This window comes from Aquimarina sp. AU119 (assembly GCF_900312735.1).
GTDB classification, from domain to species: domain Bacteria; phylum Bacteroidota; class Bacteroidia; order Flavobacteriales; family Flavobacteriaceae; genus Aquimarina; species Aquimarina algiphila.
Genome location: NZ_OMPF01000036.1, coordinates 1 through 230,686, shown reverse-complemented (window position 1 = coordinate 230,686; position 230,686 = coordinate 1). Strand labels below are relative to the sequence as shown.

At 33.4% G+C, this 230,686-nt stretch carries 184 protein-coding genes and 3 tRNA genes (1 of these 187 cut by a window edge); 111 read left to right on the top strand and 76 right to left on the bottom strand.

The features are described 5' to 3' along the window. The 4 genes from DK442_RS27045 to DK442_RS27030 all read right to left on the bottom strand — a co-directional run. On the bottom strand, positions 1-2,297 hold the 5' portion of the coding sequence (locus DK442_RS27045; protein ID WP_109439041.1) for a T9SS type A sorting domain-containing protein. It extends 1,189 nt beyond the left edge of the window; 2,297 of the gene's 3,486 nt are visible here — the first part of the coding sequence; it begins with the start codon at positions 2,295-2,297; its stop codon lies off the left edge, out of view. Positions 2,298-2,311: 14 nt separating this feature from the next. Further along, positions 2,312-4,366 (bottom strand): fibronectin type III domain-containing protein, encoded by a 2,055-nt coding sequence (locus DK442_RS27040; RefSeq protein ID WP_109439040.1) that lies wholly within the window; start codon positions 4,364-4,366, stop codon positions 2,312-2,314. An 11-nt stretch (positions 4,367-4,377) separates the two neighbouring features. Then, complete coding sequence (locus DK442_RS27035; protein ID WP_160114386.1) at positions 4,378-9,471, bottom strand: hypothetical protein; 5,094 nt, start codon at positions 9,469-9,471, stop codon at positions 4,378-4,380. Between the two features lie 613 nt (positions 9,472-10,084). Then, complete coding sequence (locus tag DK442_RS27030) at positions 10,085-10,891, bottom strand: arylamine N-acetyltransferase (RefSeq protein ID WP_109439038.1); 807 nt, start codon at positions 10,889-10,891, stop codon at positions 10,085-10,087. Between the two features lie 686 nt (positions 10,892-11,577). On the opposite strand from DK442_RS27030, the gene DK442_RS27025 reads away from it, so the two are divergent. The 16 genes from DK442_RS27025 to DK442_RS26950 all read left to right on the top strand — a co-directional run bounded on the left by DK442_RS27025 (position 11,578) and on the right by DK442_RS26950 (position 27,260). Beyond that, entirely contained in the window at positions 11,578-12,441 is an 864-nt protein-coding gene (locus DK442_RS27025; RefSeq protein ID WP_109439037.1) for an acyl-CoA thioester hydrolase/BAAT C-terminal domain-containing protein, read from the top strand. Positions 12,442-13,202: 761 nt separating this feature from the next. Then, positions 13,203-13,952, top strand: coding sequence for an AraC family transcriptional regulator (locus DK442_RS27020; RefSeq protein WP_109439036.1), 750 nt, complete (start codon positions 13,203-13,205; stop codon positions 13,950-13,952). A 25-nt stretch (positions 13,953-13,977) separates the two neighbouring features. After that, positions 13,978-14,268, top strand: coding sequence for a YdhR family protein (locus DK442_RS27015; protein ID WP_109439035.1), 291 nt, complete (start codon positions 13,978-13,980; stop codon positions 14,266-14,268). Positions 14,269-14,353: 85 nt separating this feature from the next. Beyond that, positions 14,354-14,878 (top strand): DinB family protein, encoded by a 525-nt coding sequence (locus DK442_RS27010; RefSeq protein ID WP_109439034.1) that lies wholly within the window; start codon positions 14,354-14,356, stop codon positions 14,876-14,878. 57 nt (positions 14,879-14,935) lie between these two features. Beyond that, positions 14,936-15,538 carry a DUF998 domain-containing protein gene (locus tag DK442_RS27005; protein ID WP_109439033.1) on the top strand — a complete coding sequence of 201 codons (603 nt, stop codon included), beginning with the start codon at positions 14,936-14,938 and terminating at the stop codon, positions 15,536-15,538. Further along, positions 15,528-16,664: an AraC family transcriptional regulator gene (locus tag DK442_RS27000; RefSeq protein ID WP_109439032.1), complete on the top strand. Its 1,137-nt coding sequence runs from the start codon at positions 15,528-15,530 to the stop codon at positions 16,662-16,664. The genes DK442_RS27005 and DK442_RS27000 overlap by 11 nt, the downstream gene beginning before the upstream one ends. An 86-nt stretch (positions 16,665-16,750) precedes the next feature. Further along, entirely contained in the window at positions 16,751-17,833 is a 1,083-nt protein-coding gene (locus DK442_RS26995) for a serine hydrolase (RefSeq protein ID WP_109439031.1), read from the top strand. A gap of 409 nt (positions 17,834-18,242) precedes the next feature. Further along, positions 18,243-20,036: a helix-turn-helix domain-containing protein gene (locus DK442_RS26990; protein ID WP_109439030.1), complete on the top strand. Its 1,794-nt coding sequence runs from the start codon at positions 18,243-18,245 to the stop codon at positions 20,034-20,036. A gap of 173 nt (positions 20,037-20,209) precedes the next feature. After that, positions 20,210-21,472, top strand: a complete 1,263-nt coding sequence (locus DK442_RS26985) for a serine hydrolase (protein ID WP_109439029.1) — start codon at positions 20,210-20,212, stop codon at positions 21,470-21,472. Continuing rightward, positions 21,472-22,371, top strand: coding sequence for an SDR family oxidoreductase (locus DK442_RS26980; protein WP_235011039.1), 900 nt, complete (start codon positions 21,472-21,474; stop codon positions 22,369-22,371). The genes DK442_RS26985 and DK442_RS26980 overlap by 1 nt, the downstream gene beginning before the upstream one ends. 4 nt (positions 22,372-22,375) lie before the next feature. Then, positions 22,376-22,723, top strand: coding sequence for a DUF983 domain-containing protein (locus DK442_RS26975; protein WP_109439028.1), 348 nt, complete (start codon positions 22,376-22,378; stop codon positions 22,721-22,723). A gap of 100 nt (positions 22,724-22,823) precedes the next feature. After that, positions 22,824-23,744: an NAD(P)-dependent alcohol dehydrogenase gene (locus DK442_RS26970; RefSeq protein WP_109439027.1), complete on the top strand. Its 921-nt coding sequence runs from the start codon at positions 22,824-22,826 to the stop codon at positions 23,742-23,744. 12 nt (positions 23,745-23,756) lie between these two features. Continuing rightward, positions 23,757-24,374 carry an NAD(P)H-dependent oxidoreductase gene (locus tag DK442_RS26965; protein ID WP_370444688.1) on the top strand — a complete coding sequence of 206 codons (618 nt, stop codon included), beginning with the start codon at positions 23,757-23,759 and terminating at the stop codon, positions 24,372-24,374. A gap of 108 nt (positions 24,375-24,482) precedes the next feature. After that, positions 24,483-25,439 carry an NAD(P)H-dependent oxidoreductase gene (locus tag DK442_RS26960; protein WP_109439025.1) on the top strand — a complete coding sequence of 319 codons (957 nt, stop codon included), beginning with the start codon at positions 24,483-24,485 and terminating at the stop codon, positions 25,437-25,439. A gap of 2 nt (positions 25,440-25,441) precedes the next feature. Then, a complete protein-coding gene (locus DK442_RS26955) occupies positions 25,442-26,149 on the top strand; it encodes a GNAT family N-acetyltransferase (protein WP_109439024.1) in 708 nt (235 codons plus the stop codon). Between the two features lie 10 nt (positions 26,150-26,159). Further along, entirely contained in the window at positions 26,160-27,260 is a 1,101-nt protein-coding gene (locus tag DK442_RS26950) for a serine hydrolase (RefSeq protein ID WP_109439023.1), read from the top strand. Positions 27,261-27,478: 218 nt separating this feature from the next. Here the strand turns inward: DK442_RS26950 and DK442_RS26945 are convergent. Next, positions 27,479-27,552: transfer RNA gene (locus DK442_RS26945), tRNA-Arg, on the bottom strand. Positions 27,553-27,777: 225 nt separating this feature from the next. On the opposite strand from DK442_RS26945, the gene DK442_RS26940 reads away from it, so the two are divergent. Further along, positions 27,778-28,290 (top strand): adenine phosphoribosyltransferase, encoded by a 513-nt coding sequence (locus DK442_RS26940; protein WP_109439022.1) that lies wholly within the window; start codon positions 27,778-27,780, stop codon positions 28,288-28,290. Between the two features lie 57 nt (positions 28,291-28,347). On the opposite strand, the gene DK442_RS26935 is transcribed toward DK442_RS26940, so the two are convergent. The 4 genes from DK442_RS26935 to DK442_RS26920 all read right to left on the bottom strand — a co-directional run bounded on the left by DK442_RS26935 (position 28,348) and on the right by DK442_RS26920 (position 31,360). Continuing rightward, entirely contained in the window at positions 28,348-29,166 is an 819-nt protein-coding gene (locus tag DK442_RS26935) for a hypothetical protein (protein WP_109439021.1), read from the bottom strand. Between the two features lie 107 nt (positions 29,167-29,273). Beyond that, complete coding sequence (locus DK442_RS28730) at positions 29,274-29,423, bottom strand: SsrA-binding protein (RefSeq protein WP_109439020.1); 150 nt, start codon at positions 29,421-29,423, stop codon at positions 29,274-29,276. A 65-nt stretch (positions 29,424-29,488) separates the two neighbouring features. Beyond that, on the bottom strand, positions 29,489-31,000 hold the full coding sequence (locus tag DK442_RS26925; RefSeq protein WP_109439019.1) for a M56 family metallopeptidase: 1,512 nt from the start codon (positions 30,998-31,000) through the stop codon (positions 29,489-29,491). 3 nt (positions 31,001-31,003) lie between these two features. After that, positions 31,004-31,360, bottom strand: coding sequence for a BlaI/MecI/CopY family transcriptional regulator (locus DK442_RS26920; RefSeq protein WP_109439018.1), 357 nt, complete (start codon positions 31,358-31,360; stop codon positions 31,004-31,006). Positions 31,361-31,544: 184 nt separating this feature from the next. On the opposite strand from DK442_RS26920, the gene DK442_RS26915 reads away from it, so the two are divergent. Next, the gene (locus tag DK442_RS26915) at positions 31,545-32,498 is read left to right on the top strand and encodes a calcium/sodium antiporter (RefSeq protein ID WP_109439017.1); all 954 of its coding nucleotides are present in this window, start codon (positions 31,545-31,547) and stop codon (positions 32,496-32,498) included. Between the two features lie 125 nt (positions 32,499-32,623). Here DK442_RS26915 and DK442_RS26910 read toward each other — a convergent pair whose 3' ends face one another. Then, a complete protein-coding gene (locus tag DK442_RS26910) occupies positions 32,624-33,649 on the bottom strand; it encodes a glutamine synthetase beta-grasp domain-containing protein (protein ID WP_109439016.1) in 1,026 nt (341 codons plus the stop codon). Between the two features lie 221 nt (positions 33,650-33,870). Here DK442_RS26910 and DK442_RS26905 point away from each other — a divergent pair, with 221 nt between their 5' ends. From DK442_RS26905 to DK442_RS26870, 8 genes are all read left to right on the top strand, one after another. Then, positions 33,871-36,057 carry a glutamine synthetase III gene (locus tag DK442_RS26905; protein ID WP_109439015.1) on the top strand — a complete coding sequence of 729 codons (2,187 nt, stop codon included), beginning with the start codon at positions 33,871-33,873 and terminating at the stop codon, positions 36,055-36,057. Between the two features lie 331 nt (positions 36,058-36,388). Further along, a complete protein-coding gene (locus DK442_RS26900; protein ID WP_109439014.1) occupies positions 36,389-37,918 on the top strand; it encodes a hypothetical protein in 1,530 nt (509 codons plus the stop codon). Between the two features lie 95 nt (positions 37,919-38,013). Then, positions 38,014-38,535 carry a hypothetical protein gene (locus DK442_RS26895; protein WP_109439013.1) on the top strand — a complete coding sequence of 174 codons (522 nt, stop codon included), beginning with the start codon at positions 38,014-38,016 and terminating at the stop codon, positions 38,533-38,535. A gap of 22 nt (positions 38,536-38,557) precedes the next feature. Continuing rightward, positions 38,558-39,283 carry a CsgE family curli-type amyloid fiber assembly protein gene (locus tag DK442_RS26890; RefSeq protein WP_109439012.1) on the top strand — a complete coding sequence of 242 codons (726 nt, stop codon included), beginning with the start codon at positions 38,558-38,560 and terminating at the stop codon, positions 39,281-39,283. 141 nt (positions 39,284-39,424) lie between these two features. Beyond that, positions 39,425-39,832 (top strand): curli production assembly/transport component CsgF, encoded by a 408-nt coding sequence (locus DK442_RS26885; RefSeq protein ID WP_109439011.1) that lies wholly within the window; start codon positions 39,425-39,427, stop codon positions 39,830-39,832. Between the two features lie 6 nt (positions 39,833-39,838). Continuing rightward, on the top strand, positions 39,839-41,224 hold the full coding sequence (locus DK442_RS26880) for a CsgG/HfaB family protein (RefSeq protein ID WP_109439010.1): 1,386 nt from the start codon (positions 39,839-39,841) through the stop codon (positions 41,222-41,224). A gap of 6 nt (positions 41,225-41,230) precedes the next feature. Continuing rightward, positions 41,231-42,721, top strand: a complete 1,491-nt coding sequence (locus tag DK442_RS26875) for a carboxypeptidase-like regulatory domain-containing protein (protein WP_109439009.1) — start codon at positions 41,231-41,233, stop codon at positions 42,719-42,721. Between the two features lie 126 nt (positions 42,722-42,847). Then, entirely contained in the window at positions 42,848-44,029 is a 1,182-nt protein-coding gene (locus DK442_RS26870) for an AIR synthase related protein (protein WP_109439008.1), read from the top strand. Here DK442_RS26870 and DK442_RS26865 read toward each other — a convergent pair whose 3' ends face one another. After that, positions 44,030-44,518 carry a peptide-methionine (S)-S-oxide reductase gene (locus DK442_RS26865; protein ID WP_109439007.1) on the bottom strand — a complete coding sequence of 163 codons (489 nt, stop codon included), beginning with the start codon at positions 44,516-44,518 and terminating at the stop codon, positions 44,030-44,032. It abuts the gene before it with no gap. A gap of 138 nt (positions 44,519-44,656) precedes the next feature. Between DK442_RS26865 and DK442_RS26860 the strand changes: the two genes are divergently transcribed. Further along, entirely contained in the window at positions 44,657-45,766 is a 1,110-nt protein-coding gene (locus DK442_RS26860; RefSeq protein WP_109439006.1) for a hypothetical protein, read from the top strand. Positions 45,767-45,903: 137 nt separating this feature from the next. Next, positions 45,904-47,463 carry a peptide MFS transporter gene (locus DK442_RS26855; protein WP_109439005.1) on the top strand — a complete coding sequence of 520 codons (1,560 nt, stop codon included), beginning with the start codon at positions 45,904-45,906 and terminating at the stop codon, positions 47,461-47,463. 15 nt (positions 47,464-47,478) lie between these two features. Here DK442_RS26855 and DK442_RS28410 read toward each other — a convergent pair whose 3' ends face one another. Together DK442_RS28410 and DK442_RS26850 are read right to left on the bottom strand one after the other, a co-directional pair. Beyond that, positions 47,479-47,676 (bottom strand): hypothetical protein, encoded by a 198-nt coding sequence (locus tag DK442_RS28410; protein ID WP_160114385.1) that lies wholly within the window; start codon positions 47,674-47,676, stop codon positions 47,479-47,481. 97 nt (positions 47,677-47,773) lie between these two features. Continuing rightward, complete coding sequence (locus tag DK442_RS26850) at positions 47,774-48,169, bottom strand: hypothetical protein (protein WP_109439004.1); 396 nt, start codon at positions 48,167-48,169, stop codon at positions 47,774-47,776. 117 nt (positions 48,170-48,286) lie between these two features. Between DK442_RS26850 and prfA the strand changes: the two genes are divergently transcribed. Continuing rightward, positions 48,287-49,363 carry a peptide chain release factor 1 gene (gene prfA / locus DK442_RS26845; RefSeq protein WP_109439003.1) on the top strand — a complete coding sequence of 359 codons (1,077 nt, stop codon included), beginning with the start codon at positions 48,287-48,289 and terminating at the stop codon, positions 49,361-49,363. A 78-nt stretch (positions 49,364-49,441) separates the two neighbouring features. Here prfA and DK442_RS26840 read toward each other — a convergent pair whose 3' ends face one another. The 5 genes from DK442_RS26840 to folE all read right to left on the bottom strand — a co-directional run bounded on the left by DK442_RS26840 (position 49,442) and on the right by folE (position 54,283). Beyond that, positions 49,442-50,485: a glycoside hydrolase family 5 protein gene (locus DK442_RS26840; RefSeq protein WP_109439002.1), complete on the bottom strand. Its 1,044-nt coding sequence runs from the start codon at positions 50,483-50,485 to the stop codon at positions 49,442-49,444. A 314-nt stretch (positions 50,486-50,799) separates the two neighbouring features. Then, positions 50,800-51,729: a prolipoprotein diacylglyceryl transferase gene (gene lgt, locus DK442_RS26835; protein ID WP_109439001.1), complete on the bottom strand. Its 930-nt coding sequence runs from the start codon at positions 51,727-51,729 to the stop codon at positions 50,800-50,802. Positions 51,730-51,799: 70 nt separating this feature from the next. Continuing rightward, a complete protein-coding gene (yidD, locus tag DK442_RS26830; protein ID WP_200825178.1) occupies positions 51,800-52,045 on the bottom strand; it encodes a membrane protein insertion efficiency factor YidD in 246 nt (81 codons plus the stop codon). Positions 52,046-52,069: 24 nt separating this feature from the next. Continuing rightward, complete coding sequence (cysS, locus tag DK442_RS26825) at positions 52,070-53,566, bottom strand: cysteine--tRNA ligase (protein ID WP_109438999.1); 1,497 nt, start codon at positions 53,564-53,566, stop codon at positions 52,070-52,072. A gap of 39 nt (positions 53,567-53,605) precedes the next feature. Continuing rightward, positions 53,606-54,283 carry a GTP cyclohydrolase I FolE gene (gene folE / locus DK442_RS26820; RefSeq protein WP_109438998.1) on the bottom strand — a complete coding sequence of 226 codons (678 nt, stop codon included), beginning with the start codon at positions 54,281-54,283 and terminating at the stop codon, positions 53,606-53,608. A gap of 283 nt (positions 54,284-54,566) precedes the next feature. On the opposite strand from folE, the gene DK442_RS26815 reads away from it, so the two are divergent. Next, positions 54,567-56,060: a T9SS type B sorting domain-containing protein gene (locus DK442_RS26815; protein ID WP_160114384.1), complete on the top strand. Its 1,494-nt coding sequence runs from the start codon at positions 54,567-54,569 to the stop codon at positions 56,058-56,060. A 79-nt stretch (positions 56,061-56,139) separates the two neighbouring features. Here the strand turns inward: DK442_RS26815 and DK442_RS26810 are convergent, their stop codons facing one another. Next, positions 56,140-57,651, bottom strand: a complete 1,512-nt coding sequence (locus DK442_RS26810) for an OmpP1/FadL family transporter (protein ID WP_109438996.1) — start codon at positions 57,649-57,651, stop codon at positions 56,140-56,142. 78 nt (positions 57,652-57,729) lie between these two features. After that, positions 57,730-58,872 carry a hypothetical protein gene (locus tag DK442_RS26805; protein WP_109438995.1) on the bottom strand — a complete coding sequence of 381 codons (1,143 nt, stop codon included), beginning with the start codon at positions 58,870-58,872 and terminating at the stop codon, positions 57,730-57,732. Positions 58,873-58,971: 99 nt separating this feature from the next. Here DK442_RS26805 and proS point away from each other — a divergent pair, with 99 nt between their 5' ends. The 4 genes from proS (at position 58,972) to rpsT (ending at position 61,021) form a co-directional block, all read left to right on the top strand. Further along, positions 58,972-60,450, top strand: coding sequence for a proline--tRNA ligase (proS, locus tag DK442_RS26800; protein ID WP_109438994.1), 1,479 nt, complete (start codon positions 58,972-58,974; stop codon positions 60,448-60,450). 75 nt (positions 60,451-60,525) lie between these two features. Further along, a tRNA-Glu gene (locus DK442_RS26795) sits at positions 60,526-60,597 on the top strand. A gap of 68 nt (positions 60,598-60,665) precedes the next feature. Beyond that, a tRNA-Glu gene (locus DK442_RS26790) sits at positions 60,666-60,737 on the top strand. 35 nt (positions 60,738-60,772) lie between these two features. After that, on the top strand, positions 60,773-61,021 hold the full coding sequence (gene rpsT, locus DK442_RS26785) for a 30S ribosomal protein S20 (RefSeq protein WP_024770782.1): 249 nt from the start codon (positions 60,773-60,775) through the stop codon (positions 61,019-61,021). Positions 61,022-61,336: 315 nt separating this feature from the next. Here rpsT and DK442_RS26780 read toward each other — a convergent pair whose 3' ends face one another. The 3 genes from DK442_RS26780 to DK442_RS26770 form a co-directional block, all read right to left on the bottom strand. Further along, entirely contained in the window at positions 61,337-62,572 is a 1,236-nt protein-coding gene (locus tag DK442_RS26780) for a glycosyltransferase family 4 protein (RefSeq protein ID WP_109438993.1), read from the bottom strand. 98 nt (positions 62,573-62,670) lie between these two features. Beyond that, positions 62,671-63,447 (bottom strand): zinc ribbon domain-containing protein, encoded by a 777-nt coding sequence (locus DK442_RS26775; protein WP_109438992.1) that lies wholly within the window; start codon positions 63,445-63,447, stop codon positions 62,671-62,673. Positions 63,448-63,450: 3 nt separating this feature from the next. Further along, entirely contained in the window at positions 63,451-64,545 is a 1,095-nt protein-coding gene (locus tag DK442_RS26770; RefSeq protein ID WP_109438991.1) for a Nif3-like dinuclear metal center hexameric protein, read from the bottom strand. 150 nt (positions 64,546-64,695) lie between these two features. Here DK442_RS26770 and lpxK point away from each other — a divergent pair, with 150 nt between their 5' ends. Then, positions 64,696-65,712, top strand: a complete 1,017-nt coding sequence (gene lpxK, locus DK442_RS26765) for a tetraacyldisaccharide 4'-kinase (protein WP_109438990.1) — start codon at positions 64,696-64,698, stop codon at positions 65,710-65,712. Positions 65,713-65,803: 91 nt separating this feature from the next. On the opposite strand, the gene DK442_RS26760 is transcribed toward lpxK, so the two are convergent. From DK442_RS26760 to lipA, 3 genes are read right to left on the bottom strand one after another with little or no spacing between them, the layout of a single operon-like run. After that, a complete protein-coding gene (locus tag DK442_RS26760; protein ID WP_160114383.1) occupies positions 65,804-68,047 on the bottom strand; it encodes a response regulator in 2,244 nt (747 codons plus the stop codon). A 9-nt stretch (positions 68,048-68,056) separates the two neighbouring features. Beyond that, complete coding sequence (gene gap, locus DK442_RS26755) at positions 68,057-69,061, bottom strand: type I glyceraldehyde-3-phosphate dehydrogenase (RefSeq protein WP_109438988.1); 1,005 nt, start codon at positions 69,059-69,061, stop codon at positions 68,057-68,059. A 24-nt stretch (positions 69,062-69,085) separates the two neighbouring features. Further along, positions 69,086-69,958 carry a lipoyl synthase gene (gene lipA / locus DK442_RS26750; protein WP_109438987.1) on the bottom strand — a complete coding sequence of 291 codons (873 nt, stop codon included), beginning with the start codon at positions 69,956-69,958 and terminating at the stop codon, positions 69,086-69,088. Between the two features lie 371 nt (positions 69,959-70,329). On the opposite strand from lipA, the gene DK442_RS26745 reads away from it, so the two are divergent. After that, complete coding sequence (locus DK442_RS26745) at positions 70,330-70,563, top strand: hypothetical protein (protein WP_109438986.1); 234 nt, start codon at positions 70,330-70,332, stop codon at positions 70,561-70,563. A gap of 16 nt (positions 70,564-70,579) precedes the next feature. Here DK442_RS26745 and DK442_RS26740 read toward each other — a convergent pair whose 3' ends face one another. From DK442_RS26740 to DK442_RS26725, 4 genes are all read right to left on the bottom strand, one after another. Further along, on the bottom strand, positions 70,580-71,155 hold the full coding sequence (locus DK442_RS26740) for an RNA polymerase sigma factor (protein WP_235011038.1): 576 nt from the start codon (positions 71,153-71,155) through the stop codon (positions 70,580-70,582). 38 nt (positions 71,156-71,193) lie between these two features. Beyond that, positions 71,194-71,400, bottom strand: a complete 207-nt coding sequence (locus DK442_RS26735) for a membrane or secreted protein (protein ID WP_109438985.1) — start codon at positions 71,398-71,400, stop codon at positions 71,194-71,196. A gap of 214 nt (positions 71,401-71,614) precedes the next feature. Continuing rightward, complete coding sequence (gene murB / locus DK442_RS26730; RefSeq protein ID WP_109438984.1) at positions 71,615-72,628, bottom strand: UDP-N-acetylmuramate dehydrogenase; 1,014 nt, start codon at positions 72,626-72,628, stop codon at positions 71,615-71,617. Further along, on the bottom strand, positions 72,618-73,817 hold the full coding sequence (locus tag DK442_RS26725) for a pyridoxal phosphate-dependent aminotransferase (RefSeq protein WP_109438983.1): 1,200 nt from the start codon (positions 73,815-73,817) through the stop codon (positions 72,618-72,620). The genes murB and DK442_RS26725 overlap by 11 nt, the downstream gene beginning before the upstream one ends. A 106-nt stretch (positions 73,818-73,923) precedes the next feature. On the opposite strand from DK442_RS26725, the gene DK442_RS26720 reads away from it, so the two are divergent. Beyond that, positions 73,924-75,273: an aspartyl protease family protein gene (locus DK442_RS26720; protein ID WP_109438982.1), complete on the top strand. Its 1,350-nt coding sequence runs from the start codon at positions 73,924-73,926 to the stop codon at positions 75,271-75,273. A 60-nt stretch (positions 75,274-75,333) separates the two neighbouring features. Here DK442_RS26720 and DK442_RS26715 read toward each other — a convergent pair whose 3' ends face one another. Beyond that, a complete protein-coding gene (locus tag DK442_RS26715; protein ID WP_109438981.1) occupies positions 75,334-75,726 on the bottom strand; it encodes a DUF1573 domain-containing protein in 393 nt (130 codons plus the stop codon). Between the two features lie 254 nt (positions 75,727-75,980). On the opposite strand from DK442_RS26715, the gene DK442_RS26710 reads away from it, so the two are divergent. Both DK442_RS26710 and DK442_RS26705 read left to right on the top strand, forming a co-directional pair. Next, entirely contained in the window at positions 75,981-78,614 is a 2,634-nt protein-coding gene (locus tag DK442_RS26710; protein WP_109438980.1) for a valine--tRNA ligase, read from the top strand. Positions 78,615-78,848: 234 nt separating this feature from the next. Beyond that, positions 78,849-79,763 (top strand): DUF302 domain-containing protein, encoded by a 915-nt coding sequence (locus DK442_RS26705; protein WP_235011037.1) that lies wholly within the window; start codon positions 78,849-78,851, stop codon positions 79,761-79,763. On the opposite strand, the gene DK442_RS26700 is transcribed toward DK442_RS26705, so the two are convergent. The 6 genes from DK442_RS26700 to rsfS form a co-directional block, all read right to left on the bottom strand. After that, positions 79,764-80,042 (bottom strand): acyl-CoA-binding protein, encoded by a 279-nt coding sequence (locus DK442_RS26700; RefSeq protein ID WP_109438979.1) that lies wholly within the window; start codon positions 80,040-80,042, stop codon positions 79,764-79,766. 2 nt (positions 80,043-80,044) lie between these two features. Then, on the bottom strand, positions 80,045-80,692 hold the full coding sequence (locus DK442_RS26695) for a phosphatidylserine decarboxylase family protein (protein WP_109438978.1): 648 nt from the start codon (positions 80,690-80,692) through the stop codon (positions 80,045-80,047). Next, a complete protein-coding gene (locus DK442_RS26690; RefSeq protein WP_109438977.1) occupies positions 80,682-81,485 on the bottom strand; it encodes a phosphatidate cytidylyltransferase in 804 nt (267 codons plus the stop codon). The genes DK442_RS26695 and DK442_RS26690 overlap by 11 nt, the downstream gene beginning before the upstream one ends. Position 81,486: 1 nt before the next feature. After that, a complete protein-coding gene (locus DK442_RS26685) occupies positions 81,487-82,101 on the bottom strand; it encodes an LUD domain-containing protein (protein ID WP_109438976.1) in 615 nt (204 codons plus the stop codon). Positions 82,102-82,218: 117 nt separating this feature from the next. After that, positions 82,219-84,171 (bottom strand): ATP-dependent zinc metalloprotease FtsH, encoded by a 1,953-nt coding sequence (gene ftsH, locus DK442_RS26680; RefSeq protein WP_109438975.1) that lies wholly within the window; start codon positions 84,169-84,171, stop codon positions 82,219-82,221. Positions 84,172-84,184: 13 nt separating this feature from the next. Continuing rightward, positions 84,185-84,556, bottom strand: a complete 372-nt coding sequence (gene rsfS / locus DK442_RS26675; RefSeq protein ID WP_109438974.1) for a ribosome silencing factor — start codon at positions 84,554-84,556, stop codon at positions 84,185-84,187. Positions 84,557-84,646: 90 nt separating this feature from the next. Between rsfS and DK442_RS26670 the strand changes: the two genes are divergently transcribed. Further along, the gene (locus DK442_RS26670) at positions 84,647-85,378 is read left to right on the top strand and encodes a biotin--[acetyl-CoA-carboxylase] ligase (protein WP_109438973.1); all 732 of its coding nucleotides are present in this window, start codon (positions 84,647-84,649) and stop codon (positions 85,376-85,378) included. Here DK442_RS26670 and DK442_RS26665 read toward each other — a convergent pair whose 3' ends face one another. Continuing rightward, positions 85,379-85,771 carry an orotate phosphoribosyltransferase gene (locus DK442_RS26665; protein WP_109438972.1) on the bottom strand — a complete coding sequence of 131 codons (393 nt, stop codon included), beginning with the start codon at positions 85,769-85,771 and terminating at the stop codon, positions 85,379-85,381. A gap of 12 nt (positions 85,772-85,783) precedes the next feature. Next, positions 85,784-86,425, bottom strand: coding sequence for an orotate phosphoribosyltransferase (pyrE, locus tag DK442_RS26660; RefSeq protein ID WP_109439048.1), 642 nt, complete (start codon positions 86,423-86,425; stop codon positions 85,784-85,786). Positions 86,426-86,433: 8 nt separating this feature from the next. On the opposite strand from pyrE, the gene DK442_RS26655 reads away from it, so the two are divergent. Genes DK442_RS26655 through DK442_RS26645 form a run of 3 tightly spaced genes read left to right on the top strand, consistent with a single transcriptional unit; the run spans position 86,434 to position 88,640 of the window. Continuing rightward, positions 86,434-87,042 (top strand): NUDIX hydrolase, encoded by a 609-nt coding sequence (locus DK442_RS26655; protein ID WP_109438971.1) that lies wholly within the window; start codon positions 86,434-86,436, stop codon positions 87,040-87,042. A gap of 3 nt (positions 87,043-87,045) precedes the next feature. Continuing rightward, positions 87,046-87,963, top strand: coding sequence for a hypothetical protein (locus DK442_RS26650; protein ID WP_109438970.1), 918 nt, complete (start codon positions 87,046-87,048; stop codon positions 87,961-87,963). Next, the gene (locus DK442_RS26645; RefSeq protein ID WP_109438969.1) at positions 87,960-88,640 is read left to right on the top strand and encodes an ATP-binding cassette domain-containing protein; all 681 of its coding nucleotides are present in this window, start codon (positions 87,960-87,962) and stop codon (positions 88,638-88,640) included. Before DK442_RS26650 ends, DK442_RS26645 begins: the two co-directional genes overlap by 4 nt. 3 nt (positions 88,641-88,643) lie before the next feature. Here the strand turns inward: DK442_RS26645 and DK442_RS26640 are convergent, their stop codons facing one another. Next, positions 88,644-90,389, bottom strand: a complete 1,746-nt coding sequence (locus DK442_RS26640; protein WP_109438968.1) for a M14 family metallopeptidase — start codon at positions 90,387-90,389, stop codon at positions 88,644-88,646. A gap of 151 nt (positions 90,390-90,540) precedes the next feature. Between DK442_RS26640 and DK442_RS26635 the strand changes: the two genes are divergently transcribed. Next, entirely contained in the window at positions 90,541-92,382 is a 1,842-nt protein-coding gene (locus DK442_RS26635; protein WP_109438967.1) for a SulP family inorganic anion transporter, read from the top strand. 100 nt (positions 92,383-92,482) lie between these two features. Here DK442_RS26635 and DK442_RS26630 read toward each other — a convergent pair whose 3' ends face one another. Both DK442_RS26630 and DK442_RS26625 read right to left on the bottom strand, forming a co-directional pair. Beyond that, positions 92,483-93,640: a hypothetical protein gene (locus tag DK442_RS26630; protein ID WP_109438966.1), complete on the bottom strand. Its 1,158-nt coding sequence runs from the start codon at positions 93,638-93,640 to the stop codon at positions 92,483-92,485. 342 nt (positions 93,641-93,982) lie between these two features. After that, entirely contained in the window at positions 93,983-94,804 is an 822-nt protein-coding gene (locus DK442_RS26625) for a class I SAM-dependent methyltransferase (RefSeq protein ID WP_109438965.1), read from the bottom strand. 387 nt (positions 94,805-95,191) lie between these two features. Between DK442_RS26625 and DK442_RS26620 the strand changes: the two genes are divergently transcribed. Continuing rightward, a complete protein-coding gene (locus DK442_RS26620) occupies positions 95,192-97,912 on the top strand; it encodes a T9SS type A sorting domain-containing protein (RefSeq protein WP_109438964.1) in 2,721 nt (906 codons plus the stop codon). A 627-nt stretch (positions 97,913-98,539) separates the two neighbouring features. Here the strand turns inward: DK442_RS26620 and DK442_RS26615 are convergent. The 8 genes from DK442_RS26615 to DK442_RS26580 form a co-directional block, all read right to left on the bottom strand. Beyond that, entirely contained in the window at positions 98,540-100,414 is a 1,875-nt protein-coding gene (locus DK442_RS26615; RefSeq protein ID WP_109438963.1) for a T9SS type A sorting domain-containing protein, read from the bottom strand. A gap of 113 nt (positions 100,415-100,527) precedes the next feature. Beyond that, positions 100,528-102,123 carry a sodium:solute symporter gene (locus DK442_RS26610; RefSeq protein WP_109438962.1) on the bottom strand — a complete coding sequence of 532 codons (1,596 nt, stop codon included), beginning with the start codon at positions 102,121-102,123 and terminating at the stop codon, positions 100,528-100,530. A gap of 59 nt (positions 102,124-102,182) precedes the next feature. Then, positions 102,183-103,754, bottom strand: a complete 1,572-nt coding sequence (locus DK442_RS26605; RefSeq protein WP_109438961.1) for a hypothetical protein — start codon at positions 103,752-103,754, stop codon at positions 102,183-102,185. A 6-nt stretch (positions 103,755-103,760) separates the two neighbouring features. After that, entirely contained in the window at positions 103,761-104,810 is a 1,050-nt protein-coding gene (locus DK442_RS26600) for a glycosidase (protein ID WP_109438960.1), read from the bottom strand. Between the two features lie 99 nt (positions 104,811-104,909). Further along, the gene (locus tag DK442_RS26595; protein ID WP_109438959.1) at positions 104,910-106,442 is read right to left on the bottom strand and encodes a cellulase family glycosylhydrolase; all 1,533 of its coding nucleotides are present in this window, start codon (positions 106,440-106,442) and stop codon (positions 104,910-104,912) included. 89 nt (positions 106,443-106,531) lie between these two features. Next, positions 106,532-107,473: a hypothetical protein gene (locus DK442_RS26590; RefSeq protein WP_109438958.1), complete on the bottom strand. Its 942-nt coding sequence runs from the start codon at positions 107,471-107,473 to the stop codon at positions 106,532-106,534. Between the two features lie 12 nt (positions 107,474-107,485). Next, positions 107,486-108,970 (bottom strand): RagB/SusD family nutrient uptake outer membrane protein, encoded by a 1,485-nt coding sequence (locus tag DK442_RS26585; protein WP_160114382.1) that lies wholly within the window; start codon positions 108,968-108,970, stop codon positions 107,486-107,488. A gap of 17 nt (positions 108,971-108,987) precedes the next feature. Then, a complete protein-coding gene (locus tag DK442_RS26580) occupies positions 108,988-112,068 on the bottom strand; it encodes a TonB-dependent receptor (protein ID WP_109438956.1) in 3,081 nt (1,026 codons plus the stop codon). 248 nt (positions 112,069-112,316) lie between these two features. On the opposite strand from DK442_RS26580, the gene DK442_RS26575 reads away from it, so the two are divergent. Continuing rightward, a complete protein-coding gene (locus tag DK442_RS26575) occupies positions 112,317-113,192 on the top strand; it encodes an AraC family transcriptional regulator (RefSeq protein WP_109438955.1) in 876 nt (291 codons plus the stop codon). A 104-nt stretch (positions 113,193-113,296) separates the two neighbouring features. On the opposite strand, the gene DK442_RS26570 is transcribed toward DK442_RS26575, so the two are convergent. Continuing rightward, complete coding sequence (locus tag DK442_RS26570; RefSeq protein ID WP_167571891.1) at positions 113,297-113,755, bottom strand: GyrI-like domain-containing protein; 459 nt, start codon at positions 113,753-113,755, stop codon at positions 113,297-113,299. A gap of 239 nt (positions 113,756-113,994) precedes the next feature. Here DK442_RS26570 and DK442_RS26565 point away from each other — a divergent pair, with 239 nt between their 5' ends. Then, positions 113,995-114,969, top strand: a complete 975-nt coding sequence (locus DK442_RS26565) for a leucine-rich repeat domain-containing protein (protein ID WP_109438954.1) — start codon at positions 113,995-113,997, stop codon at positions 114,967-114,969. Positions 114,970-115,015: 46 nt separating this feature from the next. Here DK442_RS26565 and DK442_RS26560 read toward each other — a convergent pair whose 3' ends face one another. The 6 genes from DK442_RS26560 to DK442_RS26535 all read right to left on the bottom strand — a co-directional run bounded on the left by DK442_RS26560 (position 115,016) and on the right by DK442_RS26535 (position 120,739). Continuing rightward, entirely contained in the window at positions 115,016-116,209 is a 1,194-nt protein-coding gene (locus DK442_RS26560) for a DUF1501 domain-containing protein (RefSeq protein ID WP_109438953.1), read from the bottom strand. Positions 116,210-116,219: 10 nt separating this feature from the next. Next, a complete protein-coding gene (locus DK442_RS26555) occupies positions 116,220-117,614 on the bottom strand; it encodes a DUF1800 family protein (RefSeq protein WP_109438952.1) in 1,395 nt (464 codons plus the stop codon). Positions 117,615-117,767: 153 nt separating this feature from the next. Beyond that, the gene (locus tag DK442_RS26550) at positions 117,768-118,595 is read right to left on the bottom strand and encodes a hypothetical protein (RefSeq protein WP_109438951.1); all 828 of its coding nucleotides are present in this window, start codon (positions 118,593-118,595) and stop codon (positions 117,768-117,770) included. Positions 118,596-118,730: 135 nt separating this feature from the next. After that, entirely contained in the window at positions 118,731-119,126 is a 396-nt protein-coding gene (locus tag DK442_RS26545; protein WP_109438950.1) for a VOC family protein, read from the bottom strand. Positions 119,127-119,214: 88 nt separating this feature from the next. Then, on the bottom strand, positions 119,215-119,670 hold the full coding sequence (coaD, locus tag DK442_RS26540; protein WP_109438949.1) for a pantetheine-phosphate adenylyltransferase: 456 nt from the start codon (positions 119,668-119,670) through the stop codon (positions 119,215-119,217). Between the two features lie 76 nt (positions 119,671-119,746). After that, positions 119,747-120,739: a D-alanine--D-alanine ligase gene (locus DK442_RS26535; RefSeq protein ID WP_109438948.1), complete on the bottom strand. Its 993-nt coding sequence runs from the start codon at positions 120,737-120,739 to the stop codon at positions 119,747-119,749. A gap of 95 nt (positions 120,740-120,834) precedes the next feature. Between DK442_RS26535 and DK442_RS26530 the strand changes: the two genes are divergently transcribed. From DK442_RS26530 to DK442_RS26510, 5 genes are all read left to right on the top strand, one after another. Further along, the gene (locus DK442_RS26530; protein ID WP_109438947.1) at positions 120,835-121,431 is read left to right on the top strand and encodes a PASTA domain-containing protein; all 597 of its coding nucleotides are present in this window, start codon (positions 120,835-120,837) and stop codon (positions 121,429-121,431) included. An 11-nt stretch (positions 121,432-121,442) separates the two neighbouring features. Next, entirely contained in the window at positions 121,443-122,492 is a 1,050-nt protein-coding gene (locus tag DK442_RS26525; RefSeq protein ID WP_370444686.1) for an RluA family pseudouridine synthase, read from the top strand. 23 nt (positions 122,493-122,515) lie between these two features. Beyond that, on the top strand, positions 122,516-123,610 hold the full coding sequence (locus tag DK442_RS26520) for an AraC family transcriptional regulator (protein WP_109438945.1): 1,095 nt from the start codon (positions 122,516-122,518) through the stop codon (positions 123,608-123,610). Between the two features lie 85 nt (positions 123,611-123,695). Then, positions 123,696-125,042 carry an amidohydrolase family protein gene (locus tag DK442_RS26515; RefSeq protein WP_109438944.1) on the top strand — a complete coding sequence of 449 codons (1,347 nt, stop codon included), beginning with the start codon at positions 123,696-123,698 and terminating at the stop codon, positions 125,040-125,042. Between the two features lie 169 nt (positions 125,043-125,211). Beyond that, positions 125,212-125,403: a cold-shock protein gene (locus tag DK442_RS26510; protein WP_034244160.1), complete on the top strand. Its 192-nt coding sequence runs from the start codon at positions 125,212-125,214 to the stop codon at positions 125,401-125,403. A gap of 72 nt (positions 125,404-125,475) precedes the next feature. Here the strand turns inward: DK442_RS26510 and DK442_RS26505 are convergent, their stop codons facing one another. After that, positions 125,476-126,798 carry a glycoside hydrolase family 71/99-like protein gene (locus DK442_RS26505; RefSeq protein ID WP_160114381.1) on the bottom strand — a complete coding sequence of 441 codons (1,323 nt, stop codon included), beginning with the start codon at positions 126,796-126,798 and terminating at the stop codon, positions 125,476-125,478. Positions 126,799-127,242: 444 nt separating this feature from the next. Here DK442_RS26505 and DK442_RS26500 point away from each other — a divergent pair, with 444 nt between their 5' ends. From DK442_RS26500 to DK442_RS26480, 5 genes are all read left to right on the top strand, one after another. After that, on the top strand, positions 127,243-127,635 hold the full coding sequence (locus DK442_RS26500; RefSeq protein ID WP_109438942.1) for a glyoxalase/bleomycin resistance/dioxygenase family protein: 393 nt from the start codon (positions 127,243-127,245) through the stop codon (positions 127,633-127,635). Positions 127,636-127,733: 98 nt separating this feature from the next. Beyond that, on the top strand, positions 127,734-128,495 hold the full coding sequence (gene yaaA / locus DK442_RS26495) for a peroxide stress protein YaaA (RefSeq protein ID WP_109438941.1): 762 nt from the start codon (positions 127,734-127,736) through the stop codon (positions 128,493-128,495). A 156-nt stretch (positions 128,496-128,651) separates the two neighbouring features. Further along, the gene (locus DK442_RS26490) at positions 128,652-129,155 is read left to right on the top strand and encodes a TRAP transporter small permease subunit (RefSeq protein ID WP_109438940.1); all 504 of its coding nucleotides are present in this window, start codon (positions 128,652-128,654) and stop codon (positions 129,153-129,155) included. Beyond that, positions 129,156-130,502, top strand: coding sequence for a TRAP transporter large permease subunit (locus DK442_RS26485; protein WP_109438939.1), 1,347 nt, complete (start codon positions 129,156-129,158; stop codon positions 130,500-130,502). It begins immediately after the preceding gene. Positions 130,503-130,564: 62 nt separating this feature from the next. Next, positions 130,565-131,695: a TRAP transporter substrate-binding protein gene (locus DK442_RS26480; protein ID WP_235011036.1), complete on the top strand. Its 1,131-nt coding sequence runs from the start codon at positions 130,565-130,567 to the stop codon at positions 131,693-131,695. A gap of 82 nt (positions 131,696-131,777) precedes the next feature. Here the strand turns inward: DK442_RS26480 and DK442_RS26475 are convergent, their stop codons facing one another. Then, on the bottom strand, positions 131,778-132,626 hold the full coding sequence (locus DK442_RS26475; RefSeq protein ID WP_109438938.1) for a hypothetical protein: 849 nt from the start codon (positions 132,624-132,626) through the stop codon (positions 131,778-131,780). 467 nt (positions 132,627-133,093) lie between these two features. Between DK442_RS26475 and DK442_RS26470 the strand changes: the two genes are divergently transcribed. Beyond that, positions 133,094-136,546, top strand: a complete 3,453-nt coding sequence (locus tag DK442_RS26470) for a pyruvate carboxylase (protein WP_109438937.1) — start codon at positions 133,094-133,096, stop codon at positions 136,544-136,546. A gap of 13 nt (positions 136,547-136,559) precedes the next feature. On the opposite strand, the gene DK442_RS26465 is transcribed toward DK442_RS26470, so the two are convergent. Further along, positions 136,560-137,699, bottom strand: coding sequence for an SH3 domain-containing protein (locus DK442_RS26465; RefSeq protein WP_160114380.1), 1,140 nt, complete (start codon positions 137,697-137,699; stop codon positions 136,560-136,562). Positions 137,700-137,981: 282 nt separating this feature from the next. Between DK442_RS26465 and DK442_RS26460 the strand changes: the two genes are divergently transcribed. From DK442_RS26460 to DK442_RS26415, 8 genes are all read left to right on the top strand, one after another. Next, positions 137,982-138,698 carry a tetratricopeptide repeat protein gene (locus DK442_RS26460; RefSeq protein WP_109438935.1) on the top strand — a complete coding sequence of 239 codons (717 nt, stop codon included), beginning with the start codon at positions 137,982-137,984 and terminating at the stop codon, positions 138,696-138,698. 276 nt (positions 138,699-138,974) lie between these two features. Next, complete coding sequence (locus DK442_RS26455) at positions 138,975-139,235, top strand: hypothetical protein (RefSeq protein ID WP_109438934.1); 261 nt, start codon at positions 138,975-138,977, stop codon at positions 139,233-139,235. A 235-nt stretch (positions 139,236-139,470) separates the two neighbouring features. Beyond that, positions 139,471-140,907 carry an SGNH/GDSL hydrolase family protein gene (locus DK442_RS26450; RefSeq protein ID WP_160114379.1) on the top strand — a complete coding sequence of 479 codons (1,437 nt, stop codon included), beginning with the start codon at positions 139,471-139,473 and terminating at the stop codon, positions 140,905-140,907. After that, positions 140,900-142,174, top strand: a complete 1,275-nt coding sequence (locus DK442_RS26445) for a GDSL-type esterase/lipase family protein (RefSeq protein ID WP_160114378.1) — start codon at positions 140,900-140,902, stop codon at positions 142,172-142,174. The genes DK442_RS26450 and DK442_RS26445 overlap by 8 nt, the downstream gene beginning before the upstream one ends. Then, entirely contained in the window at positions 142,167-143,825 is a 1,659-nt protein-coding gene (locus DK442_RS26440) for an MBOAT family protein (protein ID WP_109438931.1), read from the top strand. The genes DK442_RS26445 and DK442_RS26440 overlap by 8 nt, the downstream gene beginning before the upstream one ends. A gap of 887 nt (positions 143,826-144,712) precedes the next feature. Then, on the top strand, positions 144,713-146,689 hold the full coding sequence (locus DK442_RS26430) for a hypothetical protein (protein WP_109438929.1): 1,977 nt from the start codon (positions 144,713-144,715) through the stop codon (positions 146,687-146,689). Positions 146,690-146,694: 5 nt separating this feature from the next. Next, complete coding sequence (locus DK442_RS26425; protein ID WP_160114377.1) at positions 146,695-147,171, top strand: hypothetical protein; 477 nt, start codon at positions 146,695-146,697, stop codon at positions 147,169-147,171. Between the two features lie 297 nt (positions 147,172-147,468). Beyond that, positions 147,469-148,137: a uracil-DNA glycosylase family protein gene (locus DK442_RS26415; protein ID WP_109438926.1), complete on the top strand. Its 669-nt coding sequence runs from the start codon at positions 147,469-147,471 to the stop codon at positions 148,135-148,137. Between the two features lie 17 nt (positions 148,138-148,154). Here DK442_RS26415 and DK442_RS26410 read toward each other — a convergent pair whose 3' ends face one another. After that, positions 148,155-148,787 (bottom strand): hypothetical protein, encoded by a 633-nt coding sequence (locus tag DK442_RS26410; RefSeq protein ID WP_109438925.1) that lies wholly within the window; start codon positions 148,785-148,787, stop codon positions 148,155-148,157. Positions 148,788-148,904: 117 nt separating this feature from the next. Next, positions 148,905-149,123, bottom strand: coding sequence for a 30S ribosomal protein THX (locus DK442_RS28900; RefSeq protein WP_109438924.1), 219 nt, complete (start codon positions 149,121-149,123; stop codon positions 148,905-148,907). Between the two features lie 402 nt (positions 149,124-149,525). Between DK442_RS28900 and DK442_RS26400 the strand changes: the two genes are divergently transcribed. The 3 genes from DK442_RS26400 to DK442_RS26390 all read left to right on the top strand — a co-directional run bounded on the left by DK442_RS26400 (position 149,526) and on the right by DK442_RS26390 (position 151,418). Next, positions 149,526-150,068, top strand: a complete 543-nt coding sequence (locus DK442_RS26400; RefSeq protein ID WP_109438923.1) for an HD domain-containing protein — start codon at positions 149,526-149,528, stop codon at positions 150,066-150,068. A gap of 1 nt (position 150,069) precedes the next feature. Then, on the top strand, positions 150,070-150,816 hold the full coding sequence (locus DK442_RS26395; protein ID WP_109438922.1) for a hypothetical protein: 747 nt from the start codon (positions 150,070-150,072) through the stop codon (positions 150,814-150,816). A 164-nt stretch (positions 150,817-150,980) separates the two neighbouring features. Next, positions 150,981-151,418, top strand: a complete 438-nt coding sequence (locus tag DK442_RS26390) for a hypothetical protein (protein ID WP_160114376.1) — start codon at positions 150,981-150,983, stop codon at positions 151,416-151,418. Between the two features lie 48 nt (positions 151,419-151,466). Here the strand turns inward: DK442_RS26390 and DK442_RS26385 are convergent, their stop codons facing one another. The 11 genes from DK442_RS26385 to DK442_RS26335 all read right to left on the bottom strand — a co-directional run bounded on the left by DK442_RS26385 (position 151,467) and on the right by DK442_RS26335 (position 161,253). Beyond that, positions 151,467-152,057 carry a DUF1287 domain-containing protein gene (locus DK442_RS26385; RefSeq protein ID WP_109438920.1) on the bottom strand — a complete coding sequence of 197 codons (591 nt, stop codon included), beginning with the start codon at positions 152,055-152,057 and terminating at the stop codon, positions 151,467-151,469. 23 nt (positions 152,058-152,080) lie between these two features. Continuing rightward, on the bottom strand, positions 152,081-152,842 hold the full coding sequence (gene trpA, locus DK442_RS26380) for a tryptophan synthase subunit alpha (RefSeq protein WP_109438919.1): 762 nt from the start codon (positions 152,840-152,842) through the stop codon (positions 152,081-152,083). 129 nt (positions 152,843-152,971) lie between these two features. Continuing rightward, entirely contained in the window at positions 152,972-154,153 is a 1,182-nt protein-coding gene (gene trpB / locus DK442_RS26375) for a tryptophan synthase subunit beta (protein WP_109438918.1), read from the bottom strand. Positions 154,154-154,164: 11 nt separating this feature from the next. Continuing rightward, on the bottom strand, positions 154,165-154,854 hold the full coding sequence (locus DK442_RS26370) for a phosphoribosylanthranilate isomerase (protein WP_333924881.1): 690 nt from the start codon (positions 154,852-154,854) through the stop codon (positions 154,165-154,167). 2 nt (positions 154,855-154,856) lie between these two features. Then, complete coding sequence (locus tag DK442_RS26365) at positions 154,857-155,990, bottom strand: SDR family oxidoreductase (protein WP_109438916.1); 1,134 nt, start codon at positions 155,988-155,990, stop codon at positions 154,857-154,859. Continuing rightward, positions 155,987-156,769 (bottom strand): indole-3-glycerol phosphate synthase TrpC, encoded by a 783-nt coding sequence (trpC, locus tag DK442_RS26360; RefSeq protein WP_109438915.1) that lies wholly within the window; start codon positions 156,767-156,769, stop codon positions 155,987-155,989. Before trpC ends, DK442_RS26365 begins: the two co-directional genes overlap by 4 nt. An 89-nt stretch (positions 156,770-156,858) precedes the next feature. After that, entirely contained in the window at positions 156,859-157,854 is a 996-nt protein-coding gene (trpD, locus tag DK442_RS26355; protein ID WP_109438914.1) for an anthranilate phosphoribosyltransferase, read from the bottom strand. A gap of 88 nt (positions 157,855-157,942) precedes the next feature. Beyond that, positions 157,943-158,515, bottom strand: coding sequence for an aminodeoxychorismate/anthranilate synthase component II (locus tag DK442_RS26350; RefSeq protein WP_109438913.1), 573 nt, complete (start codon positions 158,513-158,515; stop codon positions 157,943-157,945). A gap of 26 nt (positions 158,516-158,541) precedes the next feature. Next, positions 158,542-159,939: an anthranilate synthase component I family protein gene (locus DK442_RS26345; protein WP_109438912.1), complete on the bottom strand. Its 1,398-nt coding sequence runs from the start codon at positions 159,937-159,939 to the stop codon at positions 158,542-158,544. A 226-nt stretch (positions 159,940-160,165) separates the two neighbouring features. Beyond that, positions 160,166-160,732 (bottom strand): YceI family protein, encoded by a 567-nt coding sequence (locus DK442_RS26340; RefSeq protein ID WP_109438911.1) that lies wholly within the window; start codon positions 160,730-160,732, stop codon positions 160,166-160,168. A gap of 35 nt (positions 160,733-160,767) precedes the next feature. After that, on the bottom strand, positions 160,768-161,253 hold the full coding sequence (locus DK442_RS26335; protein ID WP_235011035.1) for a MarR family winged helix-turn-helix transcriptional regulator: 486 nt from the start codon (positions 161,251-161,253) through the stop codon (positions 160,768-160,770). A gap of 212 nt (positions 161,254-161,465) precedes the next feature. Between DK442_RS26335 and DK442_RS26330 the strand changes: the two genes are divergently transcribed. From DK442_RS26330 to DK442_RS26305, 6 genes are all read left to right on the top strand, one after another. Further along, positions 161,466-161,987, top strand: a complete 522-nt coding sequence (locus DK442_RS26330; RefSeq protein ID WP_109438910.1) for a TlpA disulfide reductase family protein — start codon at positions 161,466-161,468, stop codon at positions 161,985-161,987. Positions 161,988-162,024: 37 nt separating this feature from the next. Next, positions 162,025-162,651: a thioredoxin family protein gene (locus DK442_RS26325; RefSeq protein ID WP_109438909.1), complete on the top strand. Its 627-nt coding sequence runs from the start codon at positions 162,025-162,027 to the stop codon at positions 162,649-162,651. Between the two features lie 139 nt (positions 162,652-162,790). Continuing rightward, complete coding sequence (locus tag DK442_RS26320) at positions 162,791-163,102, top strand: rhodanese-like domain-containing protein (protein WP_109438908.1); 312 nt, start codon at positions 162,791-162,793, stop codon at positions 163,100-163,102. A gap of 5 nt (positions 163,103-163,107) precedes the next feature. Then, positions 163,108-163,506, top strand: coding sequence for a rhodanese-like domain-containing protein (locus tag DK442_RS26315; protein ID WP_109438907.1), 399 nt, complete (start codon positions 163,108-163,110; stop codon positions 163,504-163,506). Positions 163,507-163,589: 83 nt separating this feature from the next. After that, entirely contained in the window at positions 163,590-164,324 is a 735-nt protein-coding gene (locus DK442_RS26310; RefSeq protein ID WP_109438906.1) for an SH3 domain-containing protein, read from the top strand. 145 nt (positions 164,325-164,469) lie between these two features. After that, a complete protein-coding gene (locus DK442_RS26305; protein WP_160114375.1) occupies positions 164,470-165,348 on the top strand; it encodes a LamG-like jellyroll fold domain-containing protein in 879 nt (292 codons plus the stop codon). 51 nt (positions 165,349-165,399) lie between these two features. Here the strand turns inward: DK442_RS26305 and DK442_RS26300 are convergent, their stop codons facing one another. Further along, on the bottom strand, positions 165,400-166,041 hold the full coding sequence (locus DK442_RS26300; protein ID WP_109438904.1) for an acetyltransferase: 642 nt from the start codon (positions 166,039-166,041) through the stop codon (positions 165,400-165,402). 329 nt (positions 166,042-166,370) lie between these two features. On the opposite strand from DK442_RS26300, the gene DK442_RS26295 reads away from it, so the two are divergent. From DK442_RS26295 to DK442_RS26285, 3 genes are all read left to right on the top strand, one after another. Beyond that, positions 166,371-169,655, top strand: a complete 3,285-nt coding sequence (locus DK442_RS26295) for an RHS repeat domain-containing protein (protein WP_160114374.1) — start codon at positions 166,371-166,373, stop codon at positions 169,653-169,655. Positions 169,656-169,669: 14 nt separating this feature from the next. Then, on the top strand, positions 169,670-175,459 hold the full coding sequence (locus DK442_RS26290) for a DUF6443 domain-containing protein (protein WP_160114373.1): 5,790 nt from the start codon (positions 169,670-169,672) through the stop codon (positions 175,457-175,459). An 828-nt stretch (positions 175,460-176,287) separates the two neighbouring features. Then, positions 176,288-179,527: a DUF1553 domain-containing protein gene (locus DK442_RS26285; protein ID WP_109438901.1), complete on the top strand. Its 3,240-nt coding sequence runs from the start codon at positions 176,288-176,290 to the stop codon at positions 179,525-179,527. Positions 179,528-179,657: 130 nt separating this feature from the next. Here the strand turns inward: DK442_RS26285 and DK442_RS26280 are convergent, their stop codons facing one another. After that, positions 179,658-181,274 (bottom strand): hypothetical protein, encoded by a 1,617-nt coding sequence (locus tag DK442_RS26280; protein ID WP_160114372.1) that lies wholly within the window; start codon positions 181,272-181,274, stop codon positions 179,658-179,660. 343 nt (positions 181,275-181,617) lie between these two features. On the opposite strand from DK442_RS26280, the gene DK442_RS26275 reads away from it, so the two are divergent. From DK442_RS26275 to DK442_RS26240, 8 genes are read left to right on the top strand one after another with little or no spacing between them, the layout of a single operon-like run. Next, positions 181,618-184,149, top strand: a complete 2,532-nt coding sequence (locus DK442_RS26275) for a glycoside hydrolase family 2 TIM barrel-domain containing protein (protein ID WP_109438899.1) — start codon at positions 181,618-181,620, stop codon at positions 184,147-184,149. 25 nt (positions 184,150-184,174) lie between these two features. Further along, positions 184,175-185,464, top strand: coding sequence for a family 43 glycosylhydrolase (locus tag DK442_RS26270; RefSeq protein ID WP_109438898.1), 1,290 nt, complete (start codon positions 184,175-184,177; stop codon positions 185,462-185,464). A gap of 18 nt (positions 185,465-185,482) precedes the next feature. Then, positions 185,483-186,499 carry a zinc-binding dehydrogenase gene (locus tag DK442_RS26265; protein ID WP_109438897.1) on the top strand — a complete coding sequence of 339 codons (1,017 nt, stop codon included), beginning with the start codon at positions 185,483-185,485 and terminating at the stop codon, positions 186,497-186,499. A 31-nt stretch (positions 186,500-186,530) separates the two neighbouring features. Then, complete coding sequence (locus tag DK442_RS26260) at positions 186,531-187,295, top strand: SDR family NAD(P)-dependent oxidoreductase (protein WP_200825177.1); 765 nt, start codon at positions 186,531-186,533, stop codon at positions 187,293-187,295. Positions 187,296-187,323: 28 nt separating this feature from the next. Next, entirely contained in the window at positions 187,324-188,775 is a 1,452-nt protein-coding gene (gene aldA, locus DK442_RS26255; RefSeq protein ID WP_109438895.1) for an aldehyde dehydrogenase, read from the top strand. Between the two features lie 17 nt (positions 188,776-188,792). Next, entirely contained in the window at positions 188,793-189,887 is a 1,095-nt protein-coding gene (locus DK442_RS26250; protein WP_109438894.1) for a mandelate racemase/muconate lactonizing enzyme family protein, read from the top strand. Between the two features lie 52 nt (positions 189,888-189,939). Then, positions 189,940-190,989, top strand: a complete 1,050-nt coding sequence (locus tag DK442_RS26245) for an aldose epimerase family protein (protein WP_109438893.1) — start codon at positions 189,940-189,942, stop codon at positions 190,987-190,989. Positions 190,990-191,044: 55 nt separating this feature from the next. Beyond that, positions 191,045-192,061, top strand: coding sequence for an L-rhamnose/proton symporter RhaT (locus DK442_RS26240; protein WP_109438892.1), 1,017 nt, complete (start codon positions 191,045-191,047; stop codon positions 192,059-192,061). A 267-nt stretch (positions 192,062-192,328) separates the two neighbouring features. Here DK442_RS26240 and DK442_RS26230 read toward each other — a convergent pair whose 3' ends face one another. After that, the gene (locus DK442_RS26230; protein WP_200825176.1) at positions 192,329-193,528 is read right to left on the bottom strand and encodes a family 16 glycosylhydrolase; all 1,200 of its coding nucleotides are present in this window, start codon (positions 193,526-193,528) and stop codon (positions 192,329-192,331) included. 940 nt (positions 193,529-194,468) lie between these two features. Between DK442_RS26230 and DK442_RS26225 the strand changes: the two genes are divergently transcribed. The 25 genes from DK442_RS26225 to DK442_RS26110 all read left to right on the top strand — a co-directional run bounded on the left by DK442_RS26225 (position 194,469) and on the right by DK442_RS26110 (position 230,521). Then, the gene (locus DK442_RS26225) at positions 194,469-197,594 is read left to right on the top strand and encodes a TonB-dependent receptor (RefSeq protein ID WP_109438891.1); all 3,126 of its coding nucleotides are present in this window, start codon (positions 194,469-194,471) and stop codon (positions 197,592-197,594) included. Positions 197,595-197,611: 17 nt separating this feature from the next. Beyond that, complete coding sequence (locus DK442_RS26220) at positions 197,612-199,372, top strand: RagB/SusD family nutrient uptake outer membrane protein (protein ID WP_109438890.1); 1,761 nt, start codon at positions 197,612-197,614, stop codon at positions 199,370-199,372. Between the two features lie 15 nt (positions 199,373-199,387). Then, positions 199,388-200,953, top strand: coding sequence for a hypothetical protein (locus tag DK442_RS26215; RefSeq protein WP_160114371.1), 1,566 nt, complete (start codon positions 199,388-199,390; stop codon positions 200,951-200,953). Positions 200,954-201,530: 577 nt separating this feature from the next. Beyond that, positions 201,531-204,650: a carbohydrate-binding protein gene (locus DK442_RS26210; RefSeq protein ID WP_109438888.1), complete on the top strand. Its 3,120-nt coding sequence runs from the start codon at positions 201,531-201,533 to the stop codon at positions 204,648-204,650. A 141-nt stretch (positions 204,651-204,791) separates the two neighbouring features. Then, on the top strand, positions 204,792-206,834 hold the full coding sequence (locus DK442_RS26205) for a carbohydrate-binding protein (RefSeq protein ID WP_109438887.1): 2,043 nt from the start codon (positions 204,792-204,794) through the stop codon (positions 206,832-206,834). Positions 206,835-207,096: 262 nt separating this feature from the next. Further along, positions 207,097-208,101, top strand: coding sequence for a sugar kinase (locus DK442_RS26200; protein WP_109438886.1), 1,005 nt, complete (start codon positions 207,097-207,099; stop codon positions 208,099-208,101). Between the two features lies 1 nt (position 208,102). Further along, the gene (locus tag DK442_RS26195) at positions 208,103-208,789 is read left to right on the top strand and encodes a bifunctional 4-hydroxy-2-oxoglutarate aldolase/2-dehydro-3-deoxy-phosphogluconate aldolase (RefSeq protein ID WP_109438885.1); all 687 of its coding nucleotides are present in this window, start codon (positions 208,103-208,105) and stop codon (positions 208,787-208,789) included. A gap of 314 nt (positions 208,790-209,103) precedes the next feature. After that, the gene (locus DK442_RS26190; protein ID WP_109438884.1) at positions 209,104-209,748 is read left to right on the top strand and encodes a DUF4255 domain-containing protein; all 645 of its coding nucleotides are present in this window, start codon (positions 209,104-209,106) and stop codon (positions 209,746-209,748) included. Between the two features lie 36 nt (positions 209,749-209,784). Further along, positions 209,785-210,561, top strand: a complete 777-nt coding sequence (locus DK442_RS26185) for a hypothetical protein (RefSeq protein ID WP_109438883.1) — start codon at positions 209,785-209,787, stop codon at positions 210,559-210,561. Between the two features lie 72 nt (positions 210,562-210,633). Beyond that, entirely contained in the window at positions 210,634-212,265 is a 1,632-nt protein-coding gene (locus tag DK442_RS26180) for a phage tail sheath C-terminal domain-containing protein (RefSeq protein WP_109438882.1), read from the top strand. A 34-nt stretch (positions 212,266-212,299) separates the two neighbouring features. Further along, complete coding sequence (locus tag DK442_RS26175) at positions 212,300-212,773, top strand: phage tail protein (RefSeq protein ID WP_109438881.1); 474 nt, start codon at positions 212,300-212,302, stop codon at positions 212,771-212,773. A 108-nt stretch (positions 212,774-212,881) separates the two neighbouring features. Further along, entirely contained in the window at positions 212,882-213,325 is a 444-nt protein-coding gene (locus DK442_RS26170; RefSeq protein ID WP_160114370.1) for a phage tail protein, read from the top strand. Positions 213,326-213,335: 10 nt separating this feature from the next. After that, positions 213,336-213,824: a phage tail protein gene (locus DK442_RS26165; protein WP_109438879.1), complete on the top strand. Its 489-nt coding sequence runs from the start codon at positions 213,336-213,338 to the stop codon at positions 213,822-213,824. Between the two features lie 3 nt (positions 213,825-213,827). Beyond that, complete coding sequence (locus DK442_RS28405) at positions 213,828-213,989, top strand: DUF5908 family protein (RefSeq protein ID WP_160114369.1); 162 nt, start codon at positions 213,828-213,830, stop codon at positions 213,987-213,989. Between the two features lie 2 nt (positions 213,990-213,991). Then, positions 213,992-214,711, top strand: coding sequence for a hypothetical protein (locus DK442_RS26160; RefSeq protein ID WP_109438878.1), 720 nt, complete (start codon positions 213,992-213,994; stop codon positions 214,709-214,711). A 3-nt stretch (positions 214,712-214,714) separates the two neighbouring features. Beyond that, on the top strand, positions 214,715-216,397 hold the full coding sequence (locus tag DK442_RS26155) for a phage baseplate assembly protein V (RefSeq protein WP_109438877.1): 1,683 nt from the start codon (positions 214,715-214,717) through the stop codon (positions 216,395-216,397). Positions 216,398-216,405: 8 nt separating this feature from the next. Further along, positions 216,406-216,612, top strand: coding sequence for a hypothetical protein (locus DK442_RS26150; protein ID WP_109438876.1), 207 nt, complete (start codon positions 216,406-216,408; stop codon positions 216,610-216,612). Next, a complete protein-coding gene (locus DK442_RS26145) occupies positions 216,602-217,018 on the top strand; it encodes a GPW/gp25 family protein (RefSeq protein WP_109438875.1) in 417 nt (138 codons plus the stop codon). The genes DK442_RS26150 and DK442_RS26145 overlap by 11 nt, the downstream gene beginning before the upstream one ends. A gap of 21 nt (positions 217,019-217,039) precedes the next feature. Then, positions 217,040-217,462 (top strand): hypothetical protein, encoded by a 423-nt coding sequence (locus tag DK442_RS26140; RefSeq protein WP_109438874.1) that lies wholly within the window; start codon positions 217,040-217,042, stop codon positions 217,460-217,462. 22 nt (positions 217,463-217,484) lie between these two features. After that, a complete protein-coding gene (locus DK442_RS26135; protein WP_109438873.1) occupies positions 217,485-221,684 on the top strand; it encodes a baseplate J/gp47 family protein in 4,200 nt (1,399 codons plus the stop codon). 290 nt (positions 221,685-221,974) lie between these two features. Next, positions 221,975-223,171, top strand: a complete 1,197-nt coding sequence (locus DK442_RS26130) for a hypothetical protein (RefSeq protein WP_109438872.1) — start codon at positions 221,975-221,977, stop codon at positions 223,169-223,171. Between the two features lie 25 nt (positions 223,172-223,196). Next, on the top strand, positions 223,197-225,659 hold the full coding sequence (locus DK442_RS26125; RefSeq protein WP_109438871.1) for a hypothetical protein: 2,463 nt from the start codon (positions 223,197-223,199) through the stop codon (positions 225,657-225,659). An 8-nt stretch (positions 225,660-225,667) separates the two neighbouring features. Continuing rightward, positions 225,668-227,278 (top strand): contractile injection system tape measure protein, encoded by a 1,611-nt coding sequence (locus DK442_RS26120; RefSeq protein ID WP_109438870.1) that lies wholly within the window; start codon positions 225,668-225,670, stop codon positions 227,276-227,278. Positions 227,279-227,487: 209 nt separating this feature from the next. Further along, positions 227,488-228,891 (top strand): ATP-binding protein, encoded by a 1,404-nt coding sequence (locus DK442_RS26115; protein WP_109438869.1) that lies wholly within the window; start codon positions 227,488-227,490, stop codon positions 228,889-228,891. A 250-nt stretch (positions 228,892-229,141) separates the two neighbouring features. Then, positions 229,142-230,521, top strand: coding sequence for a DUF4157 domain-containing protein (locus DK442_RS26110; protein ID WP_109438868.1), 1,380 nt, complete (start codon positions 229,142-229,144; stop codon positions 230,519-230,521). Positions 230,522-230,686 lie beyond the last annotated feature (165 nt).

Below are 230,686 nucleotides of genomic sequence, written 5' to 3'. Positions count from 1 at the left end.
ATAGTTTTTTCAAAAGTGATCTCTAGTTTAGTTGGTTGTGTTAAATACATTGTACTATCTATAGCTGTAGCCAAGATGTATTCTAATTCATCATCACTATTTTTTATAGAAATATAGTTTCCTAATACAATTCCATTTTTATCCGTAATGTTTAGCGCATAATCTCCAAAACTTTGATGATTAATTATACTATCGTTTACTGGTATTTCTGTCCAGACATTATTTATTTTCTTTTTCCAATGATAATAGTATGGAAGCTGATTTCCTTTTTGGTTACGAGGTACATTGATCGTTGGGCTAACAATAGCATCTGTGTTATAACGAACTCCTCCAGTAACATGAGCCACAAGTTCACCATCCTGAAACTGATCTGGAATATTTAAAGGTGGTTCAAAATCCCTACCATTATTATATTCATTATTTATATTACATGAAATAGGATTTACAATTTCAAAAGCTACTTTAATAGGGTTGGGTTGTTTTAAGTTGAATGTTATGTTTTCTTCAAAACAGCCTGTCGTATATGTAGCTTCATTATAATTTTTATCTGTAACCTTTAGTGTATATATGTCGGCTCCAATAGAATGAAGAGTGATTACAGATCCTTCGTCATCGGGCAGAAATTCGGTGTGTACAGTGTTTAGAACAGTTCCTTGTGAATCTTTCCATTCATATGTATATGTTCCATCATCAAAAGGAGTCCCTCCTGTTATTAGATATCTAATTTTACCATCTTCAAAACCAAATGCAGTGGGTTCTTTATAAAACACATTATCCACCTTTAAGGTTGTGGTAGGCTCTTTGATGAAGTTTATTGCAATTATTGCAGAAACATCATCTTTAAGATATCCGTTACAATAGATGTTTCCAACTTTTTTTCGTACCCGAATTTTATAAAGATCAGGTTGAAGATTTTCGACTATGTGACTATCATTATTTTCAAAGTTATACCAACTCAAAAGATTCGTATTACTTACACTTTGAATCGAGTATTGATAAACACCATCACGACCTCCTTCTGCAGTAATGGTAATTTTTCCGTCATTATTATTATCAGGATCATCATCACCATCATTACAGCTAGAATCTTTAATATTAGTGCTAAAAAGAACTTGTGTAGGATCTACAATATTTATCGGATCTTTAGGATCTCTAACTACTGTACTTAGTATCTGGCCTCCGATTGTCATATTTCCTCCTGCAAACTCTATGTTATATTCTCCAGCTTTTACTCCTGTAAATGTATAGCTGTATTTATTATTATCTTGTGTGAAAGAAGTATGAATACCACTGGAATGTATTACGCCTAAACTATTGGTAAGATTGATGGTTAACTTTTCTTGTACTGAATTATTCAGGTTTCTACTAAAGGATATTTTAACTTCACCATCGCCTCTATAACAAATAGGGTCAACAGTTTCAATTTTTGTAACGTGTGGAGCAGATGGATAATAAGTAAAAGATATAGGATTTGAAACTCCGCAACCTGCATCTAATTCTAATCTTACTCTTTTACCATATGCGGCAGGGGTTAAAAATTCTTTTCCTTTTATGCGTAGTACTTTTTTACCATTTTCTACATTGACATATCGCGATGAAATCGATCTATGACGGTCATTACCTACTTTGTATTTCCAATAGTAGGAATAATTCTCTATAAAACTATCAGGAACCGCAACGGTTATATATTCATCATCTCCTAAGTATAAAGGTTCGCTTGGGGTTTTTAATTCTATTATGGGATCAGATTTCACTTCAAGATCTCGCATATAAACATAAGCAGCATGATAGTAAAATATATCTCCATAATTTCTCCCATCCGGACTCCAAAATCCAGTATACCCTTGGGGGTAACACGCTCTATTATATTCTACTTTTATAACATCCATGCCTCTATTCCTAAAATCATCGGTATACCAACTCTGAGGAAAATCATAAATAGCAAACCCTTTACATAAAAGCCTGTCTACAAAATCACTATCTATATGAATTTGAATAGGGAATTGGTCTTTTGTAAATTCATGATCACCGGTATTATACGAGAATACACCCGTTTTTCCATTGGTGCCAACGGTTTTAACCTTCTGGTTGTTTTTATCAAGAAAACGGATTTCTTTAATTCCTTTATCACATACTGTGGTGCCAAAAAACCAAGGGCCATCAGAATAGGATCTGTTTCCCGAAACTGTAAGTTTATAATAAGCTTTATTACCTTCGGTTAAAGTGATACCTTCTTGACCAGATATGTTTGAGATTGTTCCTGTTATAAGTACTAGTAGTATGATTATTTTTCTCATGATGGTGTACGTTGCTAGTAAATGACTTCTACTGTTTCGGTCTGGGGTATTGACCCTTCAAAAATGGTTTTAAGAATATAGGTATAGGTGTTGTCAGGGTTTATCCTTGTATCTACTATTTTATTAATATGTGACGGTATTTGTTTCCATAACATGGGAGCTTCTTTATTTTTAGATCGATACACTAATATTTCTGCTACTTGATCAGGCATTTTTCGCCATGAAAGGGTTATATTTTTTGTTTCTCTATCTGCTATAGCATTAAACCCTTTTATAATATTACTTCTGTGCATCATATTAGCAGTAATAGTTAATGGGGTAGAAGGTTCAGATTTTAATTGGCTATCATCTACTGCAAAGATTGCATATCGATATTTAGTACCCGATTTTATAGTATTATCAGTATAATGTGCAATAGTATCGGTTTCAAAAATGTGTTGCCAATCATTTTCTTCTTCAAGTTCTTTTCTGTATAAATGATGAGAGATCACATCTTCACTACTACTATTGATCCAATGTAAAGAAATTCCTTTTTCTGTAACTTTATAATCTTTAAACACAGGTGGAGTTGGTGCTATTATATCAGGTTTTTTCAACTCTAATTTTTCAGAACGATCTGATTGATTATAGCGCTTATCCAAAGCGATAACTTGATAATAAACTTTTGAATTTAATGTTTCTATGTTTATTGTATCTGTAAAGCTATTTGTAGTGATAAGTTCAGCATTAGAAGGTATCGTATTTTCTTGCTTTAAGTTTGCTCTAAAAACCGTGTATCCCAATATGTCTTTTTCAATATTAGCTTGCCACGATAAATTAACTATCCCCAAAGAATCTATAGTGCCTGTAAGGTCAACCGGCGCATGTGGTGGTATTGAATCTATGGGTTGTACAAAATGCATCAACGAGGTAGCTTTTTGATGACTTATCCCAAGAGCATTAATTTTATAATAATTAGAAGCCTCTACTTTTTGAATTGTTGCGGATCTTGTATGATTGGGAATATTCGTTTTTATTGTGGTGTATGGGCCATCATGTTTTGACGCCCAATCAATTGAAAAACCTTTAATTTGTTTTTCGGCTTCTTTGTCAAATTCCCAATTCAAGAGTACCTGATCAAGAGATTCAACTTTATGAGATACAACTTTAGGAGTAGTTGTGAGTTTTGAGATGCCTTTTGCAGATAATATTTTTGATGGTGGACTTTTTTCTCCAAAGGCAGAAATTCCTATAAGTCTGTAATAATACTTTTTATAATTTTCGGTAATACTATCTGTAAAGAACATTTGTTTATTTAATGATCCTTCATGATTAAAATTGACATATGGGGTATCTCCATTTATTCTATCGAAATTTAAGCCGTCTTCAGATTTTTCAAGGTGATATGCTGTATAAATTGACTTATAGATTTCCTTATCCCATGTTAATGTAATTTTTTTATCTTCTGGTAAAGCAAAAAGATCTATTGGAGCTGGTAATATTTCTTCTTTTTCAACATCTATTAGTTTTAGCCCAGTTTTTATTTTAATTTTTGGAGCTAAACTCTTTACACGATACAGGTATACAACATTTTTTTCAATACTAGTATCCATATATCCTAAACCAGCCATTGTGGCTGCCTCAAAATCCATATCTGCAGACAATAACACATATGAATATTTATTATCAACACTTTTCTTTGTTTTTAGAATATTCTGAATTGGATTTTCTACGGCTTCAATACTGTTTTTACCATATATCAATTGGGCTATAACCAAGGCATAATTATTAGTATCTGCCAATGCTTTAAATTCTTCTAAAGGTTTTGGAGCCACGGTATCAAGTATTTTTTTTTCATAAGACGGAGGCATCAGTTTTCCATTTTTTTTAACTGTAATTCGCTCTATCTCATATCCGTACTTGTTTAATTTCAACCATGCTATAGAAGATGTAGGCCCCCAACGTAACTTAATATGATTGCCTCTTTTAAGAGCCAACACCTTAATCTCAGCAGTTTCTTGCTGAGAAAATAGTAGTTGAGGTACTCCTAAGAATAAAGTAAAAACTAAATATATCGTTATTTTTTTCATCTTAAAATTAACTAATACTCAAATTCAAACATTGCATATGACTTGCGAATACCTCCAGGCAATACATAACTAAGACGTGTTTTGTATTTACCTTCTCTCATAAATCCAAATCTATTATCAAGAAATTGTAGCGCATTATCTCCTCCACTCAAAACACCATCATGATAGTCATTGCTAATGCGAACCATGATATCTTCATAATCATCTCTATACGCTTTTGGTAACATGTATTTGTAAGGAAAGCTTCTTAGACGCCACTCTGTATCTGTATTGTTTTTTAAACTAGCGAGATAATTTGTTCTTACAGAAATTGCTTTTGAAGGTGCAATGCCAAGAACATTAGTATCACGACTAAAACTATACTTTCCTGCAATTGGATAATTATTATATAAGAGGGGAGCAATATCTTTTTTAAAATACTCATCTTCCAAAGTAGAATTAGCTATTATTAAAGGTTTATTGCCAGAGTATTTAGTTCCTTCTAATTCTAAGACATCGAACCCTTCTTCATGAGCTGCTATGGTAGATGATAAATAAACTGCATCAACATATACTTTACCTACAAAATTGTTATTAATATTGATGGACTGCATTTTGTTTCGGAACGTGTTATAATTACTAGAGCTAAAATCATAGGTCAATCGTTCAATCTCACTATCTTCTCTAACAACTGCTTGTGCTTTATTTTTTCTAACATTAATAGCTGTGCCTTCACTATTATAATTATTTACACTATAATCATTACCTGAAAACCCTTGACTGGTATTTACATTCGTTTTAGGCGCACTGACCATCTTGATAGTGTAGTCTGTTTTCTTTTCAACCTTAGGGATATTGTAAGACAATTGATTACTGGTATTATTGTATTGAAGTTGAGTTTCTTTTGTAGTATTTGTTACTACATTAATGTATTTTACATTAGTTTCCCATTGCGAATTTTCAAATAAATAATCTTGTCCTTTTTTAAGTTTTAAGTATCCGGTCGGGTGTTCATTTCTATAAAACAATTTTTGACCTACCACTGGATAAGCGTATTCTATATTCTCTAAAGGAATATAACTTGGTGCATCTCCTGTTGTGAAATTTATATTTCTCTCTTCAACATACTCTTCTCCATTTACCTTAAATGTGCGAAAAATGCCATCAATTTTTTCTTGTAAAACAACTTCTACTTTAGCTTTAAGTTCTTGATTAGGAGGTAATATATCCATCGACTCAAAAGTTACTCTATCATTTTCTGGATTCCATTTTTGTTCCCCCAAAATCTTATTTCCATTACTATCTGTAATCGTAAATGTTTTGACTTTTATTTTATATGTCTTTATTTCATCATTTGTATTTGGTAACTCTATAGGTGTATTAGCAGCCATAGTCAATGCTAATTGGGGTGATGTAAACACGTCTATATTTGTATCTTTATCTGAAGGAGTGAAATCTGATATTATTTCTATATTTAATCCATTATCCGGGACTGGATTACATACCTCTCCATATTGTATATCTTCATTAACTTTTATTTTAACCATTCCTCCTAACAAGCTAAGATTTGCCGCAAATCTAGCTTGAAACCAAAACGGATTTGGGCCTCCCATCCTTCCTAAAAATGCACCACCACCTTTTATAATTGGAAATCTTCTATAATCCCCAAAGAATTTGAAACCTATTCCTAATTCTCCTTGCATATAGGCATAAAATTGTCCTGTAGCATAAAAACCATTACTACCTATTGGAGATATACCATTACAGGTCATCGTGTTATTATATTTTTTTATCATTGCATCAAATCCGATTCCGGCTGTAAATCGTGCATATAAAGGGCCAAAGTTTAAATTCCCTGTATCGAATTCTAACCCAACCCCAAACGCGGCCCCTTGACCGGCAGAAATACTATGATCATTTCTATTTTGTTCGGCTTCCAAAGTTCTAAGTTTATCTCCCAAAATATTGGCTACTCTGTATGGAGGTGGAGTAGCCTTAGGAAGATTTTGTCCCATCATGGCATAACCACCAATATCCACTCTTAAATCACCAAACCCAGCAGAAAACCCATTCCTATTTACAGGATTACCTAGATGCGCATACCATTCATCTTTATTAATTATCATAATACCTTCACCCGCTTTTTTTGCTCGACCTTTTCCAATAATTATACCTTTTGCTATATCTACATATATGTCTAAATACGAGTAAAATGCGCTATTTTGAAAATCAATTTGACCTATAATGTATGCATCTACACCATCAGCATCTGGCATAGACTGGATATCATTAGATTCGGTACCCGTTTCTTCTTGAGCTATTTTTTCTGATAGTGATCGATCATCTCTAATTTCGCCTTTAGTGACACGATCATACTGTTCTCTAACCGGTTTTGATTCTATTTGTGTTCGCATTTCATAAATAGGTTTACCACTAGAATTTGTCATAAGGTTTCCATCTTCATCTTTTTTCTGGATTTTCTTTCCATTCTCATCTCTTTTAACAACTTTCAATCCTTTGTCTTTTTTAACAGTATTGTTGCCATCTGCGTCTTTTTCATAGACTTGTTTAGATAGCTTCTTTTTAAAAGGAAAATTTGGATTATCCACTTTATTTAATCCTCTAAGTTGTCCTACAAGTGAAATACTATTGATGCCTCCTGATTTATTAATATTCAGTTCTAATCCAGCACCTGCCCTTAAAAACTCCTTTTTTATAGAATATCCAAATAGCATCATTTTAAATCCAAAAGATCCAGGGGAGGGTTCATAAGAAAATCCTGAAGGAGATACTTTTGCACTAGCATAGCTAGGATCCATTCTACGTCTCATATTGTTATAAAACCCTATACTGAAACCATTCAACATTAAATTAGGCGCCACGTTGATTCCCACTGGTAGCTCTACTGAGCCATCTGCAAACCAATAAGAAGCAACATCATCTCTTGAAAAAATAAGTTTTGTTTTAATTCGAATATTCGTCTCGCTATTATCTTCATCTTCATCCTCGCCAGCAGATTCAGAAGTGGATTTAAAATCCCATTTTCCTTCGGCATCAACTGCCACAGCATTGCCATAAACCGGATCATCATATAATACTCTGCCAATTCCTTTAAATTTCAACTTAAATATTCTACCCTTGACAGCAATTTTTGCAACTCGTAAAGCTTTATATTTATATTGCACCTCACTATCTTCGGTGATTACACTCTCTGAAACAATATCGAGGCTACCCATGGCTTGAATAAGTAATGATTCTTTACGTGCTTCCTTTTTACGTATAGTATCTTTGGCTCTTCGATTCGACAATTCAAAACTAATATCAAATCCAAGAATATCTTCATTCTTTTCGGGATTGGTTTTATAGGTAATTCCATCTAATAATACTTGCATCCCTTTAGTTCCAAAAGACAACCCTTCGGTATACCCAAAGTATTTGATATCCATATACTTTTTGGTAGTTTTCATTTTAAGTCCTTTGAAGGTGATCCCATGAAATCGAACCATATCAGTCTCATCTTCGGTTTTTCCTAGATCTGTATCATATGAATATGTTGCATTTTCTGAAGCTTCTCTCTGTCTTTTTGAAGAAATAATGGTAGTCATTATTCCATTTAGATTGGTCTCTGGTCTAAAATTAACATTGCCTGCATCATCTTTTTCTACCGGCATTTTTATATAAGATCCTGCTCTCATTTTTACTGAAGCCAAAAATGCAGGAATTTTCATTTCATTGAGCGCCGTTATATTGGTACTATATTCGTCATCAGAAATCATTCCTTCATATTCTAAAAGAGAAGTATCTTTATCTTCAGGCAAAATACCATTATCATCATTATATGAAGTAAAATCTATTTCACTAGTGTTTCTACTTAAATCCTCAAAAATAGGAAGACGCATTCCTCCTGAAAATTTAGACTCTACAATGCTATTGTTTAGTAACTCTAAACTAATTTCTGAAACAGACATGGACCAACCTACAGGTTCTGAAGTGATGCCATCTTCTATAGAAATTACATTTTCTGCAAAAAAATTGCCAGAAACACCGTTGTTGTCAATCACAAGATCAGTTGCATCAAAATACACCCTATCATTAGCTTGTATACTTTGTTTTGATTTAAATACTTTAGGCAATCCTATTTGTAAAGATTTGATATGAATACCTCTCCATGTATTTTCGTCTGGTAGTAATACACCTTGATCTTGATATTGTTGTGGAAAAGTGATGCCTTCTGGATTTCTACCGTCACTAAAATCAAAAATAGCTTCATTACTGGTAAACATAAATCGATCTTCCTGATTAGCTAATACAAAAGGAGGGAGGTCAATATCTACGATTAAATCATTCCAAGATGCGGCCGTAGTGGTAAAAGTTCCACTTACCCTATCGGTTTCATTTTGTGTTAGTTGTCCGTTAGATTGCACTGGGATTAATAAACTTCGAGAAATGTGAACTTCACCATCAATACTCATTCCCGTTATTCCATTACAATCTATAGATACATATGATGTGTTTTGTGTCGTAGCGTTAGTATAGTGTGGGCTACCTTTTAAGGATAATACCCAATTTGATACATGAAAAGCAATTTGTGTATTCCCTAATAATATAAGATTTGCGTTTCCTGTTGTATTGCTATTACCAATAAGACCTCCTTGCTTAGACAGTTTTACGTTATCGGCTCCAAAAAAAAGCTCGATAGGTTTTCCATCTTTGTCAGATTGAGGTAATACTACTTTCACAAAGACTTTAAAGACAGTTTCTATTCCGAATTGAGCTTCTGCGAATGCTAATTGGTATTCGACTTCATTTACAATCTGCTTTATTCCTGCCGGTAACATCAATCCATTATTATTTGAAAATGAAGAGATCCAATTTTCTGAATCCTCAATTTTTTCGAATATAGATTGTGCTTCAGCTATAGCACTTTCAACTTCAATAGAGGTTGGAGATTTTTTATTGAACTTGTCAACGTAAACTTCTTCAGTTTTATTTTTTAGACTTTCATTTTGTATAGTATTCTTTAGAGATAAAGAATCTGAATCATTAAAGTTGTCGCGACTCTCAACTATAAAACACGATAAACAACTTAGCAATAAGGACAAGAGTTTAGTCTTTTTTGTAAGCACTTTTGGGGTATTTAGGTTGATGATTAGTGATGTTTTTTTCAGTTGATGAAAGTAAAATTCTTGTCGATAAACTCTATGTTTTTTTCATTATCATATGTTAATGTTTGTATTACTTCCTTATTAATTTTTCAAAAACATAAATCATACTTAATAAAAAGTTTTACTTTAAGAAACTCTTTCGAATCTCCTGATTTTACATTCAATCTTCCTTTGATAATCTTATAGAGGATTTGTTTTATTAAAATATAACCTTTAATGATTTTAGTTTTTTAATAACTTTTTGTTAACATGTAATAAAAAGACGAATTTCTACTTCTAGCCTGTGAAAGAAGTAAATCCCAATTCTTATTTTCGATTTTTATAGAGGTACTTATAGCTAATAAAAGGGATGAAAGGCTAGGGGTTCATTATGAAAAACTAAAGAAAAAGTATCAAGAAATTAAAACTAAAATAAACAATCAGGAATAGTAATAGCTGATAGATTTGTACAATACCTGTTGAGATAGTATTTAGATTTTAGAATTGATTTTACGATTAGTTTTAAACCCGGTTTCTCATAGAAAGGGATTGATTTATTTTAAATCCAGCGAGTGAACGATAATTTGATTTTGATTTATATATTATTAAATATTTTCACCAACTCCTTATCAGAAAAATTTGCAGTCAAATTGAAATTAGTTTTAAGAGTGTTAATCCACTTCGAACCATATTTAATTTGCTTTTTTTCAACAATTTCAATTCCTTCTCGTATGGACATTTGATTGTTGAAAAGACCTATTCTTCCAGTTTTGGTAAATTTTCCTATAAAATTGTCTTTTTTAAAGTGTGAATTAGGATGTGTTGACATGTAGTGGTTTGACATAGTAATATCTTCTGTGCTAATTAAAGTATTCTCAAAACTATATTGATTTTCCCAAATACCCTTTACCTCGCGCTGTATCATATATTGATGAGTATCGAGTGGCAATACTCTAACAATACCATCATTGTCATTTACTTGATGTTTGTCATTAATATTTAAAGGAATTCTTGTTGTTAGCCCTCCAAAGCCAACATCTGTGATAAATGTTGCTCCATTTAATTTAACCAAATGCGCTAAGTGATTTCTTGGGGGTGTTTTAGTTGGATTTCTAAGCCATACTCTTCCCAATACAGGTTGTATGGAGAATCCTAATGACTTTAAAAGTGATGCATACAATAAATTGAGTTCAAAACAATAACCACCACGATATTTCATGACAATCTTTTCAAAAAGGTGATCATTGTCTAAATGTATAGGCCTGCCTACTACAACATCTAAATTTTCAAATGGGATGCATTCCATATGATTTTGCTGTAACTTAATTAAACTTTCTATATCATGATTACAATCTGATAGTTCAATTCTATTTAAATAGTTGTCAATTTGAATATCTTTCATATTTACTATTCCTTATATTAATTTTTCATCCATTCAAACCATGGAGCTTATCTTCCAATTATTTTTTTATTCTAATAAATTGGATTGTTTTCAATCCTTTAGATTCAAAATATATACCATTGATATTAAATATATACTGGTTCAAAGCTAAAAAAAAACATAAAAAGAGTATTTGATATACACCAATTTCTTCGAGTAGATATATTATAATATTTGTAGGTGTCAATCACAATAGAATATAATTAAGTCAATGAGATATATTTATTGCTTAAAAATGAAAACGACTGATTTTTACAATTTTCAATCATAAAAAGTAAATAGATTGCGATTTAAAAATCTAAGCTCAATGATATTACCAATTATGAAGTTAAAATTCAGATTTATTACTAAAGTGAGTGATTTAAAAGATAGAAGAAAACTAAAGTAAAATACTTTAACGCAAAGAAATCATTTCGATAGTGGATAAACTACTATATAACCCAGGGGAGTAAATTGCAAAAACAAATGTTTCTTGAGATTAGAAACAACGAACTATTTGATCAAGTCCAAGACTATACGTTAGCATACCTATAATACAATTTTCGAAAGAAATATTTACCCTGCCGAAGAAGATATTTCTAGAACAATAGCTTCTTTTCAAAGAGCTTTGAGCATAATTCAAAATAAAAAATAGAAATCAAAAACTAATGAGAAAAAAAATCAAAATAACGACAATAGCGTTTTTATCACTTCTACTCTTAGGATTTATCTATCTTTTTACCCATGTTCCAAAATTGTCTGATAAACATGGAGTGGTTGAAACAAAATTATATCTTGGAAATTCTGATAAGCAACCTTTATTTGTAGGCTTTGGTGGCGGTGGTGGCGGAAATGATTGGGTTAGAAACTACTTAAAAGGCAAACGAGATAGTTTAAATCAAAAAGGGTATGCGGTACTTGCTATTGGCTATTTTAAATCGGTAGGCGCACCAGACCATTTAGATAGAATTTCGCTAGATGCTATAAGAGATACTATTGTATCTATAGCGAAACACCCTAAAATAGATGGATCAAAAATTATCTTATTTGGAGGGTCTCGAGGTGGAGAGTTGGTTTTAAATTTAGCGAGTAGATATAAAGATTTTAATGGCGTTATAGCAGGTTCTACATCTAATGTTAGCTTTCCTGCCATTACTATATACGCTAACACATCGTCATGGATTTATAAAAATAACGAAGTCCCTTACGTTCCTGCTCCATTAAAAACTATCATACCAGCCATAAAGGGGGACTTATACACGGCACATGCTATGATGCTCGAAGATAAAGATGCTGTTAAAGAGGCTGAAATTCCAGTAGAAAATATTAATGGTTCGGTTCTAATTATTTCAGGTAAAGATGATGACCAATGGCCAGCTCCAGAAATGTCTGAACAAATTATAAAACGTCTTAAAAAAAATAATTATAAACATTATTACAAACATATACAACTCGATGGCGGACATGCTGCTCCATTAGAACATTTTAATCTAGTATATGATTTTCTGGAACAACATTTTAAAGTAGAGTAGGTGATTAACAATTTGAATTAAAATATACACGTTTTATTCTCAATAGAAAATCCAATATGTATTGATACAATAAATATAAAATTTAGTTTAGTTATAGATTAGAAGGATATAGTTCATGCTTATCTTAAGCTTATACGCTACATCCATAGTGAATCTAGTATTCCTATGTTATTGCATAAAAGTTTTGTGCAATTCTGAAAATTAATAGAGTATAATCAAATGAATTTTAAAAAAATAAACTTATATTTTGATTAATATTATTTGTTGGTTTTCTAGTAACAGGATAGTATATGAAGGAATACTTTTAAACCCGAAAATATTAACAGTAAAGTTGTGAGAATGCAAATAAGAGCAAATCACATATATATATACTATTTATTTCGTTGTTAAATGTAGTGTCATTCAAATGTGAATTAAAAACGAAATATAATCTATCAAAATATCTAGATATTTTATTTAGAATATTAATATTGGCTGCTGGAGTAATTGCTGTTATTGCTTTTCTTGAAAAACATACAAGGAATTTAAACGTAAGAATTTGGACACTTTCTACTGTAATTCTATCTTTAGTATCGGTTGGAATAATGTAAATAAATGAATTACTAAATATTGTAATAAAAAAGGAATAGCATATAAAACGAGTAAAATTAATTGCTTTGGTATCTTCTCAACAGAAATTTACTATCATTAATTATTTTTGTTAACTACAGAATGTCTCGCTTAAACTTATTCCGCAACTATGCATTTACTAAATATTTTAAATGATTTATACTCAACAACAAGCACATAAAGACCTTAAAGATTATATAAGATGCTATTGGAAAGTTGAAAATAAGACTAAGGCATCTCAATCTTACACCATTTTTCCAGATGGCTTTTTTGATGTATTAATTTGTTATCAAAATAATAATCTTAAAGGTGTGTTTTTAACAGGTTTATGGAATAAAAAAACCAATGTAGTTATTTCACCAAAAACAACAATATACGGAATACAGTTTAGGTTATTAGCAGTAGAATATATTATTAAAGACAGTATTGCTCCATTACTTAATAAAATAAATAGAATAGAAAAATCGTATTTAGGGCTAAATCAATTTAGTAAACAAAGCGATGCTTTTATGTTTCAATACTTAAACGAATGTCTAATAGCCCATCTTAATGAGCAGGACTTAACGCATTCTAAAAAAAGTATCCTTCTAAAAACAATTAATCAAACAAAAGGCAATGAAACTGTTGAGTACTATTCTCAAAAAGCCCATTGGTCGCAACGCCAAATAAATCGCTATTTCCAATCTACTTTTGGATTCTCTTTAAAAAGCTACTGTAATATTAGAAAAGGAGCTTCTACCTATAGCCAAATAAAAAATGGACAGTTATATCCGCTAGAAGGCTATTTCGATCAATCTCATTTTATAAAAGAAATAAAGAAAATAACAGAATACACACCAAAAATATTATTAAAGAATGAAAACGACCGATTTTTACAATTTTCAATCATAAAAAGTAAATAGATTGCAGTTTTAAAATCTAATTACTATGATACTACAAATTATTAAGCTAAAATCTGATCTGCCAGAAGATGAATTATTAAAAAGAGCCGAAGAAAGAGTAATTAACTTTAAATCGATTCCTGGGCTTTTACAAAAATATTATATAAAAACAAGTAATGAAGGAGAATACGGAGGTGTATATCTTTGGGAATCTGAGCAATCTCTAAAAAAATACCAAGAATCTGAATTAGCTAAAAGTATACCTTCTGCCTACGCAATTAATCAAACTCCAGATATTGAAATTCTAGATGTTATTTTTCAATTGAGAAACGAGTAAACCAATCAATTTTTACATTGGAGATTACTAATTAATACCCCAGCCATGGGTTTAATATCTATAAATTGAGTCCAAATATCGAAGTATGATAAAAAAAGAAGTAATTGATATCCTAGAGCAGAAACACCAGATACTCTATGAATGGTTAAAAAATCGTCCAGATGAAAACTGGGTAAAAGGTCCTGAAGGTAAGTGGAATACTGGAGAACATATAGTTCATTTAATTCAAAGTGAAAATTACTTAAACAAAGCGTTGCGGACCCCAAAATTTTATTTAAAATATAAGTTTGGAACTAATAATAGAGAGAATCGCACATACTCGCAGATAGTTAAAAAATATCAAGATAAGTTGAAAAACAATCCAGGTGTTGTTGCCAATATTTCCAAGAACATGCCAATAATCAAACATTCAGATAAAATTTCTTACCTCTCTAAATTAGACAAAGAAAAAAAGGTGCTAATTAAGAAATTTCAAAAGTGGACTGAGCATGATTTAGATATTTATCTGCTTCCGCATCCTCTTATGGGAAGAATGACTATTAGAGAAATAGTAATTTGGACAGCTTATCATACTGAGCATCATTACAATATTTTGAAAATGAACCATTAAGAGAGATAAAGTATTAAAAAAAATTAAAAATAAAGACTATTGAATTCAAAAATCAAAATGACTAACAAATCTTACGGAATAATAGGAATTACAGCAACCATAATCTTTTTAGTGACTTACGTAATAATGTCATCAATGCGTCCTGAATATTCAATGTTTACCAAAGCTATTAGTGAACTTGGTTCAATCGACGCGCCCAATAGATGGATATGGAATAGTTTCGGTTATATTATGTCAGGATTGTTTATAGCAATTTATGCTTTTGGTCTGTATAAAAATATAGTGATTGAGAAATCTAGTAAACTACCTCTATATGGCATGTTTTTGAGTGGTGTTTTTATGGCGATATCAGGTATATTTCCTGGTGATTTTGATAACAAACAGTCAACTACAATGCTTTTGCACACCATTGGGAGTTTTGGAAGTTATATTTTCTTTTTGATTGGAGCTTTTACCTATCCAAGATTAATGGATAAAACAGATTATTGGAAAAGAGTTAAAAAGCCAACATTAATCTTTACATACTTAACTATTATATTTGGTGCTTGGGCCTTTGTCTTTCCAAACATGCCTGCTCTCGGTCAAAGAATTGTTTTCTTCTTTTATTTTTTATGGATATTTTACACAGCCATTAAACTTTTAAACTATAATGAGTTATGACTTCTCTGATATCGACATTGTATTTGTAATTTTTCTATCTACAAAATTTGGAATTTCTATATTACTTACTGCTATTACTTTTACCATTTCTAAAAAGGTAAATAATATAGCCAATAAATGGTTAACTGTATTTATTTTTGGGCTTAGCCTTGTTTTTTTAATTGATATCTTAGGGGAATTTAACTCTAATATTTCTCATTATTTATTGTTTTTTTGTAAAGAAATTATCGTTTTTCTAATCCCTATTTCTCTTTATCTGGCAGTCCACTCCTTTGTAAAACCTATCAAAAATCTAACTAGGAATGATGTTATTTTATTTATTCCCTGGATAGTCGATATCCTATTGAAATCTTTTTCTTTTTTTGGTAAAAAAGTATTCATCACCGAAAATGAATTGTACCAACCATGGTACGATATCCTTTTCATTGCATTCTGTATTTTTATTCTTATAAAATCATCATTGATTATATCGAGACATCAAAAATCTATTAAATATCTATCAGCTGATGTTTATAGGATTGATTTAAAATGGTTACTCTATTTACTATTAGCTCCAACGATACTAATTTTTACCGAGATTATATTTAGTTTTAGTAGCTCTTATACACTTATTAGCATAGCTGATATTATAGAGTTTTTATTGTTGTTTTATATGGGTTATCATATTGTACTTCAGAAAGAAATTTTCCCTTATGAAAAAACGCAATTAGAAAATATTGATAAAGTAATAAAACATAAATATCAACCGGACACAGAAAATTTGAGGTTATCTCCTTTAAAAATTGAGGAAACTAAAAGTTTTATTTTGCAATATATGATAGAAAAACAGCCTTACCTAGAAAGTGATATCACGCTTCCTAAATTAGCATTTGGGTTACGAATGAAATCTCATTTCTTATCGTATTTTATAAACAACTATTTTCATAAAAACTTTTATAGCTTTATTAACGAATATCGTGTAGAAGAAAGCAAAAAAATACTGATTGACCCGAACAAAAAACACTTAAACATGTTAGGTGTAGCCTTTGAATCTGGTTTTAACTCCAAAACTACTTTCAATACTACTTTTAAAAAGATAACTGGTGTATCCCCTAGTAATTATAGAAAACAACAGACTACAAACTAAAATTATTTTCTTGCTAAGTTGTTCGACTCTATAAATTCGAACAATCCGTTATGATGTTCTATTAGATTTGCCTAAAAATAAAAATAATGAAACATACATTCTTAATAGTACTAGTAATCTTATTGACGACGAGTTGCTCAAAAGACGATGAATCTTCACCAAATGAAGATTCACAAAAAGTTCAATTAATACAATTGCTTAACGAAAAAGAAGTAGATGGCTTTTATGGTAGTGTTCTTATTAAAAAAGACAGTGAGATACTTATTAATAATGGGTATGGTTTTAAGAACCTAGCAGAAGATCAAAAAAACGATCCAAATACTATTTTTGATATTGGATCTGTAACCAAACAATTTACCGCAGCAGCAATTCTCAAATTAGAAATGCAAGGAAAACTATCTGTAGAAGATAGTTTACATGCATATTTAGAAAATGTTCCAATAGAAAAACAAAATATCACCATACATCAATTACTTACACACTCTTCTGGGCTTCTCGAATCTATAGGTTCAGATTATGAGGTTGTGGATACCGAAATGTTCTTGGCACAAACTTTTTCATCAGAACTACAATTCTCTCCAGGAGAAAGGTACGAATACTCTAATGTAGGATATAGTATTTTAGGAATTCTTATCGAAAAAATATCAGAACAAACTTATGAAGAATACTTAAGGGATAATTTGTGGCTTCCAGCAGGAATGAACAAAACCGGATATCGATCGCCAGACTTTCAATCAGAAAACATAGCTCATGGATATCAAGAAGGTACCGATTTTGGAGTTCCTAATAGTAACGATCTATGGTTTGACGAGGGACCTTACTGGAATCTTAAGGCAAATGGTGGTATTCTATCTAGTACGCAGGATATGAAGAAGTGGCACGAAGCACTGAATACTAATGAAATTCTAAATGAAAAAGCCAAACAAAAGTTGTTTTTTCAGCATATACTAGAAGAGACTGAAGGAGATTCCTATTATGGCTATGGTTGGGTAATACAAGAGTTGGAAGATGGAACAAAAGTCCATTGGCACGATGGAGGAAATGGCGTCTTTTATGCCCAAATGTTCAGGTTTACAGAAGAGCAAAACACTACTATAATCATACTATCTAACCAAGCTTCTGAAATTACCGAAACATTAATTATTGATATTGTTACGATTTTGTTCTGATAATCAATACTTCAAAAATGAGAATGACTTGTGAAATAATCTCAATTGGTAATTATAAAGCTTAAAATAAAGAAACCTAAGCTTTGTCTAAAATAAAAAAGCAAGTTCTTTTATTTGGAGCTTGCTTCGTTTCAACTTTTTGTTGATTTCTTGTGACCTAGGCAGGATTAAGTCTAAATCCTTTGAAGCCTTTATTTTAAACGATTTTTAAGTCTTGCAAAATCTGTTGACCGAATTGTTGTCGTTCAGTTTGATTGCAAATGATATCATTTGACTTTCAGAACAAAAATATAAAATTGTTTAATAAGCTGGATGATAGTCTGCTTATAAGTAGGAATTCAAAATTCTTTGTAAGAATGTTAAATTTTCTTTTAACACTTTCTTAAATTTACGGAGGTGTTTTTAAAGATTGAATCTATCGACTTCCAATATATCATCCATAGACAAATCTATTGTCGTTTTACCATTTAAGAATTTAAGTGGTGATGCTTCCTATGAATATTTCTCTGATGGTATTACCGAAGAAATTATTAATGCACTTACCAAGATAGATACGCTCAAAGTAACCGCTCGAACATCATCTTTCGCTTTTAAAAATAAACCTACCGATATCCGAATTATAGGTAATGAACTTGGCGTAACCAATGCCGTAGAAGGAAGTATTCGCATTGCAAAAGAAAGAATCCGCATTTCAGCCCAATTGACACGAACTGATACAGGTTTTCTGCTTTGGTCTGAAAAATTTGATAGAGAACTCGATGATGTTTTCGCACTCCAAGATGAAATCAGTCTTTTGATAGCGGATAAAATTCGTGAGAATTTTGGCCATATTGAGATTGAGGAATCTTTATCGAGTGTACAAACACAGAATTTAACAGCGTATCAACTCTATCTCAAAGGTAGGTATTTTCAATTGACCTGGAATCTGCCGAATCTCGAGAAAGCAATTGGCTTTTATCAAAAAGCGGCTGACTTTGATGCTTCTTATGCCGACCCCATTATTGCTATTGGCTGGTGTTATGCCATTAATGCAAGTTGGGGGCATATGAATAGAGAGGATGGACTCAAAAAAGCCAACCAGTATCTGGACAAAGGCTTGGCAATGAATCCAAATTCCTATACTGGATATTTTGCAAAAGCAACGATACATTTTTGGGGTAATTGGCAGTTTGAAGAGGGATATCGAGATCTTCAGAGTTGTTTCAAAATAAATCCACATTTCTCTGAAGGTATGGAAGCCCTTGCAGAGTTATATACTGCAACAGGTTTTTTTGATAAGGCTTTGGAACAGACCGAACAGATTCTAAAAATTAATCCATTATCACCCAATCATTACTACACCAAAGGAAATATACATTACTTGCAGGGAGATTATCAAACTGCCTTAGGTAGCTTTGAAAACTCCCTCAAGCTTGATAATAGTTTTACATTGAGTAGGCACTTAAAAGTAGCTTGTCTATTATTCTTAAAAGAAAAGGATGCAATGCTAGCCTATGCCAAATCATTCCTAAATGATGATTTTGTGGCTATGATTAATGCCATTTACGGGGCGATTCACCATCAAAAAATTCCAGAGTTCGATGAAACTTTAATGTCAGAAAATTTGAACCTAATGGTGTATTGGGATTTCTACTATTTGGTACATTGTCAAAAAACGGATGCTGCATTTGAACGCTTTGAGAAAATGGTTAAAGAGCGCATCGGGCAAATCATTAATTTTCAATTTGACCCATTTTTAGTGCCTTTAAGAAGCACGCAAATGTTCAAAGAATTAAAGAGTACAATCTTTAAAGGAATCCAAGCAACAACCTTCTCGATTGAAGCATCAAAAACCGATAACACCCCATCCTTTACCCAAAAAGAATCTGATGAATTAAAAAATGCGCTAGATCAAATTTTGGGTCGTGAGCAAGCTTTTCTTCGTTCAGATTTGTCGCTTCGTTCTTTAGCGGAAGAATTGGCCATCCATCCCAATCGCCTGTCAAAGTTTATCAATGATTATCTTCAAACCAACTTCACAGAGCTGGTCAATGGTAAACGGTTGGAACATTTTCAAAAGATAGCCTTACTGCCCGAAAATAGCCATTTAACGTTATTGGGATTGGCTTACGAAAGTGGATTTAACTCCAAAACTGTTTTTAATACCTACTTTAAAAAAATTGCAGGCATAACTCCCAAGCAGTGGTTAAAAAATAATTCGTAAGTAAGCTTCTATAGTATTTATCATTTCATCAGGGTTTAAAAAGTTCTGATTCTCATTGTATAGGTTCTGATTTTCATTTCAGAACGATTGCCTTTTCTTTCCAAATCATCTTTGTACCATCAAAAATTTATCAATCCACTTCGCAACGGTGCGGAGTAAAAAAACGAATAGTTATGACAACAATTATCAGATTTATTTCAGGAACGGTATTAACAATACTGCTATTAGCTACAACATCGTGCTCAAGCGATGACGACGAAACATTTATTCAGCCCGATCCTACTGGAATTCAAACCCAAGAAGACCTAAGCGCATACCTTGAAGAAGTCATTGAAACGCAAGAAATCGCTGGTTTTGCAGTGAGTATTGCACAAGGAAATACTATTGATTACAAAACTTCCTTTGGGTTTAAAAATATTGAAACGCAACGAGCTTTCAATAACCAAACAGTTATCAATATTGCTTCTTTAAGTAAGTCTTTTGTAGGTGCTGCTACGGCCAAAGCTATTGAACAAGGCTATTTTACTTTAGATACGCCTATCAATGGCCTGTTACCAGTAGAAATTGTTAATCTGGAAAACCCTGATGCAGTAATTCGTGTGCGACATTTGGTAACCCATACCTCAGGTATTGTAGATGACCAAAGCACTTATCTTCAGGCCAATTATTTTGTATTGCTAAATCAGGATATGAGTACGACAGGTGCCAATATCTTAACCAGTCCTCTAGGATTGGAAGTAATGAATCCTGTTCCACTTGAAGAATATCTGGCTGAATACTTTTTAGAAGATGGTGAGCTGTATGGCAACTCCAACTTTATTGATGTAGAACCAGGTGAAACATGGGCATATTCCAATGTGGCAACGTCATTAATGGGCTTTGTCATTGAATCGGCTACGGAAGAAGATTTTGCCTCTTATGTAGCGACACACATTTTATCGCCGTTACAAATGAACAATTCTACTTTTAATGTAACAGAGGTAAATCAAGAAGGATGGGCTATTCCTTACTTGGATAAGAATACACCGCTTCCATTTTATGGAAATCATGGCTATCCTGAAGGAAGTATATACACTACAAATGATGACTTGGCTAACTACCTTTTGGATATGACCAAAGGCATCAAAGGACAATCCAATACGCTTTTCGGAACAGCTTTTTATGAACTATTATTTACCCCACAGCTTGACGCGGGTATTGTACCCGATGGATTTGCCGAAAACCACGGTTTGTACTGGTACAAAAAAGGAAATAGTTGGGTGCACAGCGGCAATAGTTTAGGTGTTTCCAGTCATATGGAAATAAAGACAGATGGCAGTTCAGGTTTCTTTGTAATTGCCAATATGGATGCCACTTTTTCTGATAATACCCCTATATGGGAAGCTGTATTACAGCTTATTAAAGAAGGTGTGCAAGAGTATTTGCATAATAATTAATGGAAGAAAAAAGAATTGTGATGTTACGAAAAGTAAATAATAAACGCATACTTATTGCAGGTGCAACTGGATATTTAGGAAATCATATTACACAAGCTATCGTAGCCAAAGGACAGCCTGCAAGACTGCTTACCCGAAAGAGAGACAGATTGGAACAATATAAGTCTCCAAGCATAGAAATTATGGAAGCTACAGTTACCGAACCTGATACGCTTTTGAGAAGCTGCGAAGGAATTGATACGGTGATTTCGACCATAGGTATTACGCGCCAAAAAGATGGGTTCACATATATGGATGTAGATTATCAAGCCAACTTAAATCTGTTGCGGGAAGCCCAGAGAGCGGGTGTGAGAAAGTTCATTTACGTGTCTGCAATTAATGGAGACAAACATCGAGACCTAAAGATTTTTGAAGCAAAAGAAGCCTTCGTAGATGCATTGAAAACCTCAGGGCTTGAATACACGGTGATTAGACCGAATGGATTTTTCTCCGATATGAAGGACTTTCTTCAAATGGCAAGTAAAGGACGTGTGTTCCTTTTTGGAAATGGAGAACAATTGATGAATCCCATTCACGGAGCCGATTTGGCAGAAATCATCTTGGATATGATTGATGACCCTGCCAATGAATGTTCTGTAGGTGGACCAGACGTACTTACACAAAACGAGATTGCAGAACTTGCCTTCGATGCTCATAGTAAAGTGACCAATATCTGGCATTTACCAGATTGGGTGAGACGTTTCAGCCTTTGGTCGGTGCGCACGTTCACTTCCGTTGAGACCTATGGCCCAATTGAGTTCTTTCTGACCTTAATGGCCAATGATAACGTGGCAATGCGCTATGGAACACATAAACTGAGAGACTTCTATTTCGCAGAAGCAAAATCAATTAAAATGTAAAGTGATGATACAGAAGATATTAAATAACAAATGCCCTAACTGTGATAAAGGCCAGATTTATAAAGAAAAGAACATCTATTTCAATTTTAGAAAACCTAAGATGAACAAAAGTTGTTCCCATTGTGGATATGTCTTTGAGAAAGAACCTGGGTTTTTCTTCGGTGCGATGTATGTGAGTTACGCTTTGGGAATTGCACAAGCTGTGGCAGTATATATCATTGGAACTTTCTTTTTTGAGGACACCTTCGATTTATGGATTCTTCCATGGATAGCTATGACCATTCTTTTATTATCATCCTTTAACATTCGCTTGTCGCGCATTATATGGATATATCTTTTGAAAGGAATTTAAAGAAGTTCGGAATTACATTCCGGAACGACTGGTGACCTAATCAATCGCATCTTTGTACCATCAAATTATACGAGTTTATTCATCAATAAAATCTCTAAAAATGAAAGCAGTAGTGTATTCTAAATATGGTTCGCCAGAAGTCCTTCAATTGAAAGAGCTAGGAAAACCCACAACAAAACCCAATGAAATTTTGGTAAAGGTATATGCTACTTCGGTAACCGCAGGTGACGTTCGATTACGGGCATCTGATTTTCCACTGCTAGTTTGGTTCCCAGCCCGTTTGATGTTCGGATTGTTCCGACCAAAAAAACAAATCTTGGGTCACGAATGGTCGGGAGTAATTGAACGAGTTGGAAGCAAGGTCTCGAAGTTTAAAGTAGGTGATGAAGTTTTCGGAACCACTTCAATGTTAAAAACAGGAGCCTATGCAGAATATATGTGTGTACCTGAACATTGGAATCAAGGTGTTGTCATCAAGAAACCAAAACAACTGCTCCATAAAGAAGCTGCAGCATTACCCATCGGTGGTATGACAGCTTTGTATTTACTGCAAAAGGCGAATATTGAAAGAGACCAAATAGTACTCATCTATGGCGCTTCGGGCAGTGTGGGAAGTTATGCGGTACAAATTGCGAATCATTTTGGAGCTCGCGTTACAGGGGTTTGTAGCACCAATAATTTGGAGATGGTGGAGCAACTAGGGGCTGAAGCGATAATCGATTACAAGAATCAGGACTATACCCAATCATCCGAACGCTACGATATTGTGTTCGACACCGTAGGAAAAACTTCAAAGTCAGATGCTAAAAAAGTTTTAAAGCGTGGTGGTCAATTCGTTTCCACAAAAATGCTCACCAAAGAAAGTACGGAACTACTCCTGAAAATACGCCAACTCGTAGATAGTGGAAGAATTAAGCCATTTATAGATAAAGAATACAGTTTAGAAACCCTTATTGAAGCACATCACTATGTAGATTCGAGTAGAAAACGAGGAAACGTCTCAGTAATCATTCAAAATTAAAATCATCAACCTGTGCTGAGCCTAGTCGAAGCATCAAAAAACGAACATACAATGAAAAAAGTACTCATCATCAACGGACACCCAGATAAAGAAAGTTACAACTGGGCTTTGGCGGAAAGCTATAAAAAAGGAGCAATTTCAGGTAATTCCTTGGTAGAGACCTTAAATCTCTCGGAGCTTCATTTTGACCCAAACTTAAAGTATGGCTATAGGATTCCTTATGCATTAGAGCCTGATTTAGAAATGGCCATCAAAAAGATTAAAGAAGCAGAACATCTCGTTTGGGTATTCCCGATGTGGTGGTATGGTCTCCCTGCTTTGCTGAAAGGCTTTATCGACCGTACTTTCCTACCAGGTATCACCTTTAAATACCAAAAGGGGAAACTGTTTCCAGACAAACTATTGAAAGGTAAAACAGCTCGAATTATAGTGACAGCAGATACCGTAAGTTGGTATAATAGTTTGGTTATGAAAAACCCAGCAATCAATCAGTTAAAAAAAGGAGTCTTGGAGTTCTGTGGCGTAAAACCTGTAAAGGTTACCTATCTGGCAGCTGTGAAGGACTCAACTAAAAAACAACGCATACAATGGCTATCAAAAGTCAATCATTTTGGAGCCAGAGTTGGTTAGAGTCACTAACGATTCTACAGTACACTTTTCGAACAAATCATACTCCCACTTGAATAAATGATTTAAGCAGGACATCATCAAATTTGTATTAATTTAAAATAGAATAAAATGAAAAAAATAGTAGCTTTTTCTGGAAGCAACAGTCCAGAATCCATTAACGAAAAACTAATCCAATCAGTAATTAAACGATACTCGGATTATGACATTAGATTTATTGACCTAAAGAAGTTTGATGTGGATATTTTCTCACCACAAATTCTTGCAGATGGAATTCCAAAACAAATACAGCAGTTGTATACCATATTTGAAGAGAGCGAGGGATTTATAATAGCATCGCCAGAACATAACGGGTTACCTACTGCATTTTTAAAAAACACATTAGACTGGCTCTCTGTCATTACCCAACGTTTCTTTGGAAATAAACCCGTCTTTCTGTTAAGTACATCTCCTGGAGTCACAGGAGCAAAAACACAGCTAGCATTGTTAGAAAAGTTGGTGCCGATATGGGGTGGGCAAGTAAGAGCAACTCATTCACTGGGAAGCTTTAAGGAGAATTTTGACATCCAAACAAATACCATTAGCAATATTGAAGAGTTAGAAAAATTGGATAAAGCTTTTTATGCTTTTGTGAAGACGGACTATAAACCAAAGAAAACCAATGCAGAAGTTGTCCAAGCCTATTTTAATGCTTTTCAGCAAGGGGATTTAGAAGCTGTAATGAATGTTTTTCATCCTGAATGTTATATCGTAAGTGTAAAAGAAGAAGAACGCCCTACCGAACAACTTCACGGTATCTATCGTACACGAAATGAAGCGAGGCAATTTCTGAATAACATTGTATCCCTTTTTGAAACCAAGGCATTTAATGTTGAAACTATTATGGAAGCAGCTGATAATTTAGTGGTTGCCAAAGGGACTTTTTCACATTTAGTAAAGAGTTCAGGAAAACTCTTTAATAGCAATTGGGTACAGTTATGTATTGTAGAAGATGAAATGATTAAAGAGTATCGTTTCTACGAAGATTCTGCTGCGCTTATTGAAGCATCCACTATTGAATATGCTTAAAAATGATACCTGCGATACAACATCAGTTTGAATTTTGGAGGCACCTCGGTCAAATGGGCGGATATTTCAATCAATATGAGGGGGTTTCCAGTCTTTTCCCCAAAGACACCACTTGGCCCTCTAAAATATTTGACCTCAAAGAGCACCATATCATTGGATTAAAGAATAAAATAGCCAGTTACCAATTGGCCAAATCGGTTGCAGTAGAAGAAAATGAAACCCTTGAAAACCTCTTGCAGGCACAAGGGTTTAGACAAACCTCTTCTGTAGCAGCAATGACAATGCATAACACAGCAGAAGTAGAGTATGCCAACTATCCTGAAATTGAAAAAGTGATGGATGCCTTTGGAGCCAAAATGTTTGCAAAAGTTGCTTCGAAGTCTTTTGGATATACGATTTATGAGAGTACAATAGCTCCCTTGATACATAGTAAGAAGGTTCAGCTTTTTATAGGGAGATACCAAAGAGACTATGTAAGCTGTGGAATTGTATTTCAAGATTCTATTGGGGATTTTGGACTGCATATGATTGGCACCAAAAGAAAATTTCGAGGATTCGGATTAGGAAAGAAAATGACCAAACATTTACTTGCTACTGCCTTAAAAAATGATAGTGAATTTATTCATTTGGTAGCCTCAAAATTAGGGGCACCCATTTATCACAAACTGGGTTTTCAGCACCAAGGGTATTTAAAATCATACACCATTTAAGTAACGTATTATGAAAACACTAATTACACTTTTGATATTATTTCCTTTAGTAGGAAATGCTCAACAACTATCATCATTTATAAATGAAAAAATAAGTAATAATACTGATAATCCTGTTTACAGTATTTCTATATTCATAGAGAATGACGGCGATGTATTAGCAAGTGAAGCAGTAGGTAAAAGAAAAAGAGAGGGAAACGCAATAGAAATTACAGACCAGTTTCGTATTGCCAGTAGCACTAAACTATTTGTGGCTACTATTATTTTACAATTAGAAGAAGAAGGAAAATTACGCTTGAATGCCCCAATTTATAAACACCTAAACGGAATGAATGATTTGCAGTTCGAGAAATTTCATCTTTATCAAGCTTTCGCTTTCTCAAAAGCTATAACTATCAAACATTTACTATCGCATCGAAGTGGTCTAGCCGATATTTTTAATGATAGACAAGAAGCCTTTTTCGGTAAGGTAATGGCAACACCAAACCGACAGTATCGACCTGAAGATATGGTAAATTTGTATTTCGAATTTGAGCTTAATAAAGATGCAAAATTTAAACCAGGAGAAGAGTGGCGTTATTCTGATATGAACTATGTACTCTTGGGGTTTTTGATAGAAAAACTAGATGGGAAATCATTGTCTCAGTCCATTCGGGATAGAATTCTGAATCCATTAAAAATGCAAGACACGTACTTTGAATTCTACGAAAAAACACATTCCAATAATGGAAGAATTCATCAATATGTAGGTAATACAGATTTTAATGCTATAAACACATCATTTGATTGGTCTGGTGGCGGATTAGTGAGCACCCATCAAGACTTAACCATTTTTATAAAAGCACTCTTCAATGAAAAATTGATGAGTTATGAATCGCTAGAAAAAATGATAGCTGTACAACCCACCAAAGAAACAGAATTACCTTATGGCCTTGGTGTTTACCAATCTGTTTATGGTGGTGAAACTTTTTATGGCCACTACGGTTTTTATGGCACTTATATTGGCTATGCGCCCAAGACCAAAAAGGTATTGTCTTATTGTATCTCTCAGGCAACACCTTCTTTTAATGTGTACGAATTTGTAAATTCTGTTATTGAAACTATAAAGTGAAAATGCAAAAATCCAATTTAAATAGTAAAAGATGAGTATTATTATAATTGCTGCTTACCATTTATTCGGTTAACAGTGTTGATTGATTAAAAATCTGTTCACCGATTTGTTAACGTTTAGAATCATATTAATTCAAATCTTATTATCGCCCAAAAACAACAAAACCTCACAAATCATAGGATTTGTAAGGTTTTAATACTCTTTATGAGTAATTTTTGTGACCTCGGCAGGATTCAAACCTGCAACCTCTTGAGCCGTAATCAAGTGCACTATTCAGTTATGCTACGAGGCCGTTTTGCGGGTGCAAATATAAATGTTTTTTATATAGTTGGCAACATTTATATGGACTTTTTAGAAACTAAAAAAACCAACTAGATATGATGAGATAAATGATATATATGAAGATGGAATTTAAGTGCCTTGATGTTAAATAGATAAGCTATACGTATTCATAGTCCTATGATTAGCTTTTGTTTCTTTTATTTGCTCTTTTTTTTATTTTCATTATTTTCGACCAATGAAGATAGATGATTTTATTAGAGATATTCCTGATTTTCCGAACCCCGGAATTATATTTAAAGATATTACTCCTTTACTAGCGAATCATAACGCTTTGGTGAGTTGTGCAGATCAATTAGCGGCGTTAAGTCCTAAAGGTGTTAACATCGATAAAGTAATAGGGGTTGAATCGAGAGGATTTATTATTGGAGGTATGATTGCTGAACGTTTAGGAGCGGGGTTTGTCCCAGTTCGCAAAAAGGGAAAACTTCCTTACAAGGTAAAATCCAAAAATTATAGCCTCGAATATGGAGAAGACACCCTCGAAATTCATATCGATGCTATACAGCCAGGAGAACATGTGTTGATTCATGATGATGTTCTGGCAACTGGAGGTACTGCCAAGGCAGTGTGTGATTTGGTTGTAGAGTTAGGTGGAGTAGTAGTGCAATGTAATTTCATAATGAAATTGGATTTCCTTTGCGGGAAGGACAAACTTAATGCACCAATTTCTTCTCTTTTAACCTATTGAGCATAAAAAAGCCTTCATTTTACAGAAGGCTTTTATAAAATTCGGCATAAAAGTAATTTACTTTTTTGTTATTGCGATAATTGCGCCGTCTTTTGCTTTGTCACCGTAGATGCTGATTGCGGTTTGTGATTTAAGAAAATCTACTTCTGATAGTTGGTCTGATTTTGCAAGATGATCTAATGTATCAAAATTAGATTCTTTTCCATCGATTATGATAAGTTTTTCAATATCAGGGTTGTCAACAAAACTAAATTTCTGAGTATTTTTGTTTTGGAATGGATGCAATTGTTGTCCATTAAAAATAAAACTTCCGTCTTCACCTTCTTCAAAACTAAAAGATTGCATAATTTGATCTTTCAGTTTCTGTATATCAAAACTGCCATTAAAAAATAAAGAATCATTTTCTTCGTCAAAATTAAAATCAAAGGCAAAATTATGTTTCTTCATGATGCTATCCATATCCATATGAGACTGACTAAATCCAGATTGATTTCTCCATGCAGCAATATCAAACATCCCTGAATTTGTAATAAATAAACTATCATCTTTATACCCTAATTCTATTTTTGAAATAGGCTCGTTTGAAGAGGAGGAGTATTGGCTTTTTGAGTTCCCTTTTTTTAAGATCAGGCTTAGACTTGTAATTTCATTTTGATCATTAAATTGTATTTCTTTTATAATAAGTTCTATACCATTTTCTGAAAAGAATGTTTTTAGGTCTTCTAATTCTTGCTCTGAAGTATCTTTATTGATAATTGCAGTTATTTCATCAGACTGTGTCTTATATAGTTTGGTGTGCTGATTTATGGATGTTGTAAAAGCTGTTAAGGAAAGCGTACCTAGTATGCCCATTCCTAAAATGATCCATTTTTTCATACTAAATATTTTTTTGTTATGTTATTGAACAGATATTATTTCATCTTTAATTACGAAATATTTACAGGAGTGTTGCAAAATTTTTCTTGTTGGGAAAATAAAAGATATTACAATGCTCTTTTGGTTACATATAGTCGCCAACCAAATAGCAGTAATTGAAGTTTGGAAGCTTTGCTAAGATCTAACCTTTTCTTTGTAAAACTAGGAAGTAGTACCTTGTTTATTTTTGCGATAACAGAAAAGAATTGTTTTTGCATAGTTCTAAAATACAAAAAACTCACTTTCTTCAAGTGAGTTTTTTTAGATTTATATTTGGACTTGATTATTTCTTTTTGGTAATAATTTCTACAACTCCGTTTTTACCTTTGCTTCCATATTTTTTTTCTGCAGCTTTTCCTTTAAGTACATTAATAGTTTCTATATGATCAGAATCTATTTTTTCCATCTTTTCTTTAGTTGATTCTTTATCATCAATTATAAATAAAGGATCTTTTTTAGAATTCCCGGTGATATAAGCAAAGGTTCTTTTGTCATCTGTATGCATTTCAAAGTGTCCATCATCTTCATCAGAATGAATTTGGATAATTTGATTACTGCCTTTGGGTTTACCATTACTATTTACCCATACATATTCAGAATTTCCAGCAGATGATCCTCCGCCAATACTAATGCTACCTGTTTTACTATTGTATGAAATTATAATAGGATGGATGGGTTCATCATTTTTTAGTGCATAATTTCCGGTACTTTTTTTGGATGCAACATCTATCTTTATATTAATAATCTCATCTTTGTTATTGCGCTCAATACTAGAAAACTTAACTTCTACGTCATAATCGTTCTTTAGTATTTTTTTAACCTTATTAAGATCTTCTTTAGTAGAGTTTTTATCGATTATAAATTGTATCGTTTTTTTACCTGCATTTGGGGAGATAATATCTTTTGATATTCCATTTCTGGATTGTTTGCCAGATTTAATTTTGATAATTTCGGTAGTATTAAAACTCCATAAAAATAGACTTAGTAAAGGAAGAATGATGGTGATTTTCCATAATTTCTTGCTTTGGGATGTTTGCTTGTTTAACATAACTATTCGCTTTTTGATTAATGATTGATAAAAATTATTTGTGATGGCAGAGTAGTTGTTTGATGATACTCTAACCAACGTTAATTGATATTCTCTTTTAGAAGATAATTGATTGATTGCTTCGCGATCTGCAATGAATTCAAGGTTTTGTTCCAGACTTTTTTTGTATAACCAGACAAAAGGATTAATCCATTGAAAAATGATGATAAGGTTTATGATCAGGACATCTATAGTATGATATTGTTTTACATGCACTTTTTCATGCTTAAGAATCATGTCTAATTCTTTAGAAGAATGAAGCGCAGGGTTATATACAATAAGATTAAAAAAAGAAAATGGTGCAATCTCTTCTGCGACCTCTGCATAATGAAACTCTTCATTTTTTATAACCTGATTATGGGCTACTAGCCTTTTTAAAGAAAGTAATTGAAAGCCAAAACGAATGAACAGGATAAGGACTCCAATACTATAGATCATACAGCCAATCATCCACCAATTTGTGCTTTTGCGTACCTCAGATGATGGTGCAGAGGAGTCTGTTCCTGTAGTATAAAAAAGAGGAGCTTCTATAAATTTGATCGTAGTAAACTCAACAAAAGGTAGAAGTATTGAAATAAAAACTCCTAATAGTAAAAAGTGGCGGTTTATGGTAAAAAATGTATCTTTTCTTAATAGTAGATAGTATACCCAATAGAATATAGAAAGCAATACACTTGATTTAAATATATAGATTAAAAATGTTTCCATGGTTTACTCTTTTTTTTCTATTACTTTTAAAATCTCTCTTAATTCCTCGGCGGTAATTTTTTCTTCCTTAGCAAAAAAGGAAACCATGTTTTTGTAAGAATCATTAAAATATTGTTTCATGGCCTTACTGATGAATGCACTTCGATAATCTTCTTTGGTAATAATAGGGTAATATTGATGTGTTTTTCCAAAAGCTTGATGCGCTATATATCCTTTATCTTCAAGGTTTCTTATAATAGTAGAAACTGTATTATAGTGGACTGTATTATTAAGCTCAGCCTGAACTTCTTTTGCAAACGCTTTTTTTAATTTCCATAGCGCTTGCATTACAACTTCTTCTTTGTTTGTTAGTTTTTCCATGAGTCTATTATTAAGAATGATCAAAGCTAAAACTATAATTCTAGTTTTACAACTATTTTTATAGTTATTTAACTATAATTCTAGTTTTTAATATTTTATATCGTTAATTAGGAGAGAAAAAATCAGCTATAGAGCTATAAACTACGAGATACTTATTTTATATTCGCAAACAAATTTAGAATTTATGTTTGTTAGTATACTGTATGTTATTATAGGACTTGTGCTTCTGGTAGTGGGAGGAGAGTTTTTAGTTAGATCTTCGGTAGCATTGTCTTTTAGGCTTAAGTTGTCTCGTATGGTTATTGGATTGACTGTAGTTTCTTTTGCTACATCTGCTCCAGAATTGCTTGTAAGTGTTCAGGCAGCAATGGATGGGCTTTCAGACATATCCTTAGGTAATGTTATTGGGTCTAATATCGCCAATATTGGTTTGGTATTAGGTATTACGGCAATCATTGGCCCTTTGGCAATTGATAAGGATTTTTATAAATTTAATTGGCCAGTAATGGTATTGTTGTCCTTAGCTCTTTATGTTTTACTGGATAATGATGGTGTAATAACACAGTTAGAAGGTTTAGGATTGCTGTTATCCTTGTTTGTTTATCTTTTTGTATTAATTAGAAGGGCTCGAAAATTTTCTGATACGATGGTAGAAGAGGTAGATGATGCTCTTCAAAAAACGTCTAATTTTAAAATTGTAATTTGGCTACTTATTGGAGCTGGTGCTTTGTATTTTGGCTCTGAACTACTGGTTAACGGAGCTGAAGCCATTGCTTTAAAAATGGAAATTAGTGAAGGTGTGATTGCGGTTACGCTTATTGCTGTAGGAACAAGTGTTCCAGAATTGGCAGCGTCTGTTATCGCAGCATTAAAGCAAGAAAAGGCAATTTCGTTAGGAAATCTTATAGGTTCTAATATTTTTAATATCGCTTCAGTGTTAGGTATTACTTCTTTGATTCAACCCATAGCAGTAAAAGATGAGACCCTCATGAGTGTAAATATATACTGGATGCTTGGATTTGCTATAATTTTACTTCCCTTAGCTTTTATTCCTAAAAAAATGACCCTGGGTCGTTCAAAGGGATTTCTAATTTTTGTAGCATATTGTATTTTTATTGCTTTGGTATTTATGAAGTAGAAAAAGAGGCTTGTCCTTATGGTTTTATAGGTTATAGAGTAATAGTATAAAAAAACACCTCTGAAAGAATTTCAGAGGTGTTTTTAGCGTTTAACCAACATAATGTTAGTTACTACAATACATTATTAAGCTAGCATAGCGGTAACGTCTGCTGTTTTTACAGTCTTTACAATTCTTGCAGCAATTTTATAAGGATCACCATTAGAAGCAGGACGACGATCTTCTAACCAACCTTTCCATCCGTTTTCTACAGTAATAATAGGAATTCTTATCGAAGCTCCTCTATCCGATACTCCGAAAGAGAATTCATGGATAGATTGTGTTTCGTGATCTCCTGTTAATCTTTGGTCATTAAACTCACCATAAACAGCAATATGTTCTTTGGTAACAGGTCTAAATGCTTCACAAATAGTTTCGTATACTTCTTTAGAACCACATGTTCTTAATACTTCGTTAGAGAAGTTAGCGTGCATACCAGAACCGTTCCAGTCCCCTTTAATTGGTTTTGGATGGTATTCAATATAGTATCCGTATTGCTCTGTAAGACGATCTAATAAATATCTTGCAATCCATATTTCATCTCCTGCTTTTTTCGCTCCTTTAGCAAACAATTGAAACTCCCATTGTCCACTTGCAACTTCCTGATTGATTCCTTCAAAATTAAGACCAGCAGCTATACATAGATCAGCATGTTCTTCAACAAAATCTCTTCCGTGAGTGTTTTTTCCACCAACAGAACAGTAATACATACCTTGAGGTCCAGGGTAACCACCTACAGGGAATCCTAGAGGTAATTGTGTAGCAGAATCCATGATAAAGTACTCTTGCTCAAAACCAAACCAAAAATCATTATCATCATCATCGATTGTAGCTCTTGCATTAGATTCGTGAGGTGTTCCATCTGCATTTAACACTTCAGTCATTACTAAGTAACCATTGTTTCTTGAAGGGTCAGGGTAGATAGCTACAGGTTTTAACAAGCAATCAGAAGAACCACCTTCTGCTTGTTTTGTAGAACTACCATCAAAAGACCACATAGGGCAATCTTCAAGCTTACCGCTAAAATCTTCTTCAACTTTTGTTTTACTTCTTAGATTAGCAGTTGGCTTGTAACCATCTAGCCAGATATATTCTAATTTAGCTTTACTCATAATTAACACTTTATAAATTGAACTCTATATAGTTGACAAATTTAGCTTTCTTTTTTATAAACATAAAAAAAACAGGGGGGTAAAGTTAGTTTTTAGTCCAAATTTTATTAATACCCTACTTTTTTATAGGGTATTTTCTATTTTTTTTAATTTTTAAACAGCATTATTTTAATATTAACAATAAAAACTTCTTCTATATTTGCAGTAAAATTTACTCAATTATGTCAACACTAAGATTTCAAGCGCTAAAAGAGACGTTAAATCGTAGTTCTGTGGTAGTTAAAGAAACTGAACGCAGATCTGTATTGTTTGGTGAACATGTATTTAATCAAACAACGATGCTTCAATACTTAACCAAAGATTCCTATAATAGTGTTATGGATGCTATAGAAAATGGTTCCAAGATTGATAGAAGAGTAGCGGATCAGATAGCATCAGCGATGAAAGAATGGTCATTGTCTAAAGGCGTAACGCACTATACACATTGGTTTCAGCCATTAACTGGCGCTACTGCAGAAAAACATGATGCCTTTTTTGAAACAATAGGTAACGGACAAGGAATGGAAAAATTTGGTGGAGGGCAATTAGTGCAACAAGAACCTGACGCTTCTTCTTTTCCAAATGGTGGTATTCGAAATACTTTTGAAGCTAGAGGGTATACTGCATGGGATCCAACCTCTCCAGCATTTATCTATGGTACCACATTGTGTATTCCTACAGTTTTTGTAGCCTATACAGGAGAAGCCCTTGATTATAAAACACCTTTATTGAGAGCTTTACATGCTGTTGATGTAGCTGCTACGGCTGTAGCTAAATACTTTGATAAAAATGTAAAAAAAGTAAATGCTTCACTTGGATGGGAACAAGAATATTTTTTAATCGATAGTGCATTAGCATATTCCAGACCTGATATTTTGATGACAGGAAGAACACTTCTTGGTCATTCCTCTGCAAAAGGACAACAATTAGATGATCATTATTTTGGAAGTATCCCTACAAGAGCCCTTGATTATATGAGGGATTTAGAAACAGAATGTATGCTTTTGGGAATTCCAGTAAAAACACGTCATAATGAGGTGGCTCCTAATCAATTCGAATTGGCGCCGATATATGAAGAAACTAATCTGGCAGTTGATCATAATTCTTTGGTAATGGATGTTATGGATAAGGTGGCTGCAAGACATCAATTAAAGGTGCTACTGCATGAAAAACCATTTGCAGGGGTTAATGGGTCTGGTAAACATAATAACTGGTCTTTGTCAACCAATACTGGCGTAAATCTATTAGGGCCGGGAAAAACACCAATGAGTAATCTTCAGTTTTTAACATTTTTTATTAATACCATAAAGGCAATTAATGAAAATGAAGAATTGATGAGGGCTGGAATTGCTTCAGCCAGTAATGATCATCGCTTAGGTGCTAACGAAGCTCCACCAGCTATTATGTCTGTATTCATAGGAGAACAATTAACATCTGTATTAAAAGAATTAGAAGGCGTTACAGATGGTAAATTATCTCCTCAGGAAAAAACAGATTTGAAGTTGAATGTAGTAGGGAAAATACCCGAGATATTACTGGATAATACAGATCGAAACAGAACCTCCCCTTTTGCATTTACTGGTAATAAGTTTGAATTTAGAGCGGTTGGGTCCAAAGCTAATTGCGCAAACCCAATGACGATTTTAAATACAATTGTAGCCAAACAGCTTTTAGATTTTAAAAAAGAAGTAGATGCTTTGGTTGATAAGAAAGGATTGAAAAAAGATGAAGCTATTTTTAATGTATTACGAGAATATATAAAGAAGTCTAAAAACATACTTTTTGAAGGAAATGGATATAGTGAAGAATGGGAAAAAGAAGCAAAAAAGAGAGGACTTAGTAATAATAAAACTACTCCCGAAGCATTAAAAGCAAAAGTTTCTAAAAAAAACCTGGAGCTTTTTGAAAAAATGGGGGTTATGAATAAGATCGAAGCAGAAGCTCGTTATGAAATTGAAGTAGAGGAATATGTAATGCGTATTCAAATTGAAGGACGTGTTCTAGGAGATATTGCTAGAAATCATGTAATTCCTACCGCAATACGTTATCAGAATATGTTGATCAATAATGTATCTGGTTTAAAAGAATTATATGGAAAAGACTTTAAAAAATATGCTAAGGAACAGATGGGGATAATAGAAGAAATTTCTGATTATATAGGTAAAATTAATACTAAGGTTAATGGTATGACCGAAGAACGTAGAAAAGCAAACAACCTCGAAGATTTAGAGAAAAAAGCTTCTGATTATTGTAATATAGTAAAGCCAATTTTTGATGAGATTAGATATAGTTGTGATAAATTAGAGTTATTGGTTGATGACGAATTATGGCCTCTTACAAAGTATAGAGAACTCCTTTTTACACGGTAGGTAAGAATTATCTTACGAGTTGTTTTTTTAAGATAATTTTAATGAAAAGTTAACTTTTGTCAAACCCTTTAAAAGCCATAGGAAGCTGATTTTCTATGGTTTTTTAATATGTATTTCATCGAATAGTTAAAGAATCCGTAAAAATAGCCTTAATATTTTTCTAAATTTGTTGATATCGAAAATTACAGCAAATCGTTTGATTGTACCCCTTAGAGTCCCAAAATACACTTTTTACCGATAGCTTAATGGATTAGATTCTTCTAATCCCATCGGTCTTATGCTGTAATTTTTATAGAATAGAACACATTAATCATTTTAATATATATTACGTATGAAAAAAGTAGTTTTTAGTCTGGCAGCTTTATTAAGTGCCACAGCAATGGTTGCGCAATCAAACAATAGTAATGTCAGTCAAACGGGAGTAGACAATATTGCTACAATTACTCAAGTTGGAACTTCAAACTCTTCTCTAACGAACCAGGAAGGGTTAGCCAATAATGCAGAAGCTATCCAAGGTAGTGCAGATTTTAATTCAAGAAATGGTATCGTCGAACAATCTCAGAATGGAGATAAAAATTCTGCTTTTGCTCAACATGAAGAAGATGCAAATCAAGTAAGCCAAGTACAGGCTGGAAATGGTAACTCTGCAAGAGCTACTCAGAATTTAGCATTTACAGGAGGAGGTAATTTAGCTATTCAAATTCAGGAAGGTAATGCGAATACCGCTACTATATCTCAGGAAGGTATTACAAATTCTGCTTTTCAAGCCCAATTTGGTGACGATAACACTGGAACTTCTACACAAGAAGGAATAGACAACTTTAGTGAACTTCAGCAAGAGGGAACTTTTAATACTGCGTCTATTGCTCAGGTTGGTAATGAAAATATTTCAATACAATCACAAATTGGAGATGCTAATATGGCAACTGCAGAACAATGGGGACCTGCTAATTCTGTTCGTCAGGATCAAGAAGGTGGTGGAAACACGGCAACATCATTACAAGGAAGTGCTACTTTTGATTCTAGAGGAGGAAGAGTAGAGCAAGTACAAATCGGAGATGAAAATAATGCATTTGCTAATCATGAAGAAGATAGTAATGTAATTCAGCAAGGTCAAGAAGGAGATTCTAATGATGCAAGTGCAGAGCAAAATTTAGGTTCTTTTGGAGGCGAAAATGTAGCAGTCCAAGTACAAACAGGAAACGGAAATAGCGCTGTTGGTTCTCAAAACGGAAGTAATAATAGTTTAAGTCAAACACAGACCGGTGATGAAAACCAAGCATCATCAACGCAATCTGGAACTGACAATATAGCTACTCAAACACAATTAGGTAATGGAAACAGTGCAGTTGCTGAGCAAGGAGGGCTTTTCTTTACATCAAGAGGAGGGGCGATAACTCAAACTCAAATTGGTAATGGTAACGAAGCATTTGGAAGACATGAAGAAGATAATAACTCTATCGTTCAAACTCAATTAGGAGATAGAAACAGTGCTTCTGCTACTCAGAACATAGCATTTTTTGGAGGTGAGAATAGAACTAGTCAGTTTCAATTAGGAAATGGTAATGTTGCAGAAGGTTCGCAAGAAGGAGTTACTGGTGTTGCAGGTGAATTAAATTCTATTATTCAATTTCAACTTGGAGATCAAAACTTTGCTGCTTCAGCTCAAAATGGAGCTAGTAATGTAAGTGATATTTTCCAAAGTGGAAATGAGAATGTTGCAGAAGATACTCAAATAGGAATTGGTAACAATACTTTTGTAACTCAAATAGGAGATGGTCACATGAGTACAATTCTTCAAAATGGAACTAATAATTCTGCTGTAGTCACTCAAAGTGGTTCAGGAGGAGGAGCTCGTTAATAAATAGAGATTATATTGTTTTAACGATCTTTATAGGAGTTATGCTTAATACCATATTAAGCATAACTCTTTATTGATTTTCTAAATTCTGAAAGATGAATAACACTAGTTTTATAAAAGTATTACTATTTTTTATTGTTCTTTCTTCTTCTGTGTCCTATGCACAGGATATAAAAGAAGAAGATCAGTTTTTTGGTAGTGACAAAGATAAATTTATTACGTTATCTCAAGTCAATAATACCTTGTCCCAAACTGAGGATAGGGCATCTGTTTCTAATGGAATAAATGCAGTCTTTATTCAACAAATAGGAGCTAATAATGTAATACTGTCAAATATTAATGCAGAATCTTCGGATATAAAAATTATCCAAAATGGAGATGATAATAGAGTAGAAATAAATGAATCTTCAAGAGATATAAACAAGATAATTACTCAAACTGGAAATAATAATGCCGTGATCGATTTTTCCTTTAATCCTGATATATCAACAAACTTAGAACTCATTCAGGAAGGAAATAATTTAATTTTTGAAAGATTTGGTAGTAATGAATTGTCAAAGAACTTAAAATTTAGGATGTCTGGTGATGCCAGAACAGTAATCATAAGAAGTTTTTAAGCATTCCCAATATATGTAAAGTATGAAATCAAGATTAGTCATACTTCTATCTTTGTTTTTTCAGGTTTCGGTTGCTCAGTTTACAAATACAGATGTAGTTGCTAAGATTAAAACTGAAACTGTTGATGGTGTTATTTCGGTAATAAGTACTGTAACTAATACTACAGAAGTTTATAAAAGTTTAAGGTACTCAGTCACGGCTTTTAAAACAGATGCTAATAATTTAGTTACCAAAAATGATCAAGAAGATAGATTTACTTTAGAAGCAAACGAAAGTAAAGAACTATCAAGAGGCATTGTTAATATCACACAAAATGATAAGTTAGTAGTATTGTTACTAATTTATGAAGAAGATAAAATCATTGGTAAAGATAGGATAGGATTTAATGAAGAGGCGCATCAAAAAACTGAAAAAATTGAAGACGAATCATCAGATGATGGAATCGTATTAAAAGGGATTGTTGTAGAAGAAACAAAAACAAAACCAGGGAGAGATTTTTATGAATTTTTTTATACTACATATACCTTAGCACAAATAAATGGAAACAAAGTCGTTGGAGTCTTTGAAAAATTAAGTTTTGGACGTAGTACCATTATTCAGGTAAAAATAGAAGATAACGTTATTCATGAATTTTTGGGGAAACCAGATTTAGAGTATTTAGAACAAATGTCGAAAATTGCGATTCGTAAAGTGTATAAATATTTTAAAGACCTGAAAAAGCAGAAAAACGATATTTTTCAATATTAAAATAGTCAGGATAGAATGAACATTAAAAAATTAATCTTTTCTTGTAAAAGCAAATGATTAAGATTTTTGAAGGGAGAATAAAACCTAGTAAAGTTGTATAGGCATTCTCAGTTTTTCAATTAAATATAAAATTTTAAACGTGTGAAATCAATTACAATAACAATATTTCTTGTTTTTTCGATATGTAGTTTTTCCTTTGGACAAGATTTGGTGTATAGACCTGTAAACCCTGCATTTGGAGGGGATACATTTAATTATCAATGGTTACTCAGTTCTGCAGAAGCTCAAAATAAATTTACAGATGATAATAATTCATCAAGGGACCAAAGATCTGATTTAGAGAGATTCACAGAAAATCTTAATGGTCAATTATTGAATCAAATATCCAGAACATTATTTAATGAACAATTTGGTGAAGATGGTCTTACAGAAGGGACTTTCAATTTTGGGACATTATTTGTTGAGATCTTTCCATCAGGTGAAGGTTTGGTTATCAATATTTTAGATACAAGTACAGGAGATCAGTCCCAAGTAATAATTCCTAATTAAATTTTAATGTACAATAAATTTTATAATGTAATTGTAGTATGTTCTTGTGCGCTTTTTTTATCTGGATGCGGAACTTATTTTAACCAACCCATTACCATAGAAAGTGCCAGAATAGGAGAAGATACAGAAGTTACTAAAACACTAAGAGATTTTCCCTCGCCAGTAGAACCTTTGGTTGTTGGGGTGTATAAATTTAGAGATCAAACAGGTCAATACAAACCCACAGAAAGTGGAAATACTTTTAGTACAGCTGTTACTCAGGGAGCGACAACAATTTTAATTAAGGCTTTAGAAGACTCTAAGTGGTTTGTACCTATTGAAAGAGAAAATCTAAGCAATTTACTTAATGAGCGCAATATTATACGCTCTACCAGAAAAGAATATAGAAAAAATAAAAACCCAAACGAACCTCAGTTACCCCCTTTATTATATGCAGGCATTATTCTAGAAGGAGGTATAGTTTCTTATGATTCTAATATCATTACAGGAGGATTAGGAGCAAGGTATTTTGGAGTCGGAGCTTCTACACAATATAGACAAGATAGAATTACAATCTATTTACGAGCTGTTTCTACATCTAGTGGTAAAATTCTTAAAACTGTATATGTATCCAAAACAATCTTATCACAAGCACTAGATGCAAATTTCTTTAGATATGTGAGATTTAGAAGATTATTAGAAGCCGAAACCGGATTTACCAAAAATGAACCTGCACAGATGGCAGTTTCAGAGGCTATTGAAAAAGCAGTAGAATCTCTGATTGTTGAAGGTGTAGAGGATAAGTTATGGGAAGTTAATGCCGAACCTGAAGTTGTTGAGAATCTAGTAGAAAAATATAAGGCAGAGAAGAATGAAGCTCAAAATACAGCCTTATACGATCGATACTTTAAAGAAAGAAGATCTAAAACGAGTGTTTTTCTTAAAGGAGGTACTGCGCTCATTGGAGGAGATCTTAATAATCCAGAACTTACATATTCTGTAAAAGCAGGAGCAAGATGGTATTTTAACCCGTACCTCAATGTAAATTCGAGTATTAATAAATTTGAATTGACAAATGAAAACTCGTTTTCAAAAGGTTTTAATGCTATTGATCTAAATGCTGAATTAAGCTTGTTGCCATTCGAAAAACTATCGCCATTTCTATACGGGGGAATGGGAATTGTAAATGATGATGATTTTGATAATACATTGTTTAAACTCCAATATGGTGGGGGAATAGAGTATTTAGTTTCGGATAAAGTGGGTATTTCACTAAGTGCTACACATAATTTGGTGTTAAGTGATGAATTAGATAATATAGTTCAAGGAAAACGAGATGATCAGTATTTTAATTTTTCTTTAGGACTTAATTGGTACTTTGGTAATCCTGTTAAAAGGAAGAAAATAGAATAAAAACAAATGAAAGAATATATCATAAAAATAATAAGTGCTTTTGTTATTATTGTTACCGTTTCATGTAGCGAAGATACTATTGATTTAGAAGGACTCGGATCTGTAAAAGGAACGGTAGTCAGGAAAGGAACTAATGAACCATTAGAGAATGTAAAAATATCAACGAATCCAGCTTCAAGTACAGTTTTTACAAATGCAGAAGGCGTTTATCAAATAGATAATATACCCTCGGGAGATTATTCTCTTTCAGCTCAGAGAGAAGGATTACTGGCAGTTTTTGAAGGGATTACAGTTTTGGCAGGTAATGAGATAGAAATTGTTTTTGAAATGGATATAGAAACAGCTACAAATCGACCTCCTACTGCCGCAACATTAGTAACGCCGGTAGATAATGCAGTTGATCTTCCTCTAGAGGTAAAGCTGGTTTGGAGTGCCAGTGACCCCGATGATGATACCATTACGTATACGGTAAGTTTAAGAAATGAAGAAAATGCTACCATAGAAACTTTTGAAAATATAACAGATACTACGTATACAGTTTCTGGACTTACATATGGATTAAAATATTTCTGGCAAGTAAGTGCTAGTGATCAAATTAATGCAGCGGTAAATAGTACTACATTTGCCTTTGAAACTGCAAATGCGCCAAGTAATAGAATCGTTTTTACCAAATTAGTAGGAGGTAATAGTGTTATTTATTCTGCTGATGAAAGTGGTGGAACGCAAATTCCTCTTACACCAGTTTCTAAAAATAGTTTTAGACCAAGAAGAAATGTAACTACAGGGAAAATAGCCTTTTTACAATCTGTCGGTTCACAAACACATTTGTTTACTATGAACGAGGATGGTTCAGATGTGGAGCAAGTGACTTCAACAATAGGAGTATCTGGATTTAATCTAGAAGAGATTGATTTCTCATGGGATGCTAATGGAGCCAAATTATTATTTCCAAATCAAGATAAATTATATTCGATAAATATTGATGGGAGTGGTTTGGTCTTAATCTATCAGACAACAGGAGATTTAATTACAGAAGTTGATAAAAATGAAAGTACCGGTATCATCGCTTTAAAGACGAATGACCTGGATGGATACTCGGTTCAGATTTTTACAATTAATGAAGCAGGAGTAGTTCAAAATACTGTGCTTACAGGAGAAAATGGGGCAGCAGGAAGTATAAATCTATCAGTAGATGGAAATCAATTGTTGTATAGCAGAGATATATCAGGTTCTGAAACCCCAACAAATTATAGACAATTAGATTCTCACGTATTTGTTTATAATTTTATGGCAATGACAAGTACAGATTTATCCACTGATAAACCAGCAGGCACGAATGATCTTGATGCACGTTTTTCGCCTAATGAAGCTAGTGTAATTGTGGTGAACACTTCAAATGATGGTATTTCAGCAAAAAATATTGTTACATTTTTAATTTCTGATCTCGACGATAGAACAACTATCATAGAAAAAGCAGCTATGCCAGATTGGGAATAACAACAATTCTAGAGTATCATAGCAAATTCCAAATCCTAAAAAAATATAGTAGGGTTTGGAATTTTGTATTTTCAATTTAGTCTATGAATTAAATTGAATTATCTTTGCGCTTTAATTTCCAATACAATGAGTCAAGAAGTAAGTAAACGTTATGCGCAACGTGGAGTTTCAGCTTCCAAAGAAGATGTGCATAGTGCAATTAAGAATATAGATAAAGGACTTTTTCCAAAAGCATTTTGTAAAATAGTTCCTGATTCCTTAACCGGGGATGAAGAGTATTGTTTGATTATGCATGCCGATGGAGCAGGGACCAAATCTTCTCTGGCATATATGTATTGGAAAGAAACAGGAGATGTTTCCGTTTGGAAAGGAATTGCACAAGACGCGTTGATCATGAATATTGATGACTTATTATGCGTGGGTGCTACAGACAATATTATGTTATCTTCTACTATCGGAAGAAATAAAAATTTAATTCCGGGAGAAGTAATTTCTGCAATTATTAATGGTACCGAAGAGTTGTTGGATGAACTTAAAGGTTTCGGAGTAGAAATTCATTCTACAGGAGGAGAGACAGCAGATGTTGGGGATTTGGTAAGAACAATTATAGTAGATTCTACCGTAACTGCTCGAATGAGACGTAAAGATGTAATTGATAATGCAAATATAAAAGCAGGTGACGTTATTGTGGGATTAGCTTCTTTTGGTCAAGCCAGCTATGAAAAAGAATACAATGGCGGTATGGGAAGCAATGGTTTAACATCTGCACGTCATGATGTGTTTAGTAAGGTGTTAGCAGAAAAATACCCTGAAAGTTTTGATCCTTCAGTTCCTAATGATTTAGTGTATTCTGGAAAAACAAACTTGACTGATGAGGTTAAAGATGCTCCAATAGATGCCGGTAAATTGGTATTGTCACCTACCAGAACTTATGCTCCTATTATTAAGAAAATCTTATCTCAATTTGATAGTAAAACTATACATGGGATGGTGCATTGCAGTGGAGGAGCACAAACTAAAATTCTACATTTTGTAGATAATCTTCATATTGTAAAAGACAATTTATTTGATGTACCTCCTCTTTTTAAATTAATTCAGGAAAACTCAGGGACTGATTGGAAAGAAATGTATCAGGTATTTAATATGGGGCATAGAATGGAAATATATGTTGCTCCTGAAATAGCAGAGGAAATTATAGCAATTTCTAAAAGCTTTAATGTAGATGCTCGTATTGTTGGAAGAGTAGAAGCTTCTGAAGAAAAAAAACTTACTATACAGAGTGAGTTTGGAGCGTATATTTATAGTTAACTATCGAATAACTTTAGCGTATTTTTCCTTTAAGAAATCCAATTTAGGATTGATGTATTTTTTACAAAAAGGCCTTTCAGGGTCATTTGTATAATACTCAAGTAATGCCGCCCTGGAAGATTGAAATTCTTGAAATTTTAGAGGTTTAGTTACTAATTGGTGATCAAATTCTTCTTGAAGCTGATTAAGAATGTGCTCTACATTTTGTTTTTTACTTTCTTCTAGATAATATATAGCACTTCTGTATTTTTCTCTAAAACTATGATTGGATGTGCTTTTATGAGTATATAAATGAATTTCAATGATATCCTTGAGAAGGATTTGCCCGGGATCAAAATACACAAGTACAGCTTCAGAGAAATAGTCATTTTCTCCATAACTTCTAATGTATCCTTGTTCTACTTTTAGAATACCTTTTAAAGATTGAAAAACTGCTTCTGTACACCAGTGACAACCACCACCTAATCCTATTTTTTGAAAACTCTTCATTATATATAATGTCGTAAAAACATATAATTACTTAAAAAAGATTTTTCATTTTTAGAAATTTAAGAAGATTTCAAAACCTGAATATGCTTATTTTTGAAGATATGTGTACATTAGACATCGATAATTAGACTTCACTATATGTCAGATATTACTGAATTTTATAGCCTAGCTCATATCTGTATCTCTTTGATAGGAGGGATATTGTTGTTAGCAATCTGGTATAATATAAGAAAACGTTTCAAGCAATTTTTGGAAGAAGATGATTCACAAAAAAGAATAGATAAAGGCCTGCTATATTTAAGTTTAGCTCTTTTTATTTGGGTGTTTTCTGGTACATGGATCTATCTAGGTAATCTTTTATCTTTTGACACCACAATTATATTTGATGTAGGGTATAGCTTTTTTTCCGTTTTAAATACGCTTGCTTTGTTATTAGCATTATTTTATTTCGATTTTGCACCACGATTTTTATATAAAAACAGAAAAAATACCATTGTTTTAACCATTTTAATAATTGCTGTTTCTACAGTAACTTTTTTTTTGATTCAGGGGTATAAAGATAATCCAGTTGTAAACGGAATTCGTATAAGCGGAATTCCTGATTTAATTCTTTCATGTTTCTTAATGTATTTGTTAATAGTATCTTTTTATAAGACATTCATGAACAGAGATTTAAAGTTGGTTGCAATAATTTCTGTACTTGCTTTTTTGTTAATGTTGGTATCGCAAATGCCAGATGTATTCGTAGTTATGGATGATATATTATATGGACATTTGATAAAGATTATAGCCAAAACGACATTTATTTCAATTTTTCTGGTGTTAGCGACAAGTTGGGTAATTCAATTGGCATTAACGCCAAAACCAAGTGAAATGACTATTAAATTTATGGATTGGTCATTGGTGAAAATGACAATTCCGTCTAAAGAAATCTATGATAAAACCATAGATTTTGGTTCCAAAACCACACAGTATAAAAATCTGTTGAAATTTGCTGTAAAACGAAAATACGAAATAGGGGATGGGCAATATTTATTAGTGAACTCTGGGGGAGAAATAAAAAGTCAAACCTATCTAAGTAGAATTATCGAGAATATCAATTCAATACTTCAATTAGAATCAATATCGCAATTAGAGAGAAAGGATTTATTCACTTTTATGGGACAGGGAAAATATAGACTTAGAGTGATTCCTGAGAATATAAGTATAGATGAAACACTCTTAGAAGAATTTAATAAAACCTGTTAAAAATATGAATTGTGATTATTTGTAATCAATTGTTTCAGAATCACAATTTAATATAAATTACTATTTTTTAGAACTTCATTTTTAGTTATCCAAAAACTATCCATGCTTTGTGTTTAATTATAATGTAAACACATAACATGAATTTAGATCACACTGTTGTAGATAAACAAGAAGTATTTGGACATCCAAAGGGACTATTGTACCTGTTTTTTGCCGAACTATGGGAACGGTTTTCATTTTATGGTATGAAAGCACTTCTAGTGTTGTATATGACAAAACACCTTCTGTATTCTGATGATAAATCGTTTGGTGTTATGGCCGCATATATGTCCCTGGTGTATGTAACTCCTATGATTGGAGGTATTATAGCAGATAGATATATTGGGTATAGAAAATCTATTATACTTGGAGGAGTTTTGATGGCTGCAGGGCATTTTTTTCTAACCATTGAACAGCCTGTGTTTTTCTATGGTTCACTAGGGCTTATAATCGTTGGTAATGGTTTTTTTAAACCTAATATTTCTACAATGGTAGGGACATTATATGAAGAAGGAGATAGAAGGAGAGATTCAGGGTTTACAATATTTTATTTAGGAATTAATCTTGGAGGAGCAATAGCGCCTCTATTATGTGCTTGGCTTGCAGAGTTGTATGGGTGGCATTACGGATTTTTATTAGCAGGGATTGGAATGTTGGTAGGGTTATTAGTTTTTAAAAGAGGAACTCAATTAACCATATTTGGAGATAAAGGGTTAGTGCCAGATAAAAAAAAATATGAAAAGAAAATATACGGACTTAATAAAGGAGGGCGAATTTGGTTGATAGCATGGTTATCAGTTCCTTTGTTTGCTTTGATCATAAGGTTTAACGAGTTTGAACATTATTTGGTTTGGATTGCTTCTTTATTTTTGATTGGATATATTACATATATATTAATTAAAGTAAGCCTCAAAGAACGAAAAAGGTTATTAGTAGCAGTTTATTTTACAACTTTATATGCTTTATTCGCAGCGGTATTCGAACAAGCAGGAAGTTCACTTACCTTATTTGCGGATAGAAATGTAAATCTGATAGGGATTAACGCAGCTCAGACCAATAGTGTAAACTCCATCTGGATCGTAGTTTTAGCAGTTCCTTTTGCCATATTATGGACATTTCTAAGTAAGAAAAAAGCAAATCCCAATTCTGCTATTAAATTTGGCCTGGGAATGCTGTTTCTCGGACTGGGTTTTGTAGTTTTTGGAATGTCTGCACAAGGGGTCGATGAATATGCCAGAACACCAATGTTTTATCTCATTTTTGGATATCTGATATTAACCATAGGAGAACTGTTTTTATCTCCAATAGGACTTTCTAAAATCACAGAGTTATCTCCTGTGAAATATGTAACTTTTATTATGGGAGTTTGGTTTTCTGCTAATTTCTATGGACACTTTTTTGCTGGTAAAATAGCAAAGCTTACCACAGTAAAAGAAGGAGAGATGAGCGTTTTTTCAAAAGGGTTTTCTGGAAAGATAAGTGAAGTTATTACCGGTTTATCAGGTGCTGTAACAGAAAATGGCCAGACAGAAGCATTTCAGCAACTGTATTCTTATGTTTCAGTATATGCCAATTTTGGTGTTATTACTATTGTAATCGGAATAATTGCACTCGTAATTTCACCAATAATCAAAAAATTAATGGTTGGTATACATTAGAAGATGTTCCAAAAACTAGGAGTTGAGTTCTTCTCCTAGTTTTTTGGTTTTGATCATTGTATCTTCTTGTTTTTGTTCTACCAATTCAATAGTATGTTCATCATTAAATTTACCTTCTTTTTTAGTAAAAAAGATAGGAATAGGAAGTAATGAAGCCATAATGATGAGTAGTATTAAAGTGAATCGTCTTATTAATTTTTTAAATTTTTTCATTTTCAATTCATCGAATATGTAAAGACATTTATCCCTCTATATGAGAAGTAAACGATAGTACTGGGTTATTAAAAAGGTTGCAGGTGGATAATGAATATTATCCAGTTATTAAATTGAAGTGAAAAGGTTCTTCCTCACTAACCGTAGAAGAATGAAATGGAATGCGAATTATTTTTTGTTTGTAGAACAAAGGAATAAAAGAGCGTTGTTTTTTATCTTTAGTTAAGCTAATTCTACTATGAAATAAAGATAACATCCTTAGGTTTTTGTGTGGGATATAAGAAAAAACAACGTTTTTTTTCTGACTAGTAGAAGGTTGAAAAGAAACAATGTTCTTAGATATTCTTTTAGGAATTACTATGGATTCAATAGTAGTTTCCTTAATCTTTGGAGAAGAATAATTAGAATATCCACCAAAGCTAAATAAAATAGCAATAGCAAAAAAACAGTTAAGTACTGTAGATTTATGATGAAAGCTTATCCTTTTTTTCATACAAACACAAAAATACGATTTTTATGGAATAATATGATACTTAGATTCTTAGGCTCTGTATGCATTTTGGACAAAAAAGCTTACTTTTGTATCTTCTACAGACAGGAATAATGTACTATGATTGATAAATTAAATATTGTAAAGCAACGATTTGATGAAGTGAGTGATTTAATCATTCAGCCAGATATTATTGCAGATCAAAAAAGATATATACAGCTTAATAAAGAGTATAAAGATCTCAAAGCATTAATGGATGAACGGGATCGCTATATAGAATTAACTAATAATCTCAAAGAAGCAGAAGAGATTATAGCAGACGGTAGTGATGCAGAGATGGTGGATATGGCAAAAATGCAATTGGAAGAAGCAAAAGAAGAATTACCTTCCTTAGAGGAGAAAATTCGTTTTATGTTGGTTCCTAAAGACCCCGAAGATGCTAAAAACTGTGTGGTCGAAATTCGAGCAGGAACAGGAGGGGATGAGGCAAGTATTTTTGCAGGAGATTTGTTTCGTATGTATACAAAATACTGTGAAGGTAGAGGATGGAGCACCAGTGTTGTTGATCTAAATGAAGGGACTAGTGGAGGTTATAAAGAAATTATTTTTGAAGTCAATGGAGAAGATGTGTATGGAACTTTAAAATTTGAAGCTGGAGTACATCGAGTACAACGTGTACCTCAGACAGAAACTCAAGGTCGAGTTCATACCAGCGCTGCAACAGTCATGGTTCTTCCAGAAGCTGAAGAATTTGATGTCGAACTGGATATGCAAGAAGTACGTATTGAACGCACAACTTCTACAGGTCCAGGAGGTCAATCGGTAAATACAACCTATTCTGCAATCAAATTACATCACGAACCAACAGGAATGATTGTAAGTTGTCAGGATCAGAAATCATCACATAAAAACCTTGAAAAAGCATTAAAAGTATTGCGTTCTAGGTTATATGACCTTGAATTAGAAAAGAAACAAGCGGCTGACTCTGAGAAAAGAAAGAGTATGGTGTCGTCTGGAGATCGTTCTGCAAAAATTAGAACGTATAATTATCCACAAGGTAGAGTAACTGATCACCGAATTGGTCTTACCTTATATGATCTAGGGAATATTATTGATGGAGATATCCAGAAAATAGTCGATGAACTTCAGTTAGTAGCAAATACAGAAAAACTGAAAGAGTCAGACGAAGTATTTTAGAAAAAAATATTAAGAAAATAAAAAGCCTCATAAATTTTAAATTTATGAGGCTTTTAGGTTTAGTAAACAATATATTAATCAGGGGTTTTTAGTTTTTATTTCTTCTCTTACCATTGTACCCGAAATGGTGATTTGATCTTCTGTCCAACCACCGGTGCCACTTGCATTAGGTTTGAGTGCTGCAGAGGCTTCTTCTTTATCTGCAATAGACCAATTACACCATGATATTTTGTTTTGATCCATAAAGTCCCACCATGCTCTTGCTTCATTAGTATCAATAAAACCATTACCACTAGCTTCAGTAACTCCATACTCTGTAACAAAAAGAGGGATACCATTATCTAGAGCTTTTTGCGCTTTATCTCTTAGGAATTGTTTATGAGTAGCAGCATAATAATGTAATGTATAGGCTACGTTAATATCATTTATAGTATTTCCGATAACTTCATCAACATCTTGAGACCATGTGCGCGTACCACAAATAATTAAGTTATCAGGGTCATGTTTTCTAATTTCGGCAATTACTTGTTCATGATATGGCTTTAATACATCTTTCCAGGAAACGTTGAGAGGTTCATTATAGATTTCATAAATGATATTTGGGGTGCTACCATACTTTTGAGCAACTTCAGAGAAAAATACCTTAGCTTCTTCAAGATGATCCTCTGCATGATGGCTATGCCAATCTACAATAACATATATACCTTCTTCAATTGCGGCGTCAATAACAGTATATACTTTTTGTTTTTCTGTTTCTTTATTAGAAAGATAACCATCAGTATCTTCTACGCCCATAGCTGCTCTAACAATATTACATTTCCAGTCTTTTTTTAACCAGCTAATCGCTTCTTTGGTATAATATTGTCCCATCCATTGACTCCAGAATAAGGACATTCCCCTTAGTTGAACAGGGTTATTGTTTTTATCTACAATTTTGTTTCCAGAAGCTTGCAATAAGCCAAAAGAATCAATTGTAGATGTTGTGTCTCCTGTACCTTCATCACCACCTGTTTCATCAACCTCTGATTGATCAATGTCCTCGGGCATGTCTGAATCTGATTCACAAGATGTTGTTATCGATACAATTAAAAAAACAGCTATGATACCTGTTATTACTCTCATGTTTATGATTTTAAATAATAGTTGTATACTCTTAATATATAACGAAGGAATCTTAATTTTTGGTCTATCTATAAATAACAAAAGCCAAGATCGTTTCAATACTAGAACAACCTTAGCTAATAAATTCCTTTAAAAAAAACATTATTTTAATATATGAATTCAATAAAAGCGTAAAAACTTAATACAATTGTAAGTGATGTACCTTTATATATATGATGAAGAAATAGTGATAAGTGATTAAATACGTTATCAAAAACAAGTATTTTTTTATAAAGCCCTCGCAGATTTTAAAAACCTGCGAGGGCAATAGTGTTTTATGTAGAAGCTTTTTTTCCTGATCGTATTATGAAATATAGACCAGCTAGGATAAAAGGTATACTTAGCCATTGTCCTGTAGATAAAGATTCTCCTAAGGCATCCTCAAACCCTCCTTGGCTTTTCTTAACAAATTCTACGAGAAAGCGTACTGTCCAGAGCAAAACTAAAAATGCTCCAAACAGAAAACCTTTATTATTTCGTTTATCTGTTTTCCAATAAATCACCCAAAGAATAATTGCAACAAATACATAGCCAAAAGCTTCATATAGTTGTGCTGGATGACGATAAGGTATGGTATCTAGCAAGCTTGAAAATTTGGGGTTATTGACTAATGCAGAATAGGCTTCATTTACATTCTGTATCCCCGTTTCCTGTATTACTTGGGCTTTACTCACTCCATCTCGAACAAACTTTACTCCAAAAGCAGAATCACCAGATGCTTTGCCAATAATTTCTGAATTAAAAAAGTTTCCTAAACGAACAAATATAGCTCCAAAAGCCACAGGGATTACTATTCTGTCTAATACCCAAAGGATATGCTTTTGAATTACATTTTTAGAATAATAATACATTGCAATAATCATCCCGATTGCTGCACCATGACTTGCTAAACCTTGAAAACCTGTAAACTCAAACTCTGGTCTAAATCTAAAAGGTAAAAGAATTTCTAAAAGATTATTTTTGTAATGATCCCAATCATAAAAGAATACATGTCCTAAACGCGCTCCAAGTAGTGTCGCTATGACCGCATAGATAAATATAGAATCTAATTTTTCTATTGAAATACTTTCGCGGATATAGATTTTTTTCATCAGGAACCAACCTAATGAGAAGGCAATTACGAACATTAAACTGTAAAAACGAATAACAAAAAAGCCGAGATCTATTCCTTCAACAGGATTCCATATAATTTTTGATAATATCATGAATGCGTTTTATTTTTCGAAAGTAAATATAGGTATTTAAATAAATTCTTGAGCGTTTTTAATTGAGGTATTAATTCGTCGGTTCTTTATCAGTATCAGGAACAGGATCATAACCACTTCCTCCCCAGGGGTGACAACTAAAAATTCTTTTTATCGATAACATTCCTCCCCTAAACAACCCATGTTTTTGTAATGCTTCAACTGTATAGTGAGAGCAGGTGGGTTGATAACGACATGTAGCCGGGGTTAATGGCGAAATCAAGTTCTGATATAGCTTTACCAAAATGATAAATGGAAATATGAGAATTTGTTTTATGGTGGTTTTGAGAGCCAAAATAGTTTAGTTTAATGAAAAACTAGTGCCTTCTCTACCATCCTTAAGTTGGATGCCAATTTCTAAAAGTTCATCCCTGATTTTATCGCTGGTAGCGAAATCCTTATTTGCTCTAGCTTCAGTTCGAAGCTTAATTAACAACTCAACCGTTCCTGAAAGTTTATCACTAATATCAGAAGAAGTTTCATTTATGTTTACCAGTCCCAATACATCAAAAACAAAACCGTGAATCGTTTGTTTAAGAATTTCAAGATCTGCTGCAGATATTTTAGCTTTTTGCTCTTTAACTGTATTGATAAATTTTACAGCATCAAATAATTTTGCAATCAGAATAGGGCTGTTAAAATCGTCATTCATTGCATCATAACAAGCTGTTCTCCATAATTGAACATCAAACCCTTCAGTGATTTGATCTGTTGGTAATGATTTAATAGTTTGGATAGCGTCCATTAGTCTGTAAAACCCTTTTTCTGAGGCTTCAAGGGCATCATTAGAGAAGTCTAAAATACTTCTATAGTGTGCTTGAAGCATAAAGAAGCGTACAACAGTAGCTTCAAAAGCCTTATTGAGAATAGTGTTGTTACCAGAGAATAATTCTTCAGGAGATATGGTATTTCCTGTCGATTTAGACATTTTTTTACCGTTAAGAGTAAGCATATTTGCATGCATCCAGTAATTTACTGGTGTTTGTCCACATGCAGCTTCTCCTTGAGCAATTTCACATTCATGATGAGGGAATTTTAAATCCATTCCGCCGCCATGAATGTCGAATCGTTCGCCAAGATATTTTGTGCTCATTACAGTACACTCTAAATGCCATCCAGGAAAACCATCACTCCACGGTGAAGGCCATCTCATTATATGTTGAGGTTCTGCTCTTTTCCATAATGCAAAATCCTGAGGGTTTTTCTTGTCACTTTGAGCAGATAACTCTCTTGTATTTGCAATCATGTCCTCAAGGTTTCTGCCGCTTAATTTTCCGTAATGATTAGTTTTATTAAACTTTTGCACATCAAAATATATAGAGCCATTAGACTCATAAGCAAAACCATTATCGATTATGGTTTTAATGATTTCAATTTGTTCAACAATATGACCTGTCGCGGTTGGTTCTATACTTGGCGGAATCGAATTAAATTTTGACATTACTTGATGAAAATCCAAAGTGTATCGCTGTACAATTTCCATAGGTTCTAGCTGCTCGAGTCTAGCTTTTTTAGCTACTTTGTCCTCCCCTTCATCTGCATCGTTTTCAAGATGTCCGGCATCTGTTATGTTTCTTACATAACGAACTTTATAGTCCAGATGTTTTAAATATCTGAATACTAAGTCAAATGAAATAAATGTACGGCAGTTTCCTAAATGTACATTGCTATAAACTGTAGGGCCACATACGTACATACCAATATTACCCTCTGTGATAGGTGTAAATATTTCTTTCTGACCCGAAATAGAATTGTAAATTTTTAATTCCTGATTTTTATACAACGGACTTGCTGCCATAATTTTTATGAATGCTTGTGATTTATGATGAAAATAAAATTAAAAGGTAGTATCTAACTTAATGTAGTCTAAAAATTCTCTTCTTACAGAGTCTTCTTTAAATTTACCGCCAAATTCACTGGTTACTGTGCTGCTTTCGATATCTCTGATCCCTCGCGAGTTTACACATAAGTGTTTTGCATCAATTACACATGCAACATCTTTTGTTCCCAAAACGACCTGAAGATCCTGAACAATTTGCATAGTCATACGCTCTTGTACTTGTGGTCTTTTGGCGTAATAATCTACAATACGGTTCATTTTGGATAACCCAACTACAGTGCCGTTAGAAATATAAGCTACATGCGCACGACCTACAATCGGTAATAAGTGATGTTCACAAGTAGAATACACTGTAATATTTTTCTCTACTAACATTTCACCATATTTATAATGGTTTTTAAATGTAGAAGCATCGGGCTTACGTTGTGGATGTAGTCCAGAAAAAATTTCATTTACAAACATTTTAGCAACACGTTGCGGTGTACCTTTAAGACTGTCATCTGTTAAGTCTAATCCTAGAGTTTCTAAAATATGTTTAACATCTTCTTTAATCAAAGCAATTTTTTCATTATCACTAAGTTTAAAGGCATCTTCTCTAAGAGGAGTGGTAGCGCTAGTAGCTACATGATTATCACCTAGCGCTTCAATAGCTTCAAGGGCCTTGTCAATTTTCACACTTCAAAATTTTATAATTCATTAAAATCCAACCAAAAAAATAATAAAGTGTAATGAATTTTTTTTAAACATTTCTTACTTTATTATCTTTTCGAACATAAATAGAGAAGTATTGTATAACGCGCTCTATAATGTGGGTTGCAAAGATACGATTTTGTTGTTTTACTTGGTAAAAGGTATGTTAAACAATTATAGATGTTAGGTTTTTTGGAGAAGTTCTGTATATTTAAGTCCCAAATTGAACTGTAACACACGAAAAAACTAGTTTTAACGTTATATGAAAATGGCAAAAGTATTACCTCAAATTTCATTACTTTTTATACTCCTGTTTTTTAAAGGCACTTTTTCTTATGCCCAGGATTTTGATGTGGCTTGTAGATTAGCCCAACCTTTTTGCTCTGATGCTTCTAGAGAGCTTACATTTCCTAATACTGTTGGGGATATGGATGGCTTAGGAGAAGTAGGGTGTTTAAATACAACCCCTAATCCTACTTGGTACTTTCTTCGTATTGATGAATCAGGAAATTTAGTTTTTGATGTTCAACAATGGGTAGATGGTAACGATAATAGTAATTTAGATAGAGGAGAAAGACAGCTTGATGTTGATTTTATCGCATGGGGTCCATTTCCAACTTCTTTTATAGTAGATTGTGATGATCTTTCTCGGGGATGCGATAATAATGGGGATGGAGACAATATACGCCCCGCTGAGTGTGTAAATAATGTTGATGATCCTGATTATTATTTAAATAACCTTGATAATACTAACATAATAGATTGTAGTTATGCAAGGACGCCAGAAGATGATACATTCGTTGAGACGCTTACCATACCTAATGCCCAGACAGGTGAATATTATATAATTTTGATTACTAATTTTGCAGATGAAGCAGGTGTAATACAGCTTCAGCAAACTAATCTTGATGAATCAGATGCGGGAACAACAGATTGTAGTATTTTAGATCCTGGTGTTGGGCCTGATATTGCAACATGTGGAGAGTTTCCTGTTACCATTGAAGGGAGATTCCCAGGAGCAATAAGTTATAGATGGTTTAGTGATGCAGTAGGTTCTACTAATTTTACAACGGCTGTACCAGACCCTGAAGGGATGTTTCCATTTTTAGAAGTGAATGCTCCGGGTGCTTATCAATTGATTGGGTATTCGGATGCTGCTAGGACAGTTGAGGTTGGTAGAGATGATTTGGTGGTGTTGGATGTTTCTAACGCAGTAGTGTCAGTTGGATATAGTATTGCTGAAGAGTCTTTTGCCGGGAGTTATACAATAACAGCAGAGGTAGAAGCTACTCCAGAGGTTGAAAATGCAGGTTTTGAAGATTTTGAATATAGACTAGATCGCGATCTAGGAAATGGTTTTATAGAATATAGACCTTTTCAGTCGTCTCCTGTATTCGCTAATGTTCCTCCAGGGGATTATTTTGTGACAGCGCGATATGCAAATTGCCCTGACAGTGAAGAGAGATCAGAAGTTATTATGATTTTGGGATATCCTAAGTATTTTACTCCAAATGGAGATGGTTTTCATGATACCTGGAGTCTTATTAATATAGAGAATCAGCCCACAGCACAGATTTATATATTTGACCGCTATGGTAAGTTGTTGAAGCAACTTAGAGCAGGAGGTCCAGGATGGGATGGTACATATAATGGTAGAAACATGCCTTCTTCAGATTATTGGTTTAGAGTTGAGTTTAATGAACCTAGGGATCCAAATATGAGGAGAAGAGTTTTTGCAGGTAATTTTTCCTTAATACGATAAGTAGATATATAATTATAAATAAAAAATAGCTGGAAGATGATTTCTCCCAGCTATTTTTTATTTATACTAATGCTTTACTTTAAAAGTTTACACCAAGAGTAAAAGTCAGGCTATCAACGTAAGTGTCAATAACTGCAAAATTTGTAAAAGCAGAGTTAGGGTAAAATTGTTCTTCTCGTTCTTGTTGAGTGTAGTCATATGCTACATCGAATTTGAATTTTCCAAAATCATATCCAGCTCCTATAGAGAACCCTGTTCTATCTCCCATGATAAGTTCGTCTTTATACGGACTTTCTTCAAAACTATATCCTCCTCTAAAACTCCATCTGTCATATTTCCATTCTGTACCAATTCTGATTGTTGAAGAACCTTGTAGGCTATTTTCGATTTCTTGATTAAGATTTGCAAAATTACCTCCTTCATCAGAGCTAAGTTGTGTTGCAGAGTAGTCTTTATACGAATAATCTAAACTTATTAATCCTTGTTGTTCGAATAAAAAGGCGATGCTTCCCGTGGCTTTTGCAGGAGTACGCAGTTTGTATTCTGGGAAAATGTTAATCACATTAGGATTTACAATAGCTCTTCCATCGGTGTCACTTAAAGTTTCTAATCGCTGTGTAGTTTCTTCTTCTATATAATACCATGTGGGAGACTCAAAAGATGCTCCTACTCGAATCATTTTGGATAGTTTAGCTATTCCTCCAATTTGAGCAGAAAAGCCAGCTCCAATGGTAGATAATCTGTTTGTAAATATGATTTCATTTACATTGCTCCCTGTATTGTTATTACCTTCAAAAAACTCGGTTACTCTGTCAAAGTTAATGAAGTGAGAGTTAAGATTGATTCCGATATAAAGATTTTGATTTATTTGGGCTCCTCCGTTTAAAGAGAATTTTCCGTTTAAACCTGTGCTTTCATAAAAATATTCCTGATCAAAAACACCTGGAGCAACATTTGAAAAATAGGTGGTGTTATTGGGATCATTAACGTCATTGGCTTCTATAACAAAAGCTTCGCGACCTAGGAAAGCTTGCTGGGCGCTATAGCCTTCATTTTCTCCAAGAAAGCTGTAAAGATCACCTACTGTTTCTCTAGATCTTCTGGAGATCAAACCTTGTGGGATACCTTGGGCTTCAGAAAGAAAAAAGGTGTCAATAGAATTTGTGCTTCTACCTGATACAAAAAATTCATTTGCATTGTCAGAGGTTTGGTCATATACAATACCCAGTGATAATTTGTTAATTCCAGAAGTATTATTGTTGTTGTTATAAACGAATACAGCACCCACTTGATTAAAATTTACGTTATTGGTATTCGTAGAATTGAAAGTGTTAAAATAGAATGCGTCGTTACTAATTCGATTTGTTGAAAGGGTCACAGATCCATAAGAGTTTAAGAAAACTGCAGACCCAGCGGGATTAACCTGTAATGCTGATAAATCTCCACCTAATGCACCAAATGCACCACTCATCCCTCTAAATCGGGCAGTTCCTAAAATATCTTGCTGAGAATACCGTAGCGCATCGGTTATGTCCTGAGCGTTCAAAAAAGGCATAGATAGTATACCTATACATAAGAATAGCTTTTTCATTCGTTATTTTAATTATGAATTACAGAATATCTTAAATAAGGATAAGAAATTAATAATAAAAAAGTTAGATGAAAGTCCTTAGTTTCTTCCACGGCCTCTACTTCCTCCTCGGCTACCACTACTTCTTGATCTGCTACCTCCTGATCTAGAGTATCCACTACTTCTTGAGGAGCTTCCTCTTGAGTATCCAGAACTTCTGCTTCTAGAAGAAGAACTACGTGATGATGGTGAATAACCACTACTTCTTGTTCTTGATGTAGGGCTAGAATATCTTCTGGTGCCAGTACTGCTTCTACCTACCGAAGAAGATCTAGAGCGAGAAGAATAATTGTTGTTTGAGGATCTGTTGTAATAGTTGCCTGATGAAGATCGAGTTCTTCTCGCGGCATTTACTCGTCTATTAGAATAGCCTTGCCTGTTAGAATAACCTTGTCTGCTTCTAGTGTTGTAGCCCGAAGAATTTCTCGTTCTTGTACTATATCTCGAACTGTAGCCTCTGCGGCTTCTTGTAGAATAGGCGTATGAGTTTCTTGATCCTATATTATAAGATGCATATCGGTTTCCTCTTCCATAATAACCTCGGTATCCGCGATTATAGTAACCTCCATATCCACGTCCGTAAAAGCCTCTACCATACCAAGGGCGTCCCCATCCCCATCCAATTCCCCATCCAGGGCCATTCCAACCCCATCCGGCGTTCCAACCCCATCCAGCATTCCATCCATTCCAACCCCATCCGGCATTCCATCCATTCCATCCCCATCCGGCATTCCATCCCCATCCAGGACCATACCATCCATTCCATCCCCATCCAGGACCCCAGTTATTCCAACCGGTATTGTATAGGTTAACGCTAATTTCTGTAGGGTTACTTCCCCATGCAGGTTGCCCGGCTTCATAACCTAGAGCAGTTGTAGCGGTAGTATCTGCGACATTATACCCTTCGCTAGAATAAGAATCTACATCTGTAAAAATAGCATCTTGTTCAATAGCCTCATCGATCAATGCTGATTTTTCTGAGAAGTAGCTAGAATAATAATTGGATTTTTTATCTGTATTACGCGGTTGAGTCTCTACATTTCTTTGGCCTCCTGCTTCTCCATAGACTCCATCTCTATAAGGTACGTACTCATATGAACCACAAGACGTCAACATAAATAAAGTGCTTAAAAGTAAAAACCCTATTGCACCGTTTCTCTGAAAATAATTTTTAAGTCGCATATCTTCTTATTTTATTGTTGAACATTACAAATTTAGTTAGTTTTGCGCTAATTAAATTATATTTAACAAAGCCACAACATTTGTGCCAAATAGAGGTTTATGGGTAAGAATTTAACAAAACGTAGCGAAGATTATTCAAAATGGTATAACGAATTAGTCGTCAAGGCTGATTTAGCCGAGAATTCGGCGGTAAGAGGTTGTATGGTAATTAAACCATATGGATATGCTATTTGGGAAAAAATGCAGGCAGAATTGGATAAAAAATTTAAGGAAACAGGGCATCAAAATGCATATTTTCCATTGTTTGTTCCAAAAAGTCTATTTGAAGCAGAAGAAAAAAATGCAGAAGGATTTGCAAAAGAGTGTGCTGTGGTTACTCATTATAGGTTAAAAACAGATCCTGAAGATGCTTCTAAATTAATTGTAGATCCAAAGGCAAAATTAGAAGAAGAGCTGATTGTTCGTCCAACCTCAGAAGCTATTATCTGGAATACATATAAAGGATGGATTCAATCGTATAGAGATTTGCCATTACTAATTAATCAATGGGCTAATGTAGTGCGTTGGGAGATGCGTACACGATTGTTTTTAAGGACAGCAGAGTTTTTATGGCAAGAAGGACATACAGCGCATGAAACCAGAGCAGAAGCAATTGCTGAGACTGAGCAAATGAATAATGTGTATGCTGATTTTGTAGAGGAGTTTATGGCTATTCCTGTTATTAAAGGGAGAAAAACTGAAAGTGAGCGTTTTGCAGGGGCTGAGGACACATATTGTATCGAAGCATTGATGCAAGATGGTAAAGCTCTACAAGCGGGTACTTCACATTTTTTGGGACAGAATTTTGCTAAAGCTTTTGATGTAAAATTTACATCAAAGGAGGGTAAAATGGATTATGTTTGGGCTACTTCTTGGGGTGTTTCTACACGTCTGATGGGGGCTTTGATAATGACTCATAGTGATGATAATGGTCTGGTCTTACCTCCAAATCTAGCTCCAATTCAGGTGGTAATTGTTCCGATCTATAAAGGAGAAGAGCAATTAGCTCAAATTTCTGAAGTAGCTAATGACTTAGTTTTAGATTTAAGATCTAAAGGAATTTCGGTAAAATTTGATAATAGAGATACTCATAGGCCAGGAGCTAAGTTTGCTCAATACGAATTACAAGGAGTGCCTTTACGGATTGCTATTGGACCAAAAGATTTAGAAAAAGGAACAGTAGAACTTGCTCGTCGTGATACATTTACGAAGCAATTCGTAGCAAAAGATGAGGTGGTAACTACTATAGAATCTTTATTAGTAGAAATTCAGGAAAGTTTACATCAGAAAGCAACTCAATTTAGAGATGATCATATTACCGAAGTGAATTCTTTCGATGAATTTAAAGATGTAATAGAACATAAGGGAGGATTTATTTCTGCTCATTGGGATGGGACTGAAGAAACAGAACAAAAGATAAAAGAGCTAACAAAGGCTACTATACGTTGTATTCCTTTTGATGTAAAAGCAGAAGATGGGCAATGTGTTTATAGCGGTAAGCCTTCTAAAAACCGTGTATTATTTGCTAAGGCATATTAAGTTTTAGAAAAAAATAAAATAACACTTGTGGCATTGAAAAATAGTTGTATTTTTGCATCCGCAATTAGACAACATGGCCCGTTCGTCTATCGGCTAGGACGCCAGGTTTTCATCCTGGTAAGAGGGGTTCGATTCCCCTACGGGCTACGAATATTGAAATTAATTGCAGATTTAAAGTGAAAGCTATAAATTTGCAATCCTTGAAAAAGGAAAATGGCCCGTTCGTCTATCGGCTAGGACGCCAGGTTTTCATCCTGGTAAGAGGGGTTCGATTCCCCTACGGGCTACGAATGATATAGTAAAGAAATTTAATAGAAGAGAGATGGCAAATCATAAGTCAGCATTAAAAAGAATTAGAAGTAACGAGACAAAGCGTCTTAGAAACAGATATCAGCATAAAACAACTCGTAATGCTATCAAAAAATTACGTGAGTCTGATAAGAAAGAAGCAGAAACTTTGTTTCCAACAGTAGTTTCTATGCTTGACAAGTTAGCTAAGAATAATGTTATTCATAAGAATAAAGCTGCTAACTTAAAATCGCAATTAGCAAAACACGTAGCTGCACTATAATTATATAGTTCTTTACGTTTTATAATATAATGAGCTTTTCCATATTATGGAAAAGCTTTTTTGTTTTGCATTTGACATGAAGCAGTTCAAAAGTTAGTGGAGTTTTGTGCAGGAGTCCTTTCTAGATAGTTTTATTCTGTTTTTAGTCAAGGGGTTTAATTCTTTGATCATCTGATAAGGGAGGGTTTTTTGATTGTAGTTTTCTTCAGATAATTATAAACTTCATTTGTTTTTTGCTTTCTATTGATTTATGAAAATGATTTAAGTTTGTTTAGGGGTTTGTATTTAGATGGGGTGGGGTGCTACATATTTCTTTTATTTATTTTTTTCTTCAATCCATCGAGACATAAATTCTGTACTTCTTAGTGTGTGGTAATGTAGCATTGTTCCTATAAAGTTTTGTGTTCTATGCTCTTTTAGGTTGTTTTGAATGTTTTTTATTTCGTTTAAAATATTTTGAGAAAACATATTTTTTTGAAATCTGGTATTTATAATTTCTATTCCATTCTGTTGAGATTGTGCCCAAAGATTGGGGGTAGAATATAGTTTTATGGCTGCTTGAGCAAATTTTTTGGGATCATTTGTAATAAAGCCGTTCCAGTCTGATTCTTCGTTTAACATTCCTTCTGCTCCAATACTTGTCGTTATGCTAGGTGTGCCGCATAACATTGATTCTGTAAGTTTGCCTTTTATTCCGGCTCCAAATCGCAATGGGGCAAGACATACGCGTGCGTTTTGTAGTACTTCTGTGGAGTTTTTTGCCCATCCTTTGATATGAAATCTGTCTTTTGGATTATGAAGCTGCGTGGCTTTAGGGGGAGGGTATGATCCGTAGATATGTAATTCAGCCTCTGGGAGTTCTTCTTTAATTAACGGCCAGATGGTTTCTTTAAGGAATAAAATACTATTCCAGTTAGGTTCATGTCTAAAATTTCCAATAGTAATAAAATGCTTGCGATTTTTGTAATCTGGCCAGTTGTTTTTGGTTTCTATTGTAATAGGATCCAGTAAAAAAGGTAAATAGTGCAGTAATTTTTGATCTATTTTGAAATTTTCTTTAAGAAGTTTAACTTCATAGTCTGAAATTATTAGTGAGAGGTCGCATCGGTAAATACTTGCTATTTCTCTTTTTGTATAGTCGTTGTTTAGAAGATCTTCGATCTCAAATTTTCTTTTATTTTTAAAACATTCTTGTCTCGTTTTTCTAAGAGAATGTAAATCTTCGGTATTTAGTATTCTTAATGCGTTGGGGCAATGTTGAGCTACCCTCCATCCGAACTGTTCTTCTATCATAAATCGATCAAACACAACTATTGTTGGTTGTGTTTTTTTGATAAAATGGTCAAAACTGGGATTATTTATTTCGATAGTTACTTTGGAGATATTTGGATGATTAAAATTAGCCGTGTGATTAGTTTCTGCGGCTGGGCAAGCAAAAGTAACTTTCCAGTTTTGTGAAGTGAATAATGCTATTAATTGCAACATTCGACTTCCTGCTGCAGAAGAGTTGGGTTCTGGCCAGACAAAGCCTATGATGAGGATATGATTCATTTTATGCTCGATTTGTAAAAGACTCAATTGTATTTAATCAAAAAGACCTCAGTAAAAACTGAGGCCTTTTATTATGTGACATTCGGAATTCTTTTCAGCTATAGTTTAGCAAAAAGAGCTTCCATTTTTTCTTTTTCTTCTCTAGCTAATTCTTGATCAACTAAAATTCTACCACTATGCTCGTCGGTAATAATTTTCTTACGAGAAGCTATTTCCATTTGTACTTGTGGTGGAATAGTAAAAAACGATCCTCCAGAAGCTCCACGTTCTATGGCTACTACTGCTAGTCCATTCTTTACATTTTTTCTGATTCTTTTATAAGCTGCAATCAAACGATCTTCGATATCCTTTTGGTAATCTTCAGATTTAGCTATTAATGATTGTTCTTCTTTCTCAGTTTCTGCTAAGATAGCATCTAGTTCACCTTTTTTGTGATTAAGATGCTCGTTACGTTCTGCAAGCTTCCCCTTAGTCTGATCGATGATCTCGTTTTTCTGAACAATCTGTGCTTTATGCTCTTTGATGTGCTTTTCTGCCAATTGAATTTCTAATTCTTGAAATTCAACCTCTTTACTAAGAGAGTTATATTCGCGATTATTACGAACATTTTTTTGCTGTTCTCCGTATTTTTTGATTAGAGATTTAGCTTCCTCTATTAGGTTCTTTTTGTTCTTGATACCTTCGTCGATAGTGTCAAGATCGTTATTTAGCTTTTCTAATCTTTTGTTTAATCCGGCTACTTCATCTTCAAGATCTTCAACCTCTAAAGGTAATTCTCCCCGCACGTTTCTGATCTCATCAACTCTAGAGTCAATTAATTGCAAGTCATATAAAGCTCTTAATTTTTGCTCAACAGTAACTTCTTTCTTTGCCATATTTTATATGTATTGAATGGGATTGGTGTTTTTATCCGATAAAATGATGGCAAAATTACTGATTTTTTTTCTAAGATAGCTAACAATTAGGTTTTTTGTGTATTGTTCGCTTTCATAGTGCCCAATATCGGCTAATATAAGTTTTCCTTCTGCCTCGTAAAACTGGTGGTATTTTAGATCTGAAGTAATAAAAATATCTGCCCCGGCTCTTTGTGCGTTTGTTATGGCAAAACTACCACTACCGCCCAGAACAGCTACTTTTTTGATAGGTTTGTTACCGAGTGCAGAATGTTTTACACAACCTGTCTTAAATACTTTTTTAATGTGTTTGAGAAATTCTAATTCATCATAAGCTTGAGGAAGTTCGCCAATCATTCCTATTCCAATATTTTGATTTTTATTTTCTAGAGTAGTGATTTCATACGCTACTTCTTCATAAGAGTGATTTTCAAATAGGGCTTTTAGGATCTTGCTTTCACAATGTTTGGGGTAAGTAACCTGAATTTGAATTTCTTTTTCATGATGAATTTTTCCTGTTTCTCCAATAGAAGGGTTTGCATTTTCTAAGGCTCTAAAAGTTCCTGTTCCCTCTGATGAAAAACTACAATTATCATAATTACCTATTGATCCTGCTCCGGCTTCAAAAAGTTTAGTACGTAGTGTTTCAGCTTCAGCTATAGGAGCAAAAGTCATTAGTTTTTTAATATTTCCGCTTTGCGGAATCAGAATTTTACGATTTATCAGCCCTAGCTGTTCGCACATCATATCGTTTACACCATATAATGCATTGTCTAAAGCAGTGTGCATAGAAAAAATGGCTATATCATTTTTAATAGCCTTAATTACTACACGTTCTACATAATTATTTCCATTGAATTTTTTAATGCCTTTAAAAACAATTGGGTGGAAACTTACAATTAAATTGCAGTTATTTTCTATGGCTTCATCTACTATAGTTTCAAGAGTATCTAAAGTAACTAATACCCCAGTTACTATAGTTTCTGGATTGCCGACCAGTAATCCAACATTGTCGAAATCTTCTGCATATGCTAAGGGTGCCATAGCTTCTAGATGTTGGGTAACTTCTTTTATTTGCATTATGGTATATTTTTTTGATTAAATTGTGCTAATTGAGGTTTTAAAAGCTTATTAAAGTAATAAAAATTGAATGTAAAAAAACTTTTCTCAATAATCAAAGTTTCGTTTTATACTTTTGTTTGCTGAGTATGGATTAAAAAAATTAACCGTGTGAACTTATTGCGTAAGATACTTTTACCAATTGTCCCTTTTTATTACTTCGTTACGTGGTTGCGGAATAAAATGTATGATGTTGGAATAAAGAAATCTAATACTTATCGTTTTCCTATTATTGCAGTGGGAAATCTTAGTGTAGGAGGAACTGGTAAATCCCCTATGATTGAATATTTAATTAGGTTACTGAATGAAAAAAAACGTTTAGCGACGTTAAGCCGGGGTTACAAAAGAAATACTAAAGGTTTTCGAGTGGTTACTGCCTCTGCTACTGCAAAAGCGGTAGGTGATGAACCTCTTCAGTTTAAGAAAAAATTTACTGATGTTATAGTTGCGGTAGATGCTGATCGACGTAATGGTATAGCTAATTTGCGATCATTAAATCCCAGACCAGAAGTGATCTTATTGGATGATGCGTATCAACATCGAAAAGTGAAAGCGGGTTTTTATATTCTACTCACTGCATATTATAACTTGTATTGCGATGATATTGTTTTGCCAACAGGAAACTTAAGAGAATCAAGAAAAGGAGCTAATAGGGCAAATATTATTGTAGTTACCAAATGTCCTGAGAACCTATCTTTAAAAAAAAGGGAGGAAATCGCAAGCAAATTGGCTTTGAAACCTGATCAATTCTTGTTTTTTACTTCTATTGCCTATGGTAAGGATGTTGTGAATATGTCAGAAACCAAATCAATACATTCTATAAAAAATCAGCCATTTACATTAGTTACCGGTATCGCAAATCCGATGCCTCTAATCGATTATTACACCTCTTTAGGGCTAGAGTTTAAACATATTAATTTCCCGGACCACCATAGTTTTACAGATAAAGAATTAGATGAATTAAGAACTCATGAATTTATTATAACTACAGAAAAAGATTATGTGAGGTTATCTTCTCATATATCTGAAGATAAATTGTGGTATCAACCTATAGAGGTCAGTTTTATTCAAGATGCTAATGTATTTGATGATAAATTGCTGGAGTATATAAAAAGAGACTTTAGTTAAAGTCTCTTTTTATTATATGTGTATGGCTAACTCAAATACTTATCCGTAATAAGATAAGTTTTGTTAAGCTTTTATCAAAAGCTATGCCAGTTTAGGCTGTTGTTTGATTTTTTACAAAAGCTTTATGGAGTTTAGTGAAAAACTCCTCAGTCTTATAAGGTTTAGGTATGATGTCATTAAAACCGTTATCATAGAATTCATCTAGATTATCGTCAAGAGTAACTGCTGTTAATGCAATTATTGGTATTTCTTTATTGAATTCTCTAATTTGTTTAGTGGCTTCAATTCCGCTAATTCCTGGCATATGAATATCCATAAGAATCAAATCGAAAGTATTTTCTTTGACTTTATTAACGGCAATGTCACCATTATCAGCAACATCACACTTTATTTTATTTTTTTCTAATATTTTTCTGGTGATCAGTTGATTGATCTTATTATCTTCTACAACAAGAATTCGTTTGTCTATTAGGATGTTATAGTCTATTCTTTTAGCTTCTTCAGCATAATTAGGGCTTTTATCTTCAAAAATTTCGAATTCAAGATTAAATAAAAACTTGGATCCTTTTCCTAATTTACTTTCTAATTTGATTTCACTATTCATTAAGGATAGAAGATTTTTTACGATAGAGAGTCCTAATCCTGTTCCGCCAAATTTTCTATTTATCTGAACAGAGCCTTGTGTGAAATTTTCAAATATACTTTGTTGCTTCTTTTCAGAAATCCCCACTCCATTATCTTCAATTTCAAAATTGAGAAGTACTTTGTTTTCGGATTTGCTAATTGGTTTTACCCGTATCCAGATATCTCCTTTTTGGGTAAATTTTATAGAATTACCAATAAGATTGATTAAGATTTGAGATATTTTTAATGGGTCTCCTTTTAGTTTAGAAGGTATAGATTCATCAAATTCATAATGAAGTTTATTATTTCTATCATTAGCAGATTTTCCTAAAGCAATTAATACGTCATTTATTCTTTTCTTTAAATTAAATGATGTGTTTTCTATTTCTACTTTATTGGCTTCTAGTTTATTTAGGTCTAGTATGTTGTTTATAAGTGATAGTAGGTATTCGCCAGAAAACTTAAGGGAATTAAGATGTTCTTTCTGGTTAGGTGTAGGACTTTCCTCAAGAAGTAAATGAGTTAATCCGGTAACAGCATATAATGGTGTTCTTAGTTCATGAGTTATTGTGGAGAGAAATTGAACTTTAGCTTCACTAGCTCTTTCTGCATTTTCTTTGGCTAGTATAAGTTCTGTATTTTTATTTTGCAATAGTTCATTAGCTCTGGCTCTCAAGTTATTGTTTTTATAAAGAGAAAGTGTCAGTAAAGAGAGTATTGTAATAAGTGCAATACTCAGGATGGTGGTTAAGCGTCCAAGTTTTAAAGATTTTTGTTGTTGGATGTTTTCTTCAGTTAATTCTTCAATAAGGACATTGTTTTCATTTAAATTTAATTTTGCACCTGCTTCCTGAACTATAATTTCTTTATTTGTATTAAATAAAGAGTCTTTGATTTTTTGATGAGTTCTTAGGTTTTGTAAAGAAGTTAAATAATCCTCTTTTTTATCGTAAATATCACTATATAGTTTATAGCATTCTGATCTAATTACGGCATAACCCATCTTTTTTCCTATTTGCATAGCAAGATCGTTAGACTCTTTGGCTTCATCATATTGCTCTAGAGATAATTGGGCTTTAGCTTTGTTTATATATAGTTTTGCTTTATTATAAAATTGATTTAAAGAGGTGATTTTTGGAAGACCTTTATTGAAATATTGTATTGCTATTTCTGGCTGTCCTTGCTCCAGAGACAAAATACCAAGATTTAGATTGATGAATCCTTCTTCATCTTCATTATGATTATTTTTGGTAAATGCAAGAGCCTTCTTTAATACATCTTCAGCGGTTTTATAGTCTTTTGTTTGTGTTGCAATAGAACCATAAAGTGCATATGAGCAAGTTAACATCACCTTGTCATTATCTTCTTTTTGAATTTTAATTGCGTCAAGGACTTGTTCTTCTGCTTTTTTTAAATCCCCTAGTTGACTATATAATTTTGCCAGGACTAAGCTCGTTTTTGCTTGATAGCTTCGGTCTTGATCATCCATAGCTATTTCTTTTGCCAAAGAAATATTAAATAGAGCTTGTTTTAATTGAGCTTGATCAATAGACCTGTAAGCATTGAGTAAATAATTGTCAATAGAATCCTTTATCTGAATGTTTTCTTCAAATTCACTTGTTTGTGAATAGCTGAAAAAACAACAAATAAGTAAAATTTTTATTATAAAATATCTGATTTGGGTTGGCATTTTTCCTCTGAAATATCTCAACTAAGATAGTTATTTCTTACAAATGTTAATAATTAAATCAATTATTCTACTGCTATAGCCGATTTCATTATCATACCAACCAATAATTTTTACCATTTTTCCTATAACAGATGTCATCAACGAATCAAAGATACAGGAGTGAGGATTACCAATAATATCAACAGATACGATTGGGTCTTCTGTGTATGAAAGAATTCCTTTTAAATATGTGTTTGATGCTTTTTTAAACTCTTCGTTAATTTCTTGAATAGATGTTTCTTTTTTTACATTAAAAGTAATGTCTGTAAGGGATCCGTTGGGGACAGGAACACGAATACCACATCCACCAATAACACTACTCAATTCAGGAAAAATTTTTGTTAAAGCTTTTGCGGCTCCCGTTGTTGTAGGAACAATGGATTGGCTGGCAGCTCTAGCTCTTCTTAAGTCTCTATGAGGTTGATCATGTAAACTTTGATCTGTTGTGTAACTATGAATAGTAGTGATGTAAGCTTGTTCTATTCCGCATAAGTCATTAACGACCTTTATCATTGGTGCTGCATTGTTTGTAGTACAGGAAGCATTTGATATTATGGTTTCTGAGTCATCTATAATTTCCTCATTTACACCTAAAACAACAGTTTTAATACTATCTTCTATAGAAGGTGCAGAAAGAATAACTTTTTTAGCTCCAGCTTTTAGATGCCCTTCTACTTTATTTTTTGTTTTGAATTTCCCTGTTGCTTCAATGACAATATCTACATCATATTTTTTCCAATTACAATGTGCCGGATCGGTTTCATTAAGTAGTGGTGTAGATTTTCCATCAACAATAATATGATTATCATCATGAGATACCTCAAAAGGTAAAAGTCCATGAATACTATCATATTTTAAAAGATGACTTAATGTCTTTGTATCTGCAAGGTCATTTATAGCTACGACTTCTATGCTTTGATGATCGATTAATAATCTAAAAAGATTACGACCTATTCTTCCAAATCCGTTGATTGCAATTCTTATAGGTGTATTCATTAAACTCTTACCCTTGATTTAGAATTATGTTAAATGTTTTTGAGCTTTATATGAAGATCTTACCAGGGCGCCACTTTCTACATGTCTAAATCCCATATCTAAGCCTATTTCTTCATATTTTTTAAACTGGTCCGGAGTTATGAATTCTTTTACAGGTAGATGTTTCTTACTTGGCTGTAAATATTGTCCAATAGTCACAATATCCAAATTAACTGATCTTAAATCTGTCAATGTTTGAATAACTTCTTCTTCTTTTTCGCCAAGGCCAAGCATGATTCCACTTTTTGTACGGTCAATTCCATTATCTTTAAGATATTTCAATACCTGAAGGCTTTGTTCATATTTAGCCTGAATACGAACTTCGCGTGTTAGTCTTTTTACAGTTTCCATATTATGAGAAACTACTTCTGGCTTTACAGCAATAATTCTATCTATATTTTTTGTTTTTCCTTGAAAATCCGGAATTAACGTCTCTAATGTTGTTTCTGGATTCATTCTGCGAATGGCTTGGATAGTTTCTGACCAAATAATTGAACCTCCATCAGAAAGATCATCTCTATCTACAGAAGTAACAACGGCATGTTTTATGTTCATTATCTTTATAGACCGAGCTACTTTTTCAGGTTCCTCCCAATCTACAGTTTCGGGTCTTCCTGTCTTTACTCCACAAAAACCACAAGAACGCGTACAAATGTTACCTAAAATCATAAAAGTGGCTGTACCTTCACTCCAGCATTCTCCCATATTAGGGCAACTCCCCGAAGTACAAATCGTGTGTAGGTTATATTTGTCTACTAATCCCCTAAGTTCTGTATATTTTTTTCCGGTAGGAAGTTTAACTCGTAACCATTTTGGTTTTCCTTTAGGAGGTGCTACACTGGCAACATCATTATTCATACAAGCAATATTTTTAGCAAAAATACAAAGAAAGCTTAGATTAATAATAAGTTCTTATTAAAGTTGTATTGATATATTGAAATTGTAAAGGCATTAAGAAATAGTAAGATTTAGTATTGTTCTATGATGATCATATCCCTTTCTTAGCGAAAATGATATAAGGATTAAGTTGGGTACGTATTTTTTTATTTATGTGTCGAGAATAATAAAGGCAACTTCTTTTTTTTAGAATATTGATTTAATGGTGGTTATAATTTTAATCTTGAGTACAGTTAAACCATATCTAAACAAAGTGCTAACATCAAGTTAAAATTAAGTTAACATAAAATTTTTTTTGAATTTGGTAGTTATATTTTCAAAAGAGAAAAAAAATGATGCTCGAAGAAGTAGTAAGCACTAAAAAAATAAAAAATAATCGAAAGCGTGTAGAAAAATGGTTGCTTAATAATCAGAGATATATTAACATTACTGCAATAGAAAAAGAGATTTCTGCACCAAAAGGACTGGTTCAAAAGTTTGTTAAATATGACAAAAAAATAAACGATAAATGGATTGAGCCGCTATATAGTGTAATTAAAAGGTTTACCTCATTTAATTTAAGATAATTTTGGCAGCTAAGTATTAGCTTTTAGAGCTGTTAATTATTTCCGAGAGTAATTTTTTAGCTCTTAATAATTTTACTTTTACATTATTCATTGACTCATTAAGAGTATCTGCAATTTCTTTATAACTTAATTCCTGAAAATAACGCAAATTGATTATTCTTTGATAATTAGGCTTCAGCTGTTTTATATAAAGGAGTAGTTGAGCTAAGTTTTGTTCTGTTATTAATTTATCTTCAGGTGTAGGGTTGTCATCCACTATTTTATATACAGAATCATCTACCTGAGTCGTCGTTTTGGATTGTATAGACGCATTTTTTTTTCGTAATAAATCAATATGGATATTCTTCGAAATTTGAATTAACCATGTTTTGAAATTATATTCTTCTTTAAACGTATTGATCTTATCGAATGCTCTTGAAAAACTCTGAATAGTAATGTCTTCTGCTTCATATTCATCCTGTGTCCTTTTCAGTTGAAAATTATAAACATCATTCCAAAATGTATCAAGAAGATAATTAAAAGATATTTGCTTTCCTTCTTTTGCCTTCTTAATATGATCTTCTAATAAAATAAGATGTTCTTTTTTTTTCAATGACTTTTTTTTGAATAGAATAGATAAAAAAGATAAGGCTATTTAGAATGCCCATCATCATTACAGTTTGAAAACTGATCTGGAGTTTTACCACATAAAGAACATGACTCTCCATCTTTATTAAGAAAAGGGCTTTGACTTGCGCAGGTACCCGCGAATTTACCATCTTTTTTAGCCCATAATTTGATAGCGATTCCTCCAAAGGCCAAAAGTAATAAGCCAATTGTTAGCAATAAAAGTTTCATTCGTTTTTATTTATTGTTTTAAATTTTCAAATGAAATTTGTTATTAAGCATTTAGTAGTAGACCTTCTAAAATATCAATACCTCATTTCATAATCAAATACATCAAAATAGATCACAAAGATACAAAGAATGTATGGCTAAGCAGGTATTTAATAAATATTTAAGTACAGAATTATTGAACTATAATGTTGTAGATCATAGTTTGATAACACGTTTATATGATATTTACTTCTGTTTCCAAGGTAATATCAAATTTTTGTTTGACCTCTTGTTGAATTCTTGTTGCTATATCAAGAATTTCTTTTCCAGAAGCATTACCATGATTTACAAGTACCAATGCTTGCTTTTCATGAACTCCGGCATCACCCCAACGCTTTCCTTTAAACCCTGATTGTTCAATAAGCCAACCTGCCGGGATTTTAATGTTATTTTCGTCTATGATATATGATGGGATATTTGGATGTACTTTTTGAAGTTTGGTAAAAAGACCTTTAGAAATGACAGGGTTTTTAAAAAAGCTTCCGCTATTTCCTATCTCTGATGGGTCAGGAAGTTTGCTTCGACGTATTTGAATTACTGCTTCAGAAATATTCTTAATTGTAGGGGTTTTGATGTGTTGTTCTTTTAATGCACTTTCTATTGCTCCATAATCAGTATTGAGATTATGATCTTTTTTGGTCAGTTTAAAAGTTACTTTTGTGATAATATATTCTCCTTTTACTTCATTTTTAAAAATAGAATTGCGATACTCAAACTTGCAATCTTTTTTTTGAAAAATTTGTTTTTCCTGGGTTATAATGTTAATAGCCTCGCAGCTAACCATGGTATCCTTTAGTTCGACACCGTATGCGCCAATGTTTTGAATCGGGGCACTACCTACATAACCCGGAATTAGAGATAAATTTTCTAATCCCCCATAATTATTCTGAATGCAATACTGAACAAAATCGTGCCAATTTTCTCCTGCACAGGCAGAAATTAAAACTGCAGTTTCAGATTCTTCTACTACTTCAATTCCTTTTATCGCTATATGGAGAACTAACGCATCCAGATTTTTTGTTAGCAACATATTGCTCCCACCACTTAAAATAAAAAGGTTCTTTTTACTATGTTCTGAAAGGATGTACTTAAGTTCGGATTCTGATGTGATTGCAACAAATTCTGATGCAATAGCGTTGATTCCAAATGTATTATATTCTTTTAGAGATTTTTTGTGCTCAATCTTCATCTGTCTTATATTTTTCTAGAGCTAGCCTTAGAATTTCAATTGCTTTTTTAAGATCTCTTCGGTTAAGTACATAAGCAATTCGCACTTGGTTTTTTCCTTTTTCCGGACTTGAATAAAATCCAGAAGCAGGTGCTAACATAACCGTTTGTTTATCCACATCAAATTTGTCTAAAAGCCACTGAGTAAAATGATCAGCATCTTTAATTGGTAATTCTGCGATGCAATAAAAAGCACCTTTTGGCATAGCTACTTTTACGCCTGGGATTTCTCTAAGTCCAGAAACAAGAGTGTCTCGCCTTAATTTATATTTTGCAATCGTTTCTGTGTAATATGAGTCTGGAGCTTCTAATGCAGCCTCACTGGCAATTTGTGCTAAAGTAGGAGGGCTTAATCGAGCTTGGGCAAATTTCATAGCGGTTTGCATTACGCTTTTGTTTTTGCTCACAATACATCCAATACGAGCTCCACACATACTATAACGTTTTGAGACAGAATCTACAATAATTGCATGTTCATTCAATCCTTTTTCCTGAAGAATAGAATAATGTTCTGAATCATCATAAACAAATTCTCGATAGACTTCATCAGAGATTAGAAATAGATCATACTTAATTGCTAGTGCTGATAATTGTTTAATCTCTTCCTTACTATACAGATAACCTGTTGGATTACCAGGGTTACATATTAAGATTGCTTTAGTTTTTTTGGTAATAAGTTTTTCGAATTCTTTGATTGAAGGTAATGCAAACCCAGTCTCGATTTTAGAAATTACAGGAACTACGGTTACTGTTGATTGAGTCGAAAAACTATAATAATTAGCATAAAAAGGTTCGGGAACTATAATTTCATCACCTGGATCGGTAATGCTTCCCATGGTAAAGATTAGTGCTTCACTCCCTCCGGTGGTTACCAAAATATCATCAGATGAAATTGTAATATCATGTTTTGCGTAATATCCTGCTAGTTTTTTTCTAAAACTTTCAAAACCGGCAGAATGACTATATGCCAAAATATCTAAATTATGGTTTCGTATCGCGTCCATGGCTTCAATCGGTGTTTTGATATCTGGTTGACCGATATTAAGATGGTATATGTGCTTGCCTTCTTTTACAGCTTTTTCTGCAAAAGGAGCCAATTTTCTAATTGGCGATTCTGGCATAGCTTTGCCTTTATATGATACTATTGGCATCTGATCTAATTTAATAAAATAAAAATAGCCGTAAATTTCTTAAAATATTTAAGATATAACGGTATAATTGATGTGATTTTTCAACTATTTTTCTATATTTAGTGTAATGAAGATTTTATCATTGAATTTTTGCCATTTTCTCAAAAGTAAGGTTTTAGTAGTATTACTATTATTAAATGTTGTTCTTTTTGCTCAAAAGGATTTCAGACTTCCCGTAGGAAAAAAACATAATAAACTTAGATTTGAATTAGCAAATAACCTTATTATCGTACCAGTTGTTGTAAATGGAGTTGAACTTTCCTTTATTTTGGATACAGGTGTGGGGTCTACAATTATCTTTAGCGTTGACAATAAAAGCTCGCTTGAACTTAAAGATGCTTCAAAAATTTACCTTAGAGGTTTGGGAGATAATGAGCCGGTAGAAGCTATAAAGTCAATTAATAATGAAGTTAAAATAGGTAAAGCAACGAGTAGAAACCATAAAATTTACTTGGTTTTGGATGAAACCATTAATTTTTCCCCTCGTATGGGGTTTCCTATACATGGTATTATAGGTTATGATCTCTTTAAAGATTTTGTAGTGGAGATCAATTACTCTAAAAGAGTTATAAAAATAAATAAGCCTGAAACCTATGCATATAAAAAATGTGAAAAATGTTACAAGACTAAAATCAAATTCCGTAATAATAGAAAAAGACCATTTGTTACAGCTAAATATAAATCTGATAAAGGATTGATTGATGTTAATCTACTATTAGATTCTGGGTCTGGTTCTTCATTATGGTTATTTGAAAATGAAGAAAATGGTATTCATGTTGGGGGTAATTCATTTAGAGATTTTTTAGGAAAAGGATTTAATGGTGATATATATGGACAAAAAACCAAAATTAAGGAGCTTCGTTTGGGAGATTTTATGATGAAAGAGGTTACGGCTTCCTTTCCGGATTCAATTTATATACAGGGGATATCTCAAAATGATAGACAAGGTTCGTTAGGAGGTAATATTCTGCGAAGGTTCAATTTGATTGTGGATTATCCTGGCGAAAAAATATCTTTTAAAAAAAATGGATATTTCGGAAAGCCTTTTAATTATAATATGAGTGGACTTACAATCCAGCATAGTGGTTTTACTGCCATTAAAGGATATAAAGAAAATAACACAGTTCATCTTGGGTTAAATGAAGTAGTCACAAAAAAGACACTTGAGTTATCTAATGATTTTGTGCTTCTTCCCAGATATGAGATTTCTGATGTTAGAATTAATTCACCTGCCAATCTTGCTGGGTTGCAAAAGGGAGATATTATTTTAGAGGTAAATGGGAAAAAAGCATTTAATTATAAACTTTCAGACCTTAACGAATTGTTCTATTTTGAGGAAGGGAGGAAGATAACGATGAAAATAGAACGGTTAGGAGTGGAGATAAAGTATCATTTTTATCTCAAGAAGGTGATTTAAAAAAGGAAAAAGGGATGTTATCTGATAACATCCCTTTTTTATGATATACTAATAATTATTTTAGTTTTTTTCCAGAACGCTTTTGTCAAGTACTGTTCCTTTAATTTTAATTGCTTTTGTAGCTTCTTCAGCATTAGAGTACACAGTAATTGTTTTACGTATTGGTCCAACTCTTTTAGTGTCATATTTTACTTCAATAACACCTGATTCTCCTGGAGCAATCGGTTTTTCTGGCTTTTTTGGAATTGTGCACCCACAACTAGAATATACTCTAGAAATGATTAAAGGTGATTTTCCTGTGTTCGTAAATTCAAATTGACGAACCCCATCACTACCTTTAGCGATTTCTCCATAATCGACGACTTCTGATTTAAATTTTATTTGTGCCTTATCCTGTGCGTTTAGGGTTATACCCAGAAAACAAACACATAAAATCATCATTATTTTTTTCATAATGTAGGTTTTTATTAAGTGTAAAAGTACTTACTTTTTATTCAACTGCAAAATCACAACTCAAAGAGAGAAGGGACAAATTAAACAGAAAAAGTTAGAGTATAAGGTGAATACTAGGTTATATAGCTTATGTTAAAGTATAATATTTAGTGATTTTTGACCTTATGTTTTTTTAAATTTTCATATTTCTAACTTCGTACTTCATACTATAATAATTACTTTTGCACTTCTAAATTCAAAAACCAGACCAAAGTATGGCTTTAGCGGAAAAATATGATGCAAAATCGGTAGAAGAGAAATGGTATTCTTACTGGATGGAAAACAATTATTTCCATTCTGAAGTTGATGAAAGAGAGTCATATACTATTGTTATTCCTCCACCAAATGTCACAGGTGTTCTTCATATGGGGCATATGCTCAATAATACTATCCAGGATGTACTTATTAGAAGGGCTCGTCTTAATGGGTATAATGCTTGTTGGGTGCCAGGTACAGATCATGCATCAATTGCTACTGAGGCTAAGGTTGTTGCTAAGTTAAAAGAAGAAGGAATTAACAAAAACGATCTTACACGGGAAGAATTTTTAGGACATGCATGGGAATGGACTCATAAACATGGAGGTATCATTCTAGAGCAACTTAAAAAGTTAGGTGCTTCTTGTGATTGGGAACGTACTGCGTTTACAATGGATGAAAATCTCTCTGCTTCTGTGATCAAGGTTTTTGTGGATTTATATAATAAAGGCCTTATTTATAGAGGGTATAGAATGGTAAATTGGGATCCTCAGGCCAAGACTACTTTATCTGATGAAGAAGTGATTTATGAAGAAAAACAAGGTGGGTTATATTATTTAAACTATAAAATTGATGGTAGTGAAGATACGCTAACTATTGCTACAACACGTCCCGAAACTATTATGGGAGATACTGCAATTTGTATTAACCCAAATGATGAAAGATTTACACATCTTAAGGGTAAAAAAGCGATTGTGCCTATTGCTAATCGTGTGATTCCAATAATAGAAGATGAGTATGTGGATATGGAATTTGGTACAGGATGCCTGAAAGTGACACCAGCGCATGATCCTAATGATAAGGTTTTAGGAGATAAACATAGTCTTGAAGTTATTGATATTTTTAATGATAATGCGACGTTAAATGCTGCTGGATTACATTATGAAGGAAAAGACCGCTTTGTTGTTCGTAAAGAGATTGTTAAAGAACTCGAGAGTATTGGAGCTTTAGAGAAAACTGAAACTCACCTGAATAAAGTAGGTACTAGTGAGCGAACTAAAGCGGTAATAGAACCAAAATTGAGTGATCAGTGGTTTTTGAAAATGAAAGACCTGGCTCAACCAGCTTTAGATGCTGTGCTGGATAAAGAAGTGAATTTAGTTCCTGAGAAATTTATCAGTACCTATCGTTATTGGATGGAGAATGTTAGAGATTGGAATATCTCACGTCAACTTTGGTGGGGGCATCAAATCCCGGCATATTTTTATGGTCCTGGTAAGGAAGATTTCGTAGTTGCAGAGAGTAGAGAAGAAGCACTTTCTCTTGCACAAGAAAAAACGGGCAATGATTCGTTAAAAGATACAGATCTTACACAAGACCCTGATGCTTTGGATACTTGGTTTTCTTCATGGTTATGGCCAATGAGCGTTTTTAATGGTATTCTAGAGCCTGATAATAAAGAAATTAACTATTATTATCCAACTAACGATTTGGTTACTGCTCCAGAGATTTTATTTTTCTGGGTAGCTCGTATGATCATTGCTGGATATGAATATCGTAAGGAAAAACCATTTACAAATGTATATCTTACTGGGATAGTACGAGATAAGCAAAGACGTAAGATGTCTAAGTCTTTGGGTAACTCGCCAGACCCACTGGATTTAATCGGTCAATATGGTGCAGATGGTATCAGGGTAGGGATGCTATTAAGTTCACCTGCAGGAAATGATTTAATGTTTGATGAGGATTTGTGCAAACAAGGTAGTGCATTTGTAAATAAAATATTTAATGCTTCCAGGCTTGTTTTGGGGTGGAAGGTAGATACGACAATTGAACAACCAGAGGCTTCAGTTGTGGCTATTAATTGGTATCGTTCAAAATTTCAGAAAGCACTTGTAGAATTAGAAAATAACTATAACAAATATAGGATTAGTGATGCATTAATGACTACCTATAAATTGATATGGGATGATTTCTGTGGTTGGTTTTTAGAAATGGTTAAGCCTTCATATGGTAGTCCAATTGATATTAATACATATCAACAGGTAATAGCTATATTAGAAGATAATCTTAAGATTTTACACCCTTTTGTGCCTTTTATTTCTGAAGAGATATGGCAACAGATTTCTGACAGAAGTGCTGAAGAGGCTCTAATTATTGCTAGTTGGCCAGAAGAGACATCTGTTAATGAAGATTTAATCAAAGAATTTGAAGTTGCAGGAGATATAATTTCTGGAATCCGTACCATACGTAAGGAGAAAAATATACCGTTTAAAGATACAATAGAGTTATTTGTTCTTAATAGCGAAAAACTAAAAACAACTTTTGATACTGTAATTAGTAAACTTGGAAATCTATCGGGATTAAATTATGTTGAAGAAAAAGTAGAAGGAGCCCTTTCTTTCAGGGTAAAGTCTAATGAGTATTTTATTCCGATTTCTGGAGCGATTGATGTAGAGGAAGAGATTAAAAAGTTAACAGATGAATTGCTGTATACAGAAGGTTTTTTGAAATCTGTACAGAAAAAGTTGCAAAATGAGCGCTTTGTAAATAATGCTCCTGAGCAAGTTATTGCAACAGAAAGAAAGAAAGAAGCTGATGCTGAAGCTAAAATAGCCACCTTAAAGTCAAGTTTGGAAGGGCTTAGAAGTTAATTTTATCTTTTTTTAAATTTTATATAAAGCCTTGATTTATAAAATAATCAAGGTTTTTTTGTGATTTTTATAGAGGAGGTACTCGCTTTATGATGTTAAAAACCTCATTATTTTGTGAAGATTTGTTAATCTTATAATAAATCAGAAAATAAAGAGTACTCTTTATGGTTTTCATTTTATATCAGGCAAAAGCCAATATATCCAAGTATTTGCTAATATTAAAATGAAAAACAAATGAAAAATTGTGTGCTCTATATGTTTCTTTTTTTAGTTTTTATATCTTCTTGTGATGATAATGATGATGTATCTAATCCTGTAAATATTTCTGTGCCGGGGATATCTAATATAGTTAGTGAAACTGGTTTTGAGGTTACTGAAGCTGATATTATACAAGCTTTAGAAGCAGTAGGACCAATAAATATAGTTGCCCAGGTAGATCATAGAGCAAATGCATTATCAGTGAATAAGGAGTTGGATAGTACAAAAGTCATTATTTTTGGAAATCCTGCCCTTGGAACACCTTTAATGCAGAAAAACCAGTTAGCAGGACTAGATTTGCCTCAAAAACTATTTGTGTTTCGAGATGCGTCAAATAGCGTAAGAGTAGCTTTTAATAATACAGATTATCTCCAAAAGAGATATGATCTACAAGATGTAAAATCATTGAACACCATAGCAGAAGCATTAAAGAATTTTGCAACATTAAATAGCAGTGGAGAATTAGAGATAAACAATGCTGAATCTATAGATAAGGAAGAAGGGATTCTTACAAAGATTAGTAATCAAAATTTTGAAGACACATATAATAGTTTGATAGCAGCAATACAAAACAATAGTAACCTAAGATTAGTTGCCGAGGTTAATCATCAAGCTAATGCAGAATCTGTAAATTTGGAATTAAACCCAACTCGGTTGGTAGTTTTTGGTAACCCTAATTTAGGGACACCATTGATGCAAAATGTACAGACAATAGGGATAGATTTACCTCAGAAAATACTAGTTTGGCAAGATAATGATGGTAAAGTAAACATATCGTATAATACTCCTGTTTTTCTACAAGAACGTCATGGGATAAAAGGCAATGAAGATTTATTAACCACTATTTCTAATGCATTGGATGCATTAACAAATACAGCAGCTGGAGTATAGTTATTCCGAATCTGTAATGTATTTATTAACTAATTCGATATATTTTAATTTAGCTTCGTCTGGTGTAAGGCTTTTTACTTGAAAAAGTGCATTTAGTTTAAAAGCGTTTCTCAATTCGCTATCTCCAGAAGGGTTGTAGAATCCAGAGCCTTCAGCATGTATTGCTTGTTTGTAATAAGCATAAAAATGAAGCATAACATCTGGAGGCAATTGTATTTTGGTGTTGCTGGCGCGCTCAAACGCACGCTTGAAATTAATATTTAATTCCTCTTCGGTCATGACTATACATTAGCAATAATGCTCTCTCCTCCTTTAACTTTTTGATCTAGAGTTACATTTATTTCTGTTCCTATCGGTAAAAAGACATCAACTCTAGATCCAAATTTAATAAATCCACTATCAGATCCCTGAACTACTTTTTCTCCTTCTTTTGCATAATTTACTATCCTTTTGGCTAGTGCACCTGCAATTTGTCTATATAGTACTTCTATACCACTATTTTTTACTACAACCGTTGTTCTTTCATTTTCTTCAGAAGCTTTAGGGTGCCATGCTACAAGATACTTTCCAGGGTGGTACTTGCTTAAAACAACATCTCCATTAATTGGGTGTCTAGTTACATGCACATTTATAGGAGACATAAAGATTGAAACCTGAAGTCTGTTGTCGTTAAAATGTTCTTTTTCAAATACTTCTTCAATTACAACTACTTTTCCGTCAACGGGAGCAACAACGGTATGGTCATCAACTTTTGTTTTTCTTTTAGGGTTTCTGAAAAATTGTAATATTAAAATCAGAAATATTAAAGTAATCGAAAATATGGCAATTTGCCATTCGTCGTTTTGAATAGCGACGTAAGATGCGACATTAATACCAAGAAAAAGCACTAGTGTAACTGAAATTATTTTATATCCTTCTTTATGAAACATGATGTAAGATTTGTAAAAATGCATATAAAAATGGGCTGGCAAATATAACACTATCTAATCGATCATATATGCCACCATGGCCAGGCATTATTGTACCACTATCTTTAACACCTGCTTGTCGTTTAAACTTAGATTGAATAAGATCACCCAATGTGCCAAAAATACTCATAATAATGCTTATAATCAACCAAATGGTAATAGATAACGAATGTGAGAGCACGGCAATTAAATAACCAGCTAATATTGAGAAGATAAAACCTCCAACAAATCCTTCAATTGTTTTTTTAGGAGATATGCGTTCTAACAATTTATGTTTTCCAAAATTTTTCCCAACTAAATATGCAAAAGAATCATTCGTCCAGGTAATCAAAAAAGCACCGGCAATGATTATAGGTTGATATTGACCAGAGTAACTAGGGATAAGAGTTAGAAATATAATAGCTGTTATAAGATAAAAGATACTAGTTCGATATTTTCGTTTTTCGAACATTGGAATAATACGAATGGTAACTAAATCTTTTACCAAAAATAATTCTGTAATGATAGTTAAAACTAAAAAAGGAATAATAACATAAATCTGATCTTGAAATACCTGTAGGATTCCTAAAAAAGTAATGAATATGATATACAATCTTTTGTTTTTGAGATGAATTAGTTTTTGGAATTCATATATAGAAATGATTCCAAAAACAAAAAATACCCCAATAAAAGTATATCTATTGATGAATATTGATATTAGTAATATCGAGACATATAGTAATCCCGACAAAGACCTAGTGAGCAGTTCCTTCATATTATAAATCTTCCAGCAGGAGCAAATATAAATTTTTTGAACTACTTCCGTAGCTTAAGAAATCCTTTTCTTTTTGAGGTTCAAAATCCTTTATCGTAGTAATGTTGGAAGGGATTGAATTTTTGTTTTTACTCTTTATGCCTTTTAGTCCTTCCCCGATACTTTTAACTAGTTGACTAGTAGCTGCTAAAATTACAAAATGATCTGGCAGTTCGGTAAGCTTTTTCTCTTTTAGTTGGTTTGATGAGATGAGTATGGCTCCACTATCGGCAATCAAATATTCACAAGTGGCAAAAAAGAAAGAAGATGTAGAAGCGTTTTTTACAAAATTAAGATTAAAACCAGAGAATTTATGTTCTAGTCCCATGTCAAATGAACATACATCTTTTTCGTACCAATCATTTTCCAATAAAATCTTATCAAAAGAGTCTAAAACTTCATTGTTATTATCACAATAAATAAACTTACCACCATTTCTTTTAAAATTGATCATGAAACTTTCGTCAATCGGTAAATCAATTTCCGGCATGTATTTACTGCGATCGTCTATGTGACGTTCTTTACTCTTTTGGTCTGATTTAGATTTTGATGAAAAAATTCTTCTAAATAGACTCATTTTTTGAATTAGGATTGGGAAATTACGGTTTTACATTACATTCAAAGATAAAAAAAATCTTAACCTAATATTCCGTTAGGTTAAGATTTTTCAATTTACAAGTAAAAAATATTATATTTAAGAAGGTTCTATGATGATTTCCTCCTCTTTTTTACCAAAAGGTCGTTCTCCAAAGATTTTTTCTAAGTTATCTTTGAAAATAACTTCTTTTTCAAGAAGTACTTCTGCTAGTTCTGTAAGTTTATCTTTATGTTTTTCTAATAAGTCAATTGCTCTTTGATATTGAACTTCGATAATATTCGAGATTTCTTTATCAATTAGCTCACTGGTTTGTTCACTATACGGTTTTGTAAAATTGTATTCACTTTGCCCAGAAGAATCATAATATGTAAGATTTCCTACCTTATCATTTAGTCCGTAAACTGTAACCATAGCTCTTGCTTGCTTAGTGACCTTTTCAAGATCACTTAATGCACCTGTAGAGATTTCATCAAATATTACTTTCTCGGCAGCACGACCACCTAAAGCGGCACACATTTCATCAAGCATTTGATTAGGCCTTACGATTAGACGCTCTTCTGGTAAATACCATGCGGCACCAAGAGATTGACCTCTAGGAACAATAGTCACTTTTACTAATGGAGCAGCATGTTCTAACATCCAGCTTACGGTTGCGTGTCCTGCTTCATGAAAAGCTATAGCTCGTTTTTCCTGAGGAGTAATGATTTTATTCTTTTTTTCTAGTCCGCCTACAATTCTATCAACGGCATCAAGGAAATCTTGTTTTCCAACCGCTTTATTGCCTTTTCTGGCAGCTATTAGAGCAGCTTCATTACATACATTGGCAATATCAGCACCAGAGAAACCAGGAGTTTGCTTCGCCATGAATTCAGTATCTAATTCATTTTCAACTTTTTTCAAAGGTTTTAAATGAACATCAAATATTTCTTTACGCTCACGGATGTCTGGAAGATCGACATATATCTGGCGATCAAAACGACCAGCACGAAGTAATGCTTTATCTAATACATCAGCTCGGTTAGTTGCAGCAATCACAATTACGTTAGTGTTTGTGCCAAAACCATCCATTTCTGTTAATAATTGGTTTAGTGTGTTTTCTCTTTCATCATTAGATCCGGAGAAATTACTTTTTCCTCTGGCTCTACCTACAGCATCAATCTCATCAATAAAAATTATGGCTGGAGACTTTTCTTTTGCCTGCTTAAATAAATCTCGTACACGAGAAGCTCCGACACCTACAAACATTTCAACAAAATCTGATCCTGATAAAGAAAAGAAAGGTACTTTGGCTTCACCAGCAACGGCCTTAGCTAAAAGCGTTTTACCTGTTCCTGGAGGTCCTACCAATAATGCCCCCTTAGGAATTTTCCCACCTAAAGAAGTGTATTTTTCAGGATTTTTAAGGAAATCAACAATTTCTTGAACTTCTTCTTTTGCTCCTTCTAATCCAGCTACGTTTTCAAAAGAAACCTTAACTTCTGTATTTTGATCAAAAAGCTTTGCTTTGGACTTTCCAATATTAAAAATTTGTCCGCCGGCACCTCCTCCAGAACCACCGCTCATTCTTCTCATGATAAATATCCAAACTCCAATAATTAACGCAAAAGGTAATAAGGTAATGAAGATTTCTCCCCATACATTACTTTCTGTATCGTAATTTACTTGTGTAGATAAATTATTTTCCTTCTTTATCGTAGCAATTTTGTTTTCAAAATTCTGTAAATCACCAAATTCAAATTGATAATCTGGATCGTTAGGACTAGCAGGTAAAATAGATTTGTTCTGATTTTTTATGTGCTTATCTAATGATTTAGCTTCTCCGGTAAGAAATACCTGAGCTTTACGGCGATTTATAATCACCACTTTTTCTACTTCTCCATTACTCAAAAAATCTTGAAACTCTGATGGGGATGTGCTAGGAGCTGATCCTAATCCACTTCCTCCCATAAAATTCAATACTAAAAATCCAACAATGATTATAGCATAAATCCAATATGCGCTAAATTTTGGTTTTTTATTAAGTTCGGGTTTTTTATTGTCTTTGGCCATTTACGGTTTTCTTTTAATAATTTGTTTGGATAATTGTAGTTTTTGCATCTCCCCAGAGTCCTTCTATATCATAGAATTCTCTTATATGTTTCTGGAAAACATGAACCACTACATTTACATAATCAATTAATACCCATTCTGCATTTTCACTGCCTTCTACATGCCAAGGCTTATCTTTAAGTTCTTTGCTAACTGTTTTTTGGATGGAATTAACAATCGCGTTTACCTGAGTATTGGAGGTTCCATTGCAGATGACAAAGTAATTACAGACTGTATTTTCGATATCTCTAAGATCTAAAATATTAATATCATTACCTTTTACTTCTTCAATACCTTTTAATATTTGAGCAATTAATTGATCGTTACCGATTTCTTTTTTAGTCATGCATTTTTTTAATTTGTGTAAAGTTATTACTTTTTATGATTTTAATGTCTGTATTAGTTAGACATTTGCAAAACTTTTACACCTTATTGTATGCATATAATCAAAGTTGATGCCATTGATTCCACAAATATTTTTCTTAGAGATCTTAATCGTGAAAAACAATTAACCGACTCTGTTTGTGTTATTGCCAGAAAACAACTTACTGGTAAAGGTCAAATGGGTACAACTTGGCAAAGCAACCCGGGAGAAAACCTCACATGTAGTGTGTTTATGCAGGTTAAAGGAATAGAGTTAATGGATCAGTTTCATATTTCTATTGCTGTGTCCTTGGCAGTTTATGATACATTAAAAGAGTTTATGATCCCAAAATTATCTATAAAATGGCCTAACGACATTCTGTCAGATAAACAAAAAATATGTGGTATTTTGATAGAAAATGTAGTCAAGAATGGCAGTCTAACGGGAGTAATTATTGGTGTTGGAATTAATATTAATCAAATTAAATTTGATAATCTACCTCTGGCAACGTCACTAAAAATGAGAATGGGACAAAGTTATGATGTGGAGGAAGTTCTAAATTCATTGTTAACCAAAATAGAACTGAGATTCTCAATGTTATCTGTTTCTAATTTTGGAAAATTAAAAAAGGAGTATGAGGGATTGTTGTTTAGAAAAAATAAACCCTCTACATTTTTGGATGTAAAGGGAGAATCTTTTGTTGGAATCATTCAGAGTATTACCAAAGAGGGAAAACTACAAGTTCTATTAGAAGATGAAGTCATCTCTGATTTTGACCTGAAAGAAATTAAATTATTGTATTAATTATAGTTTTCCTATATTTTCGCTAAGGGTATTGATGAAATTTTGAATAGGGTTTTTGATCATCATCGACATCATTGCATTAAATTGCCCATCAAAAGTTAGCTTGGTTGTACTTTTTCCATCTCCAGAATCAATAATATCTGCTGTTAAGGTGAAAGGAAGTTTATCACTTGCAGCTCCTAAAACAACTTTGCTAGGACTTGTATTTTCTTTTTGATCTAAGACTAACTCGGGCATTCCTTTTAATTGAAAAAGAAATCGAGAATCACTTATTTTTTCAAATTTTTGTTTGCTTTCTGGCATTAACTGTTCAAAATTCTCCACTTTGGTCAAAAATTCGAATACATCTTCTGCAGATTTATTTACAGTTACCGTAGGGCTTTCTAAGTTCATAGCATTAAATTATTATATGTTCCACTCTGAAGGATTAGTTCTCCAGCTTTGTAATGTTTGTTGTTGTTGTTTTGTTATGTAATTGGTGTCCAACGCTTGTTCTAGCAGGTTGTCATAATTGCTTAGTGTGTGTAAGGATAATGCGGCTTCTTTAAAGTTTTCTACGGCAATATCAAAACCGTAATTGAAAATAGCAACCATTCCTTTTACATTAGCATTAACTTCTTTAAGTGCTTTTACTGCATTTAAACTACTTTTTCCTGTACTAATTAAATCTTCAACAACTACAACATTTTTATTGGTAGGGATAATACCTTCGATTTGATTTTTTCTTCCATGCTTTTTTGCTTCCGGGCGTACATAGATAAAAGGAAGATCAAGTTGTTGTGCTACTAACATTCCGATTCCAATAGCTCCCGTTGCCACTCCGGCAATTACATCAGGTTTGCCATATTCTTGCTCAATGAATCGAGCGAGGTTTTCTCTTAGGTAATTACGAATTTCAGGATATGAAAGCGTAACTCTATTGTCACAATAGATCGGAGATTTCCATCCAGAAGCCCAGGTAAACGGGTCTTGCGGATTTAATTTAATTGCATTAATTTGCAGTAGTAATTCAGCAGTTTTTTTTGCTGTATCTTTATCAAAAATCATAGTTGCAAATGTATAAAGTTTTTGTGAATAATACACCTATTATTCTATCTACAAAAAAGTCTATAGAGGATTATAAAATGATCCCAATCAAAGAGGCTGACTTTCCAACAATTATAAGAGATATTTTAAAAAAAGAAACTACAAACGAAGGGGCAAAGTATCACCTGTATCATAAAAGAGAAGATAAACTTATAGAGCATTTATATACCAAATTACCCGTTGTTGTTGCGGGAGGGGGAAAGGTTTATAACACTGATAAGGAAATTTTGTTCATTCGTCGTAATGGAAAATGGGATTTGCCTAAAGGTAAGGCCGAAAAGAATGAAGATATGGAAACTGCTGCAATACGTGAGGTAGAAGAAGAAACAGGAGTGTCTGGATTAGAAATTACTAAATTTTTATATCGAAGCTATCACGTTTTTAAAAGAAGTGGAGAGTTTAGGTTGAAGGTTACGTATTGGTTTGAAATGAAAACAGGATATGATGGGGAACTTATCCCACAAAAAGATGAAGGAATTACTAAAGTGAAATGGAAGGATAGAAAAAAAGCGAGAAAAGCTTTATTGGATTCCTATGCGAACATCAAACAATTATTTTCTCATGATTATTTATCCTGATTAATGAAACTCTATTTTATTTTACTTTTTAAACGGCTTAATCGTCATCTAAAAGATTTTGGAATAGAGCCACTTATAGCATATCTAATCATCCCTGGTTTGTTTTATTGGGGGTCTACAAGTTTTTTTGATAAAGTAATGTATCCAAATTACTTTTATATGTTAATAGGGATAGTGACAGTTTTTATAATACGTTACCCAAAGCATGATGAACTTATCAAGCAACATTTTTTATTGACTGATTTTAAAAGTATTGTGGTAATAAATCATATACTGTTAGCAATACCATTTATTTTGTTTTTGGTATTCCGAATGTACTATGAAGAGGCTTTGATAGTTTTTGGAATGACTATTTTCATTTCCTTTATAAAAAAGCCAGGTAAATTTAATTTAACCCTGCCTACACCGTTTTTTAGATGGCCATTTGAGTTTGTTATTGGATTTCGCAAAACATTCTGGATGTTTTTATTGTCCTATGGCATTGCTATTATTTCTATCAACGTTAATAATTTTAATTTAGGCATCTTTTCGATACTATCTATTTTCTTTATATGCTCTATGTATTATTCAAAACCTGATCCTCAGTTTTATATTTGGATTCATGATATGAACCCACAAGGATTTTTAAAACATAAAATAAGTATAGCATCTAAGTATAGTATTGTATTGACTTTTCCGATTTTTTTGATTTTATCAATATCTTATATAGATCAAATGCATATCGCCTTAATCTTTTCGTTTTTGGGATTGTTATACATGATTATGTATATAGTAATAAAATATGCTTTTCTTAGAGACGGTGTTGGAATGTTTCAGGGGATAATAGGAGTATTGTGTATTTTGTTTCCGCCTGCTATGTTGATAGTTATTCCGTATTTCTATTTTAAAGCGCAACGTAATTTAAATTCCCTTTTGAAATGATATCTATTGATTCTTTATATAAAGCGTACAATAATCACCATGTACTTAATGACATATGTCTATCTTTTAAAAAAGGAGAGATTCACGGTATTGTTGGAGAAAATGGAGCGGGAAAAACAACGTTATTTCGCTGTATTTCGGGAATGGAAAGCTTTAAAGGAAAAATTGAATATGACAAAGGTGAAATAAAAAATTCGATTGGCTTTTTGCCAACTAATCCTTATTTTTTTTCTAAGATCACCGGGAAAGAATATTTACAGCTGTTGTGTAATGCCAGGAAAATCAAGATAGGAGATTTTAAAGAAAAAAACATTTTTGATTTACCACTTGATAAATATGCAGAGACTTACTCAACAGGAATGAAAAAGAAACTGGCTCTTACAGCAATTCTACTTCAGAATAATGATGTTTTTATTCTCGATGAGCCATTTAATGGAGTTGATATTCATAGTAATATTATAATCAATCAAGTATTGTCTAAGTTAAAAGAACTAGATAAAATTATTATACTTTCTTCTCACATTTTTTCGACATTACACCAAACCTGTGATTATTTACATTACCTAAAAAAAGGAAGTATAGAGAGAAGCGTTGATAAAACTAACTTTGATAGCATAGAAAAAGAAATGCAAGCTTCTGGTATTGAAGCTAGAATTGATAGATTAAATTTAGAGTAGGATTTATTTTAAAATCCTGTAAATAGGATACCGTAAGTGTGCCTTTTCATAATGATTAGAATGTTTGTGTATCCAGTCCAGTTGTGCATACCAATTATTAGCAAAAGCAGTATCTTTTTTCTTTTCTTCAAATGCTATTTTTAAATTTTCGTCTTTTTCTAATATTTCAAAAGCTTTGTCTTCCCAAACATAAGGTGAGAATCCTTCTTTTTGTTGCAGAATGGTATCGAAGAAATTCCAATTAAAGAATGAGTCAGGAGCTTCAGGTTCTAGAGTTTCTATAATATACCTAAATCCTTTTTGGTTTGTTGGGATTATAATATCTCCTTTAGCAAAGGTTATGGATTCTAATTTTTTATTTACTGAAGTTTGATAATGAAGATAATGCCCTTCATAAGGAGCTTTTCGAGTTTTATAATCCTTAATAAAATAGGTTTCTACTGCAATGATTGAATCTTTTTTCAGCACCTCAAATTCAATTTGATTTAATTTTAATAAATCAACCACTTTCCACCATCCTTTTGGTATTACATAAGCGTTAGGGACTTTGATTGATGTGATGGCTTTAAAATAATTCTGATAGCTAACTTCTCTTTGATATGGTTTATTTTGATCATATTTTAATCGTTTTGCTCCTGTAACTTTGCTAGGAACAAATTCGCCTTCATATCCTTTAAAATTAAATTTTGTGATTTGTGTAGTATCTACTTTCCAATTCACAGGGTATTCTTTTTGTTTGGTTTGTTTATTGAAGGTTGTCTCTCGTAAAGAACGAATTTTACTTCCGTCTCTCTCGGTGATTTCAATCATCGATTTCATAAGCTCATATGTTCCTTCAACTCTTTTTTTATAAGATTTTAGCATGTGAGTTTCTACCATCATTCCCAGAGTATTCCAAAGTGTTGTGTATCCAGTAGAATATCTTGGAGAGTCAAGAAATTGAGTCCAGCCTTTGTCAGGTGTAGTTCCCCAAACATTTACATAGGGCGTGATATCCCAGTTTTTCTTTTTTAGTAAAGATTCTAATTGTGGGTGCATTTCTTGATGTAAGTAATCGCCTAATTCATTACCCAGCTTATTATGTTGAGTAAAAAGGTGAGTAAGAGTATATTGGTAATCAGCCCCATTACTCACATGATTATCTATAAAAACGTCTGGTTGTACTGCATGAAATACTTCTGCAAAAGCACGGGCATTTTTTGTGTCATTCTTTATAAAATCACGATTTAGATCATAATTACGTGCATTTCCTCTAAAACCATAAGCTTCAGGGCCATTTTGATTCGTTCGTGTTCCAGAGTTTCGATTTAAGGCTCCTCCAATATTATATACTGGAATTGTTACTAATACGGTATTTGCCGGAGGTTTAATTTTACCTTCAGCAATATCTCTATACAATAACATAGTAGCATCTATACCATCACTTTCACCAGGATGAATTCCGTTATTAATAAGTATAATTCGTTTGGCTTTTCGAATCTCGTTAAAATCGAAAGTAGTATCAGGATTTAGTGTAATTATATGCAAAGGATTTCCGCTGTCGGTCATTCCGATTTCCTCGATATTAACAGAAGAATATGTGTCTGCTAAATGCTGATAGTATGTTATAACCTCCGGATATGTGGCAGTTTTGTTCCCGTTACTTTTCTCAAAAGTAGTTGTGAAATTGAAATCTTTGGTATCAGATTTCTCTTTATGGGTACATGAAATGATAGCTAAGAAACCTAGAATAAAAGTAATTTTTTGCATATATGATGTGTGTAAAGATCAAATATACTAAGATTTCGAATTTTATAATCTTCTATAACGTTTTAGTTAGATTTAGTGATTGTAATAGAATTCTATTTTACTTGTGAAGCCACAAAATAACTGTATTTTTGCAGCCTGAAATACCATAACTATGACTGAGTTTGTTAGAAAAAGAGTGGCTAATGCCAAAAATGATATTTTATCGGGATTAACAGTTGCTTTAGCTTTAGTTCCGGAAGCGGTTGCTTTTGCCTTTGTAGCTGGTGTTGATCCATTAGTAGGGTTATATGCTGCATTTATGATTGGATTTATAACATCTATTTTTGGAGGACGTCCAGGGATGATTTCTGGAGCTACTGGAGCATTAGCAGTAGTAATGGTAAGCTTGGTAGCAGAAGGAAACGCTATGGGTGATCCAGGAGAAGAACTAGGGTTATATTATTTATTTGCAACTGTAATTCTTATGGGAGTAATACAAATGCTAGCTGGTGTTTTTAAGCTAGGTAAGTTTGTACGTTTGATTCCGCATCCCGTAATGATGGGATTTGTAAATGGTCTGGCAATCGTGATTTTCCTTTCTCAATTAGGGATGTTTAAAGAAGGTGAGAAAGACGTTTTTGGGAATGATAAATATAAAACCGAATCGGTAGAGAAAAAATTTGAAATTAGAGACGATAACAAGGTCTATGATGTGACTACAGATAGAGCAGTATTCAATTTTGATAGTAATCGATTAGAAGAAATCAATTCTAATGAAGGAAAATACATGGTGTATGAAGGGCAGGTTTTTGATTTAATTACAAAAGAAGTTACTTTTAATTTTGAAGACAATGCTATATATAGCATTAATAAAAAAGGTAAGGTAAAGTCTTGGATACCAACAAATGAATTGTTATTAATGTTAGGTTTGGTGTTGCTCACCATGTTAATCATGTGGGGATTGCCAAAATTAACGAATAAACTTCCAGAAGCCCTGCTTGCTATTTTAGTGGTATCTGCAATTGTAATTCTGGGAAAACTTGATGTCGCTACCGTAGGTAGTTTTATTAGAGATGGTGGAGGAGAAGGTTTAAAAGGAGGATTACCAAAGTTCCAGTTCGATATTTTTAGTAAAATACCTATGAACTGGGAGACTTTTAAATTTATTGGTCCTTATGCTTTGATTCTTGCGGCCATTGGATTAATAGAATCTTTAATGACATTAAATCTTATCGATGAATTGACCGAGACTCGTGGTAATTCTAATAGAGAGTGTTTAGCTCAAGGAGGTGCGAATATCATAACTGGACTTTTTGGTGGAATGGGTGGTTGTGCAATGATTGGTCAATCCATTATTAATATTAAAGGTGGTGGTCGAACAAGGCTTTCTGGAATTGTTGCAGCTGTGACATTGTTATTATTTATATTATTTGCTTCAGGACTTATAGAACAAGTTCCTATTGCTGCTTTAGTTGGTGTAATGTTTATGGTAGTAATAGGTACATTTGCTTGGTCTAGTTTTAGAATTCTAAATAAGATTCCTTTGGCAGATGCCATTGTGTTAATAGCAGTTTCTTCACTAACGGTTTTCTTTGACCTGGCAGTTGCTGTAATTGCTGGAGTAATTATGTCTGCCTTAGTATTTGCCTGGGAAAACGCAAGGCGAATTAGAGCTAGAAAACATGTTCGAGAAGATGGAACCAAAATCTATGAAATATGGGGCCCTCTTTTCTTTGGTAGTATACAAGCATTTAATAATAAGTTTGATGTAGCTAATGATCCTGAGTATATAGAAATTGATTTTATAGAATCACGAGTTAGCGATCACTCAGCATTAGAAGCTATTTTTAATCTTGTAGGAAAATATGAAGAAGCTGGTAAGAGGGTTAAAATTAAGCACCTTAGCGAAGAGTGCCAAGCGCTTATGATTAAAGCTTCTCCCAGATTGGCTAGTGTTATAGAGCATGATATTGACGATCCAAGATATCATGTTATGGCAAAAGCTATGAAATAAAACAAAAAGTGATTTAATAAAAAACCGGGATAAGATTTTAAATCTTATCCCGGTTTTTTTATTGTAAGTTCCTTATAATTAGGAAAACTTATTACACTGATTAATTACTAGTAGTAATTTGAGCCTTACTATCTAAATAAATGTTAGCTCCTGTAAGCTTATCTATTTCAAAACTATAAGAAGTTGTAGGAGTGTCAAATTGCTGAGAATAGTTATTAGGAGTATTAAATCTAGAAATACCATAACTAAAACTTAACTCACACATTTCATACCCAGTACTTAGTTGATACTCTATTTTTAACTTAGTTTCACTGATAGAAGAAATATTGATATGTCCAACTTCTTCACTATTGGTAATATCACATCCCTCAGGACTTGTGATTAATTCTACATCAACACCAGCTTCACCTCTACGATCAAGGAAAGAATATGCAAAGAATGTATTAAGATTACCATTTTCACAGATTCCGCAATCTTCATGATATCCATAAACTTCTGTACAATCAGCTTTACATGTTTGCTTGCAATACTCAAATGATCTTATCCAATCACCATAGTAAACACAACCATAGTAATGATTATAATAAGTATATTCTTGATCTAAAGTTTGGTCATAAGCAAACGAAGTATAGAAACAATTACTTTTCTTACTGTATATTTTAGAATAGGCTACTATCTCGAAGCAATCTAATTCTATTGAAGATAATGGAATAACATAAGTAGCTTCTTTCATCCCCCCAAAATAGTATGGAAAAGCTTTGTAGTTAAATTTACGTAGGTTAGGAAAACCATTAGAATAAAAAGGAATATTTTGTTTTGCCCCAATATATAGATATACTTTTTTCATAAGGTAATTGCTATTAGCCTTAAAGGTTAAGTATAAATTTTCCTCATCATTAGATACGTTAACGTTACCAACTTCTATTTTTCTAGACCCTACCAATAATGGCATAGTTGTCGTTTGACCACATGCTTCTAAATCTGCAGGAGTTACATCTGACGGAGTAAGTAATTTATATCTACGGTGACCGTAAGTTTTTGAGTTATTTTCTGTTAAAGAAGGTGCTTCCTCTTCTTCTAATTGTACTTCATCTTCTATTCCTTCTGATCCATCATTTTCAATAAAATCAGGCTCTAATGTAACTTTTTCAGATTCCACAATTCCATTTTCAACGATTTCATTTTCATCTTTGCTACAAGAAGCAAAAATTAAAAATAAAGCAATAAAAGAATACCCCAATAAGTACTTTTGTTTCATAATAAGTGATTTTGATTAATTTATATTTTACTAATTTACTTTTGGGCAAAGTTAACAAGAATTTATTATTGAAGTCACCAAAAAGTTTAATAAAAATCAACGTATAAGCTTGGTTTTCAACGTATAAGATTATTCTTACAGACAATGATCAGTTTTATGCTTAAAGGCAAATAAAGCTGTTGGGAGATCGGAAAACATTGTACGGGTATGGGGAAATTTCCCACATAAAAACATACTCGATTTTCAATTCTCAATGAAACACAAAAAAATAATTCGAAATAAGAATATTTTGGAAAAAATAATGATACAATTTTGTTTTAGAAATGAAAAAAACATCAACATCTAACTTTTACGTAAAATATACATATTCTCATTAAGAATATCAGTTTTACTCTTAATGATGTTATCAGGAGCATAAATTTTAGCTAGTTCGAATTCGTCTATATGCTCTTCCAAAAGGTAACCTTCTATATTTTTGTAAAATGAGTTTGTTATCGTCTGATGGTTAAATGAATCATTGGTGTTGTTATTACTGTCAAAATAATGAAGTAAACGATTATATACCGAAGTTTCTTTAACTTCAGGAAGGTAACTTACACTACCTACTAAACCTCCTTGATTTTGTAGTCTATTGAAAACTCTAAAAAGTTTATCAGTGGTTTTTGAAGTTAAAAAAAATAAAACTCCTTCGACTAGAATAAAAACGGGCCTTTTTTTGATTAAAGGCTGAAGTGTATCAATAATTTCTTCTTCAGCACTTTGATTGAAGTCTATTGCGGTATAACGAATTTCTCTTCGAGGAAGTTTACCTTGATTAATCCAATCATCAATTCTTTCTTTTTTATATTCGATGATATCTTTTTGATCTATTTCTATAGTGCTTACATTATCATTTATCAAAAATTGATACATACTGAATCCAGATCCAAAATTGATAAGAGTACCCCCATTATTTTCAGTAAAGAAAGATATCATTCGTTCATAGAAAAAACGATTTCTAAGACTATGTAAAATTGCTTCATCTTTAGAAATACTTTCCAAAATATTGGGTATCAAAGCATCAGTTGCTTCATTATTCCATAATTTGGCATAAATATCTTTGCTGATTTCTTCAAAATAAGATCGATAGGTGGATACTACAAAAGCGGTTTCATGGATTTGCATAGTGATATTCTGGTTTTTGCTGATTTAGGTTAAAAACCCGTATTTATTTAGTTAAAATTTATACATAATGTTAATATATTCATTATTTTTAAATGTAAAATTGACATTTAAAAAGAGAAGCGCTGTTTCAAATCTTTTAAGCAGTTTATTTTTTCTTCTTTTTAATTTGGGGAATTATGTTTCCTAAACTGCATGTTGATGTTTTTTTGATAGTCTCTTTAAAAAAAACGTGTCATAGTTACTTTGTGATAATGCTAAATTATAATATCTAATTGAAAATAAGGCATTTTGTCTAGTTTGAAACTTGTAACAGGTTTCTTCATTTCTAGATAAAACTATTCATATCATAATATTTATTAACCAGTAACAAAATTTAAACACAAAAACATGAAAACTCTAAACATTACCCTGTGGGTAATGGCAATCTTGTCATTACAGCACGTCGTTGCACAGACGAAAGTAGATGTTGATATATCTACAGAACGATATTTAGGAGAAATATCAGAACTTGATAGAACCAAATATTTTACCATTCATAGTAATTCAAATGATACTGATCACAAAAAACTTTATACAGATTTTAATGTAACACCCGGCAGAGGATTTTGGGGAGCATTCTCATATGCAAAAAGTAAAACCGGAGTTGTAGGGGAGTATCCTTCTTATAACAATTCTGATGATACTACAACACGTAATGTTACTCGTTTTATAGCTACCGAACATCCTAGAAATGTGGTGCGGTATAATTTAAGTAAGGAGGTTGGAGCAGCTTGGGCTGCAGAATATTATAAAAATCATGTAAATGATACCGGCCGACCAGAGTTTTTTGAACCTATGAACGAGCCTTTTGTGCATTCTGGAGATGCTGTATTTGCAGAACAACAACCAGATGGTCAAAAAATGAGAGTTCGAATGGCAGAATGGTTTGGTGCTATTGGTAAGAAGTTTGATGAAACACCAGAGCTGGCAAAAATGAAGGTAATTGGTTACTCTAGTGCCTGGCCATCAATGGAGCTTTGGGATTTTGGTCATTGGGATACACGTATGAAAATGTTTATGGATGTTGCAGGAGAACATATGGACGCCTTTGCTACTCATCTTTATGATGGGATTAATGTTACAGGACAAGATAATAAACGATCTGGAAGTAATTCAGAAGCGATTTTAGATCTTATTGAGACCTATAGTTATACCAAATGGGGTGTAGTAAAACCTCATGCCATTACTGAGTATGGTGGGATAGAAAGAGGATATCCTGCGGGATATAGCGATATTAAAAGTGCACTGACACTAAAATCGATTAACTCAATTTTGTTTAACCTATTAGATAGAGAAGATAGAATGGCAATTTCAATCCCTTTTATTACAGGTAAAGCTACGTGGTACATAAATGCTTCAAACAATTATCAAACTTACGTTCCGGCGCTATGGAGACCATTGACTATAATACCTACAGATAACCCTAATAGACCAATCTTAGCAGATTGGAGTTATACATCCAAAATAGATTTTTATAAATTATGGTCTGATGTAGAAGGAAAAAGAATCCACGTAAATAGTAGTAATCCCGATGTTCAAATTCATGGTTTTACTAAAAATAATAAGGTTTATGTAGCATTAAATAACCTGGATGATACGGCACAAAGCATTACATTAAATATGATTTCTGATTTACAAGGTGTAGAAAAGGTAAGAGTTAAAAGTTTAAAGATTTACGACAATGCCAATCCAGTATATACAGATATTGAAATTGAAAAAATACCTAATACTATAGTGTTAATTCCTAATGAAACCGTTGTTTTAGAATATACATTTGGTACTACATTAGTATTTTCAAATGCAATTAGAAGTACAAACTACTACTCAGACAAACACCTACAGAAAATTGAAGCAAATACAGAAATTTCTTTTGCTTACAATGGCGTGAATATTGGGAGCGGCTATGCTACGTTAAAAATGGCAATCGGAAGAAAACATAATAAGTCTAAATCTCCAATAGTAAAAATAAATGGTATAGAAGTACATGTGCCTTCGAATTGGAAGGGGTATGACCAAAAAAACAGAGATGATTTTTTTGGGACAATAGATGTCCCTTTTCCAATGGGATTATTAAAAGTTGATAATACAATTACAGTAAACTTTCCTGATAGTGGGGGAAGAGTAAGTTCTATGATTTTAGAAGTTGAAAAGTACGATAAAGATGTAGTGGGGGGTGAGGATTCTATTATTTTCCCTGAAATTATTAAAACACTTCCAATAGCCGATAGATACAGTATAAATGTTAAGTATGAAGCAACAGTAGATAGAGAGATTGTAGCAGAATTTTGGTCTCCAAAAGGTCAATTGGCGAGCAGTAAACGGTTAATTGTTCCCGCTGGTTTTGGATCAAAATCCATTATGTTAAGATTAAAATCTCCTACTGTCCCAGGGGATCAATATTCTTTAAAAGCATATATACGACCGATTGGGTCAAATGGGGAAAAAGTTTTAGATACGGCTCAAATAGATAACATAATAATTTCGGAGGTAATAGAGTATGATGACCTTGTATCGTTTAAGGATGCACCAACCGCAATTCCATCAACTACTTCTTATACTTTTAATTTGGATTATGAGGCATCAACAGATCGAGAAATAGTAGTAGAATTTTGGTCGTCTACTAATTGGATGGGACAGCAAAAAGGGATAGTTCCTATGGGAAGAGGGGTAAAATCAATCACAGTTAATTTAGCTTCACCACCAGTACCAGGATCTGGGTATATATTTAAAACGCATATACGACCTTTAGGTACAAATTGGCAAGAAGCGATAGATGCAGACCAGATTAATAATGTAACGGTAACAGAAAATAAAAAAGTAAACCGGTCCTTACATTTTAATAAACAAAATCTATTAATAGCGCCTAATCCAGTTGCTGATAAATTTACAATTTATAACTTAAGCGAGGATGCTCATGTGCGTATTTTAAACCTCAGTGGAAAAGAAATAATATCAAAAAAGATAAATTCGAATGCTATTGATAATATAATAGATGTCACAGGTTTAAGCAGAGGTATGTATTTTATTTCTGTAGATAATGCACCAATGATTAAGTTGATTAAAAAATAAGTAATTATCAGCCAATCAATAAGGCTACCTGTTAACTCAAGGTAGCTTTTTTGATGATAATATATAAACTGAGATATTAACCCCAGATAGTGCCTCTGAAACAAACCTATAAATTGGAAAATAAATTTAAGGGGGGAAGAAAAGGTAGCCAGAAGCACTTAATTTTTGGGGCGAAGATGTTTAATTCTAAAATTCCTAAATCGAGAATTCATCTTCTTGGGTAAAATTAAACTTAATGTCAATGTGAGAATGACTAAATTCTGCTAAAAATAGACACTCTAAGAACTAAAAATAGTTTCATGTTTTAACGAATTAAACATAAAAAAAAGCCTTACTTCTCTAGTAAGGCTTCACATTTTGACAATTTAATCTGTTCTATTTAATTGATAATGTAATCTTTTTTATTAATTCTAAATGGTGCCCCTGGATCCTGAACATAAGTAGGGATGCTGCTGATACAGAATGCCAAGAGGCACAGGTTTTAAGACAAAAAAAGATTTTTAGTGTTCTAAATACCTCAATTTTAGAGGTGATTTTTCGCCGTAAAAATAACTTTATCTTAGTTGTAAAAATGACTACATTCTGCTAAAAATTGACACTCTAACAAATAAAAGTAGATAATAACTATTATTGTTTTACTACTTTTCTTACGGTTTTATTTCTGTTTTGATCCTCAATGATAACAAAATAGTATCCAGATACAACATCATTAATATTTAGTTGCGCATCATTTGATATCTTTATTATTTCACCATTAGTATTAGTCAACGTCATTTTTTTGATAACAGAAGAACCATGGTTTAAAACATTTACAATATCTGTTGCAGGAATAGGGTATAAGCTCATTGTATTACCAGCAGGGCATTCTGGAAGTGTAGCTTCAATACTACCTAAAGCATTACTATTAGCATCTGGTAAAGCCTGTATTTTTGCAAGATAAGTTCTTCCATCCTGAATTGTAATGGACTCGTATGTACCAGAAAAATCAAAGCTTGTTGAACCAGCAGGAATATTCGCTACAAATATATCTTGGCTGCTAACACCGGGCTCGGTAATAAAAACATTAAATCCTTCGGTAGCGTTAGCATCTGCATCCCAACTAATGGTAAAACTTGTCGCTGTAATAGTAGAAACTTGTAATCCTGTTGGTGTTTCTGGGTCTGAAATATCACGAGCAGTAATTTCTATGTCGGCAAATGCACTGCTATTCGTGTCTGGCAAGGCTTGAATTTTAGCAAGGTAAGTTACTCCATTCTGAATGGTTATAGATCCATAAGTACCAGTATAATCAAAAGTGTTAATTCCGGCTGCTACAGTTGTGATAAATACATCTCCACTACCAGCTACTGGATCTGCAATAAAAATATTCGTACCATTTGTGGCTAAAGGGTCTGTATCCCAGGTAAGTGTAAAACCAGAAGAAGTGATATTAGAAATGGATAAACCTGTTGGTTTTCCTGGTTCAATAACAGGTGGTGGTGGAGTACTTGCAGTTACAGAAATATCTGCATAAGCATTAAAATCGGCATCTGGTAATGCTTGTATTTTGGCAAGATATGTCATTCCATCTTGTATTGTGACTGAGCCATAAGTACCAGAATAATCAAAAGTGTTAACTCCAGCTGCTACGGTTGTAATATAAATATCCCCACTACTAGCTGCTGGGTCTACAATAAATATATTAGTTCCATTGATGGCTAAAGGGTCTGCATCCCAGGTAAGTGTGAAACCAGTAGCTGTCACATTAGAAATGGTTAATCCAGTGGGAGTTCCTGGATCAACAGGAGGAGGAGTTCCGCCAGTAGTTACAGATACATCTGCATAAGCATTAAAATCAGCATCGGGTAATGCTTGTATTTTTGCAATATAAGTCACCCCATCCTGAATGTTAACAGAGCCATAAGTACCTGAATAATCAAAAGTATTAACTCCAGCTGCTACTGTGGTGACATAAACATCTCCACTACTAGCTGCAGGGTCAACAATAAAAATATTAGTTCCTCCAGTTGCATTAGGATCTGCATCCCAGGTAAGTGTGAAACCAGTAGAAGTGATATTGGAAATTGCCAATCCCGTTGGAGCTCCCGGGTCTGCTGTAGGAGCAGCAGTAGTTACACTAGTATCAGCATAATTATTAAAATCAGGATCTAATAAAGGTTGAATTTTAGCAAGGTAAGTTACACCATCCTGAATGGTTATAGAACCATAAGTGCCTGAATAATCAAAAGTATTGACTCCAGCAGCTACTGTTGTAATATATACATCCCCACTACTGGCAGCAGGATCTACAATGAAAATATTAGTTCCTGTGGCCGTAGGTTGCGCATCCCAAGTAAGAGTAAACCCTGTAGAGGTTACATTAGAAATAGATAATCCAGTAGGTGCTCCCGGATCTTGAGCCTGAATAATAAAACTTGTAAAGGACAAAAAAAAGAGTATTAGCATCCTTAAATGGATGCTTTTCAAAGTAAAAAATAGATTTTTAGTAATGTTATAATTCATAATTTAGGGTTTAAATTCTTTGTATAAAACTAATTGTTATTTATAGGTAAAAGTGATTGTATTATGCTTATAGGTAGTACTATCATGAATTTTTTATTAAAATGATAGCATTTTTACTGATACATAAACAATACTGTAAAACAGAAGACGATTAAAACTATTGACCAAAATCTAAAATTTTTATAAAAAGGTGTTCCTTTTAATTCTTCAGTCTCTTCCTGATATATTTTTCGTGTCCAGATAAAATCTTTAATCTTTTCTGAATCATCAGGCGTACTCAATAAACTCACTATAATAATAATCAAGCTGCTACCTATAAAATAAAAAGGAACTTTTAAAAGAAAATGAAAATCTCCAAGTAGTTCATAATTAAAAACTATTTTAAGAAATACAGTTGTTATAGCCATTAATGCTCCTCCCATAAGTCCCCAAAAGGCTCCATGTCTATTTATTCTTTTCCAAAAGATTCCCAAAAAGAATACAGCTACCACTGGCGGTGCTATATACGTAAGCATCTCTTGATAGTATTTCAATAGAGAATCAAATTTTGCAAGAAAAGGTATCCATACCAAAGCTAGAATTAGGACTATTATGGAAACAATTTTACCTACAATGACTTGCTCTTTTTGAGAAGTCTTCTTTTTTGCTTTAACATAAAAATCCATTGTAAATAAAGTAGCTACAGAATTCAATAATGCGCTTAACGAAGAGGTAAGTGCAGCGACCATAGCTGCCAACATAAGCCCTAAGATTCCAACGGGCATTATTTCTATCACTAATTTTGGATATATCATATCATTCTTCTCTAAGCCAGGAAATAAATGTTTACCAATGACAGCAGGAAAAATGATGACGAATAAGATTAGAACTGTTAAAAAACCTACCATAAGAATACCTTTTCGACCATGATCTACTGATTTTGCTGTAAGTACTCTTTGTACTAATACTTGATTGTTTCCCCAGAAATAGAATCCTAGAATAGGAATTCCTACTATCATTCCTAACCATGGTACAGAACTATCGTTCATTGGTCTAATGAGTTTCATCATTAAGTCTTCTTTCAATAAAAGTTCTTTTAGATAATCAATACCTCCATTTTGCATCACTAAAAATGTCAAAATAAATGTACCCACTAGTAATATAATACCTTGTATCAAGTCGACTCTTATTGCTGCAGATAATCCTCCAGGAATAGTATATGCAGCTACAATAATGGCAAATATTACAGATAACTCTATAATACTTAGAGTAGGAAAAACCAATTTCATTAACAATGCGGCGGCATACAAAGCTCCGGCAGCATCAAGGAAAGTAGACCCAAGTAGCGTTATAAAAGAAAAATAATACCGAGACCGAACATCAAAACGTTTTTCTAAAAATTCTGGAATAGTAAAGATTCCTGATTTGATATAAAATGGTAAAAAGAACATGGCAAAAAAGACCATTACCAAAACAGAAATTAAATCATAATTAAAAACAGCAATTCCTGTTGAATAGGCATCTCCACTTTTACCAATTAATGTGGTACTGGAAATACTAGCAGCAAATAAAGAGAAACCAATAATGGGCCATGTCATATTTCGTCCAGCAAGAAAATAATTATCTGTAGAAGAGCTACCTTTTTTAGAATACCTTAAACCAAACCACACTACAAAAATGAAGTATATGACTAAAACTAAAATATCTATTAATTCTAAATTGTATCCCATAATTTACTTTAATATTGTAATTGAATTCTTAGAAGATTTTACATTGGGTATAATATTCACTACTTTACAACTATAGTGCTTACAAATACGACACTATTAGGCTTTACTTCAATGTAAACACCTTGGTCATCTATTTTATCTGTTAGTACCTTTGTCATAGTGGGAAATCCTGAAGCATTTACAGGTCTGTTATTTTCTGAATATTCATATAGAAATACTGTTTTTTCAGCAATAGAAATATCGGTTTTTAGATAATATTTTTTTTCTTCTTTGGATTGATTTACAACAATTGCTGTAAAATTATCCTCATGTTTTGCTGCGACATATCTTATTTTGTCATCTTCTGGTAAATCAGTGCCTTTTATAATACTTGATCCAGGAGGTAATAAATTACAAAGTAATGTCCAGGTATAGGACCAAGGCCTGGGAGTTAACTCTTTGATATCACCCGTTAGCTCTTTTCCTAAAATATTCCACATTCCCCATTTTTTTAATTGAGTTTTATCTCCTAAATCTCCAACGGTATGCATGGCATCATCGAGATCCCATGCAATTGCACTACCAAAACCGGCTAACATACTTTGTACAGTTGCATCAGCCATATCTACTCCATAAAAATAATCATAGACAAACATGCTAGAGTCATCTGCACCGGCGTATGGATCGGCTTGCCCTCTTTTTGTATTTTCTTCTTTTAGTTCACCTGTATACTTCATTCCTAATTCTCCAAGAATAAAAGGTTTCTTTTGATCTTGAGCTGCTTTTGCCATTGGGAGTAAAAATCGTTCTAAATTTCCTGTTCTTACCAGATGTTGATCAGCATAAATATGAATATCATAAGAAGCAGTTACGCTATCGAGTTCGCTAACAGTAGAATATACCCAATCTATAGCTTTTTTAGGATGAGTAGGATGATTCCATTGTACTACTGCATCCGGACCTGCAAGTTGTACGTATTTATCTAAGCCTGTTTCTTTAAATTTTGCCGCTAATTTGAGATATCCATTTTTCCATTGATCCCAGTCACCATCTGTGGAAGCCCAATAACCATTTGGCTCATTTACCAAATTATAGTAGGTAATACAAGTATATTTCTTATCTATAATTAAATGTTGTAAAAAACCTGATATCATCGAAATCCATCGATCATCATTTGCTAATTGAATATAAGGGATGTTTTTATCCTCTCTTCCAAAATCAGGAGCTCCCCATTCGCCAAATAATACAGTGATATTATTTTTCTGGCAATAATCCAATAGCTTATATAGTGTTGCTACTTCTTGTGAATTGTAGTCTATAATTGGATTTCCTTTTTTATCTAGACCTTTATAATAGCGCCAACCAGCAGAATCGATCACTCTAATAATATGTGGATTTACATAGTCTAGTCTTCGATATAACTCTTCCCATTTTTCATCAGTCATTAAAAATCCCCATTCTGCGTCCTCGGAGTCGGCATGTGGATACGCAGACCATTGTACACCATGTCCAATAAATGGAAAATCTATAGTGTTTTGTTCTAAAAATGAAATGGTGGCATCCACTGGTTTTGGTTCTTTTATTTCATTTTTACAGGAAAAATTCCCGAAAAAGAGACAAAATAGAATGATTTTGATTGCTGCTTTTTTCATTGAAAATTATTTTTTTAGTTGTTTTAGCAGTTCATTTACACTACAGGTTGCTAAACCAATGTATTTATCGGCTCCTCCATAATAGACATATAATGTATCATCAATAATGACATTCCCAGTAGGAAATACACAACCTTTATAATATCCTTCTAATTCATAATCATGCTCAGGTTCCATAATCCAATCTGATAACCTTCCTATTACTTTGGTTGGGTCATAAAGATCTAATAAAGCTGCTCCTGCTCTGTAATATCCCTGACCTCCATTTTCTACTCCGTGATATATGATTAACCAACCATCTTTGGTTTTAAGTGGGGGAGTGCTTCCTCCAATTTTTTCTTCCCAAGTCCCTGTTCTTCCTCCAAAAAGTAGAGTGCTTTCTTCCTCCCACACCATTAGATCGTCAGAGAATCGAATCCAGATGGCAGGTTGATCTACACCATATTTTTCACCAATCCATTCTTTCGGTCTATGTAACATTGCAAATCTACCGTTTATCTTTTCAGGAAAAAGAATCACATCACGATCGTCTAGATGAGAAGATGTAATTCTTCCCAAGCGTTTAAATTTTTTTAAATTTTTAGAAATAGCCAGACCAGAGTTTGCTATGTTTTTTTTGTATACCAAAGGAGTATCTTCTCCAGATTCTGGAAGAAGAATGACATCATGTTCAAATTTCCAATATTGTCCTGGAGGAAATGGTCTATAAGCATATGTAATATAGAAATCATCTCCAAATTTAGCAATACGAGGATCTTCTACTCCTCCCATATCAGGGCCATCAACGCTTGGTGAAAATACAGGTTGATCAGATACTCTTGTAAAATTAATTCCGTCGGTACTCTCTGCCAAGCCAAATCTTATATAGTGTTCTTCGTCATCTCCAGCAGCTCTATATAACATGGAGAATTTCCCGTTTTCGTACCATACTCCAGGATTGCAAACTACAAGGCTTTCCCAGTCATTTGTATAGTTTGGTTTTAAAATAGGATTGTTTATATATTTTTCTAAGCGAAATGTATCTATCTGTCGCTGGATAGTATTGTCATGAGACATTTTTTGATCTTTTTTTAGTGTAAATAACCATAGACAAGTTTAATATGTTTAAGAATATTGTTTATGATTAAAAGAATATGGGTTATTATTTTTTATCGTTTAATAGTCAAAGTTAGTAATGACTGTTAGTGTTTGTGCAGGAATAATAATATCTTCTCCAGCACCAAAATCTAGAGTTAATCCTTCTTCAGTAGGAACCGGAAAACCATTATCATCAACTTTTCTGTCATTTTCTCTGTATATAAATTTCTTGGCTTCAAAAAGCTGTAATTTGTTATCAAATTTTATGTTTAGAGAATGTTCTTCAGTATATATATTATTAATTGCAATCATATATTTTCCATCTTTTTCTACTGCGATTGCATCCAAGCCAATTCTGTTAGGAATGTCAACGGTAAAGACTTTGGCTCCTGTTTGCATGTATCTAGTAAGTAAAGAATATGAGTAGAAATGAGGTCTTAATTCCTCTTTTTCGGGTTTACCCAAAAGCTCTTGCCCCAAAATATTCCAGAATCCCCAAATTTTTAGATCCTGCCCAGATGTTGAACCACTATGCATTGCATCATCCAGATTCCATGTGGCAGCTCCAGAGTATCCTGCATTCACAATTTTCATAGTTGCCGCAGCAATATCAACTCCATGAAAAAACTCATCTATTAATGTATTAGAATCACGTGCAACATTTGGGTCTGAGTTAATTGCACTAAGGTTTTGCCTAAATAACTCTGTATCCATTGTAGAAGTACTTGTTTCATACTTAAACCCAAATTCTCCTATAACGATTTGGGAACCTGCAGGGGTAGCATCTTTGTAAATTTTTAAGAACTCGTCATAATCACCATTGAACATCCACTCTCTTGGAGGATATGTATGTATATCATATAGCGATATTTTATCCCCAAAATCATTTGTTGTATCGGTTATCCATGAGGTTATATCTCTAGTAAAAGGAGCAATGTCTGGACCAGCTATTCCTACTTTACCTGTAACTCCAAGGGCTTCTAATTCCTGATAAAAATATTGAGTAGCGTTTTTCCATAGTTCATAATTTCCATCAGTTGCAGAACCTCCAAGATTAGGTTCATTAATCGTACTATAATGTTTAATACATGTAAACCCTTTTTCTCTAACTAAAAAATCTATGTATCGTGCAGCATTCTTTAGCCTGTTTTCAAAAATCATTTCACTATTGATATCCACCTGGTTGTATCCCCAATCTCCTAACATTACAGTGATGTTATTATCCTGACAATATTGTAATATTTTATTTAGACCTTCAAACAGATCTTCAGGGTTGTATTCATCTGCACCAGCTAATGCATATTTGTCATAAGAACCTATTACGACACGCATAAAACTAGGTTTCATGTAATCTAATCTTGTATATAGTTTATTCCAATCAGCATCACTAATCGGTGTTCCCCAGTATCTATATGCTTGTGGATATGGATCCCATTGTGCTCCATTCCCGATATAAGACTCATTAATTACTTGAGAGGTTTTAACCACTAGATCACCTGATTCTATTGGATCAATCGTTGGTTCCCAATCATCATTACAACTCGTAAAACTTATTAATAGGACTAGACTAAAAAAATTAATCATTTTCCTTATAGTTATTTCTTTTTTCATTTCTTGTATTTTGCGTTTTTAAAGATCTTTCGAGTATTAAAATTGTCATGTAAGTACAAGACAAAAACTGAAAGATATGTAGGTTGCTATTATTTGATAAAATGATAATATAAAGTAATAGCAGTTTGGATATGAGCTTCGCCGTCATTTGGATCATCTGGGAAATCATCTTCCCAAGTATTATATGCGATTCTTATATTACCCAAATCATCTGTAGAGACTATACCTTCTGTTTTAGCTCCAGCTTTACTTCCTTTCCAAAGAGTTAAGGTTTTGGTTCCTTCATTAAATTCCCATACTCCATCTCCTTGGTGTATTTTTCTAAACCGAGCAGAATAATCTCTGGCATCACCAGTACGATCTGGATCAAGAATGAAGGATGAAAATTCATTATCTGCACCTGCTCCAAAAGAGAAAGTTCCTTCTGGGTTTCCATTTTCGTTAATTTGATTAGTTATAAATTCTATAGTATTATCTTCTTCAAAAGCTACATTAGGAAAGTCCTTAGAAAATACCTCTGGAACATATGCTTCAGGGTCATATCCCGTAATTTCGTCATATGTTCCAAATACACCATACCCCCATGTTTGATTAATGCCAACCTGCCAGTCATATAGTATTTTATCTACGTTCCATTTTCCTTCTATAGCAGATTCATAAGGTGTGATTTTAACAACCCAATTTCGAACTTTTCCAGATGCCGAAATCACTTGATAGGTTATAGAAAGATCATCATTATTAAAATTTACTATATCTCCGTTACCCGGACTTACTTGTGCATATTCAGATATAGAAAGTACAGGGATAATATTTGATAAATCTACGTTAGATAATACAGCGAATATTTCGACAGTACCTTCATTATCTCCTGTAGGTCTAATAACAGCAGGGCCAACTTGACCCGGTATAGTAAAACTCAAAAATTGTCTGTCGTTACTAACAGTATCTTCAAATGGATCTTCTTGACAAGAAATAGTGATTGTAATCACTATTATAGTTAGGAATATTTTTTTTAAAATGTTTGTTTCCATAATTCCTTCTCTTTAGTTTGTTGGGTTTAATTGTCTTTCTATTGCTGGTATTGGATAGAAGTAAGGGTTATTAACAATAACTTTTCCATAAATATCCTGTAAGACGCTCTCTACGGTATTGGTTCTGCGTAAATCATATAGTCTATTTGCTTCAAAAGCAAGTTCAAAAGAACGTTCCTCAATAATCTTATCTCTAAAATCAGTGATAGATAAGCCAGGAGTTAGGTCAGGAAGACCAGCTCTTTGTCTTACTCGATTTACAGCGGTATAGCCTTCTGCTGATGGTCCTTCTGCTTCTGCATATATCAATAATATATCAGTAAACCTTAATAAGTAAGGATGCGTGCTTGTGTTGTCTCCAATAAACTTAGGATCTATATATTTTCTTGAAAAAGGAGCTGATTCTCCTCCCGCAGGAGTCCATGAAGAAACTCCATTTTCATCAAATAATTCATTTACTATAAGCTCTGTTTTACGGCGATCGGTATTATCAAATGAGGCTAGAAAAGGAAGCTCTGATACATAGACTCCAAAACCACCATGAGTAGCTGTGCCGTCTGCGAGAAATGATGTTGTTGGAGTATCTGCGGGAATAAAGAACTTAGACAATTTAGAGAATTCTCCTTCTACTAATCCATTTCTATCCTGAGGAATAAAAAATATATGCTCTGGTCCATTAAAACTTTGAGGTTCTGCAACATTATAAATGTTTAATAGATCAGGATCAAAAGTATATTCTGATTGCCCGTTAATGACAGCAGAAGCCATCTCAGAGGCTAAGCCATAAAATGTATCTGCATCTGATACCCATTCGTAACCAGGACTGCCTGATTGACGCGCAGAAGCCATGGTTATATATACTTTGGATAATAATGCCTGTGCAGCGACTCTATCGGCTCTTCCTCCTTCTCTCTGTATTGGTAATAGGTTTATTGCTTCTTTTAAATCTGATTGTATTGATGTATATACTTCTTCTATAGAAGCGTCAGGAATACCGCGAACTTCATCTAATTGGTCCACAGCCGATACTCTAAGAGGTGTAGATCCAAATAATCTTACTAGCATAAAATGGTGCCAAGCTCTTAAAAATAAACCTTCTCCATGATATTTTGCTCTCAAAGATTCATCATAACTGGCTTCTTTGGTTTTTTCAATTACCGTATTGGCTCTATTGAGTCCGACATAAGAAAGTCTAAAAAACTGTTCTAAATTTTGATTTCTGTCATCAACATTCCATTCTTCAAATTGGTTAATATTCAACCCTTCCCCTTCTTTAGGAAAAGCTTCCTCAGAAGCAGTAGTAGGGATATTCATATATGGTCTTAAATAGTCCAAAAAAGTCATTGCCTGATAAGAATGCAATACAGCCGAATTGGTTTCTTCTGCAGTACTGAAAAAATTAGAATCAGATAGAAATGTAGTGGGGTCTGGATCAAGGGAACAAGACCCTATACCTAAAACCGTAATTGCTAGAAATATGTTATATATTTTTTTCATGATATTCATTTTTTAAACTAAAAATTGACTTCGACACCTAATGTAAACCTTCGTAATCTTGGAATACTATTTTCATCTACTCCTTGTGGATTAACTTCTGGGTCTAGACCATCATAGTTGGTAAAATTGTATACGTTGTCTGCATTGATGTAAACTTTTGCTCCGTCAAGAGAGTTTATATTAGAAGCATCAATATTATATCCTAACCTAAGATTTTGAATTCTTACAAAAGAACCATCTTGTATCCACCAATCAGAGAATGCTACATTTCTGGTTTCTCTTAAAGAAGGGTATTCATTTGTGCGATTATCAGGAGTCCAGCGTTCAAATAAATTACTTGCTTTACCTCCACCAGCTTGAGTGCTGAATTTATTAATATCAACTACATCTCCACCAAAAGAACCATTAAATAATGCGGTCAATTCCCAGTTTTTGTATGAGAAATCTAATGTTAAACTTCCAGTAAAATCTGGGTTTGGGTCTCCGATTACGGTTCTGTCGGCTCCAAAAGGATCAATAACGCCATCTTTGTTAAGGTCTTCATACAAATATTCTCCTGCTTGAGCATTAGCTCCAGAAAAACCAGATGCTAATCCTTCTTCTTCAGTTTGAATAATACGTCTAACTCTAGCTCCATAAAATACATTTATAGGTTGGTCAAGTGTTAGTGTATTTATTGGTGAGCGAAATTGATTTCTGAAGTTAACTCCGGTAAATCTAAACTGATTACCAAAATCATCATTTAAAACTGAAGTAAATTCAGAAGGCCCCAAACTGGTAACCTTATTTATATTCTTGTTAAAAATTATACCTGCAGAGAAATTAAAATCTTCTTTTCTAATAATATCTAGATTAAGACTAACCTCAACTCCTTTGTTTTCTATTTCACCAGCATTGATTCTTAAAAAATCAAACCCAGAAGTGGGAGGTAGGTTACTATCTACCAATAAATCATTGGTGATTTTGTTATAAAAGTCTAAGGTAAAACTTACAGTTCTGTTAAACGCAGCAAAATCTAACCCTATGTTAAATATTTCTGTCGTTTCCCATTTTAGATCCGGGTTACCTAACCCACGAGATTCTGCAAATATTCCATTGTTACTAATGATACCAGGACCAATTGTTGTAACAAAACCGCCATTAGTAAAAAAACGACCTTCTCCCAGTCTATTTAAAGTTTCGAATGCTCCGATAGCTTGATTTCCAACAATCCCCCAACTCACTCGAGGTTTAAGTTCATTAATAAATGGAAGGTTGTTACTAATGAAAGGCTCATTTTGCATTTTCCAACTTATAGCACCAGATGGAAAAAAAGCATATTTATTATTTTCTCCAAAATTTGAAGAGCCATCTAGTCTTCCTGTGTATGTAAATAAAATTTTGTTTTTATAGGAGTAATTAACACGTGATATTAAAGATGATAATGTTGAGGTTTCAAAGTTGTTGGATACTCTTTGTTCATTACCTAATCCCAAATTTCCTGCTCCTAAGGATTGATTTGCAAAATCCTGCGCTCTTAATTGAGAGGTACGAACTTCAAAATATTCACTAGAATACCCTCCTAACAATGTAAAATCATGATCTTGACCTACTGTTTTATTATAGGTGAAATATGCATCAACAACTACACGTTGATTTTGAAAGTTGTCATGAAATCCTACGCCATTACCCTCTGTACCTAATTGAGTAAATATTGAAGGGAAAAATCGCTCTTGAAAAGAAGAACCTAAACTATAATTAAATTGAGACTTAAATTGCAAAGCATCATTAATATCCCAAAGAAGTATGGAAGAAGATGTTAAATCCAAAGTGGTAGATTCGTTTACTCTTAAAGAAGTAAGCGCTGCTGGATTGCCAAAATCATTATCATTTGCTCTAAAAAAACTACCATCTTCATTAAATAAAGGAAAAATAGGATTTCTATTAAAAGATAAGCCGCTATTATCATTTCTTCTTCCTCGAGAAAAATTAATGTTTGTAGCTAGACTAAGTTTTTCTGTTAGTTTTTGATCAATTCCAAAACTTACTGTGAATTTTGATAAATCATCATCGCGTACTACTCCGTTTTGTGTATTTAGGTTAAGTCCAAAATTGTATTTAGTACTCTCATTACCTCCCCAAATACTTAGATTGTAATTATAATTTAAGGGCTCTCTAAAAGAATATTCAATATAATCTGTAGTAGGGTAACCAGCTCTTAGTTGATCTATTGAAGGAAAAAATGTACCATTAATATCAGGCGCTCCAATATAGAGTGGTGTAAGTCCTGAGTTTATTCGGCTTTCATCGGTTAATACAGCTAAGTCCACAGGGTTTTCAAATGAATCAAATTTTGATGAAAACCTACTAATTGTAGTTAATGCAGAAAAATTAACTTGCATCTTCCCTTCTTTGCCTCTTCGAGTGGTCACTAGTATGACCCCATTAGCTCCTCTAGAACCATAAATAGAAGCTGCAGATGCATCTTTTAGTACTTCTACAGAAACTATATCTGCAGGATTAATTTGCTTTAAATTTCCGGCATCTCCTAGTGGAAAACCGTCAACAACAATTAGAGGAGTTGTTGCGGTAAATGAACTTGCTCCTCGTATTCTTACATTTAATCCGGACCCGGGAGCATCAGACGGATTCCCAATAACTAAACCAGGAATTCTACCGATTAATAATTCTTCTACAGAGTTTGCAGGAATCTCAGACAGGCTCTCAGCTTCTAAGTTTATTGTTGCCACAGCTCCTGTTAAATCACTTTTACGTACTGATTGATAACCAATAACAACAACTTGTTCAAGTTGAGAAGTTTCTTCTTGCAAAACTATATTGATTACAGACTTTCCGTCTATAGGTATACTTTGGGATGTAAACCCTATATATGTATACTCTAGAATGGCATTTTTGTCAGCAACTTCAATAGTGTATTCACCATCAAAATTGGTAACGATTCCGTTCGTGGTACCCATTTCTACTACTGCAGCTGCCGGAATCGGCATTCCGGAACTGTCTGTAACTTGCCCCGTTATGACAATTTGCGCAGACATACTAGCAAAGCAAAGCATAGCAATTGTAGTTAAAAATAAATACTTTGGTAAAGTTTTTCTCATAGATATAAGGACTTAAATGTTAATTTTTTGTAAAAGTAATAGAGTTGATAACGTGCTAATGGTACTTTAATGTTTATTTGTGTGCATTTTATGAATTTAGTAAAGAAGTTTGTTTCAGTTTTTATTCAAAATATTGATAGTCATATAGTTATGAGGTTTTGGGTCTAAAGATTTCTATTTTTTAATTTCTTGATTAACGAAAAATGGTATTTTTAGATAATTTCTAAATATCAAACATTAAACCCCAAATGAAAATAATTAGAGAAGTAACACCAGTAAAATCAGAGGATCCTTTTATAATTTTGAAACATGAAAATGCTCGTTTTGATTATCCTCTTCATTTTCATCCAGAGTATGAGATTAACTTTATTTTAAATTTTAGTGGTAAGAGAATTGTGGGAGATTCTATTGAGGATTGTGAGAATACAGACCTAGTATTAATAGGTCCTTATCTACAACATATATGGAAAACTGAAGAATGCACAAGTAATGCAACAGTGATTACAATTCAGTTTCAAGAAAATTTTTTAGGGTCTAAATTACTTAATTATGATCTATTTAAAGAAATAAAGGAACTATTAGAATTTTCGAGAAAAGGAATTACTTTTTCTAATCCAACCAAGGATAGGATTGGTAAAAAAATAATGCAGTTATGTGAAAAAGATGATTTTGATACATTTCTATTATTTCTAGAAATTTTAAAAGATTTGGCTATATCTTCAGATAAAAAGATTTTAGCAAGTTCTCCCATTGCTAATCATATTTCTCAAGGAAAAAGTCGTAGAATCAATGCTGTACTTCATTATATAGAGAACAATTATGCTAATGATATTACTCTAAGTACCATTGCAAAAATAGCTAATATGTCTGAGTCAGCTTTTAGCCATTTTTTCAAAAAAAGGACGAATATGAATTTTACACAATATATTCTTGATTTTAGAATACGAGTGGCTACCAAATTATTGCTGGAAACAGAAATGGCTATTAATGAAATTTCATATAAATCAGGATTTAAGACGCTGTCAAATTTTAATAGAACTTTTAAGAGAAAACAAGGGAGCTCTCCAAGAGAATATAGAAAAAATTATATTAAAGAAGTTATTAATGAAAGTATCCATGAATGATTTAGTCTTTTATAAAAATAACTAATACGTTTAAAGAAATACCTCATAAAAAAATAATATTAATTTTTAATTTTTCTTAGAAGGTATTTCTTTAGGTTATGATCTTATTTTATTGCTACAAAAATATCCACTTCTGCATCTCTAGGGTTCTGAGCTTCCTCTCCATAAACTTCAAAATCGGTACTATAAGTTCGATCTAAATCTGTTTCCCATATGTTTATCCATTTATCATAAATTACACCTTGAGTGATATCTCCTTTTGCAGTAAATCGAGAATACATACTTTTTTGTACTTGTACACCTGTCATACCTTCGGGAATCGAATCCAGATTTTCTACTTTACAGCCCAACACCATAGTATAGCTTTCGGTATGATCACTTTCATAATCTGTGTATATTGCATAAATAGAATCTTCAATTCTATTAGGTATTTTATGCATTGTTCCATCAGCCATAAATGTATCCCATAAAGCAGGAATGTCTTTTGCAAACTTTTCGTTTTTTTTAGTAGTACGCACCGAAACCCCAATAACCCAAAAAGGGTCAAGTTTTGTTTTTATCATGATTTTTGATTGTTAAAAATTAATACCAGAATAAAATTATATAGGTATTATGACAAGGGTGTGTCAGTAGTATTAATAACTTTAAAAAAAATCATATTGTTTGTTTAAATGTTTAAGAATTATTATGTGAAACCAAATTGTAGAGAGGTAATATTTTCACTATAAACAGGGGAGAGTAGTTTGGATTTTACTGTTATTTTAGCGACATAAATTTAAAGGAAGTATTAAACCTAAAACCAATGATCAATAAATACGGTTTACTTTTCGTTTTGATGTACGCCTTATCAATTAATGGACAAGAATATAAAAAGGTATACAAAGAAGACTGTACTTTGAGAAAAGCTTTAGAAACTCCTAAAAAGGTAAAGTTATTAAGGATTCATTGTCTGGAAAAAAATGAACTATCAGAAGCTGTTGGCAATTTTACTAATTTAATAGCGATAAAGATACAGGCCAGAAATTTAGTTAGATTACCTGATAATTTTGGAGAATTAGCTAACCTTATTAATATAGATATAGGTGCTTCTCAAATTGTTGAGTTACCCGAGTCCATTGGAAAATTAAAAAAGGTCAATGAATTGGAAATAAATAAGGGTAAATTAAAATCATTACCTGAATCTATTGGAAATATGAAAAGTTTGAGAGAAGTAGATTTTATGGATAATGAAATTGAATACCTCCCCAATACTATCGGAAAATTAAAAAACATAGAAAGACTACGAATTTCTTCTAATAACATTAAAAAACTACCTAAATCTTTTGGAGGTCTGCGCTGCCTCGAATGGCTGGAAGTAGAATATAATGAACTTGGTACATTTCCTAAGTCGATAGGAAGCTTAACATATTTACAGAAATTAGATGCTCAAAATAATGAGCTTGTCGAATTACCAAAAAGTATAGGAAAGTTAATTCATTTAGAGCGACTTGATTTGTCAGATAATAGGCTCACAGAACTTCCCGAATCTATTGGTAAATTGTCTAATTTAGAAATTTTGGACCTTGCAGAGAACGAAATTCTGGAACTTCCTGATGCTATAGGAGAACTATCAGAGCTAATACATCTGGACTTAAGAGGTAATAAATTAACCTATTTACCAGAGAGTATTAAAAATCTAAAAAAACTAGAATATCTCGATATTCCCAAAAATCTTTTTTCCAATAAAGAGAAAGAACGTATTAAAGAGCTGATTCCCTGGTGCAATATCACATTTTAGGATTAGTATATCGTATGAGGAGATTTTAAATAATTAACGTTTAACATTAGATAAACCCTAAATTCTTAAAATCAGAACTTAGAACATCATAACTGTCTACTTCTAACCAATTATTTAAAATTGTAGCATATACACTTCTAAAATCAACCGTATATTTTATATCTCCATTATCGTCAAGATCAGAAAGGTTTGGTAATTCGTTATAAATCCCCGCTTTTTTTAGGGAACCACTGATGGCCGTCACATTGTTAGCAGCTCCATGATCAGTTCCTCGACTTCCATTTTGTTTTACTCTTCTTCCAAATTCTGAAAAAGTTAGGATTAATGTATCATTAAAACGATTATTCTTCTTTAGATCACTCACCAAAGCACCTATAGCTTCTGAGTATACTTTGAGTAATCTATCCTGACTATTCAATTGGTTTACATGGCTGTCGAACCCTCCTAATGAGCTATAATATACCCTTGTTTTTAAACCTGAGATTATAAAATCAGCTATAGTTTTTAGGTTTTTAGCAAAAGGATGCTGAGGGTATTCGGTTGTGGTTGTATAAATTTTGGAAGTTTCATGAATATAAGAAGCAGAAGAATAGGTCTCTAACATCGTTTTGTATAGATATCCTTGATTGTCCTCGTCTAACATTTCTTTTGTAGTATTGGCAACGATATTTTTAAAAAATGGCTCTCGAGTAGTTTTATACAGTTGATTAGGATCAGAAACTGCTATACCATTCATTTGATTACCTTTCATGGCAAGAGAAAGAGAATTATCTACTTCTACTGCTTGATATGGGTTTTGACAGTTTGAATCTAAGTATCTTCCTATCCATCCTGTATGTAAATATTGATTTGTATCACTCGCAGTTTGCCATATATCAGTACTTCTAAAATGTGATCGATTTGGGTTTGGATACCCTACATTATTAATTATTGAAACCTGCCCCTGATCATATAGTTCTTTAATTACTTTAAGATTGTCATTAAAAGCCAGATCATTTGTTATTTTTAAAGTTTGTGTTTGTTTTTTTGCAATAGAGGGTCTTAAGTTGTGATAAATATCATTGCTAATGGGGATAATGCTGTTTAAACCATCATTCCCACCAGAAAGTTGAATAATGATTACATTTTTATATCCAGATAATTGTTGTGGGGATAAGAACTCCATACCCTTTAAAAAAGAAGGAATCAATGTCATCCCTGATGCAAAAACTGATTGTTTTAAAAAATCTCTTCGTTTCATATTTTTTGACTTAGCAAAGTTGATATTCAGGTAGACTTAATAATTCGACAATAAAATTTTTAGTGTCTGATGAATCCAAATCCTTCAACACTTTTTTTGCAATTTTAGACGGTTCTGGTTGAAGTATGTAGTGTGATAATGTTATTTTATCTTTTTGATCTAAACCTGACATAAAGTTATCCCAATCGGAGGTGGCTTTTACTTTTTTCTCGATTTGAGTTTTCATTTTTTGATAATACTTCTGTTTCATCATTACGTTCTCAGGCATATCACCTTTATCATTCCACTCTATAATACCGCTATTAAGTATTACTGATGCTAATTTAAGACGTAGCATTAGGGTAGAATTATCTATCCAGGTTTTTCCACCAGGCCATCCTGCAACATTAGGTGGAAAAAATAGCATCTGATTTAGTTTGCGTTGTAGATATAGTATTACTTTAGGGTCATCATACTTTACTTTGAAAGGCCTGTTAAGACCTACCATGAGTTCTATCGGAGATTTAATCTTCACTCCAATATTTTTTGTGTTATAAAACCAATTACTTTCAATTGTAGATTGTATTAATACCCTTAGGTCATAATCGGAGTTATATAAAATATCAGACAATTGTTTTATGAGATCTTGATCTGGTATCGGATTTACAAAATACTGATAGAATTTTTTGGTAATATATTGAGCTGTTTGTTTTTCTTTTAAGAGTATCTTGATAACATCTTCACCTGTAAAGTCACCTGTTTTTCCTAAAATTGTCTTTGTTCCATAATCATGATGATTACTTCTAAAAATAAAAGCTCCGTCTTTCTTAAAATTCCATCCTGTAAAGGCTCTAGCAGCTTCTTTAATATCTTTTTCAGTATAGCCATTATCTCTACCTAGTGTAAAAAGTTCCATAACTTCCCGAGCAAAATTTTCATTAGGGTGATTTTTTCGATTTTGACGATTATTTAGAAAAATTAGCATGGCTGGAGATTTAGAAACTTCCATTAACATATCTCCAAAATTTCCTAAAGCATGTTTACGGATGATGTTATTGAGATGTATACAAACTCTTGGCATTTTAAGTCTAACCGCAAAATGATTATGAAAAAATAATGTCATTTTCTCACGTAAAATTTCTTCTGTTGTCGTTAATTGAGTGAACCAAATAATATTAAGTTCATTCATTTTTTTTCTTTGGAGCTTCCGTAGCTTTTTTCTTTCTTCTTTGGATAATTCTGAAGGATTTTTCTCTAATGCTCCGAGATCCATTGTTAATGCAGTACTCTGCCTACTTTCTGAAAATAGTTGATCTATAATTTGTCTTTTGGATAATATTCTTGCTGTCTTTAATTGTGATGGTGAAATTCCAAAACCAAATCGCCAGTATAGATGTTGAATTTCTTTGTCACTTAATGTATTCATAATAGCAGGTTTATATCTAGGACTTATAATATTGTAAATGGTTTAATGATACTTCTGTTTATTTTTTAAAAAGAAGAATATTTGTTAAGATGTTGTAATAAAAAAGCTCTTCATTTTTTGAAGAGCTTTTTTATATTGTTTTTTATGATCGTATTACTCACATTTTATTTCGCTTTTAACAGCGTCGTCTTTTATAGCCGTTTCTTGTGTTACGCCTTCTGTAAATAATACAAACTTGTCGATCCCATGTCCTTTTGATCTTCCTGAGATTTCAATTGTATAATCCCCAGCACTATCAAAGACTACAAAAATATTGTGCCCATCATTGTCACTTGTAGAAGATTGCCAATGCCATTTGCTAGCTTTATTCATATAAATTTTAAACCACCCATCTTTACCTGATCCATTGGGTGTAGTTGATGTTTGTCCATTACTCTCAGGAATAGGGTCTAGTGTGGTGCCTTTTGGATATACGATATGTCCATCACCTTTTTGTCCGTAAAAATGTTTTGCATCAGGGATTCTCAACCAGGAATCGTTATGTTCAGAACCATTTGTCCCAATTGTAATATAAGAACGCCATATGAATCGATATGTTCCTGGTTTTGTAATTCTAATTTTGTACGATAACAGTCCTTCTCCTGGTTTACCAAGGAAATCCGTACCATTCCATACCAAATAACCATCTCCAGAAAATTCAGAAAGGCTTTTTGTTAATTCCCAAGGAGTACCAGAAAAATTTCCATTTTCTGATTCTACAATAAGTAAACCGTCTTTTTCTGTAAATATTGCAGTTTTTCCACTCTCACATTCTCCATTATTAGGATTGACGTCGGGAGTAGTGGGTGTTGGAGTAGGTGTCGGGGTGGGTGTTACTTCTTCTCCTGTTTCTTCAGGTTCTTCACTGTCGTCACTACTGCATGATATTAGCACTGTGAAAAGAAAAAAGTATAGGATGTACTTTAGATTTTTGGCGATCATAATTTAGGGTTTTATTTAAGGTTAAAAACTCAATTTAGGTAGTTTTAGTATTTTTTAATAAGTAGTATTATGAATTTTTAAAGAATTAGCCAAAAGTTGCCTCAATAAAAACATTTGTTATAATTATAGCTTTGATTACAAAGTCTTTTTTTCAATCAAATCCCAAGTATTACCATACAAATCTTCAAAAACGACTACTGTTCCATAGATTTCTTCTCGGGGTTCCTCTCGAAATAGGACTCCTTTAGATTTCATGTTATTATAATCTCTCCAGAAATCATCTGTATGTAAGAATAGAAAAACTCGACCACCAGTTTGAGAACCAATAGCTTTTTCCTGCAAAGAGGATGCTGCTTGAGCTAATAGAATATGGGTTTCTGCTTGTTTGTGAGGAGCAATGAGTACCCAACGCTTTTCATCATCTACAATGCGATCTTCTATTAAAACAAAATTAAGTTTCTCTGTATAAAATTGAATAGCCTCATCATAATCTTTGACTACTAGTGAGAGAGCTCCTATTGTACGTTTCATCAGTTCGTGTTTATGATTTATCAAGAGTAAAATGAACTCTGAATTGATTATTAGAGAGTGTTAAATTAGTGGGATCTATTTTAAGAGACTATTTTACACGTACCGTATCTGGGACTAATCCAGTATAATCCCCGCCATGTCGAATCACATCACGAACTATAGATGAAGAGATATAACTTTTACCAGAAGACGTTAATAGAAATACAGTTTCTATCTCAGACATTTTTCTATTCGTATGGGCAATTGCCTTTTCAAACTCAAAATCTCCTGGGTTTCGGAGTCCTCTAAGGATAAAATTGGCATTTTGTTGTTTGCAAAAGTCTACAGTTAATCCTTCATAGGTAATCACTTTAATCTTAGATTCGTTTTTAAACGCTTCTTCCATAAAGTGCTTTCGTTCTTCTAGAGAGAACATATATTTTTTTTCGGCATTTATACCTATAGCAAGAATAATTTCGTCAAATAGTGTGAGACCTCTCTCGATAATATCATAGTGGCCTAGAGTTATAGGGTCAAAGGATCCTGGAAAAACAGCTCTTCTCATGAGTGAGTATTGATTGTTGTATTTACAAAGATAAATGAATTTATGATTTAAGAAATCAGAAAATACAAATCACTAGTTAATACTTCTGTTTTTTTGCTGTTAAGCAAGATTCTATAGCATTAGAAAATAATTCTTGCAAATTAATTCCTGCTTTATGAGCTTGCTGAGGAAGAATGCTGGCCTCACTTAATCCTGGGTTTGTATTCATTTCTACAAAATATGGTTCTCCGTGGTGAAAGATATATTCACTTCTAGAAAAACCTTTCATTTTTAGAATTTGATACACTTTTAGTGCCAGGTCCTTAACTTTTTTGGTATCTTCTTCAGACAAACGTGCTGGAGTAATTTCTTCAGATTTTCCTAAATATTTTGCTTCATAATCAAAGAATTCATTTTCTGTTACAATTTCTGTGATTGGCAGTACGGTATTTTTTCCGTTATGTTGAATGACCCCAACAGAAACCTCAGTTCCACTTAAAAAAGATTCGATGATAATTTCATCATCTTCTTTATAAGCGATTTCTATTGCAGGAAGTAATTCTGCTTCAGTTTTCACTTTGGATACGCCATAACTGCTACCAGCTTTATTAGCTTTTACAAAACAAGGTAATCCAACAGTGTCCAAAATAGTTTTGCTATCAATATGATCTCCTTGGTTTAAAAAATAATTAGTTGCAGTAGGTATTCCGTAAGGTTTTAAGGTACTGATACAATCACGTTTATTGAATGTAAGTGCAGCCTGATAAAAATCACAAGCAGTTTGCGGAATTCCTATTAAATCAAAATAAGCTTGAAGCAAACCATCTTCACCAGGTGTACCGTGAACTGTATTAAAAGCAGCATCAAAAATAATTTTTGTCCCATCTAAAGTTAATGAGAAATCATTTTTGTCTATGGGATGTTTTTGGTCAGTATCATCTACATAGTACCAATTGTCCTTAGTAATGTGAATGCGATAAGGGATATATTGGTCTCTATCAAGTTTATTATAGACTACATTTCCGCTTTGGATAGAGATTTCAAATTCGCTTGAATATCCTCCCATCAAAATGGCGATGTTTTTCTTCATTGATTGGCTTTTGAAAACAAAAATATCATTTCTCTAATAAGAAAAGCGTAAAACTTTCCGTTTTTATATATTTGTCCAAATTATATAATGTATTTATGAGCGTATTTATCAATTTTCTCAAGGACCTTTTTAAGTTTGTTTATAGTAAAATATTCTTGATTCAACTGGTGATAGCAGTTGCGATGATTGCTATTCTCTCATATGTAGCACTACAGTGGTTAGAAGGTACTACAAATCATGATCAACGTATTGTAGTACCAAGTTTAAGTAAAAAGACTTTGGATGAGGTAGGAAAAGTACTTGAAGAAAAAGATTTGAGATACGAAGTTCAGGATTCTGCGAGTTTTAACCCGGACTTTCCTAGATATTCTGTTATTGAACAAAATCCAGTTGCAGGTAGTGAAGTAAAAGAAAACCGTAAGATATATGTGACTTTAAACCCATCAGGTTATCGTAAGATAGAAGTGCCAGAAGTAATACAAAGAACAAGAAGGCAGGCAGAACCAAAATTAATTGCTCTTGGTTTTAAAATAGGCACTGTTACATATCAGCCAAATATCGCAAGAGATATGGTTTTAGAACTAAGACATAAAGGAAAAAGACTAAAGCCAGGAACTAAACTAATGAAAACTTCTACCATAGATTTGGTACTAGGGGATGGAAAAAGAGGGACAATAAACCTTTCCAATTAATATAAAATATTTTGGAGGAAAACTTGAACATAGAAGATTTTGATACTACCGATGATGATTTATATGAGCATTATCGTTTTGTTGCAGGTGCGGGACAGGTTCCTTTGCGGGTAGATAAATTTTTAATGAATTTTGTTGAAAACGCAACTAGAAATAAGATTCAACAAGCGGCTAAAGATGGTAGCGTATTTGTGAATGATATAGCCGTTAAATCAAATCATAAAGTAAAACCTAACGATGTAGTTCGGGTATTATTTTCACATCCTCCTTACGAAAATCTATTAACTCCAGAAGATATACCACTGGATATTGTGTATGAAGATGATACCTTGCTTGTGGTTAATAAACCAGCAGGGATGGTTGTACATCCTGGTCATGGAAATTATTCAGGAACTTTAATTAATGCTTTAATTTATCATTTTGATAATCTACCTAATAATAGTAGTAATCGTCCTGGATTAGTACATCGTATTGACAAGGATACCAGTGGATTACTCGTAGTTGCTAAAACAGAGGAGGCAATGACTCATTTGTCAAAGCAATTCTTTAATAAAACCAGTGAAAGAGAATATGTGGCTATTGTATGGGGAAATATTAGTGAAGAGGAGGGGACTATAGAAGGTAATATAGGTCGTCACCCTAAGAATAGATTACAGAATACTGTTTTTGAAGGAGAAGAGGAAGAAAAAGGGAAACCTGCAATTACTCATTATAAAGTTATTGAACGATTAGGGTATGCTACCCTAGTTTCATGTACACTTGAAACAGGAAGAACTCATCAAATAAGAGTGCATATGAAACATATTGGTCATACGCTTTTTAATGATGAACGCTATGGAGGAGATAAAATATTAAAAGGCACTACATTTACTAAATACAGACAGTTTGTCGAAAATTGCTTTAAAATTTTACCTAGACAAGCTTTACATGCCAGAACTCTTGGTTTTGAACACCCGATAACCGGAAAAAAAATGCATTTCGAAACTCCTATTCCTGATGACATCCAACACTGTGTAGAGCGATGGAGGAATTATGCCAAAAATCAATTAGCTGGTGATTAAGATAAACCTTTAATACCTACATCATGGAAATTTCTTTCTTAGAAATATTTGTTCTGATTGGGGTTATTCATGGATTTGTTTTAGGTATTGTCATCCTGTTTTCGAGATTTTTTAAAAATAAAGACAATACATATTTGGGGTATACTCTTATTATTTTATCAATAATTGGAGTAAATAACTGGTTTTGGGATCTAGAAAAAAACCCTTTTGTGATTTCAATTCTAGATGTGTTTTTATGGCAATTCCTTTACCCGGTTACATTATTTATTTTTTTTATAAAAAAAATAAGACACCCTTTTGGAGGAAGCCGTAAGCTTTATTTATTGTATGTTCCTTTCCTTTTCTTAAGCAGTATTAATGCCATTATATCTTTAGATACAATTTTTGAGGTTTATAAAATTACATTGACAAATAAAAAGGAAGTTGTTTTTTTATTTTACAAAATAATAAGCATACTCTCGGTTGTTTATCCGGTAGCTTTTATGGTGACTTCGTTTTGGTTCTTATTTTGTTTAAAAACACAGTTTGACATTAAATGGATTAAACGGATATGGATTTTTATTTCTCTTTTAGAAATTTATGGAATTGTTTTGGAAGGAATGAGATTTATGTATGGTTATAAAATGCCTTTGACTTATTTATGGGTTGGAGTCTCTGTATTTATGTATTGGTTGATTTATAAAGGATTATATCAGTTTAAATTATCAAATGATCAATATGAAATTAGTCATCGTTTTAAAAGAGCGAAGCACGATCAAAAAAAAACTGTAAAAAAGGATGTAAACCCCTATATAGAGCAATTATTAATGCTTATAGAGTCTGAAAACATTCATCATAATCCTGATATTAGTCGTGATATAGTTGCCAAAAAACTAGGGATTAGTAGCGGATACCTTTCAGAACAAATTAATAAGGAAAGTGGTAAGAATTTTTCAGAATTCATAAATAGTTATCGGCTAAAAGATGTTCAGCAAATGATTTTAGATTCAGAATTTGACAAATACAGTATTCTTGCTATTGGTCTAGAAGCTGGTTTTAATTCGAAAACTACTTTTTATACTGCTTTTAAAAAAGAATTAGGAATGTCTCCCAATCAGTTCAAGAAACAAAATAAATAAGTTCGGATTTCTCAGGTTCTGACAATCCAGAACATTCAAAACTTCTATCGTTATTAGCTTTGACATCAATAATCCTTAAAACAATATGATGTCTAGATTTAGTAAAGCTTTAATAATAGGTAGTATGTTATGGGCAGGCAATTTTGCTATGTTATATTCCCAGAATACAAATGGAAAAACTACTTCTTTTGAAAATGTAAATGTGATTCCGATGAATAAAGAAATCATTCTGTATAATCAAAGAGTGATCACTGTAAATGGAAAAATATCAATAATAGAACCTGCTTCAAAAAAAATATCACAAAAGATAGATGTCATTATTCAGGCAAAAGATAAATATTTGATTCCAGGTTTAGCAGAAATGCATTATCATCTTGAAAATGATGTGAAAGATGAATTTAAACTTTTGATCGCTAATGGAGTCACAACTGCAAGAAATATGGCAGAGTATGAAGGTCAAGATCATATAGCTATTAGAGAAAAAGTTAAAAACAATGAATTATTTGGGCCTTATTATGTTACTACAGGACCTTATCTGAAGGCAAATGATCTAAAAACAGTCACAGATGTAATTGATGTTGTAAAAACACATCATCAAAGAGGGTATGACTTTTTAAAAATAGCCGACAACCTTCCTAAAGAAATATATACAAAATTGTTGGAAGAGACCGGTAAGTATAATATTCCTGTTGTAGGTCACGGACAACGTAAACTTCCTTTAGAATATTCATTAAGGATGAAATCTATAGCACATGTAGAAGAGTTTATGAATATATTCAATACTCAACAAAAGGCAGATACTTCGTATTTAAAACAAGCTGCTATGATAATTAAACAGAGCGGTTTATACGTATCCCCAACTTTAGGGGTTTATGAGATGATTAGTAGATATGCAGACGATAAAAAATTTGCTGTTTTAAAGAAAAGTGATGTTATAAAATATCGACCTAAAGCTTATGTTGCATATTGTTTATCAGATTCAACTCATTACCGTTCTAATACTTGGTTTACCGCACCAGCATCTCTGATTAGACTTAGTAAAGAATTGCAATGGCAGAAGGACTTTACCAAAATATTAAATGATGCAGAAGTACCGTTATTTGCAGGAAGTGATACATATGGCCTTTTTTTACCTGGTTTTTCATTACATCGGGAGTTAGAGCTGATATGCAATGCAGGGTTATCTCCTTATGAGACCCTAAAAACAGCTACAGTGAACCCTGCAAAATACCTAAACAGAACTTCAGTAAGTGGTACAATTACGGAAGGAAAGTTGGCTGATTTGGTGTTGCTAAATAAAAACCCTCTAATAGATATTCGTAATACAAAAACTATTGAAGGTGTTATGATTAAAGGAAAATGGTTAGGGAAAAACGAATTGGGCGCAATGCTGAAAGAGGTAGAAAATAACTGTAAAAAGGAGGGGGAATGAAAAAAATAAATGCCACAATTTAAATTTGAAAAAGAACGCGTGATACAGCTATTTTGTTTATTATCAAAGTATTTATAAAAGATTAAATATAGGTTATCAAAAACTTTATTTGTAAATAAATAAGGATTAATGGTGAAATAATAGTAACTTCGCGTTTTAATATTTTATAATGAACAAAGGAACAGTAAAATTTTTTAATGACTCCAAAGGATTTGGATTCATCACAGAAGAAGGATCAAACAAAGATCATTTTGTACACATTTCAGGCTTAATTGACGAAGTACGTGAAGGTGACGAAGTAGAGTTTGACCTTAAAGAAGGTAAAAAAGGAATGAACGCGGTAAACGTGAAAGTATTATAATATACATTTGACTTTTTTAAAACACAAGCCTGTCTATATAGACAGGCTTTTTTTGTTTATAGAAAGAAGGTTTTAATAAAATCTTCTTATCGCTTTAAGAATTTTATCGGCTCGTTTTAGTTTAAGTTTTTTGATATATTTATATGATCGATTTAGAATTTTTTGAACTCGAGAGTTGTTTTTATAATCTTTTCGTGTATTGTATAAATCTAAGGCGATTTGCAGATCATCAGGAGTAAAAGAAACACCAGTATATTGCTGAAGGATTTGTAAATAAGTGAACCCAAATTCTGCTGTAGGTTCTATCATAGTCCCTTCTCCAAAGTCGTTCCATGTAATAATCTGAATAAAATCTGAGAGTTCATGATGAGTATAGTTAAGAGTTTCTACAAAAGTATGTCCTTGATCAGTATCAATCGTCCAGTCATTTATTCCATCAGACCATCCACCTTCTGCATAGAAACTTTTAAATCCTGGATAAGAGGATCCAACAGTAATATTGTTTTGCATTTGATATGTATCATAATAGTATTCATGAGCAAGAAGGTGATCTTTATCCACCCATAAAAATTCGCCTGTTGCATTTACCCCAACCCGATTCTTAGCAGCCCATAAGGTCAAGAAATCAGGACGATTATCTGCGGGTAAAATATCAAATACTTGATTCCATTCATTTTCTGTAGTCAAGTAATCAGGACCAAATATAAATAGTACGTTTTTATCATTGTATTTGATATATTCTGGACTCGAAAAATACTGTTCATTAATGTATGTAAGATCTTCTTGAGCGGCTTCTATGATGTTTGAAGATAATGACTGAGCTGCAGCTTGTGCTGCCACTCGATCTTCATACATGATGGCAAATTGCATTCCCAAATCTTCTAGAGTACCAATAAAAGTTTCTGTAGATTGTTTAATTAGCCCATAGTCATGTAAGTCTCTACTGCCATACCAGTCAAAGATTACACCATCGACTCCAGAAAGTTTCATCATTAGAAAATGATATTCTTGTAAGTCTGGATCACTAGATGAGTAAGGGCCAATAAGAGGATAATAATAAGAAGCAATTTGTAACGTATTATTTTCATTTTTGATTTCGGGATTCTGATTGCTCATAGTCCAATGTTGGCCCCAATACCCATCAAAATCTTTATTCTGAAACCATGGGAGATAATGTACATAGACTTTTTTAGGATTTTCTTTGACGATATCCATATGAGAAATATCTACAATATTTCCTTTTTCTTCAAGTTCTATAAATTCCAATTCTTCTTCTAATACCTTTAATAATTCTGCATCGGTATAGGTAGAATCCTGAACAGTTTCTGAAATAGATAACTCTTCTACTTGTTGTTCTTCAATAGAAATGATTTCTTCTTTTTCACAAGAATACAAGAAAATGATTATAAAAAAAATGGAAATAGTAGGTTTACACCAAGATCTTAACATAGTACACATAATTAAAATAGTTACACCAAAAAATTGTCTAAAAGAGTTTAGTTTTATTGTACTAAGGAGATTTGTGAATAATTAGACTACGAATCCTTTTCTTATCTAAGTTTTGGATTCATACAATTTTTGACGAAATGAGGGTTTTACCTCTATGTGTTACGTTATTTGTGTTAAAAGTAATTAAATTAATTTGCTTTGGAAAAATATTTTTGGTTTTTTTTAACATTTTTCAAATTGAATATTGCTCTTAAAACCAGTGTTTTATGGTGAATGGCCTATGTTTTGGTAGTGTTGATAAATTTTTTTTATGAATGAATAATTAAGAAATAGTATGAATGATTTATATGTACAACATACAATTGTATTTTAACTATAAAATTCTTTTATATGGATATTAAACGAACAGGACATATTCTTTATGTGAGAAAATATAAAGAATGTATACTATTTTATAGTACCGTTTTAAAACTGGATATTTTGTTTCAAAATAAAGAATTAACATGTTTTGATTTTTTTGGAACATATTTAATGATAGAAAAGGAAGATAGAGCAGATTATTTGAATCTTGATGGAGGTGTCAAAAAGGCATTTAGTTGTATTCGAATGCACGTTATAAACGTAAAAGAGATAGTCCTCGATTTAAGTGCAGAAAAGATACCAGTAGAATATCAGGAACATAGTTGGGGTGTTGTAGCAAAGTTTTTTGATCCAGATGGAAATCTTCTGGCATTTAAAGATGAAGAAACGTTTGCAAAACAAATAAAAGAATATATCAAATAGAATAACTTTTATATATACCTAAATAGAGAAGAAATAGGTCAGTAAGTTTTAATTCTAAATGCACAATCGTATTTTTGAAAAACAAAAAAGTTGTATAAATGAAAATTGTAGTATCTCCAGCCAAATCATTAGATTTTGAAACCGCATTACCCACTAAAAAGCATTCATCTTCAGCCTTTCTTCTTGAAGCAGAAAAGTTAAATGGAGTGCTCAAAAAGAAATCTCCAAAAAAGCTTTCTGAGTTAATGAGTATAAGTGATAAACTTGCACAGCTCAATTGGCAACGTAATCAGGAGTGGAGTCTTCCTTTTACTGTAGAAAATGCAAGACCTGCAATATATGCATTTAGCGGTGATGTATACACAGGATTGGATGCGTACACACTATCAGAAGAAAAATTAAATCTGTTACAAGATCAATTAAGAATACTTTCTGGATTATATGGCATCTTAAAACCCTTGGATCTTATACAGCCATATCGTCTTGAGATGGGTACAAAACTTAAGATAGGACGAAAAAATAATTTGTATGAGTTTTGGAAAAAAACGGTTACTCAACAGATAAACGAAGAGCTACAGGAGGATGAATTATTCATCAATCTTGCGAGTAATGAATACTTTAGTGCAGTAGATATAAAAGCATTAAAAGTTCCTGTAATCACCCCTCAATTTAAGGATTGGAAAGGAGATAAGCTTAAGATGATTAGCTTTTTTGCAAAAAAGGCGCGAGGTATGATGGTGCGTTATATTATTGATACTAATGCAAAAACTATTGAGGATTTAAAAGGATTTAACTATGAAGGTTATGGTTTTAGTGAAGAATATACCACCAAACCTAATGAGTTGGTTTTTGTGAGATAGTGTAATCATTATCATCCGATTCTTAAGAAAAAGTGTTTTTTTCTTACTATTAAACATAGTGTTCCTGGATAGGTATTAGCTTTTAAGTAAGTACCATTCTTAAATGCATCTAATTTTAGTATCTTCAACCCTAATATTCACAACACAAATTATTAGATGCAAAAAATTATCAATTTCCTTGATAAGATTGGTGAAAAAATAGGGGTACTGGTTAGTTGGATTGCTGCTTTACTTGCTGTGGTTATAGGTCTTGATGTGATTGCTCGATATATATTTAAGTTTACTTATGTATGGATAATAGAAATAGAGATTTATCTTTTCGGAATGTTATTCTTATTAGCTTCAGGATATACCTTTAAATACGGAAAGCATGTTAGGGTAGATGTATTCTATAATAAACTTTCTAAAAAAGGAAAAGCATGGGTTGATCTTTTAGGGGGCGCTTTTTTATTAATACCATGGTGTTATGTAGTCATTGTTTCCTCATGGTATTATGGGCTATCATCTTTTATGATTGGAGAAAGCTCTCCTCAGCCAGGAGGCTTACCAGCTTTATATGTACTTAAATTTTGTATTACTTTGGGGTTTGTTTTTTTATCACTTCAAGGACTCTCTCATATGCTGAAATCAATTCAAACTATATTTAATAAAGATCAGTAAATGGAGTACTTAGCAATACTATTATTTGTAATCATTTTTATTCTGATTTTAAGAGGATACCCGGTAGCTTTTACACTAGGAGGAATCTCAGTAGCATTTGCTTTTGGAGTATCAATTTTTGCTCCGGAACAGTTTCAGATGTCCACTTTTTATTTACTTCCATCCAGAATTATGGGGGTAGTGAATAACTATGTATTAATGGCTGTACCTTTGTTTATTTTTATGGGAATTATGTTAGAAAAATCTGGACTAGCTCAGAGTTTATTAGAAACTATGGCTATGATGTTTGGACGAGTTAGAGGTGGTTTGGCAATTTCTGTTGTGATTGTGGGGGCATTATTAGCAGCTTCTACAGGTATAGTAGGTGCAACTGTAGTGACTATGGGGTTAATAAGCTTACCTACTATGTTAAAACGAGGATATAAAACAGAACTAGCTACGGGAGTAATTGCATCTTCAGGAACTTTAGGACAGATTATACCACCTTCTATTGTACTGGTTTTACTAGCAGATACGATTAATAGTTCATCGAGAGGAGCAGCATCTGTAGATGTGGGTGCTTTGTTTTCTGCAGCTTTGTTACCCGGGATTATACTTGTTGGTTTATATATTCTTTATATCCTGATAAAATCTTTTATTCATAAAGAAGATGCTCCCAGTATTCCTGCAGAGGAAATAAAAGAATTCAGGGGAGATAACTTTACAATAAAAATTATAAAAGTATTATTTCTACCAATACTATTAATTGTACTGGTATTAGGGTCTATTTTTACTGGAGTGGCTTCTCCAACAGAAGCCTCTGCAATAGGAGCGATTGGAGCTACAATATTGACTATTATACAAAAGAAGTTTTCATTCAATATTTTAAAAGAAGTAGCTCAAGAAACTGCTAAGCTTACCTCAATGGTATTTTTTATTCTCTTAGGAGCAACAACATTTACGTTAGTATTTAGAACTCTTGGTGGAGATTCGTATTTACAGGAATTGATTATGTCATCAAACCTAACACCTTTACTATTTTTGTTATTAGTAATGGTAGTAATTTTTATAGCTGGGTTTTTTATTGATTTTATAGAAATTGTTTTTATTATAGTTCCTGTAGTAACCCCTATTTTTAATGCTTTTGGGATGGATATGTTGTGGGTTGGGATTTTGATTGCATTAAACTTACAAACATCATTTTTAACTCCACCTTTTGGATTTGCACTATTTTATCTTAAAGGGGTAGCTCCAGAAAGTGTAAAGACCAGTCAAATTTATAGAGGAATTATACCTTTTATAATCATTCAATTGATTATTGTTGGGGTAGTAGTATTTTTTCCTGAGATTATTTTTATCTCTAAATAATTTTGATTTTAGTTCTATTAGATAAAGCTAAAAGTATATTTCATAACTTATTTATAGTACATATGAAGTTCGATAAAATTCAAAAATATAAAGCAAAAAAATCACTGATATTGGTATTGATATCCACGTTATTCTTTTCTTGCCTGGGAGATCCTCCTGCAAGTATGAATACCAATTCATATGACGTAAGCAAACCGGATAAAGTATTTTATTGGAAGATGACCACAACATGGCCACCTAATTTTCCTGTAGTAGGTGAGGTCGCAGAAAAATATGCTGAATGGGTTGATGAGTTGTCTAATGGACAAATCAAAATTAAGGTATATGGAGGAGGAGAATTGGTTCCTCCATTAGAAGCTTTTGATGCGGTATCTCAAGGTAGTGTTGAGATGGGGTGTGGCGCAGCGTATTATTGGGCCGGAAAAACACCTGCTGCTCAGTTTTTTGCTGCAGTACCTTTTGGTATGAATAGTCAACAAATAACGTCTTGGTTAGAAGTTGGAGGAGGATATGAGTTATGGAAAAAAACTTATGCTAAATTTAATCTTGTTCCGTTTATGGGCGGAAATACAGGTGTTCAGATGGGAGGATGGTTTAATAGAGAAATTAATTCTATAGAAGATTTTAAAGGATTAAAAATGCGCCTTCCGGGGATTGGAGGAAAAGTGCTAGAAAAAGCAGGCGGAGCTGCAGTGTTGGTAGCAGGAAGTGAAGTGTATACAAGTTTAGAAAGAGGAGTAATTGATGCAACAGAATGGATTGGTCCATATCACGATTATAAAATGGGATTTCACAAAATTGCAAAATACTATTATACTCCGGGATGGCATGAAACAGGTTCCCAGTTAGAATTTTTTATTAATAAAAATTTACATGACGGTTTGCCGCCTCATTTACAAGCGGTATTACAAGCAGCAGCTAAAAGAGCTCAGGTATGGGTTTTGTCAGAGTTTGATAAACAAAATGGTATCTATCTGGATAAATTAGTGAATGAAGAAAATGTCGAGATTCGAGAATTTTCTAAAGAAACTTTGGATGCATTAAGAGGATACACAGAGGAAGCATTACAAGAAATGATAGGTGATGATCCTTTGTCAAAAGAAGTATATGAGAGCTATTCTAATTTTCAAAATAGAATTGCGAAATGGTCCGAAGTAACAGAGAAAGCGTATTATAATAAAATACAGAAGTAATATTAATTCTTAATTGGACACTACAAAAAAAAGCCGTTTGAGTTATTTAACTGAAACGGCTTTTTACAAGTTAACAATAGAATTAGAATATTAAATCATCATCTGCTGTTTCAAGATCAACATTGGTTGTATTTCCTTCAGCATCAGTTACAGTTACAATACTGTCACATTCACCATTTCCAAAATCTAAAGTCTTGGTAACTGTATTTTCGGTGTTTTTAATAATTCCACTTACAGGATATTCACAATTATCTTCAATACGTAGAGGAGATGTAGTTGTAAATGAAAATAAATCGCCGTTACTAAACTTCGCACTACCATTATTAGTACTTAAGCTATAAAACTCAAAAGTATCATTGTTTGTAAAAAATTCATTTTTTCCAGTTTCTTCAATGGTAGCAGTTAAACCATCTGCCCATGCAAAACCTATATTAGAAGTGGTATTAATGATTTCTCCTTGTTCTGTAATAGAAATAATCAGTTTAGTTGTACCATTTACAGTCATATCGTTGAAAACAAGATTTTCCATAGTTTGATCTGATGTGATAGAAATGTTTTCGCCGTTAAAATCAAAAGAGAAGGACATTAATATTTTACCAGAAATGACATCTCCTTCTTCAACTTCACATCCATCTCCAAAATCGATGGTTACAGTACCACCTGTCTGATCTTCATTTAATTCCTGATTTATAGTGTAGCAATCACTCATTTTTTGACTGAATTTGCCAGAAGATCGCATACCAGTATTAATAGCACCCGATGTTAAATCGTTTATTTGATCAGTAGCTGCTTCCAAACTTTTGTATTGTTTAGAAGTAGAGGCTTCGGCATTTATGCCTCCATCATTATCCCCATCATCATCACTACTACAACTGAATAAAAAAGCGGTAGCTATAATTAAACTGACAAATGGGATGATTTTGTTTTTCATAATAAAAAGGTTTAATAGATTGTTTATGTTTATTTATTGGACGGCAAAACTAAATGATAAGGTTTTTGAGAAAATTAAAATCGAGTTAATTTTTTTGTTAATTGTGCTTTTCTTAACAGGGGTTTTCCCCCTGTCTCTTTTTGTGTGTACTTAGTAGAAATATATATAAATATTCGTTAGGATAATTATAATGAGAGTTGCAGGGATATGAGGGTGTACATCATACTAAATTTATTTTTACGATAAAAAAAGATTTAAAAGAATTTATTCAAATTATTTCGAATGTTATTTTTTTAATAATACAACCGTTAGTTTTTGGTTATACAATAGAGTTTTTTTAGTTTCTAAGTCACGTTATAAGTTATTTTGACTTATATATTTTGAGTATTCTATTGCATAGCATATTTCTTATCAATATCTTCGCAGCGAATGTTCGCTAAAAGTGTTTTTAACTCAAAATTTACAATATGCAAATCAAGAAGGTTTTAGTTGCTAATCGAGGGGAAATTGCAATCCGAATTTTTAGAGCATGTACAGAAATTGGATTGCAAACGGTAGGAGTATATACGTATGAAGATCGATATTCTTTGCATAGGTATAAAGCAGATGAAGCTTATCAAATAGGTGAGAATCATCAGCCGTTAAAACCATATCTTAATATCGAAGCGATCATCAAAGTAGCTAAGGATAATGATGTTGATGCAATTCATCCAGGGTACGGGTTTCTTTCAGAGAATGCTGATTTTGCGCAACAATGCCTAGAGAATGATATCATTTTTATAGGACCTAAAGTTTCTGTTCTTCGTTCTTTGGGAGATAAAATTACAGCTAAAAAAGTAGCGATAGATAATGATATACCAATCATTCAAAGCAATAAGGAAGATCTGGTGGATATTAAAATAGCTATAAAAGAAGCTAAGCGTATTGGATTTCCTGTTATGTTAAAAGCAGCTTCAGGAGGAGGAGGCCGAGGTATGAGAGTAATTCGCAATAAAGAAGAATTAGAAAAAGCTTATCCCGAGTCACGTAGAGAAGCTCTTAATGCTTTTGGAGATGATACGGTTTTTCTTGAAAAGTTTGTAGAGAATCCAAAACACATAGAAGTACAAATTGTAGCTGATCAATATGGAAATATGGTACACCTTTTTGAACGTGATTGCTCTGTGCAACGACGATATCAAAAAGTAATAGAATACGCTCCTTCTTTTGGAGTGTCAGAACAAATAAAACAAGATTTGTATGAATATGCGCTTAAAATATGCAAAGCCGTAGACTATAATAATATTGGTACCGTAGAATTTCTGGTGGATGAAGATAGTAGTATCTATTTTATTGAAGTAAATCCTCGTGTACAAGTAGAACATACCGTTACAGAAATTGTCACAGGAATAGACTTAATCAAAGCTCAGGTTTTTATTGCAGGAGGATATAAACTATCGGATAAACAAATAAAAATAGAAAGTCAGGAAGGTCTTAAAACCACTGGGTTTGCATTACAGTGTAGAATAACTACAGAGGATCCAGAAAATGATTTTAAGCCAGATTATGGTACGATAACTACCTATAGAAGTGCTTCTGGATTTGGAATCCGATTAGATGCAGGAAGTGTATATCAGGGAGTAACGATTTCTCCATTCTTTGACTCGATGTTGGTTAAAGTTTCTGCAAATAGTAGAACTTTGGATGGAGCATGTAGAAAAATGCGACGAGCACTTTCAGAATTTAGAATACGTGGCGTAAAAACCAATATGCCATTTTTAGATAATATTCTAAAACATGAAACTTTTAGAAAAGGAGAGGTAACCGTTAATTTTATTCAGAATACAAAATCTTTATTTACAATCCGAGAATCTAGGAACCGCGCCACCAAACTAGCAAATTTTTTGGGTGATATTATAGTGAATGGAAATCCGGATGTTAAAAAAATAGACCCAACTAAAACTTTTGTTACCCCTATAGTTCCAAAATTTGATGAAACCGCAGGATATTCAAAAGGAACTAAAAATATATTAACCGAATTAGGCCCGGAGAAGTTTGCTACATGGTTAAAAAATGAAAAGAAAGTTCATTTTACTGATACTACAATGCGAGATGCTCATCAAAGTCTAATCGCAACAAGGATGAGAACTTATGATATGATAAAAGTGGCAGAAGGGTTTGCAAAAAATCATCCAGAAATCTTTAGTATGGAAGTTTGGGGAGGTGCTACTTTTGATGTTTGTTTACGTTTTCTTAATGAAAATCCATGGGAAAGACTACGCGCATTAAGAAAAGCTATGCCTAATCTATTACTTCAGATGCTAATTCGTGGATCTAACGGAGTAGGATATACCGCATATCCTGATAATTTGATAGGAAAGTTTGTAGAACAATCCTGGGAGAATGGAGTTGATGTTTTTAGAATTTTTGATTCGTTAAACTGGATGAAATCCATAGCTCCATGTATAGAACATGTTCGTACAAGAACACAAGGCTTAGCAGAAGGCTCATTGTGTTATACGGGAGATATATTAGACCCTAATAGAACTAAGTATACGCTTGATTATTATATTCAGTTAGCAAAAGATATTGAGAATGCAGGAGCTCATATTCTAGGTATAAAAGATATGGCAGGATTACTTAAACCGTATGCAGCTTATGAATTAGTTTCTGCCTTAAAATCAGAAATTAATATTCCAGTACATTTACATACGCACGATACCTCTTCAGTGCAATCGGCAACATATCTCAAAGCAATTGAGGCAGGAGTAGATGTAGTGGATGTAGCTCTGGGAGGTCTTTCGGGATTAACAGCTCAACCAAATTTTAATGCAGTACTTGAGATGATGAGGTTTCACGAACGTGAAAATATTATGGATACTTCCAAGTTAAATGAGTATTCTAATTATTGGGAAGCAGTACGTGAATATTACTATGTTTTTGAGTCTGGGTTAAAAGCAGGAACAGGAGAAGTGTATCAACATGAGATTCCGGGAGGACAATATTCAAACCTTAAACCGCAAGCTGAAGCATTGGGACTTTCTGATCGTTTTCATGAAATTACTAAAATGTATGGAGAGGTTAATGAACTTTTTGGAGATATCGTTAAGGTTACACCAAGTTCTAAAGTGGTTGGCGATATGGCTCAGTATTTAGTAAGTAATAACTTAACTATAGAGGATGTAAAAGAAAGGGGAGAAACAATTTCATTTCCACAATCAGTAGTGAGTTTGTTTAAAGGAGAATTGGGGCAACCCGTAGGGAAGTTTCCTAAAAAATTGCAGAAATCAATTCTTAAGGATCAGAAACCATTTACGAATAGACCTAATGCACATTTGGAGCCTGTAGATTTTGAAACTGAATTTAAAGACTTCGAAAAAGTATTTAAAAAAGGAATGGGAAGGGCATTGGATATTACCGATTTCCTTTCTTATAAACTATACCCAAAAGTTTTTACAGGAGCATATAATCATCATTTAAAATATGGTAATGTGATGAATATTCCGACCAAAAACTTTTTCTATGGGATGACTCCTGGAGAAGAAATCATTATAGAGTTGGATAAAGGGAAAATTCTGCTGATAGAATTAATATCAATAGGAGAACCTCATGAAGATGGAAAAGTTACTATATTCTTTAAAGTAAATGGTCAAACCAGAAATGTAGAAGTACAAGACAAATCAATTAAGGTAGATAAAGTGATAAATGCCAAAGTTGATAAAACAGATATCAAACAAATAGGAGCTCCGCTGCAAGGTTCTTTATCTTCTGTATTAGTTAAAACGGGTCAAGAGGTTAAAAAGAATGATCCGTTATTTGTTATTGAAGCTATGAAAATGGAAACGACTATTACGGCTAACGAAAATGCTGTAATCAAGAAAATTGTACTCAAACCTGGTACAATGGTAAATGCTGATGATTTAGTAATTATGCTTAAATAGTTTTTTTAATGGATTAATCTGTTTCCTGACAATCTTCTTCAAAACCATATAGAGTACTTACAAAACGTTCTTGCATTTCTGTTTGTTCTTCGTATGCTCTATAAGCATCAAGTTTTGTGCAGCGACCTAGAGCCCATTTGATTAAGTACATTCGAGCATAGGTTTCTTCGTGTTCGGTTCCTTTGCCTTCAATAGATTCATGATAACAGTTTGAAGGACTATAATTATTTTTACATTGTTCCTCTACAAAATTATCCCAATAATCTATTAATAATTGCCCTCCAGAAACCAAACGTTCTATATAAACATCACAAAATTCATGTTTAGAAGCGGGTATATCTAACGTTAGTAATATTTTTGGATCAAAGTGAGCTTTGATCTGTATGGTATAAAAATCATATGACTTTTTTAAAATAGATAACTCTCTTTTGCGTTGCTTCTCCCAATATTCTTCATCGATGAGGTTTAGATTTTGGATGTATTTGTATTTTCTGTTGTATTCTTCATTGAGTGTGTCTAGACTTAACCTAGATAACTCTTCTAAATTTGAAGCCGTATATGAAGTTTCAAGACCAAGATTATACCAAAAAAAAGGTTTTTCATAATTATATAGATCATATTCAACATCACGAAAAGCAAACTGAAATGTATCTATAATTTCTAGTTCACTATACGCATCAGTGTCAAAATAAGCTTGGAAGTCACAAAAAATTTCACCCCATTTTAGTATTTTGAATCGATTGTTAAATCTTGAAGATAGAAAAGCATTAAATACATAACCGCTTTGATCGATATTTTGATTTGAAGATTCTTCTGGGAGTTCAAAATTAATTTTAACCCATTCCCCTTTGATTTGTTTACCACTATCCCTTATCTCTAAAGTTATTCCTGTATGCTCTATAATTTTAACTTGACTTTTAAAAGGGAGTTTAATAATGATTTCACTGCCACTTTCTGGTCGTTTTCTAACAAATAACCCATTTTTTGCAATAACTGTATTTATAGTGTTAATAGGTTGCTGTTTTTCTGGTATTGAAACAATAATACTATCTCGGGTATCTGAAACGGTAGAAGTATTTTGTTTTTTGTCTTCTTTACAGGCATAGAGAAGGCAAATAAAACTCAAAACAAATATCCGCTTAAGTATATACATTGTCATATTTTGAATTAAAAAGTAAACACTAAATTTATTAGCTTTTAATTCAACTTAAAAACTTAAATTTAGATTTGTAGTCAATCGATTAATATCTGCGAATATCTTGTTACAAAAGAGTATCTCTTTTTTTATATGAAATAATGATATATTTTCCCTTTTTATAATGCCTGAGTACCTGTCATAAAAATAAATAAATTATAGTTTTATAGTTAATTGAAGGAATAAAATGATTACAATTTATCATTAACTTTTTAATAAAGTTTTACCTATTTTTACGGGATGCAGTACTTTTTAATCATTGCCTTACAAGGCTATTGTGTTTATCACGCGATCAAGAATAAAAGTAATTATTATTGGTTTTTTGTTATTATGCTTCTGCCTGTATTAGGAAGTGTTATATACTTATTTACTCAAGTTTTTAACAAGAAAGATCTGGATGTGGTTCAGAATGAAATTGTTAATGTTATCAATCCTACTAAAAAAATTAAGGATTTACAGAAACAATTAGATTTTGCAGATACTTTTCAGAACAGAGTAAATTTGGCAGATGCATTATTAGAAGCAGGAGATTATACTTATGCTATACAAGAATATGAAAAAGCACATAATACAAACAATGATGTTGGAGTGCTTAAAAAACTTATAGAGGGATATTATCAAATTAAAAATTACGAAAAAATTATTTCGAGTGCAGAAAAGATAGTAGATAGATCAGATTTTAAAGGTTCCCGAAGTCAGTTTTTATATGGTTTGGCATTAGAAGAAGATCAACAGTCTGAAAAAGCAGAAGAACATCTACGGCAAATAGATCAACGATACTCTAATTATAAAGAGCGCTATACTCTCGCTCAATTTTTGCTAAAAAAGGGAAAAACAGAAGACGCAAAAGAGATTTTATTCGAAATCCTTACAGAGGCACAACACATGTCCAAGCCTAATCGTAATAAATATAGAACAGTAGTACATGATGTAAAGAAATTAGTTTCTTCTATTTAGACATCCCATAATATGTATTCCTTTTTTGAAATAATTGTGTTTAGTACTATTGCTTTTTTCAAAATATAACATATGCTTAATATGTTTATGTGTTTGAATTTCTTACTTTTAGAAGTATTACTAAATATATCTACCCTTTAATGACAAATACATCATACTGAACTTTTCAGTTGTTGTTTTCTGTTAAACGTATACTTTACAATTACTCTTTGATAAATAGACATAAACCTTGGTGTCGGTAAATTTTCAAGGATTTTTAATTTTAATTCATGTATTATGTTTAAAAAACTCTTAAACCTTAAAGGAACTTCAAAAATTAGTAAAAAAGAACAAAAAACCATCTCTGGTGGTGGATCAAGAGGGAATTGCTATCCGTTTTTTCATTTAGGTCCTTGCAGACTTGATTGTAATTGTCCTGGTACAACTGCCAGCCAGCCTTCTGGGGCTAGTCAATTTTGTCTTTTAAACTACCCGGCGATAATACGTAATGCTACTCAATGTGGTGGATCGGGAGGTGGAATCGAGATTGATGCATAGTCAAATAATGTATCATTTTATTTATAATCTAAAGAGTCATAGTCACAATATGACTCTTTTTTTACCCTTTTATACAGGATAATAATAGTCTATACTCATGAAACTACTTTGTAGTTCAGAAAATCTTTCTATTTTTACATTGCCTTAACATTTCTGGGAAACATTGAGAATCAGACCTATTCAAATATCATTATTTATCCTATTCGTATTAGGGGGATTGTTCGGTCTCATGTTTTTGAGTGAAAAAGGGGGCGTTCAGAAAGCTCAAACTCAGGATGATGGATTTTCTTATGAGGGAGTAGCTGTTAAATATCCGGCATATACTACTTTTTTGGGTTTAGAGAAAGATTCATCTCTGACACGACAAGATGTTTTAGAAGTTACGCAAATTGTAACACCATTAGATATCGAAACAAGTGAAACCAAGAATGATATTGCTTTAGCAGAAGAAATAAAACAATTACCTGATTTCTCCAAAATTGATACTACTCGAATCGTTAGGATTAAATATCCAGAAGAAAACCCAGATTTTGCAACAGAATTAAGAGAAAAACTCTCTTCAAAATCATGTCGTATTATACATTATGGAGATTCTCAAATCGAAGGAGATCGTATAACAGGGTATTTACGTAACAGACTCCAGGGGATGTATGGTGGGAGCGGTCCTGGGTTTATTCCTGTGTTACCAGTCTATAGACAGATAAGCGCTGTTGTAGAGCCAAGTGAACACTGGGAGCGTTTTGCGTTTTTTGATCCAACCAAGAAAAAGTTTTCTCATAAAAAATATGGAGCCTATTTATCAGTTTCACGATTTACAGCATATCAAAAAGTACTTCCAGATAGTACAGCACTTGATTCCTTACCAATCATAAAAGCTTCTGTAAAGATTGGTAAATCAAAGAAAACATATGCCAAATTCAGGCGATTTACAAATATTGGTCTACACTATGGTAATTGCAATTTCCCAATAAAAATATCAGTATATAATGATGGTAATCTGATTCAACAAGACAGCCTGATTGCAGATGGAGGATACCATCAATACAAAATTCGAACTTCGGTTACTCCAACAGATTTAAAAATCGAACTAGAAGGCAAAGTTAGTGCAGATTTTTATGGACTTACCTTAGATGGTGGTTCTAGAGTACAAATTGATAATGTGGCAATGAGAGGCGCTTCGGGAACTATTTTTGCAAATTCTAATGCGTCGACCTATAGCCAAATGGTAAGGCAATTGAAGCCTAAAATTGTGATCATGCAATATGGTGGAAACACAATGCCATATCTTAAGGATTCTATAGATGTAGAAAAATATGCTAAACGAGTAACAAGCCAGGTAAATTGGATCAGGCGACGTGCAAAAAATACAAGTTTCATATTTATTGGACCTACAGATATGTGTCTTCCGGTAAACGGTAAAATGGAAACCTACCCGATGTTACCGTACCTTAATGCAAAACTAACAGAAACCTGTCTAGAGAATAATGTTGCATATTGGAGCATGTTTGATGCGATGGGAGGAAAAGGATCTATGAAACTATGGGTAGATGAAAAACTCACAGCCAAAGATTATATGCATTTTACCTGGAAAGGAACCAAAATAATTTCAGAACTATTTTTTACAGCCCTATACCTTGACCTTAAAGAACCTGAAAACAATGATGATGCGTAGCAAATTACTCTTTTACCTATGCCTTTTTGCCTTACCAGCAATGGCACAAACTTATGTTTTAGACACCGTACGAGATAAATATCCTTTTGTGAATTGGAAAGCGAACACTATCAAGATGGCAGAGGATTCTCCGGCGTTTAAAAAACTCTTTCATAAACTAGATACGATTGCAAAAGGAGGAGAAGAAAATCTTCATATTTTTCATATTGGAGGTTCTCATATCCAGGCAGATATTTATTCAAACCGTTTGAGGTCTTATCTTCAGACAATGAGCCCAACCTCAAAAGGGCAACGAGGATTTATTTATCCTTACAGTATTGCCAAAACTAATAACCCAGGAAACTATAGAGTCAAATTTGATGGGGAATGGAAAGGATACAGATGTTCGGTAAGAAAAGATAGCGTAGCGTGGGGATTATCAGGTGTAACCGCAGTTTTTAAGGATACAATATCTAATGTTAAATTAAAAGTTAATGGGAATAACTATCATGAAAATATGTATGATTTTAATAAAATCAGGATCTTTTATGATAATTGGAGTACAGACTATGAAATATCTTTTAAACAAGATTCTATAATTTCTGAAGTCAAAGAGGATAAGAAAGCACATTTTATCGAGTATACTTTAAATACAACAGTAGATGAAGTCGAGTTTTGTATTCGCAAAGTTGAAAATGTAGAAAATGCAGAGTTTTTAATGATGGGGATAGAATTAATGAATGAAAATAAAGGGATTGAATATACTTCTATCGGAGTAAACGGAGGTAGTTTTTCCTATTATGATCGTTGTAAATATTTTGAAGATCAACTAATGTTATATACTCCTGATTTATTTATTGTATCAATAGGTACCAATGATGCATACCACCCTGATTTTAATCCGGATTCATATAAAACATATTATACTGATTTAATTAAATTGGTACAAAAGGCAAATCCAGATTGTGCTGTATTACTTACTGTACCTAATGATTCATATTATAAGAAGAAATTTCCTAATCCTAGAACTCGAGTGGCAGAAAAAATTATTTATGAAGTTGCCAAAGAACAGAAAATGGCGGTTTGGGATTTTTATGAAATTATGGGAGGGTTCAATTCTTCGCAGAGTTGGTATACTCATAAATTGATGCCTCGCGATCGGATTCATTTTACAGTAATGGGATACCGAATAAAAGCAGACCTTTTGTTAGAAGCATTGGCACATTCATGGGAGAACGAACTCCAATTGGAACCAAACTCTATTTTGACTCAGATTATTAATGAATAGACTCATTGACATATTTTCTTTTTCAGAAGATTTCCCATTAATCTTTACACAGGCAAATTTCTGGATTTTCTTTGCAGCAATCTATTTTATTTATGCCATAGTTTACCGTAAAAAAGCGCTACGAAGTGCTTATCTTTTTGCAATAAGCCTTTTATTCTATTATAAAACCAGTGGTCTTTTTATAGGGATATTATTGTTTAGCACGGTCAATGATTTTTTTCTGGGTAAGGCTATTTATAATAGTAAATCTATTATTTTTAAAAAAATATTAGTTGCAGTAAGTGTTATTATTAACCTGGGGACGCTGTGTTATTTTAAGTATGCTTATTTTTTTACAGACTCCTATAATTATTTATTTCAAACTGATTATGAAGTTATAAATTATCTTGCACAATGGGCAAATACCTGGAGTGAAGTGGATTATTTTACGGTAGATAAAATTATTCTTCCCGTAGGGATTTCCTTTTATACTTTTCAAACTATTAGCTATAGTGTAGATATTTATCGAAAACAAATCAAACCTCTAAAATCGATTATAGATTTTGGTTTCTTTGTGAGTTTCTTTCCTCAATTAGTGGCTGGACCAATTGTAAGAGCGGCAGATTTTGTACCGCAGATTCGAAAAGAGATTAATATTACCAAACAAGACTTTGGTAATGCTACTTTTATGATCCTAAAGGGGTTAATCAAAAAAATGCTCTTTGCCGATTATATTGCGGCTAATTTTATGGATAGGGTCTTTGATGTCCCCGAGATGTTCTCTGGATTTACTAATATTATGGCAATGTTTGGATATTCATTGCAAATCTATGGAGATTTCTCTGGATATACCGATATAGCTATCGGATTAGCATTACTTATGGGATATAAATTACCTGTTAACTTTAATTCACCCTATAAGGCAATTCATTGTGGAGATTTTTGGAGGCGATGGCATATTTCCTTATCAAGTTGGCTCAAAGATTATTTATATATACCCATAGGAGGTAATCGTAATGGAAGTATTTTTTCATATATCTTCATAACAGTGTTCACTTTTTTAGGAGTATTTGCCTATGCAGATTTTGGAATTGCCATTATAGCAACTGCGGGGATAGGGTTGGTATTGATTATTACTCTATTTTCTTCAAAATTAGCATGGCATTTTAATCGAAATGTAAATATTATGATTACCATGCTAGTAGGAGGTTTATGGCATGGAGCTTCCTGGAAATTTGTAATCTGGGGAGGATTAAACGGATTAGGAGTTGTTGTTTATAAATATTGGCGAAAAATCAGTCCTTATGAAAATTCTAACGCATGGTTGGCTACGGTATGGAAAATAGGATTTACCTTTATATTTATCACGTTTACACGAATCTATTTTAGAGGTAATAGTATGGATCATATTAGTCGCTTCTATCAACAAGTAGCAACCAATATGGACTGGCAAAATGCGTTGCTTGTACTTTGGGAATACCGTACAGTTTTTATCATCATGGGGATTGGGTATATTACACATTGGTTGCCTTATAAGACCAAAGATTGGATTTTAGAGCAGTTTATAAAAAGTAATATAGTGATTAAAGCAGTTGTAGCTATGGTAGTCGCTATTATATGTTATCAAACGTATGCGGCCGATTTTCAACCCTTTATTTACTTCCAGTTCTAAAAATATCTGATGCATAGGATTAGAATTTCCTATTTGTCATTCCAGCGCAGGCTGAAATCCTTTTTATAATTGATAGTGTATCTTTTTGGGCGTACCCCTGCACTACATTTCGGGTCGGGCTATTCGCTATATCTTTCTTATTTGTTATGCTAAGCTTGTCGAAGTAGACAAATAAAAAAGGATGCCACTACTATCCCTCACGCGATAGCACCTTTTACTACTTGATTTACATTGATAATTTAGGAATCATTATTTTAGTTTTAACAATTTGCACAGCCCACCGAGAGGGGTTGTTTGTACACCGAGCAGGGTTGTTTGTAAGAAGAGATGATTGTTTTGTAGGAGGAGCAGGGTTGTTTACTCACCGAGAACAAATACTTATAGGAAGAGATAGTTTTTTTGTAAGAGGAGTTGACTTTTTTATGTACCAAGCATGGGTATTGGTCCACTGAGATATAATATTTGCTTACCGAGATGATTACTTTGGCTACCGAGCAGTATGTTTTATATTGGGCTTGTTGTTATCCTGAACCTGATTCTCTTTTAAATATTACCCTTTCTTAACAATGAACAATAACTATTTTTATTCAGGTTTTATAAAAATAATTTGATTATAGATTTCTGTAAGCTTTTTATATTCTCATATTTTAGCTTTGCTTTGGATTTACTATCCAAAGGGAAATAACAAAAAAATATCCCAGTGTCAAAAAATGAAACTGGCATGTTTTAATATTGTACCAGAAAGTAAAGAAAGCTTCTTTTGATCTGTATAGTATTATACCGGTTAACGAAAAAGGGATATATCCCCTGTCAGAGCTATATGATATAGATAAAAAAGACGTTATCCTTTCAGTGAATGAATTACTTATTTTTAAATTTGAAAACAAATGCTAAAAAAACATTTTAAAATGTATCGTGGTATTGCTATTGCTTTAGTAAGTCTTGTACTCTTTTATGCATGCGAGAAAGAAGAAGATTTTACCGCAACACCTCTACCCATAGCCGCACAAGACAATATATCCTCATCTACATACAGGTATGCTAATGCTACAGAAGTTCCTGAAGTATTTAAAGCTTTTACTACTGCATTTACTGCCGCCAAATCAACATCATTTGACCATGTTACTATTGATCAGGGACAGGTTACAGAACTTAATAGTATATCTGGAGAGAAAACCTATAGTACATTACTTACGGTACCTAATACCAGTGCATATGAGTTTTATAATTTGGTGGTAAAAACTGATAAAGAAGGTGCTCTTGGTGAACCTTTTGTTGTAAAATATGTAACCGATAAAAAAGCTCATGAGATCACAGCAGAAGATCATAATACACTAAATTGGCAAATAGAGACCTATAAGGCCAAAGATTTTTTTGGTAGTGAGGTTAATGTCATAGCATCAAAATCCTCTTCTGGTTGCCCGCCTATAGATATACAACCTGATACTCCAGATAGAGTTGGTGGTTTTTCTGCAAAGGGAGACCTGTCCGGTTATTTTACAAAAGGCACTCCTTTACCAAGAAGAACTTTTAGAGGATCTGGGCCAAATAACGTTATTGGTACGGTTACCATATGTGTAACGAGAACCAAAAAAGTACGTTACCAATGTGATGGACCTAATAGTGATACCGATCATCCGGGAGGGCCTAATGGTGGTGGCACAGGAGACAATCGATGTGGAGATGCCAGTTCTGGATATAGTGGTACAGGACATAAATTGGTCACTAGCCAGACCTGTATCGATGTTAATGTTGCTGCCAAACCAAGGTATGCTAATACGTTTATAGATGGTACAGTGATCTATGATGCTACAGATGTGTACTTTAATGGGCAATATAGTCTTTGTCAACTGGAAACGATATATAATGGCCTGGTAGAAAACGAAGCTAATTTAACCTCGGGAGGGATAAGGCTTAGAGATCGTATTAATAGTACTTTGGGATTATCTTTAGGAGGTGGTTTTTGTACTAACGCTATAGGTAAAAGTGTTGCGCAGGCAAAAGGTAAAAATGCTATTGGCCCGGGAGAAGATAATCCTAATATTGCCATTGGTGGATTAGAAATAGGATGCCCTGATGCCGATGGTATTGCGATCACTACCCCATCAGAAATCCATAACCTGATCAAGGCTTTAAAAACATTAAGTATAGAATATTTTGCAATTCTAAGCCCCGCACAAGAGCAATGGTTATTAGATCCTAAAAATCAAAAGGAGGCAAGGGAGATTGCAGATCTAGTAGATAATAGACAAGGGAGTGCAGCATCAAAAAAAGCAGCAGTAGAAATTATAAAAGCTGCTATAGATGGTACATTGATAAGCATTAAGCCTTTTGTGAAATATCCTCCTGGCACAAATTATGCTATCGAATATCCATTAACAACTCAAATCCTTAAGGAGGAACTTCCTAAGATGGCTAATGATGCATTTTTGGTAAACGCATTAAAAAAATATGGAAGTTTAAATGATCAACAAATTAAAAATGCCTTAACTTGGGGGTCAGAGAGCAGTGTAACAGTTGAATTTGGTAGCACAGGTTTAGGATGGGGATTATATAATGGAGAAATCTTTGAAGGAGGAGATTTAAATACTATTACTCTTCACTGGGATTTAGAAGAAAAATTAAGAGAGAAAAAAAGCCTTAACACTGAAGCTTTACGTTTTTTTATTGCAATAGCTACTTTACATGAAATAACTCATTTAGGAGATTATTTGTACAATGGTAACATGTATACTTCCGATGATCCATTAGCCAGTGATGCCGAAGGTACGGATTTTGATATGGAAGTAGTAGGTCTAACAGAGCAAGACCCAGAAGATGCTAATAAAGTACATCAAAGTTATTTATTAAATAGAAAAAATTAAGTCATATGAAGTTTTTATCAATTTTTATCATGTTTATATCTTTACAAAGCTATTCACAAAACTGGTATACTGATGGTAATAAAGATTATGAAGGTTTAAAAGAAATTCTTTTTCAATCAATGTTTATAAAAGAAAATAAACAAGATACGATTCAAATTAAAATTGATGATATAACAGCTAATTTTTGCGTTCCTCTAAATAATAAAATAAAAAATAGTGAAAAGTCGATATCATTTATTAGAGAACAAGAATTGTATGATAACCAAATACATGATTATTATGATATAAAATATTTAGAGATTAGTTATAATATAGCTCGAATTGGGTATGTTCAATATTCAGAAAGTAAAGCTGTACAAATAATTTTTCAAAGAAATATATACGGAAAATGGCAATTGTTAAAGAAACAAGTTACCCACCCACAATTAAGATATGTCGATTTTGTGTATAAAGAGATAAAGAAAATAAAAGCTAAAAACTAGTAACGAATTACAATAGCTTCAAGTATAAAAGCAATGTCTATAATATGACATTGCTTTTTTTGTGTTAACGATTGATTGCGAAAAACAATGGTTATTAGATCCCAAAAATCAAAAGGAGGCAAGAGAGATTGCAGATCTAGTAGATAATAGACAAGGAGTACAGCATCAAAAAAAGTAGCAGTAGAAATCATAAAAATCAAAAGAGCACAAGGAGATTGAAAGCATAGATATTAATATCACTTTTCCATTATTAATATTACTTTTACCTTCGTGAATCATAATTTGTAAATCTTTATAGTGTTCATACATACCCACCCATACGAACCCTTTTTTCCAGAAGGAGCAACAAAATTAATTGTAGGAACGCTTCCACCACCACGTTTTACCACTAGAGAACTTAATGAAAAGGATGTAGATTTCTGCTATGGTAGCAGTAACGGATTACTATGGCCGGTTCTGGATCGGATTTTCGAACTTAATTTGGTTTTTGAAACTACAGAAGTGGCAGCAAAGCAAAGAAAAGATTTCTTAACATCAAGAGGTATTGGAGTTTGTGATATAGTACATAGCTGTAATCGCCAAAAGATTGATGCTTCAGATTTGGGAATGCAAAACATTAAGTTAAGAGATCTCATAGGATATTTGTTGCAATATCCAAAAATAGATACTTTAATATTTACTGGAGGTAATAGTAAAAACGGTCCTGAATATTTTTTCAGAAAACATCTCAAAGAATATGATATGAAACTAGAGGTGGTTTCAGATGAAATTCCGAGAATACATCAATTTATATTAAGTCAGCAGAGCCGTGAAAATAGAATAATAAAAACCGTGTCATTAACAGCGCCATCAGGAGCTGCGAATAGAGCTATTGGTAGTTTACAAGAGTATAAAGAGTTAAAAAAACAAAACCCTAAATTCAATACGATTGATTTTAGGGTGATGCAGTATCAAAAATTCTTTTAACTAGAGATTTTATTTTTTTATTGCCTCAAAAAAATCTTTAAATCATCACTTTTTTGCATTGCATAGGAGAGTGATTTATTATAGAATGATTTTTCTGGCTTGTAATTTGTTAAGGATAAAACATTAGGTAATTTCATTGCCCATGAACCTGATTTTTTAGTCTCACCAGGAATAATCATCACTACATGTCCATATGTGTTAGCAGTATCGATGATTAATGATAAACCTCCACGATTGGTATGCGCTAAGGCCTGATTTATTGTCTCTTGATTTATAGAGCCAAGTTGTAACCATTCTCTTGATCTTTCTACAATAGGTCGTATACTATCATAAACTACATAGCCTAATTTAGGATCATTAAATTCTGTAAGATCATATGTTTTAGTGATAATTTTAGTAATACTATTTCTACAGTCATTACGTTCTGTAGCAGCTTTTTTACAGGTGATAAAATTCTTTACTTCTGCTGAAAAATCAACTCCGTTGAGGTTAGATGTATTGCTAGAATTTTCATCAACTGGACTATTGGTGTTATCTTTTCTCTCATTAGACTCGACTTCATCGAGAGCGTCTGAAGTCTTTTGTGTCTTACTGTCATTACAAGAAACAATAAGAATGGTCATTAATAATACTAGTAATTTTTTGGCCATGGATTTTATATTTAGAAATACAATGATAATTAATCTCGATAGAACTACAAAAGAAAAAGAAAACCCTAAAATCAATCGTATTGAATTTAGGGTTTCTAAAATATGTATTCATCTTGTTTATGTTTCTTTTTCCACTTTCTTTTCTGTACTTTTTTTTGCTACTGGTTTGGCCTTTGGTTCAGGTTCTACTTCTGTTTTTGGTTTGGCTTTAGTTGTTGATTTAGCTTTAGGTTTTGCAACTGTAGGTACGGCTGCTGCTTTTTTTCGGCGTCTTAATCTACCATAAGTTCCTATCCATATTTTACCACGACGTGTTTTTTTATCTCCTTTACCCATAAATTAAATTTTGCGTTAATTAATTGATTATGTGTTATATACTAATATACGGATTTAAATATAATTTTCTGTTTTTTCTTCAAACCAGACAAGGATGAAAAACATATTTGCAAAACATAATACAGATTCATGGTTGATCAGGTTAATGCTATCATAGATAGAATTGTATAAAAAGAAAAACAATAAGAAAAGAATTACTGGCTTATGTATATATCAATATTGGGAGATATGTGTACATTTATATAGGAATTAGTATGATATTAGAGATGTATTGAGGTTCAGATCTGGGATGATTAAGAACTATTAAATAAAAATTAATAAGGTTTGCTTAATTTGTTTATTCCCTGTGAGATGTAAACCTATAATGCAGTAGAGGTTATCTACTATAAGTTAAATAATAAAATGACACAAGAATTATATCAAAAAGCAATGAAGTTTGCTGGCGAAAAACACAGTGAGCAGAAAGTCCCAGGAACAAATTCTAATTATCTGTTACATATTTCTAATGTTGCTATGGAAGTATTAATTGCATATAATTTTGATAAAACTTTTGATATTGATTTTGCGATTCAGATAGCTATATTACATGATACAATTGAAGATACAACAGCAGATTTTGATGAAATTAAAAAAGAATTTAATGAAACTATTGCTCAAGCGGTTTGCGCATTAACAAAAGATGAAAAGTTAGTGTCCAAAGAGGAAAAAATGATAGATAGCTTAACTCGCATAAATAAATTAAAAAAAGAGGTTGGTCTTGTTAAAATTGCTGATAGAATAACAAATTTACAAACCCCACCACAACATTGGAGTAAAGATAAAATAATTAAATATTGTAATGAAGCAAAGCTAATCTCATCTACTCTAAAAAATAAGAATGATTATTTAAATAAAAGATTGGAAACGAAAATTTGCGAATATGAAGAAATGATTAAAGCACTTTAGAATGAATGAAAGATTACATGTTTTAATTTCTGAAATCCGAGAAAAATGTGAAAAGGCTAATTGTTTTGAATTTGAATACCACTGGGAATTTTGGGGTGTAATGTGGTATCCCTGGTTTCTCGAAATCAATGGAAAGTCTGAATCTTTTTCCTTAAACGATATCTCTTATGATGACTTAGAAAAACTATGTGAAGAAGGGGTAATCGAACTTGTTAAAGAATATTCAGATGATGAAAAACATAAAGAAGAATTTGATAAGAAAAAATATCGACTCGTTAAGAAAATAGATGTTTCATTAAGTCAAGGAATAGAAGAACTTAATATAAAGTCAATCTGTTTTGAACCCATGTGTTCGGAGTGTAATAATTCAGTTGCCAAAATTGAAATTGTAGAACCAAATCTATACCCTAAAGGAGCAAATGAATGGAGTAATGAAAAATTAAATCAATACAAAAAATTTAGAAACTTTGATGCCACTTATTTACTATATTCTGGCCCGGGAGGAAATAATGGAGAGATTGGAGATGCTATCAATTTGAAACGAAAATTGAGGATAATTGATGCATTTACAAAACCATATATTGCGAGTAAAATACGAGATCAATTTTATGATATGGCTGGCTATTGTGATAGTTGCTGTGAATTTTACTGTAGTAAACACTGGAGTTCTAGTTCTTTTGGATATGGAAAGTGTCCTAAAGGACATGGTAAATCCTTAGATCCTCATTGGTCACCTGATATTGAATGAAACAAGAATAATGTTATAAATAAAAAATAGATTTTAATCCAAAAATTGCGATCTATTTGATAAATCACACAAATCTTTAAACTTACTATGTGTTAAACCGAGAATAAAATATGAGTTTGCACACAACCTTTTCTAGATTTCATCATCTTGGTATAAAGAAGAACATGAAAAAGATCTTTACAATTTTCTGCCTTTTCTTGATGTTATTTGTGTCCTGTAGTGATTCAGATGATAATGATGAATTTATAGATTCTAAATGTGACCAAATAACTAGTATAGATATTCTAAAATATAAGAATAATGAATCTTCTGTATTTTCAATTCAAAGTGTTGAGATAACTGGAGATTGTTTAGAAGTTATCATCGGATCTGGAGGTTGTAGTGGTGAAACCTGGGTAACTGAATTGGTAGATGCTAATAGAGTTGCCGAATCTAATCCAGAACAACGAGACCTAAGAATTCTGCTTAAAAACGAAGAGTTATGCAATGCTTTTATTTCAAAAACATACTCTTTTGATTTAAGACCAATTCGAATAGTAGATAGTAATAAAGTACTTTTAAATCTAGAGTTTTGGGACGAGCAAATACTTTACGAATATTAAAGATACAATACAGATTTGCTGTGAGATTAAGGTTTAGAATTTTGAAAACTACTTTATGTAAGAATAATGACCAATAATTTTATAATCAAAAAGACAATCAGCTAATACTTGACCACTACCAATATTATGAACAATCATATATCGTTTTTTATCAGCAGATTTTTTGTCAACAACTAATCCGATATGAGTAATTCCTCCACCAAGATTCCAACAGACAATATCTCCAGGAATATAATCATCTGATATTTTGGAAATAGGTTTTACTTTTCCAAATCGAGAAAAGAATTTCATTAGATTAGGAACTCTTCTATGATCGATATTTTTATCGGTTTTAGATAATCCCCAGTTTTTTGGATATAGATTAAAATTAGTTTTCATATCCAGATGTACCTCTTTTTGTAGATCGATATCTAGTTTTCGATATGCTCTTATCACGACATCTGTGCAGACTCCTTTATCACTAGGGACATCTCCATTTGGATAATCAATAGAGAAATAAGCAGGATCATAAGTAACTTCTTGTTTTGTTAATTCTAATCCGGCATTGGATAATCTGGTTTTAAAATCGGATTGCCCAAAACTAAATTGTAATGATATTATAATTAGGAGTACAGATGTTGTGATTTTTTTAATGAGCATATCAATTATTTTTTATAGGATGGTTATCGTATTTCTTTTACAAAATCTCCAATCTTATCTACTCCTTGGTGAGTCAAATGTTTTATAAAAGCAGAACCAATAATAGCTCCTTGGCTTGTTTTAGTGGCCTGCATAAATGTTTCATTATTGCTTATCCCAAAACCTACAATTTGTGGGTTTTTTAAATTAAGAGATTGGATACGCTCAAAATATTTTTGTTGTGTGTTTCCAAAGGTGTTTTTGGCTCCTGTTGTACTTGCAGAGCTCACCATGTATATAAAACCGTTAGAGACACTATCGATAAATCGTATTCGTTCATCAGAAGTTTGAGGAGTAATAAGTAATACATTAATTAATCCGTATTTTTCAAATGTTTCCTGATAATGCTCATGATATTCTGCTACTGGTAGGTCTGGAATAATCAACCCATCAATACCTATTTCTTGACATTTGGCACAAAATGCCTCTATACCATATTGCATCATTGGATTAAAATACCCCATTATGATTAAAGGGATATTTACGGTTTTTCGAATATCTTTTAGCTGGTCAAATAGAATAGAAGTCGTCATACCATTTTTTAGCGCTATGGTAGAGCTTTCCTGAATAGTTGGTCCATCGGCTAAGGGATCACTAAAAGGTAATCCGATTTCTATCATATCTACTCCATTTTTTTCTAAATCCTGAATCACTTTTGTAGTATCATGAAGTGATGGGTATCCGGCAGTAAAATATATAGAAAGTATTTTTTTGTCTTGTTCTAGGGTTGTATTAATTCTGTTCATAAAAGTTCTATTTTATGTCATTCTCTCGAAGGAGAGAATCTTTTCATTCTTTAGTTTGTATTGTGGATTCCAGTCAAGGCTGGAATGACAAGTTTTAATTCTTTTTTGAAATAGATAAAATAAACTATTTTACAGTTTAAAATAATCTATGTATGTATTAAGATCTTTATCTCCTCGGCCAGAAAGACTGATCACAACGATATCATCGGGCTTAAATTTTTTATCATTAAAAATAGCCAATGCATGAGAGGTTTCTATAGCAGGAATAATACCTTCTAATTGTGATAGTTCTAACCCGGCAGTCATAGCATCATCATCTGTTACAGAATAAAATTCTCCTCGTCCAGATTTATATAGATGCGCATGTAAAGGTCCAACGCCAGGGTAATCAAGCCCTGCAGAAATTGAATAAGGTTCTGTAATTTGCCCATCAGGAGTTTGCATCAATAGCGTTTTACAACCATGAATAATACCTTCTTTACCTAGTTGAGATGTAGCTGCGCTTTCTCCACTATGTATTCCTTTTCCGGCTGCTTCAACGGCAATAATGCCTACGTTTGGGTTATCCAGAAAGTGATAATATGTTCCTGCAGCATTACTTCCGCCCCCAATACAAGCGACTACATAATCAGGATGTTCTTTTCCTTCTTTTTCTTTTAATTGCCATTTGATTTCTTCAGAGATTATAGATTGAAATCGTGTCACCATATCTGGGTAGGGATGTGGGCCAATAGCAGAACCAATAATATAATGCGTATCTACAGGGTTATTGATCCAATCTCGTATTGCTTCATTGGTGGCATCTTTAAGCGTCTTGCTTCCAGATTTAGCAGGTCTTATTTCTGCACCAAGCATCTTCATACGAGCCACATTAGGAGCTTGTCTTTTAATATCAATTTCTCCCATATAAACAATACATTCTACCCCCATCAAGGCACAAACTGTTGCAGTAGCAACCCCATGTTGTCCAGCTCCGGTTTCTGCAATGATTCGGTTTTTACCTAATTTTTTGGCGACAAGTATTTGACCGATGGTGTTATTTACTTTATGAGCTCCAGTATGATTAAGGTCTTCACGCTTTAGGTATACTTTTGTGTTATGTTTTTCTGAAAGTCGTTTAGCATAATATAAAGGAGATGGACGGCCCACATAATCTTTTAGTAATTGATTAAACTCTTCTTTAAAAGAAGGTTCATTCATAATATCGAGATATGTAGTTCTTAATTCTTCTACGTTAGGATATAGCATTTCGGGAATATATGCTCCTCCAAAATCTCCATAATATCCTTTTTCATTTGCTTGATAAGTCATACTATAATTTTTTATTCTCCTAAGAGTGATACTATTTGTTTTTTAAATTTTTTTATGTTTTCTGTATTCTTTAATCCAGGTGAATCTTCAAACTTGCTATTAACGTCAATGGCATATAGGTATTTAGATTCTGGTCTGTTTAGAAAATTTTGAACAGCATCAATTTCGGCTAAACCAATACCGCCACTTAAAATAAATGGAGTAGAAGAAGAGTATCCTTCTAAAACTCGCCAATCAAAAACATATCCATTACCACCTTTTTCTTTGCCTTTGGTATCAAATAAGAAGCAGTCTACAATTCCTTCATATGGTTTTAGGATATCAAAATCAAATTGATCTTTGATAGAAAATACTTTCCATAATTCTATATGCTGAGACCCTATAGGTTTTAAAAACCTGTCAGGGCTATTAAGCTCATTTTTAAGCTCAATACAAAATTCAACACTTTCATTACCATGTAACTGGATAGCTTTGAAATCATGTTGTTTTACGTTTTTGATAATAAAATCGATAGAAGCATCCACAAAAACTCCAGTTTTTTTGATTTTTTCTGAAACATTAGGGATACCTCCTTCAAAATTTCTTGGAGATTTCTCATAGAAAATAAACCCTAAATAGTCTGGTTGTAATAGAGCAACATCCTTAATGTTTTCGGGAAACTTCATTCCGCAAACCTTTATTTTTATGTTTTTAGTTTTCAATGTTAAAGATTTGGTTCTAATTTAATATTGTTATTATCAAAATTAATATTGTGAGCAAAATTGTATACCTCACTAAAGCTATCGAGCATATTAGGTTCTTCAATATCAGCTAGTAATTCTCTTATCAATTTAGACTCAAAATTATGTTTTTTGGATGTTGAATATTTTACCAATTGACTACCAATTGTTTTATAAAATAATTTTTCAATCCTTGTTTTGTCTTTTGGTTCTTCATCAACCAATTCAATCTCTACACCACATTTTTGCAAAATACTTTTGATAATATGTTGTGTTGGAACATTTTGAGTTAATGTAATATTGAGTTGCTCTTCATCGATATCTGTTGCACGAATGATTCCTTTGGCCACATAATCTACGGGGACAATATTAAGTCCTCCATCCATGTTTAATACCATTCTAACTTTTCCCAGCTCTGGATGTGTCTTTTTTATTTTTTTGAAGAACTCACCAATTGCATAGAATACAATATATCGACTGCTTACAAATTTTGGATAGTCAATAAGTCTTCCGGATACAACACTTGGACGGGCAATGGTACAACTGAAATTATTTTCTTTGGCAATTTGTAAGATCAATTTTTCAACTTTCATTTTATAAGCTTCGTAAAAGTTTCTAAAATCAAAATTTGTAACAGAGTGATAATCGTCGGTAATTTCACCTTCTATTTCACCTCTGGAGAAAGCTGTACTTACAAAGACTAATTTTTTTGTTCTCAATTTAATAGTCTCAAAAAATGCTTGTGTATTGACATAATTTACATGAGCAATTTCGTTTTTTGCTTTTTCGGTATTGCTTAAATTTACTGAAGCAGCTAAATGATATACGATCAAATCATTTCCCGCATCATCGGGAAGTATAAAGTTGTTGATTTCTCCTTCAATGACGTGGATGTATTTTTCTAAGTATTCTTTATAGAAAGGAACTATTTTTTTGGGAATAAGCTGTTCTGTAAAAACTTCGTCTAATAAACGTTGTTTTGCAGATTTTTTAGGTTGTTTACGAATCAAGACATAGATAGTTGCCTCTTCACTTTTTGAATACAAATCAAACAGTAGTTCAAACAATACATGTGAGCCTATATTTCCTGTTACTCCAGTTACTAATATTGTATTCATTTTAGTTGTTTTATAAATTCTATAGCGCTGGCTCCCGGGTTTTCTGTCTTCATAAAATTTTCGCCAATTAAGAAACCTTTATAATCATATTGTTTTAAATCTTTTATGGCCTCGATACTGCTAATTCCGCTTTCTGAAACTTTAACAAAATCATCTGGTATTTGTGTACTTAGTGATTTGCTAATATCGGTACTCACTTCAAAGGTTTTTAGATTTCTGTTATTTACTCCCAACATATCTAATGAAGGCATAATCGATTTCTGAAGCTCTTCTTGATTATGAACCTCTAATAACACATCCAGAGATAAGCTTTTTGCAAATTCTGATAGGGATTTAATCTGATCGCGTGTTAATACTGCAGCAATTAGTAAGATGGCATCTGCTCCATGGGCTTTAGCTTCTAATAGTTGGTATTCATCGATGATAAATTCTTTGCGAAGTAAAGGCATTTTAACAGAAGATCTTGCTAAAAGAAGATCATCCAAAGAACCTCCAAAATACTTTCCATCGGTCAAAACAGACATTCCACATACGCCAGCTGTTTCATATCCTTCCGCAACATCTTGGACACTTACATTTTGATTAATTACAGATTTAGAAGGAGACCTGCGTTTGTGTTCTGCTATAATACCTGTAGCACTAGTTTGTAATGCGTTTGCTAACGAATTTGTTTTACGCTCAAACAATACAGAATTTTCAAGTTGCGTAACCGGAATTAAACTTTTTTTAAGCTTTACTTCTTTGTGTTTATCGACTATTATTTTGTCTAATATGTTCATTTCCTATCATCCTGAACTTGTTTCAGGATCTTCTTAATTATAGTTAGTATTTAAATTCCAGTTTATCCTGAAAAACAAAATTTGTTTTCTTAATTTTTACTAAGCTCTTGTACTTTTTTCAATGCAGCAAGTCCTTTCAGAGAAAGTAGTGCCTCCTTTGCTTTTTCGAACCCTTGTTTTGGTTCAAGGCCTTTAACTGTAGCAATTGCCATTCCTGCATTAGCACAAACCACATTGTTTTGTGCTTCTGTGCCTTTACCACTTAGAATATTCATAAATATATTAGCAGATTCTTCTATTGAATCACCACCAGCAATTTGTTCTTGTCTTAATGCTGATACTCCAAAGTCCAGTGGTGTTAACATTCCTTCTGTACGATTAGAAATGGTTTTTGTGCTTCCTGTTAAAGAAATTTCATCGTATCCGTCTAATGCATGAATTATAGTAAAGTTTTTATCTGTATTTTGGTATAAATACCCGTACATTCTTGCTAGTTCGAGATTAAAAACTCCAACCATCTGATTTTTAGGAAATGCTGGATTTACCATAGGGCCAAGCATATTAAAGAATGTTTTTACACCTAATTCTTTACGAATTGGTGCTACATTTTTCATAGCAGGATGAAACAATGGAGCATGTAGGACACAAATACCAGCTTCATCAATACTTCGTCTTAAAAAATCTTTATCATTACTAAATTTAATACCGAGATGTTCCATCACGTTAGAACTTCCACATTTAGACGAAACTCCATAATTACCATGTTTGGTCACCTTAATTCCTGCTCCGGCAGAAACAAAAGAAGAAAGCGTTGATATATTAAAAGTATCTTTTCCATCACCACCTGTACCACAAAGATCCACCGGATTATACTCACTTAAATCTATAGCAATACAAAGTTCTAGTAAGGCATCTCTAAATCCCTCTAATTCTTCTACAGTAATACTACGCATCATATATACTGTAAGGAATGATGCAATTTGACTTTGATTATATTCTCCTTTAGAAATATTGACCAAAACACCTTTTGCTTCTTCTTTAGAGATGGTTTCGTGATTGATTAATCGATTTAGTAAATTTTTCATCTAAAAATTATTTCTTATCATTTCTACAAAAGCAGAAATTCTTTTATTATTTAATATTGAGTCTCTCATTATTGAGAGCATGAAAAAATTAATCCTTTATCCAGTTTTCCAGTATTTTTTTTCCATCAGGAGTTAATACCGATTCTGGGTGAAATTGTACTCCACGTACATCTAATTCTTTATGGCGTAAAGACATAATTTGACCATTTTCGTCATAAGATGTTGCTTGGAGACAGTCTGGTAAGTTTTGATCAGCGACTACCCATGAGTGATATCGACCTACATCAAAGTTTTCATTTAACCCATCAAAAAGAGGTTCATCTTTTACTGATAGTGTGATGTTTGTAGCAACACCATGATATACATTTTCAAGGTTGACTAAATCCCCGCCAAAAACTTCGCCTATAGCTTGTTGCCCCAGACAGACTCCAAAAATACTTTTGGTATTGGCGTACGTTTTAATGATGTCTTTTAATAAACCAGCTTCTTCGGGTATACCAGGGCCTGGAGAAAGTAAGATTTTCTGGTATTGTTCAACATCTTCTAATCGTAACTGATCATTACGTTTTACGATAACTTCACAACCTAAATCTTCTAAATAATGAACCAGATTGTATACAAATGAATCGTAATTGTCTATCACTAATATTTTTTTACTCATTTTTTAATTTTGGAGTTTCTAAGCTCCTATATTTCTTCAGCAAGTTTTAATGCTTTGGTTAATGCTCCTAATTTATTATATACTTCCTGTAATTCGTTTTCTTCGTTTGATTCGTTAACCAATCCAGCTCCAGCCTGCCAATGTAATTGGTGATTTTTACTTAAAAAAGTACGAATCATAATAGCATGATTAAAGTTTCCCGAAAAATCCATAAAACCAATAGCTCCACCATAGAAATCACGATTTACGGTCTCGTATTTTTCTATAAGTTGCATAGCCATGTGCTTTGGTGCCCCACTTAAAGTTCCTGCAGGAAAGGTATCAGCTACAACTTGCATGGTAGTTGTATCCTGGTGTTTTTTACCAGTGACCTTACTCACCAAATGAATTACGTGAGAATAAAATTGAACTTCCCTATAGGTTTCTACGGTAACATCACTTCCGTTGCGACTTAGGTCATTGCGTGCCAAATCAACCAACATTACATGTTCTGCATTTTCTTTTTCATCCTCAGATAATTTTTTTGCTAATTCTGCATCTTGTTCATCATTTCCTGTACGTTTAAAGGTTCCGGCAATAGGATGAATTTCTGCCATATCATCCTTTACCACCAATTGAGCCTCAGGAGAACTTCCGAATATTTTAAAATCTCCATAATCAAAATAAAACAGGTACGGAGAAGGGTTGACGCTTCGTAGTGCTCGATATACATTAAACTCATCTCCTTTAAACTTCTGCGAAAAGCGCTTGGACAGTACTAACTGAAAAACATCGCCTCTTAGGCAGTGCTTTTTTGCCAATGTTACATGTTCTTTATATTGTTCGTCATTAAGGTTTGAAGTTGTATCTCCTATAGTGGCGAAATTATATGAAGCAAAGTTTTTAACCTTAAGTAAAGATTCAATTTCAGAGATATTACTTTCAGATTCGTAACAATGTGCAAAAATATAGGCTTCATTGGTAAAATTACTAATAGCAATAATGTTTTGATATACTGTGTATTGTAAATCAGGAATGTCTAGCGCACCTTCTTTTTTAGAAATCGATATATCTTCAAAATATCGAACAGCATCATATGCTATATATCCAAAAAGACCATTGTTAATAAATTTGAAGTTACTTTTTGTGGTTTCAAATTGCTTACCAAATTGTTCAACAATTTCAGGGATATTAGTGTCTTCTGTAATAGGAATTTCTTTAATGCTTTTATCAGGGAAAGATTGATAAATAATTTCGTTTTCTATTTTGATATTTGCAATTGGATTACAACAGATATAAGAAAAACTATTTTCACTGCCTCGATAGTCGTTATTTTCTAATAGTAAGCTATTGGGGAAACGATCTCGAATCTTTAGATAAACACTTACTGGAGTAAAGGTGTCTGCCAGGATTTGTCTGAAATGTGTGGTTAATTTATAACTCATTTTATACTTTACTGATTTATAATTTAAAGTCTTTGATTAGGTAACAAAAAAAAGGCTTGTCGTGATTTGACAAGCCTTTGATATGTTTACTTAACATAATAACAGGAACTATCTCACGACGTTTTCGTTTTGAGATAACCACCACCAATTATTTGTTAAGATTACTTTCATTTTTTATTTCTTGGCTCAAATATATAAATTAATTATAATTTGAAGCTATAAAATTTTACATTTTTAAATTAACAGCTAATTCGAACTCATCACTGATCGCTTTATCACCTAAATTGTCAAAGAAACTTCCAGATCCGTATTTAATATCATATTTGGTTCTGTCTACTTTAAGCGTAGTAGAAGCAGCATTACCATTAATGGCCAAATCAAAATCGATAGGGTTTGTTTTTCCTTTGATAGTTAAATCTCCTGCAATTTTATAGCCTTTATCAGTTTTTTTAGCTTTTTTTACCACTAGTTTTGCTGTTTTATGATTTGCGGTACTAAAGAAATCATCAGAACTTAAGTGTCCTTCAAGTTTTTCTTTTCCTTGCCCTGCTTCAAGATCTGTAACCTTTAGTGTGGTCATATCAACAGTAAATTCTCCTCCGGTAATATTTTCTCCGTCAAACACAAGAAAGCCTTCAGATAAATTAAGTGTTCCGGTATGTGATCCAGTAACTTTTTTACCAGTCCAGTTGATTGTACTTTCTGAAGCTTTAACTTCTTTTTTTTGTGCAAAAGTAGAAGTGGTAGCTATAACTGCAATAGCTAAGATTAATGTTTTAAGTTTAGTTTTCATGATTTTTAAAATAAATAGTTATATATAGTTAATGATTAATTTATATCTCTTAGTTTATTGAGGAGCTCATTGAGATGTGTCAAATCCTCTTTTGAAAGATTTGATGTTAGCTGGTCCTCGAACGTGGTCATTATTGGACTTATGTTATCTATAAATATTTTTCCTTCCTGAGTAATAGTAATTTCAACTTTTCTTCTATTAGACGGACAAGTATCTCTTTTTACATACCCTTTGTGAATAAGCTTATCAACCAATCTTGTCGTGTTACTCATTTTGCTTACCATTCTTTCCTGTATTGTAGAAAGGTTAGCGGGTTTGCCTTTTTGACCTTTTAAAATGCGCAATACGTTAAATTGTTGAATGGAGATGTCATATGTCTTTAATTCAAGATTGATTTTTTCCATTATCCAATTTTCGGTATAGAGTAGATTAACTATTGCCTTTCTGGAAATTGGAAGCTCAACTTCTGTCTTTATAATGTTTTCTATTTTCAATTGTATATACAATATTTGTATGTACAAATGTATGTCGGTTTTTCTTTTTAAAATTATAAAATGATATTAATTCTTTGTTAAAATTAAATTTAAAGCAAGGTTAAATAGTATTATTGCCATTAAGAATAGTATTACTATTAGGTTAAACATTTGTGAAAAATTCTGAAAATATTTAGATAAAACATGGAAACCTTGTTAATTTTCTTTTCCCTAAACAATGGTTTTGATACATTGGCGTCATGTTAAAATGGATTTTATATATAGTACTGGTTATATTTTTTGCTAACTGTAAAGGAGAGCAGACAATTGCTCTTGATGCTACAGATGTTTTTAAAAGTAAAGGAGTAGAAATACCAGTGTATGATTTTGAAAGCTTCAAACCTTTATTAACGATTAATGATGAAAAAACTAGGGTTATTAATTTCTGGGCGACTTGGTGTAAACCTTGTGTGGCAGAACTCCCTTATTTTGAGTTGATTAATAGTAGGTACCCCGATAATGAAGTAGAAGTTATTTTGGTAAGTCTGGATTTGCCTAAGCATGTAGAGTCTAAATTAATTCCTTTTGTTAAAAAACAAAAAATAGAAAGTAAGGTAGTCCTATTGGATGATCCAGATGCTAATAATTGGATACCAAAAGTAAGTAAGAATTGGTCTGGTTCTATACCAGCTACAATTATATACAAAGGAGGAACCGTTAATTTTTATGAAAGATCTTTTACCTATAATGAATTGGAAAAAGAGCTCAAAAAAATGCTTTAAATATCTTTATTAACTATTATTGTAAATCTAAATGCATATGAAAACGTTAAAAATTCTTGTTGGAGTAGCTTTTATTATTGCTATAAGTGCTTTTGCTATAGACAAAGTATCTAATCCTGAAACTGATGGAGGATATTCAATTGGAGACATAGCTACAGATTTTAAACTAAAAAATATTGATAATACCGATATTGCACTGGCTGATTATAAAGATGCTAAGGGCTTTATTGTGATTTTCACATGTAATCATTGCCCATATTCTGTGGCTTATGAGGATAGAATTATTGCTTTGGACAAGAATTTTAAAACCAAAGGATACCCCGTTATTGCTATAAATCCTAATAATCCAAAAGCTTACCCAGATGATAGTTTTGATAATATGATCATACGGGCAAAAGATAAAGGTTTCACTTTTCCTTACCTTTTTGATGATGGCCAAAAGATATATCCTCAGTATGGTGCAACCAAAACACCTCATGTATATGTTCTTGAGAAAACTGATAAAGGAAATATTGTTCGATATATAGGAGCTATTGATAATAACTACAAAGATGCCTCTTCTGCCACCGAAAAATATGTTGAGGATGCAGTAAATGCTTTACTTAAAGGAGAAAAAGTACCAGTAGAAACTACAAAAGCTATTGGATGTAGTATAAAAGCGTAGAACTCTTTCTATAATTTTTATTTTTTTTAAGTTTTTTATAAATGAATGTATAGTTTTTATACATTTTACGAAGTACTCTTTATATTTGTAAGGAATATAAATAACAGGAGTCTAATTTTTACGTAGAATATATTTTATAATGGCAGATATTACTCAAGAAGAATGGCAAGAACGTATTATTAATGATGATAATGCGGTAATCTTGGATGTAAGAACAGAAGAAGAGGTAGAAGAAGGTTTTATACCAAAAATGTTAAATATAGACATTCGTCTGGGGCAAGAGTTTCTTGATGAGGTTGAAAAATTAGATAAATCTAAAAATTATTATATTTATTGTCGCTCTGGAGCACGTAGTGGACAAGCATGTGCATTAATGAATCAAATGGGTTTCGAGACCACATATAACCTAATTGGAGGTTTTATGGCATGGGAAGGCGAGACTGCAGAATAATATATATGAGAATTAAACCTTTTTTATTAGTTACTTTCTTTTCTTTATTACTTTTTAATTGTAAACAAGTTGAAGATAAATCTTCTACAATAGAGTTAATTACAGTTGAAGAAATGGATTCACTATTAGAAATGGGAAAAGTACAGCTTATTGATGTGAGAACTCCTAGTGAGTATGCAGATGGACATATTGATGGAGCATCAAATATTGATTTTAGAGATGATAATTTTGAAGCCCTTATAGCCAAAGTAGATAAAACAAAACCTGTAGCGGTATATTGCGGACGAGGAGGAAGAAGTGGTAAATGTTCTGCATATATGAAAAAGGCTGGGTTCACTAAAATTTATGACTTGGATGGGGGAATTACAGAATGGAAATTTAAAGGAAAACAGATCGTAAAATAAACTGTTTTACTAAATATATAAAATAAGAGATGCTTCCCATACGAGAAGCATTTCTTATTTTTATTCGATAAAATCAGAACAGGATGAGGCTAATTCAAAACAAAATATTCTTTCTTACTCTTTTTATAATCGGTGTTGTCCATGCTCAACCGACTAAAGCGTATTATATTTTGGCAAAAAATGGCTTATCTCTTAGGAATACAGCTTCATTAAAATCAGAAAGATTATTTACCATAAAATACGGTGAAAAAGTATATGTTGAAGATCTAGAAAAAGACACCAGTAGTAAAAAGAATTGGTTAAAAGCAGATAATATTTCTGGAGTCATGGTAAAAGTGAATTACAATAACAAAGAAGGGTATGTTTTTGATGGATACCTAACCGATATTGCTCCTCCACGTGTAGAAGAAAAAGTATCTGATTATGTAGAAAGAGCCAGGCCAAGCAGTCCAGGCAAGATAGTTTTGTTTGAAACTATCACAAGGGATTATGATGGGTATTATCTAAGGGAAGAAACCATATTTTTGAAAACAGATAGATGGTCAGAAGCATTTTTATTGGCAAAGCAATTGTTTAATGTCCCTGAAAAATTGGGTTTTCCCAACTTAGATTTTGAAGGGGAGACACTCATCATTACAAACCCCGATAAAAAGGAATATAGCTGGTCTGATGAACTAGAGGTAACTCGCAAAAACGAAGAAAATGATTTTGTGATAACCTACACTATACGAAGTGAAGGTGGTGGAATGTCTGTGAAGTTAGAAAAAGATGATAATGGTGAAAGCATTAGAATAAGTAGAACAGGTATTGCAGACTGAAACTAATGATATTTACAATTGAAAAATGGTATCTCTTTTTATAGTTGCAGATGCTTGTGGATACCTCAGGTTTTTAGGATTTCTTTCACACTATAATTGCATACCTTTAAGCTTTATTTTTTTACGTCCACTAAATACAGTCATAATGCAAAATAAAACCTTTATAAAGCTAGTTATATTTTTGGGTATTTTACCAATGCTGTTAGTTTCTTGCGCTCAGGATACAACCCAAGCAGATTTAAAATCATCACTTACCTTATATGCCTCTTTTGATAAAGGTGTACAGGCAGATTTTGCATTAGGAGATGTTAACCTTTATACCGTCCCCTCGCGTAAAGCTCGTGATTCTGCACAAGTAGGTTTACATAAACCAGATATTAGTATTGCAAAAGATAAAGGACGTTATGGTGATGGACTTTTGTTTACAGAAAGAAGTCGTGGGAATATATACTACCCAAGTGCAAAAAATATTGCATATAACACAAGTGATTGGAGTGGTGCTATTTCATTTTGGTTAAGTTTAGATCCAGCCACAGATTTAAAACCAGGATATTGCGATCCTATACAAATTACAGATGTAAGTTATAATGATGCTTCGATTTGGGTTGATTTTACTAAAGAAAACCCCAGAGATTTTAGATTAGGTGTGATTGGGGATAGAGATGTATGGAATCCAACTCCTAATGGACCTGATAACGAAAATCCAATTTTTATAAAGCAATTAGAACCAGTAGTGAAAAATCCACCGTTCAGAAAAGGTGAATGGACTCATATCCTGATCAATTTTTCTAACCTTAATACAGAAAATGGTCAAGCTTCTCTTTATATGAATGGAGAATTAAAAGGAACTAGAAAAAACATTTCAGATCCATTTACATGGGAACTGGATAAATCTAATATCTATTTAGGTTTAGGGTATATCGGACTAATGGATGAATTATCTATTTTTAATAGAAACTTAAGTGATAAGGAGATTTCAACACTGTATACATTAGAAAACGGAGTGCAATCTCTTTTTGAATAGTAACTATTTCATGGAGGTAGAATAATTATTGATATAGTAAGCACTATTTTCTTACTTCTTTGACTCCTCAGGATAGTTCATTTTAATAATTTTTCCTGGATTACCCACTACGACTGCGTAATCTGGAATGTCTCGTATAACTACTGTTCCTGCTCCAATGATGCACCATTTGCCAATCTTAATTTTTGGTACAACGACTGCTCCGGCACCGATATGAGACCCTTCACCCACATGAACGAGTCCGCAGAGGGTGGTGTTGGGCGAAATATGAACAAAATCCTCAATTACATTATCGTGATCTACACTTGCCAGTGTATTTATAATTACGTGCTTTCCAATAGTAGTATTGGGTTGGATTACAGCTCCGGCATAAACAACAGTGCCTTTTCCTATTTTTATATCTGGATCTATAATGGCGGATGAATGTATTGCTGTTGCAAATTCACTTTGTAAAAATTTAGCAATCTCAGATCGCTGAAAATTATCTCCAATAGCGATAATAAAAGGATCTCCTTCTTGAGAAAAGTCTTTATCTATTTCTAAAATTGATATATGTTTAAACTTGGGATGACAACCAGAAGGATTGTCATCAAATATTTCTGTAACAGCAACCCTGTTTTGCTTTAAAACTGAATGTATGATTTGAGCATGTCCTCCAGCACCATATAATCTTACCGTATTGATCTCTTCCATTTTGGCGCCATTTTATAGTATGTAATGTTATAGTGTCTAACTCTTTAGTATTGTTTTGATAGGTCAAAAGTATCCAACCTCCCTTTTTGAAAGTATGATATTTGTCAGTTTTGATGAAGAGAATATAAGTACACTAAAAATATTTTTTCCTCAGTCTCAAAAAACGGGACGGGTCTGCCTTAGTATTGCAAGGTAAAACTATATGTTCATTCAAATGATTTTAAAAAGCACTGAATAGTTGGGGAGATACACGTACTCCTAAGTAGTACGAAAACGAAACCCAGTATAGGTTTATAAGCAATATCATTAAACAAAAAATTCAATCCATTATGATTAGAAAACACTTGCTATGTGTCATAGGCATGTTTTATGCCTTCACTTTTGGCCAGGAATTACCACAGTTATCACCACCAACACCAGAGGTTGCTGCTATTGGGAAATATACCGACATCCCTGTAGGTTTAAATACAGGAACTCCTAATATTTCAATTCCTTTGATGAGTTTATCCGAGTTTGGGATAGAAGTTCCCGTATCGGTAAATTATCATGCTTCTGGTATTAAGGTTAACGAAATTGCTTCACGTATAGGTATAGGCTGGAGTCTTGCTGCAGGAGGGATGATTACCAGACAAGTAAGAGGTATCCCAGATGATGAAAAAGAAGGGTTTTTGAATACTACTAATACTGTAGATGCTTTCTTTAATTTAACTCCACAACAACAAGCACTGGCTTTTGATGATGCAGTACGCAGTAAAACTCAGGATTATGAGTCTGATTTATATTATTTTAATTTTCCGGGAGGGAGCGGGAAATTCTTTTTTGATCAACAAGGTGCAATTTATAGCCACCCTAAAAATGATCACCAGATTAGAAAAATTACGGGTCAGGTAAATAATATTACGACCATTTTGGGTTGGGAAGTAATTACTCCTCAAGGAATGACCTATACTTTTGGGATTATTCCTGGATCTTCAGAGTTAGTGACAGAAGTTAAACGCAATCTGATTTATGGAGAAAACTCACAACTTCCGTCAGGATTTACTTTTCATACTTCTGGATGGTATTTAACTCAGATTAGAGATTATAAAGGGAATAGTGTTCGTTTTAACTATTCCAAAGGGACTACAGATGTAGTATATTATAGTCTTTTGGATCAAAAAAAATATCTTCCATCAATTGTACCGGGAGCAAATGGGAACTGTAATGTCCCAGATGTATCTACTTCACTTTCTGAAGATCGTTATCTACCAACGTACCTTACCACTATAGAAGGAACACAAGGGAGTATTCAGTTTAATTATGATACTTCACGTAATGATCTTAAGAATGATAAAGCCTTAACCGCGGTTACGCTTAAAGATGCTAATGATAATGTTATTGATAGTTACCGTTTTGAACATGGATATTTTACTACTGCTCCTTGGGAGAGGTTAGGAACATATGGCGATTTAGATCAACGTACTAAGAAATTATACCTTAAAAAAATCAAACAACAAAAAGGGAGTGTAATTAATAAAGAACACAGTTTCAGTTATTATGAGGATCATGCTTTTCCAGAGCGATTATCATTTAACAAAGATTTTTGGGATTATTCTAATGGAGCTGATAACGATGTTTTATATCCTGGAGCAGTGTATACCAATGGGTATGGAAATCCGGTTGATGTTAATGGAGCAGATCGTGCAGTCAATTCCGATTTTGCTCAGACCCTATTATTAAAGGAAATCGTATACCCAACCAAAGGGAGTACAGAATTTATTTATGAATCCAATACAGTAACTGGAGGGAAAGCATTTTTTGCAGGAAATACACTAAAATCTGTAACCATTACGGGTTCACAAATAACGACTTCTCCAGATTCTAGTGAAGTGTTAAGTTCTTCTTTTACATTGCCAGAAAAAACGTTGATCTATTACAGAAGTACTGCTGTCGCCGCTTGTGATAATAATCTTGGTTCTAATGATTGTCCAACGCTATGGCTTGCCGATGCTAACGGGAATACATTAAGAACTTTTAGAGGAAACAGTAGTGATGCGCAACCTTTTGAATTAGAAGCAGGGACGTATACAGTGAATGCTCAAAACGGACTAATTCCTACTAGTCTGGAGAATGGAATTCCTCGATATGATAATACGGCTAGTCTATATTTCTATAAAAAAGAGGTTGTGGATAATAATGGTAGTAGTACCTCTATAGCTTTTACAGGAGGACTTCGTATCAAGGAGATGAGATTTAAAGATACCAATGGTTCACTTATAAATACTAAAAAATACGAGTATAGACAGTTTGCACATCCTGAGTTATCTAGTGGTTTTGCGTCTAATCCTCCTTCTTTCATATATCTAAGAGCTCCTTTTTTTGATGGGAGTTTAAATTGCACATTTAATATTATCCAATCCAACAGTCTCTTTCCTCAAAACGGATTGAGCTCGTATCATGTGGGATATACGAATGTGACTGAATTTAATACAGATAATTCACAAGGGAAAACGGAGTATACCTATAGATTTATTCCAGATGATCATAGGTATAGCGAAAACAATCAATTTCTTCCGGGAGAAGGATACCCTTTTGCTCCAGCAAAAGATTATTCTCACCAAAGAGGGCTGTTATTAGGAACAAAAGTATATAAGTTCAATCCATCGAGTCAGAATTTCTCTATCGTAGAAGAACTGAGCAATATCTATACTCGAAAAGGGGAGTTTTTGTCAGAGAATATTGCGATGGGATATATTGGTAATGCTAGCCCTGAATATACAATGTACAATAACTTTAGTGATCGATACCTGATGACAGGAACCGAAAAAACAAGTTATTACCCATCTGGAAATGTAAAGATAACAACACAATATACCTTTGATGAAGGATATCAGGGAAGAACATTTCCAACAACTATAACTACAACAGATAGTAATGGGGATAGTGTCGAAACAAAAACTTATTATCCTGATGATGTGTCTTCTGCAGATGCATTGGAGAGTCCATTAACTGCTACAGAATATAGTGCAATTTCTAATCTGAAAAAGAGTGTGTACTATCGTATTACAGAACCTATTCAGCAGGAAACCCGTATCAACAATGTATTAGCAACAAAACAACTTACCAAGTACCAGATTTTTGGAAGCATTACTCTACCTAAGAGCGTACAAGTGGCTAAGGGGAGTCGAGATTTAGAAAATCGTATTGAATATTTAAATTACGATAGTCAAGGTAACCCTTTAGAGGTTACTCAAACCGACGGTAGTCATACGATCTATATCTGGGGGTATAATGATCGGTATCCAATTGCTAAGATTGATCATGCCAGTTATATCGATATGCCTGCTGCAGTACATACGTTGATTACTCAATTAAAAACCAATACAAATCAGGAAACCACTCCAGCACAAGAAGCAACGATTCGTGGCTTAATTGATGACTTAAGGTCACATACATATTTTGCTAACGCACAGATTACTTCTTTTACCTATGATCCATTAATTGGAGTGACTAGCGTGACCGACCCAAGAGGGTATACGATGACATATCATTATGACATATTTAATCGCCTGGAACATGTAAAGGATGATGCGGGAAAATTGATTTCTGAAAACAAATATGGGTATAAGAACTAATGAGGACAAAGACAATGAAAAATATAATAAAAAACTATATAGTACTTATCATTGTAATGATGGGTACAGCAAGTGCTTTTTCACAAATAGGAGACGGAGATGTTCTCGGGGATTGTGGAATTACCTCCTATCGCGATGCTGATGGAGACAGCTGGGGAGATATAAATAATAAAACATGTCAACTAACAATACCTGCAGGATATGTTGGTAGGTACGGAGATCGTGATGATGGCAATGCACTAATTACAAATATAGCGCCTAGAAACTTTTATCGGGATGGAGATGGAGATACTTATGGTAATCCGAATAGTACAATATACGCTAGTGCGCGACCTAATGGGTATGTAACCAACAATAGTGATTATGATGATAGTAATGCGTTAATCACAAATGTTGTTCCTAGAAACTTTTATAGAGATGGAGACGGAGATACTTTTGGAAACCCAAGTAATATAAAGTATCAGAGTGCACAACCTTCAGGATATGTTACTAATGGGAATGATTGTAATGATGGTAGTGCCGCAATTAATCCAAACACGGTATGGTACAAGGATAGTGATGGAGATAATTTTGCTAGTACAAGTAAAAAACAATGCACCAGTCCAGGGGCAGGGTATAAGTTAAGTGTAACAGGTTTAGGAGATTGTAATGATAATGATGTCACCTTGAATCCCCTTACCGTATGGTACTATGATAATGATGGAGATAGTTTTGGTAATGAAGGTGATTTAAGTGCGATTCGACAACAATGTAGTCAGCCATCTTCAAAATATGTTAGAAAGATTGGTGATTGTAATGATAACAATATAAACATTCACCCTAATACAGTTTGGTATAAAAACAGTGATGGAGATGGTTTTGCGAGTACTACAAAGAAACAATGTACAAATCCAGGGTCTGGGTATAGCCTTACAGTAAGACCTTTAGGTGATTGTAATGATAATAACGCAGCGATCCACCCCGATACAGTTTGGTATAAGAATAGTGATGGAGATGGTTTTGCAAGTACTACGAAGAAACAATGCACAAACCCTGGATCTGGGTACAGCCTGACAGTAAGACCTTTAGGTGATTGTAACGATAGTAATGCTGCGATCCACCCCGATACAGTTTGGTATAAGAACAGTGATGGAGATGGTTTTGCAAGTACTACGAAGAAACAATGCACAAACCCTGGATCTGGGTACAGCTTGACAGTAAGACCTTTAGGAGATTGTAATGATAGTAATGCTGCGATCCACCCCAATACAGTTTGGTATAAGAACAGTGATGGAGATGGTTTTGCAAGTACTACGAAGAAACAATGTACAAACCCTGGATCTGGGTACAGCCTTACAGTAAGACCTTTAGGTGATTGTAATGATAATAATGCAGCGATTCACCCCAATACAGTTTGGTATAAGAACAGTGATGGAGATGGTTTTGCAAGTACCACGAAGAAACAATGTACAAATCCTGGATCTGGATATAGTATGACAGTAAGACCTTTAGGTGATTGTAACGATAGTAATGCTGCGATCCACCCCGATACAGTTTGGTATAAGAACAGTGATGGGGATGGTTTTGCAAGTACCACGAAGAAACAATGTACAAATCCTGGATCTGGATATAGCCTGACAGTAAGACCTTTAGGTGATTGTAACGATAGTAATGCTGCGATCCACCCCGATACAGTTTGGTATAAGAACAGTGATGGAGATGGTTTTGCAAGTACCACAAAGAAACAATGTACAAATCCTGGATCTGGTTATAGTCTCACAGTAAAACCATTAGGAGATTGTAATGACAGCGATGCAAGTATACATCCAAATACGGTTTGGTATATAGATGGGGATGGAGATACTTTTGGAGATAAGAATGTGACTAAAATACAATGTACTAAACCAGCGGGTTATGTGCGTAACGATGATGATTATAATGATAGTACAGGACTAATTACCAATATTACTCCTAGGAATTTTTATAGAGATGTAGATGGAGATACTTTTGGTAACCTGGCTGATAAAAAATATCAAAGTACCCAACCCGCCGGATATGTTACCAATGCAAATGATTGTAATGATAACGATGCAAGTTTAACTCCCAACACAGTATGGTACAAAGATGCAGATGGAGATACCTGGGGGGATAAAAGTGTGACTAAAAAACAATGTGATCAACCTTTAGGTTTTGTGCGTAATGATGATGATTATGACGATAGCACGGTTAATATTATCAATATTGCGCCACAAACATTTTATTTGGATAACGATGGTGATGGATTTGGAGATCCTAACCAGAGTGTATATTATAGTATTGCTCCTGCAGGATATGTCACCAATGCCAATGATCAGTGTCCAGAAGTACCAGGAGAAAATAATGGATGTGCAGGTACTCCTTATCAGGAGATTACTATTAGTAATGAGAATTATGTCTTTACCAGAGTATATCAAAATGAGATGGAATCGATGACAGGGGTTACTACTAATAGAGATGTGGTCGAGAACATAACTTATTTTGACGGATTAGGACGACCAAAGCAACAAGTAGGAATCAAAGCTTCACCAACAGCAAAGGATATTGTTACCCATATCGAATATGATATCTATGGCAGACAGGCAAAACAACATTTACCCTTTGAAAGAGCAGCCAATACAACTACTCCTTTGGGAAGTTATGGAACTGTAAATGTAAATACGACTATTAATAGTTATTACCAAAATACCTATGGCGATGACTTTACAGGAATGGCTTTGGCAGATGTTAACGCGTATTCTGAAAGTATTTTTGAACCTTCACCTTTAAATAGAGTAGCAGAACAAGGCGCTCCGGGGAAGGATTGGAAGGCAAACCCAACAAATAATGATGATCATACGATCAAGTTTGACTGGGATACTAATATTGTTGATGAGGTAGTACGTTTTAAGGTCACTTTTTCAGGTGGAAATACAGGAAAACCGCAATTGGTAAAAGATGGATTTTATACTGCTGGGGAATTATATGTTACGATAATCAAAGATGAAAACTGGCAACTTAATCAAACGCATCCTAAGGATCATACAAGTAAAGAATACAAGGACAAAAGAGGGAGAGTGGTTTTAAAACAAACGTTTAATGAAGGAATCTCTCATGATACGTATTATGTATATGATGAATTTGACAATCTAACCTATGTGATTCCGCCAAAGGTGACTACCAATGATCCAGTATATAATATCGAGCTTTCTGAGTTATGTTATCAATACAAATATGATCATAGAAATCGCCTGGTAGAAAAGAAAATCCCAGGCAAAGGATGGGAGTATATCATATACGATAAACTTGATCAACCGATATTAACTCAAGACGCTAATCAAAAGGCTAAAGGAGAATGGTTGTTTACCAAATATGACGCCTTAGGAAGAGTAGCATATACCGGTAAGTACAAGAGTACACGTAATAGAGGAACTTTACTCCTGGCAATGAGTGGAGTGAGTACGTTTTGGGAAACAAGAGAACCAGCTACTACTTTAGGAGGAACTACAGTGTATTATAGCAATGCAGCGTTCCCAACTGCAGATCTAGAAATACTAACAGTTAACTATTATGATAATTATAGTTTTGATATCAATGGGCTATCGAATCCGGGAACGGTCTACGGAGTAGGCACCACAGATCGTACCCGATCGCTAGCTACGGGTGGTAAAGTACGCGTGTTAGGAACTAATGATTGGATCACTACCGTTACTTATTATGATGACAAAGCAAGACCCGTTTATGTTGCAAGTAAAAATGACTATCTCAATACTACCGATATCGTAGAAAGCAAGTTGGATTTTGTAGGTAGAGTAGAAGAAACCAAAACTACGCATACCAAAGGTACTAATGCGGCTATCGTAACAGTAGACAAATTTACTTATGATCATACGGGGCGACTATTAAAACAAATCCAAAAGATCAATACGCAAGCAGAAGAAGTTATTGCAGAAAATAATTATGATGCATTAGGACAATTAACGAGTAAAAAAGTAGGTGGCATTGCGAACGCAAGTGAAGCAAGCTCCCCACTACAAACCATAGATTACACCCATAATGTAAGAGGGTGGTTAACATCAATTAATGAAGGGACTACGAGTAATGGAGACCTCTTTGGTTTTGCATTAGACTATAATGCAGGAGTCAACCCATTATACAATGGTAATATCTCAAAAACGGCTTGGCAAACGGCTAATGATAATGTCACCAGAAGTTATGAGTATACCTATGACGCTCTAAATAGAATAATTAGTGGAGTCAGCAATGATGGTAAGTATAATCTATCCAATGTTAGCTATGACAAAATGGGTAATATTTTATCCTTGAATAGAAAAGGGCATACTAATGCTAATGCGACCTCTTTTGGAGATATGGATCTGTTATCTTATAAATATGATTGGGGTAACAAGCTCTTAAAGGCAACCGATACAGGTAATAAAACCTTTGGCTTTAAGGATGGTACGAATACCAACAATGATTTCACCTATGATGTTAATGGTAATATGATTAGTGATCAAAATAAAGGAATTACTAGTATAACCTACAATCATTTAAATTTACCAGAAACAGTTTCTATATCCAATAGTGAAGGAACAGGAGATATTACTTATATTTATGATGCTACTGGCGCCAAGTTGAAAAAAATAGCACCAAGTGGAAGTTCTTTAATAGAAACTGAATATGCTGGGAATTATATCTATAAGAATAACGTATTACAATATATGAGTACTCCTGAAGGATATGCAACTCCTACTGTCACCCCGAGCGGAGTCGAGGGGTATCGATATGTCTACCAATACAAAGATCACCTTGATAATGTTCGTTTAAGTTATACCAAAAATGATGTAGGAAATCTAGAAATTATAGAAGAGAACAATTATTATCCCTTTGGCCTTACTCATAAAGGATATAACAATACAGTATCTTCTTTAGGGAACTCTACTGCACAATTATTGAAGTTTGGTGGGAAAGAAGAACAGAATGAACTTGGTTTGGGTTGGATTGATATTACTGCGCGTAACTATGACTCTGCATTAGGGAGATGGATGAACCTTGATCCATTGTCAGACCAAATGAGAAGACACTCTCCTTATAACTATGGATTTGACAATCCTATTTATTTTATTGATCCTGATGGGATGATGCCGTATGGAGCAGGGGAGGATAAAGTAACAAAGTCTTCAACTGATAACATATCAGTGTCTTATCAACTTGTAGATGATAAAAATAATACTCATCAAACAACTTGGACTAGACATACGGAAAATGTGACTACAACATCAAATGGATCATCTGTAAAAAAAGTCATAAATAGCACTACGGAAACAATTACAACTACAATTATAACAAATGACGCTGGTGAAGTTTCTACATCTTCGACAAAAAATTATACAGAGGCAACAACAACAACAATTTCTGGCTCAGGGGCAGGAATAGTAAATGAAAAAACAGACGTTACACTTTCTGAAAACACAGATTCTTATGATTTGTCTCAAAATAATCAAGCTGAAAGTTTTGCTAATAATGTAGTTACTCAAGTTGAGGCTGATAATAATTGGAGTCCATTCAATGGTTCTGTAATGGGAGGTGATTTAATGGATGGAATAACAGTGGGAACTGCTGCTACTGCAGCTGCTACAAGAGGTGCAGTAGATGTTGTTACCAAGTTTTTAGGAGCTAAATGGGGATCTAGGTTTTATGCTGCTACTGCAGGTATTGCATTGGGTAACTTATTCAGAAACAATGCTAATCATTCAGGTAGAAAAATAATTTATAAAGTAAACAAAGACGGAAGTTTATCTAAAATATAACAATATGTACTATTTAATTTTAATTGTTTTATTGTTTTCATTGATATACAGGGTATATCATTATAGGACAAAAAACTTTTGGAAAGACAATGTGTTTAAGATCAATTTTTCTAATAGTGTTGTAATTGTAGATAGGTATTCTATTCTATTTTCATTACTATTAGTTTATATTTATTTTAAACATAATAATTTGGAATTTATAATATTATCCGTTTTAATATTATTTACGTTCGTTAAATATGTGAAAAAGTAAAATATTATAGATGCTAATCTAAAGGATAGCTCGGATTTACAATCCCTACGCTCCCGCTAGACCAGATAGAGCGGAAATGTTTTGCGTGCTAAGTCTGAGTAAGAAAATAAATAGATTAAAAACTCCCGCTCCCGCTAGCGTCTCGCTAGTGGCCTCAAAGATTGGTTAACGGCGGTATGAGTAAGAAAATAAATAGATAAGAAACAGCTACAGCAATGTAGCTGTTTTTTTGTTTTACTATTTCTTACTTCATTCACTTAAAAAATATATTTTCTTCAATGATTTAGTTTTTAGAGGGTATTTGTACAGTTTATGTCTAGTTCCCCCGCTCCCGCTAGTCTGTGACTAGTGGCGTCAAGACTGGTCGGTAAGAGTAAGGTAGTATAGAAAACAGCTACATTTCTGTAGCTGTTTTTTTGTTTCAATACTTCTTACTTCATTCACTTAAAAAAAATATCTTTTTCTAACTGATTTAGTTTTTAGAGGGTATTTGTACAGTTTTTGTCTAGTTCAATTAAAATCAAAAAAAGAGTGAAGCACTAATTTTGTAACTGAAGTTTAGTTCTAAATTAGTTATGAAAATAAAATTCTTTCTTTCTGCATTTTTGCTTTTAATACTATGTGTTGGTTGTACCCCTTCATTACCAGAAGATGTAGCTCATGCATATGAAAAACTCCCAGAGCAACTAGATTATAATATTCATGTAAAACCAATTTTATCTGATAAATGTTTTAGCTGTCATGGACCAGATAAAGCAAAAATATCAGGAGGGCTTCAATTGCATGATCCAGAGACCGCACTTATAGAGTTAAAAGAGTCTCCAGGAAAATTTGCTATAACTCCGGGCAACCTAAAAAAATCTGAAGTTTTTCATAGAATTTTATCAAATGACCCTAACGTGGTAATGCCAACACCAGAATCATATTTGTCACTATCTCCAGAAGAAAAAGCAATACTGATTAAATGGATTGATGAAGGAGCAGAGTATAAAGATCATTGGGCTTTTATACCAGCATCTTTACCCAAAATACCCAAAGTGAATAATGAGAACCTGGTAGCTAATCCGATCGATAATTTTGTCTTGGCCAAATTAGAAGAGCATAATATCACACCTTCTAAAAAAGCAAATAAAGAACTACTATTACGACGCGTTTCACTTGATCTCACAGGATTACCACCTACCAAAAAAGAGATTTTAGATTTCACAAATGATACATCTACAGATGCGTATGAAAAACAAGTAGATCGTCTTTTAGATTCTCCTCATTACGGAGAAAAAATGGCTGTTGATTGGTTAGATTTAGCCAGGTATGCCGATACTCATGGATATTTCGTAGATCGATATCGGGATATGAGCCCCTGGCGAGATTGGGTAATTCAATCGTTCAATGAAAATTTATCTTATGACAAGTTTATTACATGGCAGTTGGCAGGGGATTTATTAGATAACCCTACAAAAGAACAGGTATTAGCAACAGGATTTAATCGTCTACACCCTCAAAACCTTGAAGGAGGAATTATAGATGAGGAATTTCGATCAGAATACGTTTCAGATAGAACCAATGTTATGGGACAGGGTATCATGGGATTAACGGTAGCTTGTGCAAAATGCCATGATCATAAATACGATCCTATTTCACAAAAAAATTATTATGAGTTGTATAGTTTTTTTAATCAGATAAATGAGTCTGGCCAAATTCCATGGGATTGGTCTATGCCCGTACCTACATTACTTCTCCCAACGAAAGAAGAAGAAAAAATGATGTCCTATATCAATACTCTGATTGATAAAGAGACTCAAAACATTCAGGAAATAAAAAGTAATCAGTTACAAAATGCAAAGGATTGGATTGCAGAAGAAAAATATAAAACAGATTCATTTAAAGATACAGATCATCTATCAGCCTATTTTGACTTTGAAAATAATTCATTACAAAATAAACTTAATCGTAGAGAACGTGGTACGATGAAGACCCAATTTACGAACAATGAAAAAACAACTTTTACCCTGGGGTATTCTGGCAAAGGACTTCAGTTTGATGGGGATGCGTGGTTAGATTTGGGTGATATTGGTATTTTTCAACGTAGTGAGGCTTTTAGTATCGCAATACGAATATTTGTACCCAAAGATCTAAAAGAAGGAGTGATTTTTCATAAAGCACAGGGAACCAGATTGCATAGTTATAGAGGGTACCACTTAACTATTAAACCCGATAATACACTAGAACTTTTGATGGCACATGTATGGCCAGATAATGCTATTGTAAAACGAACTATTAAAGAAGTACCCAGAGATCAATGGGTACATCTTACCTTAACCTATGACGGTTCCAGTAAAGCAAAAGGCCTTAAAATATACCTTGAGGGTCAGGAAATGAAGTCTAATGTAGAAATAGATAACCTGTATAAGGATATTATCTTTCACAATTATGAAGACTATATTTATCCAGAACCTATAGAACCTGGATTACAAATTGGAGCAAGATGGAGAGGTAAAGGAATTGCTAAATCAATAGTAGATGATCTTATGGTCTTTGATAAGGAATTAACCAATCTGGAAATTCTTAAAATATCAAATAGCAAATTTCTTGATCCAATACTATCAAAAAACGAAAATGAATTGTCTAAAAAAGATAAAGATCAATTAGTAAACTATTATTTGTCTACAAAATCAAAGCCTGTAAAAAAAGCATTATCATCATTACAAGAATTGCGTACTCAATATGCAGATAGTGTTGATAATATCAAGGAAATTATGGTGATGAAAGACTCTCTGAATTTACGTAAAACCTATGTGTTAGAAAGAGGACAATATGATGTTTACGGTGAAGAGGTATTTTCGGATACTCCAGAAAGTCTACCATCTATGTCAGAAAAATTACCCAAAAATAGGTTAGGTCTCGCTAAATGGTTAATAGACCCCAACCATCCTTTAACGGCAAGAGTAGCGGTAAATAGATACTGGCAGAATTTCTTTGGTACCGGTATTGTAGAAACTTCTGAAGATTTTGGAAATCAGGGAACCTTGCCAACACATCCTGAATTATTAGATTGGCTGGCAATAAAATTTATAAAAACAGGATGGAACCTTAAGACATTAAATAAGTTAATTGTAATGTCTAATACGTACCAGCAAGATTCTAATGTGTCAGATGTGTTAAGAGAGATAGATCCGGATAATGAATTACTGGCTAGAGGTCCCAGAAAGAGATTGTCGGGAGAAATGTTACGAGATAATGTATTACTCGCGAGCGGATTACTAAATCAAAAAATAGGAGGGGAGAGTGTAAAACCATACCAACCAAAAGGATTATGGAAAATGACACATATAACTTACGAAAGAGGGTCTGGAGAAGATCTATATAGAAGAAGTATGTATACTATATGGAAAAGAACAGCTCCCAATCCTACTATAGCTACTTTTGATGCCCCTACAAGAGATATCTGCACTACCAGAAGACAAGAAACCAATACTCCTTTACAGGCATTGGTGCTCCTTAATGATCCTACGTATATAGAAACAGCAAAAGTAATAGGTAAAAATATGACTTCGTTTTTGAGTATTGAAGATGCAATTAGCGATGCGTATATACGATTAACAGGAAAGACGATAACAACAAAAGAATTACAACTATTGATGGAGTTACAAAATGAGGAATTTAAAAAGTTTACAGAAAATATTGATAAGGCAAGAGGTTGGTTAAATTCTGGAGATATCCGCTTTCAAGAAAATGAAAACCTCCCTATGATAGCGGCAAATGCAGTAGTTGCTAGTACGATTATGAATTCTGATGCTACAATAACTAAAAGATAATATATATGTGATCATCATGATACATTATGATTTACTAGTATCGCAAAGAAGATTTGATGACAGACAACAAAAAATAAAAACTCCCTTAATCTTGTTTTTAGATTTTGTTCAATAAAAAAACATGTTGAGATTAGTATTGTGAAACAAATTCAACTAGATTATCATTTCTTTCTAATTTTAGTTTTTTTCTTAGTCGATACCTTGAGGTGTGCACACTTTCTATTGAGATTCCAAGAAGTGAAGACATGTCCTTACTTGAAAAGTTAAGTTTTATTAGTGCACAAATTTTTAAATCTGTCTGGGTTAATGGTGGGAAATCCTTTTTGATTTTTTTGTAAAAATCTTGATTGATATCTATAAATCTTGCTTCAAATTCTTTCCAGTTACTACCAACACCAGACTTAATAGATTTTATGACTTTATTTATCGAGTTTGGATTTAGATCTTCTTTATTGTCGGTAAGAGTGTTTTTTAAACCAGCAATAAATTCATCTTTTTCTATGAGTTGTAGAGCAGATTTTGCTAATTCTTTGTTTTTTAATTCTATTGCCTTTTTATTTTCTTTTAGCTTGAGTTTCTGTTTTTGTTTTAATAAAATCTTTTCTCTTTTGTGTTTTCGTTTTAAGTTTTTGAATACCATAAAACCAAATACAATAAGTGAAAATAGTGTAACAAACAATAATATAGACCTTAGTGTTGATATTTTCTGTTTATGTTCTAATTTTAATAATTTTTGCTCATTTAGTATTTGTTCTTGTTTGTTTTTTTGGATTCGATATTTGTCTTTTATCTCAAATAAATATTCATTGTTTTTACTATTGATACCAAATATTTTGTTTTCTAAGCCAATGGCTTTATTCAGATGAAAGAAAGCTTGTTTGTATTTTTCAGAACCATAATAGATTTGAGATAATTCTTTATGATTTATGATTTGATAATTCATATGGCTATTGTATTTGCCAGATAATTCTAAAGATTGCGTATAGTGAAATTTACTTTTATCTACATCTCTTTTCATTTGATATAATTGTGCAAAAAAGTAGTGTACAATAACCAAATAGGATTCATTATTTTTTTTAAAATATTCATAAGAATTTGTAAGCATCTCTTCGGCAATATCAAATTCTCCGCTAGTAGCTAATAAAAATCCTCGTTCTGATTCTAAAAAATAATTTTGAACGTCACTATTTTGAGAACGAAAGTGGATATAACAGCTATCTACATATTTTTTTGCAGTTTCAAAGTCCCTATTGTATCGATAAAAACTAGCTATCGAGAAATAATCACTGATAAGATAACCCGCATCAATTTCTTTTTTTGAGAACAGATTTTTACTGATGCGTAAAGCGTTGTCAAAATTTTCTAATGCTTTTTTATTTCTATTGTAAAAACTGTATAACCAACCTAAAGATTGATATACTCTTGATTTAGAAAATTCATCATTACTTTCTTCTGCTAGAAATAGGGCTTTCCAGTATCCATCATATGATTTACCATAATTTAGATTGTGTCCGTATAATTCAGATAATTCATGAATACTATTGATAAGATTTAAAGTATCCTTTTTATAAGTAAAATAGTCAATACTCTTTTCATAATTATGTACGGCCTTATCAAAATTGACAAACTTATTTTTTCTTGCTTCTTCTACATATTGATTTGTTTGATATGGTACCTGTCCGAATATAAAATTCTGAGATAAAGTAAATATTAAAAAACCGGATACTAATAATATTTTTTTCATCATTTTGATTCTTTTCAATATTTTTTGACGCTCCATAATCTAGAATTAACAGAAATTATCTTCCAAACAATGAATCTAATGAACCAAATCTAACTAAATAATTGTTTAGTTGTTGGTTGAGGAATGTTTAGGTAAAAGTTTAAAAAAGTAATTTTTTCTTATAAATTAACAAAAATTATTAGAGGAGTGATGTTTGTGTGTTGTTCCCTACCTAGAAAATCGTGTTTTTGTCTAGTTATTTAAGGGGTAAAAAATGAAATGTCTAGTTTATGTCTAGTTGTGGTTAAAACAAGGTTCTAATATTAGTATTGATCTTTGTAAGAAAATTTTATTCTACAATTTAGATATGGTATTGAGATCTTTCCTTACGTTACTTCTGCTGTGCGTTTTTTTTGTAAGTAGTGCCCAAAAATATTCAAAAATAGGTAAACATGATTTTAATTTTGATTGGAAATTCAAACTTTTAGAACGCTCTGGAGCACCTGTAAAAATTGAAGATACAGACTGGAAAGACATAAATTTACCTCATGATTGGAGTGTAGGTTTTTCATTTGATCCAAAAGGAGAAGGAGCAACTGGTTATCTGCCTGGAGGTATCGGAATATATAAAAAAGATTTTTTATTAAATATAGATGATTCTAAAACAACGTATGTGTTGTTTGATGGTGTTTATAACAATAGCGAAGTCTATTTAAATGATCAGTTGCTGGGAACCCATCCATACGGATATTCTCCTTTTTATTTTGACATCACCAAAAGACTAAGAGATAATGGTGAATTGAACACTATAAAAGTTGAGGTTGATCATAGCAGATTTGTAGACAGTAGATGGTATACGGGGTCTGGGATCTATAGAAATGTGAAACTAATACATAAAAACAATCTACATATTCCAGTATGGGGAGTTTTTGTGACTACTCCAGAAATATCTAAAGACAATGCTAAGGCTCATATAAAAACAACTATAAAAAACAATAACATATCAGAACAAGATTTTGATTTACAAATTCAGATTTATGATGATGAGAATACGTCTGTTTCAGAATATTCAAAAAAATACAAGGTAAAAGCTAGTCAGAAAATTGACGTGGAAAACATTCTTAATATACCAAAACCTTTTTTGTGGAGTATAACATCACCAAGAATGTATACAGCAATTATCACCATTGCACAAGAGGGTAAATTGATAGATAAAAATGATGTACGCTTTGGAGTAAGAAGCATAAAATTTGATGCAGATAAAGGCTTTTTCTTAAATGATATTAGTACTGCTATAAAAGGAGTTTGCCTTCATCATGATGCAGGACTTGTAGGTGCCGCTGTACCCAAAGATGTTTGGAGAAGAAGATTGCAAAAACTTAAAGATGCAGGATGTAATGCGATTAGAATTGCTCATAATCCTGGTTCACAAGAATTCCTGGACCTATGTGATGAAATGGGATTTTTGGTTCAAGATGAATTTTTTGATGAATGGGATAATCCAAAAGATAAAAGATTAAATACAAATGAGAAAAGTGTAGATGATGTAACTCGAGGGTATACTCAACATTTTCAAAAATGGGCAGAACGAGACCTTAAGAATACTATGTTAGCGCATCGCAATCACCCTTCTATTTTTCAATGGAGTATAGGAAACGAGATAGAATGGACCTATCCAAGAAATGCAGATGCAACAGGCTTTTTTAATAATATGAACTGGAATGGAAATTATTTTTGGGAAGAACCTCCACATACCATAGATCAGATTAAAGAAAAACTAGAAACCTTACCCAAAGGGAAATATGATATTGGTGAAACGGCTAAGAAATTGGCGAAGTGGACCAGAGAAATGGATACTACTCGATATATCACAGCCAATTGTATTTTACCTTCAGCAAGTCATCTTTCTGGTTATGCAGATGCGCTTGATGTTATTGGCTATAGTTATAGACGAATTCTGTATGATTATGGGCATAAAAATTATCCAGAAAAACCCATCATGGGTACAGAAAACCTTGTGCAATGGCATGAATGGAAAGCTGTTGAAGAACGACCTTTTATCTCTGGAACTTTCCTATGGACAGGAATTGATTATATGGGAGAATCAAACGATCAATGGCCAAGAAAAGCTACTCCCAGTGGTATGCTAGATGTAGCTGGTTTCGAAAAACCTTCGTACCATATGATGAAGACATTGTGGAACGAAGAGCCTCATATATACGCCACTACGCAAACTCTGGATAAATCAATATACATAGAAGAAAAAAACACCGGATTAGCTGTAGAAAAAGTAAAAGATGCATGGAAAAAGGCATTGTGGGTTTGGCATGATGTAAATGATCATTGGAATTATGAAGAGAAAGATAAGGTTGTGGTAGAAGTATATTCAAACTGTAATGAAATCGAATTGTGTCTTAATGGAGAGAGTTTAGGAATCAAAAGACTAAAAGATTTTGAAGACAGGATATATAAATGGATAGTTCCTTATACCAAAGGTGAATTAAAAATTGTTGGATTAAACAATGGAGAAGTTGAAGAAATTAGAACAATACATACTTCAGGTAAGGCGGAACGTATAAAAATTACAACAGATAAAATAAAGCTAAAAGCTGATGGGTATAATACAGCTCATGTGGTAGCACAATTAGTAGATAAACATGGTATTCCTGTTACAACCAGTGATGAAGAAGTGATCTTTACAGTAGAAGGAGAAGCAAAGATTCTCGGTGTGGATAATGGTTGGGCAAGTAATGTGCAAGATTATCAATCAAACAAAATTGTAACACATAAAGGCAGATGTTTGCTGCTTTTACAATCAAAAACCAAAAAAGCAGATGTGACAATTAAAGCAACTTCAAAAAATTTAACCGGTAATACTATTCGTATTACCATTGAATAACTAAAAACTCAAAAAGAATATTCTCATGAACTTAAATTATAAATACATAGTGTACTTCTTATCTCTTATTCTTTTGATTGCTTGTAGTAACCAAGCAGAAATCAAAACTCCAAAAGTAGAAGAAACTAAAACTAAGGAAAATATAAATGACCTAGGATTAGATGTGTCACAAGAAAAACTAGATCGATTTGGTATTACAGATAAAGATCATTTGAGTGCGGCTTCCAAAAGAGCTTTGCAATGGGAATATGTAGAAAATGATTGGTATCGAGTCTTTAATGCAATGAAACCATTAAAAGGAGATTTAGCACATCAAGAGGGGGTAGTACGGCGTGATCCATCAGCCATGATTAAAGAAAATGGTAAGTATTATGTGTGGTACTCAAAAAGTGTGGGTAAAACCGATGGTTTTGGAGGAGATATAGAAAATGACAAAGTTTTTCCCTGGGATCGCTGCGATATATGGTTTGCAACATCAGAAGATGGCTGGACATGGAAAGAAGAAGGTATGGCAGTACCAAGGGGGAAAAAAGGGGCATATGATGACAGATCAGTATTTACAGTAGAAATCATGAAACATGAGGATATGTATTATCTGTGTTACCAAACGGTAAAATCCCCATATAACGTTCGCGTTAAGAATCAAGTGGGATTAGCTTGGTCTACTTCTCCAAATGGTCCTTGGACAAAGAGTGAAACTCCTATTCTAAGTCCCGCTGATAATGGAGTTTGGAAAGGAACAGAACAAAATAGATTTTTAGTCGAGAAAAAGGGAGATTTTGATTCTCATAAAGTTCATGATCCGTGTATTATACCTTATAAAGGTAAATTTTATTTGTATTACAAAGGAGAACAAATGGGAGAAGAAATCTTATTTGGAGGACGTCAAATCCGTCACGGTGTGGCTATAGCAGATAACCCTAAAGGCCCTTATATCAAATCTAAGTATAACCCTATTTCTAATTCGGGTCATGAAATTTGTGTATGGCCGACAAAAGGAGGTATTGCTTCTCTAATTACTACAGATGGACCAGAACGCAATACGATACAATGGTCACCAGACGGAATAAATTTTGAAATCAAAGGTGCTGTAAAAGGGGCAAATATGCCTCATGCTATTGGTTTAAATCGAACTTTAAATGCTCCGGATGATAATCCGACTCAGGTTTTTGATTGGGGGCTGTCTCATGTGTATAACAACTGGCATGAACAAAGTATTATGCGTTTCGATTCCTACAGAAAGACGTCTCACGTAGCTAAAGGAGCCAAAAAACCGGATGGGAAGAAAAAAGAAACAACACAAAAAGACAATTAATAACTTAACATAACAACATTGAAAGCAACTAGATACGAGGGTAATAAAACCTTCAATGTAATAGAAAAAGACCTTGAAGCACCTGTAAAAGGTGATGTGCGTATTAAAGTGGCATATTCTGGTGTATGTGGTACAGATGTGCATATCTATCATGGTATGATGGATAAAAGGGTAAATATTCCTATAACTATTGGTCACGAAATGTCTGGTACTATTGATGCACTAGGTGAAAATGTTATTGGATACGAAGTCGGAGATAAAGTAGTTGTAAGACCTCTGGATGATCGTGGTGTAAAGCCTTCTGATAAAGGATTTAATCATATTTGCGAAGATCTAAAATTTATAGGGATAGATAGCCCTGGATCGATGCAACAATACTGGAACGTACCGGCTTTTACACTTCATAAATTAAGAACAGCTACAGATTTAAAACTCGCAGCGCTTATAGAACCGTTATCAGTAGCGGTGCATGATGTAAGACTTAGCGAATTGAAGTCAGGAGAAACAGCAGTAATATTAGGAGGAGGGCCAATTGGTCTACTCGTAGCTATGGTAGCCAAAGATACGGGAGCGAATGTAATCGTATCTGAAGTGAATCCTGTAAGAATTGCCAAAGCAAAAGATCTGGGGCTTGATGCGGTAAATCCGGTAAAAATGGATTTGATACAATACGTTAAAGAAAAAACTGACGGACGATTAGCAGATGTGGTTTTTGAGGTTGCAGGAGTACAACCTGCTCTAGATATTATGACAGAAGTTGCAGGAATTAGAGGAAGAATTGTAATGGTAGCAATTCATGGAGAAAAGAAAAATGTTGATTTATTTAAGTTTTTCTGGAAAGAACTTAAACTTATCGGTGCCAGGGTATATGAAAAAGAAGATTATGAAAAATCCATTCAATTAATTACCGATAATGAACTCCACTTTGAAAAATTAATAACCGATATACAACCACTTACCAAAATTCAGGAAGTGTTTGAAAATATAGATAAAAAACCTGACGGGCTTAAGATATTAATGGATTGTCAACAATAAACATAAACTAACAACACACAAATTAATGAGTATTTTAAATAAATTCAGTTTAGAAGGAAAAACCGCCCTGGTAACTGGTTGTAAAAGAGGAATAGGAAAAGCTATGGCAATTGGTCTAGCACAAGCAGGAGCAAATATTATTGGTGTTTCGGCTAGTTTAGAAAAAGAAGGAAGTGAAATAGAGAAAGAAATAAATGCAATAGGAAAAACCTTTAAGGCATATCAATGTGATTTTTCTGATAGAAAATCTTTGTACAACTTTATTAATCTAGTAAAATCAGACTTTCCCGTTATTGATATTCTAGTGAATAATGCAGGAACAATATTAAGAGCTCCAGCAGCAGAACATTCTGATGAATACTGGGATAAAGTAATTGAGGTGAATCAAAATGCTCAATTTATCCTTACCAGAGAGATAGGAAAAGAGATGATTAATAGAGGGGATGGTAAAATTATATTTACAGCATCCTTGCTAACTTTTCAAGGAGGAATTACTGTACCTGGATATGCAGCTAGTAAAGGAGCTATTGGCCAGATGACAATGGCTTTTGCTAATGAATGGGCAGGAAAAGGAGTGAATGTAAATGCTATTGCACCGGGATATATTGCAACAGATAATACAGAAGCCTTACGAAATGACCCAGATAGATCTACTTCAATTCTTTCTAGAATTCCAGCTGGTAGATGGGGGAATCCCGAAGATTTTGCTGGCCCTGTAGTGTTTTTAGCATCCGAAGCTGCAAATTATATGAGTGGTTCCATTACAGTTGTTGATGGAGGATGGATGGGGAGATAATTAGTGAACAACATCAAAAAATAATAAAATGAGCAACGTAAAAGAATATCAACTGTTTATTAATGGGGAGTGGGTTAAATCAACATCTGGAGAAACTATTGATGTTATAAGTCCTTCAACAGAAGAAGTGATTGCCAAGATACAAAATGGAACTCCTGAAGAAGGTATTAATGCACTTGAAGCAGCAGATAAAGCATTTAAGTCCTGGAAGAAAATTCCTGCTCGACAAAGAGCTGAATTACTATATAAATTTGCCGATAAAATATTAGCTAAAAAAGAATATTTAGCAGAATTATTAGTAAAAGAACAAGGAAAATTACTTAAAGTAGCTAGAATGGAAGTAGAAGTTACTGCTACTTTTATTCAATATGCTTGCGAATGGGCTAGAAGAATTGAAGGTGATATTTTACCTTCAGATAATGAAAATGAGCAAATATGGATCCAAAAAATACCAAGAGGTGTAGTAGTAGCTATTACCGCCTGGAATTTTCCTTTGGCTCTAGCCGGAAGAAAATTAGGACCAGCTTTGGTCGCGGGAAATACTTTGGTAATCAAACCCACTTCAGAAACACCTCTTGCTACCTTAGAACTTGGAGATATAGCTAAAGAAGTAGGGATTCCTAATGGGGTAATTAATATTGTAACAGGACCGGGAAGAGCTATGGGGAATGCTTTGGTAGAACATCCTGTTACAAAAATGATTACCATGACAGGTTCTACTCCTGTAGGACAACAAATTGCTAGAAATGCAGCTCAAAATTTAACTCATGTTCAACTCGAGTTAGGAGGAAAAGCACCTTTTATAGTGTTTGAAGATGCAGATATTGATGCAGCCGTAGCTTCTGCTTTACATTCTCGTTTTGATAATTGCGGTCAGGTTTGTACATGTAATGAACGCATGTATGTGCATGAGGGAATCTATGATAAATTCATGGATAAATTTATAACAGCTACAAAAGCTCTTAAGGTTGGGGATCCGATGTTAGAAGATACAGATATGGGACCTAAAGTAAATGCTTCAGAATTAAAACACATGGAGCATCTGGTAGAAGTTAGTGTTAAAGAAGGAGCAACCATAGCCACAGGCGGAAAGCGACCAAAAGGATCCAAATTTGAAAAAGGGTACTGGTTCGAACCAACAGTACTTACCGATGTAACACAGGATATGACTATTGTTCATGAAGAATCTTTTGGACCAATCTTACCAGTCCTAAAATTTAAAACTTTTGAAGAGGTTGTAACATATGCAAATGATTGTGAATATGGTTTAGCAGCAATGATATTTACAAAAGATATGAAAACTATAATGAGATGTAAAGATGAATTAGAATATGGAGAAATTTATATAAACCGAGGGCATGGTGAGCAACATCAAGGATTTCATAACGGATATAAATTATCTGGAAGTGGTGGAGAAGATGGTAAATATGGTTTTGAGCAATACTTAGAAAAGAAGACTTTTTACCTAAACTATAAATAAATCGAATATATAAATATATGAATAACGAAATTATAGAAATTGATATTAGGTTATTCGAAGTGCCTTTACCAGAAGTATTATCGGATGCTAAACATGGAGATCATTATCATTTTGAATTAGTCACAACTACCATTACCCTTAGTGATGGCAGTACAGGAACTGGATATACCTATACAGGTGGAAAAGGCGGTCATGCCATTAAAGCAATGCTCGAACATGATTTTAAAAATGTATTATTAGGTAAAGATGGATCTGATATCGAGGGAATCTATGATTTTCTGGAGTGGCATATACATTATGTAGGCCGAGGAGGAATAGCCTCTTTTGCAATTTCTACTATTGATATTGCGCTTTGGGATATTCGCTGTAAGAAGATGGGACAACCATTATGGAAAGCAGTAGGAGGAGCAAATAATACGTGTAAAGCATATTGTGGGGGGATTGATCTAATGTTTCCTATAGAGAAACTCCTTAATAATATGAAAGCATATTTGTCCAGAGGATTTAATGCTGTCAAAATTAAAATTGGTAGAGAAAATTTGGATGAGGATATAGAAAGAATCAAAGCGGTTAGAGAGTACATAGGTACTGACATAATTTTTATGGTCGATGCTAATTACTCGATGAGTATTGAAAAGGCAATAGAGGCTATTGAAAGGTTCAAAGAGTTTGATATAACCTGGTTTGAAGAGCCTATAATACCAGATGATTATACAGGTTATGGCGAAATTGTAAATACAACAGGTTTTCCCCTCGCAATGGGAGAAAATCTACATACCATTCATGAATTTGAATATGCCTTTAAACAATCCAGGCTATCATTTATACAACCAGATGCTTCCAATTGTGGTGGGGTAACAGGATGGCTTAAGGTAGCAAAAATGGCTAAAGAACATAGTATTCCTGTATGTTCACATGGGATGCAGGAACTACATGTTAGTTTGGTTTCTTCACAAGAAAATGCAGGTTGGCTTGAAGTACATAGTTTCCCAATTGATGAATACACAACCAGACCTTTGGTAGTTGAAAATCACAGGGCAGTGGCTCCAGATTTTCCTGGGATAGGGGTAGTTTTTGACTGGAAAAAGCTAAATCCTTTCGAAAAAAAATAAGTATAACCGAAATCGCAGTTAACAACAATAATAACCACCCATTTTGATCATTATGAAAATAGAGAAAACAAATTTTGGAAACTTCGAAAAAGATATAGTATCCCTATATACATTGTCTAATAATAATGGTGTGGTGGTAAAAATAGCAGATTATGGAGCTACAATCACATCTATTCTTACTCCTGATGCAAAAGGTAATGTCAGGGAAATTACTTGTGGTTTTGAAAATATAGAAGGGTATTTTTCTGAGGAGTATAAAAATAATGCTCCTTATTTTGGAGGAACAATAGGTAGATATGCTTCTAGAATTCATGAAGGTAAATTTAGATTAGAAGACGAAGAGTATACCCTTGCAGGAAATGATAGAGGAAACCATTTGCATGGTGGAATTCAAGGGTTTGATCGACGTATGTGGCAAATAGATGAATCTACAGAAGGAGAAAATGAAGTTCTTTTAGCATTAACTCTTCACAGCGGCCACATGGAAGAGGGTTATCCTGGAAATGTAAATGTAAAAGCACGATTTACCCTTAATAACAACAATGAATTAATTATTTCTTACCATGCAGAGACAGATAAAGCCACTCCTATCTCGTTAACCAACCATTCTTATTTTAATTTGTCGGGTTTTAAAGAAACTGTTCACAACCATAAAGTAACGATACATTCTGAAGCATTTCTTGAAGGAAATGAAAAAGGAGTTCCGCAAGGTAATAAAATAGAAGTGGTTGATCGACCGGAAGATTTTAGAAAAGGAAAACTATTTAGTAAAGCTTTGAATCAGATGGAAACAGGTTTTGATACGTACTTCCTTTTTAAAAAAGATTTCCAACTAAAGAAAGTAGCTTCTATTGAACATTTTAAAAGTGGTAGAGCAATGGATGTTTTAACTACAGAACCTGGAATGCTTTTTTATTCGGGATACTTTACTTCAGACCATTTAAAAAGAGAAAATGGAGATCAATATGGTAGATATAAAGCTTTTTGTTGTGAGACGCATAGATATCCTAATGGTCCAAATCTTGATATCGCTCCAAAAGCAATCACATATCCGGGAGACCCATACACCAGTAAAACAATCTTTAAATTTTACACTACTTAATAAATACCATACAACAAATAAATATTCACACTTCATCTAAGTAAAATTCAATATTATGATTTTAGGAGTTTTAATTGCCATTATTGCAGGTCTCATGTTAGGTTTATATGCATTACCAGAAAAATACACCAAAGGCTATGAATTTGAGAATACCTGGGGAATGATGTTTTTAATTAACATGTTCATCATTCCGATTGCGGCGGGTTTTTTATTAGTTACAGGATTTAATAGTATTATTACTAATATCCCTACAGATATTCTTTGGAAAATGGTTTTTGCTAGTGTTCTTTGGGGAGTTGGAGCAATGATGTGGGGTAAAGCAATTAATCATATTGGTTTGTCCTTAGGGTTTTCTATATTCATAGGGACTGTAATTTTAGTAGGTTCATTGTTGCCATTTCTTGTAGATGGTTTACCACCTTCCAATGTGTTTAGCGTGATTTTAATAGGAATTATTATTGTGCTTTTAGGTGTGTTCTTTAACGGAAAAGCAGGTATTCTTAGACAAAATGAAAATACAGAAAATCAAGATACCAGTAATAATAAAAATTCGTCTATGATCATTGGTATTATTATAGCCGTTGCAGGTGGGTTATTAGCAACAGGCTTTAGTTATGCTAATGCTTTTGGAAGACCTTATTTACATGAAGCTAGTCAACAAGCAGGAAATCCAGAATGGGTAACTGCCGTTATGGTGATGATTGTCATATATGTTTCTGGAGGTCTTTTTGTTATACCTTATTTTATGTATCAATTGAGTGTAAAAAAACTATGGGGTAAGTTTAGTTCTTCTCATACAGGCAAAAACATAATATCTACTTTTATAATGGCTTTATTGAATTTTGCTGCTTCAGGAACGTTTGCCTTTGCAGCTTATAAACTTGGGTCTTCGGGTAATACAGTCGGTTATGCGATTTTTAATACATCATGTGTAGCAGTTGCTATAATTACAGGACTCTTAACTGGTGAATGGAGTAAAACCGGTACAAAACCTAAAATGTTTTTATATCTAGGTTTGATAACTATGACTATAGGAGTTGTTGTTATTGCAGTAGGAAACGGAATGCAATAAAATTGTTGTTCTTTTAGCTGAATTTTTTGATCGAAAATTTTGATTATAGAAGTCAAGATTTAACTATGATCTTAAAGGTACCATTCTTTATAAGGATACTTATAAATTTTATATAATTTAAAATATATTGAGTTTGATTTTTAGGGAGAAATCTCTCTATTTTTTTATAATCAAACTTTTTTAACTATTTCAAATATGTTAAAACAACGGCCTTGTATTTGGTAAGAATACAAGGCTGCTTTTTGTTGTTATATTTAGATAAAAAGATTAATTAGCATCTATTGGTTTATAAACACGAATCCAGTCTACTTTAAATGTATGGTCATCTGTGTTTTGAATCTCAGAATCTTTAGGTGTACGTCCGTTACAAGCATTCCAGTTTTGATCTTCAACATTGATGATAATATCCATTTCTTTATCCAAGTTCATTCCATTTGCCAAGTAATTTAATGGATCAATTACACTTGTTGTTGATGAATTTTGAGCTTCTTCAAGACTTGTAGCAGTATTTGTCGCCTGAAACCCATTTCCGCCCTTAGGAATTATTCCTCCTTCTAAAGGTTTGGGATAGGTATATTGCCAATTACCATTTATGTCACGACTTGCAAAAGCATTATCAGATAATGTTCTTACATGTTCTCCATCTATGTAATATTCAAGATGCTTAGGATCTCTCCAGTATACTCCTACGCGTACCCATTTTCCTCCCCATTGATTTACTCCGTCTTTTCTCCACCAACTACCAATATCTGTAGGCTGATAATCCTGAAAAGGATCACGAATAAAAGTATGATGACTCAAATGTACGCGTTCTGCAAGCCAAACATTTCGATCATCCTCACCTTTTCCGCCATAAGCTTCGATAATATCAATTTCTTGTGTGTCATCAGGACTTAATAACCAAACATCAGAAGCAGTTACTGCATTTGCTACTCTTACACGAGCTTCGATATATACAGGATATAAGACTCTTTTGGTAGAGGTTATACATCCGGCTCTTGTCGTGGGTAAAGTCCAGGTTTCTGTTACTCCGTCGGTATCACAATCTACATCAAATGATTTCATTTCACCATCATTTCTAGATGCTTTTATTTGTAATTCGCCACCAGAAACAGATACATTTTGTCTTACCCATTTTGTAGGTCCGGGACCTTCCCAATTGTTATGATAAAAATTAGTCCACTTATTTCCAAAAGTAGCTTCAGCTGAGGTTGCTGCAAAGGAGTAATTAAAATCATCAGAGGAGTCGCTTTGTAGCTTCCATGATTTACCTTCACCCGCAGAAGCAGGAACGGCGATACCTTCCCAATCAGTGCCAACACTATCTGGATCTACAGGATCAGGATCTGGTTCTGGGTCAGGAGTTTCTGCTTCTGTTATTGGAGTTTCGGTAGTTGTATTATCACTAGAACAGGAATTAATAAAAACATAGGCACAAGTGATTAATAAAAACAGTTTCATTTTCATAAGAATTTAGTTTAAGTAATTATTTTATTCAGGGCTTTAAGAGATGGATTTTTTTAGTCGTCACTCTATTCTTTAGTCTATACTGTAAAGCGCAAAGACGATTATAAAGCATAAAGATTTATGAATAAATAATCTGTCTTTTGTTTAATAAAAGACTCAAAAAACGGAAGAAAAGAATACTATAAATAGTATTAGAAATCATTTTCGAGGTTTTAAAACAAAAAAGACTATGGTATTGCCCAGAATTTTGATGCTTTAAAATTAGTACTCTTTATTTTTTAAGAATAAAAATGACACTAGACAAAAACTATACAATACTCTGATAAAACTTAAAAAGACTTTAAAAGAACCCCTATACCCTTTTCGTTATCTATCCTTTTTTAAAGACAAATTAACAAGACAGATTATATTGATGATGAGTCTATGCATTATCGTATAATTATAGGTTTTTACTATGGTATACTGGGATTTATTTGATTGAAATAATATAAAGTCTTCATTTATTATTGTGTTCAAAAACTATTGAAATTGTTTTGATCAACACAAGTAATAAAAAAATAAGCAGATATGTTTTTTTTGAGAAAAGAGCTTTTTGATTTTAATAATATCAAATACCTAAAAATGTCAATTCATTAATAATAGGTGAGTATGTTTAACTACTATGTAATTTTAGATACAGATAAAATATAAGGGATACAAATTTTTAAAAATTCACAAAATCCAAAATTCCCGAGATCATTCGTTTTAAATTAAGTAGTTGTTTTTTAGCTTTTTAGACTTGGTTTTATACCTAAGAAATGACCGTCTAGTTTTAGTCTAGTCTGTTTTTTTTTAATAAAAATTTAAGATTTATATGTTTGTTTTGAATATTTCGCGATAGGTTTTTTAAAAACATGCGGAATCTTCAAAAGACACAGATTTTTATTAAGCTATTTTATTTATGAAAAAAAACAAAACAATTTTTGAAAGAAAATATCATTTGTTATGGATGTTTACTTTGATCATTTTTTCTGCGACTACACAAGCGCAAGAAAAAGTAAATATTTCAGGTACAATAACAGATGGTAGTATTCCTATACTTGGGGTAAATATTTTAGTACAGGGGACTGACAGGGGAACTGTTTCAGATTTTGATGGAAATTATACTATTAAAGTCAACAAAGGTGAAATTTTAGTTTTTTCATCAGTTGGGTTTATAACGCAATCCATTAAGACAGAGGAGCAAACTACAATTAATGTGGTTATGGAGGTATCAAGTCAAGAGCTGGAGCAAGTTGTTGTGGTTGGATACGGTACTCAAAGGAAAATTGAAGTTACTGGAGCTGTAACAAGGTTGAGCTCAGATATCATTTCCAAAGCTCCTGTATCAGATTTGGGAGAGTCGATACAAGGGCAAATTGCAGGTGTTAACATACAGGCTAATGGCCGTCCTGGCGATGTCGCTAATATTCAGATTAGAGGTGTCGGGTCTTTGAGTCCAGGGTCTTTAGGGCCTTTGTTTGTAGTTGATGGAGTACCTTTTCAAGGTAATCCAAACATAGCTCCAAATCAAATTGAATCTATAAATGTATTAAAAGATGGAGCTTCTGCATCTATATATGGTACAAGGGCTGCAAATGGTGTAATTTTAATTACTACCAAAAGAGGAAATAAAGGACAATTAAGAGTAGAATATGATACGTACATTGCTGCCCAAAATATCACCTCGGGAATTCCTTTAATGAATACTGATCAACAGTATTTTTCTGATTTAGCAGTTAATGAAAGATTAGGAACTACAAACCAATTATTGTTTTTGAGTCCAAATGCCTTAGATTTTGATAGTGATTTTGTTAATGATATCCAAAATGATAATGCGTTAATGCAAAATCATAGTATTAACGTTTCCGGGGGAAGCGAAAATTTAACACTTAACCTTAATGGTTCTTATTTTGAACAAGATGGTGTTTTGATTAATTCGGGTTTTGATAGGTTAACTACCAGGATAACTGGTGAATACAAAAAGGACAGGCTTAAAATATTCTCTAGTATTGGGTTTACCGAAGAAAATAGAGAACAAGAACCATTTGGCTTATATGAATTTGCAATATCTCAAAGGCCTTTTCAGGCTCCAATTGCAGATATAAGTCCTGTAAACGGAGTTGTTCAATTAAATCAAGGTAGTAGTTCAAACCCAGTATTATTAGGTTTTTTAACAAGATTACTTAATAATGAAGATGATAGAGTGACAAGAACTTCTAATATTGCATTTAGTGTAGATTTTGAAATTCTTGAGGGGTTAACCTATAGAGCTAATTTGGGTAGAAACACATTTGATTTCAGGCGTAAATTCTTTCGACCTCAATATCTGTTATTCGATAATACTGGGGCACTTGTCCCCAATGGTTCTAATGTAGATGCATTACTTGACGAAAGTTTTATATTTTCTGAAAGAAGTACTATAGAAAACTCTATAAATTATTCTAAAGATTTTGGGAAGCATGGTTTAAAATTATTAGCATTGACGTCCTATGAACAGTTTGATTCAAAAAATGTTCAAACGGGTATAATAGGTTTGCCCAGTAATGCAACTAGCGTGCTTTCACAAGGAGAAAATGGTACAACCCCACTTGGAATTGATACCAAGAACGTTTTAACAGGACTTTTAACGAGGATTCAATATAATTTTGATGATCGTTATCTTATTTCTGGAAGTTATAGAAGGGATGGATCTTCTAATTTTGGGCCTAATAATAGATTTGGTAACTTTTTTGGATTTTCTGTAGGTTGGAATGTTAGTGAAGAACCATTCTTTAGGAATGCAAACCTAGACGCTATTAACAATTTAAAAATAAGAGCCAGTTGGGCAGAAATTGGAAATCAAAATATTCCCCCGTATCTGTTTAATCCACAAATTGAAACTGGGGTAAATTATATTTTTGGTGGTGAATTAGAATTTGGTCAAACTGCCCGACGCTTTTTTGATGAAAATATCAAGTGGGAAACTAAAATATCTAAAAATATAGGTCTTGATTTGGGAATGTTTAGTAATAAATTGAACCTTACATTGGATGTGTATCAAAATGACAGAGAAGATCTTTTGTTACAAGAGAGATTACCTGCTTCTGCAGGAGCTAATACCCCTGTCCAAGGTAATGTTTTTGGAGCTCGCCTTGTAAATGCAGGAAATCTTACCAATAAAGGAATTGAAATTGCATTATCGTATAGAGACCAAACAAAATATGGTTTAAAGTGGGGTGTATCTGGGACTTTTACTAAAAATAAAAATGAAGTTACCGATCTTAATGGTGTATCAAGAGGTTTTGCTGGGGGACAGACTATATTTAGTCAAGCGAATAATGATTTAACAACTTTCTTGGCTGAAGGATACGAAGCAGGTGCCTTCTTCTTAATTCAAAATGATGGAATTTTAAAAACCCAGGAACAGGTCGATGATTATAATAGTAGAATTGGTGGTAACGCAGCACAGCTAGGTGACCTTGCTTTTATAGATCAACTTACTGTTGATACCAATGGGGATGGTGTTCCTGATGCTCGAGATGGTCTGATTAATGATGATGACAGAGTATATTCAGGTTCGGGTCAACCAGAATTTGAAGCGGGTCTTAATATAAACTTAGAATATAAAGGCTTTGATTTTTTTATCCAAAACTATTTGGCTTATGGTGCCGAAGTTTATAATGCTTCTCGTTTAGTAGCTTTTGTATATGGTAGACATTTAGAGCAATTTGGCCAATGGACACCGTCAAATCCAACCTCTGACATTCCAGCACGAGATAACGGAATCTCTAGTAGTGTTAGACCTAGATCAAACTTCTTTTTAGAAGACGGATCCTATTTGCGTATACGTAATATCACATTAGGATATTCTATTCCAGAGACTTCATTACCTGATTTTTTCAGTAAAGTTAGAATTTATACTACAGCGCAAAATCCTTTTACTTTTACAGATTATACAGGTTTTGATCCCGAAGTAGCTGGAGATGGAATTTTTACAAGAGGAGTAGATGCCGTGTCTTATCCTATTACAAGAAGATTTTTATTTGGTCTTCAACTTGATTTCTAAAAAAAATATTAAGTATTATGATACAATATAATAAAATTAAAGTTTTTCTGATATTATGTTTTATTTCGCTTCTTACGATAAGTTGCGATAAAGATGTGTTAGATATAGAAAACCCAAATGCAGTTACAGAAGCTACTTTTTGGAAGACTCCTCAAGATTTTGATGCCGCTTTAATTGCTACATATGGTGCATTACAATTTCAGGCAATTAGTGGAGCTGGGATACCTTTGGAAATGGTACGTGGAGATGAGGCTGGATCAGAGGATTTTTATATTCCATGGTTTCGTCTTTCCAATTTAAATGTTAATGATGGAGATGCTCATGTCGTTAATAAGTGGAGTGCATTATATATTGGTGTTTTTAGAGCAAATCAGATCCTTGACCAGTTAGAAGTTAATAGTGACGTTTTCCCTACTCAAGAAGAAGCTATTTTGGTAGAGGCTCAAGTTCGTTTTCTAAGAGCATATTTCTATTTTGAGATAGCACATTCTTATGGTGGCGGTGTGATAAGAACTTCAGTTCCTAATACGAATGAAGAATTATCGATTCCATTTAGTTCAATAGAAGAAATTACCGATCAGGTGATTCTACCAGATCTTTTATTCGCCAAAGCAAATTTACCTCAGTCATGGCCTGATAATGAAGAAGGAAGGGTTACCTGGGGAGCTGCTACTTCTTTGTTAGGAAAAAGCTATTTATATAGTAAGGAATGGTCTCAAGCAGCCGGAGAATTTAGAGAAGTTATTGATGCTGGTATTTATAGTTTGGCTCCTAATAACCTAGATAATTTCTCTCATGAAGAAGGTTTTAATGTAGAATCTATTTTTGAAGTACCCTTTTCTGTAGAGTTTAATCCAGGAGGAAATGGTATTGTTGTAGACAATTACCCAGGTGTAGCAGGTTCAGAAACAGCTGATGTAGCGCTATCGACTGGCCATCTAAGGTTTGGTGGTTTTAATACTATATTGCCTACATACTACATGCATGAACTTTTTGTTAGGGATGAAATTGATCCCAGTAACCCTATTAATGATGGTAATATCCAGTCTAAAAGAATGGGAGCAAGTATAGTACCTATTGATGGAGATGGACTTTATTATGGTTTGCCAATAGGAAGTAGACCTGGATGGGTATTTGGACAAAGTTCTTATGTTAAAAAATACTCGAACTGGTATCATCTCGAACAGGAAGATGGTAATAGAAGATCCGAAATTAATTATAGAGTTATTCGATTGGCTGATGTTTATTTAATGTATGCAGAGGCTGTTTTAGAAGCTAATGGAGATTTTGATACTGCTATTGATTTCATAGATAGAGTGAGAACAAGAGCAGGTGTAATTACATTAAGACAATACATAACAGATGATGGAGGCATTCCTGAGTTTCATATTAGTGAACAGGTAGCATCAAGGCCACGATCTTTTGCAGTTGCAAGTGTAGAAAGTGTAAGAACTCATATTAGAAGAGTAGAAAGACCATTAGAATTATGTTTTGAAGGTTTTCGATGGAAAGATTTAGTACGTTGGGGAATTGCAGGAAGTGTATTGAATGAGCTTGCCCAAGATGAGTTGTGGAGAACCCAAAATCAATCAGGAATTTTAGATGTAATTGCAGATCCTAATGTGCCTGGCAGTGGTGCAGGGGTTGCCCCTTTATTCATTAGGGAGAAAGTAAGACCAGATTTTCGTACTCCTAGTGAAAATTATAACCCACAAATTCATGATTATTTACCGGTACCTGCTATTGAATTACAAACAAACGATCAAATTGGTGGTTAATAAAAAATTGATGATATGAAAAAATATTTAAAAATAATAATGCTTTTGGTCACTACAATTCTTTTGATGACCAATTGTCAAAATGATGATGTTGATACTGATATTCCGAGTAAAAGAGTAATCTTTACTTCAGAGCAAACTCAAGGTAATGCTATACGTGTGAATACTTCTCTTTCATTTGGAGACATTTCTTCAGGTGTTATCTCTAGAACCTGGAGCATTCCAGAAGGTGTAGCTAATATTACTGAATCTAGTGAAAGTAGGATAAAACCCATTTTTAATAGAGTTGGGCAACATAATGTAACATTAACTCAAACTTTTGAAGAAAGTGCATTCGTAAATGGTGTACAAAGAGGAACCAAATTAGATACAACGATAGTAGTTACTGTACTAGAGCCTATTAAAATTGACCTAAAAGCAAACTATATTAATCCAGATGGTTCTCTTGGGGCTGCTCTTAATTTATCAAATAATGTAGAAAATGAAGTTATCGCAAGTCGATCTGTTCGTTACACTTTTGATCCTGTAGGTTTACCACAAAATATTGCTTGGACACTGGATGGAGGAGATCCGGATGAAGTGGTAGGTACTATGAATCAGGTTGATGTGTCTTATAAACGTATAGGAGTATATGATTTCAAAGTAATAGCGAATACACCAAGACCTTTTGGAGGTGATACTATATCGTTTGAAAAATTAATTAAAGTTATTCCTTCTACAGACCCTGTAACATTAGGTAATGTTGAAGGAAAAAGGGATGGTACTCTAGCCCTCGAATTTAGTAGAGAAATGGATGAAACAACAATTAATGCTACAGATTTTTCTATTGCTATTGAAAATGGAGGTAGTGTAATACCTGCTACAATTAGTAGTGTAAGTATTAACCCTACTGAAAGAAATATTTTGAATATTACTTTAGACGGAGAGTTGATATATATAGACGATACGGTAACGGTCTCATATACAGCGGGAGGGCTATCCACTGCTGATGGAGTCCAATCAGATAGTTTTACTGATGTACCAATGAATATATTTGAACAAAGTCCAAATTTGCTAGAGGCAACAGCTGCTACAACAGATCCTGGTTTTGAAAACTCACTTTCTTCGGATTGGATAGATGGAGGATTTGCTTTTGGGACCTCACTTGATGCAACTTTAACAGTGAATAACACAAGAGCTCATACCGGTATAAACAGTGGTCTTGTTACTGCAAGTGCTAATACCAATAGTGTTATATATAACCAAGGGAAAGAATTTCCATTTGAAACAGGAAAAACATATCAACTAGGGGTTTGGTCGTATTTAGAAACTAGTATTGATCGTGCTACTACAGGATTTGACCCAGAGTTTAGATATTATTTTAATCAAACAGGGGGGCCTAATTATAGTATTGCAGGACCAGTAATTCCATTCCTTAATATTCCTCTTAACGAGTGGGTATTTAATTCAATAATTATTACCACTACTGCTTCTGATGGACCTAAAGAGATAATGATTAGGTTCTTAAATGAAGGCAATGATAATGATCTTAGAGTTTATATTGATGATTTATCAGTTAGTGAAGTAATTCTTAGGCCTTAATTAAATAAAATTTGTTTAGTCAATTTTGAATACTGAAAAATGAGGTTATTTATTAGAAAAACTATTTACTATAAGTGACCTCATTTTTATCATGAATCAATATATGTCTGATTTAAAAAACTATTATTTATAAATACATAAGATATAAGTACTGATAAAATTATTAACCTATTAACACAAACTCTTAAAACACTTATAACCTAAGAAAAGGCTTATGGACCGCGCTATATATAGCACGTTAACCAATCCACAAGACTTCATTTTTTTACTCTTATAATTTGCTTTTATCCATTTTTGGTATAAAAAGTTTATATAAACTAATGTCTATTCTGAACTAGACTAGAGAGCAAATTGAAGTAAATCTACTTTTGGTTTTAGCTGTTTAATGATTTAAAAAAATAGAGCGCAGAAGTTACTTTTTAGTAATCTCAAGCTTATCCATGATATCCATTTTAGTAAAAAGCGATTCGCTTTTTAGACGGTGAATTATAAACAACCTAGAGTTCACTAACAATCAATGTATATCACATAATTGCGTATTAACCCTTTAAATTATATAAACACAAACGTATTTAACATGAAAACAATTAATCATTATTTAGTAATGGGCCTCATTTTATTATATCCCATAGTAAACAGAGCCCAAAATGTAGAAGTAGATGTAAATCTAAATATCAAACATTCTGTAGGAGGAATATCTGATTTTGGAAGAGAAAGACATATTACCATGCACTCCAGTCTTTATGAAAACGCATGGGAAGGAGAATTAGATAAAGCTGAACGCTTGTTCGAAGATCTAGATGTGCAGTTAGGTCGTGATAACGGAGTTGCATCTTTTTTACATCAATTCTCACCAGAAGATGAAAATAACAGACAACATCATGATCCTGATAGTTTATCTGTATTATTAGATTTTTGGCAAGGTGAGTATCAGCAAAGAATAACAGACAGAGGTTTGCTTAAATATAAGAACGAGCAATCTAGAGGAGCAATAATGGGAACTAACCCACATCCTACTTATCCAACACTTTCTTATTTTGAAAATGGATTAAATGGATCTACATGGGGAAGAGAAAATGGTTTCACCTGGATTCCTCAAGACATAGAAACTTCTGCAGCTTGGATGGTTCAATATCTAGAAGAGTTTTTTGTTGAAAACGCAAGTCAAGAAGGTGTTGTTATGCCAGAATACTGGGAAGTAATCAACGAACCTGATTTCCCTTTAAATACCGGGCAATTTATGATGTCAAGTTGGGAAGATATTATGGAGTACCACAATTTGGTAGCTCAAGGTATTAAACAAAGATTAGGTAATCGTGCTCCTAAAATTGGAGGTATGACTTGGGGATTACATGATCTATTTAGGGGTGATGGTATTTCTCGCTTTGCAAGAGCTAGTTATGTAGATGGTTTTTATGGAAATACAGCAGCAGATGAAGTAGCTAAGGCATATGCAAGAAGCCAGGTGGATACACCTTTATTTAATCGTCCAAGAGATACACCATGGTACCAATGGGATGTAATTTGGAAAGAATTTATTGACAGAGTTGGTGATAATATGGATTTTTATTCAGTGCACTTTTATGATTGGCCTCAATATCAGAATCAAGGAGGACAAAGAAGATCAGGTGGACATGTGGAAGCTACTTTAGAAATGTTAGAATGGTACGATGTATTTATGAATGGGAAAAATAATAGAAAGCCTGTTATTATTTCTGAATATGGAGCAGTTGCTAATTCATGGGATCCAATGCCACACGATACCCGATTTGATTGGGAAAACCTAAAACCTTTTAGTGCAATGATGATGCAGTTTTTAGAAAGACCTGATTATATCGAATTATCAATGCCTTTTCACTTATTAAAAGCGCAGTTTAGAGATATCGATAATAATGGTGATGGTATACCAGAAGTTGTATATCATTATAAAACTTTACGTGATGACGACGGTGATGGTGTTTGGGAATATAGTGAGCTTGTAAAATGGTACGAATTATGGGATGATGTTGATGGAACAAGAGTTGATACTAAATCCTCAGACCCTGATATACAGGTGGATAGTTATGTTGATGGTAATGAAGTGTACTTAATTTTAAATAACCTACAAGAACAAAATACGACTATTAATTTGAATTTATTTGAGGATAATGATAATAATCCAACAAGTGTTCGTATAAAGCATCTTTATTTAGAAGGAGTTAGAAATATTGTTTTAGATGATAATACTACTAATAATATTCCATCATCAGTTACGTTGGGATCAGAAGCAACAATGATATTAAAATATACATTACCTAATGCAGTTGCAATCAATCAAACTTCAGTAGAAAACAAATTTTACGGAGAACCTGTTAGTAACAATCAAAGAGTAGCTATTAATAGTGGAGATAATACATTTTTTGTAAATAATGTTACAGTACCTATTGATGCAGACAAAGCCGAAGCAATGATAAAAATGACCGTTACTCTTTTTGATGCACCTCAAACCGAGAATGGATTCTTATCTATTAATAAATTAACTTTTAATGGAGTTGAAATAGAAACTCCTTTTGATTGGAGAGGAGAAACTCAAAATAGGTCAAAATGGTTTGGAGCTTTAGAAATTCCAGTTCCGGCAAGTTTGGTACAAACAAACAACACTATTGTTGTAGATTTTCAACATGTTGGAGAAGTTAACATAGTTAATTTATTAACATGGGATTTCTCTAAGAAGCCTGGTAGATCAGATGGCAGTACTGATCCCGACCCTATTGCTGTTACAGGAGTGAATCTTTCACCTGCAAATGTATCTCTTGATGTCGGGCAAAACTCTACAATTTCTGCAACTATTTCTCCGGCCAATGCAACTAATAAAAATGTAACATGGAGTAGTAATAATACAGCAATAGCTACTGTAGACACTAATGGTATAGTAACTGCAAACGCCAATGGTAATGCAATTATAACAGCGACCACAATAGATGGAGGGTTTACTTCCTCTACCACAGTTACTGTAAATGACAACACACCTCCTTCAGATATTATAATAATTGAAGCCGAAACTTTTACTAGTACCGGGGGTACTTATAATGATGCTAATGTAGGAGGTCCTGGCCTTGGTGTAAACAGAACAGCTACTAACATCAATTACGTCAACAATGGTGACTGGGCAGAATATACAATCAATGTAAGCACTTCTGGGGATTATAAAATTGAATATCAGATATCTACTCCGTCTAATAATGCTCAGATTCAGCTATTAATCGATGGTGTTGTAGTAGCTACCGATAATGTTGCAAATAATGGTCAGTGGGATAGTTATAATGCCTTAGTATCTTCTAATACTATAGCAAATTTGACATCAGGAAACCATACGGTACGAGTACTTGCATCTGGGACGAATCCATGGCAATGGAATTTGGATAAAATTACATTAACCAGAATAAACAATAACAATAGAACGCTGAGTAAAAATAAAGATTTAGGAGAACTAAGTCTTTTTCCTAACCCTTCTACAGGAACAGTATTTATTCGAGGACTGAATAAAGAAATTGAACATGATATCCATATATATGATATAAAAGGAGCCAAATATCTGGGTCAAAAATTAGACAAAAATCATATGATTAATATCGAGAGGCTACCAAAAGGAGTTTATTTCCTAACTATTAATAATTCCGAAAGAAAAAGGACGACTTTAAAATTGATCAAAAACTAATTGATATAATTTTTCAGATTTAAGAAACCCATATTGCATAGTAGGTATTTTAAAAGTGTTGATATCATCAAAGAACGATATCAACACTTTTAAAACCGTTAATACCAAAAATAAATTTTAACTAACACAAATCATTTTTATATGAAAACACAAACATTATTAATTGCGTTTTGCTTGGTTTTTTTACAACTACAAGCTCAAGATTGGAATGGGATTTCAGTCCCTGCCAACGCAGGTCAAGGTAAAATATGGGAACTTCAAGAAGGACCTTCAGATAGTTTTAATTATACGTTTAATGAAACGAATCAACGTTCAAGTTTCGGAAGTAATAAATGGTATAACTTTTATCATAACGGATGGGATGGCCCAGGTACAACCTACTGGCAACATAATCATGTATCGGTTAATGGAAGTGATTTAGTTCTACGAGCCTCCAGAAACCCTAGTACTGCAAAATTGGGAGTGCCAGGTGTTAATGCTGGATGTATAACATCTAATAGTAGAGTGAAATTTCCAGTTTATGTAGAAGCAAATGTAAGTGTAGCAGATATTGTATTGGCTTCTGATGTTTGGTTACTAAGTCCTGATGATACACAAGAAATTGATATTATAGAATGTTATGGTGGTGATGAGCAGGGTAATGCATTTTTTTCTGAATTTATTCATTTAAGTCATCACTCTTTTGTTCGTAGTCCATTTACAGATTACCAACCAAGAGATCGCAATAGTTGGTGGAGTAGATCAGATGTAAATAATTGGGGTGAATGGTCATGGAATAATGGTAATAGAAGATATGTGCGTATCGGTGTAAACTGGATCAGTCCTTTTCATTTTGAATACTATGTAGATGGAGAATTAGTAAGAGTTCTATATGATAAAGCATTTGCAACAAAAAGAAATGGCACCTGGTTTTATACCTATCCGACCATGACTAATGGAGCTCTGGATACAGGTAGTGATGGATTTCAGTTAGCGGTACAATATGCTACTGGGAGTAGTTATTCATTTCAAACTTTACAAGCAGCAAGTAATACATCTTCTGTAAGTGTTATAGACCCTTTTAATTATCAAGGAGGGAATGGATTTACAAAAGAAATGGATATTATTATTAATGTAGAATCTCAAGATTGGCATGTATTAGCTGGTCGTACTCCAACTGATGCTCAATTAAATGATCCTGCAAGAAACACTATGAAAGTGGATTGGCTGCGGGTATATAAACCTATCTCATCTAACAATACTATTCCTGTAACTGGGGTGACTGTAACACCAAATAATTTGTCTTTGGCTGTGGGTGAAACCGGTTATTTGACAGGTGCTGTGATTCCCGCGAATGCTTCTGTGAAAACAATGACTTTTACTTCCAGTAATACTTCTGTAGCTACCGTAAATCAAAGCGGTGTTTTAACCGCTATAGGAAACGGTACTACAACAATTACGCTGAATACTACTGATGGAGGATTTACAACGACAGCTACGGTAACAGTAACAAGTAACCCTACTACAGATGATATTGTAATAGAGGCAGAAGACTTTATTAATACAGGAGGCACTTATAATGATAGTAATGCGGGAGGTCCTGGCTTTGGTGTAAACGCCACAGGAACTAGTATCAATTATGTCAATACTGGTGATTGGGCAGAATATACAATAAATGTAGGTAGCTCTGGGAATTATAAAATTGAGTATCAGATATCTACTCCATCTAATAATGCTCAAGTTCAGTTATTAATCGATGGTGTTGTAGTAGCTACTGATAATGTTACTAATAGTGGTCAGTGGGATAATTATAGTGCACTAGTATCTTCTAATACGATAACAAATTTGACATCAGGAAATCATACAGTACGAGTGCTTGCATCTGGGACGAATCCATGGCAATGGAATTTGGATAAAATTACATTAACCAGAATAAATAATAATAGAACGCTTAGTAAAAATAAAGATTTGAGAACGTTAAGTCTTTTTCCTAATCCTTCTACTGCAACAGTATTTATTCGAGGATTGAACAAAGAAATTGAGCATGATATACATGTATATGATATAAAAGGAGCCAAATATATTGAGGAAAAACTGAGCCATGATCATATGATCAATATAGAACGTTTACCAAAAGGAGCTTATTTTATTGTAATAGATAATTTAGATAAAAGTAAATCAACTTTAAAATTGATCAAAAACTAATATATACAATGAATGAATAACTAATTTTTCAACCCCACTTTTATATAGTTTTTAAAATTTATATGTAGAAGAACATAAGTATAAAAGCATTATTTATTTGTGATATTCTTCCCCCAACGGAATTGAATACAATTAAACTTTTGTATGTCTCATATCAAAAATAGAAAGATATATTGAGTGGGGTTTTAATAAAAAATCAACCGAATTGAAGAATCTTTTTTTAGGGAAAACAAAAAAGTGATGGTAAAATTATAAACATAGAATGAAAAAAATAATAACTTTTGGTGAGATCGTAATGAGAATTTCACCCCCAGGGAACAAAAAATTAGTTCAGTCCAATCAATTGGAATATTATTTTGGAGGAACCGAAGTAAATGTGGTAATATCATTAGCTCAATTAGGAAACGAAGTAAAACATGTTGCTGCTGTTCCAGAGGATTTTGTTGGTGAAGCGGCAAAAAGTTTTTTAAATCAATATGGAGTAGATACAAGTATGGTTATGACTTCTACTTACCCTTTGGGATTGTATTTCTTAGAAGTTGGAGCTGTTATGAGATCAAGTATGATTTCTTATAACAGATCTCATTCTGCATTTGCCATGATGAATTCAGAAATAGTAGATTGGAATTTAGCTTTTGATGATTGCGATTGGTTTCATTGGACAGGAATTACTCCAGCGTTGTCAAAAAGAGCTTACCAAGGATTAAAGAAAGCATTGCAAATTGCTAGGGATAAAAATATTTCTATATCTGCAGATCCTGCATATCGCGCAAATCTTTGGCAATATGGAGGTAATCCTAAAGAAATATTAGGAGAATTGGTAGGGTTATCAGATACTTTTATCGGAGGACCAAACGAAATAAATGAATTATTAAATACTAATTTTGAAAATGATATAAATGGATTTGTAGAAAGTTGTAAACATCTGATGTCAACTTTTCCATCTATAAACCGAGTTTTTGATAAAACAAGAGTTTCTGTTAATGCTAATTGGCATAAAATTAAATCGCGCATGTGGGATGGTAAAGAGTTGTATGAGACTGAAGAGTTAGAGATCACTCATATTGTAGATAGAATTGGTACAGGGGATGCATTTGCTGCTGGATTAATTCATGGATTATTACATTATAAAGATCAAAAAGCATTACAATTTGCTAATGCAGCTTGTGCCTTAAAACATACTATAGAAGGCGATGCTAATTTAGTTACAGAAAATGAAATTGAATTGGTTGTAAATGGAAGTTTAACAGGAAGAATAAAAAGATAACATGTCACAATATACTAGAATAGAAACAATACAAGTAATGGGAAACACTAAGATTATCCCCTTATTTTATAATAAAGACATTTCCATTGTAAAGAAAATTATTAAAGCTTGTTATGATGGGGGTGCCAGAGTTTTCGAATATACCAATCGAGGAGATCATGCACATGAAATCTTTTCTGAATTAATTAAATGGGTGAATAAAGAGCTTCCAGGAATGATATTGGGTATTGGTTCTATAGTTGATGCAGGAACAGCTTCTCTTTTCATGCAGAGCGGAGCTAATTTTATAGTATCTCCAGTTTTGAACTCTGATATGGCAAAAGTATGTAATCGAAGAAAAATCGCATGGATTCCGGGATGCGGAACCTTATCAGAGATTAATTATGCTGAAGAGTTAGGAGCAGAAGTCGTGAAAATTTTTCCAGCCAGCCAAATTGGAGGTCCAGGTTTTATAAAAGGAGTAAAAGCTCCGTGTCCTTGGACAAATATTATGCCTAGTGGTGGAGTTACTACAGAAGAAAGTAACATCAGAGAATGGTTTAATGCCGGAGCATATTGTGTAGGGATCGGATCTAATTTAATGATCAAAGATGAAAATGATAATTTTGATTATCCAACGATTACTAAATTGACAAAAAACGCTATGCTTATAGCTAATAAAAGTTTGTACCCTTCAAATAATCTCTAAGATGTAGAAATTTATATATCAAAATGTTCTAAGGGCTTTATTAACCTACTTATGTTTATTAAATTAACAATAGGTCGGAGTGTTTTAAGAATATACGTTGTCTTCTAATCATCGATCAATTTCTTCGGGTTCACTACTCTGCGATACAATAACTTACGTTATTAAATGCCAAACGTCGTAAATATTATAGCATGTCGGATTTTTACCATCGCCATGTCGGAAATCTTTATGGATTTGGCGGACTTGTTCTAGTAGAGACAAGACATCGTGGGCTACTTTTGATACAACAAAAATTAATAAACTTATAGTGTGCTATGGTTGATGTTGTATTAAGCGTTTTGAAGGATAAGCTCAATGAGTATTTTAAAAATGTAGTAGGAACTACAGAATCAGATTTAATAGAATTTATTAGTACGAGTAATAATGATCCAGTTTCTTTTACTAATGATAAGATTACTCCATTTCTTATCAATATTTCAGAAGATAGAAAATTTAGAAATCCCGATCAATATTCAGGAATTGTAAGAGATGGTATAAGAACACAAACCAATCCCGAAATTAGAATTGAGCTTTTGATTCTTTTTGTATCCAAGTTCAGTAAATATGATCAGGCGCTAAAATTTTTATCCCACGTAATCAAATTTTTTCAAGTCAATAGGATTTTTAATCCACTTAACTCCCCGCAACTTTCTGAGGAAAATATAGAGAAATTGATTGTAGAACTAATTTCACTTCCTTTAGAAGAACAAAATCAAGTTTGGCACTCTCTAAACACTTCTTACTTGCCATCAGTACTGTATAGAGTACGATTGCTATCCTTTATTGATGAGCAAAGTATAGAATTTGTGGGAACTCCTCTACAAGATATCAATCTGGCAATTGGCGAAAAATACCCTCTTCCAGAAACCAAAGAAGATGAGGAAACAGAACAAGAAAATAGTATAAATAACCAAGCATAAGAAAATAGCTGATAAAGCTGAGATAAAAACAAGATGATGAAGTATCAAGAATTCTTTTCTATTACTATAGAACACTCTTATTTTACGGGAGAAACAGCCGATTTGGTACTCACTCCGGTAGTAGAAACAGAGGAGCTTTTAAAAAGACGAGGATTGCTTCTTAAAAAAACAACTACAGGAATACGTTGCCTTGTTGGAATTGATAAAGAAAACACGGATTTTTCTGAAAAGATCCAGAATGATGTATTTGCTTTTTACATTTTTCCTACTTCAGATACGGTTCGGGAATTTACCGATATGTCTACGGTAGAAGAAGGTAAAATGATGCTTTTTACCAATGAAAAACTACATAAAAAACAAGTTGGATTAGTGGCTAGTGCAATTGATCAGGAAGGAACTTGTCAGGGATTTCCTGCTCTGGCAAAAGTAGAAATCAAAGGAAGTGAAATGCAGCTAGAGGAAGATAGCATGTCATTTACATACCAGATCCAGTTTGCTGCTAAGGCTATACAATGGAAGTATTACTTTATTTCTAATACAGATGATCCAAACATAACATTAGAATCTAGAGACGAGCAAATCAGTTTTAATGAAATGATTATTAGCGAAAATACTACAGATCAGATTGTAACTTCCTTACGATTAAATTTCCCCAATACTCAAATAAAGGCTTTTGAGTCTAAAGATTTGGTTCCCTACAGCAATAAACCTATAAAAAATATCAAATTGATCAAAAATGGTGATGTGCTTATGAGCCATTTACCAAATCCAAAAGAAGAACAAAACGGTATTCAAATAATTAAAATTAAGTAAGAAAAAAGCATACCGAAAGAATCACATCGATTTACGTGATGCTAATTATAAATATTTTAAAACTTTAAATATATGTCTAAATTTTCAACACCAGGTGTGTATACAGAGGAAGTACCTCTATTACCACAATCTGTAGCAGAAGTTTCCACAGCAGTACCTGCTTTTATTGGATATACTGAGAAAACCGAAAAAAATGGTGAGAGTATCAAAAATACCGCCTATAGAATATCCACACTGTTGGAATTCAAAGAGCTTTTTGGAGGTGCTCAGTCTGCATCTTTTAATGTAACTGTAAACGAAGGAGTAATAAATGATATAGCCGTTACTCCTCCGAAGCATACTTTGTATCATGCGATTGATTTATATTTTAAAAACGGCGGAGGGGATTGTTATATTGTATCAATCGGGAGCTATGAGGATACGCCTAACTCGGCTTCTTTTATAGCAGGTTTAGAAGCGGTAAGTAAAGAAGATGAACCTACCTTAATTATGTTAGGGGAAGCCACTCAATTAGAACCAGCTGATTATCATTTGGTATGCCAAACTGCCTTAAGTCAATGCCAGGAATTAAAAGACAGGTTTTGCATTTTTGATATCCAAAATAAGGATGAAAGAGCTGCAACTTTTAGAAACGGTATTGGTACCAAAAACCTAAAATACGGGGCAGCATATACACCCTATTTACAGACTTCACTTACGTACAAGTATCAAGAAGAAAATGTGATCATCTCTGGTTCTTCAGCACAAGAAACCATTAAGTTAGAAATAGATGAAGCTATTACTATCGTATATAACGCAGCTGCACAAGATAATCCTAAAGTAAAAATTAACAAAGGATCTGGTAATACACCCTCTTTTAGTATTGAGGAAGCAACATTGACAATTACCAATGTAGGAGATGGTACAGAAGCATCTAAAGTTATTGAAGCTTGGGACGATTCTACAGGTAAGGGTGATTTTGACATTATTGTAATAGAGAGCGCTGCGCTCGTAAAATCGAATACAAGAGCAGAGAATCTAGTTGTAAGTGGAGGTGATGGAGCAGACACTAATTTATTTGCTATCAAAGAAACGCAATCCGAGTTATACAATAGAATAGTGAGCGAAGTCTCAAAACAACGAATCATCTTACCTCCTAGTCCAGCAGTGGCAGGTGCCTATGCAACTACAGATCGAGAAAGAGGTGTATGGAAAGCTCCTGCAAATGTAAGTTTAAATGGAGTGATAGCACCTGTAAAGAAAATAACATCCAAGGATCAGGAACAATTGAATATAGATTCCAATAATGGTAAATCCATCAATGCCATTCGTGGTTTTGTAGGTAAAGGAACCTTGGTATGGGGTGCTCGTACGTTGGACGGAAATTCTAATGAATGGCGATATGTACCAGTTAGAAGATTATTCAATATGATTGAAGAATCTACCAAAAAAGCATCTCAGTTTGCTGTTTTTGAATCTAATGATGCTGTAACCTGGTTAAAGGTAAAGGCCATGATCGAAAGTTTCCTTTATGGAATCTGGCAACAAGGTGGTCTGGCAGGAGCCACAGAAGAACAAGCCTATTTTGTAAATATCGGCTTAGGAAAAACAATGACACAAGAAGACATTCTCAATGGAAGAATGATTGCAGAAATAGGACTTGCTGCGGTACGTCCTGCTGAGTTTATCATATTAAAATTCTCCCACAAACTACAGGAGGCCTAATCTATAGAGAAGAAAACATATAAAAAATAAAAAAATGGCGTTAACAAAAGCACAAATAAAAACAGATTATCCATTACCTATTTATAATTATAGGGTAGATATTAATGGAGAGTCAATTAGTTTCTCTGAAGTATCAGGGCTAGAACTATCTTTCGAAACACATACCTATAAAGAAAGCTTTGCTACAGGAGGTAAAGTAGGGCCTAATATTATGTATATGCCTGGGCAGATACAACCGGTAAACATCTCTATGAAAAAAGGATTGGTAAAAGGAAAAAGTATTCCTGTTTTTTATGATTGGATCAATGATATTCAACTCAACCAAATCGACAAAAGAGATATTGTAGTACATCTTTTAGACGAAACCGGTAGTACCGTGGTAAGTTGGAAGGTCATCGATGCATTTCCTACCAAACTTACAGCGCCTTCTTTCGACGCTAGTTCTAACGATGTGGCTATAGAATCTTTGGATCTAATGGCATCTAGAGTCACAATGGAAGAAGCATAGTCGCTAAAGTCATTCGTAGCAAAATAGTAAAACAAGTAATATTCTAATTTCATACTAGACCAACTCAGAAAGGTGTAGGGTTAATGTATATCTAAAAGATAGCAAATCGTGGCAATTGACAAACAAAGAATTATAGAAAAGTATCCCTTACCCGTTTATAATTATCAGGTAACTATTAATGGGATTGAAATCATGTCTTTTTCAGAGATTTCGGGATTAGAAATTGATCATGACCATGTATTATACAGACACGGCTTTAGCTGGGTTGTAGGGGATCATTTGATTCGAGGTCAACGAAAACCGATTAATATCACCTTAAAAAGAGGGATCGTCAAACGTCGCAGTGATCTGTATGACTGGATCAAGTCTGGAGAAAAAAAAGATATCAGAATAGAACTATGTGATGAAGCTGGGATGGGCATCATAATTTGGGAGGTTTCCCGAGCATTACCTTTCAAATTAGATGCACCATCATTCAGTGCAAGTGCGAGTGAAATCGCCTTTGAAAGTCTGAATTTGATAGCTCACGATTTAAGAATAAAACACAATTAAAGATTACACTATGTTAGATGTTTTAAAAGCAATCAATTTTGCAGACCGGGAACCCACATTATCACACAGATTTGGAGTGTTCTTTTTGGCAGGTGGGATAGTTCCCAATCCTATTGATCTCAGGTTTCAAAAAGTGAGTGGTATCAGCACAGATGTACAGTTAGAAACTATTAATGAAGGTGGAGAAAATTTACATATGCATCGCGCACCAAAAATGATGAATTATAACAATTTGGTGTTAGAAAGAGGATATGTTACAAGTGAGATTCCTTCTCCTTTAAATTTAGAATTCAATGCGACATTTTCATTATTTAAGTTTAATCCTTCCAATGTATTAGTTACTGTATTTAATGAAGAAGGTATTCCAATAGGAGGATGGATGTTTCTAAAAGCATATCCGGTAAAATGGTCCGTATCTGATCTGGATGCGCAATCCAATACCGTAGCTATTGACACTATGGAGTTAGCCTATACACGATTTCAAATTATAAGGATATAAAAGATGGCTGTTGAGATCAAAGAAATCGTTATTAGAGCCGTAGTATCAGATACGGAGCAATCTAATACGGAAACATCCCAGGTTGCAGGAAAAGAACAGAACGCTTTGGTACAGGAATGTGTACAACAGGTATTAAAAATATTGAAAAAGAAAAACCTTAGATAGCTATGTCAGTATTGGATAAATTACGACCCTTTAAACTCCAAAAACTTAAAATTTCCTCTTTTGATAATCAGGAAAGAACAGCGAATGGACTTGATTTTGAGGTGATGTATAACCCAGAATCAGTGCAGCAAAATTTTACTAATAAGTTTGCTAGAAACCCTAACAATCCTCTGAATAAGGAAGATGCTGAGTTTACCTACAGTGCATTATCTACCGTAAGAATGAAATTGATTTTTGATGGAACTAATGTACATCAATATGGAGCGGAAACTATAGCGAAACTTGCATTAGGAATCCAAAAAAGTGTAAAAGATCAAATAGATTATTTTTTGACAAACATTGTAAAAGTCAAAGGTAAACTTCATGAACCACCTTTTTTGGTATTGAGTTGGGGGAAAACAATAAACTTTAATTGTAGACTGGCTAGCTTAGATATTAATTACACCATGTTTGCTAGAAGCGGTGATCCATTGCGAGCAGAGTTAAATGTTTCCTTTATAGAAGATGATGCGCTTGATGAACAATTAGCAAAATTAGATTTACAATCTCCTGATTTAACACATTATCGAATAGTAAAAGCGGGTGATCAATTGCCATTAATGTGTCAGGATATATATGGTTCGCCTATGTATTATCCATTAGTAGCGCGTGTTAATAAGCTTAAGAGTTTTAGGAATCTTACACCAGGACAAGAAATTTATTTTCCTCCAATTGAAAAATAAAATATGGCATCAACAGTAGTAACAAATACCATCAAAAGCAATGGGAAAACCCTTCAGTTGGGAACGTATCAATTGATGTCTTTAGATACTAATAAAGAGTTCAATAAAATACCAATGGCCGAACTCAAACTATATGATGGTTGTATAGCGAAACAAAAGTTCGAAACACTTGATGGAGATGCTTTTTTACCGGGATCTCTGATAGAAATCTTTATGCGATATGAAGGAAAAAACACTACTGAAGAAAAGATTTTTGAAGGTATTGTTATTAATCAGGAAATAGAAAGATCTCAACATCAATCAGAACTAACCATAGAGCTTTGTGATCCTTGTGTTAAAATGACCAGTTTACGAAAAAATAGGGTCTATAAAGATCTTACAGACACTAAAATCATAAAAGATCTGATTAGCAAATACCAAGATCTAAAAGTAAACGAAATTGATGATACGTTGTATACACATCCGCAAATGGTACAATACTATGTGTCGGATTGGGACTTTATGATATCAAGAGCAGAAGCTAATGGGCAGCTAGTAGCAGTTGATAATGGGGAACTATCGGTAAAAACACCAAACATCAATAATCCAGATCTTACCTTAACCTTTGGTATCGATTTAGCACATTTTGATTTAAAATTGAGTAGTCAGGGGCAATATGAGAAGATTCATACGTTTGGCTTAGATACCAAGAGCGAAGAATTGGCATTAAGTTTTCCTAAAAAAGCCGAAGAACAAACGTTAGGAAGCATAGGGTATGATGTACCGATGTTATCAGATACGGTGGGAGCTACAGAAGCACAATTGATTCATCCGGTGCCCGCAAATCCTTTTGAACTTCAATCCTGGTCAGATGCACAGCTTATAAAATCCAGACTTTCTGCAGTACAGGGAACCATTAGAATTGATGGAAATGGGAAGCTCAAAGTAGGACAGACGATAAAAATTGAAAATGTAAGTCGATTTAACGGAAAACATATCATCACAGGTGTTCGTAATACATTCGTTATGGGTTCAGGATGGTATACCTATCTACAAATTGGTATGGATGCAAACTGGTTTAGCGCTCAATCGGATATTATAGAAACACAAGCAGCCGGATTGCTTCCAGGTGTAAATGGTTTGCAGGTTGGTACTGTTATATGTCATATCGAAGATGCAGATCATGGATTCAGACTTCAGGTACATATACCGGCATTTCATCAAGAAGGAAAACCTAGTGAGGTACTGGCGATGTTTACTTCGTTGGATGCGGGAGCAGATCATGGAATCTTCTTCCCCCCAGAAAAAGGAGATCGTGTGGTGATAGGTTTCTTAAATGATGATCCTAGACAAGCCATTGTATTGGGAGCAATGCATAGTAATAAAGTGCCTAATACAGTAAAGAAAAAAAATACGTACCAGGGAATTTTTACCAAGTCTAATTTTCAACTTCTTTTTGATAAAGAAAAAGAGACTGTAACCTTATCTACCGCAGATACAGACCATACAAATGAACAGACCATTTGTATCAACCAAAAAGAAAAGAAGATTAATATAGAAGATGCTCACGGAAATAGAATAGAGTTAGGCAAAAATGGTGTCAAGTTGATGAGTGCTAAAGATTTCATGATAGATGCTAAGGGAGATCTTAGTATTAATGCTAAAGGGAAAATTAAAATCAAAGGGAAAAAGGTGGATTTAATATAAGTATACATATGGATAAAAATAATATACAACTCGAATTAACGGTCTCAGAAACCAATACAATACTTGCTGGACTTGGTCAACAGCCGTATATCAAGGTAGCAGGACTCATAGAGAAAATACAACAACAAGGAGCTTCACAATTAAAATCCTATGAGGATAATAGCCAGATGGCAAATAGTGAATCATCCAAAATGTCAGTAAAAGATGGACAATAAGTTTTTAGGAAACGGTTGGGCGTTCCCTCCTTCTTTTTCAGGAGGAGGTGCAGATGTTGGACTTACAACAGGAGAAGAAGATATCAAACAAAGTCTTCAGATTTTATTGTCTACTTCTTTAAATGAACGGATGATGCATCCTGATTTTGGATGTGATCTTACTCAGTTTTTATTCGAAGAATTAGACCAACGATTTGCAAGTGAGTTGAGTAATATGGTATCCAGGGCTTTGTTATTGTATGAACCAAGAATTCAGACAGAAGCAGTTGAGGTAGAGGATATAGATCTAAATGAGGGGATTGTACATATATCGATTGATTATATAGTTAGAAGCACCAATAACCGCTTTAATCTGGTATATCCCTTCTATGTTAATGAAGCTGCTACTGTGGCATTTGATCTTTAAAAAGAAATTACAAAACAAAAAATGGATGCAATAATTATAGATGGTGATCAGGTCAATTTCCTTCCGGTATTTGGGAGTGCCTTGGTAAGTGTACAACCCGGAAAAATGATCGCTTCAGGAAAGACAACCATTAAAGGGAAAAAGGTTTGTGTAGATGGCGATGAAGCAAAAGTAGAAGTGACCAATTGTTCATATGTAGCACCTCCTTTTATAGTTCCAGGTCAAGGAACTTTAATCATAAAAAAATTAGGTTCAGATCAATTAACAAAAAAAAGTAAAAGTGGTACTAAAAGTATTATTCTGAAAGGGAATATGTTTATAGCTGAGTTCAAAGTTACAACACAGGCAAAACAACCGCCTCCAACGAACGCACCAGACCCTGTGCCGATGTATCCCGGACAAGGAGAATTAATACCTACGAATACAAAAATACAAGCCACTTAAACCTAGTAAAGTAGTAGAAACAATGATTCATATTCAAAATTCAGATAATATACTCCTTAGAGACGGAACCAGTCAGCAGGATCGTAATACAGATGCGATTCGTCCAGATTATGTAGCGATAGAAGATCGTAGCATCGAAGAACTGATTACCGAAGCACAACGTATAGCCAAAGAACTTCAGTTTTTTGATACAGAAAACAGACCTACTACTACTTGGGAGTCTTTTTTAATTGACGATCCGCAAACATTTAACCAAAATTCTCCGGAAGGAAGAAGGATTCAACAAAAACGGTGGGCTGATCTATTAGCTGCATATGTAGAAAATCCCGAACGTTTTTATAATGATCCAGAAAGGAAAGCTAAACTATCCAAACCTCATGTAGCACTGTTTATGACTTTCTTAAAGTTATTAAATCACGTGAAATCCAAAATGAATGGACTTACACAAAGACATCTTGATTTTTATTTTAGAGAACGTCTCGGACTGAGTACAAAAGGAGCCGTGCCGGATGTGGTCAATGTATTATTAGAGTTAGAAGAGAATACCGAATACCTAGAAGTAAACAAGGGAACGGTATTAGAGGCCGGAGAAGACGCTTCGGGTAATCAATTGCAATACATCACTAATGAAGATACAGTAATTAGCAAGGCTCAAATCACACAACTTAAAAATGTTTTTGTAACAAAGCAATTTCTTACGATCCAAGAGACACATCAGGAACGAGGGAAAACTAAGGATGCGGCCTTTGTTGATATGATAGAAATGGCCTTGGGACACCCAAATCCAGGAGATGCCCTTCCGGACTTTCAAGGGAACCAGATTGGAGATATTTTTGAGCTGAATGAAGCAGTAAAAAAAGAGGATGCAGCTGCGATTTCCTATGTAACACAAGAGCTATTTTTAAAAAGAAATGATTTTGATCTTATTTTTCTAAAACATCAAGAAGAAAAGGATGGCATCCCTACAGATTGGCTGCCTGTATATAAGCACTTGGAAAAGGCTCATAAGAAAAAAATCATACATCAAAGAGAACAAAATCTTAGAGAATTGCACGATGTTGAAGGATTTGACGTAATGATGAGAAAAGTATATGGAAATCCAACTCCCGGAGATACATTGCCCTTATATAATGGAGAAAAAGCTTTGTTAGAGCAGGTATTCGAAGACATACAGACTACAGATGAAAAAGCTGAAAGAGCGTTAGAATATGTAATAGTAGACCTGCAATTAACGGAACTTGATTTTATACATATCATGCAAACTCAAGCAGATGCTAAGGCTTCTGAAGAAGATAAGGATAAAGTATATCGTATTCTAGAATTCGCTGAGCGCCAGATACGATCGATCTCTATATTTCCGCCTAGCATAGAAAAGTTATCAGATATTTATGCAACAGCGGATGCCAAAGAATTTGTTTTTAGCAAATATGATGAAGAAGAAGAAAGTAAGCGATTTAAGACGTTTGGTAATAGAGAATCTTCTATATCCAATCATTCCCTAAAACCATCTGAGATTGGTTTTGCTATAAGTTCTCCCACCTTACTGCTCCAAGATGGTAAACGTACTATTGAGATACTACTAGATCTGGGACAAGAAAATCGTACTATAGAAAGCTTGCAGTCGATTTTTGATAAAAACGATCCCTTTCAGACCTACCTTAGTAGTAATGAACAGTGGTTTACACCCAATAAAGTAAGCTATTCTTTAGGGGATTATGTGGGGGCGACTTCAGAAATTCCTTTAGATATTATAGTAAATGACACTACGATTACTAGCATCGATAATCAAAGCTTTGATATCACAGATGTGGGTAAATACATTGTAGATACCACTCAAAAAATATATAAAATCATAGGGATTAAGGATACTTCGATACTAGAGGTTGAAGAAGTAGGATTGATTGATGAGAATGTCGATAAAGCACAAAAATATGCACCGGATCAGGTATATCTTAATGCCTTAAAAATAGCAATACAACTTCAGGATAATGATCCACCAGTCGCACCTTTTGGATCAGAATCTTCTTCTTTAGTAGCATCAGAGCATCCAACACTGGTGTGTACACTACATCATTTTTTAGAAGAAGAAAAAGGAGGAGAACGCTATCGAAGTAATTATGAACATTTAATAAACCTTGGATTACAAAAAGCACATATACGGGTAGATGTGCAGGGAATGCAACAAAGTATCTTACAAAACGATCAAAATACTATTGATACCAAAAAACCTTTTGAGCCCTTTGGGTTCCAGCCCGAAATAGGAAGCAGTTTCTATATCGTAAATGAAGAAATAGCTCAGAAAAAGATAAAAGATCTACACCTGGAGCTTGAGTGGGTACAACAACCCAAATCTCTTACAGAATATTATAAAAATTATTGGTTAATACAGGCCAATCACACAGAAGGAGAACTTGCAGCACTTAATGAAGAAGAGCTTTCTGAACTCATAGAGCAACGACTGGCAACAAATGCTGCAATTATTGAAGATGATGGTGATTTTAAAGCGGATGTATTTTTTCATGATCGCAATGCAGAAGTATTACTATCTACTATGATAGAAAATACTGAAGGAAATAAAGTATCAGAAGGTTTCCCTTTGTTTACAGAAGAAGGTGCTATTTCGATTACAAATATACCTTCCAGAATGCAAGAAACAAGTCCGGGTTATAAATACAAGGAACGTTTTGATATTGAGATGGATGAAGAGGAGGTAGTATCCTGGGAGCGATATTTTAGAATAGAACTAACACCTGTAAATTTTCAGCATACTGCATATAATACCTTATTTACAAAGCAAGCATTATCCGGAAAAGAAGAAATAAAAAATCTACGAATTAATTTACCATATCAACCTAAGCTAAAAAAACTAGGAGTTTCCTACATAGCTTGTGCAGATATCACAGCAGATGTAGAAACTTCAAAAAGCACAAACAAGATCTGGCATATACATCCGTTTGGATATGACCTTATATCCCCAGGAAATGAGGTAAATCTAATACCTGTTTATACAGATGAAGGTTCGTTGTATCTGGGAATCGATCAATTGAAAGCGCCACAGATACTATCTATTTTGTTTCAGATGGCAGAAGGGAGTGCTAATCCCGATATTCAAAAACCTGAATTGCAGTGGAGTTATATTCGAAATAATGAATGGGTGGTTATAACACCTTCAGGAATTTTAGAAGATACAACAAATGGATTGGTAAATACAGGGATTGTAAAAATAAAAATACCTGCAGATGCAACTACCGGTGGCACCTTAATGCCTAACGATTTACATTGGATTAAAATATGTGTTTTTAAAGATATAAATGGTGTATCAGATACCATTGATATTAGAAGTCAGGTATTAAGTGCTACACTTTCTGGAATAGAAGTAGATTCTACACATTTCGAAAATCCCTTACCCATCGATACGATTACAGAAGTGCTTAATCCGATACCAGAGGTCGCCAAGATTACACAACCCTTTACCTCTAGCAAAGGAAAACCAGCCGAAAACGGAGATGCATTATACAAACGTGTTAGCGAACGGTTACGACATAAAAACAGGGCACTTACAATGTGGGATTATGAACATGTAATATTGAATCAGTTTCCTCAGATATACAAGACTAAATGTCTTCCGGCAAAAGATAGAACAGGAGGAGTAGATGTGATTGTGGTACCAGATATTAAAGGAAAATTACCCTTCGACCCCTTTGCTCCAAAGGTAGCGGCTGACACCCTGTTTCAGATTGAAAAATATGCACAAATGCATGCGCCTAGCTATGCAGATATAGTAGTAACAAATCCTTTGTACCTGCAAGTATCTACAGAGTGTATTGTGAAATTTTACGAAGGATACGATGAAGATTTTTATAAAGACAAGTTGATAGAAGAGATCAAACGCTTTATGTCACCATGGGCATATGGTGAAGATAGAGATATACAGATCGGAGGATCACTTCATGCCAGTGTGATCATCAATTTTATTGCAGAAAGACCCTATATCGATTATGTAGCCAATCTGAAGTTATTTCAGAGCGAAGATGGAGAGACGTTTACTGATGTAAGAAGTCTTCATGACGGAAAATCGATAGTCATCCCCTCTCAACCTGATATGATTATGGTGGCAGCACAGATACACGAAGTATATGTGGTCAATGAAGGTGGATTTGAAGAAGACAGTTTTGAAGGAATTAACTATATGGAAATCAACAAAGACTTTATAGTACGATAAAAGTTTGAAGTGGAGACAATAGAAATATGTAATGATCTACTTGATGCATTTTAAATCTGATTTTTCGGAATAATAATGGAGAAAAATTGTATCGAGGTCGATTTAAGGTTCATAGCATTGTTTGCATCTCGATAAAATTTTATCAACCGCTATTGCTAATGATAAAATCACTCAATGGGACGAAGAGTAATATTTTAAAAAAGGCTAAAAGATTAAATCAAACCCAGTTAGCCAACTTTAGAGCAACTGTTCATAGATAAAAAAAGATAGAACAAAAAGAATATAATCGTATGGAAATCAATAAGAAAAATCGAACAGAACTTAAAGAATATTTTAAGATCAATGACAAACCGACACAAGAAGAGTTTGCCGATTTTATAGAAGCAGGACTCAACCAGGCAGAAGATGGTATTGCCAAAGTACAGGGCAATCCGCTATCAATACAAGCTGAGGGGGAACCCCTAGGCACCCAGGAGGTACTGGATGTTTACGAAAGCTTAACCGATGATAATCCGCAATGGTCTTTCAATCTGAATCCCAGAGTAAATTCAGAAGAACCCACCAGCAATCAACCTGGATTTAATATCAAAGATATTACGGGTCAAAGTCGATTGTTTATCAAATCAGGAGAAGGTAATGTCGGTGTAGGAACCCTAGAACCCGCATCCAAACTTACGGTAGAAAGTAAAAATACATCCTCATTATTATCGGTCATTGATACTTCTAATGAACGGACTACCATTTTTGAAGTTTCGAAAAAGGAAGATGCTAGTTTCTTTCAAACAAAACTTGGTATCGGTACCAATGCACCGAAAGCTCCATTATCCATAACTGGAACAGGAAAAACATCGGTACCTGATGAGGCAATGCATATTACAAACAATTGTATTTTGTTTGGAGGGGGTAATGCGGGTCAATTTGAACATTCTGCTAAAATCGCTGCAAATGAGAACTTTGGTATGCGAATTTTTGGAATGTCTTCAGATCAAAAAGAGTCATCAAGAAGGCTTGAAATTTTTGCAGAAGGTGGAATGACTACACACGGTCATATCCATATCCCGCAACAGTACGTAGTTGCTTTTTCAGTTTCGCTTAGTACTAATATGAAAGGGACCAAAAACCCGCTTCAATTTAAGCAAGTTAACTATAACATGGGAGGTCACTTCAAAGATAATAGGCATTTCAGAGCCCCGGTAAAAGGAATGTATCTGTTTACCATGTGCATGCGTCATAATACAGATGATGGCGATGTCGGATGGAAGCTGCGGTTAAATGATACTGGATTTGTTAATGGAGCAGGATCTACAGAAGAAGAACGACAAGAACGCTCTTGGTTGATTGCTAGAACGAAACTTCATATGAATTCCAGAACGGTACTTACATTGTTGCAGGCTGGAGATAAAGTACACGTAGAGCAGTTTGGATCTGGGGGTAATGACAATTATGCTTCCGGTTTTGAAGGCATCTTACTGCAAGCCGTGAAGTAAAAGTTTACCAAAAAAACATACTATTATGACACCGTCAATAACAATACCCAGAGAAGTACCACAGGATTCCGCATTAAGCTATGAATTTCTACGTGCAGAAGGAATGCAACTAATTCAAAAAATGGCAGGGGATACCTGGACAGATCATAATATCCACGATCCCGGGATTACCATCTTAGAACAAGTTTGTTATGCTATTACCGATCTGGCGTATCGGATGGACTATGATATTCAGGATATCATAGGTAGTGATACCACCAGCACTTATGAAAACCTCTATAGTCCCGCTACCATTTTAACCACAAATCCAGTAACGGTATTGGATATTCGTAAAGTAGCGATTGATGTGGATGGGGTCAAAAATGCCTGGATCGAAAAAGTAACCCAAAAAAGAGCTGGTGAGATCTCAGAAGCGGATAGTACACCAATAGGATTGTACCGAGTTTTTATAGAAAAAGATGGGTTGTTTGATATCCCTGGGAGTACAATAATTAAGGATGTAAAAGAAAGGCTCTACGGATGTCGTACGATTTGTGAGGATTTCGAAGAAATAAAATTATTAGATACGCAGAGAATCCGATTACATGGTGTTATCGAAATTGCAGATACGGTAGATGATGTCAATGAGATGGTAGCTAATATTTTGTATCGTGTAGGAACTCATTTTTCACCTCGTATTCCTTTCTATACCTTACAACAACAGTTAGAAAAAGGAAAAAGTACTGATGAAATTTTTGACGGGCCAAGATTGTTAAACGGTTTTATCGATGATCAGGACTTATTACAAAACTATCGAAAAGAAGAGATCCAGACTTCTGATGTAATTAAAGAAATCATGGATCAAACCGAAGTATTAGCGATTGACAAAATCGCACTGGCTACGGGAACCAATACAGTAAAAAATTGGTTGTTACCATTGGATACTTCCAAAACTCCAACTTTGGATATCGAAGGCACCTTATCACAACTATCATTTACCTCTAAAGGACTTGCCGTAGGCATCGATACAGAAAGAATAAAAACACTATACAATCAAAAAAGAGTTGAAAGTGTTTCCAGAGCTGTATCAGGTAAAGAACTGGATATGATCATGCCAGAAACTCAAGCACAGCAACTAGAAAACTATGATTCGATACAAAATCAGTTCCCTGCTAATTATGGGATTGGCGAAATAGGACTCCCGGATTCAGCTACTCCCGAAAGAAAAGCACAGGCAAAGCAGTTAAGTGGGTATTTGTTGTTTTTTGAACAGACATTGGCCAATTATTTTTCGCAGTTAGCGCACTTTAAAAAACTGATGAGTTTTGATGGAGAAGATACCAGAACCTATTGGAATCAATCCCTTCTGGAATGCGTTCCCGGAGCATCCGAAGTGATTGATAGTAAAGAAAACTATGAGGCATACCTGAGCGAAATGACCGACGATGCTAATGCCGGATTATTACGAAAAAATAAGTTTCAAAACCATTTGTTGGCACGATTTGCAGAGAAATTTACAGGCTATGGTATGGTATTAAAAGATCTTACGGATAATGAGTCTAGTACGGATAAAAAGTTAATCAAGGATAAAGCCCGATTTCTTAAAGAATATCCTGTGGTGAGTGCCTGTAGAGCAAAGGCGTATGATACCACAAAAGACTTTTGGGATACTCGAAACATTTCGGGATTAGAAAAGCGAATTGCATTAAAAATAGGGATCGAGGACTATAGTCGTAGAAACTTAGATGATGCTAATACTGCTGGAATGCATATGGTAGAACATATCTTGTTACGACGTAGAAAAAGATATCCTTATTCATTTACCGCAACGTATATTCCATTACAAATCGAAAGATTTGAAGTAGCCATCACAGAGGAATTTACACGATGCATCGTCGAAGATCATACCTTAGAACCTGGAGAAGAGATAAGCATTACTGGTAATGCACAATTTGAAGGGGTTTATACTGTGTTAGCCATCGGAGATGATTTTTTTGAAATCAAGGCTCCTTTTCAAGAGTCAGAAACCGGAGGTTTATTTCAGCGTACACCCGATATTCGATATTATCTACAATCTTCTTGTATCTATGGTATTAAAAAATCTTCTACAATATCAGATCACATATTTTGCAAAACAGGAACACATATGTTACGAGTAGGAGATGAGATAGAAATTACCAGAACCAAAAATTATAATGGGGTACATAGCGTAGTTTCAATATTGGAAGATGGGTTCGAAATCGCAGAGCCTTTTATAGAAGAGGAGAAAGTAGGTCGATGGATGCATACAACCGCTCCAAAAGATCCGTATTCATTACAACTAACTTTTGTACTGCCAGCGTGGATAGAACAATATCAAGATGAAGATTTTAAGAAATTCATTGCATTAACGATACGTGAGGAGACCCCGGTACATATCAAGACCAATATCCAATGGTTGGATCAAGAAGAAATGCAACGATTTGACCATGCCCATCATCGTTTTCTAAAAGAAATCAACAATGGATAAGTAGTATTATGACACAGCAAAAACATATCATCAATAAACAGATTCTAGAAATTCACTTGCCTTCTACTGCAGATACTTTTGCTGTACAGCAAGAACTAAGTGCGCTGTGTCGGCATCAGTTAACAACGGTTATGGATCGTATATTTGGGAATACTACTAATAATATGGGTGATCAACCGTTGCAGATTGATCGACTTACATTAGATTTAGGAAAGGTATCTGTAAAAGATTTCGCGACTGTTTTTGAGGAAGAATTACAAGAAAAACTTCAAGAAGTATGCACTGGATATCAGCAATCTGATGAAGTGGAACAAAAAGATGAGGTCAGTCAACTCAAAGAAAAAACACCTATTAGAACAGTAGCATATTATCTGAAAACCGGGATATTGCCGTGGTGGGCAAAGGATACAACCAAAGCATATGTTTTGGAGCAATTAGAAGAATTGTTGCAAAAGCCGAACACCACTTTCATCACCTTGCTAAAACAATTGAGATGGAGTACCCAGCAGCTAGAACGTTTTGTACATATAAGTACGGCGACACAATTGCTTCAATCTTTTCAGTTGATTTCTGAGATCCCTATACAAGAAATAGTGACTGCTTTAGAAAAATTTCAACATAGAATTCACAAAAAATACGGGATCACAGCGCAGAAGATACAAGCTACTTTTTGGAAAACAGCGTTTCAAAAGTTTGATACGTCTAAAGATTTCAAGTCCTTCAAACAAGAATGCTTCCAAGGTACATTAGCAGGACTAGGAATAGATCATGGTGGAAGTAGCAAAAAATATCAAGCATACGATGTCTATGAGATCAAATCTTTAGTAGCTAGCTATACAACCAGGCAAGCTAAGAATACCGTATGGCAAGAATTTTTTAGACAACTATCAACCATCATAAACACCCCTTTTTTCGATCAGTTGCCTGCTAATACGTTGAAGCAATGCGTACAATTGTTAAAAGATATAGGTGACACACAAGAGCAAACGGTAGATGCCAATACTGTATTAAAACCCTTAGCAACCTATATACAGAGAATACAAAAAGAACTGCAAGAAGTAGCATCAAAACCGACATTAATGGAGATAGAACAGTTGTCCTCTCCTTTTGAAGACACTGATTTTATTCCCATAAAAAACACAGGGTTGGTACTCTTTTGGCCATTTTTAGAACGCTTTTTTGAGAATTTGGAACTGATAACCGATAAAACCTTTATTAATGAAACGACTCGTCATACTGCCATATGTGCATTGCAGTATTTGTGTGAAGGAGATGATCAGGAACTGTTTGAAGGAGTACTACCATTAAACAAATTGTTATGTGGTGTCGCTATAGAAGAAGTTATATCGCCAATCACACTATCTAAAGAAGAAACAGCAATTGCAGAAGGACTGCTAACCGCGGTGATAGGACAAGGACCGCATTGGAAAAACTTATCCATAGATGGTTTTAGAACTTCCTATCTATGTCGCCCGGGGTCCTTACGCACCAGAGATGGACATTGGTTATTGCAAGTACAACGAGAAACTCATGATATTACGTTAGAAAAATTGCCTTGGGGTTTTCATATCGTAAAGCTTCCCTGGATGCAAGATATTATTGTAGTAGAATGGTTATAAATAAAATGTATAAAAAATAAATGTCACACTGAGCCTGTCGAAGTGCTATAAAACGTAAGTAAAATATGTGTTTAAAAAGGTCTTCGACAAGCTCAGACTGACATCGAGACCTAATAGAAATAGCCTTTTTGTTTCCGTCCCTTGAGGGTACTGCCCTGAGCGGAGTCGAAGGGTAGACAATATAAAAGAAATAACAAAAAAACAGCACTATGAAAAAACAAATGGTCATCGCTGAAAACAATGGTATAAAAAAGTCAACTGATAGACATATTAGTGATCATAATGCTGAGGTATTAGTAGCAGAACTTTCATGGTTAAGCCTAGTGCTTCAAACTCGTTTAGAACTACATTTTCAGCAAGAAACCCCATATACGTCTATAGAAGAATTAGTGCCGCCAAACCTATCAGATAAAAAAGGAAGCTACGCTCATTTTATACAACAACACAAACTCAAGGTTGCAGAACGATTGTTACTGATTCTGGCATTGGTTCCTCATATTAAACCAGAAGTTCTGGACATATTACTGACAAAAAACAAAGACTATGACCGCCGATATAGTGAATTCGGAGGATTATTGTTAGAAGGACATTTAGGCTTGATTCCTACAGCAGAAACTGCAATGTTCTTACTAGCTGGAGATGATCTTAACAAGCGTCTACAATATCATACCTTGATTACGCAGGACTTTTTACCAATACGACAAGGAATGATCAACGTATCCAGAACCAAAGGGAATAACCCGTTACTGAGTAGTATCTGGATGATTGCTAACGAATATGTAGCCAATATAGTAACTGGCACACCCTATCAAGCAATGTATAGCCCTGATTTTCCTGCGCAACAGTTGCATACGAAGTTATCGTGGCAGGATCTCATCGTCTCTAGATCCACAGCCCGTAGCTTACAGGAAATCAGGGATTGGGTGACTCATGGGCAAACTGTTTTAGAAGCACTAGAACTGGGCAAGAGACTAAAGCCGGGGTATAAAAGCCTGTTCTTTGGTCCGCCGGGGACCGGAAAAAGTATGGCTGCTGCTTTACTAGGCAAAAGTACCGGTAGACAAGTCTATAAAATAGACCTGAGCATGACGGTCTCCAAATACATTGGAGAAACCGAAAAAAACCTGGCAAAAGTATTTGATCAGGCACAGCAACACGATTGGATTTTGTTTTTTGATGAAGCAGATTCTTTATTTGGGCAACGTACTCAGGTAAGCAGTGCTAATGATCGCTATGGTAATCAGGAAATAGGATATTTATTACAACGTATCGAGGATTTTCCCGGAGTAGTGATCCTTGCAAGTAACCTAAAGGATAATATAGATGATGCTTTTACCCGAAGATTTCAATCGATGATAGAGTTTATGATGCCAGGCGTAGAAGAACGCTATCAACTTTGGAAACAATCCTTTGCTGAGAAATTACCACTGGACGAAGAAGCTGATCTATGGCAGATAGCCGAGAATTATGGTATTTCTGGTGGATTAATGATGAATGTAGTGCGCAAATGTACGCTACAAGCTGTAACTAATAACGAAAAAACGATCACTCAGCAAAGTCTGGAAACGGCTATACGAAAGGAATTACAGAAGGAAGGGATTATTTTAAACTAAACGATAGAATACTATGTAAGAAACATAAATATTTTAATAGATGGTGGGGAATAAGGGGGAATTATCCCGGTACTGATTATAAAGTATGTAGAGGAATACCTATAGAAAAAGGTATCGGGATCCACCATCGCATACCAATCTGATTGTCACCCTGAGCTTGTTGAAGGAGTTTTTTAAATATAGTTTGCTTCGAAAGGCTCAGCATGACAAAGTAGTACAATACTAGTATTCAAGTTAAAAACGAAAAAACATGAAAATACAAGCAGATAAAACACAAGAACTTCAAAATCTGATTACCCCAAGTGTTGCTAGTGAGCCTAGTACCAGAGGCACGGCCCAACTTATGGATAACCGTGCCTCTACTATCGATCAGCGTAAGTTACAAGGTGCAATAAATAGTTCTATGAGTAACACAAATCCAGTACAGCGAAAAACCAATAAAACAGGACTACCAGATCATCTAAAATCTGGTATCGAAAACCTATCAGGATACAGTATGGATGATGTTAAGGTACATTACAACTCCAACAAACCCTTACAGCTACAAGCGCATGCCTATGCACAAGGAACGGATATTCACCTAGCATCCGGTCAAGAAAAACATTTACCTCACGAAGCCTGGCACGTGGTACAGCAGAAACAAGGAAGAGTAAAGCCCACAAGACAGCTAAAAAGTAAAGTGAACATTAATGATGATGCAGGATTAGAAAGAGAAGCGGATGTAATGGGGGCTAAAGCTTTACAAAATAAGAATTGTCAAAAAAAAAGAACGACTAAGACAAAAATAAAAAAGAATTCATCAGTGGCCCAATGTATTGGTATAGGAGGAATAATGGATACTATGGGGGAAGGGAATCACACTTGGGCAGACGCAAAGAAATTTGTAAAGGACAATACCCCAAATAAAGTGTCAATAAAATCTTTCCATAATGATACTAATATAGGGGATGTATCTTTTTTTTATTTCGAAAAGATAAGTGCAGGGGCTAATGGAGACATTTACATTGGTTCTTTTAATGATAGAGACGTAATAGTGAAAGTGATCAGAGATAATAGTTTTGATGAAGAGAAGGACGCACTAGAGAAGATGGAAAAGTCTGCCATAAAGAGTAAAAACTGGATATCTGGGATCGGTTATAATGAAGAAAAAGAGGTTATAGTTTTAGAGAAAGCAGACCACTCATTAAATAAGGAGTTACCGGATGAGTTAGTTGAAAGGATATTTTTGGTTAGAGGTTTATGGAATGGACTTTCGAAGTTGCATTTTAATAACATTATTCATAATGATATTTCACAGAAAAATGTTTTAAGTAAGAATGGTGACGTAAAGATTACAGACTTTGGAGCCGCTGTTGTTGATCATCGAACTAATGTTTTTGAGACAGAATTCACTGAAGACGACTATAAATCATTTATTAAAACTGCGTACAATATTTTATTAGGTAATACAGGAGATGCTCACTCAGATACAATAATCAATAATACAGGTATAAATGATTTGAGGCGTTCTTTGAGAGATTATTTATCAGTTAAAAAATTAGAGGTACTAATGAAAATCTTAGAAAAGGTTCAACCAAATAAGAAAGACTGTATAGAGTTTGTTACCATACTAAACGGAGTACATAACTAAAAGTTATATACTCTTATCCGATGGAGCAGATTTGCAATCATAAGTGTTCGAAACCTTAAAATTATGTAATTTAGGGAGAAACTATGAAGGTTTCAGAAGTTTTAAATTATATTCCAAAGGATGAATTAGAAAAATTATCATTGGACTATAAAGTGGATTATCAAA

What these genes read in the sequence shown, in the direction of transcription:
- DK442_RS26720 (WP_109438982.1), top strand. Translation starts at nt 73,924, where the DNA reads ATGAAGATTTTATCATTGAATTTTTGCCATTTTCTCAAAAGTAAGGTT.
- DK442_RS26475 (WP_109438938.1), bottom strand. Translation starts at nt 132,626, where the DNA reads ATGAAAAACAAAATCATCCCATTTGTCAGTTTAATTATAGCTACCGCT.
- DK442_RS26880 (WP_109439010.1), top strand. Translation starts at nt 39,839, where the DNA reads ATGTACAATAAATTTTATAATGTAATTGTAGTATGTTCTTGTGCGCTT.
- DK442_RS26395 (WP_109438922.1), top strand. Translation starts at nt 150,070, where the DNA reads ATGAATGAAAGATTACATGTTTTAATTTCTGAAATCCGAGAAAAATGT.
- DK442_RS26145 (WP_109438875.1), top strand. Translation starts at nt 216,602, where the DNA reads ATGGACAATAAGTTTTTAGGAAACGGTTGGGCGTTCCCTCCTTCTTTT.
- trpC (WP_109438915.1), bottom strand. Translation starts at nt 156,769, where the DNA reads ATGAACATATTAGACAAAATAATAGTCGATAAACACAAAGAAGTAAAG.
- DK442_RS26385 (WP_109438920.1), bottom strand. Translation starts at nt 152,057, where the DNA reads ATGCTCATTAAAAAAATCACAACATCTGTACTCCTAATTATAATATCA.
- DK442_RS28405 (WP_160114369.1), top strand. Translation starts at nt 213,828, where the DNA reads ATGGCTGTTGAGATCAAAGAAATCGTTATTAGAGCCGTAGTATCAGAT.
- DK442_RS26210 (WP_109438888.1), top strand. Translation starts at nt 201,531, where the DNA reads ATGAAAACAATTAATCATTATTTAGTAATGGGCCTCATTTTATTATAT.
- DK442_RS26715 (WP_109438981.1), bottom strand. Translation starts at nt 75,726, where the DNA reads ATGAAAAAAATAATGATGATTTTATGTGTTTGTTTTCTGGGTATAACC.
- DK442_RS26635 (WP_109438967.1), top strand. Translation starts at nt 90,541, where the DNA reads ATGACTGAGTTTGTTAGAAAAAGAGTGGCTAATGCCAAAAATGATATT.
- DK442_RS26445 (WP_160114378.1), top strand. Translation starts at nt 140,900, where the DNA reads ATGCGTAGCAAATTACTCTTTTACCTATGCCTTTTTGCCTTACCAGCA.
- DK442_RS27030 (WP_109439038.1), bottom strand. Translation starts at nt 10,891, where the DNA reads ATGAAAGATATTCAAATTGACAACTATTTAAATAGAATTGAACTATCA.
- DK442_RS26865 (WP_109439007.1), bottom strand. Translation starts at nt 44,518, where the DNA reads ATGAAGAGTTTTCAAAAAATAGGATTAGGTGGTGGTTGTCACTGGTGT.
- DK442_RS26185 (WP_109438883.1), top strand. Translation starts at nt 209,785, where the DNA reads ATGAAGTATCAAGAATTCTTTTCTATTACTATAGAACACTCTTATTTT.
- DK442_RS26220 (WP_109438890.1), top strand. Translation starts at nt 197,612, where the DNA reads ATGATACAATATAATAAAATTAAAGTTTTTCTGATATTATGTTTTATT.
- DK442_RS26555 (WP_109438952.1), bottom strand. Translation starts at nt 117,614, where the DNA reads ATGAATACATTAAGTGACAAAGAAATTCAACATCTATACTGGCGATTT.
- DK442_RS26850 (WP_109439004.1), bottom strand. Translation starts at nt 48,169, where the DNA reads ATGAAAAAAAGGATAAGCTTTCATCATAAATCTACAGTACTTAACTGT.
- DK442_RS27005 (WP_109439033.1), top strand. Translation starts at nt 14,936, where the DNA reads ATGACTAACAAATCTTACGGAATAATAGGAATTACAGCAACCATAATC.
- DK442_RS26440 (WP_109438931.1), top strand. Translation starts at nt 142,167, where the DNA reads ATGAATAGACTCATTGACATATTTTCTTTTTCAGAAGATTTCCCATTA.
- DK442_RS26545 (WP_109438950.1), bottom strand. Translation starts at nt 119,126, where the DNA reads ATGAAACGTACAATAGGAGCTCTCTCACTAGTAGTCAAAGATTATGAT.
- DK442_RS26140 (WP_109438874.1), top strand. Translation starts at nt 217,040, where the DNA reads ATGGATGCAATAATTATAGATGGTGATCAGGTCAATTTCCTTCCGGTA.
- DK442_RS26195 (WP_109438885.1), top strand. Translation starts at nt 208,103, where the DNA reads ATGTCACAATATACTAGAATAGAAACAATACAAGTAATGGGAAACACT.
- DK442_RS26470 (WP_109438937.1), top strand. Translation starts at nt 133,094, where the DNA reads ATGCAAATCAAGAAGGTTTTAGTTGCTAATCGAGGGGAAATTGCAATC.
- rpsT (WP_024770782.1), top strand. Translation starts at nt 60,773, where the DNA reads ATGGCAAATCATAAGTCAGCATTAAAAAGAATTAGAAGTAACGAGACA.
- yaaA (WP_109438941.1), top strand. Translation starts at nt 127,734, where the DNA reads ATGAAAATTGTAGTATCTCCAGCCAAATCATTAGATTTTGAAACCGCA.
- DK442_RS26465 (WP_160114380.1), bottom strand. Translation starts at nt 137,699, where the DNA reads ATGTATATACTTAAGCGGATATTTGTTTTGAGTTTTATTTGCCTTCTC.
- DK442_RS26900 (WP_109439014.1), top strand. Translation starts at nt 36,389, where the DNA reads ATGAAAAAAGTAGTTTTTAGTCTGGCAGCTTTATTAAGTGCCACAGCA.
- DK442_RS26575 (WP_109438955.1), top strand. Translation starts at nt 112,317, where the DNA reads ATGAAAATAATTAGAGAAGTAACACCAGTAAAATCAGAGGATCCTTTT.
- DK442_RS26410 (WP_109438925.1), bottom strand. Translation starts at nt 148,787, where the DNA reads ATGGCCAAAAAATTACTAGTATTATTAATGACCATTCTTATTGTTTCT.
- DK442_RS26595 (WP_109438959.1), bottom strand. Translation starts at nt 106,442, where the DNA reads ATGAAAAAAGAAATAACTATAAGGAAAATGATTAATTTTTTTAGTCTA.
- DK442_RS26920 (WP_109439018.1), bottom strand. Translation starts at nt 31,360, where the DNA reads ATGGAAAAACTAACAAACAAAGAAGAAGTTGTAATGCAAGCGCTATGG.
- DK442_RS26960 (WP_109439025.1), top strand. Translation starts at nt 24,483, where the DNA reads ATGAAAAAAATAGTAGCTTTTTCTGGAAGCAACAGTCCAGAATCCATT.
- DK442_RS26685 (WP_109438976.1), bottom strand. Translation starts at nt 82,101, where the DNA reads ATGAGTCTATTTAGAAGAATTTTTTCATCAAAATCTAAATCAGACCAA.
- DK442_RS26430 (WP_109438929.1), top strand. Translation starts at nt 144,713, where the DNA reads ATGCTAAAAAAACATTTTAAAATGTATCGTGGTATTGCTATTGCTTTA.
- murB (WP_109438984.1), bottom strand. Translation starts at nt 72,628, where the DNA reads ATGAAGATTGAGCACAAAAAATCTCTAAAAGAATATAATACATTTGGA.
- DK442_RS26300 (WP_109438904.1), bottom strand. Translation starts at nt 166,041, where the DNA reads ATGGAAGAGATCAATACGGTAAGATTATATGGTGCTGGAGGACATGCT.
- DK442_RS26330 (WP_109438910.1), top strand. Translation starts at nt 161,466, where the DNA reads ATGTTAAAATGGATTTTATATATAGTACTGGTTATATTTTTTGCTAAC.
- DK442_RS26280 (WP_160114372.1), bottom strand. Translation starts at nt 181,274, where the DNA reads ATGATGAAAAAAATATTATTAGTATCCGGTTTTTTAATATTTACTTTA.
- DK442_RS26535 (WP_109438948.1), bottom strand. Translation starts at nt 120,739, where the DNA reads ATGAAGAAAAACATCGCCATTTTGATGGGAGGATATTCAAGCGAATTT.
- DK442_RS26970 (WP_109439027.1), top strand. Translation starts at nt 22,824, where the DNA reads ATGAAAGCAGTAGTGTATTCTAAATATGGTTCGCCAGAAGTCCTTCAA.
- DK442_RS26155 (WP_109438877.1), top strand. Translation starts at nt 214,715, where the DNA reads ATGGCATCAACAGTAGTAACAAATACCATCAAAAGCAATGGGAAAACC.
- DK442_RS26940 (WP_109439022.1), top strand. Translation starts at nt 27,778, where the DNA reads ATGAAGATAGATGATTTTATTAGAGATATTCCTGATTTTCCGAACCCC.
- DK442_RS26325 (WP_109438909.1), top strand. Translation starts at nt 162,025, where the DNA reads ATGAAAACGTTAAAAATTCTTGTTGGAGTAGCTTTTATTATTGCTATA.
- DK442_RS26310 (WP_109438906.1), top strand. Translation starts at nt 163,590, where the DNA reads ATGAGGCTAATTCAAAACAAAATATTCTTTCTTACTCTTTTTATAATC.
- DK442_RS26735 (WP_109438985.1), bottom strand. Translation starts at nt 71,400, where the DNA reads ATGAAACTTTTATTGCTAACAATTGGCTTATTACTTTTGGCCTTTGGA.
- DK442_RS26925 (WP_109439019.1), bottom strand. Translation starts at nt 31,000, where the DNA reads ATGGAAACATTTTTAATCTATATATTTAAATCAAGTGTATTGCTTTCT.
- DK442_RS26425 (WP_160114377.1), top strand. Translation starts at nt 146,695, where the DNA reads ATGAAGTTTTTATCAATTTTTATCATGTTTATATCTTTACAAAGCTAT.
- DK442_RS26895 (WP_109439013.1), top strand. Translation starts at nt 38,014, where the DNA reads ATGAATAACACTAGTTTTATAAAAGTATTACTATTTTTTATTGTTCTT.
- DK442_RS26770 (WP_109438991.1), bottom strand. Translation starts at nt 64,545, where the DNA reads ATGCAAATAAAAGAAGTTACCCAACATCTAGAAGCTATGGCACCCTTA.
- DK442_RS26480 (WP_235011036.1), top strand. Translation starts at nt 130,565, where the DNA reads ATGAAGTTCGATAAAATTCAAAAATATAAAGCAAAAAAATCACTGATA.
- DK442_RS26250 (WP_109438894.1), top strand. Translation starts at nt 188,793, where the DNA reads ATGAATAACGAAATTATAGAAATTGATATTAGGTTATTCGAAGTGCCT.
- DK442_RS26400 (WP_109438923.1), top strand. Translation starts at nt 149,526, where the DNA reads ATGACACAAGAATTATATCAAAAAGCAATGAAGTTTGCTGGCGAAAAA.
- DK442_RS26240 (WP_109438892.1), top strand. Translation starts at nt 191,045, where the DNA reads ATGATTTTAGGAGTTTTAATTGCCATTATTGCAGGTCTCATGTTAGGT.
- DK442_RS26365 (WP_109438916.1), bottom strand. Translation starts at nt 155,990, where the DNA reads ATGAATACAATATTAGTAACTGGAGTAACAGGAAATATAGGCTCACAT.
- DK442_RS26625 (WP_109438965.1), bottom strand. Translation starts at nt 94,804, where the DNA reads ATGCAAATCCATGAAACCGCTTTTGTAGTATCCACCTATCGATCTTAT.
- DK442_RS26520 (WP_109438945.1), top strand. Translation starts at nt 122,516, where the DNA reads ATGGAAATTTCTTTCTTAGAAATATTTGTTCTGATTGGGGTTATTCAT.
- pyrE (WP_109439048.1), bottom strand. Translation starts at nt 86,425, where the DNA reads ATGATTTTTGATAAAGATACAGCAAAAAAAACTGCTGAATTACTACTG.
- prfA (WP_109439003.1), top strand. Translation starts at nt 48,287, where the DNA reads ATGATTGATAAATTAAATATTGTAAAGCAACGATTTGATGAAGTGAGT.
- DK442_RS26580 (WP_109438956.1), bottom strand. Translation starts at nt 112,068, where the DNA reads ATGAGAAAAACTTTACCAAAGTATTTATTTTTAACTACAATTGCTATG.
- DK442_RS26550 (WP_109438951.1), bottom strand. Translation starts at nt 118,595, where the DNA reads ATGATCGCCAAAAATCTAAAGTACATCCTATACTTTTTTCTTTTCACA.
- DK442_RS26620 (WP_109438964.1), top strand. Translation starts at nt 95,192, where the DNA reads ATGAAAACTCTAAACATTACCCTGTGGGTAATGGCAATCTTGTCATTA.
- DK442_RS26455 (WP_109438934.1), top strand. Translation starts at nt 138,975, where the DNA reads ATGTTTAAAAAACTCTTAAACCTTAAAGGAACTTCAAAAATTAGTAAA.
- DK442_RS26890 (WP_109439012.1), top strand. Translation starts at nt 38,558, where the DNA reads ATGAAATCAAGATTAGTCATACTTCTATCTTTGTTTTTTCAGGTTTCG.
- DK442_RS27025 (WP_109439037.1), top strand. Translation starts at nt 11,578, where the DNA reads ATGAGAAAAAAAATCAAAATAACGACAATAGCGTTTTTATCACTTCTA.
- DK442_RS26285 (WP_109438901.1), top strand. Translation starts at nt 176,288, where the DNA reads ATGAAAATAAAATTCTTTCTTTCTGCATTTTTGCTTTTAATACTATGT.
- DK442_RS26305 (WP_160114375.1), top strand. Translation starts at nt 164,470, where the DNA reads ATGCAAAATAAAACCTTTATAAAGCTAGTTATATTTTTGGGTATTTTA.
- DK442_RS28900 (WP_109438924.1), bottom strand. Translation starts at nt 149,123, where the DNA reads ATGGGTAAAGGAGATAAAAAAACACGTCGTGGTAAAATATGGATAGGA.
- DK442_RS26225 (WP_109438891.1), top strand. Translation starts at nt 194,469, where the DNA reads ATGAAAAAAAACAAAACAATTTTTGAAAGAAAATATCATTTGTTATGG.
- DK442_RS26655 (WP_109438971.1), top strand. Translation starts at nt 86,434, where the DNA reads ATGTATAAAGTTTTTGTGAATAATACACCTATTATTCTATCTACAAAA.
- ftsH (WP_109438975.1), bottom strand. Translation starts at nt 84,171, where the DNA reads ATGGCCAAAGACAATAAAAAACCCGAACTTAATAAAAAACCAAAATTT.
- DK442_RS26690 (WP_109438977.1), bottom strand. Translation starts at nt 81,485, where the DNA reads ATGAAGGAACTGCTCACTAGGTCTTTGTCGGGATTACTATATGTCTCG.
- DK442_RS26350 (WP_109438913.1), bottom strand. Translation starts at nt 158,515, where the DNA reads ATGAGTAAAAAAATATTAGTGATAGACAATTACGATTCATTTGTATAC.
- DK442_RS26485 (WP_109438939.1), top strand. Translation starts at nt 129,156, where the DNA reads ATGGAGTACTTAGCAATACTATTATTTGTAATCATTTTTATTCTGATT.
- DK442_RS26275 (WP_109438899.1), top strand. Translation starts at nt 181,618, where the DNA reads ATGGTATTGAGATCTTTCCTTACGTTACTTCTGCTGTGCGTTTTTTTT.
- DK442_RS26165 (WP_109438879.1), top strand. Translation starts at nt 213,336, where the DNA reads ATGTTAGATGTTTTAAAAGCAATCAATTTTGCAGACCGGGAACCCACA.
- DK442_RS26665 (WP_109438972.1), bottom strand. Translation starts at nt 85,771, where the DNA reads ATGAACTTAGAAAGCCCTACGGTAACTGTAAATAAATCTGCAGAAGAT.
- DK442_RS26180 (WP_109438882.1), top strand. Translation starts at nt 210,634, where the DNA reads ATGTCTAAATTTTCAACACCAGGTGTGTATACAGAGGAAGTACCTCTA.
- DK442_RS26810 (WP_109438996.1), bottom strand. Translation starts at nt 57,651, where the DNA reads ATGAAAAAGCTATTCTTATGTATAGGTATACTATCTATGCCTTTTTTG.
- DK442_RS26815 (WP_160114384.1), top strand. Translation starts at nt 54,567, where the DNA reads ATGGCAAAAGTATTACCTCAAATTTCATTACTTTTTATACTCCTGTTT.
- trpD (WP_109438914.1), bottom strand. Translation starts at nt 157,854, where the DNA reads ATGAAAAATTTACTAAATCGATTAATCAATCACGAAACCATCTCTAAA.
- aldA (WP_109438895.1), top strand. Translation starts at nt 187,324, where the DNA reads ATGAGCAACGTAAAAGAATATCAACTGTTTATTAATGGGGAGTGGGTT.
- DK442_RS26510 (WP_034244160.1), top strand. Translation starts at nt 125,212, where the DNA reads ATGAACAAAGGAACAGTAAAATTTTTTAATGACTCCAAAGGATTTGGA.
- DK442_RS26605 (WP_109438961.1), bottom strand. Translation starts at nt 103,754, where the DNA reads ATGAAAAAAGCAGCAATCAAAATCATTCTATTTTGTCTCTTTTTCGGG.
- DK442_RS27040 (WP_109439040.1), bottom strand. Translation starts at nt 4,366, where the DNA reads ATGAAAAAAATAACGATATATTTAGTTTTTACTTTATTCTTAGGAGTA.
- lgt (WP_109439001.1), bottom strand. Translation starts at nt 51,729, where the DNA reads ATGATATTATCAAAAATTATATGGAATCCTGTTGAAGGAATAGATCTC.
- DK442_RS28410 (WP_160114385.1), bottom strand. Translation starts at nt 47,676, where the DNA reads ATGAAAAAATTTAAAAAATTAATAAGACGATTCACTTTAATACTACTC.
- DK442_RS26110 (WP_109438868.1), top strand. Translation starts at nt 229,142, where the DNA reads ATGAAAATACAAGCAGATAAAACACAAGAACTTCAAAATCTGATTACC.
- DK442_RS27020 (WP_109439036.1), top strand. Translation starts at nt 13,203, where the DNA reads ATGATTTATACTCAACAACAAGCACATAAAGACCTTAAAGATTATATA.
- DK442_RS26585 (WP_160114382.1), bottom strand. Translation starts at nt 108,970, where the DNA reads ATGAAAAAAATATATAACATATTTCTAGCAATTACGGTTTTAGGTATA.
- DK442_RS26870 (WP_109439008.1), top strand. Translation starts at nt 42,848, where the DNA reads ATGAGTCAAGAAGTAAGTAAACGTTATGCGCAACGTGGAGTTTCAGCT.
- DK442_RS26190 (WP_109438884.1), top strand. Translation starts at nt 209,104, where the DNA reads ATGGTTGATGTTGTATTAAGCGTTTTGAAGGATAAGCTCAATGAGTAT.
- DK442_RS26590 (WP_109438958.1), bottom strand. Translation starts at nt 107,473, where the DNA reads ATGGAAACAAACATTTTAAAAAAAATATTCCTAACTATAATAGTGATT.
- DK442_RS26570 (WP_167571891.1), bottom strand. Translation starts at nt 113,755, where the DNA reads ATGATAAAAACAAAACTTGACCCTTTTTGGGTTATTGGGGTTTCGGTG.
- DK442_RS26700 (WP_109438979.1), bottom strand. Translation starts at nt 80,042, where the DNA reads ATGACCGAAGAGGAATTAAATATTAATTTCAAGCGTGCGTTTGAGCGC.
- DK442_RS26780 (WP_109438993.1), bottom strand. Translation starts at nt 62,572, where the DNA reads ATGAATCATATCCTCATCATAGGCTTTGTCTGGCCAGAACCCAACTCT.
- DK442_RS26710 (WP_109438980.1), top strand. Translation starts at nt 75,981, where the DNA reads ATGGCTTTAGCGGAAAAATATGATGCAAAATCGGTAGAAGAGAAATGG.
- DK442_RS26600 (WP_109438960.1), bottom strand. Translation starts at nt 104,810, where the DNA reads ATGTCTCATGACAATACTATCCAGCGACAGATAGATACATTTCGCTTA.
- DK442_RS26975 (WP_109439028.1), top strand. Translation starts at nt 22,376, where the DNA reads ATGATACAGAAGATATTAAATAACAAATGCCCTAACTGTGATAAAGGC.
- DK442_RS26205 (WP_109438887.1), top strand. Translation starts at nt 204,792, where the DNA reads ATGAAAACACAAACATTATTAATTGCGTTTTGCTTGGTTTTTTTACAA.
- DK442_RS26995 (WP_109439031.1), top strand. Translation starts at nt 16,751, where the DNA reads ATGAAACATACATTCTTAATAGTACTAGTAATCTTATTGACGACGAGT.
- trpA (WP_109438919.1), bottom strand. Translation starts at nt 152,842, where the DNA reads ATGAACAGAATTAATACAACCCTAGAACAAGACAAAAAAATACTTTCT.
- DK442_RS26915 (WP_109439017.1), top strand. Translation starts at nt 31,545, where the DNA reads ATGTTTGTTAGTATACTGTATGTTATTATAGGACTTGTGCTTCTGGTA.
- rsfS (WP_109438974.1), bottom strand. Translation starts at nt 84,556, where the DNA reads ATGACTAAAAAAGAAATCGGTAACGATCAATTAATTGCTCAAATATTA.
- DK442_RS26640 (WP_109438968.1), bottom strand. Translation starts at nt 90,389, where the DNA reads ATGCAAAAAATTACTTTTATTCTAGGTTTCTTAGCTATCATTTCATGT.
- DK442_RS26955 (WP_109439024.1), top strand. Translation starts at nt 25,442, where the DNA reads ATGATACCTGCGATACAACATCAGTTTGAATTTTGGAGGCACCTCGGT.
- coaD (WP_109438949.1), bottom strand. Translation starts at nt 119,670, where the DNA reads ATGAGAAGAGCTGTTTTTCCAGGATCCTTTGACCCTATAACTCTAGGC.
- DK442_RS26230 (WP_200825176.1), bottom strand. Translation starts at nt 193,528, where the DNA reads ATGAAAATGAAACTGTTTTTATTAATCACTTGTGCCTATGTTTTTATT.
- DK442_RS26270 (WP_109438898.1), top strand. Translation starts at nt 184,175, where the DNA reads ATGAACTTAAATTATAAATACATAGTGTACTTCTTATCTCTTATTCTT.
- DK442_RS26630 (WP_109438966.1), bottom strand. Translation starts at nt 93,640, where the DNA reads ATGAAACAAAAGTACTTATTGGGGTATTCTTTTATTGCTTTATTTTTA.
- proS (WP_109438994.1), top strand. Translation starts at nt 58,972, where the DNA reads ATGGGTAAGAATTTAACAAAACGTAGCGAAGATTATTCAAAATGGTAT.
- DK442_RS26610 (WP_109438962.1), bottom strand. Translation starts at nt 102,123, where the DNA reads ATGGGATACAATTTAGAATTAATAGATATTTTAGTTTTAGTCATATAC.
- gap (WP_109438988.1), bottom strand. Translation starts at nt 69,061, where the DNA reads ATGAATACACCTATAAGAATTGCAATCAACGGATTTGGAAGAATAGGT.
- DK442_RS26875 (WP_109439009.1), top strand. Translation starts at nt 41,231, where the DNA reads ATGAAAGAATATATCATAAAAATAATAAGTGCTTTTGTTATTATTGTT.
- DK442_RS26175 (WP_109438881.1), top strand. Translation starts at nt 212,300, where the DNA reads ATGGCGTTAACAAAAGCACAAATAAAAACAGATTATCCATTACCTATT.
- DK442_RS27000 (WP_109439032.1), top strand. Translation starts at nt 15,528, where the DNA reads ATGAGTTATGACTTCTCTGATATCGACATTGTATTTGTAATTTTTCTA.
- trpB (WP_109438918.1), bottom strand. Translation starts at nt 154,153, where the DNA reads ATGACTTATCAAGCAAATGAAAAAGGATATTATGGAGATTTTGGAGGA.
- DK442_RS26840 (WP_109439002.1), bottom strand. Translation starts at nt 50,485, where the DNA reads ATGAGAGTAATAACAGGTATCATAGCTGTTTTTTTAATTGTATCGATA.
- DK442_RS26515 (WP_109438944.1), top strand. Translation starts at nt 123,696, where the DNA reads ATGATGTCTAGATTTAGTAAAGCTTTAATAATAGGTAGTATGTTATGG.
- DK442_RS27015 (WP_109439035.1), top strand. Translation starts at nt 13,978, where the DNA reads ATGATACTACAAATTATTAAGCTAAAATCTGATCTGCCAGAAGATGAA.
- DK442_RS26390 (WP_160114376.1), top strand. Translation starts at nt 150,981, where the DNA reads ATGAAAAAGATCTTTACAATTTTCTGCCTTTTCTTGATGTTATTTGTG.
- DK442_RS26905 (WP_109439015.1), top strand. Translation starts at nt 33,871, where the DNA reads ATGTCAACACTAAGATTTCAAGCGCTAAAAGAGACGTTAAATCGTAGT.
- DK442_RS26135 (WP_109438873.1), top strand. Translation starts at nt 217,485, where the DNA reads ATGATTCATATTCAAAATTCAGATAATATACTCCTTAGAGACGGAACC.
- DK442_RS26985 (WP_109439029.1), top strand. Translation starts at nt 20,210, where the DNA reads ATGACAACAATTATCAGATTTATTTCAGGAACGGTATTAACAATACTG.
- DK442_RS26460 (WP_109438935.1), top strand. Translation starts at nt 137,982, where the DNA reads ATGCAGTACTTTTTAATCATTGCCTTACAAGGCTATTGTGTTTATCAC.
- DK442_RS26245 (WP_109438893.1), top strand. Translation starts at nt 189,940, where the DNA reads ATGAAAATAGAGAAAACAAATTTTGGAAACTTCGAAAAAGATATAGTA.
- DK442_RS26500 (WP_109438942.1), top strand. Translation starts at nt 127,243, where the DNA reads ATGGATATTAAACGAACAGGACATATTCTTTATGTGAGAAAATATAAA.
- DK442_RS28730 (WP_109439020.1), bottom strand. Translation starts at nt 29,423, where the DNA reads ATGCAAAAACAATTCTTTTCTGTTATCGCAAAAATAAACAAGGTACTA.
- DK442_RS26115 (WP_109438869.1), top strand. Translation starts at nt 227,488, where the DNA reads ATGAAAAAACAAATGGTCATCGCTGAAAACAATGGTATAAAAAAGTCA.
- DK442_RS26130 (WP_109438872.1), top strand. Translation starts at nt 221,975, where the DNA reads ATGGAAATCAATAAGAAAAATCGAACAGAACTTAAAGAATATTTTAAG.
- DK442_RS26215 (WP_160114371.1), top strand. Translation starts at nt 199,388, where the DNA reads ATGAAAAAATATTTAAAAATAATAATGCTTTTGGTCACTACAATTCTT.
- DK442_RS26645 (WP_109438969.1), top strand. Translation starts at nt 87,960, where the DNA reads ATGATATCTATTGATTCTTTATATAAAGCGTACAATAATCACCATGTA.
- DK442_RS26200 (WP_109438886.1), top strand. Translation starts at nt 207,097, where the DNA reads ATGAAAAAAATAATAACTTTTGGTGAGATCGTAATGAGAATTTCACCC.
- lipA (WP_109438987.1), bottom strand. Translation starts at nt 69,958, where the DNA reads ATGAATAATGATGTTGCCAGTGTAGCACCTCCTAAAGGAAAACCAAAA.
- DK442_RS26560 (WP_109438953.1), bottom strand. Translation starts at nt 116,209, where the DNA reads ATGAAACGAAGAGATTTTTTAAAACAATCAGTTTTTGCATCAGGGATG.
- DK442_RS26980 (WP_235011039.1), top strand. Translation starts at nt 21,472, where the DNA reads ATGGAAGAAAAAAGAATTGTGATGTTACGAAAAGTAAATAATAAACGC.
- DK442_RS26615 (WP_109438963.1), bottom strand. Translation starts at nt 100,414, where the DNA reads ATGAATTATAACATTACTAAAAATCTATTTTTTACTTTGAAAAGCATC.
- DK442_RS26935 (WP_109439021.1), bottom strand. Translation starts at nt 29,166, where the DNA reads ATGAAAAAATGGATCATTTTAGGAATGGGCATACTAGGTACGCTTTCC.
- DK442_RS26950 (WP_109439023.1), top strand. Translation starts at nt 26,160, where the DNA reads ATGAAAACACTAATTACACTTTTGATATTATTTCCTTTAGTAGGAAAT.
- DK442_RS26345 (WP_109438912.1), bottom strand. Translation starts at nt 159,939, where the DNA reads ATGAGTTATAAATTAACCACACATTTCAGACAAATCCTGGCAGACACC.
- DK442_RS26695 (WP_109438978.1), bottom strand. Translation starts at nt 80,692, where the DNA reads ATGTTTCATAAAGAAGGATATAAAATAATTTCAGTTACACTAGTGCTT.
- DK442_RS26315 (WP_109438907.1), top strand. Translation starts at nt 163,108, where the DNA reads ATGAGAATTAAACCTTTTTTATTAGTTACTTTCTTTTCTTTATTACTT.
- DK442_RS26910 (WP_109439016.1), bottom strand. Translation starts at nt 33,649, where the DNA reads ATGAGTAAAGCTAAATTAGAATATATCTGGCTAGATGGTTACAAGCCA.
- DK442_RS26805 (WP_109438995.1), bottom strand. Translation starts at nt 58,872, where the DNA reads ATGCGACTTAAAAATTATTTTCAGAGAAACGGTGCAATAGGGTTTTTA.
- DK442_RS26670 (WP_109438973.1), top strand. Translation starts at nt 84,647, where the DNA reads ATGCATATAATCAAAGTTGATGCCATTGATTCCACAAATATTTTTCTT.
- DK442_RS26565 (WP_109438954.1), top strand. Translation starts at nt 113,995, where the DNA reads ATGATCAATAAATACGGTTTACTTTTCGTTTTGATGTACGCCTTATCA.
- DK442_RS27010 (WP_109439034.1), top strand. Translation starts at nt 14,354, where the DNA reads ATGATAAAAAAAGAAGTAATTGATATCCTAGAGCAGAAACACCAGATA.
- DK442_RS26775 (WP_109438992.1), bottom strand. Translation starts at nt 63,447, where the DNA reads ATGGCAAAGAAAGAAGTTACTGTTGAGCAAAAATTAAGAGCTTTATAT.
- DK442_RS26125 (WP_109438871.1), top strand. Translation starts at nt 223,197, where the DNA reads ATGACACCGTCAATAACAATACCCAGAGAAGTACCACAGGATTCCGCA.
- DK442_RS26295 (WP_160114374.1), top strand. Translation starts at nt 166,371, where the DNA reads ATGATTAGAAAACACTTGCTATGTGTCATAGGCATGTTTTATGCCTTC.
- DK442_RS26530 (WP_109438947.1), top strand. Translation starts at nt 120,835, where the DNA reads ATGAGCGTATTTATCAATTTTCTCAAGGACCTTTTTAAGTTTGTTTAT.
- DK442_RS26340 (WP_109438911.1), bottom strand. Translation starts at nt 160,732, where the DNA reads ATGAAAACTAAACTTAAAACATTAATCTTAGCTATTGCAGTTATAGCT.
- DK442_RS26860 (WP_109439006.1), top strand. Translation starts at nt 44,657, where the DNA reads ATGTCAGATATTACTGAATTTTATAGCCTAGCTCATATCTGTATCTCT.
- DK442_RS26160 (WP_109438878.1), top strand. Translation starts at nt 213,992, where the DNA reads ATGTCAGTATTGGATAAATTACGACCCTTTAAACTCCAAAAACTTAAA.
- DK442_RS26705 (WP_235011037.1), top strand. Translation starts at nt 78,849, where the DNA reads ATGAAAAATTGTGTGCTCTATATGTTTCTTTTTTTAGTTTTTATATCT.
- DK442_RS26320 (WP_109438908.1), top strand. Translation starts at nt 162,791, where the DNA reads ATGGCAGATATTACTCAAGAAGAATGGCAAGAACGTATTATTAATGAT.
- DK442_RS26120 (WP_109438870.1), top strand. Translation starts at nt 225,668, where the DNA reads ATGACACAGCAAAAACATATCATCAATAAACAGATTCTAGAAATTCAC.
- DK442_RS26745 (WP_109438986.1), top strand. Translation starts at nt 70,330, where the DNA reads ATGATGCTCGAAGAAGTAGTAAGCACTAAAAAAATAAAAAATAATCGA.
- DK442_RS26725 (WP_109438983.1), bottom strand. Translation starts at nt 73,817, where the DNA reads ATGCCAATAGTATCATATAAAGGCAAAGCTATGCCAGAATCGCCAATT.
- cysS (WP_109438999.1), bottom strand. Translation starts at nt 53,566, where the DNA reads ATGGCAGCAAGTCCGTTGTATAAAAATCAGGAATTAAAAATTTACAAT.
- DK442_RS26490 (WP_109438940.1), top strand. Translation starts at nt 128,652, where the DNA reads ATGCAAAAAATTATCAATTTCCTTGATAAGATTGGTGAAAAAATAGGG.
- DK442_RS26855 (WP_109439005.1), top strand. Translation starts at nt 45,904, where the DNA reads ATGAATTTAGATCACACTGTTGTAGATAAACAAGAAGTATTTGGACAT.
- DK442_RS26150 (WP_109438876.1), top strand. Translation starts at nt 216,406, where the DNA reads ATGGATAAAAATAATATACAACTCGAATTAACGGTCTCAGAAACCAAT.
- DK442_RS26290 (WP_160114373.1), top strand. Translation starts at nt 169,670, where the DNA reads ATGAAAAATATAATAAAAAACTATATAGTACTTATCATTGTAATGATG.
- DK442_RS26650 (WP_109438970.1), top strand. Translation starts at nt 87,046, where the DNA reads ATGAAACTCTATTTTATTTTACTTTTTAAACGGCTTAATCGTCATCTA.